Source organism: Nakamurella panacisegetis (assembly GCF_900104535.1).
GTDB lineage: Bacteria > Actinomycetota > Actinomycetes > Mycobacteriales > Nakamurellaceae > Nakamurella > Nakamurella panacisegetis.
In genome coordinates this window covers 689,985-919,931 of the sequence record NZ_LT629710.1, presented here as the reverse complement: position 1 = coordinate 919,931, position 229,947 = coordinate 689,985, and the positions used below count along the sequence as shown (strand labels likewise).

Here is a 229,947-nt window from a genome sequence, read left to right as displayed (position 1 = left end):
CCACCGGCATCTTGGTCCGGGCGGTGGCCGCGATCTTGTACCGGTCCTCCGGTTCGGCGACCGCGTAGGCCAGCCGCTCGGCGTCGGTTAGAGTGACCCTGACCTCGATGCACTCGGCCGGCGCGATCCAACCCTGGGCCTCGATGTCCTTCCACGGCGCGTCGAACCGTTTGGGTCCGATCAGCGAGAAGACGTCACCTTCGCGGCCGTCCTCGCGGACCAGGGTGGCGGTCAGGCCCAAGCGGCGGCGGGACTGCAGATCGGCCGTCATCCGGAACACCGGGGCGGGCAGCAGATGGACCTCGTCGTAGATGACCAGGCCCCAGTCGCGGGAGTCGAACAGGTCCAGATGCCGGTACACGCCCCCGGACTTGCGGGTCATCACCTGGTAGGTGGCGATGGTGACCGGACGGATCTCCTTGCGCTCGCCCGAGTACTCGCCGATCTCGTCCTCGGTCAACGTGGTGCGGGCCAACAACTCTCGCCGCCACTGCCGGCCGGAGACGGTGTTGGTGACCAGGATCAGCGTGGTCGCCCCGGCTTTGGCCATGGCCGCCGCCCCGACCAGCGTCTTTCCGGCCCCGCAGGGCAGCACCACGACCCCCGAACCGCCCTGCCAGAAACCTTCGACGGCGTCGGCCTGGTAGCTGCGCAGTTCCCAGTTGGCATTGTCCAGGGCGATCGGGTGGGCCTCGCCGTCGACGTATCCGGCCTGGTCCTCGGCCGGCCAGCCGGCCTTGAGCAGCACCTGCTTGAGGTTTCCGCGCTCGGACGGGTGGATGACGACGGTGTCCTCGTCGATCCGGGCGCCCAGCATCGGCGCGACCTTCTTGTTCCGCAGGATCTCGGCCATGACGGCGCGGTCCGTGCTGATCATGATCAGGCCGTGGGTCGGGTGGGTCTGCAGCACCAGCCGGCCGTAGCGAGCCATGGTGTCGACCACGTCCACCAGCAGCGCCTGCGGCACCGGGAACCGGGACCAGCGGACGAGCGCATCGACCACCTGTTCGGCGTCGTGGCCGGCGGCGCGGGCGTTCCACAGGGCCAGGGGCGTGATGCGGTAGGTGTGGATGTGCTCGGGCGAGCGCTCGAGTTCGGCGAACGGTGCGATGTTGGCCCGGGCGGCCGGCGCGTCGGGGTGCCCGATCTCCAGGAGCAGCGTCTTGTCGGACTGGACGATCAGGGGTCCGTCGGTCACGTGGGTCCTTCTGCTTGGGTGGTGCCGTTGGGCGTGGCGAGTGCAACCTGTCCAGTGTGCCCGTTTCTGCCGGTTGGCCGGTGAGTGCGTCATCACAACCGACGAATCCCCGGTTAGCGGTTGATTTCACCGGCGAACGATCGATAGCATGGGGGTCAGTACAGGGTTTGCGGCGCCGGGGGTGGGACGGGGCCCGCCGAGACAAACCCGGAGTACCCCAGTGACCGCACTACGCCCGGCTCCCCGCGCGAGCATCAGCGTCCGTCCAGAAGCCGTCGAAATCACTTCCCCCGGCCTCCTGGCCCAGTACCGGCAACTGCCGGCGATGGCCGGCCGCAGTTTCCTGCCGATCGCCTTCCTGGCCCGCCTCCCGATCTCGATGACGCAGATCGGCACCGTCGTGCTGGTGTCCACCAGCTTCTCCTCGATCGCCGCCGGCGGTGTCGCCGCCGGATTCCTGGCCGCCGGTTCCGCGGTCGGGGGCCCGGTGGTCGGCCGGCTGGCCGAGCGTTTCGGCCAGCGCTCGGTCATGCTGGCGGCCTCCCTGCTGAACGCCCTCGCCACATTGGCCCTGGTCGGATTGGTCGTCCGGCACGCCCCTTGGGCGTCGATCTACGGCCTGGCCCTGCTCTCCGGGGCATCGACGCCGCAGATCGGGCCCATGGTCAGGGCCCGCTGGGTGCGGATGACCAAGGGCGGACCGCGGCTCGGATACGCGATGTCCTACGAGGGGGCGGCCGACGAGACGGCCTACGTGCTCGGCCCGGCCGCGGTCAGCCTGATGACCGCGCTGGCCTCCCCGGCGCTGGCCATGGTGACGGCCGCGGTGCTGGTCGGCGTGTTCGGCTCCTTGGTCGCGCTGCACCCGACCGCGCCGGTCACCCCGACCGGGGCCGACCGGGCCTCGCAACGATCGGGACGCACCCTGACCCCGCGGATCCTGGGGCTGATCCTGGGCACCATGGCCGTCGGCTGCTTCTTCGGTGGCATGCAGACCGGAGTCACCGGCGTGGCCACGGCGGCCGGGCTGGCCGGGGCCGCGGGCGGGATCTACGCGATCATGGGCGTCGGCTCCGCGATCGCCGGCCTGTCCAGTGCGGCCATCCCGGTGCGGTGGGCCCTCTCCTCGCGGCTGGTGTTCTTCGCCGCCGTGATGGTTGCGCTGGCCACGCCGCTGTTGTTCGTCTCCGGCGTGACGGCGACGATCGCCGTCATGGTGCCGCTCGGATGCGCCGTCGGGCCCTACATCATCACGCTGTTCTCGCTGGCCGAACGTGAGGTCAGTGCGTCGAGAACGGCCGGCGTGATGACCCTGCTGTCCAGCGGCTTGGTCGTGGGCTATGCGGCCGGCTCGTCCATCGGCGGGAGCCTGGCCGGTGCGTCACCGGCCGGGGCGTTCGCGGTGTCCGTGATCGCCATGCTGATCGGCACCGGGATCGCACTGGCGTTGCGGGATTCGGGGCGTCCTCGGCGGGCCGAGGTAACAATTTCGGCACAGTAAGAACCCTTTACCTGCGAATTCTCCTGAATATTGTGCAGAACTCCACAGCCGCGTCTCGCCGGCCTATAGGGTCGGCCGGTCAACAGACATGGCAGTGCTCGGGATTGAATGCACCCGCCCAGGTCCGGGTGAGGTGGACAGGGGAGGACATTTCTCATGACGACACCAGGAACGCCGGACGCGAACCAGCCGCCGCTCGGCGGTTCGCAGCCGCCCTACGGCTCGGGCGACCACCCGGCCGCTCCGCCGGCCGGCGGGTATCCACCGCCGACCGGCGCCCCGGCGCCGTATGGTGCACCGATCGGTAACCCGATGGACCCCAATGCGTTTGCCGCTCCCGGGTATCCGCCCCCGGCCGGTGCGCCGGCGCCGTACGGTGCACCGATCGGTAACCCGGTGGACCCGAACGCGTTCGCCGCTCCCGGGTATCCGCCGCCCGGATCCGTCCCGCCGCCGCCTGCGGCGGCCGGAGCCAAGCGCAACCGGCTGATCATCATCGGCGTGGTCCTGCTCGTCATCGTGGCCGGCGTCATCTTCGCCGTCGTGAAGAACCAGAAGACGGCCACCACGGCCGCCAATGTCGGCGACTGCATCAAGATCACCAGCGCGAGCACCGTCAATCCGGACACCTCGCAGGCTCCGTGCGGGGAGGCCGACGCCATCTTCGTGGTGACCGAGACCGGTGGCAGCAGCATCACCTGCGACTCTAACGAAACCTCCTACGTGGAGGGCAAGAAGAAGGACAATCCCGACACCCGCGTGTGCTTGCGCTACAACGTGAAGGCCGGCGACTGCCTCGACCCCGGGGCCGCCGATACCGACGTGCCGAAGAAACTGCCGTGCGCGCAGGCCACGTCGTCCAACGCTGTCAAGGTCGTGTCGCTGATCACCGACTCGGCCGACAAGTCGAAGTGCCCGGGCCAGTCCTTCGGGCTCCCGCTGACGAAACGCAACATGGTGTACTGCCTCGCGCCCGTTTCCTGACTCGGCGGCCGAGCGGCGAGCAGTCACCGCTCGGCTCTCAGTTCGTGTGGCGGTCCAGGAAGGTCAGGACCTCGGTGTCGTCGACGCCCGGGAACACCCCCGGGGGCATGGCGGCGAGCAGATGGGAGTGCACCCGCGCGCTCGGCCAGACCTGATCGGCCCACCGGGCGGCGAGGTCGGCCGGCGGCTGCAGGCAGCACGACGGGTCCGGGCATCGCGAGCGGGACCGTTCCGTGGTCTCCCGTCCCCGCATCCACTTCGCCTGCGCGTAGGGCAGACCGACGCTGACCGAGAAGTCGCCGGCGTTGGTCCGGTCGACAACCGCGGTGCACCAGTAGGTCCCGGAGCCGGTGTCGGTGTACTGGCGGTACGCGGCGGAGATGTCGGCCTGGTCGAAGACCACCCGCGCCGTCCAGTACTTGCACACTCGCTGGCCCTCGATGGCGCCGACGACGTCGGTCGGGAAGTGCACCCCGTCGTTCTCGTAGGCCTTGTAGATGATCCCGGACGAGGAGATCCGCATGAAGTGGACCGGGAGGTCGAAGTGCTCGGTGGCCAGGTTGGTGAAGCGGTGGGCCGCCGTCTCGTAGGACACCGCGTAGGCGTCCCGCAGGTCCTCGATCGCGATGTCCTTGGCCGCCTTCGCCCCGGCCAGCATCGGCACGGCCGTGCGCTGGGGGATCAGCAGGGCGGCCGCGAAGTAGTTGATCTCCACCCGTTGGGTCAGGAACTCGCCGTAGTCGGCCGGGACCCGGTGGCCGAGCACCACGTGCCCGAGGGCCTGCAGGGCCAGCGTCCGTGAATCGTGCTGGCCCATCTGTGGGTGGGGTAGGAACACCTTGCGGTGGGCCAGATCGGTGACGGTGCGCGTGGAGGACGGCAGGTCACCGGTGTGGACCAGGGTGAATCCGAGATGGGCGGCGATCTTGTCGACCCCGGTCCGCGTGATCGGCCCGGCGGTGTAGCCGGTGCGGGTCAGCAGGTCGTCGGCCGTCTTCTCGATCGCACCGAAGTAGTTGTGCTGCCGGCGCATCCGGTCGCGGAGATCGGCATTGGCCCGGCGGGCCTGCTCCGGGGTGGCCGCCCGCTCCGCCGCGGCGGTGGCGATGGCGCGATGCATCCCGACCAGGGCCTCGAGTGCCTCGGTGGGCAGCCGCGGTCCCGACCGGACGGCGGGAACGCCGAGCGCCGCGAACCCGGGAGCCCGCTGAGCCCGCTCCAGTTCGATCTCCAATGCCGCCCGGCGGCTCGGAGGTTCGCCGGCCAGCAGGTCCGACAATTCGGTGCCGAGGGCGCCGGCCAGGGCGGTGAGCACCGACAGCTTGGGCTCCCGCTTCCCGTTCTCGATCAGTGACAGGGCTGACGCGCTGAGCCCGGCGGCTTGGCCCGCCTCGTCCAGGGTCAGCCCCTTCGTGCGTCGCAGGTGCCGCAGGCGGCGTCCGACGGTGAGCAGATCGGTGTGGTTGTCGGGGTTCGCCATGTCTGCACAATACCGCAAGAACTGCATTTCTTGACGTCACAATTGCCTGGTGAGGTCTTGTTCTTGACGCGATGGTGGTCCCAAGCCCCACCGAGGGACCGTCGATCGCCAGGAGTCACCGATGAGCACCAGCCCTGTCACCGAGATCAATTCCTGTGCCGCGCAAGCAGTTTCCGCAGACCGGGCCGACGCCGTGCAGCTGCTCGAGCACGAGTGGGCCACGGCCGAGCGCTGGGCCGGCATCCAACGGACGTACACCGCCGCCGATGTGGTCAATCTCCGGGGGAGCGTCGTCGAAGAGCACACCCTGGCCCGGCTGGGGGCCGAGAAGCTGTGGAACGCCATCCAGACCACCAAGTTCACCCGCGCCCTGGGCGCCCTCACCGGCAACCAGGCGGTGCAGATGGTCCGCGGCGGCCTCGAGGCGATCTATCTGTCCGGATGGCAGGTCGCCGCCGACGCCAACCTGGCCGGTCAGACGTACCCGGACCAGAGCCTGTACCCGGCCAACTCGGTCCCCGCGGTGGTCCGGCGCATCAACAACGCCCTGATGCGGGCCGACCAGATCGACCACTCCACCGGCAAGGCCGACCTGGACTACCTGGTCCCGATCGTCGCCGACGCCGAGGCCGGTTTCGGTGGCCCGCTCAACGCGTTCGAACTGATGAAGTCGATGATCGCGTCCGGGGCGGCCGGCGTCCACTGGGAGGACCAGCTGGCGTCGGAGAAGAAGTGCGGCCACCTGGGCGGCAAGGTGCTCGTCCCGACCGCACAGCACGTGCGCACCCTCAACGCGGCGCGGCTGGCGGCGGACATCCTCGGGGTGCCGACCCTGGTCGTGGCCCGCACGGACGCGCTGGCCGCCGATCTGCTGACCAGTGACGTCGACCCGATCGACGCGCCGTTCACCACCGGCGAGCGCACGGGTGAAGGGTTCTTCCGTGTCCGCAACGGCATCGAGCCCGTGCTGGCCCGGGCCCGGGCCTACGCCCCGTACTCGGACCTGATCTGGGTCGAGACCGGCACCCCCGACCTCGGATTGGCCCGCGAATTCGCCACCGAGCTGCACCGCGACTTCCCGGGGAAGAAGCTGGCCTACAACTGCTCACCGTCGTTCAACTGGAAAGCCGCATTGTCCGACTCCGAGATCGCGAATTTCCAGGACGAGCTGGGCGATCTCGGCTACGCGTTCCAATTCATCACCCTGGCCGGATTCCATGCGCTCAACCACTCCATGTTCCATCTGGCATCGGGCTACGCCCGCACCGGGATGTCGGCCTACGTCGAGCTGCAGGAAGCGGAGTTCGCCGACGAGCTCGCCGGTTACACCGCCATCAAGCATCAGGCGGAGGTCGGGACCGGCTACTTCGACAAGGTGTCGACCGCCATCAACCCGGACAGCGGCACGCTGGCGCTGCTCGGCTCGACCGAGGCGCAGCAGTTCCACTGATCGTCCCGGATTCACGAACAACCCTGATCGAAATCCTTCATCGGCAGAAAGGCACCGACATGACCTCGACCATTGATCACACCCCGACCGAACCGTCCGCCCCGGTCGACTCGGCGGCGCCCGGACCGTCCTCCATCGACGACCGCCCGGCCGGCGCGCCCCCGGCGCGCATCCCGGCCATCCGCGGCCCGCAGATCCCGCGGGGCGAGGAAATCCTCACGCCGGACGCGCTGGCGTTCGTCGCCGCGCTGGACGGAGCGTTCGCCGGACGGCGTGCGGAACTGCTGGCCCAGCGCCGGGCCAGGGCGAAGCGGATCTCGGCCGGAGAGACTCCCGGGTTCCTCGGCGTCTCGCGGTCGGTCCGGGCCGACCCGTCATGGCAGGTGGCGCCCCCGGCGCCCGGGCTGATCCGCCGGCGGGTCGAGATCACCGGGCCGCCGACGGTGAAGATGACGATCAACGCGCTGAACTCCGGGGCGGACGTCTGGATGGCCGACCTGGAGGATTCCACCGCGCCGACCTGGGAGAACATCATCTCCGGGCAGCTGAACCTGTTCGATGCGATCCGCGGGCAGCTGTCGTTCACCGAGGGCGGCAAGGACTATCGGGTCGGCGAGCGAACGCCGACCGTCCTGATGCGGCCCCGCGGCTGGCACCTGTGCGAGAAGCACCTGACCATCGACGGGCGCCCGCTGCCCGCCTCGCTCGTCGATTTCGGCCTGTACTTCTGGCACAACGCCAGGGAGTTGATCGCCCGCGGCGCGGGCCCGTACTTCTACCTGCCGAAGCTGGAGTCCCAGTGGGAGGCCCGGCTCTGGAACGACGTCTTCGTGCTGGCCCAGGACCTGCTCGGCATCCCGCAGGCCACGATCCGGGCCACGGTGCTGATCGAGACGCTCCCGGCCGCCTTCGAGATGGAGGAGATCCTGTACGAGCTGCGGGATCACAGCGCCGGGCTGAACGCCGGCCGGTGGGACTACATCTTTTCCTACATCAGGACTTTCGCGCATCGAGGGCCCGAGTTCGTGCTGCCCGACCGCTCGGAGATCACCATGACGACGCCCTTCATGCGGGCGTACACGGAACTGCTGGTGGCCACGTGTCACCGCCGGGGTGCTCACGCGATCGGCGGGATGGCCGCATTCGTCCCGAACCGTCAGGACGAGGGTGCGACCAAGGTGGCACTGGCCAAGGTGCGGGCCGACAAGCAGCGGGAGGCCGCGGACGGGTTCGACGGATCGTGGGTGGCCCACCCGGGCCTGGTCCCGGTGGCCGCGGCGGCCTTCGAGGCCGTCCTAGGGGAGCGACCGCACCAGATCGCTCGCCAGCGGCCCGAGGTGAAGGTGCAGGCGGCCGACCTGCTCGACGTCGGCTCGGCCCGCGGGGCGGTGACCCAGCACGGCTTGCGCACGAACATCTCGGTCGCCTTGCGGTACCTGGCGGCCTGGGTCGGCGGGTCCGGGGCGGTCGCGCTGGACAACCTGATGGAGGACGCCGCGACGGTGGAGATCTCGCGGGCCCAGGTGTGGCAGTGGATCCACAACGGTGTCCGTCTGGCCGAAGGGCCCACGGTCACCGTGGGGCTGGTCCGCCGCCTGCTCGACGAGGAGCTGGCCCGGCTGGGCCGCACCGCGCCGGATCCGATGCGACCGCGACTGGCCGCGGCCGCGGACATCTTCGCCTATGCCGCACTGGGCGAGACCATGCCCGGCTTCTTCACGCAGTACGGCTACGTGAAGTACCTGCTGGAGAGTGGTCTGCGGATGACCGGTGAACTCCGTCCGGAGGATCTGCGCATGTCCGAGCGGGTGTAAGGCGGCCCGGGCGTCCGGCCGGGCGGGCGATGTCGAGCCCCCCGGGCCGGAGGCCGCGGTCGGAACGGGAGCCGCAACCGTGAAAGGCTCAGGACATGACGACCGGCGCCCCCAGCACGGAGGCCACGCTGACCCCACCGGCCGAGAGCGACCCCGGATCCCTCTTCGACACCTTCACCGCATGGGCCACCGGTCGCGGCATCGACCTCTACCCGCACCAGGAGGAGGCCCTGCTGGAGATCGTGTCCGACGCGAACGTCATCGTGGCCACCCCGACCGGGTCGGGCAAGAGCCTGGTCGCCACGGCCGCCCTGTTCGCCGGGTTGGCCGCGGGGCGCCGGGCGTACTACACGGCCCCGATCAAGGCCCTGGTCTCGGAGAAGTTCTTCGACCTGACGGAGATCTTCGGCCCGGCCAACGTCGGCATGATCACCGGGGACTCCTCGGTCAACTCGTCCGCTCCGATCATCTGCTGCACGGCCGAGATCCTGGCCTCGGTGGCCCTCCGGGGCGGCGCCGACGCCGATCCGGGCGTCGTCGTGATGGACGAGTTCCACTACTACGGCGACCGGCAACGCGGGTGGGCCTGGCAGGTTCCGCTGCTCGAGCTGCCGCATGCCCAGTTCATCCTGATGTCGGCCACCCTCGGCGACGTCCGCTTCTTCGCCCGCGACCTGACCGAGCGGACGGGCCGCCCGACCACCCTCATCGACGGGGTGGAACGCCCGGTCCCACTGCACTTCTCGTACGTCCAGGTGCCGTTGCAGGAGACCCTGGAGGATCTGCTGGCCACCGGCCGGGCCCCGGTGTACATCGTGCACTTCACCCAGCAGGCGGCCCTGGAACGGGCGCAGGCGCTGACCAGCATCACGGTGGCCACCCGGGCCGAACGGGATCAGATCGCCGAGTTGATCGGCGATTTCCGGTTCTCGCCGGGGTTCGGGCGCACGCTGGCCCGGCTGATCCGGCACGGTATCGGCGTCCATCACGCCGGAATGCTGCCCAAGTACCGGCGTCTGGTGGAGAAGCTGGCCCAGTCGGGGTTGCTCAAGGTGATCTGCGGGACCGACACCCTGGGCGTCGGCATCAACGTCCCGATCCGGACGGTGCTGTTCACCGGCCTGGCCAAGTACGACGGGCACCGCACCCGTGTGCTCTCGGCCCGCGAGTTCCACCAGATCGCCGGGCGCGCCGGCCGGGCCGGCTTCGACGTCGCCGGTGACGTGGTGGTCCTGGCGCCAGAGCACGTCATCGAGAACTACAAGACGGCGGCCAAGGCCGCCCTCGACCCGAAGAAGAAGAAGGTCGTCAAGCGGAAGCCCCCGGACGGATTCGTCGGCTGGAGCGAGCAGACCTTCGACCGGCTGGTGGCCGCTGACCCGGAACCGTTGAGCTCCCACTTCCGGGTCAGCCACGCCATGCTGCTCGGCGTGCTGTCCCGCCCCGGCGACGCGTTCTCCGGTATGCGCCGGCTGATCGACACCAGCCACGACCCGCGCAATCGTCAGCTCCAGCACTCGCTGCGGGCCCTGGCCATCGGCAAGGCGCTGCTGGCGGCCGGGATCGTCATCAAGCTGGACGTGCCGGACGAGGAGGGCCGCAACTACCACATGACGGCCGACCTCCAGCTCGACTTCGCCCTCGACCAGCCGTTGTCGCCGCTGGCCCTGGCCGCCCTCGACCTGCTCGACCGGGAGTCGCCCGAGTACGCGCTGGATGTCGTCTCGCTGATCGAGGCCACCTTGGAAGGGCCCGGTCCGGTGCTCTCGGCCCAGCGGTTCAAGGCGCGGGGTGAGGCGGTCCAGGCGATGAAGAGCGACGGCATCGAGTACGAGGAGCGGATGGCGCTGCTCGAGGACGTCGACTATCCCAAGCCGCTCGCCGACCTGGTCGAGGTGGCGTTCGAGTCGTATCGGGCGGGGCACCCGTGGATCACCGAATACCACCCGGAGCCGAAATCGGTGGTGCGTGACCTGTACGAGCGGGCGATGAACTTCTCCGAGTACGTGGCGTTCTACCAGCTGCAACGCTCGGAGGGCGTGGTGCTGCGGTACCTCGCCGACGCCTACCGGGCCATGCGCCGCACCGTGCCGCAGGACGCCCGTACCGAAGAACTGAGCGACCTGATCTCCTGGCTCGGCGAGCTGGTTCGCGGCGTCGACTCCAGCCTGCTCGACGAGTGGGAGGCCCTGGCCCATCCGGACCCGGACGAGGCCGGCCTCACCGACGTCCGGCCACCCACCGCGGCGCGCGGTGTCAGCGCGAACGTCCGGGCGTTCACCATCATGGTGCGCAACGCGCTGTTCCGCCGGGTCGAACTGGTATCCCTTGGCCGGTTCGACGTACTGGGCGAACTCGACGGCGAACACGGCTGGGACGCGGCCCGCTGGCAGGAGGCGATCGAGCCGTACTGGGACGAGTACAGCGACCTCGGCGTCGGCCCGACGGCCCGTTCGGCCCAGCTGATCGTGATCACCCACGGACCGCAGGCGTGGTCGGTCCGCCAGACCTTCGACGACCCGGACTCCGACCGCGACTGGGGTATCACGGCCGAAGTCGACCTGGAGGCGAGCGACGAGGTCGGCGAACCCGTGGTGCGGATCCTCGACGTCGGCCCGCTGACCGGCTGAGCCGCTGACCGGTGGTGCCCCGGAGCGGTCACCGCGGCGTCAGTAGGCTGCGGACATGGCCGAACCCGACGCCCCGCCCCGGTGGCACGCGATGCCGATCGGCCCCGGCGGGCTACCGGCCGCCGACGTGCGGCCCAGTGGTCCGGGCGCGCCCTGGGCCGCCACCGCGCCGGTCTTCGGCCTGACGCCTGAACCGCTCGAGCGGGCGCCGGTCAACCGGACCCTTCTGGTCGTCGGGCTGATCGTGGTCGCGCTCGGCCTGGTGGTCGCGCTCGGGGTGTGGATGAACAACGCCCGTCCGCTCGGCTCGGTCGGTTCCTCGTCGGTCGCGGTCGGCGATTGCCTGTCCTCCAGCGGCCAACGCCTGTCCGGCGTCGTCAGCTGCACCGACCCCGCCGCGGACTTCTCGGTCGTCGGTCGTCATGGCGGCAGTTCGGACGCCAGTGACTGCAGCGCGACGCCGTCCGACGTCGTCGTGGTCGGTACCGGCCCGACCGTGCTCTGCCTGGACTACGTCGCCACGGTCGGCCAGTGCCTGTTCGCCGGCGATCATTCGACCGGGGTCGGCAAGGTCAGTTGCGCCAGCACGGAGACCGGGGTGCTCAAGGTGACGGCGATCCTGCGGAACACCATCGACCCGTCCGACTGCCCCTCCGGTACCCAGGCGTCGCTCGTGCACCGCTACAGCTCGCAGGTGCTCTGTCTCGCCGCCAAATAGGTGGGCCGGGCCGGTGAGTCAGCTGGCGTAGGCGTATGACTCGCTCAGCGCCGACAGCGTCTGCCACTTCGACCACGGGATGGACCAGTCGTAGATGTCGCCGTCCGACTGGGACATCGGGATGGAGGAGTTGGTGATCTCCACCGGGTCTCCGTACAGGGTCTGGTCGTAGAAGGCCTTGGCGTTGGTCATCGTCAGATTCGCGCAGCCGTGGGTCACGTTCTCGTAGCCCTGAATGTCGGCGGTGCCGTCGTTGGCGTGGATGAACGTGCCGTTGTTGGAGATCCGAACCGCGTAATAGGCCTTGAAGTTGAAGTAGTGGTACGCCGGATTGGACATCAGGTGCAGGTATTCCTTGCCCATCACGATGTACGTGCCGCCGCGGGTGACCCGGCCGGGATCGGATTCGAGCCCGAACGAGGTGGGGAAGTCGAAGACCAACTTGCCGTCGCGGTACACCTTCAGCCGGTGGGTACTGATGTCGCCCTTGGTGATCTCGGCCCGGCCGATGGTGAAGCTGGAGGTGAGATCCTCCTTGCCCCACAGGTTTCCGCCGTAGCTGACCCCATAGAGGTCGGCTTTGACGGTGACCTTGGTGCCCGGCGCCCAGTACGACTTGGGCCGCCAGTCCAGACCCCAGCCGTCGTCGTGCTGGATCCAGGCGAACGAACCCTCGGTCTTCGGCACCGTGGTGACCGTGATGGCCTTCTCGATGTTCTGCCGGCCGACGGTGTCGACGATGTCGGTGCCCAGACTGATCAGGATCGGTGCGCCGATGCCGACGGTGTCCCCGTCTCCGGGGGAGATGCTGGCGCTGATGACGTTGTCCGGGCTGACCGTGCTGTAGCTCCCCTTGAGTGCGGTGATCTTGCCGTTGGCCGCGACCGCTTTGCCGGTGACGTCGTACGTGGCGTCGTATCCGAGCGGTTCGCCCAATCTCCAGGTCCGACGGTCGGTGCTCAACGAGCCCTTCACCACGGTGCCGTCGGTACCGCGCATGACGACGTCGGCCAGCGTGCCGTGGTCGGCCTGGATGGTGATCGCGGTGCGCGGGGAGATGCCCCGGCTACCGAGTCGCGGACTGACCGCAATCGTGGCGGCCGGGATGATGACCGTGGTGGGGGTGGTGGTCGACGTGGTGGTGGACGACAGCACGGGCGGGCTCGTGACCGGGGTGAGCGTGGCCGGGGCGGACGACACCGGGGGGACGGTCACCTGGGTCGAGGAACCGGTGGCCGCGGCCGCCGTGGCGGACGACGATCCGGCGGTGGCCGGTGACGGCACCGAATTCGACGACGAAGACGAGGTCTTGCCGGTGCACGCGGCCAACAACGCACCGACCAACACCGCAGATACCGCGAACCTGATGGATGTTCCGCGCATATTCCGACCTACCGTCCCGCCCACGTCATTAATTCGTTATCAATGCGACGACCGATATGTGGCATCGGCCGCCGATCGGGTCGCCGACCGGGCCGAACATCCCGGGTTGTTCGAAGCGTAGACGGCTCAGGTCACGTGAAGGTTGCCTTTGGGAAAGGTTGATCGGGCGTGTCCGGGACACCACTGCGGTCGGCGCGGTCCGAACCCGCCGACCGGGGCAACTTCGACGGCCGGGCCAGCCTTCACGGTGCGGCGTCCGGTACCGCCTGGACGCCGGTGATGCGGTGCAGGGCGAAGGTGCGCATGGTGTCCCGCAGCCGATCGAACGCGGCCACCGCGCCGCCGGAGACCGCGACCGGCTCGATCATCCGTCGAGTGGTACCCCCCTCGGAATCGACGTATCCGATCCAGACCGCGCCGCGGTGGTCGGCGGCGTGCCGGAGCAGGGCCAGAGTCTCCTGTGGCGACTGTTCGGCCGTCTCCGGGTTGCTGTCGGCGCTGCGCATCCGCCCGATCAGCGCCGTCAGCTGGTCCTCGGACGGCAGCGGCGGTTCACGACGACGGGCCGGAGCCAGGGTCGCGCCGCCGGTACGCTGCGGCGCCGCCCGCAGGTCGATGACCGTGCCGGACGCGTCCTCGGCGGCCGGCACCAGCCCCGCCTGACGAAGTGGGGCCAGCAGGTCCTCCAGCCGACTGGTGGAGATGGCCACCGTCGGGGCCAGCCGACGGACCAGCACCCCCGACGACGCGGCCTGGGCGATCGCCTGGTCGATCAACGCCGGGTCCTCGCTGCGGAGGTAGGACGCGGCGGCGCCGACCCGCAGCACGCCGTGCCGGCGTGCGACGTCGTCGATCAGATAGGTGAGCGCCTGCGGCACGCCGGTCAGCGAGTGCTGCTCGAACAACTCGTGCAGGTCTCCGGTCGACGCGCCGCCGTCGAAGGCGCGCCGGAGGCTGTCCGGTGTCACTCGGTACACCGTCGCGCTGCCGGCCGATTCCACCTCGGCGGCGGCGGCCAGCCGGGCGGCCAGCTCTGGCACCAGACGCCCAGGGGCGACCACGGTCAGATCGGCCTGCACCATCACCTTGTCCACCGGCGACGGCAATGCACTGGTCAGTTCCGCGGCGGCCTCCTGAGCCGTTCCGGTGAGCAGTCGCCGGCCCGCGGTCGAGATGGCGCTGAACGCCACGATTCCCAGCGCGGTGGCCTCGGCGATGACGGTGGCGGCCATCGGGTCCCGGCGTTCCGGGGTGCGCAGCGGGGCCGACCAGGCCAGCCGGGTCGAGAGGCTCTCCGGTTCCAGGCCGGTGCCGGGCGGCAGTTCGGCCAACGCGGCGAGCACGAAACGCCGGTCGACCGGCCCGCGGACCCAGGACAGCTCGGCCGACAGGGCGGCCAGCACCTTGCCGGCGGCGTCCTTCGTCCCGGTCCGGGACGGATCGCGTCGCAGGTCCAGCCACGTCGTCGCCAGCAGTGACCAGGATTCCTCGACGTCACCGTCGGCGAAGTCGTCGGCCGCGCCGGTCGGCGTCCAGGAGTTCAGCGCGGTCTTCGTGCGCGGTTCGCTGGTCGCGATCAGGCCAGCGGCGGCCAGCAGTTCGACATGCAACGCCGTGATGGCAGGGTCGAGGTCCAGTTCCTTGGCCAGCCGCCGCAGCTCCCGGACGCCCATGCCGCCCGACTTGAGTGCGGGCGCCGGGACCTGCCCCAGCAGGTCGAGCATCCGGTTGGCCACCGCCACCGCCGCGACAGCCTGCCCGGCGGCGGTGCCGTCGACCGTCGCGGTCCCCTTCTCGACGAAGGTGACCGGCGGGCTGGACGTGTGCACGGGGCCGAGCGGCGCTGTTCCCCGCAACGCCAGCCCCACCTCGCGGGGGAGCAGTACGGTGGCCTGGTCCACCCGGATCAGCAGGCCGGCGTCCACCAGTCCGCGCACCAGATCGGCCAGGGGACCGGTGGTTCCGACGGTCCCGCGCGGGCGACCCTTGGCCAGCCGGGCCAGCAGGGCCCGTCCGTCATCCGACGCGGACGCCAGGGCCAGGGCCGTCTCGTCGGCGGTCAGCCGTCCGGGTGGTCCGAACCCGCCGGGAAACTCGCCCATCGCGGCCGGCACGGCGGCCGACGGCCGGACCGCGGCGCCGCCGCGGACCAGGGCCAGCGTCTCCAGTTCGCCGAACACCCGCTTCACCTGTCGGATCGGGGCGTCCTTGCCCAGGAAGGCGGTGACCTCGGCCGGGGTCACCGCGTGTTGGCCGGCGCCCAGCAGTACGACGGACTCCAGGACCTGGACCGCGAAGCGATTCAGCGACTCCAGGGCCCGCCAGACGGAGGGCGGGCTGTCCAGACGTCGGGCCAGCACCGACAGATCGGTCGGCGCCGGGACGGTGAGGTCGGGGCGGGCGCGCAGCATCTCCATCAAGGCGGCGTCGTCCCGGCCGCGCAGCCATTCGAGAGTGGATGCCACATGTGCAAACCTATCTCGCGCTCAACGACTCCAACCGCCCTCGTCGACCCAGCTCCCGGCAGCCCGGAGGACGGGCGCCGGTCGATGCCGGGTCCGCCGGTTGTCGGCGTCACCGACGGTGCTGGATACTGGGCCGTGAGCGACGTCGTCGTTCGCCCGGGCAATCCGGGCCGGCGCGGATGCCGGTGCATCCGCAATGTGAGGAGTCACCGATGGCCTCGAAGAAGACCAAGGGCGTCGACCCGCGGTGGCCCGAGATCGAGGAAGGCGGCCACGCGGTCAGCGAGTTCAACGCCGATCGGCAGGGCGCGCTGTCCCCGTTCGGTGAGGTCGACTTCCCGCTGAGCGGCGACCAGATCCCGTACATCCACCCGACCACGGTCATCAACCGCTGACCGCTCCCGCACCCCCGGTCACCGGCCTGCTGCTGGCCGCCGGGTCCGGACGCCGGTTCGGGCAACCGAAAGCGCTCGTCGACAGCGGCTCCGGGCCGTGGGTGCTGCGTGCTGTCGACGCCCTGGCCGGATGTGACCGGATCGTCGTCGTGATCGGGGCCGAGGCGGATGCGGTGCGCGAGATCCTGCCGCCCACGGTGGAGGTGCTGGTCAACCCGGACCACCTGACCGGGATGGGGTCCAGTCTCCGCGCGGGGCTGACCGCGATCGGGCACACACCCGCGGCGGCCGCCGTGGTCATGCTGGTCGACCTGCCGGACGTCGGGCGCGCGGTGGTCGATCGCCTCCTGGCTCACCTGGACCGGACGGACCCGTCCCGGTCCCTGTCGCGGGCCGCCTACCAGGGCCGACCCGGACACCCGGTGCTGATCGGCCGCGAACACTTCGACGGGGTCATCACCGGCGCGGTGGGCGACAGTGGCGCTCGCGAGTACCTGGGCGCCCACGGGGCCGATCTGATCGAATGCGGAGACCTCGGCGGTGGGCGCGACGTGGACCGGCCGGATCAACTGTGAGTCCTGACGTGGCCCTTGCCACTTGGGTCCGGCCTCACATCGGGCGAGCAGGGACGGCCCGCCGGGCTACCCTCACCTGCAGTGCACCTGCGGCGTTGCCGGCTCTCTCGAGCCTGCCACCGGTGTCGAACATCGTGTGCGGTTCAGAGAGGGTTTGACGAACATGGCCATCCCAGGTCCCGGATATTCGATCACCATGCGGATCGCCGCCCCGCCGTCGGCGTCGGCGGCCGGTGATCTGACGAGCGCGGTCGGGCGGGCCGGAGGCGTGATCACCGCGTTCGACGTGGTCGAGTCGGCGGCCGGCCTGATGGTCGTCGACCTCTCGGCCAACGCCCTGTCGGCCGACCACGCCGACGAGATCACCGATGCGGTCAACGCGCTGCCGGGCGTCACCGTCCGCAAGGTGTCCGACCGCACGTTCCTGGTCCACCTCGGCGGCAAGATCGAGGTCACCTCCAAGGTCCCGCTGCGGAACCGCGACGATCTGTCTCGCGCCTACACCCCCGGCGTGGCCCGGGTTTGCATGGCGATCGCCGAGAACCCCGACGACGCCCGCCGGCTGACCATCAAGCGGAACACGGTCGCCGTCGTCACCGACGGCACGGCGGTGCTGGGCCTGGGCAACATCGGTCCGGCCGCGGCACTGCCGGTGATGGAGGGCAAGGCCGCCCTGTTCAAGAAGTTCGCCGGGGTCGACGCGTGGCCGGTGTGCATCGACTCCACCGACACCGAGGAGATCATCCGGACGGTGCAGCTCATCGCTCCGGTCTACGGCGGGATCAACCTCGAGGACATCGCCGCGCCGCGGTGCTTCGAGATCGAGCGGCGCCTGCGGGAACTGCTGGACATCCCGGTCTTCCACGACGACCAGCACGGCACGGCGATCGTGGTGGTGGCCGCGCTGCGCAACGCGCTGCGCGTGGTGAAGAAGGACATCCGGGACTGCCGGATCGTGGTGTCCGGGGTCGGGGCGGCCGGCAACGCGATCATCCGCCTCCTGCTGCACCAGGATCCGGCCGACATCGTCGCCGTCGACATCAAGGGCATCGTCCACCGCGGCCGCGAGGGCATGGATCCCAATCTGGCCGAGGTGGCGTCCCGGACCAACAAGTACGTGCAGGCCGGATCCATCCACGACGCGATCGTGGGCGCCGACGTCTTCATCGGGGTGTCCGCCCCGAACATCCTCACCGGGGCCGACATCGAGAAGATGAACAGCGACGCCATCGTCTTCGCCCTGGCCAACCCGGACCCCGAGGTGGACCCCATCGAGGCCCAGCAGCACGCCGCGGTGGTGGCCACCGGCCGATCCGACTTCCCCAACCAGATCAACAACGTGCTCGCCTTCCCGGGCGTCTTCCGTGGTCTGCTGGACGCTCAGGCCCGGATGATCACCGACGAGATGCTGACCGCCGCCGCCCTGGCCATCGCCGACGTGGTGGCCCCGGACCAGCTCAACGCCTCCTACATCGTGCCCAGCGTGTTCGACGAGAAGGTCGCCAAAGCGGTGGCCCGGGCCGTGGTGGCGGCGGCCCGCGACGGCCAGCACGTTGCCGGCGGAGCCAAGGAATCGGCGGCCACCTCGTGACCGGCCCGACCTTCTCGCACACGGACGAGCACGGCAAGGCCCGGATGGTCGACGTCGGGGACAAGGCGCCCACCCCCCGCGCCGCCGTGGCCACCGGGTGGGTCCACACCACGGCCGAGGTGATCGAGTTGCTCCGGCGGGACGGTCTGCCCAAGGGCGACGCGCTGGCCTCGGCCCGGATCGCCGGGATCATGGCGGCCAAGAAGACGCCCGAGCTGATCCCGCTCTGCCATCCGATCGCGCTCTCCGGAGTGGTCATCGACCTCGACCTGACCGCGACCGCCATCAAGATCACCGTCACCGTGCGGACCACCGACCGCACCGGCGTCGAGATGGAAGCCCTGACCGCGGTCGCCGTGGCCGGCCTCACGCTGCACGACATGATCAAGGCGGTGGATCCGGCCGCGACGATCGACGCCGTCCGGGTGGAGAGCAAGGACGGCGGCAAGACCGGGTCCTGGACGCGCCCGGAAGGGGCCACGTCATGAAGCGGTCAGCGGTGGTCATCATCGCCTCGACCCGGGCCGCCAACGGCATCTACACCGATCGCACCGGCCCGATCATCGCGCAATGGCTGGCCGACAAGGGTTTTGCCGTTCAGGGTCCGATCGTCGTGGCCGACGGCCCGGCGGTCGAGGAGGCGTTGCGGTCGGCCGTCGGGGCCGACCTGGTGATCACCTCAGGTGGCACCGGCCTGTCCCCGACCGACCGGACGCCGCAGGCCACGGCGGCCGTCATCGACTACGACGTGCCCGGTCTGGCCGACGCGATCCGGCGGGCCGGCGGCGACGCCGTGCCGACCGCCATGTTGTCGCGGGGCATCGTCGGGGTGGCCGAGCGGACGTTGATCGTCAACCTGCCCGGCTCGACGGGCGGGGTCAAGGACGGTCTCGGCGTGCTGTACCGGGTGATGGCCCATGCGCTGGAACAGATCTCGGGTGGCGACCACCGGCCCGGCGGCGGCGTCTGATGGGTCGGGTCGCCCTCGCCGGGGTCAGCTCCGACGCGCTGGACCTGACCGCTCATCACGACGCCGTGCAGGACCGGGCGGCCGGGGCGACGGTGACGTTCGCCGGTGTGGTGCGCGATCACGACCACGGCGAATCGGTGACCGAGCTGGAGTATCAGGTCCATCCGACCGCGGCCGCGGTGGTGGCGCGGGTGGCGGCCGACCTGGCCGACCGGGACGGGGTCATCGCGGTCGCCGTCACCCATCGCTACGGACTGCTCGGCGTGGGCGACATCGCCCTGGCGGCCGCGGTGTCCGCCGCCCACCGGCAGGAGGCGTTCGACGCCTGCTCGGATCTGGTCGAAGAGGTGAAACGCCGGCTCCCGGTGTGGAAGCGGCAGGTGTTCACCGACGGGCGGGACGAGTGGGTCGGATCGGCCTGACGCATCTGGCGGGGGCGTTGTCGAAGCGAAGAGGGGCCGCGACCAACTGGTCGCGGCCCCTCTTCTCGGAACGGGTCCTCCGAAACGGGCGAGGACTGACTACAGCGCCGGGCCGGGGAGCTTCGGCAGGGTCCAGCCGGGCTGCTTCTGGGCCCACAGCCAGACGAAGTACGTCTGTGCGGCGGAGATGATCAGGCAGACCCAGATGCCGAAGCCGGGACCGACGGAATAGCCTTCGCCGCTGGTGCCCTTGGAGAAGATCTCGATCAGCGAGATGAGCGTGATCACGAACCCGACACCCGCGGCGATCATCAGGAAGAGCGGCTTCACCTGGCTGATCGACTGGCCCATCATGGTGCGCAGCGCGACGACGACCGCCACGCCGACCCCGAGAACCGTGGCCAGCCACCAGTACTCGTGCCAGGCGCCGAGGCTGGTGCTGCCGCCGACGCTGACGCCGTAGCCGGAGTAGGAGTAGGAGTAGGAGTACCAGCCGAAGAAGCTGAAGATGAGCAGCACGACACCGGCCCCGATGACGATCCAGTCGCTGGTGCCGACCTTGGAGATGTCAACGGCCGGCATGCCGCTGCCGCCGGCCGGTGCGCCGTAACCGGGCGCCGGCGGGTAACCGCCCGGCGCGGGCGGCGGGTAGCCACCGGCGGCGGGCGGGGGATAGGCGCCGGGTGCGGGCGGCGGGGCGTAGCCACCGGCCGGTGGCTGGTATTCGCCGGGCGCCGGAGCCGGCGGCGGTGTGTAGGCCGGGGGCGGCGTGTAACCCGGGGCAGGAGGCGGGTAGCCGCCCTGGGCGGGGGGCGGATATCCGCCCGGTTGGTTCGGATCCGGAGGCGGATACCCTCCGGCAGGGGGCTGGGACACGAGAAACCTCCAGTTGCGGGCCGCGGTACCGGGTGTAACCGCGATCATGCTCAGGTGTCGACCTGTTACGGGCTGCAACCCGTGATCGAACCGTATCGTCCTCGACCGGCCACCGGAAGTGGACACGCGAACGAACGCCGTCCGGCACCGCGAGCTGCAACTGACCGGCAAGAGGCCGGATTCCCCTGGATTGATACACAGACCACACGGACGGTGTAGTCACCCTCCGGCGAACGGCGGCAAAACGTCGATCGCGTCACCGTCGGTCACCGCAGTGGCGGCCGTATGGACGGCGACCTCGCCCAGCAGATAGGAGCATCGGCGCAGCACCCGCTCCAGGACGTCACCGTGCCGGTGCACTCCGACCGCCAGTGCGTCGGCCACGGTCGCCGGCGCGGGCAGTTCCACCTTTTCGGAATCGACGCCCGCCGCCGCCCGGGCGGCGGCGTAGTACCGAAGGGTCACCACGACGACCCGGGGGCCGGAGACGGGACCGGGTTCAGCCACCGATGGCGCTCATCGGACGGTCCGGTTGCAGGAACGACGGGTCGTTTATCCCGTGCCCCGGGAGCTTGCGCCACATGGCCAGCCGCCAGGTGTCCGCGATCTCGTCGTCGGTCGCGCCGGCGCGCAGCATCGCTCGCAGATCGGTCTCGGACCGGGAGAACAGGCAGCTGCGGACCTGCCCGTCGGCGGTTAGACGGGTGCGATCGCAGTCGCCGCAGAACGGGCGGGTGACCGACGCGATGATCCCGACGGTGCCCGGCCCGCCGTCGACGTCGAACAGCTCGGCCGGGGCCCCGGCGCGCGCGGCGCGGTGGGGGGTCAAGCGGAACCGGGCGGACAGGGCGGTCTGGATCTCGTCCGCCGTCACCATCGACGTCCGGTTCCAGCCGTGGCCGGCGTCCAGGGGCATCTGTTCGATGAAGCGGAGCTGGTAGCCGCGCTCGACGGCAAAGGCCAGGAGATCAGCCGCCTCGTGGTCGTTGATCCCTCGCAGCAGGACCGCGTTGATCTTGACCGGCCCGAGGCCGGCCTTCGCGGCGGCATCCAGGGCGGCGATGACGTCCCGGTGCCGGTCGCGTCGGGTCAGTTGGATGAAGGTCGACGGGTCGAGGCTGTCGAGCGAGATGTTGATCCGGTCCAGGCCGGCCGCGGCGAAATCTTCGGCCCGGCGCGCGAAGCCGATGCCGTTCGTGGTCAGGGACATCTCGGGTCGGGACGGGAAACGTCCCACCTCCGAGATGAGCCCGAGAATGCCCTTGCGCAGCAGAGGTTCTCCGCCGGTGAACCGCACCTCGGTGACGCCGAGGGAATCGACGGCGAGCCGGATCAGGCGCAGCAGTTCCTCGTCGGTCAGCAATTCCTGCCCCGGCATCCAGTCGAGCCCCTCGGCCGGCATGCAATAGGTGCAGCGCAGATTGCATTTGTCGGTCAACGACACCCGCAGATCGATGGCCCGCCGACCGTGCGAATCGATCAGAAACGGAGAGGGGCCCCGCGCGGCCCGCTCGGCGGCGGTGTCGCCGTCCGCGCGGCGTGCCCCGACCATCGGGATGCCAAGAGCGGTCGAGGTCATGGCGTCAGCCTAACCGCACCGGCCACAGGCGCCTCGCCGACGCCGATCGGGGATAGTGGTGCGATGACGGCCTTTGCTGATCCGCGGAGTGTGTCCGATGCGCTCGACGCCACGGGGTACCTCAGTGATGCCGGGATCGCCACCGCGGCCTTCCTGGCCGACGCGCTGCGCCGGCCGCTGCTGCTCGAAGGCGAGGCCGGGGTCGGCAAGACCGCCTTGGCGGCAGCGTTGGCGCAGGCCAAAGGGGTCGAGCTGATCCGCCTTCAGTGTTACGAGGGGATCGACGCGGCTCAGGCGCTGTACGACTGGGACTTCCCCCGGCAGGTGCTGCACCTGCGGGCCGCCGAAGTGGGGGCCGTCGGCGGCGGTGAATTCGACCGGCAGCGGGTGGAGGACGAGCTGTACAGCGAGCGGTTCCTGCTGCAGCGGCCGATCCTGGCCGCTCTCCGGACGCCGGGCTCGGTACTGCTGATCGACGAGATCGATCGGGCCGACGACGAATTCGAGGCGTTCCTGTTGGAGGCGCTCTCCGATTTCGCGGTGACCATTCCGGAACTGGGTCGCATTCGGGCCAGCGTCCCTCCTCTGGTCGTCCTCACGTCCAACCGCACCCGTGAGGTGCACGACGCACTGAAGCGGCGGTGCCTCTACCACTGGGTCGAGCATCCGTCCCTGGAACGGGAGGTGGCGATCCTGCGCCGCCGGCTGCCCGAGGTCACCGAACGGCTCGCCACGCAGGTGGCCACGGCGGTCGCCCGCCTCCGCGAGGCCGACCTGCTCAAACCGCCCGGGGTGGCCGAATCGCTGGACTGGGCGATGGCGCTGCACGCGCTCGGCTGCCGCGACCTCGACCTGCAGGTGGCGGCGTTGACCCTGGGAGCGGTGCTGAAGTACCGCGAGGACACCGACCGTGTGGTGTCCGCCGGCCTGGCTCTGCTGCTGGCCTCCTGAGATGGCCGGGCCGGCCCGAGGTGGGTCAGGCGAGGGGACGGCGTCCGGAGACCGGTTCGGGTCCGGGAGCTCGGTCGACGTACTGGTCGGTTTCACCTGGGCGTTGCGCGGGGCCGGTCTGACCGTGGGCTCGGAACGAGCGGGGACCTTCCTGGCCGCGGTGGCTCGCCTCTCAGCGCTCGAACCGGATGACGTGTACTGGGCGGGACGGCTCACCCTGACCGCATCACCGGACGACATCCCGGTCTACAACGCGGCGTTCGAGGCGTACTTCACCGGCCGGACGGCCGCCGCGGGCCGCGGACGGTCGAGGTCGGAACTCTCCGGGCTGACCCTGTCGATGGATGCCGACGCCGCCTCGGGTCAGGAGTCCTCTCCCGAGACCACGCCGCCGGTGCGGGCCGACGCGGCCGCGGCCGAGGTTCTGCGTCATCGTGATTTCGCCGCCTTCTCGGCCCAGGACCGCCGGGAAATGGCGGCGCTGCTGGCTCTGCTCGCGCCCGGCCTGCCCCGACGTCTGTCCCGGCGGAGAGTGGCCGCCCGGCGTGGCCCGGTCGACGTCCGCCGAACCGTCAGGGCGATGCTGTCGTCCGGCGGCGAACCAGGGGCGCTGCGTCGTCGCCGCCAGGGCACCCGGGCTCGACGGGTGGTCCTGCTGATCGACGTGTCCGGATCGATGGCCCTGTACGCGGACGCCCTGCTCCGGTTCGCCCACGTGCTCACCCGCGCCCAGCCGACCGCGACCGAGGTCTTCACCATCGGTACCCGGTTGACCCGGATCACCCGCGCCCTGCGGGTGGCCGATCCGGAGGCGGCGCTGCGGGCGGCCGGTGAGGTGATCCCGGACTTCTCCGGCGGTACCCGGCTGGGCGAGGTGCTCCGGGTCTTCACCAACCGGTGGGGGCAGCGCGGGACCGCCCGCGGGGCCGTCGTCGTCCTGTTCTCCGACGGATGGGAGCGCGGATCGGCCGACGAACTGGCCCGGCAGGTGCAGCGGCTGCGGCGGCTGTCGCGCCGCCTGGTCTGGGTGAACCCGCACAAGGGGCGCGAGGGTTACCTTCCGGTGCAGACTGGCATCGTGGCCGTTCTGCCGCACCTGGACGCATTCGTGGCCGGTCACTCGCTGGCCGCGCTGGAGGAACTCCTGGAGGTGATCCGCGATGCGTGACGTCCTGCCCGATCTGCGGCGCTGGTGGGAGTCGGGCGGCCAGGTGGGGGTGGGCACGGTGGTCGGGACCTATCGTTCCGCCCCGCGCCCGCCCGGTGCGTCGATGCTGGTCGGCCCGGACGGTACCGCCGTGGGCTCGGTGTCCGGCGGGTGCGTCGAGGGGGCCGTCTACGAGCAGGCCACCGCCGTCCGGGACGGCGCCCGACCGGCGTTGGTGCGGTACGGGGTCAGCGACGACGACGCGTTCGCGGTCGGGCTGACCTGTGGCGGCATCATCGACATCTTCACCCAGGAGTTCTCCCGAGCATCGTTCCCGGAGTTCGGCGAGCTGGCCGACACCGTCGAGGCCGACGCCCCGGTCGCGCTGGCCACGGTGATCGAGGGGACACCGGAGCAGTTGGGGCGCCACCTGGTGATCTGGCCCGACCGTCGGGTGGGCGACCTCGGCTCGTCGCGGGTCGACGACGCGGTCACCGACGACGCCCGCGGGCTGCTGGCCTCGGGCCGCACGTCCATCCTCACCTACGGCCCGGACGGCGAGCGGCTGGGCACGGGGCTGCGGGTCTTCGTGGCCAGCTTTGCGCCCGCGCCCCGGATGCTGGTGTTCGGCGCCATCGATTTCGCGGCGGCGGTGGCGAAGGTCGGTGTCTTCCTCGGCTACCGGGTGACGGTGTGCGATGCCCGCCCCGTGTTCGCCACGCCCAAACGCTTCCCCGACGCCGACGAGGTGGTGGTCGACTGGCCGCACCGCTACCTGCAGTCCCAGGCCGATGCGCTCGACGAGCGGACCGTCATCTGTGTGCTCACCCACGACCCGAAGTTCGACATCCCGGTGCTGGCCGCGGCGCTGGCCCTCCCGGTCGCCTACGTCGGAGCCATGGGCTCCCGCCGGACTCATGCCGAACGGGCCGAGAAGTTGCTCGCGGCCGGAGTGACGCCGGAACAACTCCAGCGGCTGTTCTCGCCGATCGGGCTCGATCTGGGCGCGCGCACCCCGGAGGAGACGGCCGTGTCGATCGCCGCCGAGATCATCGCGCACCGCTGGGCCGGCGGCGGTCGTCGGCTGTCGTCGCTGGACGGGGCGATCCATCGCGAGCCGCTGGTCCAGGCCGCCGGGGGTTGAGTCGCCGTCTGGTGTGACGGACCGGCTGGTGGGACGGACCGGTCGATCTGATGGGCCCGGCGGAGTGGATGGGGCCGGTGGGTCGGCGCGATGCCGGACACTGGCGGTATGGGCCAGAAACACCAGTCGCGGCGAGCGACTCGACTCGACACGACGGCCCCACCTCGTCCCACTGCGGCGCGCGCGGGTGGGCCGGACCGCGTCGAAGGCCGGTCCACCGAGGTCGGCCGTCAGGAGCAGGCCAGGTCCCTGCTGATCACCGGGGCGCGCGCGGTCGGTGATCCGACGGCCTTGGAGGATGCGATCGGGGACCTGGTGATGTTCGGTGGCACCGCCGCGGCAGGAGATGCGCTGCTGGCGTCCCGGGTGGCGACCGGGTTGATGACCGAGGAACTCGACCAGCTCTACGCCCACGGTTGGCAACCGGCCGACGTCGTGCACGTGGTGCGGCGGGATCGCGGCGTCCGGGTCGCCCGGTTGGCCGCGGCTGTCGTCATGGAGCATGGTCTGTCGCAGCGGGCGCCCGCCCGCGCGCCACTGGAATGGGTCGCGCAGCTCGAGTCGATGGGATCCCGTCGGTTGGCCGACGTGCCCGCCACGCCGGGCTGGAACGTCGTGGGCCACATCGGGTCCGGTCTGCCGCTGTGGGAGTCGTGGTCGGACGTCCTGACGCTGATCGCCCAATGGCTGGCCGTGGTGCCGATGGAACGGCTGCTGCCGGTCCCGTCGTCCTGGCCGGCGAGGCGGGCCGTGGCCAGCTCGCCGAGATCCGGCGGGCACGACCCGAAGAAGCTGGTCACCATCCGCGCGCTGCTGGCCAAGGCGGAGGCGTCCGGATTCGCCGAGGAGGCGGAGACTTTCACGGCCAAGGCGCAGGATCTGATGACGCGCTACGCCATCGACGAGGTGTTGTTGGCCGATCCCGGCGACGGTCTGGAGATCCGTTCCCGGCGCGTGCATGTCGACAACCCCTACGCCGCGACCAAGGCCCAGCTGCTGGCGGCCGTCGGGCGGGTGAACCACGTCAGGGCGATCTGGAACGATCAGTTCGGCACAGCCACCGTCGTCGGGCTCCCGGTCGACCTCGACCTGTCGGAAATGTTGTTCACCTCTTTGCTGGTCCAGGCGACGAAGTCGATGACGGAGGCCAGTTCGGTGGCTCGCGGCGGCCATCGGCCGGACCGCGCGCCCTCGTTCCGGCGCGCGTTCCTGCTCGCCTACGCACAGCGCATCGGGGAGCGGCTGAGCGAGGCCGAGCACACCGCGCAGTCGCAGGAATCGGCGACCAGGGGCGCCGATCTGCTCCCGGTGCTGGCCCGGCGGACCGCCGCCGTCGAGCGCGAATTCGAGCGACTCTTCCCCATCACCACGCAGTCCCGGGCCACCCAGGTCGATGCGCGGGGATGGAACGCCGGACGGGCGGCGGCCGACCGGGCGGTGCTGGCCCGCGGGCAGGTCGACCGCTGACGGATCCAGCCGCTCTGACGGGCGCATTCGCGGGGTCGCCTCGGGCTTGTAGTCCGCAGATGCGGAGACTGGGAAACGCGCAGTTGCGGACTGTCGATCTTGGGGGCACTGTCGTGACAGCGGTCACTCTCGTCCGGCCCCGCCTCCCGCCCGACCGGGCCATGCCGCAGCGCCGCACCCTGTGTTCGTGAACTGCCCGCCCGCAAATGTGTGCCTGCACTGCCCCCAGCGAATCCCGTACTGCCCCCAGCGAAGAGGGAGAGCCAATGACGGCCCTGTCGGTCAAGGTGGACGGAGTCAAGTACTCCGACGACGTCGAACCCCGGATGCTGCTGGTGCAGTATCTCCGCGAGCGGCTGGGGAAGGTCGGGACGGTGATCGGTTGCGACACCAGTAATTGCGGGGCCTGCACCGTCCATCTGAACGGCCGGAGCGTCAAGTCGTGCTCGGTGCTGGCCGTGCAGGCGGACGGGGCCGAGGTGACCACCGTCGAAGGGCTGGCCACGGGCCGGGATCTGCACCCGATCCAGAAGGCCTTCCACGAATGTCACGCCCTGCAATGCGGGTACTGCACCCCCGGAATGATGATGCAGTCCATTTCCCTGCTGACCGAGAATCCGCACCCGACCGAGCATGAGATCCGAGAAGGCCTGGAGGGCAACCTCTGTCGATGCACCGGATATCAGAACATCGTGGCCGCGGTACAGGCCGCGGCGGAGGAGATGGCACTGGCCACCGCCGGCGCCGCTCCGGCCGACGAGGCGGGTGAGCCGGCATGACGGCCACCCTGGACGCTCCGCCGACGGGCCCGGCCGAGATCGGGAAGGACCGCCGCCGCAAGGAGGACGCACATCTGATCACCGGCCGCACCCGCTGGACCGACAACATGGTGCTGCCGGGAATGCTGCACCTGGCCTTCCTCCGTTCGCCCTATGCGCACGCCAGGATCAGTTCGATCTCGGTCGCGGCGGCAGCGGACGCGCCAGGCGTGGTGGGCGCCTGGTCCGGGGCCGATTTCCCCGAGCAGGGCGGTCTGCCCTGCGCCTGGCCCATCACGGCGGACATGAAATCGCCGGTACGCCTGCCGATCGCGGTGGACAAGGTGAACCACGCCGGCGAGATCGTGGCCGTCGTCGCCGCGCGGACCAAGGCCGAAGCGGTCGATGCCGTCGAGCTGATCGAGGTCGACTACGAACCGCTGCCGGTCGTACTGGACATGGAGGTCGCCCTGGCCGAGGGGGCCGCCCTGGTCCACGAGGAACTCGGTACGAATCAGAACGCCGTGTGGGTCTTCGACTCCGGTTCGGCCGGCACCGGCGGCAACGTGGTCGACGTCCTGGAGGCGGCTGCGTCCGACCCGGATCAGGTGGTGGTGGAACGCGTCTTCCGGCAGCAGCGGCTGATCCCGGCGTTCATGGAGCCCCGCTCCACCGTGGTCGATCCGACGTCGGAGCAGATCACCATGTGGTCGGCGACGCAGATCCCGCACGTGCTGCGGGTACTGATCGCCCTCTCGCAGGGCATCCCCGAGCACAAGCTGCGCGTCATCGCCCCGGACGTGGGCGGCGGGTTCGGCGGCAAGCTGCAGGTGACGCCGGAGGAGATCGCCACCCTGATGGTGGCGCGACGGCTGAACAAGCCGGTCAAGTACACCGAAACCCGCTCCGAATCGCTGATGTCGGCCCATCACGGGCGGGACCAGATCCAGCGGCTGAAGCTCTCGGCCCGGCGGGACGGCACCATCACCGGATTCGATGTCGACCTGCTGGCCGACATGGGCGCGTATCTCGGCACGGTCGGACCCGGTGTGCCGATCCTCGGGGCGTTCATGTTCAACGCCATCTACAAGATCCCGGCCTACCGGTTCACCTGCACCAACGTGTTCACCAACAAGACGCTCACCGACGCCTACCGTGGGGCCGGGCGGCCCGAGGCGACCTTCGGGGTCGAACGGATGATGGACGAGCTGGCGGTCGAACTCGGTATGGAACCGATGGACCTGCGCCGCAAGAACTGGATCACCCACGAGGAATTCCCGTTCACCACCGTCTCCGGCCTGACCTACGACTCGGGCAACTACGAGGCGGCCACCGCCCAGGCGATGGAGCTGTTCGACTACGACGGCCTGCGGACGGAGCAGGCGCGGCGCCGGTCGTCCGGCGACCCGGTGCAACTGGGCATCGGCATGTCCACCTTCACCGAGATGTGCGGCCTGGCCCCGTCCCGCGTCCTCGGGTCGCTCTCCTACGCCGCCGGCGGGTGGGAGTCGGCCTCGATCCGGATGCTGCCGACGGGCGGGGTCGAGGTGATCACCGGTGCCTCGGCCCACGGGCAGGGTCACGAGACGGCCTGGTCCCAGATCGTGGCCGACCAGCTCGGTGTCCCGTTCGAGAGTGTCGAGGTGATCCACGGTGACACCCAATCGGCCCCGAAAGGCATGGACACCTATGGTTCCCGATCGCTGGTGGTCGGCGGAGTGGCGATCGTCAAGGCGGCCGAGAAGGTGGTGGCCAAGGCCAAGGTCATTGCCGCCCACCTGATGGAGGCGTCCGCCGATGACCTGGAATTCGCCTCCGGCAAGTTCACCGTGCGCGGCACCGACACCTCGATGGGAATCGGCGAGATCGCGTTCGCCGCGTTCGCCGCGCACAACCTGCCGGACGGGATCGAACCGACGATCGATGCCGACGCCACCTTCGATCCGGACAACTTCTCCTACCCGCACGGAACTCATCTGTGCGCAACGGAAGTCGACACGCAGACCGGGAAGGTGACGATCCGCTCCTACGTCTGCGTGGACGACATCGGGGTGGTGGTCAACCCGCTGATCGCCGACGGTCAGATCCACGGCGGTCTGGCCCAGGGCATCGCCCAGGCGCTGTACGAGGAGGCCCAGTACTCCGAGGACGGTCAGCTCACGTCGGGCACGTTCGTGGACTACCTGGTGCCAACGGCGGCTGATCTGCCGTCGTTCACCACCGGCCGTACGGTCACCCCGTCCACCACGAATCCGTTGGGCGCCAAGGGTGTCGGCGAGGCCGGCACCATCGCCTCGACGCCGGCCGTGGTCAACTCGGTGATCGACGCGATCCGTCATCTCGGCGTCAAGGACGTCGAGATGCCGTGCTCACCGCAACGGGTCTGGCGGGCCATCCACGACGCGCAGGCCGGTTCCTCGTCGGGTGAGTCGGCGCCGGTCGCGGCCGGCCCGGCCGAAGGCGTGCTGTCCACTGGTGTTCCGACGGAAGGTGCCTGATGATTCCCTCGTCATTCGACTACGTCGCCCCGGACTCGGTGGACGCCGCGATCGCCGCTCTGGTCGAGGCCGGCGACGAGGCCAAGGTGCTGGCCGGCGGCCAGTCCCTGGTGCCGGTGCTCCGGCTCCGGCTGGCCGCTCCCGGTCTGATCGTCGACCTCCGCCGGATCACTGAGCTGACCGGAGTCCGACGTGACGGCGCGGACGTGGTGATCGGGGCGATGACCACGCACCACGATGTGGTCACCGATCCCGTTGTCGGGGAGCACTTGTCGCTGCTGGCCAAGACGGCGGCGACGGTGGCCGACCCGCAGGTCCGCCACCGCGGGACCCTGGGCGGGGCCTTGGTGCACGCCGACCCCGCAGGTGACCTGGGCGCCGTCGCGGTCGCCCTGGACGCGGTGTTCGAGCTCGCCGGGCCGTCCGGTCGCCGCTCGGTGGCTGCGGCCGACTTCTTCCAGGACTACTTCACGACTGCGGTGGCCGAGGACGAGTTGCTGGTGGCGATCCGTTTCCCGTCGTACGCGGGCTGGGGGGCGCACTACGAGAAGTTCACCCGGGTCGCGCAGTCGTGGTCGATCGTCTCGGTGGCGGCGGCGATCAAGGTCACCGGCTCGGTGGTGACGCAGGCCCGAGTCGGGTTGACCAACATGGGCCCTGTGCCCCTGCGGGCCACCGCGGTCGAGGCCGCCCTGGTCGGCGGACCGGCCACGGCCGATGCCATCCGGGCCGCCGCGGCCTCGGCGGCCGAGGGCACCTCCCCGGTCGACGACACCTCGGCCGCCGCCGACTACCGCGAGCACCTGGCTCGGGTCCTCACCGAACGCGCCGTCCTGGCCGCCGTCGGCTGACCCCGCCCCATCCGGCCCTCGTTCGGCGCACGCCGGCCGTCGTTCGGCCCACACAGGCCGTCGTTCCGCGCATACCGGTCGTGGTTCCGCGCATACAGGTCGTGGTTCGGCGCATACAGAACTGCCCGGCGCAGGCCGAACTGCCCGCATTCCGCCCGTTGGTGCGGACTTCGGGCACTTCTGTCTGCGCCGCCGGCGTCGACCCCGATTTTCCGACTCGCAATGGTCGATGTACCCTCTGGCCATGACGCCTCGCTGGTTTACCTATTTTGAGTTGGCTCTGGAGGAGACAACCGCCTAGCGCGACCGCGAGCACTCCAGAGCCACAAGGCAGGGACACGATGTCCCTGCCTTTCGTCGTTTCCAAGACGGGCTGGCCTGGACATCCCGTCGTGACCCAGAGGGATGAAATGTCACCACAAACATCGGACCTGCGGATCAGCAGCTTCGAACCGTTGCTGTCCCCGGCCGTGCTGCGGGACGCCCTCCCGCTGTCCGCCGCCGGCGAGAACAGCGTGTCCGCCTCGCGCCGCGAGGTCGAGGCGATCCTGACCGGGACGGACGATCGGCTGCTGGTCGTCGTCGGTCCGTGCTCGGTCCACGACCCGGTGGCCGCCCTGGACTACGCCCGCCGGCTGGCCCCTCTGGCCCGGGAACACGCCGACGCCCTGCTGATCGTCATGCGGGTGTACTTCGAGAAGCCCAGGTCCACCGGCGGCTGGAAGGGTCTGATCAACGACCCGCACCTGGACGGCACGCATGACGTGGCGCAGGGGCTGCGGATGGCCCGGTCGCTGCTGCTGGACATCGTCGAGCTGGGCCTTCCGGTGGGCTGCGAGTTCCTCGAACCGACCAGCCCGCACTACATCGCCGACGCGATCAGCTGGGGGGCGATCGGAGCTCGCACCACCGAGAGCCAGATCCATCGACAGTTGGCGTCGGGGATGTCGATGCCGATCGGGTTCAAGAACGCGACCGACGGCGATGTCCAGGTCGCCGTGGACGGGGCCATGGTCGCCGGGCAGTCGCAGGTGTTCTTCGGGATCGATGAGGACGGCCGTGCGTGCGTGGTCTCGACCTCGGGCAACGAGTACGGCCACGTCATCCTGCGGGGCGGTAAGGCGGGCCCGAACTACTCCGCGGCTGCGATCCGCGCGGCGGTGACGTTGATCGAGAAGGCCGGGCTTCCCGGACGGGTCGTCGTCGACGCCAGTCACGCCAACAGCGGCAAGGACCACGTTCGTCAGGTCGGGGTGGCCGGTGAACTGGCCGCGCAGGTGGCGGCGGGCGAGCCGATCTCCGGGATCATGCTGGAGAGCTTCTTGCAGCCGGGGCGGCAGAACCTCACCGATGCCGGCCTGACCGGTCTGGTGTTCGGCCAGAGCATCACCGACGCGTGCATGGGCTGGGACGACACCGCAGTGGTGCTGGCCGAGCTCGCTGCCGCGGCCCGCACCCGAGCCGCGCTGACGTCAGGACCGGCCCTCGCCGCGCGCTGACGGGTTGACGCCCGGACGGGTGGGTCGGCCAAACGGGTCGCCCGGACGGGTCGGCCGGTTCCGGACCGCGTGGATCAACTTCGTCGGTCGCCCGTGGACCGCGTGGATCAACTTCGTCGGCGTGGATCAACTTCGCCGCTGTGGGACTCAAGTGACGCGAGTGGTCACTTTCGTCCATGCCTGCGAAGTTGATCCACGCCGATCACGGGGCCGACGGTAGGGCTACTGCAGGGCGGGGATGACCTCGGACTCGAAGAGTTCCTGGCCGGAGGTGTCGTAGGCCAGTTCGGGGAAGTTGACGATGGCGTACGTCATGCCCAGCTTCCGCATCTCCTGCAGGTTCTCGACGATCTGCTCGGGCGTGCCGATGCCGGCCCCGGTGGCGTTCTGGGCGACGGCCGCCGCGGCCCGCTCGGCCCCGATCTGCTTGGTGTAGTGGTCGAGCAGCCAGGCCTTGCGGTCATCGACCTCGGCCTGGTTGCGGCCGATCGCGATGTTGTAGTTCGCCGAGCGGGTGATGGCCGCGAAGTCGGTGCCGACGTCCGCGCAGTGCGCCTCCAGCAAGGCTGATTTGGCCGCGAAACCTTCTGGGGTGCCGTCGAAGTTGGTGTACTGCGCGTACTTGGCGGCGATCTTCAACGTCACCTTCTCGCCGCCGCCGGCGATCCACATCGGAATGCCGCCCTCCTGCAGCGGCAGCGGTCGCACGATGGCCCCGTCCACCTGGTAGAACTTGCCGTCCAGGGTGGCCGAACCGGTGGACCAGGCCTGCTGCATGATCTGCACGCCCTCGTCCAGTGCGCGGAGCCGATCCCCGGCCTTAGGGAAGCCGTAGCCGTAGGCCCGCCACTCGTGCTCGTACCACCCGGCGCCGATACCCATCTCGGTTCGACCGCCGGACACGATGTCCACTGTGGCCGCGACCTTGGCCAGGTAGGCCGGGTTCCGATACGCCATGCAGGTGCACATCTGGCCCAGCCGCACCCGCGAGGTGGAGGCGGCGAACGCGGCCATCAACGTCCACGCCTCGTGGGTGGCCTGGTCGGTCGGCACCGGCACGGTGTGGAAGTGGTCGTACACCCAGATGGATTCCCACGGCCCGTCGTCCGCGCGCTTGGCCAGGCGCGACATCGTGGCCCACTGCTCGGCCGGCTCGATGCCGACCAGATCCAGGCGCCAGCCCTGCGGGATGAACGTTCCGAACCGCACACTCTGCTCTGAGGAGGTCATGTCACAAACGGTACCCAGTGCGAATCGGCCGAATCCGGCGGGTCCCCGGCGCCGGCGACCGTTCACCTGGTGAGGGTCGGCAACACGGTGGAAACTGACACAGGGCAGGATCATGCGATCGGGTCGACGAACACCAGGAGGCGTGAATGACGGTGGTACGAGCAGCCATCACCCAGACGACGTGGACCGGCGACAAGGAATCGATGATCGCCAAACACGAGCAGATGGCGCGCGCCGCCGCCGCCGACGGGGCGCAGGTCATCTGTTTCCAGGAGCTGTTCTACGGCCCCTACTTCGGCATCATCGAGGACGCCAAGTACTACGAGTACGCCGAGACGATTCCCGGCCCGACGGTCGACCGGTTCCAGGCCCTGGCCCGGGAGCTGAATCTGGTCATGGTGCTGCCGATCTACGAGGAGGCCATGCCGGGCCTGTACTACAACACCGCCGTGGTGATCGACGCCGACGGCACCAATCTGGGCCGGTACCGCAAGCACCACATCCCGAACCTGCCGCAGTTCTGGGAGAAGTTCTACTTCCGGCCGGGCAACGGTGGCTACCCGGTGTTCGACACGGCGGTCGGCAAGATCGGCGTCTACATCTGCTACGACCGCCATTTCCCGGAGGGCTGGCGAGAACTGGGCCTGAACGGGGCGCAGATCGTGTTCAACCCGTCGGCGACCAAACCCGGCCTGTCCAACCGGCTCTGGGAGCTGGAGCAGCCGGCCGCGGCGGCGGCCAACCAGTACTTCATCGGCGCCAACAACCGCGTCGGAACCGAGTCCGACGAATTCGGCGACCAAGCGGTCACCTTCTACGGCTCGTCGTACTTCGTCGACCCGCGCGGCAACTACGTCGGCGACGTGGCCAGCCCCGACCAGAGCGAGATCGTCATCCGGGACCTCGATCTCGACGTGCTCCGCGAGGTTCGCAACGCCTGGCAGTTCTACCGGGACCGCCGCCCGGAAACGTACACCGCGACGGTCACGCAGTAGGGGAGGGCCGACATGAAGACGCTGATCACCGGCGGCACCGTGGTCAACTCCACCGGAACGGTCGCGGCCGATGTGCTGATCGACGGCGAGACCATCGCGGCCGTCCTGAGTCCCGGCTCCAGCCTGCTCGGCTTCGATGTCGCCGCCAATGTCGACACGCTGATCGACGCCACCGGCAGGTACGTGATCCCCGGTGGCATCGACGCCCACACCCACATGGAGATGCCGTTCGGCGGGACGTTCGCCAGCGACACCTTCGAGACCGGGACCCGCGCGGCGGCCTGGGGTGGCACCACCAGCATCGTCGACTTCGTGGTCCAGTACGCGGGCGAGAACGTGATCGACCAGTTCAACCTGTGGCACACCAAGGCGGCCGGGAACTGTGCCATCGACTACGGATTCCACCAGATCCTCTCCGATGTCCAGGATTCGTCGCTGACCGCCATGGACGAGTTGCTGGCCGAAGGGGTGTCCAGCTTCAAGCTGTTCATGGCCTACAAGGGAGTGTTCCTGTCCGACGACGGGCAGATCACCAAGGCGATGCAGAAGGCCGCGTCGAACGGCTCGATGATCATGATGCACGCCGAGAACGGCAGCATCATCGACCTTCTCGTGCAGCAGGCGATCGCCGCGGGCAACACGTCGCCGTACTACCACGGGCTCACCCGGCCCTGGCAGGCGGAGGAGGAGGCCACGCACCGGGCGATCATGATGGCCAACCTGACCGGCGCACCGCTCTACGTGGTGCACGTCAGCGCCAAGCAGGCGGTGGAGCAGATCGCCGCGGCCCGCGACCAGGGGCAGAACGTCTTCGGCGAGACGTGCCCGCAGTACCTCTACCTGTCGCTGGAGGAGCAGCTCGGGGCGCCGGGATTCGAAGGGGCGAAGTGGGTCTGCTCGACTCCCCTGCGGTCGCGGGCCGAGGGGCACCAGCACCACATGTGGCAGTCCTTGCGTACCAACGACATCCAGATGGTCTCGACCGACCACTGCCCGTTCTGCATGAAGGGGCAGAAGGACATGGGGATCGGCGACTTCTCCAAGATCCCGAACGGTATCGGCTCGGTCGAACATCGGATGGACCTGCTGTTCCAGGGCGTCGTGGACCGGCAGATCACGCTGGAGCGGTGGGTGGAACTGACCTCGACCACGCCGGCCCGCATGTTCGGGATGTACGGGCGCAAGGGCGTCATCCAGCCCGGCGCCGACGCCGATGTGGTCATCTACGACCCGAAGGGCCACACGTCGATCGGGGTCGGCCGGACGCACCACATGAACATGGACTACTCGGCCTGGGAGGGCTTCGAGATCGACGGTCACGTCGACACCGTGCTCTCCCGGGGCAAGGTCATCGTGGACGGCAACCAGTACGTCGGGACCAAGGGTGACGGCCGGTACTTCAAGCGTGGTCTCTCGCAGTACCTGATCTAGTCCGGCGTTCGACCCCAGTCCCTTTCGATTCTGCGCAGCCCTCGACCGACAGGCCGGAGAACCCATGCAATTCGGTGCCGTACTGCAAACCAATCCGCCCGCCTCCCGGACGGTGTACCTGGCCAAGCTGGCCGAACAACACGGGTTCGACTACGCCTGGACGTTCGACTCGCACCTGCTCTGGCAGGAGCCGTACGTCATCTACAGCCAGATCCTGTCCGAGACCCACCGCATCAAGGTCGGTCCGATGGTGACCAATCCGGCCACCCGGGACTGGACGGTCATCGCCTCGCTGCACGCGACCCTGCACGAGATGTACGGGAACCGCACGATCTGCGGGATCGGCCGGGGTGACTCGGCGGTGCGCGTCACCGGCGGGGCGCCGACCTCGCTGAAGACGTTGCGGCAGGCCATCCACGTGATCCGTGAGCTCGGCAACTCCCGGTCGGTGGAGCACAACGGCACCCAGTTGCAGTTCCCGTGGAGCATCGGGTCGGAGTTGGAGGTCTGGGTCGCGGCTTATGGCCCGCTGGCGCTGAAGCTGGCCGGGGAGGTCGGCGACGGCTTCATCCTGCAACTGGCCGACCTGGACATCGCCGAGTGGATGATCGGCGCCGTCCGGGCGGCGGCCGAGAAGGTCGGCCGGGACCCGATGGCGATCAAGTTCTGCGTGGCCGCCCCGATGTACATCGGGGACGACTGGGCGCACATGCGCGACCAGTGCCGTTGGTTCGGCGGCATGGTCGGCAACCACGTGGCCGACATCGTGGCCAAGTACGGCGACGGAGCGTCCGGCGGCTCCAGCGGGGCCGCCGTTCCGACGGCGCTCACCGACTACATCAAGGCCCGTGAGGGCTACGACTACAACCAGCACGGACGCAGCGGCAACACGCACGCGATGTTCGTCCCGGACGACATCGTCGACCGGTTCTGCCTGCTGGGCACCGCCGCCGACCACATCGAGAAGTTGAAGGCGCTCAAGGAACTCGGTGTCGACCAGTTCGCCGGATACCTGCAGCACGACAACAAGGAGGAGACCCTCCGGGTCTACGGCGAGACGGTGATCCCGGCGCTGCGCGATCACATCGTCGCCCAGCGGTCGGCCGACTGACCGAGCGCGAGCCGCGCGGTCAGACCAGCCCGAAGGCCCGAGCCTCGTGGTCGGTCATCAGGCGTGACCGGATCAGGAACCGGACCCCCTCCGGGGCCTCGACCGAGAACCCGCTCCCGCGTCCGGGCACCACGTCGACCGTCAGGTAGGTGTGCTTCCAATACTCGTACTGCGACACCGACATCCAGAACGGCACCGGCCGTTCCAGTCCGGGGACGGTGAGGTCACCGAGGTGGATGTCGGCGTCGCCGGTGAGGAAATCCCCGTCGGGGTAACACATCGGGGAGGACCCGTCGCAGCAGCCACCGGACTGGTGGAACATCAGCGGCCCGTGCCGCTCGGTCAATGTCACCAGCAGACCCGCGGCGGCCGGGGTCAGGCCGACGCGGGTCTGCGGTACCTCGACGGGCTCATCGAGATCGGTCACGATCTAGAAGAATCCGAGCGCGTTCGGGGAGTACGAGACGAGGAGGTTCTTCGTCTGCTGGTAGTGATCGAGCATCATCCGGTGGTTCTCCCGGCCGATGCCGGAGGCCTTGTAGCCGCCGAACGCCGCTCCCGCCGGGTACGCGTGATAGCAGTTGGTCCAGACCCGGCCGGCCTGGATCCCACGGCCGGCCCGGTAGGCCCGGGCGCCGTCGCGGCTCCACACCCCGGCGCCCAGTCCGTACAGGGTGTCGTTGGCGATCTTGAGGGCGTCGGCCTCGTCGTCGAACCGCGTCACCGATACCACCGGGCCGAAGATCTCCTCCTGGAAGATCCGCATCGAGTTGTTGCCCTCGAAGATGGTCGGCTGCACGTAGTACCCACCGGCCAGGTCCCCGCCCAGGTCGGCCCGCGCCCCGCCGGTGAGTACCTTGGCGCCTTCCTGCCGGCCGATGTCCAGGTAGGACAGGATCTTCTCGAGCTGGTCGTTGGACGCCTGGGCGCCGAGCATGGTGGCGGTGTCCAGCGGGTTGCCCTGGACGATCTTCTCCACGCGCTGCACCGCGTCGGTCATGAACTTGTCGTAGATCGTCGACTGGATCAGCGCCCGCGACGGGCAGGTGCAGACCTCGCCCTGGTTCAGGGCGAACAGCGCGAAGCCTTCCTGGGCCTTGTCGTAGAACGCATCCTGCTCCGCGGCGACGTCCTCGAAGAAGATGTTGGGGCTCTTGCCGCCGAGTTCCAGCGTCACCGGGATGATGTTCTGGCTGGCGTACTGCATGATCAGCCGGCCCGTGGTGGTCTCACCGGTGAAGGCGATCTTGGCGATCCGGCTGGACGACGCCAGCGGCTTGCCGGCCTCGACGCCGAAGCCGTTCACGATGTTCAGCACGCCGGCGGGCAGCAGGTCGCCGATCAGTTCGGCCACCTTCAGGATCGACCACGGGGTCTGCTCGGCCGGCTTGAGCACCACGCAGTTGCCGGCGGCCAGGGCCGGCGCGAGCTTCCAGACGGCCATCAGGATCGGGAAGTTCCACGGGATGATCTGCCCGACGACGCCCAGCGGCTCGTGGAAATGGTAGGCGACGGTCTCCTCGTCGAGCTGAGTCAGACCGCCTTCCTGGGCGCGGATGCAGCCGGCGAAATAGCGGAAATGGTCCACGGCGAGCGGGATGTCGGCCGCCAGGCACTCCCGGACGGGCTTGCCGTTCTCCCAGCTCTCGGCGACGGCGATCATCTCCAGGTTCGCCTCCAGCCGGTCGGCGATCCGGTTCAGGATGTTGGCCCGCTCGGTGGCCGACGTCCGGCCCCAGGCCGGGGCGGCGCCGTGGGCGGCATCCAGGGCCAGTTCGATGTCCTCGGCCGTGCCGCGCGCCACCTCGGTGAAGGTCTTGCCGTTGACCGGCGACAGGTTCTCGAAATAGGCACCCTTGACGGGAGCGACCCACTCGCCGCCGATGTAGTTGTCGTAGCGGCTCTGAACGGTGACGATACTGCCGGGCTGTCCGGGCGGGGTGAATACAGACATCGCGCGACCTCCTTGTCTTACCGCCCGGGCGTCGATCGGCCGGGCGGTCGCGGTTGGTGACAGCCCGTGCGATCCGGGCCTGGGCCGACGGTAGGAGAGGGCACGCTGCAACAACGCTGCAAGCTCAGAACCGGTGGGTGACCCCGAGTTCCACGTCCAGCCGGTTCGCCTCGGCCGCGGCCAGGAGGCGGAGGGGCGAGGTGCGCGGCAGCAGCTCGGCCTGGCGTCGCCACACCACGACATCGTCGGCGCCCCACCGAGTTCTGGTCCAGGACGCCATGAGATCGGGGACCCCCGATGCGAGCACGGCGGCTCGCAGCCGGCGGTGCAGGCCTTCGCGCACCTCGATCACCCCCGGCGCCTCGGAGTAGGGCAGCAGCGGGCCGCGGTAGCCGGCCACGGCCTCGGCGACCCGGTCGCGGTCGAGGTCGGCCTGGACCCGTTGCCAGTCGCCGTCGACCCGGGCCGTCAACCGGTACGGGCGCGACTCGAGCACGTCGGGGCCGAGCAGGGTCCGCAGCCGGGTCAGCTCCGAGCGCATCGTCGAGGAGTGGACGTCGTCCGGATAGACCTGGATCTCGAGCTGTTCGCCGGTCAGCCCGGACGGCGCCGCCATCAGCAGCACCAGGATCTCGCTGTGCCGCGGGCTGAGCCGGACGGTGCGGCCGCCCACGGTGACGCTGCAATCCGGCCGTCCCAGGGCCTCGACGTCCAGCCGGGGACGCGCCGGTCGCCCGACCGATCCGCTGCGCCCCGAACCGGGCCCCGGCCGGGCGGGGGACTCCACCGCACTGATCCGGGCCAACTCGATCTCGGCCATGCGGGCCGCTGCGCGCACCATCCCGAGCGACTGCGGCGACGCCACGTCCCCTCCGCCGGTGATGTCCAGAACGCCCAGGATGGCCTGCGTGTCCGGGTCGTGGATGGGGGCGGCGGCGCAGCTCCAGTGCTGGACGCTGCGGTTGAAGTGCTCGCCGGCGCGGATGATCACGGGCGCATCCAGGCGCAGGGCGGTGCCGGGCGCGTTGGTGCCGGCGGTGCTCTCGTCCCACGAGGCGCCCTCGGCGAAGTGGATCGCCTCGGCCTTGCGCAGCATGTCGGGCCGGCCGCAGACCCAGAGCAACTGACCCTTCTCGTCACCGAGGGCCATGACGCACCGACAATCCTCGGCGAATCGGCCCAGGACGTCGTAGAGCAGGGGGAAGACGCGGGACAGGAGATGCTCCCCGCGGTAGTCGGCCAGCTGGGCGTCGTCCAGCGTGACCGGTGGCAGTGAGCGCTCCGCGTTGATGCCGGCGTCAAGGGACCGGCGCCAGGATTCCGCCACCAGATCCCGGATGCCGGACCCCACCGCGCCGGTCTCCAGGAAGACCGAATGCGCGCGCAGCAGGTCCCGTTGCCCAGGCCCGTTCCGCGACATACATCCAGTAAACCGTGCGCGGGCGCGGAGCGTCGGCGAGCTGTTCCGCAATCTCGGGTTCATCGGGGCCATTCGTTCGCAAGTGCGGTACTAGGATGCCGAACATGACGCAATTCCGAATCGCCGAAGCGGCTGGCCTGCTCGGCGTCAGCGACGACACCGTGCGTCGCTGGATCGATGGCGGCACCCTGGCCGCGGTCAAGGACGGCGCCGGCCGCTCGGTGGTCGATGGTCCCGTGCTGGCCGCCTTCGCGCAGAGCCACGCCCACGCGGTGGCCGACCCGTCCGGGGTCGGGAGGTCGGCCCGCAACCAGTTCGTCGGACTGGTCACCTCGGTGGTCAGCGACAAGGTGATGGCCCAGGTCGAGATCCAGTGCGGGCCGCACCGGGTGGTCTCGCTGATGAGCAGTGAAGCCGTGCGCGAACTGGATCTGCAGGTCGGCTCGCTGGCCGTGGCCGTCGTCAAAGCCACCACGGTCATCGTGGAAACCCCGAAAGGACGATCGTGAGCAGCCGTCGTAGCAATCTGACCCGGTTGGTGAGCGCACTGGCGGTCGCCTCCCTCGCGCTGAGCGCGTGCTCGTCCGCCTCGGGCTCGTCCACCCCCGGCTCGTCGTCCGGTTCGGACTCGTCGGTGGCCGGTAGTGCGGCCGGTTCGTCGGCTCCGGCTCTGTCCGGCACGTTGAAGGTCGACGCGGCCGCCTCGCTAAAGAAGACGTTCGACAAGTTGTCGGCCGAATTCGAGAAGGAGCACCCGGGCGTCAAGGTGATCGCCTCCTACGACGGCTCGGCCGTGCTGGCCACCCAACTGATCGGCGGAGCGCCGGTCGACGTGTTCGCCTCGGCCGACGACAAGAACATGACCAAGGTGACCGACCAGAAGCTGATCACGTCCAAGCCGGTCGAATTCGCGACCAACCGGCTGCAGATCGCGGTCGCCCCCGGGAACCCGAAGAAGATCACCGGTCTGCAGTCGCTGACGGCGTCCGATCTCGCCGTCGACCTGTGTGCCGTGGCGCAACCCTGCGGCGCCGCCGCCCGGACCGCACTCGCCGCCGCCGGTGTCTCGGTCAAGCCGGTCAGCCAGGAATCGAGCGTGACGGCGGTGCTGACCAAGGTCGAATCGGGCGACGCCGACGCCGGCCTGGTCTACCGGACCGATGTGCTGGGGGCGGGAGGCAAGGTCACCGGGCTGGACTTCCCGGAGGCGGCCAAGGCGGTCAACCACTATCCGATCGCCGCCCTGGACGCAGCCCCGAACGCCGCCGCGGCGAAGGCGTTCATCGCGCTGGTGACCGGGGCGCAGGGCCGCAAGGTGCTGGCGTCAGCCGGCTTCGGCGCTCCCGGCGCGTGAACCGACCGGCCGCCGCGGGTACGCGAGAATGACCGCGTGAGCCAGTCCGACCTCGGCGCCCGGAGCGTTCCCCGGCTGCTCATCGTCCCGGCCGTGGTCGGGGTGCTGTTCCTGCTGATGCCCCTGGTCGCGCTGGTGGCCAAGGCCGACTGGCCCGCCCTGCCGGCCGCGATCACCTCGCAGACCTCGCGGCAGGCCCTGTGGCTGTCGCTCCGCTGCGGGGTCGCCGCCACCGTGCTCTGCCTGATCCTGGGCGTCCCGATGGCCATGCTGATGGCCCGGTCCGGCGGACGGTGGGTGGTGCTGCTGCGCGGGCTGACCACGCTGCCGCTCGTCCTGCCCCCCATGGTGGGCGGCATCGCGCTGCTGTACCTGCTGGGCCGGGGCGGTCTGATCGGCCACTACATGTTGACCACGATCGGGCAGATCCCGTTCACCACCACCGCTGTGGTGATCGCCGAGGCGTTCGTGTCGCTGCCGTTCCTGGTGCTGTCGCTGGAAGGGTCGCTGCGCACCGCCGGCACCCGGTTCGAGGTCGTCGCGGCCACGCTCGGCGCCGGGCGATGGACGGTGTTCCGCCGGGTGACCCTGCCCCTGGTCGGGCCGGGTCTGATCTCGGCCACGGTGCTGTGCTTCGCGCGCGCCCTGGGCGAGTTCGGGGCCACCGCCCTGTTCGCCGGCAACTACCCAGGCATCACCCAGACCATGCCGCTGGCCATCTACGAGGCGTTCAACGGGGCCGGCGTCGACCAGGACTCGGCCATCGCGATGTCGCTGCTGCTGGTTCTGGTGTCCGCGGTGATCCTGGTCCTGATCCGGCCCTGGCGCTTTCCGGGCATCCGATGAGCGACCTGCAGGCCGACTTCGCGCTGGCCCGCGCCGAATTCGTCGTCCGGGTCGCCTTCGAGGTGCCGGCCGGCGAGTCGGTGGCCGTCCTCGGACCGAACGGGTCGGGCAAATCGACCGTGCTCGGCGTGCTGGCCGGCCTGGCCGCACCCGACTCCGGGCAGGTCCGGCTCGGCGGCCGGGAGCTGACCGGTCCGTCGACGGCCGTCCCGGCGGAGCACCGCCGGGTCGGTCTGATGGGCCAGGACCCGCTGCTGTTCCCCCACCTGTCGGCGCTGGAGAACGTGGCCTTCGGGCCCCGGTCGCAGGGCCGGACGCGGGTCGCGGCCCGGGCGGCGGCCGGGGAATGGCTGGACCGGATGGGGTTGGCCGGTCTGGAGAGCCGGCGCCCGGCGCAGCTCTCCGGGGGACAGCGCCAGCGGGTCGCCCTGGCCCGGGCCCTGGCCGCCGAACCCGATCTGCTGCTGCTGGACGAACCGCTCGGTGCCTTGGACGCGCAGACCGTCCCGGAGATCCGTCAGGTGCTCCGTACCCACCTGCGGGACACCGGGACCACCAGCATCCTGGTCACCCACGACGTGCTCGACGCCGCCGTGCTGGCCGATCGGGTGCTAGTGCTCGAGCGTGGCCGGATCGTCGATGACGGGCCGACCGGGACGGTACTGACCGCGCCCCGCAGCTCCTTCGGAGCCACCCTGGCCGGACTGAACCTGGTGCCCGGCACCGTTTCCGCCTCCGCGGCCGAAGGTGAGCCGGTCTCGATCCGCACCGGTTCCGGTCTGATGCTGGCCGGGGTCGCCGCGGCCGGGCTCCGGGCCGGCGACCACGCGGCGGCGGTATTCCGGCCCGCGGCGGTCGCCGTCTTCCTCGACGCGCCCGGCGGCAGCCCGCGCAATCACTGGCCGGCCACCGTCCGGTCGCTGGAGCCGGCCACCGCGGCCGTGAGATTACGCACGACCGGGCCGGCGGACATCGCCGTCGATGTGACTCCGGCGGCCGTGGCCGAGCTCGGGATCGGCCCGGGGGCAGCCGTTTTCCTGTCGATCAAGGCGACCGAGGTGACCATCCACTCCCGCTGACGCCGGGGCGGGTGAGGGCACCCGGCCGGCTGGCCGGTAGGGGATGATGAGTCGGTGACCGAACCGATCCAGGATGACCCGACCGTTCGCCCGATGCCCCAGGCCGCGCAGTGGTCGTACCTGATGGACATGGATGGCGTGCTCGTCCACGAGGAACACATGATTCCCGGGGCCGGCGAGTTCATCGCCGAGTTGAACGAACGCGGCACCAACTACGTCGTCGTCACCAACAACCCGATCTACACCCGGCGTGATCTGCGGGCGCGGCTGCTGGCCACCGGGCTGGACATCGCGGAAGACCGCATCTGGACCTCGGCCCTGGCCACCGCCCGGTTCCTGCACAGCCAGCGTCCGGGCGGCACGGCCTATGTGATCGGTGAGGTCGGGCTGACCACGGCCATGCACGAGGCGGGCTACGTCCTCACCGACCGCGATCCCGACTACGTGGTGCTGGGCGAGACCAGGACCTACTCGTTCGAGGCCATCACCACCGCGATCCGGCTGATCGACAAGGGTGCCCGGTTCGTCTCGACCAACCCGGACGCCACCGGTCCGAGCCGTCAGGGTCTGCTGCCGGCGGCCGGCGCCGTGGCCGCGTTGATCGAGAAGGCCACGGGCAAGAAGCCGTACTTCGTCGGCAAGCCGAACCCGCTGATGATGCGCAGCGCCCTGCGGGCGATCGGCGCGCACTCCGAGTCGACGCTGATGATCGGGGACCGGATGGACACCGACGTCATCGCCGGGCTCGAGGCCGGCCTGGCGACAATTCTTGTGCTCAGCGGCATCTCGACCCTGAATACGGTGGAGCAGTACCCGTTCCGGCCGTCGTTGATCATCGACAGCGTCGCCGACCTCATCGGCCACACGGCCGACCCGTTCCGCTCGTAGCGGGACCGGCGGGCGGTTCGCAGCCAGAGGGCGAGGTGGCGGGGCGGGTATCCGGAGGCCAGGATGGACGTGTGACCCAGCGCACTGCGCGGGACACTCGGTCAGGAAGGACCCAACGATGCTGTCCTCTTACTCCAGCTCCACGTCCACCAAGCCGCTGCTCGGCGACACCATCGGCGAGAATCTGCAGCGGGCGGTCGACCGATGGCCGGACCGCACCGTGCTGGTGGACGTCGCCGCCGGAAAGTCCTACACCTATGCCGAATTCGGCGCACTGAGCGACGCCCTGGCCCTGGCGCTGCTCGCCGACGGGGTGAAGGTCGGCGACCGGGTCGGTATCTGGTCCCCGAACTGCGCGGAGTGGATGATCACCCAGTACGCGACGGCCAAGATCGGGGCGATGCTGGTCAACATCAACCCGGCCTACCGGACCCACGAGCTCGACTTCGTCCTCCACCAGGCCGGGATATCCGTCCTCGTCTCGGCCCGGTCCTTCAAGGCCAGCAACTACGCCGCGATGATCACCCAGGTCCGCGACCGCTGCACCGCGCTCCGCCGGATCGTCTACATCGGCGGCGACTTCGACGAGATGCTCGCCGCCGGGGCGACTCTCGATCGGACCCGGCTCGATCAGATCCAGCTCGGAGCCGACCAGCCGATCAACATCCAGTACACCTCCGGCACGACCGGGTTTCCCAAGGGCGCGACGCTCTCGCACCACAACATCCTGAACAACGGCTATTTCGTGGGTGAGGGCTGCCGGTACACCGAGCAGGACGTCATCTGCGTCGCGGTGCCGCTGTATCACTGTTTCGGCATGGTGATGGGCAATCTGGCCGCCACCTCGCACGGAGCCTGCGTCGTCTATCCGTCGCCCGGATTCGACCCGGAGGCGACCCTGGCCGCCGTAACCGACTATCGCTGCACCTCCCTGTACGGCGTACCCACCATGTTCATCGCCGAACTGGCCCTGCCCAACGTCGCCGACTACGACCTGTCCAGCCTGCGGACCGGGATCATGGCCGGCTCGCCGTGCCCGGTCGAGGTGATGAAGCGGGTGATCGCCGAGTTCGGCATGAGCGAGGTCACCATCTGTTACGGCATGACCGAGACCTCCCCGGTCTCGACGCAGACCGCCGTCGACGACGGGATCGAGGAACGGACGTCGACGGTGGGGCGGACGCATCCGCACCTGGAGTCGAAGGTGATCGATCCGGGCACCGGGCTCACCGTGCCGCGGGGAACCCCGGGGGAGCTGTGCACCCGTGGCTACTCGGTGATGCTGGGTTATTGGGAGCAGCCCGACAAGACGGCCGAGTCGATCGACTCCGCCCGGTGGATGCACACCGGTGATCTGGCCGTGATGACCGAGGCCGGTTACCTCAACATCACCGGGCGGATCAAGGACCTGGTCATCCGGGGCGGCGAGAACGTGTACCCGCGGGAGGTGGAGGAATTCCTGTACCAGCACCCGGACATCGTGGACGCCCAGGTGATCGGGGTGCCCGACGCCCGGTACGGGGAGGAGCTGATGGCCTGGATCCGGATGCGCGACGGCGCCCCGCCGCTCACCGCCCAGGACGTCCGCGACTTCTGCGACGGGCGGCTGGCCCACTACAAGATCCCGCGCTACGTGCACGTCGTCGACGAATTCCCGATGACCGTGACCGGCAAGGTCCGGAAGGCTCAGATGCGAGAGGAATCGGTCGGCCTGCTCGGGCTGCAATCGGTGGCCGCGACGACCACGGCCTGATCAGATCCGCGCGATCCGGGCGGCGCGGCGGTCGGAGTCGACCGCGCCGCGGTGGCCCCGCAGGAACTGCCGGCGCCGCTTGCGGCGCCGCCGCAGGACGGGCACGGCGAGCAGTAGACCGACCAGTGCCCCCACGGTGTTGGACGCGATGTCGGGCCAGGAAGCCACCCGGTGGGGCAGGAGCAGCAGCTGGACGAGCTCGATCAGTCCGGACCCCAGCGCCGCCGCCGCCACCACGAGGTAGTTGTGGCGACGCATGGCCAGCGCACCGAGGTAGCCGAGCGGCAGGAACATCACCACGTTGGCCAGATTCTGGATCAGGCCGAAGGAGATCCAGTCGGGGAGGCCCCGCTCGTGCTGGCGCCGCAGGAACGCCTCCAGGGCGCTCTGTCCGCTCGGGTCGGGCGGCCCCGGCCAGAAGACGATGACGGCCACGACCGCCACGATCACCAGCAGCAGGGCGCCGGCGGCCCGCCGAGCGGCGAGATCGAGGCGAGCGGGATCGGCCGTCGGCGGCCGGCCGCCGCCCTCCAGGGTCGGCTGGGGGTCCGGCCCGGGGGTCTGGACGCTCATCATGACCATCGTAGAGGCGGCGGATGGGGGGCGATCGGACCGTTTCGACCACTATCCGTGATCGGAATCACAAGACTCGTAACGTTGCGGTCACCTTCCGGCCTCAGCTGCATGCGACGCCCGGTTCGGTCTCTGGCCGCGCTTACCCTGAAATCGTGAGCTTCACCGTTGGTTTCGACCTCGACATGACCTTGATCGATCCCCGAGAGGGGATGATCGAGGTCTTCGCCGTTCTGGCCAAGGAGTTCCGGATTCCGTTGGACGGCGTCGGATTCGTCAGCCGGCTCGGGCCGCCGCTGAGCCATGAACTGGCCCGGTACGACCTCGACGAGAAGACCATCGCCGCTGTCATCGCTCGTTACCGCGCCATCTACCCGGCCATCGCCATCCCTCGGACGGTGCCCATGCCGGGTGCGGTCGCCGCTCTGAACTCGGTCACCGCTCGGGGAGGCCGGGCCGTCGTCGTGACCGCCAAGTTCGGGCCGACCGCCCAGGCCCACCTCGACCTGATGGGCGTGACCGTCGAGGCCGTCATCGGGGACCTGTGGAGCACCGGCAAAGCGGTCGCCCTGCAGGAGTACGGCGCCGAGGTCTACGTCGGCGATCACCTGGGTGACATCACCGGGGCCCGCGCGGCTGATGCTCTCGCCGTCGCCGTGGCCACCGGGCCGATCAGCGCCGCCGACCTGGCCGCGGCCGGGGCCGATGTGGTGCTGGGTGATCTGACCGAGTTCCCGCAATGGCTCGATTCGTACCTTCTGGCCACCGTTCACTGACCGACGGCTGACGTCCCGCCGGGTCGAGACGGCTCCGCTGGGTCGAGACGGCCCCGCTGGGTCGAGACGGCTACCGCTGGGCCGAACCCCGGCGAGCGGCCAGCGCCGGGGAGGCGGCCCGGTTCTCCCGGACCACTCCGATCAGTCCGAGGCCGAGTCCGACCGGAGCCAGCATGGCCGCCAGGTTCACCCAAACCGGCAGGTTGCGAGAGCCGGCGGCGAACAGCGCCATGTCGGCGAAGACGGCGAGCAGCCCGACCGCGAACAGGGCCATGCCGATCTTGGCCAACGGTGCCGCCTTGCGGCGGGTCTTGGATCGCGAGGCGGTGCGCACGCTGACCGCCGCGTCGCGGTCGGCCTCGGGTTCTGGGCTGGTCACACGGCCAGGATAGCGGCCCGGCGGTTCCCGACGGGATTCTCGGCGACCGGCGGTGGCCGCCGTCACCAGTACTCTTGATGGTTGTGCCCGCACAGCGGTGAGGGCCGGCGTTCTGGCACTGGCCGGAGCGTGGTGACAGTGGAGAGATGGTGAGTCGGGTGCCGGCCGGCAAGGTGAAATGGTATGACGCGGAGAAGGGTTTCGGGTTCATCGCCCAGGAGGGCGGCGAGGACGTGCACGTCCGTTCCTCGGCGCTCCCGACGGGGGTCGCGGCCCTGAAGCCGGGCCAGAAGGTCGAGTTCGGTGTGGCGGACGGCAAGCGGGGTCCGCAGGCGCTGCAGGTCGTCGTCCTCGACGCTCCGCCGTCGGTGGTCGCCGCCACCCGCCGCCCGGCGGAGGAACTCCACGGGTTGCTCGACGACATGATCAAGATGCTGGAGTCCAAGGCGCTGCCCGACCTTCGTCGTGGCCGCTACCCGGACCGCGCCATCGGTGGCCGGATGGCCACCGTGCTGCGGGCGGTGGCGTCGGAGTTGGAGTCCTGACCGACTGAGCTCAGCCGAAGGAGAAAGGCCGCGTCCGGAGTCACCGGGCGCGGCCTTTCCTCATCTGTGGGGACGTGTTTCGCCGAGGACGGTCAGCTGGCCGCGGTCGAGGTCGACGGCACGATGAGCAGATCCCACGAGCTCGTCACGGCGAAGCCGACGTTCCCGTTGGCGTCGGTACCGGCGATCAGCCGTTGCACCTCGACCGTCTGCAGGATCTGCGCGGTGCCGAACGACGGAACCGTGAAGGAGAGCCGCTTGTCGGTGAAGTACGGGGAGCTGCCGCTGGTCACCACCTTGGTCTTGGTGTCCTGGAACGTCCAGATGACCCGCCAGATCGAGTCACCGATCTCCGACGGCACGTTCACCTGCAGCGCCTGGTCGGCGTGCATGGTCAGGCGGGCGATACGGGCCTTGTCCAGGGTGCAGGTGGTCAGGTCCTTGCACCATCCGTAGGCCTCGACCTGGACCGCTGTGCGGTTGCCGTAGAAGGTGACCTCCGGGCGGGGGGAGGTGCAGCCGGCGACGAGCAGGGCGGCGGCGGCCAACAGCCCGCCGAGCCGCGCCGGGCGAAATCGAGTCATCACAACTAGTCCTTGCCAGCCTTCCGGATGCGGCGCCGAGCGGGGGCCGCATCGTCTCCCGCTCCGACACCGTACGGGGCCGTCCTGGGTAGTCCGGTCGGTCCGGGGTGCGGGCCGTCGGCGGTGGACGGGCGGGCCAGGCGATCGGTGTGCTGGACGCCGGACCTGCGCGGCCGGCGGCCGGCCAGCTTCGTCAGCCGGGGCAGCAGGCTCTTCCCGGACTTCGCCAGCCAGCTCTGCACCAGGCCGAACAGCAGAATCACGGTGATGGTGGCGAACCCGATGGCGTAGATGTTGGCGTGGCCGAAACTCCAGACGCCACCCAGCAGCAGCCCGATGACGCCGCCGAACACCCAGCCCAGTTGCAGCACCGATTCGCTCTTGCCGAACCCCGACGCGCGGCTCTCCTCGGGCAGGTGGTGCTGGATCACCGAGTCGAGGCTGACCTTGGCCAGGGAGGATGCCGTCGACCCGACGAAGCCGACAATGGCCGTGGTGGCCAGGCCGGGCGCGAGTACCGCGATCAACGTGGAGACGATGACGGCGATCAGGGAGAACAGGGAGATCTTCTCCGGCGCCGACAGGGTGAGCTTGGCGCCCATGGTGTTGCCGACGAACCCGCCGACCCCGGCCGCGGCTCCGATGATGCCCAGCAGCAGCAGCTGGGTGAACGCGCTGTGGTTCGGATACTGGCTCTTCACCACGAACGCGATGAACAAGGCCAGGAATCCGGTCTCGACCCGGATGACACTGTTCGCCCACAAGGTGGCGACCACGATGGTCGGGAAACCCCGCTTCGTCCGGTGATCGGCCAGCCTGACCGGCACCTCGCCCTCGGTGGATTCCACCCAGGACGGGATCCGCAGGCACAGCACTCCACCGGCGATCGCGCACGCGGCCATCAGGACCAGGGCCCCCGGCGACCCGAAGATCTTGCTCAGGCCGGCGGCCACGCCGCCGGCCACGCCGCCGGCGATCATGCCGAAGGTGGTGAGGCGGGAGTTGGTCTTCACCAGGGTGATCTGCTCCGGCAGCACCCGGGGGGTGAGCGAGGATTTGAGCACGCCGAACGCCTTGGACAGCACGAGGTTGCCCAGGGCACACGGGTAGATGACCCACGGATTGAAGTGCGAGAAGTTGAACGCCATCAGGATCGCCAACAGGGCGCGGCCGAAGCTGGACAGGCCAAGGGCCAGGCGGCGGCCGCTCTGCAGCCGATCGAGCATCGGCCCGATGAGCGGGGCGATGAACGCGAATGGGGCGACGGTGATCAACAGGTAGAGCAACACCCGGCCGGTTGATTCCGCGGTGGCCGCCGCGAAGAACAGCGTGCCGGCCAACGCCACGGCGAGGATGGCGTCAACCGCGTAGTTGGCCATCACCGCGTAGGTGAGGGCGGTCAACCCGGACTTGTCGGCCCCGTCGGCCGTGGTGGCCCGGTGGAACATCTGCACGCCACGGGTGGTCAGCTCCCGGCCGCGCAGGGCGGCCACCCGGGTGACCGTCATCTTCCGCGGCTGCCGGATGCCACTGGTCGGCGGTTTGACCGTGTCGGCCAGGGCCAGGGGCTCCTGGTAGGGCGGCAGGTGGCTGCCCCGCGGCGGCGGCTGATGCCGGACCTCGGGGATGGGCGGCGCCGAGTGGTAGGACTCCTGCGCCCAGCTGTCGTACTCGGCGCGATCGGAGGTGTCCTGGTCCTGGTAACGGTTGCGGTAGTCGTCGGTCGGGCCGCCGCTTCGGGGGCGCGGCTCGTGGTGGTCGGTCATCGGCGCCGATCCGTACCCGCCCTGATCGGCCCAGCTCGGACCGACGGGTGGGATGCGGCCGGAGTACGGCGGCCGCCGCGCGTCGGGCGCCGGCGGACGCGACTCGGGTCGTGGCCCGGTCCCCGCAGACGGCGTCGACCCCGACTCGTGGGGCGGACGGGGCAGCGCCGTGGTGGGTTGCCAGGACGGATCACCCGAGAGCCGCGGAGATCCGGGCCCGCGCCCGCCCGCGACCGCCGGGCCGTGGACCGGTGCCCCGGGGGTGGCCGAGGTGTAGCCCGGTGTGCCTCCCGGCGGGGTGCCGTACGCCGGCGGGGGGCCGTAGGCCGGCGAGGTGCCGTAGGTGGGAGAGGTGCCGTAGGTGGGCGGGGCGCCGGGTGCCCGATGGGGGCCGTAGGTCGGGGTGACGCCGTTCGCCGGGGGCGGCCCGTAACTGACCGGAGCGGCCGGTCCGCGGGTCGGCGACGTGTACGTCGAGGGTCGGTCCTGAGCGGCCGGCCGCGGCGGCGTGGCCGGCCGCCGGAACGCCGTGGTGGGCTGCTCCAGTGGGTCGCCGTACTCGTCGTACCCGTCCCCGGACGCGGCAGCAGGACGGTCGGGCCGCCGGTCGCTCCCGGCGCCCCCGGAATCGGAACCGGGCACGCTCACCCCCATATCCTGCCCCACGCTCGCCCGCTGCCGCGCACCATCCGGGACTCGGGAGGTGAGTCGTGGGGGAACGGATGCGGCAAGATGGACTGGTGAGTTCCAACCCAGCATCCACCGCCCTGGTCGACCATGTCCACGCCGATGCCGAGCCGACCGCCGGCGGAGCCGACGAACCCGTATCGGAGCAGGTCAGCGAGGTTGATGCGGCCACCGCCGGCCCGGTCGTGGTGATCCTCGACGAGACCGCGACCAGCCTGGCCCGATCCGCCGCCGAAGCCGAGGCCCTCGATCCGTCCGACGTCGGCGAGTTTCTGCTCGCCGTGGCCGAGGACGACGTGGCCGTCACGGCGAATTTCCGGGCCAATCAGCCGGGGTACCAGGGCTGGCACTGGTCGGTCACCCTCGCGGTGCTCGACGCGTCCCATCCGACGGTCAGCGAGGTCGTCCTGCTGCCGGGAGAGGGAGCCCTGCTGGCTCCGGCCTGGATTCCCTGGGACGAGCGGATCCGGCCCGGCGATCTCGGCGCCGGCGACCTGCTGCCGCCCTCGCCCGACGACCCGCGGATCGTCCCGGCCTACCTGCAGTCCGACGATCCGGCCGTCGAGGCCGTCGCCACCGAGATCGGACTGGGGCGCGTCCGGGTGATGTCCCGCGAGGGCCGCGTCGACTTTGCCGAGCGTCTGCACGACGGTCGGTTCGGGCCGGGCGACGAGATGGCGCTGGCCGCGCCGGCCCACTGCGTCACGTGCGCGTTCTACCTGCCGTTGGCCGGCTCGCTCGGGCAGTTGCTCGGAGCGTGCGGCAATGACCTCTCCCCGGCCGACGGTCGGGTGGTCGATGCCGGCTACGGCTGCGGCGCCCACTCCGAGACGGTGATCGTCATGCCGGCCCGATCGGCCGCGACCGACACCGTCATCGACGAACTCACGCTGGAGGTCCACCGCCGCATCGCGGTCGAGGGCCCGCCGCCACTCGAGGTCAGCGACCCCGCGCTCGACGAGTGGGCCGACCCGTACATCGTCGGCGCCGAACTGGCCGAGGCCGAACTGGAAGAGGCCGCCCTGCTCGACGCGGCCGCCGAGCCGGACGACCAGTGGTCGCCGGGCAAGGACTGACCGCCCCGGCGTCCGACCCGTTCGGGACGGCCGGGCTGCGCTCGTCCGTCCTGGACGCCTGGTCCCGTTCGCCGGCGCGGTTCCGGGAGGACGCGAACGCCGAGGAGGCACTGGCCACCGGCGGGTACGCCGGCCGGCTGCTGATCGAGCTGGCCGCGAACGCGGTCGACGCGGCCCGGGAGATGGGCGTCCCGGGCCGGGTTCGCTTCAGCCTGGACAGCGCCGGCGAGTTGCGCGCGGCCAACGTCGGTGCCCCACTGACTGCGGCCGGCGTGTCCGGCCTGGCCTCCTTGCGCGCGTCGGCGAAACGGGGCCGGGGCGCCACGGTCGGTCATTTCGGGGTGGGCTTCACCGCGGTGATGGCCGTGTCCGACGAACCGGCAGTCGTGTCCCGCACGGGTGGAATCGCGTTCTCCCGGGCCCGGACCACCGCGGCCGTCACCGAACTGGACCACGCGGATCTGACCGCGGAGCTGGCCGCCCGGGCCGGCCAGGTGCCCGCCCTGCGGCTGCCGTGGCCCGTCCCGGAGGCCGACCTGCGCTCCGACCCGGTGCCGGACGGGTTCGACACGCAGGTCCGCCTGCCGCTCCGGGAGGAGGTCCGCGCCGAGGTCAGGAAGATGCTCGACGACCTCGGCGACGAGTTGCTCTGGGCCCTGCCCGGGCTGGCCGTGGTCGAGGTGGTGCTGCCCGGCCGACCAGACCGCATGCTCACCCGGGAGGACCTCGACGAGGGCGTCACGGTCATCACCGCCGGAGTGGAGTCGACCCGGTACGTCACCGGGGCCCGTTCGGGCACGATCCCGGCGGCGTTGCTGGCCGATCGTCCGGTGGAGGAACGGGCCCGTGACGAGTGGACACTGACCTGGGTCTGGCCGGAGCCGGTCGAGGTCCCGGCGGCGGTCGATCTGTTCGACGTCGCCGTCCCGGCGCCGCACTTCCTGGGGGCGCCGACGCCGACCGACGAGCCGCTCTCGCTCCCGGCCCGCCTCATCGGCACCTTCCCGGTGGACGACACCCGGCGGCGGCTCGCGTCCGGTCCGCTCACCGACCACCTGCTGGCCCAGGCGGCCCAGGCCTACGTCGACCTGGCCGAGGCCGTCGCGCCGGGACGCCGGTTGTCCCTGGTTCCGACGGCCGGGTTCCCGCTCGGTCCGGTCGACGCCACTCTTCGCGCGGGCATCGTGCGCCGGTTGTCACGGTCGCCGGTCCTGGTCTCCACACTGGGCGACCTCGTCGTCCCCTCCTCGGCCTGCGTGATCACCGGGATCTCGGACGAGGCGGCCTTTCTGCTCGGGCGCGCCGTTCCGGGACTGCTGCCGCCGCCGCACCACCCGTCGGACCTGGACGCGCTGCGGATGCTCGGGGTGAGCATCCTCCCGCTGGCCGACGCGACGGCGGCCCTGGCCGGCCTGGACGACGAACCGGCGTTCTGGCGCGACGTGTACTCGGCGCTGGCCGACCAGGATTCCGAGGACCTGGCGAACCTTCCGGTGCCGCTGATCGGCGGCGGCCGGCGGATCGGGCCGGCCGGTCTGCTGCTGCCGGCGGCTGACGCGATCGACCGACACGTCCTGACCAGGGCGGTGGCGCTGGCCCCTGACCTGCGGATCGTGCACCCGGATGCCGTGCATCCCTTGCTGTCCCGGCTCGGCGCGGGGCCGGCCGACGCGGCCGCCCTGGTCTCGGACCCGGCGCTGATCGAGGTGTTCGCCCGCTTCCGGGAGGACCTGGAGGACGACGATCCAGACCTGGGCGAACTGAGCGAACTGGCCGATCTGGCGTTCGACCTGGCCCGCAGCGGCGCGCCGGCCGGAGGCCTGCTGGACGACGTGGTGTTGACCGACGTCGACGGGCAGCCCTGGCCGGCGGCCGAGTTGCTGGCCCCGGGGGCGCCGCTGGCCGGCGTGCTGGCCGCCGACGCCGACCTGCCGCTGGTCGGTGCCCCGTGGTCGGAACTGCCGCCGGAAACTCTCTCCCTGGTCGGGGTGCGGACCGGGTTGAAGATCGTGCGCGTCGACGATCGGGACGCCGATCTGCCGGACCTGGACGAGTGGTGGTCCGAGGTGGTCGGCGAGGCGTTGCCGCCGGACGCCTTCGATGCCGTCGCCGACCTCGATCTGGTCGATGACGATCGCTGGCCGGAGTTGCTGACGATGTTGGCCGCCGACCCGGCCGCGCGGGCCACACTGACCGGAGAACCGGCACCGTCCTACACCCGATGGTGGCTGACCCGTTACGCCCGGCTCGGCGGGCACCCGCCGACCTATTGGCGGCGTCCCGACGCGGTGGTACTGACCGGCCTGTACGACCCGCTCCCGGTGGCCGTCGACCCAGCGGTGGCGGCGGCGATCGGGGTGCTGACCGACGCCTCCGACGCGGACGGCCAGGACCTGCTGGACCGTCTGGCCGACCAGGGCCGGGTTGTCCCGGCCGGTGCGGTCCCCGCGCTGACCGCCGCGGCGGAGACCGTGCTGGAACGCGATCCCCGACTGCGCCTACCGGACCTGGTGCGGGCGTTGAACGGTGCCGTGGTGGCGGCCGCCGACGCCCTGGTGCTCGACCGGCCGTGGCTGGCCCAGGTGCTCGATCCCGGACGTCTGGTGGCCGGCGGCGCTGCACCCGACGCGGTGGCCGCGGCGCTGGAACTGGAACTGGCGTCGGAGGTCGTCCGTGTCCCGTCGGCAGCCGTCGGGGCGCCGCTGTCGGACGCCGAGTCGGCGGCCGCCGCGCGGGCCGCCGTCACCCTGGCCGTCACCTTTCCGAGCGGCTTGACCACGGACCCCGAGTTGACCGTGGACCACGACGGCGCGCCGCGGCGGGTGCGGTGGTGGCCCGGGCCGGGGGACGGCGTGGTCACCGACGGATCGCCCGACGGGATAGGCCGGGCGGTCGCGCACCTGGCCGGGCGTTGGAGTGACCGGGCGCTGGCCGTGGCGGCCGCGGCCGGTGATCCGCTGACCTTCGCCGAGGACGGGCTGAGCTGATCAGGCCGTCGAGCAGGTCACCGTCCGGTCAGATCTTCTCGTCGAGAGCCATCGGCTGGGCCGACCGCCGCCCGCGCCGGGCGGCGCTGCGCTGCCAGCCGTAGATCGACAGACCCAGGCCGCCGAGGAAGGTCCCGGCCGCCGCCGTCCACAGCCAGATCAGGTGGTCGTGCGCGCGCAGGCCCGGAATCTGGGTCATCAGGACGGCCAGCACGACGAACCAGACCCCGGTCAGCGGGGCCACGATATGGAACAGGTTCGACCGGACCGGGGGCAGGGGCGGCGGCGTGTACGGCTGCTCGTTCGTCCCGTCGACGGCCACGGGTCCAGCGTAGTGTCCGGCCGGTGGTCACCGTCCGCCCGGCCCGGAACGCGAACGGGGTCCGGACCGTTGGTCACGTGTAGCGATGCGAAAGGCTCTTGTATGATCCGCGTCTTTACACAAGTGCTCACAGCAGGTGGCGGTTCCGGTCGCGGCCCTCGGCTCGACCCCCAAAAGTAAGGTGAACCAACGACATGCCTGACGTCGCCCCGCTGGCCAACGAACTCCGCCTCGCCATCCATCGGATGACCCGACGGATGCGGCAGCAGCACCCCACCCACGACCTGACGCTGACGCAGATCTCGGCTCTGGCCATCATCTGGCGCGAGGGACCGATCACCGCGGGCGATCTGGCGGTCCGTGAACAGGTTCGCCCGCCGTCGATCACCCGGGTGGTCGACGGGTTGGAGAGCGCCGGCGCCGTGATCCGCAAGGACAACCCGGCCGACGGTCGTCAGGTGCTGGTCGAGATCACGGAGGACGGGATCCGTCGGATGGAGAGCTACGTCGAGGCCCGTGAGGCGTGGCTGGCCCAGCTGCTGGCCGAGCTGCCACCCAAGGACCGGGAAACCCTGCACCGCGCGGCCGTCATCCTCAACGAGCTCGCCGGCCACTGACCGCGGGCCGAACGAACCAGCCACATCAGCACGTGACGATGCCGATCCACATCACCGACCCCGCCGACCCTCGCCTCGACGACTTCCGCGACCTGACGACGGCCGACCGCCGACCCGACCGGCCCGGCGGCCGCGGGCTGGTGATCGCCGAAGGCACCGTCGTGGTCCGTCGGCTGATTGCATCGGCCTACCCGGTGCGCGCCCTGTTGGGGGTCCGGGGCCGGTTCGACGAACTGGCCCCGGATCTGAGTGACCTGGAGGCGCCGTTCTATGTGGCGTCCGCTGACCTGATGGCCCGGGTGGTCGGGTTCCACCTGAACCGCGGGGTGTTGGCCACCGCCGACCGGATCGCCTTCCCGCCCACGGCGCAGCTTCTGGATTCGGTCCGCTCGGTGGCCGTGCTGGAAGGCGTCGGCGACCACGAGAACCTCGGGTCGATCTTCCGCAACGCGGCCGCGTTGGGGATCGGGGCGGTCCTCCTGGGTGAGGGCTGCGCGGACCCGCTGTACCGCCGCAGTGTCCGGGTGTCCATGGGTACGGTGTTGCTGGTTCCGTTCGCCGGGTTGTCCGGGTCATGGCCTGCCCCGGCGGAGTTGTTGCGCAGCAAGGGTTTCACCGTGACCGCGCTGACCCCGAAACCGTCGGCGGTGACGCTGCGGCAAGCCGGGTTGGCCGGCCGGAAGGTGGCCGTGCTCCTGGGCTCGGAAGGGCCAGGGCTGACCGACGCGGCATTGGAGTCGGCCGACCTGCAGGTGCGCATACCGATGGCGCCCGGTGTCGACTCGCTGAACGTGGCCACCGCCGGCGCCATCGCCTTTGCCGAGATCGCGACCGGATGACCGACGGCGTGCGGCAGACTGTGCTGATGGAAGCTTCGTTCACCCGACTGCCGATCGCTGGCCGGCCGTGACCGGGCCGCACGGCGACCCGTCCGTGGGGCCGCAGGACTCGGCGCCGAGGGTGCTGCAGGTGGTCACGCGGACGCCGGACCCCGAGGTGAACACGCCGTCGGACCCACGGTCAGGCGACGCTGAACCGGCCGATCTCGATGAGCCGGTCCACGCCGAGGAATCGGTCGACCAGTACGAACCGGTCGAATGGGCCTGGGTGGAGGAGTGGCGCGCGGGCGGCGAGCCCGTCCCGTGGGGGCCCGGGCTGGCCCTGTCCGGATTCACCCTGTTCCTCGTGGCCAGTGCGGTCTACGTGCTCTCGTCGGGGCTGGCGGACCGCCCGATCCTGGCCATTGCCGTCAACGTCCTCGTCGCGGGCGGTCTCGGGCCCGCGCTGTGGCTGTCGCGGAATCTGCCGGTCCTTCGCTGGATCGGAGCCGGCGCCGTGCTGGGACTGTTGTCCGCCTGGCTGTGCGCGCTGGTCTTCCTCGTCTGAGCCGGGGCACCTCCGGAGCCGCCGGTCAGGCCGTGACCACTGCCGGGTCCTGGCTGGACAGCACCGCGGCGAGGGAGTCCAACGCACCCGGCACCAACGTGAAGTACGCCCACACGCCTCGCTTGTCGCGGGTCAGCAGCCCGGCGTCGACCAAGACCCTGAGGTGGTGGGAGATGGTCGGCTGGGTCAGGCCGAGCGGCTCGGTCAGATCACAGACGCACGCCTCGCCGCCCTCGTGCGCGGCGACCATGGACAGCAACCGCAGTCGGGTCGGGTCGGCGATGGCCTTCAGTGTCTGAGCCAGGGCGGAGGCGTCCGCCGCGGTCAAGGGCACGCGGGTGAGCGGGGCGCAGCACGCCACGTCGGTCAGCGGCAGATCGGTCCGGCTCGTCATGGAGACCAGTATGCGCCAGACATTGACAAAGGTCTATGTGTACAGCCATGGTTGAGGCATCGACGTTCATCTATGAAGGGTGTCAGCCATGAGCCAGACCGACGAGCTCCGTGAGCACGTCCGCGACCGCTACGCCGCCGCCGCGCGAGCTGTCGGTTCCGGAACGGGCGCCAGTTGCTGCGGCCCGACCGACGCACTGTCGGTGGTCGCGATCGGTGACGAATCCGACCGGTTCGGTGCGAACCTGTACGGGGCCGACGAGACCGACGGCCTGCCGGCCGAGGCGGTGCTGGCATCGCTCGGCTGCGGTAACCCGCTGGCCGTCGCGGATCTCCGGGACGGGGAGAGGGTGCTGGATCTGGGATCCGGAGGGGGTATCGATGTGCTGCTCTCGGCTCGACGGGTCGGTCCATCGGGCTTCGCCTACGGCTTGGACATGACCGACGAGATGCTGGAGCTGGCTCGCGCCAACGCCTCTCGCGCGGGCGCGCAGAACGTCGAGTTCCTCAAGGGGCAGATCGAACAGATCCCGCTCCCTGACGCATCGATCGACGTGATCATCTCCAACTGCGTCATCAATCTGTCGACCGACAAGCCGGCCGTACTGGCCGAGATGTTCCGGGTACTGGCGCCGGCGGGACGGATCGGCATCTCCGACGTCGTGGCCGAGGATCGCCTCACCCCCGCCGATCGGACCGATCGAGGCTCCTACGTCGGCTGCATCGCGGGTGCGCTGTCGGTCACCGAATATCTCGACGGACTGGTCGCGGCCGGGTTCGACGGCCCGGAGGTCGTGTTCACCCACCAGGTGGCCGACGGTCTGCACGGCGCGATCATCCGAGCCGCCAAGCCCGCCGCGGCCGACTGCTGTGCGTCGTCGGCGCCGGCCGCCCGCCACGATCCAGCGGACGAGTCCGCCTGTTGCGACACCAGCGCCACCGGGCAGGCCCCGACAACGGCCTGTGGGTGCCGGTGACCACGGCCCCCGCACCGGACGTCGCCGCCCCGGCGGTGCTGGCCAAGCTGTCCCGGCTGGACCGGTTCCTCCCGGTCTGGATCATCGCGGCCATGGCCGTCGGGTTGCTGCTGGGCCGGGTGGTCCCCGGCCTGTCCAAGGGCCTGGACGCGGTGAAGGTCGGGTCGGTGTCGTTGCCGATCGCCATCGGCCTGCTGGTGATGATGTACCCGGTGCTGGCCAAGGTCCGCTACAACGAGACCCGCCGGGTCACCGGCGACAAACGCCTGCTGATCGCGTCCGTGGTGATGAACTGGATCGTCGGGCCGGCGCTGATGTTCACGCTGGCGTGGCTGCTGCTGCCGGATCTGCCCGAGTACCGGACCGGGCTCATCATCGTCGGGCTGGCCCGCTGCATCGCCATGGTGATGATCTGGAACGAACTGGCCTGCGGCGACCGGGAAGCTGCGGCCGTGCTGGTGGCCATCAATTCCGTCTTCCAGGTCCTTGCCTTCGGTGCGCTCGGTTGGTTCTACCTGCAGGTGCTGCCGGGCTGGCTCGGGCTGGCCACCACCTCGGCCGGGTTCTCGGTCGGCGCGATCACTGTCTCCGTGCTGGTGTTCCTCGGGATACCGCTGGTGGCCGGCTTCCTGACCCGGACCCTGGGCGAGAAGCGAAAGGGCCGGGCGTACTACGAGTCGACCGTGCTGCCGAAGATCGGGCCGTGGGCGCTGTACGGGCTGTTGTTCACCATCGTCGTGTTGTTCGCCCTGCAGGGAAACCAGATCACCAGCCGGCCCTGGGACGTCGCCCGGATCGCGCTGCCGCTGATCGTGTACTTCGTGATCACCTTCGGCGTGGGATTCGGCCTCGGCCGCCGCCTTGGCCTCGGCTACGCCAAGACCGCCACCTTGGCCTTCACCGCCGCCGGCAACAACTTCGAACTGGCCATCGCGGTGGCCATCGGTACCTTCGGCGTCACGTCCGGTCAGGCCCTGGCCGGAGTGGTCGGGCCGCTGATCGAAGTGCCGGCCCTGGTCGCCCTGGTCTACGTCGCCCTCTGGGCCGGCCGACGCCTGTTCCCCGACGACCCCGCTGTCCCCGCGACCGGCCGCGGGATCGGCACGGCCGTGAAGTCCTGACCATGTCCTGTCCCGAATCCCGTCCCGATCGGAGTCACCACTGATGCCTCACCAGCCTTCCGTGCTATTCGTCTGTGTCCACAACGCGGGTCGGTCCCAGATGGCCGCCGGGTTCTTGACCGCCCTGTCCGGTGGCGCCATCGAAGTCCGCTCGGCCGGATCCGTGCCCGCCGATCAGGTCAATCCGGCCGCCGTCGAGGCCATGTCCGAGGTGGGAGTCGACATCACCGCGCAGGTGCCCAAGGTGCTGACCTCCGAGGCCGTGCGGGCCTCCGACGTGGTGATCACCATGGGCTGCGGTGACGCCTGCCCGATCTTCCCCGGCAAACGCTACGAGGACTGGGAGCTGGAGGATCCGGCCGGTCAGGGCGTGGAGGCGGTCCGGCCGATCCGCGACGAGATCCGCCGCCGGGTCGAGGCTCTGATCGCCGAGTTGCTCCCGGCCAAGGTCTGACGACGTCGTGATCGCGAACGCGACTCCATCGACCGCGGGCCGGGTCCGCCCCGGCCAGGCCGACACCACCCGGAGCAGCCGATGACCGATCGACCGTCTGTCCTGTTCGTGTGCGTGAAGAACGGCGGAAAGTCGCAGATGGCCGCGGGGCTCATGCGAGCCGCCGTCGGCGACGAGGTCGAGGTGTCCTCGGCCGGGACACAGCCGGGCGACACGATCAACGCCCTGTCCGCGCAGTCGTTGCTGGAACTGGGAGTCGACATCACGGGCGAGCGGACCCGGCAGCTCACCGACGACATGGTCGCCGCCGCCGACCGCGTCGTCGTGCTGGGCCGCGACGCGCACGTCCGGCCGGTCGGTGACACCCCGGTCGAGGTCTGGGACACCGACGAACCCTCCGAGCGGGGGATAGACGGGATCGAGCGGATGCGGCTCGTGCGCGACGACATCGCCGCCCGGGTCCGGGCTCTCGCCGAGCACCTACGGGCCGACGTCGGCCAGTCGTAGGTCCCGCCGCCGGATCGGGGCGCCGGGCCGGGGGTGACCGGCGCGGAGCGCGGGGACGGACCGACCTCGCGTGGTTGCCCCTCGAGGTGACGGTGTGGTTCTCTGGTCCCGTGGACACCATCGCGCCGGGAGCGGGCACAGCATTCTGCGTGTGCCTGATCGGTGTGACGCCCCTGTCGGTTGATGATCGGCTCTGTTGCGGCGACGCCTGCCGCTGAGCCACCTCTTTGATGGTTCGCGGCCCGTCACCTGCCGCCACCTTCACAGAATCCGAGTCATCTCATGTCGTACACCAGGCCTTCCGCGTTGCCGTATGGCGACCAGACTCCGCCCGTGCCGCACCACGACCCGACCGCTCCGGTCGAGCCGCATCCCGAAGCGCTGCCGGTGCCCGTCCAGCCGGAGACGCGAGGTCGCTGGGGTGACCGCGTGCGGCGGATCGCCGCCGTGGTGTCAGCCGCGCACGAGGCCCGCGTCCCGTTCTGATTCGTCCTGGAGTTCGATGCGCGTCGAGGTCAGCCCCATGGCCACCGCGGTGTCGTAGGTGTCGTCGATGTACATGACCTCGCGGCCGGCGCGGGCGAGCAGGCTGGCGGCGATGGAGGCCCGGAACCCACTGGCGCAGTGCACCCACAACCGTCCCGGTGGGACCTCGTCCAGTCGGGCCAGCAGCGAGTGCAGCGGAATGTGGGCGGATCCGGGGATGAAGCCGACGGCGCGCTCGTCGTCGCGCCGCACGTCCAGTACGACCTGACCGTTGCGGTCGTGGTGGCCGTGCGGATGGCCGTGATCGTGGGTGTGTCCCAGGCCCAGCGCGTGGGCGGCGTCGGGGAAGCTGACCCGCGGGTAGCTGCTGAGCCGCCCGGCGGCCAGGTATTCGGCGGCGCCGACCGCGGCGCCGTCCGGTCGGTCGATACCGATCCGGGCGAGTTGGCGCTGGGCGTCGGTGATCTGCTCGGCCGTCTCGCCGAGCAGGGTCAGATTCTCACCCCAGGGCATCAACCAGCCCAGGTAGGTGGCGAACTGGGCGCCGAGCGCGATGCTGATCGTCCCGTCGAGGTGGGAGGCCGCGTAGGCGGTGCGTTCCCGCAGATCCACCACCCAGTCACCGGCCGAGATCAGATGCGGCAGCTGTTGCGGGCCAACCACTTTCGGTGCCGAAAGATCCATGGCGGTCGGACCCTGCCGGTTCAGCGGTGCCATGTGTGCGTAGTAGGCCGGGTAGGCCGTGAGGTTGGCGATGAGCGCCGCGACGAAGCCTTCCTCGTCGGCCGCTGTGAGGGCGTCGTTGCGGGCGCGTTCGGCTCCGATGGTGGAGGAGTCGCCGCCGGTGGCCGAGCCGGACGAGCAGAACGAGCCGAACCCGTGGGTGGGGTAGACCGGCACGTCGGGATCGAGCATCGACGAGAGCCGACGGGCGGAGTGGTACTGCGCGTGGGTGAGTTCCTCGGTCCGCGCCGGGTCGACCAGATCGGTCCGGCCCACTGAACCGAACAGCAGCGAACCGCCGGTGAACACCGCCGGGGAGTCGGCCGAGCCCGGTTGGTCGACCACGTACGCCAGGTGGGTGTCGGTGTGGCCCGGAGTGGCGATCACCCGCACCCGCAGGGCGCCGAAGTTCAACACGGCGCCGTCCTCGACCGGAACCCGATCGAAATCGACCGGATCGGCGCCGGAGAGAACGTAGGCCCCGCCGGTGCGCTGAGCCAGCACGTACCCACCGGTGACGTAGTCGTTGTGGATGTGGGTCTCCAGTACCGCCTCGCAGCTCAGAGCCTTGGTGGCCAGGATCGCCTCGACCCGGTCGACGTCGCGTTGCGGGTCGACCACGATCGCCGTGCGCCCGTCGTGGACCACGTAGCTCCGGTCACCGAGCTCGCTGGTGTCGATCACTTCGACCCTCATGGGTTCTCCTCGTCGCCGCGCGTTTCGGTGTCCGTATGGCCACCGCGTTGAATGTACGTACATTTCGGTACTCTAGGCCGAGTGGACGACAAACGGAATCGAGGTCCCGCGTGATGAGGACGATGAAGGTGCCGTACCGGTCACCTCGGGCGGTCGACGGACGCGCGCTGACCGGCGTCGGCCCGCTGTGGCGTCAGGTGCGTGAAGACCTGCAGGCACGGCTGCTGGCCGGTCAGTTCCACGACGGGTTCCCCGGCGAGCATGCCTTGGCGCAGGAGTACGCGGCGAGCCGGCACACCATCCGTGAAGCGTTGCGGTCGTTGCGCAGTGACGGTCTGGTGACCGCCGCCCGGGGGCGGGCGTCGACCGTCGCGGAGCCGACGGTGATCCAGCAGCAGATGGGTGGCGCGCTCTACAGCCTGTTCGCGTCGGTCGAGGCTGCGGGGTTGACCCAGCGCAGCATCGTCCGTCGGCTGGACGTCCGCGCCGACGGGGTCGTCGCCACCCGCCTTGGACTCGAGGAGTCCACGCCGCTGGTGCACCTCGAGCGTCTCCGGTTGGCCGGGGATGAACCGCTTGCCGTGGACCGGATCTACCTGGCGGCGTCCTGGGCCGCACCGCTGCTGGAGGTCGACTTCACCCACACTTCCTTGTACGAGCAGATGCACAGACTCTGCGGCGTCCGGCTGACCGGCGGTCAGGAACTCATCCGCGCCGTCGTCCCGACGGCGGGCGAAGCGCGGTTGCTGCAGAACCCACCGGAGGTGGCGGCCCTGGCTCTTGACCGGTTGGGCTGCTCGGACGGGGTGCCGGTCGAGTGGCGGCACACCCTCGTCCGGGCCGACCGATTCAGCCTCACCGCCCAGTTCACCCCGGCCGGCTACCACTTCGACCCCGGCGCCGGCGTCACGGCCCCGCGACCGCCGGGCTCCACCCACATCGCCGGGACCGTCGCATGACCGCCCTGGCCGCACTGGGCCTCGGGCTGGTGATCGGGGCCTTCCTCGGTGCCCTGGGCGGCGGCGGCGCGATCCTGACCGTGCCCGCCCTGGTGTATCTGCTGGGACAGTCGGCCCGCGACGCGACCACCAGCAGCCTGATCATCGTGGGGGCGGCCGCGCTGACCGGCATGATCGGCTACGCCCGCAGCGGGCACGTCCGCTGGCGACTCGGGGTGATGTTCGGCATCGCCGGCACGGCGGCCGCCTACCTCGGGACGGCCCTGAACCGGCAGGTCAACCAGCACTACCTGCTGATCGCCTTCGCGGTGGTGATGGGTCTGGCGGCCACCGGCATGCTGCTGCGCGCCCGCAACCGAAAGCCCGAGCCGGCAACCGCTTCCGTCGGGGCCGCGAGATTCGCGGGACCGGCCGAGAGCTCCGACGCCGAACGGACCGTCGCTGCCCGCGCCGCTTCGCCGGTCGGCGAGGCTCCGGCGCGGTCCCGGGAGTTCGGCCAGGGCAGCCGCTGGACCGCGGGCGCGAAGATCCTCGTCGCCGGCCTCGGGGTCGGCTTCATGACCGGATTCTTCGGCGTCGGCGGCGGTTTCGTCATCGTCCCGGTCCTGGTGTTGTTGTTCGACCTGTCGATGCCGGTCGCGGCGGCCACATCGTTGCTGATCATCGCGATCAACTCCGCCGCCTCCCTGGTGGCCCGGGCCGGCACGGCGCACTTCCACTGGGCGATCATCGTGCCGTTCACGATCGCCGCCATGGCGGCCTCCCTCGCCGGGAAGACCATCGCCGGCCGTCTCCCGGACCGGTTGCTGACCCGGATCTTCGCCGCCATGTTGATCGCGATCGGACTGTTCGTGGCCGTCCAGAACATCGCCCAGATCAGCTGACCGGGCCCGTCTCCCGGCGCCGGTGAGTTGAACCGCGCTCCGCGCCGGGCAGGCCCGGTCGGTTGGCCGAGCGCCGCGTTCCGCCGCTCAGACCAGCGAATCCTGCCAGGCGGTGTGCAGGCCGGCGAATCGGCCGCCGCCGCCGATCAGGTCGGCGGGCCGGCCGTCCTCGGCGATCCGTCCGTGCTCCATCACCAGCACCCGATCGGCGATCTCGACGGTCGACAGCCGGTGGGCGATGATCACCGCGGTCCGGTTGTGCAGCACGGTCCGCAGGGCGGCCTGCACCGCTCGCTCCGACGGAATGTCGAGGGAGGCCGTGGCCTCGTCGAGGATCAGCACGGCCGGATCGGCCAGGAATGCACGGGCGAACCCGACCAGCTGACGTTGCCCGGCCGACAGCCGCCCGCCCCGCTTGCGGACGTCGGTGTCGAAGCCGTCGGGGAGGGCCCGGATGAAGTCCCCGGCCCCGATCTCGTCGGCCGCGGCCTCGATCTCGGCCCGCGTGGCCTCCGGCTTGCCCAGCGCTATGTTGTCGGCCACCGAGCCCGAGAACAGGAAGGACTCCTGGGTCACCATCACCACTCCGCGGCGCAGATCGGCCGTCGAGAGGTGGGAGACGTCCACGTCGTCGAGCAGGACCCGGCCGGCGGTCGGGTCGTAGAACCGGGCCAGCAATTTGGCCAGCGTCGACTTTCCGGCTCCGGTGGCGCCGACCACGGCCAGGGTCTGCCCGGCCGGCAGATCCAGATCGAAAGTCGGCAGCACCGGCACGTCCGGGTGGTAGGAGAATTCCACCTGTTCGAACCGGACGTGTCCGGTGACGTCGGGCAGCGGGACCGGGTCGACCGGTTCCGGGACGCTCGGTACCTCTTCGAGCAGGCCCGACAACTTCTCGAGCGCGGCCGCCGCCGACTGGTAGGAGTTGTAGAACATGGCCAGCTCGTCGAGCGGGTCGTACATCCGGCGCACGTACAGCAGGAACGCCGCGAGCACGCCGATGTCCAGCTGCGAGTTGATCACCTGCACCGCGCCGACGATCATCACGGCGGTCAGCGCCAGGTTTCCGACCAGCCGCACCCCGGGGGTGTAGCGGGCCAGTGCGACCAACCCGTCGCCGTTGGCGGCCGCGTTCTCGTTGTTGAACCCGGCGAAGATGGCTGCGTTGCGGCCCTGCCGCCGGAACGTCAGCACTGCCCGGAGGCCGTTCATCGTCTCGGTGAACTGCACGATCAGCGATGCGATGGCGGCGCGGGTGCGCCGGTAGATCGTGCGGGAGGTGCCCTGGAACCATCGGGTCAGCAGGAAGACCGGAACCATCGCCAGTAGCGCGATCAGGCCGAGCGGCAGATCCAGGAACAGCAGCGCGACGCTGATCGCCACCACTGACAGCACACCCGAGATCAGCCCGTCGAGACCTTGTTCAGCCAGGTCGGAGAGGGTGTCGAGGTCGCTCGTCATCCGCGCGATGACCCGTCCCGAGGTGTACTTCTCGTGGAAGGACAGGCTCAGCGACTGGGAATGGGTGAAGACCCGACCCCGGAGGTCGAACAACACGGCCTGCGAGATCCGTGCCGACAACCGCACGAAGGTGGCCTTGGCCAACGCATTGACCACCCCGGCTCCGAGGTAGGCGATGGCCGTGAAGGTCAGCGGAGCTCCGTTGCCGGCGGACAGGGCCGGCACCGCGGTGTCGATCCCGTAGGCGACGATCAACGGGCCGACCAGGAAGGCCAGTTCGCTGATCACGACCATGACGGTGGCCAGCACGGTGAGTCGGCGGTGCGGCCGCAGCAGTGACCCGAGCAGTCGGCGCGATCGCGCTTGGAGCTTGATGCCGACCTCGACCGAGATGTCGCCCGAATCCTCGGCGGCGACTCCGCGCCAGGCGTTGTCGGCGTTCGGGTCGAGCGGCACGGCGGGGGTGCTCATCATCCTCGTTCCCAGCCCGCCGGTCCCGGTGGTGTTGTTCTGATCGGTCATGCGTTCACCTCCGCCGCGCGAGCCGCGTCGTCCCGGCTGGCCAGCAGATCCCGGTAGGCGGGCACGGTACTCATCAGTTCCGAGTGCGTACCGACGGCCGCGATCCGGCCGTGCTGCAGCAGCGCGACCCGGTCGGCGAGCATGACGGTGGACGCCCGGTGCGCGATGACCAGCGTGGTGGTGCCGGCCAGGACGGAGCGCAGGCCGGCCTCCACCTCGGCCTCGGTGTGGATGTCGAGCGCCGAGAGCGGATCGTCCATCACCAGCACGCTCGGGTGCGCGACGACGGCGCGGGCCAGGGCCAGTCGCTGCCGCTGGCCACCGGACAAGGACATCCCCTGCTCTCCGATCCGGGTGTCCAGGCCCCACGGCAGCTCGTCGACGAAGTCGGCGCGGGAGACGGCCAGAGCGGCGCGCACCTCGTCATCGGACCCGTCCGGCTTGCCCATCAGCACGTTCTCCCGCACCGAGGCGGAGAACAGGGTGGGTTCCTCGAAGGCGACCGAGACACGGGAGCGCAGCACATCCAGATCCAGGTCGCGGATGTCGACACCGTCCAGCTCGATCGAGCCGCCGGTGACGTCGTAGAGCCGGTTGATCAGGGCTGACAGGGTTGTCTTGCCGGACCCGGTCGCCCCGACCAGGGCCACCGTCTCGCCGGGGTGCAGATCCAGGTCGATGCCGCGGAGCGTGTCGGCGGGGTGCCCGTCCACGGCGGCCGCGTCGGCGAAGTGGAACCGCACGTCCTTGAGCCTGAGCCGCCCGGAAGGGTTCGGTGCCGGGATCGGGTGGTCCGGCGAGGTGACGGTGACCGGCGCGTCCATCACCTCGAAGTAGCGGTCGGACGCGGCGGCGGTGTCGTTGGCGATGGCCAGCAGCCATCCGATCGAATCGATCGGCCAGCGCAGGCCCATGGCGGTACCGAAGAAGGCGACCAGCGTGCCCGCCGATAGCGTGCCGGCGGCCACCTGCCGAACCCCGAGGACGAGGGCGATGCCCAGCGCGATCTCGGGCAGCGCGATGATCACGGCCCACAGCACGGAGATCACCTTCGACTTCGACAGTTCCGTGTCGCGGAGGTCGCCGGCCTGCCGCAGGAACGATCGCCGCAGGTGCGAACTGCGGCCGAAGGCCTTCAGGATGCGGACGCCCAGGACCGATTCCTCGACGACGGTGGCCAGGTCGCCCACCTGGTCCTGGGAGCGGCGGGCCAGGATCTGGTAGCGCGATTCGTACTGGAACGACAACAACACCAACGGGATGGCCAGCGCGGCGACGATGAGGCCGAGCGGCCAGGACAGCGTGATCAGGATGCCCACCCCGATCACGAAGGTGGCCAGGTTGACGACCAGGAAGACCAGGCCGAAGGCCAGAAATCGTCGGATCGTCGACAGGTCGGACACGGCCCTGGACAACAGCTGGCCGGCCGGCCAGCGGTCGTGGAACGACACCGGAAGTTGCTGCAGGCGCTCGTACAGCGCCGCGCGCATCGACGCCTCGACCCGCATGGTGGGGCGGGTGGCGAGCATGCGCCGGGCCCAGAAGAGGGTGGCCTCGGCGACGCCCAGGATCACCAGCAAGACGGCCGGCCACCACAGCCCGCCTAGCTGCCGACGCGCGATCGGGCCGTCGATGATCCACTGGATGACCAGCGGAAACGTCAGGCCGCAAACCGTTGCCACGATCGCCGCGACAGCGGAGGCGCCAAGGGCGGGGAGGGCCGGGCGGGCGAACGGCAGCAAGCGTTTCAATGACGCCGTGGTCGTGGTGCGAGGATTCGCCGGGGCCGTCGGGGCAGTTGGTTTCGAATTCGTCATGGCCGGGTCAGGCTACGTCGGGCCACCGACAGGACCCAGTTCTTTTCGCGCGGTCGGAACTCGTTCCCGTGCTCTGCTCAGCGGTGCAGGTGCCGGCGGACCGTTTCGGCGACGGTACGGACGCCGGCGTCGCCGATGATGATCGAGTAGTGGTTCACATCCGGCACGAACCGGAGGTCGACCGTCGACGGCAGTCCGGCCGCCTCGATGGACTCCGCGGTGAGCAGGCCGGGAGCCTGGTCGAGCAGGCCGCGCTCGGCCCACAGGAGGCTGGTCGGCACGGTCGCGGCGGCCGCCGCCCGGTGCGTCTCCGGATCGGCCAGCACGTCAGCGCCATCGGCCCTGATCACCTCGGCCACGCAGCTGGACCGGAACTCGGCGCCGTCCCGGACCAGGTCGTGCTGCAGGTACTGCTCCACGTCATGGGCGGTCGGACCGGTCAGCAGCGGACCCACCGCGGGGTGCGGACGCCAGAAGTCGAGATAGGCCGCCGGCGAGGCGAAGGTCATCGACAGGCGCTGCATGGCCGGTCCGATGGTGGCGACGAGGCGGGCATCGATGTCGAGGTCCGGCGGCGGCGGGAAGGCCACACCGCCGTCGACGAGCACCACTCCCGCGAAGCGGTCCGGGTGACGGGCCCCGGCCAGGGCGGCCACGTAGGCGCCCATGGAATGGCCGATCAGAACGGTGTTCTCGAGCCCGTAGGCGTCCAGGACGGCCAGCAGGTCGTCGACGTGGGCGCCCAGCCCGCGCGGCGACGTGGTGCCGGCTGACGCCGCCCGTCCGCGCAGGTCGGGTGCGAGGACCCGGGCGGTTCCGTCCAGGGCTCCGGCCAGCCGGAGCCAGGTCAGGCCGTTGGCCGTGATGCCGTGCAGTGCGACGACGGTGACGTCGCCGCCGCCGAGTTCGTGGACCGCGAGGTCACCACCGGCGACCGGTATCCGACGCATCGAATCAGTGTCCGTTGGACCGTGTCCCGAGCAGGACGTCTTCCCACGAGGGCATGGCCGGGCGGGATCCCTTGCGGGACGACTTGGCGGCACTGGAGCGAGCGGCGGGGGACGGGGTCGAGGCGGCTCGGACCGGTTCGGTTCCGGTCCGCACCTCTTCCCGCCGGGTGATGACCGGGTTGACGCCGGTGCGTTCGTCGGTGACCGTCTCCTCGACGATGCGCTCCGCGGCGCTCGGCTCGGTGGCCGCGGCGTCCACGCCGAAACGCGAGGGGCGGGGGGTACGCGGTTGTTGGGCGGCGGGCTTGGGCGCCGTCGTGAGCTTGCTGCCGGCCGGATGCCCGGAGCGAGGCGCGGTGTCGACCGGCCGAGACGGCTCGGTGGGCACCGTCGGGTCGATCAGGACGGTGGGCACCGTGTCCGGCCGGACCGGGCGGAGCGGTCGCAGGATCCGCAATGCCGGGTCGACGATCTCCGCCGCGGCGTCGTCGCGGGCACTGAGGGTGCCGCCGTCGGAACCGGGGTGGAAGACCCAGTGGGCCCGGTTCTCCGACCGTCCGACGTGCCAGGTCAGCGCCAGGATCCAGCCCTCGTCGTCCTTGAACGCGTCCCAGGTGACGTCACCGTCGTGTCCGCGAGCGGCCAGGGTGGCCGCCACGGTGTCCTCGACCGAGGTCGCCGCGGTGATGCCGTCGATGGCGGGGCGGGCCTTTCGGGCCTTCTCGGCCACGCTGGCCCGCTCCAGGAGTACGGGGTAGGCGAACCGGTCGACCCGGGAGGCCGTGGTCCCGGCCTGGGCCGCAACCTGTTCGACGGTCGCGCCGGACCGGATCCGGGCCTGGATCTCACGGGGACGCAGCTGTGACTCCATCTCGATCTCCAGTTGCCCGAACCGGCTGAGGTCACCGCGAGCGCCGGCTTTGAGCCGGTCGTCGCAGGGAATGGAGAATTGCTCGCCGGTCACCGGATCCTCGCAGACCAGGTTCTTGACGGAACCCTTCTCCGCGCCTTCGACCGGTGCGTCGGAAAGACCGAGCACCCGTAGCGCACGCATGGCGTTCTCCTCCCGCGCCGGCAGGAACTCCGCTGGCTGTCCGTATGTGAATCTATCCGCGGGCGCGGACCACCCGGCCGAGGCGCGCCGTACCGTCACCGGCTGACGGCACGGCGATCCGGACCGGTGGCTCAGCGCGTGGCGGTGAGGAAGGCGCCGAGGTTGTCGAGCAAGCCGCGGGTCCCGCCCTCGCGGGTCTCGATGGTGTCGATCCCGTCGAAGAACACGCCCTGCTCGGTGAAGGTGAGCAGCGTGCCGTCTCCGTCGGGGGCCACCGTGATGGTGGTCAGCGAGGTCGACAGGTGCGCGCCGTCGATCCACATGTCGTAGGTGAACACCATGCGGTTGCGGTCGACGATGTCGGTGTACGTGGCCCGGAACCTCGACCGCGGGCCGCCGTGCCACTGACCCTCCTCCGTTGTGTGCCCGCCGACGCGGAACTCGTGGGAGCGCTCGGTCGCGTCGAATTCCGGGCCACCGCCGAACCATTGCTCCCGGGCGGCGTCGTCGGTCAGTGCGGTCCACACTTCGGCGACCGGGACGGGATAGGTGCGTTCGATCACGAAGGTGCCGTGCGTGGTGCTGCGTTCGGACGTCGCGGTGTCGATGCTGGTCATGGTGCTACCTCCTGGTCGTGGGACGAATGGGGTGGTGACGGACGGGGTGATGCGGAACCGGGTGGATCGGTCGCGCCGGGCGGGTCGCGCGGCCCGCCCCCGGTGGCCAGGTATGCCCCCAGCCGGTCGAGTTGCCGTTCGGCCGGCATCTTCTGGGCGGTCACCCAGGTCCGGGCCGGCTCGAGGGCGCCCGGGACCAGTTGCACGGTCCTGACCCGCCCGACCTTGGTGGAGGTGACGAGTCCGGCCGCCTCCAGTACCCCGAGGTGCTGGACCAGGCTGGGTAGAGCCATGTCGAACGGCCGGGCCAGGTCCGAGACCGAGGCCGGGCCGCGGGTCAGTCGTTCGATCATCGCGCGGCGGCTGCGATCGCCGAGGGCATGGAACAGCCGGTCCAGGTCGTCGGACTGATACTTAGGCACATGCCTAAGTATCAGCATCCGGAATCGGGATGTCAACCCCGATCGGAAAGGCCGGAGCCCCGCCGATCAGATCGGCGGGGCTCCGGTGGTGCGGGCGTCGGCGAACTACAGCTGGCCGACGATGTGGTCGACGCACTCGGTCAACGCGGTGACGTCCGACGGTTCGATAGCCGGGAACATGCCGATCCGCAGCTGGTTGCGGCCGAGCTTGCGGTACGGCTCGGTGTCGACGATGCCGTTGGCCCGCAACGTCTTGGCCACGACGGAAGCGTCGACGTCGTCGGCGAAGTCGATGGTGCCGACCACCTGCGAACGCAGCTCCGGCCGCGCGACGAACGGGGTGGCGTATGACGACTTCTCGGCCCAGTCGTACAGCCGGCCCGAGGAGTCGGCGGTCCGCCGGGTGGCCCAGTCCAGGCCGCCCTGGCCGTTGATCCAGTCGATCTGGTCGGCCAGCAGGAACAGTGTGGCCACGGCCGGGGTGTTCAGCGTCTGGTCCTTGGTCGAGTTGTCCAGGGCGGTGGCGATGGACAGGAACTCCGGGATCCATCGGTCGGTCGCGGCGATCTCCGCCACTCGCTCGAGCGCCGCCGGCGAGGCCAGGGCGATCCACAGGCCGCCGTCCGAGGCGAACACCTTCTGCGGGGCGAAGTAGTAGACGTCGGTCTGGGCCACGTCGACCGGCAGGCCACCGGCCCCCGAGGTGGCGTCGACCAGGACCAGCTGGTCGGCGGTTGCGCCGTCCGGCCGTCGGACCGGCACGGCCACGCCGGTCGACGTCTCGTTGTGGGCCCAGGCGTAGACATCGACGTCCGGCTGGGCGACGGCGACCGGCGCGTCGCCCACCTCGGCCTTGATCACCGTCGGGTCGTCCAGGAACGGTGCCCCCTTCGTCACCGACGCGAACTTCGAGGAGAACTCGCCGAACGTGAGGTGCTGGGACTTGCGCCGCACCAGTCCGAGGGCGGCGGCGTCCCAGAAGGCGGTCGTACCGCCGTTGCCCAGGATCACCTGGTAACCGTCGGGCAGAGAGAACAGCTCGGACAGTCCGGCCCGGACCCGGTGCACCAGACCCTTCACCGCCGGCTGGCGGTGCGAGGTGCCCATGTACTGCGATCCGGACGCAGCCAGGGCGGCCAGTGCCTCCGGGCGGACCTTCGACGGGCCGCAGCCGAACCGGCCGTCGGTCGGCTTCAGGGATTCGGGCAGTACCAGGGTGGTCGGATCGGCCATGACTGACGGCTCTCCTCGTTGCGAGCGGATGACGAATGGGCGGCGGCGCGCGCGAATGGCGCTCCGCAGGCACAGTCTTTCACTGCCGGGAGGCACAATCATTGCGCGGGGCCGCCTTCGCACCACTCGACTCGGGAGAAGAACAGTGTCCGATTGGAATCAGAAGATCATCGAGGAGTTCCGCGCGAACGGCGGCCAGGTGGGCGGCGACTTCGCCGGGGCGCCCCTGCTGCTGCTGCACTCGGTGGGCGCGCGGTCGGGTCAGGACCGCGTCAGCCCGGTGATGTACCTGCTGGACGACGGCCGGTACCTGGTGTTCGCGTCCAAGGCCGGTGCGCCGACCAACCCCGACTGGTACCACAACCTCAAGGCCCATCCGCGGGCGATCATCGAGGTCGGCCACCACACGCTGCAGGTCGACGCGGTGGAGCTGGAGGGGGAGGAACGCACACGGATGTACAACCGACAGGCGGAGTTGTACCCCGGATTCGCCACCTATCAGGAGAACACCGACCGTGTCATCCCGGTCGTCGCCCTGATCCCGGTCCCGGTCACCCCGGTCCAGTAACCCGCACACCCGTCCCCGGCACGTACGGACCGGCCGCACTCCTGTGCGCCTACGGAGCTGCCGCGCCGCCCCTACGGAACTGCCGAAGTCCTGTGCGCATACAGAACTTCCGTGCGCATACGGTCCGTCCCGAAATCGGCGGTTGAGTGCCTGATTTGGGCAGAAACATATGCGCGGGGCAGTTCCGTATGCGGAACGGCCGGGCCCGAAGTCCTGTGCGCATATGGAACTGCCGTGCGCATACGGTCCGTCCCGAAATCGGCGGTTGAGCGCCTGATCTGGGCAGAAACATCTGCGCGGGGCAGTTCCGTATGCGCAGTGAGGCAGTTCCGTATGCGCAGTAACGGGCGGTGCGCTCAGCCGGCGAGAGCCAGTTCGCCGAAGCCGACGACGTTCTCCGGGGTGCGCGGCGGGTGGCCGTTGTAGACCGCGGCCGGGCGGACCAGGCGGCCGAGTCGCTTCTGCTCCAGGATGTGGGCGCTCCAGCCGGCGGTCCGGGCACAAGTGAACATGGCCGGCATCATCGGCGCCGGCACACCGGCGAAATCGAGGATGACCGCCGCCCAGAACTCCACGTTGGTTTCGATCGGGCGGTCAGGACGGCGTTCCCGCAGCTCCGTCAGCGCCGCCTGCTCCAGCGCGGCGGCCGCCTCGTATCGCGGCGCGTTCAGTTCCTGGCAGGTCCGGCGCAGCACGCGGGCCCGCGGGTCCTCGGCCCGGTACACCCGATGCCCGAAGCCCATCAACCGCTCGTGACGATCGAGGATGCCCTTCACCACGGCCGCCGCATCGCCGGTGCGTTCGGTCTGCTCGATCATCGGGAGCACGCGCGCCGGAGCGCCGCCGTGCAGGGGACCCGACATCGAGCCGACCGCACCGGCGAAGCACGCCGGCACGTCGGCGCCGGTCGAGGCGACTACGCGAGCGGTGAACGTCGAGGCGTTCATGCCATGCTCGGCGGCCGACACCCAGTAGGCGTCGATCGCCCTGACCTGCTCCGGCGTCGGCTCACCGAGCCACATGGTGAGGAACCGCTCGACCACGGTCGGGGCCCCGTCGATCATCGACTGAGGTACCTCCGGCCGGTCGCCGCGGGCCGACCGGGCGGCGTAGGCCAGGGTCGCGGAGGTCGTCTGGGCCAGGTGATCGCGGGCCTGCTCGTCGGTGATGTCGAGCAGCGGGCCGAAGCCCCGGGCCGGGGCGAGGAGGGGGAGGGACGCCTGCACGTCGACCCGCACGTCGCCGGAGGAGAAGGCGGGGAACGAGATGTCCACCGGAAGACGGGCGCCGAAGGCGTCGTCGACCAGCAGGGACCAGACGTCCTCGAAGCCGACCCGGCCGACCAGGTCGTCGATGTTCACTCCGCGGTAGCGCAGTGCGCCGCCGTCCTTGTCGGGTTCGGCGATGGCGGAGTGAAAGGCGACCACGCCCTCCAGCCCGGGGACAAAACTGTCGTTCGTCGTAGCCATGTGGCACCTCCACGTTGAGGACGGACCTTCGGACGTCACCCCGGCCGGCGGGGCCGGCGAAGTTGCATGCGGGGACGGATCGGACGGCGTTCGATCCGCCGACGTCCCCCGGAAGTGTTCGACCGCGGATAACCGCGGTTCACGTTTCCCTGCCGACACTGTCCTCCTTCGTGCTGTGTCGGTGCCATGTCTGGGTCCGGTGCTTTTGGTCACGTCGTGGTGACGCAAAAGCCGTGCCCGGTGCGGCACGGGTTGGTTAGAGTCACAAATGATCGAATACGGACGCCGGCAGGTGGGCGGAAAAGGACGAATACGGTGACGCTCGACGACCTCGCGACGATGCGGCAGAACTACACGATGGCCGGGTTGGACGAGGCCGATCTGGCCGCCGATTGGGTCAGTCAGTTCCAGAAGTGGATGGCCGAGGCGGTCGCGGCCGGGATCGTCGAACCGAACGCCATGGTGCTGGCCACGGCCAGCCCGACCGGCCGCCCGTCCGCCCGGACCGTGCTGGCCAAGACGGTGGACGCCGCCGGGGTGGTGTTCTACACCAACTACACCTCGGCCAAGAGTCACGATCTGGACGAGAATCCCTGGGCGGCCGTCACTTTTCCCTGGTACGGCCTGCAGCGGCAGATTCACCTCCACGGTCGGGTCCACCCGGTTGACCGGGCGGAATCGCTGGCTTACTGGCAGACCCGACCCCGCGCATCGCAGCTGGGCGCCTGGGCCAGCCCCCAGTCGTCCGTCGTCAGCGGCCGGGACGAACTCGACCGCTCGGAGGCCCACATCCTGGGCCAGTTCGGCGATCGCGAGGTGCCTCTGCCGCCGCACTGGGGCGGGTGGCGGATCGAGCCGGTCACGGTCGAGTTCTGGCAGGGCCGGACCGGTCGCATGCACGATCGTCTCCGGTACCGAATGGTCGACGAGCAGTCCGATGACGCCCGCTGGGTCGTCGAGCGGCTGGCTCCGTGACGGCGATCCCACCCCGCCCGGACGGCCGACTCCGGCGCATCATCCCGGACCCACGCCCCCTGCGGATCGGGAACTTCCGCCGGATGTTCGTCTCGCAGGTGGCCACCGTCATCGGCTCGCAGCTGACGGCGGTGGCCGTTCAGCAGCAGATCTTCGACCTCACCGGCAGCTCCGCCCTGGTCGGTCTGGCCTCGCTCGTCGCGTTGGTGCCGCTGGTGGTGTTCGGCCTGCTCGGTGGGGCGGTCGCCGACAGCTTCGACCGGCGGCGTCTGTTGATGATCACCTCGGTCGGCATCGCGGCGACCAGCCTCGCCCTGTGGCTGACCGCACTGGGCGGCAGCCGGCAGGTCTGGGTGATCATGCTGCTGCTGGCCGTCCAGCAGGGGTTCTTCGCGGTCAACCAGCCGACCCGCAGCGCGGTGCTGCCGCGGATCGTGCCGGCCGAGCTCGTGCCGGCCGCCAACGCCCTCAACATGACGGTCTTCGCGACCGGGGTGATCGTCGGCCCTTTGCTGGTCGGTGTGCTCATCCCGGTCATCGGCCTGCCGTGGCTGTACTTCCTCGACGCGTTGACCCTGACCGGTGTCCTGTACGCCGTCTTCCGGCTGCCGCCGATCCCGCCGGCCGGTGCCGGGCGCGGGCGGGCCAAGGTCAGCGACGGCCTGGTCTACCTGCGCGCCCGGCCGTTGCTGCTGATGACCTTCGTCATCGACATCATCGCGATGGTCTGCGGCATGCCCAGGGCCCTGTTCCCGGAGATGGCCGAGCACACCTTCGGGGGTCCGCCGGGTGGCGGGGTGGCCCTCGGCCTGCTGAACGCCGGGCTGGCCGCCGGGTCCCTGCTCGGCGGGCTCACCGGCGGATGGATCACCCGCGTCCATCGGCAGGGCATGGCGATCCTGATCGCCGTCGTCCTGTGGGGCATCTCGATGGCCCTGTTCGGCAGCACCTCGCTGTTGTGGCTGGCCGTGTTGTACCTGGCCGTCGGCGGGTTCGCCGATCTGGTCAGTTCGGTCTACCGCTCGACGTTGCTCCAGGTCGCGGCGACGGACGAGATGCGCGGGCGGATGCAGGGGGTGTTCACCGTCGTCGTGGCCGGTGGGCCGCGGCTGGCCGACTTGGTGCACGGGGTGGTCGCGGACGCGACCTCGACCACGGTCGCCGTGGTCGGCGGCGGGCTGCTCTGCGTGGTCCTGACAATCGTCGCGGGCTGGTTCGGCCGATCGCTGCGCGACTACGACTCGCGCTCGCCCACCCACGACGAGCCCGGGCGGGTCGTCGAACGGTCGACCTGACCGCCCCGAGCGAAAAGACCGGGGAAACCGCCTCCGTCAGGGTCGGCGTCGGGCACAATCAGCCTCGATGCCCATGGGTGGCCCGGACGGCGGATGAGGGGAGCCTGCAGTGACGGCAGACGAGTGCGACCGGGCATGACCGGCGGTCCGAACTGGAACAGCTCATACCCGTCGGGATACGACCCGGTGACCGGGCAACCGCTACCGCCGGGACCGCCGGCGTATTCCGCGGTCGATCCCTACGCGTCGGCTCCGGCACCCGGCTACCCGCCGGTCGGCTACCAGCTCGTGCCCATCTACCCGATGTACCAACAGCAACCCCCGAAGCCGGGCGGAGCGGTCGCGGCGGCCGTCCTGAGCTTCGTCCAGGCCGGGTTCGTACTGATGGGTGCCCTGGTCATCCTCACCGGGGCCGCCGGATTCGATTCCGTGGACCGCAGCCTGAGTTCCGAGTTCACCGTCATCGGCATCCTGACGATGATCGCCGGGGGCCTGCTGATCGCCGGCGGCGTCACCATTCTCGGTCGCCGCCCGGCCCTGCTGGGCGTGGGATGCGGCCTCTCGATCGCGATCTCGGTGTACTTCGTCATCCGGTTGTCCGACTACGCGGGGCTGGACTTCGCGATCTGGGTGCCACTGATCTACGCAGTCCTCCCGATCATCGCCATCGCCTTGTCACTGGGGGCCGACGTCCGGGCCTGGTCGCGCAACCGCAATGTTCCGCTGGGGTAGGCGGCGCCCGCAGCCCGGTTCGTAGGGCAGGATTCAAGCTGGAACCACTCGCTGCCGTGACTGCCCAGGAGGCGTCGTTCATGTCCTACCCCGCACCGCACCCTCCCCAGGACTGGGCGCCGTACCCGCAACTGGACGAAGCCGTACGCGCGTACATCCGCGACGCCGACGCCGCGCTCGAGGCGCTCTACGGCGTGATCGATCCACAAGAGGTCAAGGCGTTCACGTGCGAGCGGGTGGCATCGACCCAGAGCTGGGGCGAATCGCTCTGGCAGGAGGTCGCCGTCACCGACGGCCGCCGGCTCATCCTCTGGCACGGCGACGACGAGACCGATGACGACCGGCCGGACGTCCTGATGTTCTCGTCCTCGGTCCGCACCATCCCGCTGTCGGCCATCGTCGACCAGGGTCTGCGCAACCGGTTCAAGGCCGAACCCGACGGCTCGCGGACCATGCACGCGGTCATGCTCTACCTGTCGACGCAGACGCCGGAGCGGTCGATGACCGAGCTGACCGAGGCGAACGAGACCCGCACTGTGCAGTACGTGGAGACCTACCGTTTCTCCAAGTCCGTGACCGACGGTGGACTGGCCCAGATGCAGCGGTTGCTGCAGTTCGGCCGGGCCGTCTCGCATTTCACGGCGCTCACCCGATGACGGCGCCGCGCGCGGTCTCCGGCCGCCAGTTCGAGCTTCGCCGGGGTGATGCGTTCGCCCGCATCGGCCAGGTCGCCGCGGTGCTCCGGGAGTTCTCGGTCGGCGGCGTCCAGTTCACCGAGACCTGGGCCGACGACCTGGTCGCGCCGATGGGCTGTGGCCTGGTCCTGGCCCCGTGGCCGAACCGGGTGGCCGGTGGCGCGTGGGCCCTGCACGGGGTGGCGCAACAGCTGGACATCACCGAGCCGTCACGGGGCAACGCCATCCACGGGCTGTTGCGGAACGCGGTGTACGAGGTGCTGGGCCAGACGGAATCGTCGGTGACCATCGGTGCGTCGATCTACCCGCAGCACGGCTACCCGTTCATCCTGGACACCTCGGTCACCTACGAGCTGACCGACCACGGCCTGCAGGTGACCCACCGGCTGACGAACGCCGGGACGGCGGCCGCGCCGTTCGGGATCGGGGCCCACCCCTACCTGCGAGTCGGTGATGTGCCGGCCGCCGACCTGACGGTCACCGTCTCCGGGCGTACCCACGCTCGGGTGGACGGCACGACGATGATCCCGATCGCGCTGGAGCCGGTCGAGGGCACCCACGTCGATCTGCGATCCGGGATGCGGGTCGGCGACCTGCGGGCCGACGTCGCCCTGACCGACTTCGACGTCGTCGACGGTGGTGTCGCCCATCGGCTCTCGGCCCCGGACGGCACGTCCCTGGTGTTGTGGGCGGACGAGGTGTTCGGCTGGGTGCAGGTGTTCTCGCCCCACCAGTTTCCGGTGCCCGGTCGCGCCGACCAGCGGGTGGCCATCGCCATCGAGCCGATGACCTGCGCGGTCGATGCCTTCAACTCCGGTCGCGGACTGCAGTGGCTCGAGCCCGGCGCCCAGTGGTCGGCGAGTTGGGGTCTGCGGCCGGAAGGTTTCTGACCGTTCTACCGTTGACCGGCAGGTACCCAACTCACGGATCGGAAATTCTCATGACAGAGCACGACATTCTCGGCACCGTCCGTTCCCTGGTCGATCAGGAGCACGCCCTGCGAGCCAGGCGAGCGGCCGGCGACATCGACTCGCAGGACGAGCACGCCCAACTACAGCAGCTCGAGGAAGCCCTCGACCAGTGCTGGGATCTGCTTCGTCAGCGTCGCGCGAAGAGCGAGTTCGGCGAGAACCCGGACGCCGCCGAGGCCCGCCCGGTGAAGACCGTCGAGGGCTACCTGCAGTAGCTCTCGCCCGTGCTCGACCACGAGCCCTGCGTCATCGGGGCCGCTGCTCCCAGCGGCGCAGGGTCTCGGCTCGTTCCGCGGCGTGGTCGACGATCGGCTCGACGTACCCGGCGGGGATGCCGCCCGGCAGGTTCCACGGCTGGTGGACGGCCCTACCCGGGACGCCGGCCAGTTCAGGCACGTAGGCGCGGACGTAATGGCCGGCCGGGTCGAACTTCTCGCCCTGGGTGACCGGATTGAACACCCGGTAGTACGGGGCGGCCTGGGCTCCGGCGCCGGCCACCCACTGCCAACCGTGGGTGTTGGACGCGATGTCGCCGTCGACCAGGTGGTCCAGGAAATGCGCCGCTCCCAGTGGCCAGGCCACGTGCAGGTCCTTGATCAGGAATGACGCCACCCCCATCCGGACGCGGTTGTGGATCCAGCCCTCGGCCAGCAACTGCCGCAGGCCGGCGTCGATGTACGGGTAGCCGGTCCGGCCCGCCTTCCAGGCCGCGAGTCGCGATTCGGCCTCGGGGCCGGAGTCCCACGTTAATCGGTCGATGATCGGGTCGGCCGAGGTGGTCAGGGTCTCCGGGTGGTGGAAGAGGATATCGGCGTAGAACTCCCGGAAGGCGAGCTCCCGTTGATACGAGGCGGCGCCGGCGGACCGGTGAACGGCCAGATCGGCCATCAATGTCCGGGGGTGGATGCAACCCCATTTCAGGTAGGCCGACATGTGGCTGGTGCCAGGATGATCGGGGCGATTCCGTTCGTCGTCGTAGGCGTCGATGCCCCGGTCGAGAAATTGCGCCCACACCGTCCGCGCTGCCGTCTCGCCCGCCGTCGGCAATTTCATTCCGCTCGGAATCCGGGCCGACAGCTCGGCCGGGTCGAATGGGTGCCCAAAGCCGGCCGGATCGACCCATCTGACGTCGGTGCCCGGACCGGCCGGGCGGCGCCAGCCGTGCGCCGACCAGGCGCGGTGGAACGGAGTGAACACGGCGTACGGGGTGCCGTCCGGCTTGCGCACCCGGCCCGGGGCGACAGCGTACGGCGAACCGGTGGCAACAAGGTCGATGCCTTTGGCCTGCAGGGCTTTCGCCACCCGTTCGTCACGGGCTCGGCCGTACGGGCCGTAGTCGGCCGACACGTGCACCGCATCGGCGCCGATGTCCGCGGCCAGCTGGGGGATGACGTGATCCGGTCGGCCGTGCGTGACCAGCAGCCGGCCGTGCATGGATTCGGACAGGGCCTGGACGCAGCCCGCCAGGAAGTGCCGCCGCGGGGCGCCGGATACGTGCAGCAGCGTGTCGTCGGCGACGAAAACCCCGAGCACGTCGCCACTTTCGGCGGCATGCAGCAGCGCCGGGTGGTCGTCGAGTCGCAGGTCACGCCGGAACCACAGGAGAGAGGTCACGGCAGGGCAATTCCCGCGTCCCGGCCCCCCGACACCTCCCGCGCATACCAAACTGCCCCGCGCATGCAGAAGTGCCTATTCCGAAGCCAACCCGACTCCATTTGGGCAGTTCCGTATGCGCAAGGCAGTTCCGTATGCGCAGAGGTCAGCGGTTGTCGCCGGGGACGTAGTCACGGGCGGTGTAGCCGGTGTAGACCTGGCGCGGCCGGCCGATCTTGGTGGCCGGGTCCTGGATCATCTCGCGCCACTGGGCGATCCAGCCGGGCAGCCGGCCGATCGCGAACAGGACGGTGAACATCTTGGTCGGGAAACCCATCGCCTTGTAGATCAGGCCGGTGTAGAAGTCCACGTTCGGGTACAGCTTGCGCTGGATGAAGTAGTCGTCGTGCAGGGCGACCTCTTCCAGCTGCTTCGCGAGGTCGAGCAACTCGTCGTTCGCGCCGAGGGATTCCAGGATGCCGTCCGCCGTCTGCTTGACGATGGCCGCGCGCGGGTCGTAGTTCTTGTACACCCGGTGCCCGAAGCCCATCAGCTTGACGCCCGGCTCCTTGGCCTTGACCCGCTGGACGAACTTGTCGATGTCGCCGCCGTCGTCACGGATCGAGCCGAGCATCTGCAGCACGGCCTCGTTCGCGCCGCCGTGCAGGGGACCGAACAGGGCGTTGATGCCCGCCGCGACCGACACGAAGAGGTTGGCGTGGGCCGAGCCGACCAGCCGGACGGTCGAGGTGGAACAGTTCTGTTCGTGGTCCGCGTGCAGGATGAACAGCTGGTCGAGGGCCTTGGCCAGCTTGGGGTCGACGTCGTAGGGCTCCGCCGGAAAGCCGAAGGACATCCGCAGGAAGTTCTCCACCAGCCCGAGGGAGTTGTCCGGGTAGAGCAGCGGCTGGCCGACGGTCTTCTTGTAGGCATAGGCGGCGATGGTCGGCAGCTTGGCCAGCAGGCGAACGGTCGACAGCTCGACGTGTTCCGGATTGAACGGGTCCAGCGAGTCCTGGTAGAAGGTCGACAGCGCACTCACCGCGCTGGAGAGCACCGGCATCGGGTGCGCGTCGCGGGGGAATCCGTCGAAGAACCGCTTCAGGTCCTCGTGCAGCAGCGTGTGCCGGTTGATCCGCGAGGTGAAGTTGGCGAGCTGGGTCTCGGTCGGCAGTTCGCCGTAGATCAACAGGTAGCTGGTCTCGATGAAGGTGGACTGCTTGGCCAGCTGCTCGATGGGGTAGCCGCGGTAGCGCAGGATGCCGGCGTCGCCGTCGATGTAGGTGATCGCCGACGTGGTCGATCCGGTGTTGGTGAAGCCGGGATCGAGGGTGACGACCCCGGTGGTGGAGAGCAGCTTGCCGATTTCCACGCCCGAGGCGCCCTCGGTGGCCGGGACGACCTTCAGGTCCAGCGTGGCGCCGTTGTAGGTCAGGCTGCCACTCTCCGGCGGCGCTGGGCTTTCGGTGGGTGTGGGCGTCTCGGTGGGGGCTTCGTTGACCTCGGACATATGTGTCTCCGCTTCTTCACAGTTTTTGACTACAGCGGTACGTCCCCCGGCCTTCGCGGTCGCGCTGGTCGGCGCGCACCGGGCCCCGGGGTGGAACTCTTTGCCGGGAATCTACTTCGCGAATGGCCGGCCGGGCGAACCGGGTGCGCCATTCGCGGTGTGCGTATGGTCGGCTTGTGACGTTGGTCCCAGTTGTCCGGGGTTCTGGCGGTACACGTGCGGCAGCCGGCATGAACCATCGAACGGAGCGGACCAGCGCGATGAGCCTGACCTTGGCCAGCATTCTCGCCGAATCGGCGCAGCGGTACCCGGGGGCGGACGCGGTGGTGATGGGCCAGGAGCGGGTTTCCTACGCCGACCTGTGGGAGCAGGCGCGCCGGTACGCGACCGTGCTGGCCGACGCCGGGGTGGGGCCGGGGGACCGGGTCGCCCTCCTCATGCCCAATGTGCCCGACTTCCCCCGCGTGTACTTCGCGGCATTGGCCCTGGGTGCGGTGGTGGTGCCGGTGCATGCCCTGCTGGTCGCCCGGGAGATCACCTACGTGCTGCAGAACTCCGGTGCGAAGGTTCTCGTTGTCGGAGCGCCGCTGCTGGCCGAAGGAGGCCCGGCCGCGGCCGCCGCCGGGATCGGCCTGTTTTCCGTGATGGGCGGTGACGGCCCGCGCCTCGACCGGCTGGCCGCCACGGTGGCGCCGGTGGCGTCCTACGTCGAACGGGAAGCCGGCGACGAGGCGGTGATCCTCTACACGTCGGGTACCACCGGTGCCCCCAAGGGTGCTGTGCTGACGCAACTCAACATGACGATGAACGCGATCGTCTCTGCCGCCTCGGTCATCTTCCTGACCAGCGAGGACACCATTCTCGGATGCCTTCCGCTGTTCCATTCGTTCGGGCAGACCTGCGCGATGAACGCCGGCTTCTTCGCCGGTGCCACGCTCGTCATGCTGCCCCGGTTCGACGGTGCGGCGGCGCTGGACCTGATCGAGGCGGAAGGCGTGAACGTGTTCATGGGAGTGCCCACCATGTACATCGGCTTGCTGGCAGCGGCACGGACCGATCCGCGCCGGCCGAAGCTGCGCATCGCGATCTCCGGCGGCGCGAGCCTCCCGGTGGCCGTCATCGACCGGTTCGCCGAAGTGTTCGACGCCGACATCTACGAGGGCTACGGACTGTCCGAGACCTCGCCCGTGGCCACGTTCAACCAGCCGGTGTTCGGGCGGAAGCCGGGCACCGTGGGCCGCGCCATCTGGGGGGTCGACGCCGAGATCGCCGCGGCCGAGGTGGAGGGACGCATCGAACTGCTGCCGGCCGGTCAGCTGGGTGAGGTGGTGATTCGGGGCCACAACATCTTCGCCGGCTACCTGGGCAATCCCGAGGCCACCCGAGCCGTCCTCGTGGATGGCTGGTTCCGCACCGGCGATCTGGGCGTCAAGGACGAGGACGGGTTCCTCTCGATCGTCGATCGCAAGAAGGACATGATCCTGCGCGGCGGGTTCAACGTCTATCCGCGGGAGGTCGAGGAGGTTCTGGCCGGCCACCCCGGGGTCGCTCAGGTGGCGGTCGTTGGCTATCCGAGTGAGGTGCACGGCGAGGAGATCTGCGCTGTGGTCGTCCGCTCGCCGGAAGGGGCCGACCTCGACGGCCCGACGCTGATCGCCTGGTCGCAGGAGCGGCTGGGCCGCTACAAGTACCCGAGACGGGTCGAGTTCACCGAGGCCTTCCCGATGGGGCCCAGCGGCAAGATCCTCAAACGGGAGATCTCGGCCGGCCTGTAGAACGGGTCTGATCCCGCGGCGGGGCGAGGACCGCCCGGCCGGCCGGGTGATCTGCAGCTGATCCACAAATCAGGCACACGGGCGGCACAGGTCCCCGGATCAGCGTGATGGTCACCAGACACGACGAGAGGCCGGCCGGTGAATCAGCTCCAACGCTTCGCGAAGATCGACGAGCGGGCTCGGATCCGGTCGACGGTCCGGGCGATCACCGCCGGCACGGTGGTGGCCTCGGCCGCCGGGGCGATTGCCCTGACCGTGGTGCTGTCGGGCAACGCGGCGGCGGGCAGCGAACCGACGACGCCGGCCCGGGTGGCCGACCAGCAGTCCACCAGCGGCGTCGCCAACGGCGACGCGGGTTCGGGCTGGCCGGAAGGCACGGGCGACCAGCAGCTCGTCCCGGCCCAGCAGTTACCCCAATCCGGCGGCGGGAGCTCCCACGCCGGATCCGGCGGTTCCTGAACAGGCCCAGGCCCGGTCGTTCCTCTCCCGGGCGGGGAGGAACGACCGGGCGCCGCTGGACGGCTACTCGTGGCGATCGGCGTTGGCATGGATGGCGTCTCGCAGCCATCGGGCCAGACCGGGCGCCAGTTCCTCGTACGTCTGGGTGAATCGTTCGTCGGCCAGGTACATGTCGCCGATCCCTCGATGCATGGCGTACGAGCAGTCGTAGAACACCTCGATGGCGCGGAGATGCTCCTGGGCCAGGTCCATGGCTTCGAGACTGTCCGAGGCCATGCCGCTGGACATCGAAGCGGCCAGACGCCGGTTCAGGTCGTCCGTCTCGGTCTTCACCCGCTGCCAATCGGCCTTGGTGAACTTGGACGTCCGTGACTGCGATTGCTGCCAGGCCTCCGTGTCACCCCAGCGCTGCTGCGCCTCGGCTTCGTAGTCCTCGCTGTAGTTCGGTCCGAAGATCTCGAACTTCTCCTCGGGGGTCAGGGCGATACCCATCTGGTGGGCCTCCATCTCTTTCTCCACTGCCTTCACCATGACGGTCAACCGGGCGATCCGCTTCTGCAGCAACTCGTGCTGCCTGCGCAGATGCTCGCTGCTGTTCGCGCCCGGCTGGTCGAGGACGGTTGCGACGTCCTCCAGCGAAAACCCGAGTTCCCGGTAGAACAGGATGTGCTGCAGGCGATCCAGGTCGGCGTCGGAGTACCGGCGGTAGCCGGCTCCGCTCCGGTCGGCCGCCTCGAGCAGGCCGATGCGGTCGTAGTGGTGCAACGTCCGGACCGTGATGCCCGTCAGGCGGGCGACCTGGCCCACCGAGTAGCTCATCTTCGTTCCCCGTGATTCGTCATCGGTGACTGCTGATCTTGTTCCGACCGGTCGGCCGGACACCTCCACGATGCAGCCTGACGCTACGTCAGGGTCAAGCCGAAATCCCGAACTGCTTGCGTCGCCCCCACGACGCACAGCAGGCCCGGACCGGGATGGTCCGGGCCTGCGGCTCGCTTCCGGATGGGGACGGAGCGGGTGCGCCGGTCAGCTCGTGGTGGCCGTGGTCAGGTCGTAGACGGTCACCCCGCCGACGGTGGTCGCGGTGTAGTGGGCCTTGACCCAGGCCGTGATCTGACTGGCCGAGGTGGTGCTGCCACTCTGTCCGCCGGCGAAACCGCCTCCACCGCCGCCGAAACCACCGGAGATGAAGTAGTGGATGTCACCGGCAGCGACGTAGGCCTGGAACTGCGCCAGAGTCGGCGAGTTGTCGGTCCCGCTGAAGCCGCCGATGGCCATGACGGCCTTGTCGCTGCTCAGGATGTAGGTCTCGGCCGACTGAGCGCTGACCGTGGCCGCGGCCCAGCGGTTGGTCGTCTTGTTGAGCAGGGCAACCAGAGCGGTGTTGGTGGTGGTGCTTCCGCCACCGCCCATACCGCTGGGCAGTGCGCCGCTGGGCATCGTGCCGCTCGTCCCGCTGGGCAGAGTCCCGCTGGGCATCGTCCCGCCCGGCATCGTGCCGCTGAAGTCACCGGAGGTGAGACCGGACGGAAGGGCACCCCCGCCGGGGAACCCGCCGCGTGCGGTGGCCGGGCCGGCCGTCGGGGTGGCGCCGGTGTGGGCGGTGCCAATGGTGTCGACCGTGAAGGCGGCCGAGCCGGCCATGGCGGCGACGGAACCGACCAGCAGGCCGATCACCGCGTACTTCTTCAACCGGCCGACGGACGCGGCCAGAACCGCGGCTCCGAGCACGCCGGCGATCAGCACCGTCCAGCGGAGCCACGGCAGGAAGGTCGGGGCGTCGCGGTCCATCAGGTAGTACGACCACCCGGCGGTGACGGTGATCATCAAGGCCAGCGTGGCGCGGGCCAGATGGGATTCGCGTCCGCGCCAGAGTTCCTTTCCGGCGATCGCGACCACTCCGGCGATGCCGGGAACCAAGGCGACCGAGTAGTAGGGGTGCACCGTGCCCTGCATGTACGACAGGACGAGGGCGGTGACGATCGTCCAGCCACCCCAGAGCAGGATGCCGGCGCGGGTCCGGTCGGTGCGGGGAGCCTTGCGGGTGAACCACATGCCGGCGATGAACGCGACCAGGGCGGCCGGGATCAGCCAGGAGATCTGCGAACCGAACGCGGTGCCGAACATCCGGGTGAGGCCGGTGGTACCGCCGAAGCTGATGCCGCCGCCCCCACCCCCACCCCCGCCGTTGCCGGACCCACCGAAGATCCGCCCCAGACCGTTGTAGCCGATGGCCAACTCCCACAACGAGTTCGTCGTGGAGCCGCCGATGTACGGGCGGGAATCGGCCGGCCACAGGGCGACCAGGGCGACGAACCAGCCGGCCGACACGACGACGGCACCGAGAGCGGCCAGCAGGTGCCAGATGCGGGTCCAGAGTTTGTTGTCCGACGCCGGCAGGTACACCACGCCGAAGGCGGGAAGGACGAGAAGGCCCTGCAACATCTTGGTCAGGAACGCGAACCCGATCGCGGTGCCGGCCAGCAAGAGCCAGCGCAACGCGTGGGACTTCCGGTCGGCCGGGACCTTCTCGATGGCCCGGACCACGAAGTACGCGCCCAGGGTCATCAGCAGCACCAGCATGGCGTCCGGGTTGTTGAAGCGGAACATAAGCGCCGCAACGGGAGTCAACGCGACCAAGGCGCCGGCGACCAGACCGGCGGCGTGGCCGGAGGTCCGGCGAACCGCGGCGTACAGCAGGGCCACGGTGCCGACTCCCATGAGGGCCTCGGGTAGGAGCATCGAGAATGACGAGAATCCGAAGATCCGGCCGGACAGCCCCATGATCCAGAGCGAAGCCGGTGGTTTGTCGACGGTGATCGCGTTGCTGGAATCCAGGGATCCGAACAGCCACGCCTTCCAGCTCTCGGTCCCTGACTTCACGGCCGCCGCGTAGAACTCGTTGGCATTGCCGTTGATCGACAGATCCCACAGGTAGGCCGCGGCCGTGATCACCAGCAGCGCGATCAACAACGGGCGGGCCCACCGTGGATCATCGGTGCCGCCACGGATCAAGCGGCTGAACCGCCCGCGCTGCGGCGGGCCGGAAGGGGTCGACGGATGGGTGTCCCGAGGGTGATCCACCGGTTCGGCGGAGGCCGTCCCGGATGGGGGAGGCACAGTGGTGAGACCGGAGGTGGTGGTCATTGTCCTTGATTCCTTCGGGCTATCGGGGCGAGAGGGCGGGAGGTCGGTGAGCAGCCGATCAGGAAGCGGCCTGGTGGTCATGAAGTCACTGTCGTTGATGCGACTGTGGCCGCTCGGTGCTGCTCCTTTGCGCTTCCTGTGGGCTGGTTCGAAAGGTCGGGACTTCCGACGCGCGGCCGGGCGAGGCTGTGTCGGGATCAGCTCGCACTGCCGGGCGTGAGGTCGTAGATCGTCACCGACCCGACAGTGGTTGCGGTGTAATGAGACTCCACCCACGCCGCGATCAGGCTGGCGTCCTGGCCCGACGTGCTGCTCGATCCGCCGCCGCTGATGGTGCCGGCGATGAAGTAGTGGATCTTCCCCGCCTTGGCCAGAGCCTGGAACTGGGCCAGGGTCGGGGCCGGATCGGTGCCGTTGAAGCCCCCGACTGCCATGACCGGCAGTCCGGTCGCCAGTTGATAGCCGGCGGCGTTGTTCGACCCGACGACCGCGGCGGCCCAGGTGTAGTTGGACGAGTTGGCCTTGAGCGTCGAGATCATCGTCGCCGACGGGGTGGACGCGCCGAGCAGGCCACCCATTCCGCCCCCGCCGCCGAACCCGCGAGCGGTCGCCGTGGTGCCGGTGGACGTCGTCCCCTGGCCCCCGGGCGAGAACTGGCCGCTGGGCAGGTTGCCGGCTCCGCCGAAGGTGCCGCCGGGCCGCGCCCCACCTCCGAAGCCACCGGCACTGCTCGGTCCGGCCGAGGGCAAGGCGCCGGTGTGGCCGGTGGAGATGGTGTCGACGGTGTAGGCGGTCGGGCCGGCCAGCAGGACGGCGGCGGCCAGCACGGCGGCGATCGGGGTGAGGATCCGGGCCCGACGGCCGGGTAGCAGGCCGGCGACCAGGACGGCCGCCGCCGCCACGAATCCGACGACGAGGACGGTGGTGCCGAGCCACGGCAGGAAGTCGGATGTCCGGGCCAGCAAGATCTTCGCCCAGACCGCGGAGACCACGACGGTTCCGGCCATGGTGCCGATGGCGAGCGGGGAGTCCCGGTGCTTCCAGAGCTGATGTGCGCCGATCCCGACCAGAGCGGCGATCGCCGGGGCCAGGGCGACCGTGTAGTACGGGTGGATGATGCCCTGCATGGCCGAGAAGGTGATGCCGGTGACCAGAAGCCAGCCGCCCCAGATGATCAACGAGGCGCGGACCGGGTCGGTGCGCTTGCGGCGCGCGGTGATCACCAGGCCGGCGATGAGGGCGACCAATGCGGCCGGCAGCAGCCATGCGATCTGACCGCCCATCTCCGAGTCGATCAGCTTGGTCGGCGACGCCTGGTCGGTCCAACCGACGCTACCGACCTCGTCACCGGTCAGTCGGCCGAAACCGTTGTAGCCGAACAACAGATCCAGTACCGAGTTGGTCTGCGACCCGCCGATGTACGGGCGGTCGGCGGCCGCCCACAGCATCACGACCGCCACCCACCAGCCGCCGGCGACGATCATCGCGACGAGAGCGCCGACGAGTTGTCCGATGCGGCGGCGCAGCCTCGGCGGGCCGGCCACCAGATAGGCCAGGCCGAACCCGGGCACCACCAGGAACGCCTGCATCATCTTGGCCAGGAAGGCGAAGCCGATGAACGCGCCGCACCAGAGCAGCCACTTGGTGCGGCCGGTCGCGATGGCCTGCGTCATGGCCCAGGCCCCGAGCACCAGGCACAGCACCATCATCGCGTCCGGGTTGTTGAACCGGAACATCAGCGCCGCAACCGGTGTCACGGCCAGGGCGAGGCCAGCCAGCAATCCGGCCATCGGCGTGGCCACCCGCTTGACGGTCGAGTAGAGAACCCCGACCGAGGCGATGCCCATGAATGCCTGCGGCAGCAGGATCGCGAACGAGTTGACGCCGAACAGCCGCGCCGACAGGGCCATGAACCACAACGATCCCGGTGTCTTGTCCACCGTGATCGCGTTCCCGGCATCGGAGGACCCGAAGAAGAAGGCCTTCCAGGACACCGACCCGGCCTGGGCCGCGGCCGAGTAGAACGCATTGGCCCAGCCGGACGCGGTCAGGTTGACCAGGTACAGGACGGCCGTGACGGCCAGCAGACCGAACAGGGCCGGGCGGGCCCAGCGCGGATCGTCCGCGCCACCGCGCCAGATCCGGATGATCAGCCGCCGTCGCGGCGGGGCCGGCGCCTCGGCCGGACCGGGTGGTTCCGCGACCGGTGGGGACTTCTCGAGGGTTGCCGTCATCGGAACCTCACTCTCGGGCTCCGTGCGGACAGGGAGCGGGAAGGACTTCGGGGAAGGGGATGTGACGCGGGCTGGGCTCACGCCCCGGCGGCGGGTTTGATGACGTACCCGAAACCGCGCACGGTGTGGATCATCGGGTCGCGCCCGGCATCGATCTTCTTGCGCAGGTAGGAGATGTAGAGCTCGACGATGTTGGCCTGGCCGCCGAAGTCGTAGTTCCACACCCGGTCCAGGATCTGGGCCTTGCTCAGCACGCGCTTGGCGTTGCGCATCAGGAAACGCAGCAGTTCGAACTCGGTGGCGGTCAGCTGGATCGACTCGCCGCCCCGGAACACCTCCCGGGTGTCCTCGTCCAGCGTCAGGTCGCCGACCGAGAGGGCGGACGAGTTGGTGCTGACGTTCAGTTTCGACCGCAGCAGGAGGGCTCGCAGACGCAGTACCAACTCCTCGATGGAGAACGGTTTGGTGACGTAGTCGTCGCCGCCCGCGGTGAGACCGGCGATCCGGTCCTCGACGGAGTCTCGTGCCGTGAGGAAAAGGACGGGCAGGTGGTCGATCTCGGCCCGGATACGACGCAGGACCTCCATGCCGTCCATGTCGGGGAGCATGACGTCCAGGATCACCAGATCCGGCCGGAACTCCCGGGCGGCGGTAATGGCCGACTTGCCGTCCCCGGCCAGCCGGATGTCCCAGCCCTCGAAACGGAGGGCCAGACCGACCAACTCGGCCAGGGTCTGCTCGTCGTCGACGACGAGGGCCTTGATGGCTCGGTTACCTGGCCCGCGCAACGATTCACGGGACCGGTCGGGGGTGGGGACGAACCCGGCGAAGGGGGCGGTGATGGTCATGGAACAAGTGTGGGCCGCCGGGTGATGCTGACGCTGAGCGCCGACTATGGCTTTCCTGTGTGCGATTCTCCCCGGTCAGGGCCGGGCGGCAGCCGAGAGCAGGACGGTGGCGTCCTCGATCGCGAGCAATGAATGACGGGCCCGCGGGATCAGCAGGAGATCACCCTCGCGGCCTTCCCAGTCCACCGTGCCGGCGGTCAGTCGCACCCGGCCGGACAGCACGAGAATGGTTGCGTCCCCTGGGTTGTCGTGTTCGGCCAGCGAGTTGCCGGCGGTCAGGGCGATGACCGTCTGCCGGAGAACGTGTTCATGACCGCCGTACACCGTACGGGCGCTCCGGCCGTTGGACGAGGCACCGGCCGCGCTGAGTTGCTCGCGGGCAGTGGCCTGCAAGGAGAGCTTCTGCATGGATCGAGTGTGCTGCCCACGGCCCGGACGCGCCTGTTGAAAGCCGGCGCGCCGGGGCCGAACCACCGCCGGATACGCACCTGCCGCCCGCCGACCGGCCGCTGGCCGACCGGTGCCGCCGGGAACGCGGTGACCGCCGACGAGAACCGCAATGACATCCCGGTCTACATCTGGCCGTCGGTCACTGCGGCTCGGCGGAACACCCAGCCCCGCATCAGCAGGAATCGGACCACGGTGGCGGCCAGATTGGCCGCGACCAGCACGCTGAGCTCCAGCATCCGCCCGGCATTCGGAGCGGTGGCGTGCAGCACGGCCAGCGAGCCGCTGGTGATGCCCAGCCCGAGCAGGAAGATCCCGAATCCCTGCAGCTGGTGACGTCCGGCCCCGGCGCGGTCCTTCAGGCCGAACGTGAAGCGACGGTTGGCCGACGTGTTGGCGACGGCGGTGATGGCCAGAGCCAGGAAGTTCGCGACCTGGGCGCCCATGAACGGGTGGAAGGCGACGAACAGCACGAGGTAGGCCAAAGTGGAGATGACGCCGATGGCGCCGAACCGAACGATCTGTCGGACCATGCCGTCCGGTACCCCCGGGGTCTCGGGTTCGATGGAGCCGCGGCCGAGCTGTGCCCGGACCTGGGCCAGCGGCAGGGAACCGGTGGCCAGGGCCCGGCCGACCCGCCAGACACCCTTGAGGTCGGTCATGGCGGTGGCGACGATGTCGACGCTGGAATTCGGGTCGTCCACCCAGTCGACCGGGACTTCGTGGATCCGCAGGCCGGACCGCTCGGCCAGCACCAGCATCTCGGTGTCGAAGAACCAACCGTTGTCCTGCACCAGCGGCAGAAGCTGCTTCGCGACGTCGGAGCGAATGGCCTTGAAACCACACTGGGCGTCAGAGAAATGGGCCGACAGGGTGCGCCGGAGAATCTGGTTGTAGCTGCGGGAGATGAATTCTCGTTTCGGCCCGCGGACGACCCGGGAACCCCGAGCCAGTCGGCTGCCGATGGCCAGATCGGAGTGCCCGCTGAGCAGCGGGGCGATCAGCGGGAGGAGCGCGGCCAGATCGGTGGACAGGTCGACGTCCATGTAGGCCAACACCTTTGCGTCCGACTGGGCCCAGGCCGCCTTGAGGGCGCGGCCTCGCCCCTTCTCGGCCAGGTGCAGGACTTCGACTTCCTCGTAGAACTCGCACAGTTCGTCGGCGATCGCCGGAGTGCCATCGGTGGAGGCATTGTCGGCGATGGTGATGCGAAAGCTGTACGGCAGCGAGGTGGACAGGTAGGTGTGCAGGCGGCTCACAGCCCGGGCCAGGTCGCCCTGTTCGTTGTACACGGGGATGACGACGTCGAGCGAGGTGACGACGGTGTGATCGGACGCAGCGTCGGTGCTGGTGGCCACTAGCCGCCCATCGCCGCTGCTGGTGAATTCGGAAGCGAAGGTGTCGGTGGTCATGAGGGCCACTGTGCTCGCCCGCACTGTGCCTACCGCCCGCCCCGACTGTGCCGCGGCTGTGAGGGTGCACCCCGGGACGGGGTGGGGGAGCGGCCCGGATTCCCGGGGCGGTCCCACCCTCGTCAGGCGGCGGAAGGGCTCGGCAGGCCGGAGGTGGCGGGCAGGGTGTCGAACGGCGCCCCCGGCAGGTTCACGTTGTCGGGCAACCACACTCGGGCGCAGGTACGGCCGGGGCGGCTCTCGACGGTGACCGTCCCGCCGTGGGCCGCGATGACGGCCGTCACGATGGACAGGCCAAGACCGGTCGAACCGGCGGCCCGCGAGCGGGAGGAGTCGCCGCGGACGAACCGCCCGAAGATCTCCGGCTGCAGTTCGGCCGGAATGCCCGGGCCGTTGTCGGTCACGGTCATCACGACACCGCCGGGCTCGCGCCGCAGGCCCGTCACCACCACCGTTCCCGGTGGAGTGTGGGTGCGCGCGTTGGCCAGCAGGTTGGCCAGCACCTGGTGCAGGCGGGCGCTGTCGCCGGTCACGGTGACCGGTTCGTCCGGCAGGTCCAGCTGCCAGCGATGGTCGGGCCCGGCCACCCGGGCGTCGGACACCCGGTCGACCACGAGCATCGTCAGGTCGACCTCCTCGTTGGCCAACGGACGTCCGGAATCCAGGCGCGCCAACAACAACAGATCCTCCACCAGGGTGGTCATGCGTCCGGTCTCGGATTCCACCCGCCGCAGCGCGTGAGCGACGGCCCCGGGTTCGTGCTCGCCGCGACGGGCCAGCTCGGCGTACCCGCGGATCGCGGCCAGCGGAGTGCGCAGCTCGTGCGAGGCATCGGCGACGAACTGCCGGACCCTGGTCTCGGACGCATGGCGGGCGCTGAGTGCGCCGGACACATGACCGAGCATCTGGTTGATCGCCGCGCCCACCGAGCCGATCTCGGTCCGGGAGTCGGTGTCCCTGGCCGGCACCCGGATGGTCAGATCCACATCCCCCTTGTCCAGGGGAAGGGTGGCCACCTTGCGCGCCGTGGCCGCCACCCGCTCCAGGGGGCGCACCGAACGCCGCACGATGACGAAGACGATCAGGCCACCCAGGATGATGGCGCCCCCGGCGACCAGGGCCATGACCAGGGCCAGGCGGCGCTGGGTGTCGGTCACGCTCGACAGGGACAAGCCGTTGATCAGCGTGATCTTGTCGCCGGTGGTGGACAGACCGCGTGGGACGACCTGCACGACTCGGTACTCGCCCCATCCAGGAATGGACACGGTCGAGGCGGAGGCGCTCAGGGCGGCCGAACGGACGGCTGCCAGTTGCGTGGCGGTCAGGGTCGTCGGAACGAAGTTCGACCAGATCACCGCTCTGGTCACGGTCGTTCCGGTGATGCAGATCGAGAGCCCGTCCAGCTGCCGGAAGCCGCCTGCATTGATCAGGCAGGACGGCGCCCGCTGGTCCGGCGCCGTGGAGCCACTGGGCGGTGGGATGGACGTCGTCGATCCGCCGGCGGCCACGATGTCGGGCGCGTGTTCCTGAACCCCGACGAGGCGCTGATCGAGCTGCTGGACGAGATACCGGCTGAGGAACAACTCGGTCGTGACACCGATGACCGCACTGAGCAGCACGATCAACCCGACGATGCTCGCAATCAGCTTGGTACGCAGAGTGACTGCGCGCCGGGGTTTGTGTGAGCGGTCCACTGCCGGGGGTGTCGGGGGGCTGGTCGGGGCGGAAACGGACACGAGGTTCAGCCGACCGGCTTGAGGACGTAGCCGAACCCGCGCATGGTGTGGATCATCGGCTCACGGCCGGAGTCGATCTTCTTGCGCAGGTAGGAGATGTAGAGCTCGACGATGTTGGCCTGGCCGCCGAAGTCGTAGTTCCAGACCCGGTCCAGGATCTGGGCCTTGCTCAGCACGCGCTTGGCGTTGCGCATCAGGAAGCGGAGCAACTCGAACTCGGTGGCGGTCAGGGCGATCAGATCGCCGGAGCGGTGCACCTCGCGCGAGTCCTCGTCCAGCGTCAGGTCGCCCACCGTCAGCAGCGACGAATCCGCGGTGAGCGCCGTGTGCGAGCGGCGCAGCAGGGCCCGCAGCCGCAGCACCAACTCTTCGATCGAGAAGGGCTTGGTCACGTAATCGTCGCCGCCCGCGGTGAGGCCGGCAATGCGGTCCTCGACGGCGTCGCGGGCGGTCAGGAACAGCACGGGGGTGCGGTCGGAGTCGGTGCGGAGGCGGCGGAGGACCTCCAGTCCGTCCATGTCGGGCAACATCACGTCCAGGACGACGAGATCGGGGCGCATCTCCCGGGCCGCCGTGATCGCGGACGCGCCGTCACCGGCGGTGCGGACATCCCAGCCCTCGTAGCGCAGGGCAAGACCCAGCAGCTCGGACAAGGTCTGCTCGTCGTCCACCACCAGGACCTTGATCGGACGACCCTCCGGGCCTCGCAAGGTCTCGCGTCCGTTCTCGACGCGGGGGGTGAAGGTTGCGAAGGGAGAGCTCGTCATGAGGTGATCCTCGTGTAGGGGCGTGTGGCCCAGCTAGGTCTTGGCTGTGTCAAAGCTGTGGCTGCACCCATCATGCTCCTGCGACACACACAGGGCTGGGGCCGACCGCACAGCCGGCGGACAGCTTCGACCTGCACGGTGGTGTCCTGCTGGTTCCCGGCATCCCCGGACCGACGGTCCTGGCCGCCGCGGATCGTCTCGAACCGAAAGGGTCCACCATGTCCGAATATCCCCAGTCCGCACCCACCCGGCCGGCGGGGGAGGGCGATCCCCGCGCCCTTCCGGCCGATGCCTCCGTCGGCCCCGCGGCCGATCCGTATGCCGGTTGGACCGACCGGGGCGCGGCCTGGGCCGGCCAGCCTCTTCCGGTGCACACCGTGCTGGTTCCGCCGCCCGCCGGTGACGCCCGGTCCGAGTCGGAGGACGGGCCGGTGTGGGGTGCGCGGGCAGGGGCGGCCGGCGATGTTCGGGTCGACGCCGCCGTGCCCGTCGACGGGAAGAAGATCTCGACCATGGCCAAGACCATCACGGCGGTCGGGGTGGCGGCTGCCGTCGCCATCGGCGGGACCATCGCCGTGACGGCGGCCAATGCCTCCACGTCCTCGACCACCAACCAGTTCGGTGGGCCGGGCGGGGGTCTGCCCGGCGGCGGCGGATTCGGCGGGGGGTCGACCGGGGGCCCCGGCCTGGGTGGCGCCGGATCGGGTACCACCGACGGCACGGGCAGCTTCCCCGGAGGTAGCCAGGGCGGGCAGAACCTTCCCGGTGGACCAGGGTCGACCGGAGGCACCGGATCCAACGGCGGTACGGGATCCAACGGAGGTACCGCGCCCAACGGAGGTACCGCGCCCAATGGAGGTACGGCGCCCAACGGAGGTACCGCGCCCAACGGAGGTACCGGGTCGAGCGGTGGCAGCTCCGGTCAGCCGACGGTCTGACCGGAGCCGCTGCCGGCTCAGGCCGGGTAGACCTTGCCGTCCTTCTCGGTCACGGCGACGGCCGCGAGCGGGCTGCCGGCCGGGCCGTTGATGACGGCACCGGTGGCCGGGTTGAACTTCGACCCGTGCAGCGGGCAGGTGCCGGTCCCGTCGATGACCGCACCCTGGTGCGTGCAGATTGCGCTGTGGGCCACGACCTTTCCGTTCGACTTGGCCAGAATGACCTTGCCGGACGGAGCATCGGCGATCAGGCCGGAATCGGCGGGGATCGCGCTGACCGAGGCGATGGGGCTGCCCCCGGCCGCGGAAGAGTTCGCGGCGGCGGCGGTGCTGGTGGTGCTCGCCGAGCTCGTGGCGGTGGATTTCGAGCCGCAGGCGGCGCAGGCCAGCAGGGCGGCGCCGGAACCGGCGAGCACCGCCCGACGCGGCCACACCCGACTGGCGGCGGGAATCGCGGCCTGGTCGGCAATCTCGGTCAACGTCATGAATGGAACCTCCGGTACGTCAGGCGCCCCCGGTGGGGCGCGCGAGTCACCATGATCATCTCAGGGCACGTCGTGAAGCCGCCGTGACGAACTGTCCTCCGGTCACATCGTCAGCCGGTCAAGGTCGTCGAGCTGGTCGGCGGTCAGCACAATCGATGCGGCGCCGACGTTCTCCCGCAGATGCTGGACGCTCGACGTGCCCGGAATGCAGAGGATCGCGGGCGAACGATGCAGCAACCAGGCCAGGGCCAACTGCATGGTGGTCGCGCCGAGCGATTCCGCGATCGTGCCGAACCGATCGGCGGCGAGCGGCGTGAAACCGCCGAGTGGGAAGAACGGGACGAAGGCGATGCCTTCGGCGGCGCACGTGTCGACCAGCTCGTCGTCGGCCCGGTCGACCACGTTGTACGCGTTCTGCACGCACGCCACCGGGGCGATGGTCTGGGCCTCGACGAGTTGGTCCCGTCCGACGTTGCTGACCCCGAGATGCCGGATCAGGCCCTGCTGCTGCAACCCGGCGAGTACCTCGAACTGCGGGGCCAGTGAACCCTCGCGCATGACTCCACCGTGCTCGTCGGCCATGCGCAGGTTCACCGCGTGGATGACGTCGAGTCCGAGGTGGTCCAGGTTGTCCCGGACGGCGCTGACCAACTCGCCCGGGGTGAGCGCGGGCAGCCACTGCCCCTGGGCGTCGCGGCGGGCGCCGACCTTGGTCACCAGCACCAGGTCGTCCGGATAGGGGTGCAGCGCCTCCCTGATCAACTCGTTGACGATGTAGGGGCCGTAGTAGTCGCTGGTGTCGATGTGGTTGACACCCAGTTCGACCGCGGTGCGCAGCACGGCGATGGCCTCGTCACGGTCGGCCGGCGGCCCCATGATGCCCGGGCCGGACAATCGCATCGATCCGTAGCCGAGACGGTTGACCGTCAGGTCACCGCCGAACAGGAAGGTCCCGGCCGCCGCGGCCGGTGAGTCGTCGGTCATCGTTCACTCCTGAGCTGCGTTGGACGGCCCGCGCGTTTGCACCGGTCCGGCTGGGGAACTCCAGCGATTGTGCCTCCGACGGCCGGGTGCCCCGACCACCGACGACGGAAAGAGGATGGATGAACGTGCGCACGCTGGCGACGATCGGAGCCGCGGTCACGGCCGCCGCAGTGACCGGCGGACTGGCCACCGACCCAGGTTCGGCCTACTACATCGGACTGCGGAAGCCGGCGTGGCAGCCGCCCGCACCGGCGTTCGGCCTCGTCTGGACCCCTCTCTACGCCGATATCGCGGTGACCACGGCCAGGCCGTCCAGACCCTGGAGCGGCGGGGTGATCTGGCCCGAAAGCGTTCCCTGGTCAAGGCTCTCGCAGTGAACCTGACGCTGAACGGGGCATGGAACTGGCTGTTCTTCCGCCTGCATCGTCCATGGATCGCCGCCGCCGAGTGCGCAGCGATCACCGTCAGTTCGGCCGACCTGGTGCGCCGGGTCGGCGCCACCGACCGTCGTACGGGGTGGGCGCTGGCTCCGTACCCGGCCTGGTGCGGGTTCGCCACCGTCCTCAACATCGCGATCGCCTGGCTCAACCGTGGCCGCCGCTGAGTGACGGCCGGTCAGAGGGCGACCACCATCTTGCCGATGTTGGCGCCCCGCAACATGTCCAGGAATGCGGCCGGGGTGTTCTCCACCCCATCGACCACGGTCTCCTGGTAGACGAGTTTCCCGGAGGTCAGCCAGCCGCCGATCTCGGCGGCGGCGGCCGCGGCGCGATTCCGGTGATGGTTGACCAGGAATCCGGTCAGACTCACGCCCTTGCCGATGATCAGCGACAGGTTGCGCGGCGCCGATGGCGGTTCGGTCGAGTTGTAGGAGGAGATGGCGCCGCAGATGGCCGCGCGCCCGAACGTCCGGAAGGCGAAGATGGCTGCCTCCAGGTGATCCCCGCCGACGTTGTCGAAGTACACGTCGATGCCGTCCGGCGCGGCGGCCCGAAGCTGCCGGTTGACCGAACCGTCGTGATAGTTGAATGCGGCGTCATAGCCGAACTTCGAGACCAGCAGGTCGACCTTGGCCTTGCTCCCGGCGGAACCGATCACCCGCGACGCGCCCTTGAGTTTGGCGATCTGGCCGACCATGGACCCCACCGCGCCGGCGGCGCCGGAGACGAAGACGATCTCGCCCGGTTGCATGCGGGCGACGTCGAGCAGCCCGGCGTAGGCGGTCAGGCCGATCATGCCGAGCACCCCCAGATGGGCGCTGGGGGAGACGCCCGGCACGGGGGTCACCCTCCGGAAGCGGGTGCCCGGACCGGACGCGTACTCCCGCCATCCGTACTCGTGCAGCACCAGATCGCCGACCGCCAGACCGTCGTACTCGGAGGCGATCACCTCGCCCAGGGCCCCGCCGGTCAACGGCTGGTCGAGCTGGAACGGAGAAACGTAGGACGGGACGTCGTTCATCCGGCCTCGCATGTACGGGTCGACCGAAAGGAAGGTGTTGCGTACCAATACCTCCCCGGTCACCGGGGCCGGAACCTGGACCGTCTCCATCCGGAAGTCGCCGGGGACCGGCTCACCGTGGGGGCGGTGCGCCAGATGCCATTCGCGGCTCGTGGTCGAGGTCATGTCAGATGTCCTGTCCGGTTGCTGGTCGACGGGCGGCCGCCACGTTACGCCGCGCGCCGTGGCACAGTGAAGGACACCGGCGGGACGGTTCCGGCCGGCGTCGGTAAGGTGACCGATCCCAGCGAAGGTGGACCACGATGACGGCGCAGCTCCAGCACGGCACCGAGGAATTGGACTCGGCCCTGTCCGACCTTGTGGCCGGCGCCGGCCGGTGGACCGCACTCCCACTGTCCGGCCGCCTCGACCTGCTGTCCCGCGTGTCGACCGCGGTGTCCCGGCAGGCCGACGACTGGGTGCGGGTGGCCGCCTCCTACAAGGGCCTGGAACCATCGTCGTCGCTGGTCGGCGAGGAATGGACGTCCGGCCCGTACGCCGTGCTGTCCGCGCTCACCGCTCTGACCGAGTCGCTCCGGGCCCTGGAGTCGGGCCGCAGTCCGGTGGACGACGTCCCGATCGGTTCCGTGCCCGGCAATCGGGTGGCCGTGAAAGTCCTGCCGCACAACCTCTTCGACAGCCTGCTGCTGAGCGGGTACCGCGCCGAGGTCTGGATGCGACCAGGGATCGGCGCCGACGACGTGCGGGCCCGGGCCGGCCTGGGGCAACTCACCCCGAGTCGAGGGGGCGGGGTCGGTCTGGTGCTGGGCGCCGGCAACATCACCTCCATTCCGGTGCTGGACGTGCTCTACGAGCTGTTCGCTCACAACCGGGTCGTCCTGCTCAAGTTGAATCCGATCACCGAGACGATCGCCCCGGTGTTCCAGTCGGCCCTGCAGCCCTTGGTGGCGGCCGGATTCCTCCGGATCGTCACCGGTGGTGCCGACGTCGGGCAGTACCTGGTGCACCACGACCTGGTCGACCACGTCCACATCACCGGCAGCGCACTGAGCCATGACGCGATCGTCTTCGGTGGGGGCGTCGAAGGCGCCGCCCGTAAGGCGGCCGCTCGGGTCGGCGCCGCAGAGCCGTTGCTGGACAAGGAGATCACCAGTGAGCTGGGTGGTGTGTCGCCCATCATCATTGTCCCCGGTCGCTGGTCGAAGGCGGATCTGCGCTTCCAGGCCGAGCACATCGCGACCCAACGTCTGCACAACGGCGGCTACAACTGCATCGCCGGTCAGGTCGTCGTCCTGTCGTCGGACTGGCCGCAGCGTGGAGAGTTCCTGGCGCAGGTCCGTTCGGCCCTGTCCAGGGCGCCGCAGCGGGCCGCCTACTACCCGGGCAGCGACCAGCGGGTGGCGGGGGCGAAGTCGAGCTACCCGTCCGCCGAGACGCTGCCCAACGGGCGCCTGCTGATCACCGGGATCGGGTCCGCGGACGGCGAGAAGGCAATGACGACCGAGTACTTCGCACCGGTCCTGGCCGTGACCGAACTGCCGGGCTCGGGTCTGGACTTCCTGCGGGCGGCTGTCGCCACGGCCAACGAGAAGTTCGCCGGGACCCTGGGCGTCAACGTGATCGCCCACCCGCGGACGCTGCGCGCGGCCGGCGCGGCCTTCGAAGAGGCGCTGGCCGACCTGCGATACGGATGCATCGCGGTGAACGCGTGGACCGGGTTCGGTTTCCTGACCGCGCGCGCGACCTGGGGTGCGTTCCCCGGGCACACCTTGACCGATGTGCAGAGCGGCATCGGTCTGGTGCACAACGCTCTCCTGCTCGACGACGCGGAGCGCACGGTGGTGCGAGGACCGTTCCGTCCGTGGCACCGGTCCTTGGGGGCCGGCGAGTTCACCCTGTCGCCGAGGCCGCCGTGGTTCGTCACCAACCGGACCCAGGCCACCACCGGCCGTCGTCTCACCGCCTTCGCGGCGAATCCGTCATGGGTGAAACTGCCCGGCATCTTCGCGTCGGCACTCCGGGGCTGATGGTCTCAGTCCGGTCGCACGACGGCGTAGGCGCGCACCGGAAAGGTGCCGAAGCCGGCGACCTTCGGCGGAACGGCGTGCAGACGGGCGCCGTCGGCGGGCACATCGGCCAGGGCGGTCAGATGCTCCAGTACCGGTATCCCGGCGGCCAGCAGTAGGGAGTGGGCCGGTCGACGGCCACCGGACGTCGGCGCCGTGTCGTCGATGTTCACCGAATCGATCCCGACCAGGGCCGCGCCGTGCTCGACCAGGTAACGGGCGCCGTCCTCGGTCAGGTACGGCGCCGGGCCGGCGTAGGCCTCGGTGCCGAAGTGCCGGTCCCACCCGGTCTGCAACAGGACGGCGCGGCCGGCGACGTCCAGGGCGGCCAGCGCTGCGGCCGCAATGCCACGGGACGTGCTGCCGTCGAGTCGCCCGACCGAGATGGGCAGATCGGCCAGCTGCTCCAGGTGCAGCCCGGCCAGGTCGGTCCCGCCGTCGTAGCGGTGGTGCGGACTGTCCAGGTAGGTGCCCGTGTTGCCGAGCATGCTGATCCGGTCGATGGTGAACTGGGTGCCGTCCGCGTACACCGCCTTGGAATCCTCGCGCGAGAGGTAAGGCCGGAACTCCGGTCCCGGCAGCCCCGGATAGGTGACCATGCCCTCCCGGATGACGTGGGACAGGTCGATCAGCCGTCCCGGCGACGCGGCCGGGCCGCCGGTCCCGCGTGACCCGCGATGGGCGGCCGGCACCACTCGTACGTTGCTCACACTCACGTCCTCGACCATCAGCAGGCCCAGGTGACGGACCAGGGCGAGAGCGAGGTCGGTGTCCTCGACCTGCTCGGATCGAACGTCGAGGAGGAATCCCTGCGTCTGCAGGCCGCCGCCGTTGAGGAAGGTGATGGTGGCGTCGAACTGCGCGCGGAATTGGGTCATGCGGGCATGATCGACGGTGCGGGACCGCTGTGTAAAGGCACGATGGATCAACGCTGATCACAGGTCCGGCCGGGTCAGCGCCAGGCGTACAGATCCCGCAGCAAAGCGATCTCGGCGCCGTGATGGATCACTTCGCGGTTGATGTGCAGCACGAGCGTGGCCATCGGGGCGTCCTCGTGCCCGGCCTCGCCCGACGGCGCCGCCATCCCGAGCTCGTCGAGGGTCGCGACTCCGGCCCGCCAGGCCGCCTGCATCTCGTCGAGTTGGTGCAGCGCTTCGTCGGCATGCTCCGGATAGCGGTAGGTCGGGTAGTCGAGGGCCGGCCCGCCGAAATGGGAAGCGTTGCGCATTCCGAACACCCCGACCAGCAGGTGACCTATGCGCCAGGCGATCGTCGTCACCGGCGCCGGACGTGGTTCGGGAAAAGCGTAGTCGAGCACGTAGTCACCCGAACCGGCCGCCATCGGCGTCACGGCCTCACCGCGCGGCCGCAGGTTCCACGCTCCGCGCACCGGCTCCCAGAAGTACTCGTCGTCGGTCAGGCCGTCCAGTCGGGGCCGGAGTTGCCGGTCCCAGTGCCAGTTCAGCTGATCGAGCAGTTCGGTCGTCCAGTTCACGGCCATGGTGATCCTCCAGCTCCGGGTCTGACATGTCTGATGAGGGCCATCGTGCCCCGCGATCAGGTCGGTTTGCCTCCTGATCACCGACATCGAGGCCGGCTGTCCGGTTAGCTGACGTTGCCTGCCGATCGGGTCTGGGTCGGGCCGGACACCAGTGCCCTGACCGCTGGGGTCGACCGGAGTTTGGCCAGGTATCTGGCCCTGGTCGGTCCGATGCTGCCGACCGGCATGCCCACTCGACGACTGATCGTCTCGTAGGACAGCGGGGGATCGGCCACCAACAGCAGCAACAGGTTCCGCTGGCCGACACTGAGTTCGGCCAATCCGTCGCGCAACGCCTGAGCGCGTTCCTGGCGGAGGATTTCGCGGTCGATCTCGTCCGGGTCGGGTCGGGCGTCCAGATCCGGTCCGTCGATGGGGTCGACCGGCACCGCCCGGGCCCGCTGCCGCAGCACCCGCAGGGCCTCGTTCCGGGTCGTCCGGATGATCCAGGCCGGCAGCGCCTGCGGATCCCGTATTCGCCCCAGGTTCTCGACCAGCCGCAACCACACCGTCTGGCTGACGTCCTCCCTGTCCTCTTCGGTCACCCGACAGCGGCGGATCACCGACGTCACGAGCGGGAGGTAGCGATCGACGATCGAGTTCCAGGCTTCCTGATCCCCGCGCGCGCCACGAACGACCAGGTCGGTGATCGGCACGGTCGGGGTGGCCACGGATTCGTCCTTCTCAGTGGGGGGCGGGGCGTCTTGGCCTGGATCGGAACGCCGCGGCGCGCAGCACGAGGCCCGGCATCTCGGGCCACCCGCTGGTCATGCCGTGACGGTAGGCGAATCGGGCGAACCGGGAGCCGATCGAAGGTCCTTGATCGAAGGGCCTTTCGGCCCTGATCGCATGGACCTTCAGATCTGGTGGACGCGGCGGCCGAGCGGAAAGGCTGGTAGCTCACCTTGCAGGAGGGAGCCGCCATGTCCACCTGGGACGACCGTCCACCATCGGTCGCCGAGCCTCCGTCGGGCCCGAACCCGCCGGTTCGTCGGCTGTATCGGAGCCGCGAGGACCGGGTGATCGCCGGGGTCTGCGGCGGCCTGGCCCGCTATCTGGGGGTCGATCCGGTCGTCATCCGGATTGCCGCGGTGGCGATCTCCCTGGGCGGCGGTGGTGGTGTGCTCCTGTACATCATCGGCTGGATCGGCATCCCGGAGGCTCCCGGCCAGGAGCCGATCGTCGTGCGCCGCCCGGGCCAGCGCGGCGCCGCCATCGTGGCCGGGGCGATCCTGCTCGGTATCGGCGGACTGATGCTGCTGCACCAACTCGTTCCCTGGTTCAACGCGGTCGTCTTCTGGCCGTTCGCCGTTGCCCTGGCCGGCGTGGTCCTGATCGTCTCGGCGCTCCAGCGTCCACGTCCGCGGTGAGCGCGTACGGGCACCTGGCCGGGCCGCCGACCGGTGGTCGGCCGTCCGACGTCGGAGGCAGCTGATGAACTCCACCCCAGTCGGTATCAATGGTCAGACCCGAACCGGACCCGGCCGCCTGCCGGCCCGCGTCTACGAGGCGGAGTTGCGTCGGTTGCAGGCCGAGTTGGTGGCCATGCAGGAGTGGGTCAAGGAAACCGGCTCCCGGGTGGTGGTGATCTTCGAAGGGCGGGATGCGGCGGGCAAGGGTTCGGCCATCAAGCGGATCACCGAATATCTCAACCCTCGCTGGTGCCGCATCGTCGCGTTGCCCACCCCGACCGAGCGGGAACGGACCCAGTGGTACTTCCAGCGCTACATCGAGCACCTGCCGTCGGCCGGCGAGATCGTCCTGTTCGACCGTTCCTGGTACAACCGGGCCGGTGTGGAGCGGGTCATGGGCTTCTGCACGGCTGACGAGTACATCCGATTCCTCCATCAGGCCCCGGTCTTCGAGCAGATGCTGGTCGAAGACGGCATATTGCTGCGCAAGTACTGGTTCTCGGTGTCCGATGTGGAGCAGGAACGCCGATTCCGAAGCCGGCACAACGACCCGATGCGACGGTGGAAGCTGTCGGAGGTCGACGTCCAGTCGATCACCAAGTGGATCGACTATTCCCGAGCCAAGGACGACATGTTCGAACAGACGGACACGTTGTTGTGTCCTTGGTTCGTCGTCGAGGGCGACGACAAGAGATCGGCCCGGGTCAACGTCATGCATCACCTCCTGTCAACGATCGCGTACGCGCACCTCGAGCCGCAGGAGATCAAGATCCCGCGGCGTCCCCCGGCCGGCGACTACCAGCGGCCGTCCATCGAGAAGTTCCGGTACGTCCCCGACCATGCCGCCTCGATACCGAGGAAGACCCGCCCGTCGAAACGATCCGGCTCCGCCTGACCCGACGGTGACCGACTGACCCGTCACCGGTCCGGGTCTGCCGGGCCGGGTCCCGGGGCCACGGATTGCGGACGCCGTCCGGCGTGGCCTTCGTCGCGCATGCGTCCGATCATGTCCGGGTGATGCAGTTCGAACGCGGGCCGTTCGGAACGGATGCGGGGCAGTGAGGTGAAATTGTGGCGGGGCGGCGGGGTGGAGGTGGCCCACTCCAGGGAATTCCCGTACCCCCACGGGTCGTCCGCCGTGGTGACCTCCCCGTATCGAAGGGACCGGAACACGTTCCAGCCGAAGGGCAGTAGCGAGGCGCCGAGAATGAACGCCCCGATGGTCGAGATCGTGTTCAGCGTGGTGAAACCGTCCGCCGGCAGGTAGTCGGCGTAGCGCCGGGGCATGCCCATGTTGCCCAGCCAGTGCTGGATCAGGAACGTCAGGTGGAACCCGACGAACGTGGTCCAGAAGTGGAACTTCCCCAGACCTTCGTCCAGGAATCGCCCGGTCATCTTCGGGAACCAGAAGTAGATCCCGGAGAAGGTGGCGAACACAATGGTCCCGAAGAGCACGTAGTGGAAATGGGCGACGACGAAATAGGTGTCGGAGACGTGGAAGTCCAATGCCGGTGAGGCCAGGATGACGCCGGTCAGGCCGCCGAACAGGAAGGTGACCATGAATCCGGCGGCGAAGAGCATCGGCGTCTCGAAGGTGATCTGTCCTTTCCACATGGTGCCGATCCAGTTGAAGAACTTGATACCGGTCGGCACCGCGATCAGGAACGTCATGAACGAGAAGAAGGGCAGAAGGACGGCGCCGGTGGCGAACATGTGGTGGGCCCACACGGTGACCGACAGGGCGGCGATGCCGAAGGTGGCGTATACCAGCCCCCGGTATCCGAACACCGGCTTGCGCGAGAAGACCGGGATCACCTCGGTGACGATGCCGAAGAACGGCAGGGCCACGATGTAGACCTCTGGGTGCCCGAAGAACCAGAACAGGTGCTGCCACAGGATTGCGCCGCCGTTGGCCGGGTCGAACACGTGCGAGCCGAGGTGCCGGTCGGCCTCCAGGCCCAGGAGCGCGGCGGCCAGCACCGGGAACGCGATCAGGATCAGGATGGCGGTGACGAGGATTTCCCAGGTGAACACCGGCATTCGCCACATCGTCATGCCCGGGCACCGTAGGCAGATGATCGTGGTGATCATGTTGACGGCTCCGAGGATGGTGCCGAGACCGGCGATGACCAGTCCCATCGCCCACAGGTCGCCGCCCACACCGGGGGAGTTCGTGGCGTTGGACAGCGGGCTGTAGGCGGTCCAGCCGAACGCGGCGGCGCCACCGGGGGTGAAGAAACCGGACACCGAGACGATCGCGCCGAACAGGTACAACCAGTACGAGAATGCGTTGAGACGGGGAAAGGCCACGTCCGGTGCGCCGATCTGCAACGGCAGTACGTAGTTCGCGAACCCGAAGACGATGGGGGTCGCATAGAACAACAGCATGATCGTGCCGTGCATGGTGAACAGCTGGTTGTACTGCTCCTGGCTCAGGAACTGCAGGCCGGGGCGAGCCAGCTCGGCGCGCATCAGCAGGGCCATGACACCGCCCACCATGAAGAAGAACAGGGAGGTCGCGATGTACATGACCCCGAGCTCCTTCGGATCGGTCGTCTTCAGATAACCAAGGAACTTGACGCCGGGGTGATGACGTTTCACCGGATAAGGGCGGCGGCTCGGTCGGGGCGCCACAGCGGTCATGGCCGGTTCTCCTGACGTGATAGGTGTTGCGGCGACATGCGGTTCGGGGTGTTGACGGGACGTCGGTACGGGTAGATGCGCACTGCAGGCGCTTGGCGGGTGCGGGCGGGCGTCGCCTGCTACCCGACGTCGGCCGCCAGGGACGCGGCCGTCTGCAGGTGCAGCGCGTGGACGAACGCCTGCGGCAGGTTCCCGCGGAGTTGGTGTTCCCCGGCGTCGAATTCCTCCGAGTACAACTCGGGCGGACCTTGGGCGCCACGCGTCCGCTCGTACCATCGGGCGGCGACGACCGACTGTCCCTGTTGATGCAGGGCCTGAGCGGTGATGAAGCCGCACAGGGTGAACGATCCCTCGGCCTGGGCCAACGGACGGCCGTCGTGCCGGAACCGGTACGCGTATCCGTCGACGGTCAGTTCGGACAGGTACGCGTCCAGGGTGGCCACCGTGCGGGGATCGTCGACGGCGATCGCACCGCGCAGCGGCGGCAGCAGCAGGGCGGCGTCCAGGTTCGGATCGGTAGCCGACCGTTGCCAACGGCCGGTGGGGTGGGTGGCGTGCCGACCGGTGTCGGCGATGATCTGATCAGCCAGGGTCAGCCATCCGGCGGCCGTGTCGGCCGGTTCGTGGGCGGCGTAGGCCCGCAGGCCGGCGGCACAGATCAGGCGACTGTGGGTCCAGGCCTGATTGTCGATCTCCCAGATGCCGGCGTCCGGTTCACGCCATCGCCGGGCGATGGCCAGCGCGGCCACACCCGCGGCCCGACGGTGGTCGCTGTCCAGTTTCTGATGGGCGGCCGCGGCCGCGAACAGCAGGAGCGACTCACCGAAGGCGTCGAGCTGGAATTGCCGGTTGACCCAGTTGCCCGTCTTGTTGTGCCCACCCGGGTATCCGGGAAGCTGCAATTCGACCTGATCGGGGACGGAATCACCGGTGACCGTGTAGGCGGGTCGCAGTTGGTCACCGTGGTCGAGCAGCCGTTCGGAGACGAACCGGACCGCATCGTCCAGCAGGCGGTGCGGCCCGGCAGCGGCGACCGCCTGGCCCGCGTAGCACTGATCGCGGATCCATACGTAGCGGTAGTCGTAGTTGCGTCCGGCCTCGGCGCGTTCGGGAAGGCTGGTGGTGGCCGCCGCCACCATGCCCCCGCTGGCCGATGTCAACCCGCGCATCACGGCGTAGGCGCGTCGGCTGTCCCGGGCGTCGAGCGTGCGGTCCAAGGCGGGAACGGCCTGCGCCCAGGCGGCTTCCGTTGCCGGCCAGAGGATGTCGGCCCGGTCGGGATCGACCGGAAGTGTCTGATCGCTGATCTCGAGCACGAGATCGTGATGAGTGCCGGCCGGTACGGTGATCTCGCCGACCAGCCCTTGCTGCACGTCGGGGTCGGGTCGGCAGCACGATCCGACGGTCCACCTCAGGTGCAGGCCACCAGAGGTCGCCGTCCACCGGCCGTCCTGCCGGCGTAGTTCGAGCAGGTGGTGCTGGTCGAAATCGGCGCGGGGGTCCAAGGTGACGGTGACCGTGGCATCGGCGTCGACGGCGATGATGCGGCGGAGGATCACCGCTCGGTGTGGGTCGCCGGGAAATGCGAGAGCCTCGCGACATTCGACGATGCCGGTTTCGGTGACCCAGCGGCTGCGCCAGATGAGCGTGCCCTCTTCGTAGAAGCCGCCCCAGACGAACCGGCCTCTCGGCGTCACCGAGTATCCGCTGCGACCGCCCAGCAGCGCGCTGAAGACGGCACCGGAATCCCATCGTGGGGCGCACATCCAGACGATGTCCCCGCGCGGCCCCACGAGTGCGCCACGTTCGCCGTCGGCCAGCAGCGCGTACTCCCGCAACACTTGGGGCGGGAACCGATCTCGGTCGGTGGTCATCGACGCCGACGGCCGATCAGGGCACCGGCCGCGGCGGAGGTGCCGGCGAGGACGGCACTCGCCAGTGCCGGTCGCCGGTAGCGCGGCCAGAGGGTCGCGGCGGCGACCATGCTCGCCGCGTGCAGCAGGTCGACCACGCTACCGAGCCTCAGCAGCGCCGCCGAGCCGGGGCGAACGAGCACCGCGCCGCCCTGCAGGAGTTGCCGGCCGCCGAGGACGCGCACGATCGTGAGGTCGGGTGTCGATGCACCGGCGGACACCCGCGCGGTGACCGCGGCTGGCCGGATGAGCAGGACCGCGCCGATCACGGCCGTGGTCCCACCCCAGACACGGGCGGCGCTGGTGCGGGTCATCGCTTGCGCCCCAGCAGGACCGCCGCCGCGGTCAGCGTGGCGGCGCCGGCGGCCAGCAGGCTGCCGTGATGATGGGAGGCCCACAACTGACCCTTCCCCCTGACGGCCTGACGGTCGAAGATGCCGCGCGCTCCGAAGTCTCGTCCGTCGGCTCCGTCGGCGGCATTCCACAGGTTCTCCGGAGCATCCGGAGACACCTTCTGCTCGGTCTGCTGGTTGGCGAAGCCGACCCGGCCCAGATAGCGATCGAGCAGACCGGGAGCGATGGCATTGGCCGCGAGCGTGGCCGCGGTCGAACCCCCGACCCAGTACTCGCGCCGCTTCGGATGATCGGCCGCCCACAGCACGCCGCGGGCCGCGAATTCGGGCTGGTAGATCGGGGGCACCGGTTGGGCCTGATGCGGCAGCCGGGACAGCACCCAGGAGAACTGCGGCGTGTTCACGGCCGGCATCTGCACCATCGTCACGTGCACATTGCTCTTGTCGTGCAACAACTCACAGCGCAAAGCCTCGTGAAAGCCCTGAATGGCATGTTTGGCTCCGCAGTACGCGGTCTGCAACGGAATGCCCCGGTAGGCCAGAGCGGACCCGACCTGCACGATGGTGCCGCGGTCGCGCGCCTTCATCCTCGGCAGGACGGCCATGGTGGCGTAGACGTATCCGAGGTAGGACACCTCGGTGACCCGCTTGTACTCCTGCGGTGTGATCTTCTCGAACGGGGAGAAGACCGACGTGAAGGCCACGTTCACCCATACGTCGATCGGGCCCAGCTCGGTCTCGATGTGCTCGACAGCGGCCGCTACGGCATCCGGGTCGGCCACGTCCAACGGCACGACAAGGGCCGTGCCGCCCGCGTCCCGCACTTCCTGCGCCGCGGCCGCCAGGCCCGTGTCGCCGCGGGCCAGCAGGGCCACCGTGTCCCCGCGTGCGCCGAAGGCCAGGGCGGTGGCCCGGCCGATCCCGCCACTGGCGCCGGTGACCACCACAACTCGCTTCTCCACGTGCCTCACCTCTTCTTGATTTGATGGTGCTTCTGGCCGCGCCACCGCGGCGATGGAAAGGTCAGGGCGCCCCGTTGTCGTCGGGGGTCTGCGTCGTCCACCCCACCGACCACAGGTCCTGCTCCGCCGGTTCTCCGCCGGCCTGGGCGAACTCGTTGAGTACGTCGGCCAGCTGACGCCGATCGCCATCGGGCATCTGGGCCAGGATGCCCTTGATGAGCGTCCGGCGGCGGTTCATCACCCCGTCGACCAATCGGCGACCTTTCTTGGTCAGGATCAGCTGGAGGTGCCGGCGGTCGGCCGGATTGTCCCGGCGGTCCAGCAGCTTCTCGGCGACCAACCGGTCGCAGGTCCGAGTCGCATTGGAGGGGTGCAGGCCCATTGCCTCAGCCAGCGCCGCCGAGTGCAGCGGGCCGCGGCTGGCGATGATGACCAGGGCGCGGAACTGATTGACGCCGATCGACTCCTCCGCGGCGGCGATGGACCGGATCGCCACGCCGACCAGCACGCGTGCCGCGGCCAACACGGCGTCGGTCACCTCGTCGTCGTCGGGATCGAGGGCGGGTTGCGGGGAGGCGATCATTGTTGTTCCTGCCTCTTCTGCGCGTCGCCCGACCATGTACCGAGTCTGCGGCAATCATTGCGGACGCGCAACGTTTGGGAGTGGACTCGAATGGTAACAGCGCAATTGCGCGGGCAGCAGGACTCGCGCGGTCCACCCGGCGTCCTGTGACCCTCAGAAGGGAGCGGATTTCATGGCGGAGACAGTCGCTGACGTTTTGTTGGCCCGGTTGCGGCAGTGGGGCGTGAAGCAGGTCTTCGGCTATCCCGGTGATGGGATCAACGGCTTGCTGGCGGCCTGGGGGCGGGCCGACGACGATCCGGAGTTCGTGCAGGCCCGGCACGAGGAAATGGCCGCGTTCGCCGCCGTCGGGTTCGCGAAGTTCTCCGGGAAGGTCGGGGTCTGCGTGGCGACCAGCGGACCGGGCGCCATTCATCTGCTCAACGGGCTGTACGACGCGAAGTTGGATCACGTGCCGGTGGTCGCCATCGTCGGGCAGACGGAACGTTCCGCCATGGGCGGGTCCTATCAGCAGGAAGTGGATCTGCTGACCCTGTTCAAGGACGTCTGCTCCGACTACGTGCAGATGTGCACCGTTCCGGAGCAGCTGCCGAACCTGATCGACCGGGCGATCAGGATCGCCACGAGCGAACAGGCACCGACGTGCATCATCATCCCGTCCGACGTGTTCGATCTGACCTATGTCCCGCCCGGACACGAGTTCAAACAGGTGCCGTCGAGTCTCGGTCTGGCCGAGGCCACGGCGACGCCCGACCCGCAGGCCTTGCGGCAGGTGGCCGAGCTGCTCAACGCCGGCCAGAAGGTCGCCCTGCTGGTCGGGCAGGGTGCGCGCGGCTGCGTCGACGAGCTCACCCGGGTCGCGGACCTCCTCGGAGCCGGGGCGGCGAAGGCCTTGCTGGGCAAGGATGTACTGCCCGACACGTTGGCCTGGGTGACCGGTTCCATCGGTCTGCTGGGGACGCGGGCGAGCTACAACATGATGATGGGCTGCGACACGCTGCTCACCATTGGATCGAACTTCCCGTACACCCAGTTCCTCCCGCCGCTGGACCAGGCTCGCGCGGTGCAGATCGACCGGTCCGGCAAATGGATCGGCATGCGGTACCCGTACGAGATCAACCTGGTCGGCGACGCCAGGGCCACCCTGCGGGCCCTGATCCCGTTGCTGGAACGCAAAGCCGACCGCAGTTGGCGGGAGAAGATCGAAGCCGATACCGCGGACTGGTGGGAGACGGTGGAGCACCGGGCGATGACCGGTGCCGATCCGATCAATCCGATGCGGATCTTCCATGAGCTGTCCATTCGGCTGCCAGCCGATGCGATCGTCGCCGCCGATTCCGGCAGCGCCGCGAACTGGTACGCCCGGCAGCTGAAATTCCACGGCCAGATGCGTGGTTCGCTCTCCGGGACATTGGCCACCATGGGCCCCGCCGTGCCGTATGCGATCGGGGCCAAATGGGCCCATCCGGGCCGCCCGGCGATCGCCTTGGTGGGCGACGGGGCCATGCAGATGAACGGCATGGCCGAACTCATCACGATCGCTCACTACTGGTCGCAATGGTCCGACCCGCGGTTGATCGTGGCGATTCTGCACAACAACGACCTGAACCAGGTGACCTGGGAGATGCGGGCCATGGAAGGCGCTCCGAAATTCGCCGAGTCACAGACATTGCCCGATGTCGACTTCGCCGCGTTCGCCCGCAGTCTCGGTCTGAACGGAGTGAACATCGACGACCCGGAGGAGATCGGGCCCGCGTGGCAGGCGGCGTTGGGGGCGGGTCGTCCGACCGTCCTGGACATCCGCTGCGACCCGGACGTGCCGCCCATCCCTCCGCACGCCACCTTCGCTCAGGCCAAAGCCGTGGCCGGGGCCATCCTGCACGGCGACGAGAACGCGTGGGGATTCGTCAAACAGGGCGTGAAGCAGAAAGCACAGGAATTCCGGCCCACCAGCAAGAAGGGTTGAATCATGTCCTACCGCTTCTCGGGAGGGCCGCGATGAACGCGGCGCCCCTGATCGCGAGATCGACCTCCGTGCTGGGCCGGATGCTCTGGGACGTTCGCACCGGCCGGTTCGAACGGACCTTGTCGGCGCTCACCGCCGCCGGCGCCGCGGCCACCACCGCCGAGGTGTTCCTGTCCCACGACGGGGCCAGTTTCGGGAACAAGATGATGTGGTGGCCGGTGGTGATCATTCCGGCGGCCGTCCCGGCCGGCATCGCCGCCGTGTTCTCGGCCCGAGCCGCCCGCACCGTCCTGCCGATCGCGTCGGCCGCGATCGTGATCAACGGGCTGCAGGGCACGTACCTGCATTGGCGGGGTATCGCCCAACGCCCCGGTGGCTGGACCCGGTACAACATGGAAGGCGGGCCGCCGATGTTCGCGCCGTTGCTGGCGTCCTTGGTCGGCGGCATGGGCATTCTGGCCGCCGCGCTGCGCCGCGAGGGAAACGAGGACTCGTGACCTACCGCAGCCGTGACGGGCGCGGGCTGACTCCGCAGGGGCGAGGCCGATTCCCCGGATTCGACGTACTGGATCAGGTCGACGTGTGGGACGACGTGACCGCGGGCGTCGTGCTGGCTCGACTGGCCCCACCGAATGATCTGGCGTTCTTCACCGTCGCCGAACGGGCCACGGCGGAGCCGCTACTCGATCTGTTGCTGGCCCAGGATCGGGAACCCCGGATCCCCGTGTTGGCCTTGATCGACACCCGGCTCGCGATCGGGGAGACCGACGGCTGGCACTACGACGACCTGCCGCAGGACGACCAGGCGTGGCGGGACACGCTGCTCTTTCTGGATCGAGACGCACATACCCTGCACAGCAACGACTTCTGCCGCCTCGAACGAGGTGAGCAGGCCATGCTGATCCAGGCCGTGCAGGATCTGGCCCTGGCCTCCGCGCGGTGGCACGAGTATCCCGCGGCGCAGGTGTGGAGTCTGTGGACGCGGTATGCCTGCACCGCGTTCTACTCCCACCCGTGGGCGTGGAACGAGATCGGTTTCGGCGGCCCGGCCTATCCCCGGGGATACCTCAACCCCGGCATCAACACCCGGGAGAAGTGGGAGGTCGCCGACCATCACGACGCCGACCCGATCCCGTTCGTCGACCGCACCGAGCGGGCTCGACGCCGGCACGACGAGCTGACTGCGGCCGGCGACGATGAGTGAGTACGGCCGGATCCGGGCCCGCAATGAATCCGCCTGGCTGATCCCCAACGAGGGTTCCCGTACCAATCATCAACTGCGCAGCGACATGCGACGTTTCGCCGACCGCGACGAGGTCGACCTGGTCGTCGTGGGGGCCGGGGCAGGCGGGAGCGTGCTGACCCAACGGCTGGCCAGGGCCGGCTGGTCGGTGGTCTGCCTGGACGCCGGGCCGTTCTGGGACCCGGACCGGGACTGGGTCAGCGACGAACGAGGCTCGCACAGTCTCTACTGGACCGAGCCCCGGCAGATCGGGGGTCAGACCCCGGTGCCGCTGGGATCCAACAACTCCGGCCGTGGTGTCGGCGGTTCCATGATCCACTACGCGGGGTACACGCCGCGCTTCCACCCCTCGGACTTTCGCACCAGGAGCACCGACGGCGTCGGAGCCGACTGGCCCATCACGTACCGAGATCTCAAGCCCTATTACGAGCTGATCGAGGCGGAACTGCCGGTGGCCGGACAGGACTGGCCGTGGGGCGATCCGCACCGCTACCCGCACCACGCCCACCCGGTCGGTGGCAACGGTGATGTCTTCCTTCGCGGCGCCGCCGCGGCCGGTATCGAGGCACGAGTGGGCCCGGTCGCGATCCCCAACGGCCGGTTCGGGAACCGGCCGCACTGCATCTACCGCGGGTTCTGCCTGCAGGGCTGCAAGGTCAACGCGAAGGCCTCCCCGTTGATCACCCACATTCCCGACGCCATGGCTCATGGGGCCGAGATCCGGCCGGACAGCATGGCCAGTGCCATCACCGTTGACGACCGAACCGGCGTCGCGACCGGTGTGACCTACTTCCGCGGCGGGGTCGAACACCACCAACGGGCCGCCGCCGTCGTCGTCGCCGGGTACAGCATCGAAACGCCCCGCCTGTTGCTGCTGTCGGCCACCCGGCGTTTTCCCGACGGCTTGGGAAATGATCACGATCAGGTCGGTCGCTACCTGATGGTGCAGGGTGCACCGCAGACCGCCGGCCGCTTCCCGGACGAGATCCGGATGTACAAGTCGCCTCCCCCCGAGGTGTCCAGCGAACAGTTCTACGAGACCGACACGGCCAAGCCGTACAAGCGTGGTTGGTCGATCCAGACGGTAAGCCCCCTGCCGATCACGTGGGCCGAACACGTTGCAGCCCAGGGGCACTGGGGCGAGCCGTTGCGAGAGTACATGCGCGACTACGTGCACTGGGCCACGCTGGGTGCGCTCTGCGAGTTCCTGCCCCAGGCCCGCAACCGGGTCACCCTGGCCGACGAGACCGATCGACACGGTCTGAAGGTGGCGCACTTCTCGTACAGCCAATGCGACAACGACCGGCAGTTGATGAAGGCAGCGCAGGAATCGATGGAGAAGATCCTGCGTTCCGCCGGCGCACAGGAGGTCATCACCATCGACCGGTACGCCCACCTGGTCGGAGGCGCCCGCATGGCCGCCGATCCGGGGAGTGGAGTGATCGACGCTGATCACCGCGTGTTCGGGATGCCGAACCTGTTCGTCGTCGACGGCAGCACCATGCCGACCCAAGGAGCGGCCAATCCGGCGCTGACCATCATGGCGCTCGCCGCCCGGGCCGCGGACCGCTTGATCTCCGTTGGCGCGGCGGGCAACTCGGTCGCCGGAGCGAGCGCGGCCGGCCGGGCCGGCCCGGGCCGATGACCGCCACCATCGGCAACATCGGCACCGATGTCTTCACGTTCCCGACGCCGGAGCCGGAGGCCGACGGCACCCTCACGTGGGCGGCGACCACCGCCGTGACCGTCCAGGTCGAGGCCGGGGGTCGGCTGGGTCTCGGTTGGACCTACAGCGCCGCCGCCGCGGCCAGCGTGGTCCACGACGTCCTGATCCCGTCGATCGGGGGCCGTGACCCGTTCGACGTCGCCGGGGCGTGGTCGGCCATGCACCGCGCGTGCCGCAACATCGGCACCAAAGGCCTGGTCATGCAAGCGATCAGCGCGGTGGACATCGCTCTGTGGGATCTCAAGGCCCGCCTGCTCGAGGTGCCCCTGGGACAACTGCTCGGGCAGGTGCGGGAGACGGTGCCCGTCTACGGGTCGGGTGGGTTCACCACCCTCGGACCGGCGCAACTCGCCGAACAGGTGCAGGGGTGGGCGGACGCCGGCTGCACCGCCATGAAGATCAAGATCGGGCAGGACTGGGGCACCGACCCCGACCGGGACCTGCACCGGGTGCGCAGACTGCGGAAACTGGCCGGCCCCGAGGTCGCGCTCATGGTGGACGCCAACGGCGGTTACACCGTCGGCCAGGCCCGCCGGGTCGGGCGGCAGCTCGACGAACTGGGCGTCGTCTGGTTCGAAGAACCGGTGTCCAGCGATGATCTGGGTGGTCTGGCGGCGGTCCGGGCGGGGGTCCGGTGCGACGTGGCGGCCGGCGAATACGTCTCGGACCTGTACGACGCGGCGCACCTGTTGCCGGTGGTCGACTGCCTGCAGCTGGACGTCACCCGTTGTGGCGGGTACACCGGCTGGCTCCGCGGGGCGGCGCTGGCCGCGGCGCGCAACATCGACGTGTCGGCGCACTGTGCACCGTCCCTGCACGCGTCCGTGAGCGCGGCCGTCCCCAATCTGCGGCACGTGGAATGGTTCATCGACCATGCCCGGCTGGAACCGCTTCTGGTCGAAGGGGTTCCACCGGTGGCCGCCGGCCGGCTGCATCCGAGCGCCGGGGGGACCGGGCACGGGATGAAGCTCCGGGCCGATGCCCGCAGGCATCAACACGCGTGACCGTGGTAACGGCGCCGCACGCGAACCGGGACGGTCAAGCCAGGGGTGTTGCCCGGTGTGCCGGCGTAGGCGCAGGCGCCGTCACCGCGAGCCATCAGCGCGATCGTGCAGGGTGACCCGGTAGCCGTCGGGGTCGGCGAAGGTGAATGTCCGGCCGAAGGGGCCGTCGATCGGAGCGGAGACGATGGTCTGGCCGGCGGCGACGAGAGCGTCGTGAATGGCCTGGACGTCCGTGGCGTGGAGCCAGATCGCCGCCCCGATGCCGGGATGAGGGCCCGCTGCGAGATCGGTGCCTGGTACGACGTCGCGGAGGGCGAACGCGATCGGCCTCGTGTCGAAGACGACGGCATGCGGGGGCCCGGCCGGAGAGCGGACCAGACCGAGGTACTTCTCGTAGAACGCCTGCGAAGCATCGAGGTCGCGCGCTTGGAGTGAGATGAAGTCGGGACCGGTGGCGGGCATGATGACACTCCTTCAGTGGTTGTCAGGTTCCTGACACCCGCCAGGCTATGTCAGACTGTTGACATGAGTCAACACGATGACGGCGTCGACCTGGACAACTCACTGGGGTACCTGCTCAAAGAGGCGTCCAGCGTCCTCCGCGCAGCCATGGAGGAGGTGCTGCGGCCGCTGGGGATGAGCGTGACTCGCTACTCCTGCCTGGAGTTGCTGGCCCAACGGCCGGGTTTGTCGAGCTCCGAGCTGGCGCGGGGCGCGTTCGTGACCCGACAGTCGATGAACGTATTGCTGCAGACCCTGGAACGAGAGGGCTTGGTGACCAGACCCGCTCAGGCGCCCGTCGGCAAGGTTCTTCCCACGCGGCTCACGCCCCGCGGCCGACGGAGCCTGCAGAAGGCGTCCGCCGCGGTCCGGTCCGTCGAGCTCAGAATGCTGGCCGGCCTGATCGAAACGGACCGGACCGGCGCCTTCCGGATCCTGAAGAGCATGATCCATGCCCTGCGCGGGGACGACGACGCATAGCCTTCTGTTCCATGGGGGTCTGGTCGCGCCCGCGCGTGGCCGGCATCAGGACCCGTCCACCGGCCCGGAGGGGTTGGGGACCAGGGCTTCACCCGCAAGCTGACGTCGCCGCCAGGGGCGACCAACGGCGCGGCGCACCCCGGGCGGCCCAGGCAGGGCGTTGACTTCGGCCATGAGTGCGCGCGAACTTACCGAGGATCAATGTCACCGGCCCTTCCGGACCGCCGGGTCGCGCCGCCGCCTGGTCGTGATGGTCGCCGTCGGGGTCGTCGTGGCGGTACTGGTCGGTGTCTTCGGTCGGTGGGTGTTCGCCCCGGTCGCCGGCTGGGCGGCCGCGGCCATCGTGTTCGACCTGTGGGTGTGGCTCGCCGTCGCACCGATGAACGCGGCGCAGACCGCTGCCCACGCGACCCGGGAAGATCCCTCCCGGGCCTCGACGGACGCGTTGGTGCAATGGGCCACCGTGATCAGCCTGGCCGCCGTCGGGCTGGTCCTGGTCGAAGCGAAATCGGCCAAGGGCGCCGCTGCGGGGTTGCTGGCGGGCGGCGCCATACTGAGCGTGGCGCTGTCCTGGTTGCTGATCCACACCCTGTTCACGCTGAAGTACGCGCTCCTGTACTACACCGGGCCGAGGGGCGGCGTGGATTTCAATCAGGAGGAGCCGCCCCGCTACACCGATTTCGCGTACCTGGCCTTCACCGTGGGGATGACGTTTCAGGTTTCCGATACCGACCTGCAGACCCATGCCGTCCGGGCGACCGCCCTCCGGCACGCGCTGCTGTCCTATTTGTTCGGTGCGGTGATCCTGGCGACCACCATCAATCTGATCGCCGGTCTGTCCAGCGGCGGCGGATGAGGGTCGGCCGGTCCGGGCCGGTGGCCATCACCGGTTCAGGAGGCCAGGCGGGCCGGGACTCCCACCTGGTCGCGGCCGGCGCGTTTGGCCTCGTAGAGGGCGGCGTCGGCCGTTGCGTACAGGGAGGGAAGATCGCAAGCGTGGGTGGGGGCGTGCGCGACCCCGGCCGTCACCGAGACCCTGATCCGTTCCAGGTCGGACATGATGAAGGCGTGGTTGCGCACGTCGAGAAGAATGCTGCTCGCTCGCTTGAGCAGGGAGTCCGGCGAACACCCGGGGAGCAGCAAGGCGATTTCGTCGCCGCCCAGGCGGCTGACGATGTCGGTCTTGCGGCACCCTCGGATCAGCAACGCTGCCAGCTGCACGAGTACCTCGTCGCCCGCCGGGTGACCGTATCTGTCGTTGACGTCCTTGAACTTGTCCACGTCGAGCAGGATCATTCCGGTTCCGGCGGAACTGGCTGCGCCACTGAGGGCCGACTGGGCCGCCTGATCCAGCACTCGCCTGGTCGCCAGGCCGGTCAAGGGATCGATGGCGGCCTGCCGGCGTAAACGGGCGATCAGTACCTCTTGTTCTTCGGCCGAGCGGGCCAGCAGGACCGACGCGGTGGCCAACCCCGCCGACACGTATCCGACGGCCGCCGCCCCGGTCGCGGCGGGTACGGCGGCGAACACGATCACCGCCTCACCGGCGATCGCGGTCAGGGTGACGATGATGACGCCGATCCTGGGGAGCGTCGACGCCGCGTACAACGCCGGAAAGAACAGGAACACCTGCGCCGAAACGGACGCATCACCGGACGCCAGGTCGAACCCGACAATGGCCAGGACGCCGAGAATCGGTAGCGATCCCCAGGTGATCACGTGAGAACCCCTGAGACGGCGAGTGGCCAGGCCCACGGCGACCACCACCGCAGAGACCAGGATCGTCGCGATCGCGGTCGGTGCGTCAGTCGCCCCGCGAACCAGGTCGAACACGGAGAAGACGATCGTGACCGTGGCGGCGACGATGCAGAGCGGACCTATGATCCGCGCGGCGGTCTTCGCGTCCCGCGGTTGCAGATGGCGGAACCAGCGCGGCATGCCGAGAGCCTGGACGACGGGCTCCGTCCGGGGATGGTTGGGAACGGCGGTCATCTGACGGGGGAGCCGACCACTCGGAGTGTCGCGTCCACGGTCCGCGCCGTGCTCGCGCCCACCCGGTAGGGGATCAAGGACTCCACGGCCGGGACATGTGTGATCACGGACGGTTTCGGCGTGAGGCACGACGTGCCTCGGTGGGGGCGCACCATGCTTCTGGACTTAACGCCCTCCGCAGCGGCACTACTGTTCGTAACCGTATTCAGATTGATCATGACGCCGCCAACTGCAACTATGGTCGCTGTTCGGTAGGCGACACGCAGGCGACGTTACACTCCGCACACGGTCACAGTCCATCCCGTGACTGGCCGTGGCGCGCAGCCGGTTCTGCGGTTCACTCCAACGGGAGAGGAATCGCGTGCCCTCCGCCGTCGGGCGGTCCTGACGGCCGGTCCTCGGGCTCGCCGACGGCCGCACTCCGGCCGCACTGTCGGGCGAGACCCGGTTGCGTGTCAGTCGGCGGCCGACCACCGCACCGCGCACGCGATCGTCTCGTAGGGCCGAAGGGGTACCCGGATCCGGCGGCCGTCAACGGCCAGCGCATGGCGCCGATCGCCGAGATAGGTGCTCGACCACGCTTCGTTGACGGCAACCGCGAATTCGATGCTCACCTCGAGTGCGTCAGCCGCGAACGATTGCAGGCGCACGAGTGAGACACCGGGTTCCTGCGCGGGCACGACCGACACCAGCTGTACCCGATCATCATTGATGTCCAGGAGAGATGCTGCGGCTCGCGGCTCGCGCGCTCCATCGCCGCGGGCTTCAGTCACGGTGATCGGGTGCACCAGGTCCGATGTGGTGGCCAGGGCCAGCCCTTCGAGGCTCTGCTGGGCCTCGTCCGTACCGACACCGACGGCGTAGCTGAAGGTTGACGTGAAAGCCTGTTCGATCGGAAAGTTGGTGTCCCAGACGTTGTTGTGGATCCAGGAGAAGATCGTCGCCGGCTCGACCGGGCTGGTGCTGGCCGGGAACGGCGAATACGGCACGGCGATGCTGCCCGCTTGCACGAGAGGGGCATCCTTGGTCACCCAGACCACGCCGCGGTCGTCGGCGCCGCGGATCGTGACCCAGTTACGGATCGCCCGCATGTGCTGCGGCGCACCGGGGATGTGGCTGATGCCGTCCCCGGTGACTCCACCCGAGACCTCGAAGTGCACGACCGGCTCGTCGACCGCGAAGGGAAACGCGAAATAGCCGCTCTCCTTGATCCGGGTGGCCGGCTTGGTCAGACGATTTTCGATCAGGAGGCGGGAATCCCCGTGGCGCAGGCGCAACGTCACGCGAATGGAGTCGACGCCGTCGGCGGAGAATTCGTAGACGAGCCGCTCCTCGACCGCGTCGCCGGTTCGTTCGATCAGGATGGCCGCGCCAGCCGCCGATCGCGAGACCAGGAGTTCGAGGCGATCGGACACGGAGAGCTTGTTGGCCAGGTGGTTGAATCCCGCGCCCGAGCTCCCGTACTGGTCGTAGAGATAGGCGTTGAAGCCGGCTACCGATGAGCCGTTCACCAGCTCGCGCCCGCCTCGCTTGTCGAGGATCGACGAGATCGACGAGGTTTGCTCGTCGACGACGACGCGGAGGTGATCGTTCTCGAGAGTGAGCAGACGGTCGCGGGGAGTCGTCCGGAGAGACAGGGGCGCGCGTGCCTCGTCGGTCGGCGCCTCGGCAATGTCGAGCCGAACGAAACCGAGTGCCGGTAGGTCGGTGACGCGAACGCTGACCCACCGTCCCGATTCGCGGTGCGCCGTGTTCGATTGGGCCTGGACGGCGTGCGGGAGGACGGTTCCGGAACGACCGTCGCGAACCACGAAGCCGCGGTCCAGGCCGAAGTGCGCCTCCTTCGCCAGCAGGACCACGACGGCGTCTCGTTGGTGCCCGGTGGCGTTGGCCGCGACGTAACTCGCGAGGGCGCCATCGGCACGCGGTACCTCGGCGCCCAGATAGGTCATGGCGTGCTCGCGGAACTCGACCGCACGCTGATGGGCGGCGAGAGCCTGGGCTACCTTCCATTGCCACTGTCGTTCACCGGAATCGAATCCTTCGTCGCCGTGCGTCCACGAGTTGCCCGCGCCCCAGGTGTGCTCGTTGAACATCGAGATGGCGTCATAGGTGTCGGCTCGTTCACCGGCGCCGTCCGGCACTGCCTCGCCGCCCAGCCAGGCGGCCGCCTCCGAGAATGTGGAAGCGTCCGTCACCGCCGCCTGCGCCTCGCGAGTCAGGGCAAGGGGGACCGCAGCGGATCCGACCCCTTCGACCCACCAGTCGCCCCAGTCGCCCTCGACCGTGATCAGTTCGTCGCCGTAACGGGCCTCGGCCTCGACGAAGAAGTCCTCGTTGCGCGAGACCCGCAGCCTCGGTGACGTCCAGGTGTCGTTCCACCGCTTGACGAGTTCCGCCAGATGGAGCCGCGCGGGCCCGTTGTCGCCCATGAAACCCTGGGTGCGGAGGTGCAGGACCTCCCACGGGTAACCGTCGCGCCCTTCGGTCCGCTCACCGTGTGCACCGAAGACTCCCGGCGGGAACGGGTAACCCCGGGTGGCAAGTGCGGTGAGGTAGGCCGGGAAGAGGGCGTCCACGGATTCGTAGGACTCGGTGAACCCGACCATGGGTCCTTCCATGTAGGCCAGGCCGTGAGGGCTGTCGGTCATCCAGACGACGACTGAGTTGCCGGCTGGGGTCTTCCAGCGGAAGAGACGGGGAAGGTTCAAGGCTCCGGACGTGTGCGGCTGCGAACGACCGGCCCAGTTGTGCGCGACGGCCAGGTACTTGACACCGACGTCGCTCAGCGCATCGGGGAGCCCGGCGACCTGGCCCGGTACGTCAGTCTGCATCGCGGTGGTGAAATCGATGCCATAGCGTTCCCGGATCCGGCGGGCTTCGCGCAGTAGTTCGTGCAGCTCGTCGGTGGAACACGTGTCGGTGTGCAGGTTGTAGGGCATCGCACTGAGTCCGACGCGCCCGTCCTTGACGAGTTGCACGAACTTGTCGACCTGGGCCTGCGGGCGATGCCGCTCCCAGTCGCTGAACGCCCAGAGCGCCTCGACGTTCCAGCGGAACCGAGCCTCGTCGGGCCAATCGGCGCTGGCGTCCGCGAGATCCATCACGGTGTCGAGGTAGGAGCGTTGCGACGCGATGACGGACGCCTGCGGGTCGGTGTAACCGAAGTCGAAATGCGAGTGGTGTACGACGTGAACGGACCAGGCCCGCTGCGGCCGGAGGATGAACTCGACGGCTCCTTCGCCCAGTCCAGGGATGAGCAATGTCGCCGGTGTCGCCTCGGTGACGATCGGAACCAAGATCCTGATCGAGGTGCCGTCGGGCGCGTCGGCCAGTCCCGCCACTGCGTTGCGCCCGACGATTTCCATCCGCAGGCCGAGGGCTCTGCCGGCCGTGTCGGTGTCGTCGAACAGCACCCTAACCGCCTGGACCTCGACACCGTCGAGGTTCTTCCGCAGCGGCTCGGGGAGTAGGCGAACGCGGTGCCCACCGATGGTGCCGGTGGCGGCGAGCGCTCGGTCGATCAGTCCGGACCGGGCGTCTTCGTGGCTCCACGGCTGCGCCGAGATCAACGGGGGTCGGGTCGGGCTCGGGCTGGCGGTGTGCGGTTCGGGCATCCTGGCACCTTCGAGGGGTCGGTAGCTTGGTATCGTTACCAGGACTACCGTATCAGCAGGAGGCGCGCTGTGGGAATGTTTGCCGGTGGTCCGACGATTGCGCCGTCGGGCGTGGTGTCGTCCTGTATACCTAGCCGATGACGATTCCGGCGAGCGCGGCGGGCGGAGCCGGCGGCAGGCGCTCCGCTCCGACGGTGAAAGACATTGCCCGCGCGGCCAACGTCAGCCCGATGACGGTCTCCCGGGTGCTGTCTGGCGGGAACAATGTCCGGCCACAGGTCCGAGAACACGTCGAGCGAGTGATTGCCGAGGTTGGATATCGCCGCAACGAGAATGCTCGCCGCCTCCGGCAGGGCAACCGATCCGGTCTCGTCGGCGTGCTGATCACCAATATCGGGAACCCCTACTACGCCGGAATGTTGCAGGGCGTGGAGGAGGTGGTGGCGAAGACCGGGCGTCGAATCATGGTCGGCGTCACCAACGAGGACGAACAGTTGGAGCGGCAGTTGCTGTCCGACTTCCTGGGTCGCCAGGTGGAGGGCCTCATCGTCGTGCCGGTCGGTGAGGATCCCGACCGGTTCTCGATCGAGAGTCTCGCCGGGGTACCGCTGGTGCTCGCCTCGCGCAGCATTGCCGGAACCTCCGCCGACGCCGTTCTGCTGGACGATGTCCGAGGCGCGCTCGAGGCCACGGAACGCATGCTGGCCGAAGGGCATCGCCGGGTGGGCTTTCTGGGCAATCAGGTCTCGGTCTCGACCGGTCGCCGGCGCTTGGAGGGATTCCGGCTAGCGCACCGGCGACTCGGGCTCGAGCCTCCCGACGAGCTCATCCGGCTGGGACAGCAGGATGTCACGTCGGCCGAACAGGCCATGGATTCCCTGCTCGACCTCGCTGACCCTCCCACGGCCGTCTTCGCCGCCAACAACCGCAACACGGTCGGGGCCATCCGGGCCATCAGCAAGCGCCGAACCGCCGCGAGGGCGCGCCATGGCGTGGTTCCCACCGTGCGTCTGTTCGGTTTCGACTCGTTCGAGTTCGCCGACATGTCGCCCGTGCCACTGTCAATCGTCGACCACGACCCGACCGAGCTCGGGCGCATCGCCGCCCAGATGCTCTTCGACCGGCTCTCCGGCGAAGACACTCGACCCGGTCCGCGGCTGATCGAGCTGCCGGTCCACCTCGTCGACTTCGCCTGACGATTCCGGGGTCCGGCGCGCGCGGCCGGTCCCCAGGCGGCAATGTCGGACGTCCGTCTCGCTTGGATTGTCCGGGGATCGTCTGATAACGTTACCAATGATCGGGTGGATGGGTCCAGATCCGCAAACCAGATGTCGGTGCTGCCGCGATCATGTCCAGCGCGCGAAAGGATTCCGATGTCCAGGTACTTGCCGACAGGAGTTGTCCCGGGGGCGTACGACAAGGCACCGACCATCGGTCTTCCCGACGGCCACGTCGCGTGGAGCGGGCCCCAGGCATGGGCGCATCTGTCCGGTCTTGCGACGTCGGAGGGCTCGATCGCCATCGACACCTATCCCGGCAGTGACCTTGTCGGCCTGCGTCGGCAACTGATGCTCGCGCTGCCGGATGCCCTGTTGATCGACGTCGAGGAAGCGGCCGCCCTTTCGCCCGACGAGATCGACCAGATCATCTCCTCGCATCTCACCGACGACCGCGTGTTCGGGATAATGGATCACCGCCCACTTCACGACTTCTACGATCGATCACGGCTGGAGGCGGTCGCGCGTCGCGTCGAACAGGCAACGACGCCGGTTGTCGTCTATGGCTGGGGTGCCACCCTGGTGCCGGCGTCCTTCGGCGGTGTCGTACTGGCCGATCTGGCTCGCTGGGAGATCCAGAAGAGACAGCGCGGTGGCGCGCCGAACTGGCGAGCGAACAACGGCGGTGAAGACCAGCTGCGGAAGGTCAAGCGTGGCTTCTTCGTCGAATGGCGCATGGCGGATCGACATAAACGCACCTTGTTCGACCGCCTCGACTTCCTGCTCGACGCCAACATATCGATGTCCGAGGCGAAGCTCATCACGGGCGACTCGCTGCGCGCGGGCCTGCAGCTGGCCGCCACCCGGCCGTTCCGTGTCGTGCCCTTCTTCGATCCCGGGGTCTGGGGCGGGCAGTGGATGAAGAACGTCCTGGAGATCGGCGACGAGCAGAACTACGCCTGGTGTTTCGACTGTGTGCCCGAGGAAAACAGCCTGCTCCTGGATGTCGCCGGAACGGTGGTGGAATTGCCGGCGCTGAACCTGGTGTTCACCCATCCCCGGGAGCTGCTGGGCGAGAAGACGTTTGCCCGATTCGGCGCGGAGTTCCCGATTCGTTTCGACTTCCTGGACACAATGGCCGGCGGCAATCTGTCACTGCAGGTCCATCCGCTGACCGACTACATTCACAACCGCTTCGGTATGACGTACACCCAGGACGAGAGCTACTATCTGCTCGATGCCGGAATCGATGCCGTCGTCTACCTTGGTATCCGGGACGGCATCGATCCGATCGCGATGGAGGAGGCTCTGCGCACGGCCGCCACCGGCGCCGCATCCTTCCGCGCGGACGACTTCGTCAACGCCTTTCCGGCGAAGAAGCACGATCACTTCCTCATTCCGGCCGGCACGGTGCATTGTTCGGGGGCGGACTCGATGGTTCTGGAGATTTCGGCCACGCCGTACATCTTCACGTTCAAGATGTGGGATTGGGGCCGGGTCGGACTCGACGGAATACCGCGACCGATCCATCTGGATCACGCCTTGGCGAACATCCAGTGGGATCGCGGCACCGACTGGACGCGGAGGAATCTCGTCAATCAGGTCGAACCGGTGGCATCGGGTGACGGCTGGGTCGAGGAGCGCACCGGCCTGCACGAGTTCGAGTTCATCGAAGTCCGGCGACACTGGTTCACCGACCGGGTGCAGCACCACACCAACGGCACCGTCAACGTACTCAACCTGGTGGAAGGCGCAGAAGCGGTCGTCGAGAGCCCGACCGGGACGTTCGAGCCGTTCGTCGTGCACTACGCGGAGACGTTCATCGTTCCGGCCGCGGTTGGGGCCTACACGATCCGACCGACCGGGGCCGGGATCGGCCAGCGGCTGGGCACCGTGAAGGCATTCGTCCGGGGCACCCAGCGCTGAGCCGCACCGTCGAGTCGTGCCCGGGTGGGCCCAATCAGGGGCGGGCCGCCCAGACCGCCGCTCCGACCAACGGCGCATCGTCGAGCAGAGCCGCCGGCCGCAGCGTCGACACGGCGCCGGCGGCCTGGAGTCCCGCCTGCAGCGGGGACTCGATCAGGTCCCATGACCGCGACATCGCCCCGCCGACAACAGTGGTCGTGGCCCCGAAGCTCCGGATCCAGGGGCCCATGGCGTGTCCGAGGGCGAGCATCGTCGAAGTGACCAGCGTGTGGGCGGTTTCGTCGCCGGTCCTGGCTCGCGTGAATATCTCCTCGACGGTGCACGTCGTCCCAGTCGATGCGGTGTAGGCGCGACGGATCGCGGCCGTCGACACCGTTGTTTCCAGCGGAGAGCCATCGAATTCGACGGTGTGTGCCTCGCCGCGCAGCGGCACCGCTCTACCCTCGGCGACCGACGAGCCCGCGTTCAGGAACGCCGACCCGACGCCGGTACCCAGGGTCAGGCACACCATTCGGTCGGTCCGCCGACCGGCGCCGAACGCCCACTCCCCGATCCCGTAGGCCACTGCGTCGTTGACGAATGACACGTCGGCCGGTCCGATGCCGAGCCGCCCGGCCAGGGTCGCTCGCAGATCAAGCCCGGCCAGCGCGTCGAACTTGCCGATACCCTCGAACCGACCGCTGCCGAGCGCGTAGTCGAAGGGCCCGGGCATAGCCGCTACGCACCGGGTGACGCCGCCGCGTCGTGCGGCTTCCATGGATCGCGACAACGTCGCGAGAATCGCGTCCCGGCCGGCGGAGGAGTCCAAGGGCAGCTCCGTTCGCCGGTCGATCCTGAAGGCGGTGTCGGAGAGTGACACTGCGGCGGCACTGACATGGCCGCCACCCACGTCCAGCACCAGGATCGCGTCGTCGTCGGCGAAAATTGTCGGTCCCATCGTCTCGTCTCGGTCGACACCGGGCTTCCCAGAGTACCCCAGGCTTGATATCGTTACCAGGATGATGCCACCGCTTCGCGTCGGCCTCCTCGGCGCCTCCTCGATTGCCGGAACGGCCATGGTGGAACCGGCAAGCCGGCGGGCGGACGTCGAGACCGTGGCGGTGGCCGCGCGCCGTTCGGGTGTGGCCCGTGTCCTCGCCGACCGGTGGGGGATTCCGGTCGCCTATGACCGCTACCAGGATCTGCTGCAGGATCCGGCCGTCGACGCTGTCTACATCTCGAACGCAGCGAGTGATCATGCTCGCTGGTCGGTCGCTGCGCTCGATGCCGGCAAGCATGTCCTCGTCGAGAAGCCCGCCGCCACGACTGTCCGGCAGGCCGAGGAGATGGCCGCGGCCGCACGACGTTCCGGTCGCAGATTGCTGGAGGCGTTCCACTATCGCCACCACCCACTGTTCGCTGCCGTGTCGGCGATCGCCCGGCGGGCCAACGGCGGCGAGATCCGGCACATGTCCAGCGTGATCATCGGCCATCGCCCGTTCGAGGAGAAGTCGGTACTGCACGATCCCGTCGTCGGCGGCGGCGCCCTGAGTCACTCCGGTTGCTACGCAGTGCATTGGATGCGGACGCTGGCCGGCGAAGAGCCCGTCGTGGTCGGGGCGACGGCCGAGCGCAATCCTGCGGGCGGCGACCTGTCGTCCATCGTCGACCTGGCGTTTCCCGGCGGCGCTACCGGCCGCATCGTCAGCTCGTTCGCTCGTGATCGCGACGCGTCCGACGGTCCGGAGCTGGCAATCGATTTCGGTCGCGATCGCCTCGAGGTGGCCGGTCTCATCGTGCCGCATGCCGGCCACTCGATCCGCGAGTGGCGCAATGGGCTGATGCTGGGACCGCGTACGGTGACCGGAGGATCGAGCTACGACCATCAGCTGGCGGCGTTCGTCCGAACGCTGAACGATCCGCGGGCGGCCGAACTCGACGCGGTCGATCTCGTGGCCGGTGCGACCGTCCTGGAAAGGGCATATGCGGCGATGCGATGACGGTCAATTCCAGCAACGTATTGCTTGTCACACCTGCGGAGTGCGTGGTACGGTCACGTCGCTTGGTAACGATACCAAAGTCCCTCGCGCCGGCTGGATCGTCGTCGGCCCATTGACATCCCGAGTGGAGAACAAAGGAGTTCGACGTGAAAATTCGTAGACTGCGCCAGGCTATTGCCCTTGCCCTGGCGGCGTCCGCTGTGTTGGCCGGATGCTCGTCATCCACCGCGGCCACGGGTGACGGCGCGAACACACTCAACTTCGTCAACGACAAGTCGTGGGACTTCAAGGCATTCTCACAGGTATCCGAAAAGGACATCAAGGTCAGCCTCAACTCGTCGACCTACGCCGATCAGCCCGCCTTTCAGGCCTTCGTCAAACAGTCGTTCCGCACGAACAAGAGCCCCGGCCTGTTCACCTGGCACACGGGCGATCAGTTGAAGCTGCTCGTCGACCAGAACCTCGTCGCCGATACATCGAGCATCTGGGCGCAGGCGATCGCGGACAATCAGATCGCGCCCGGCGTGAAGGACCTGTACACGATCAACGGGAAGCAGTACTGCACTCCGATCAGTGTCGACGACTGGGTCATGTACTACGACAAGAAGACATTCGCGAAATACAGCCTGACCCCACCGACCACCTGGGCCGAGATGATGGCTGACGCCGCCGTGCTGAAGAAGAACGGCATCGCGCCGTTCTGGAGCTCGGGCGGCGACCCCTGGGCGTTCGTCTGGTTCCAGATCCTTCTCGCCGGGACGGACCTGCAGCTGTACAAAGACCTGAGCACCGGCAAGGCGTCCTATACCGACCCAAAGGTCGTGTCGATCATGAACACGTGGCTCGACATGGAGAAGAAGGGCTACTTCAGCGATCCCGGATCGAAGACGGCCCCGGAGACGCAGATGAAGGACGGCAAGCTGGCCATGATCCCGTTCGGCACCTGGTACGCGTCCACGATCGACCAGGTCGGTCTCAAGGCCGGTACCGACTGGGGGGTGTTCACGATCCCGAAGGTGAATGCGGCCCAGGCCAAGACGCCGGTGGCGATCGAGACAGCCCCGGCCTGCGTCGCCGCGAACTCTCCACAGAAGGACCTCGGGCTGAAGTACTCCGCCTGGTGGATGACCTCCGAAGCTCAGACAGCCTGGTCCAAGCAACAGAACAACCTGCCCTACAACCCCAAGGCGACCGCGGCGACGCAGACCTTCGTGGACGTTGGCAAGGAGCTCTCGAACAACGACAAGTACGAGACCTACCTTCGCTACTACGAGGCAACCCCACAGGTGATCCTGACCGAGGCCCTCGACCAGTTCACCGGGTTCATGACCAATCCGGGTGACCCGACGAAGTACCTGGAAGGCATCCAGAAGGTGGCTGACACCTACTGGAAGAGCCACCAGTAGCCGATGGCGACCCTCACCCGTACGTCGACCCCCACTCCAACGTCGACCAATTACCAGCGTTCGGCCTGGGCCTTTCTCCTCCCCGGCACGGCCGTGGTGGTCCTGGTGCTCTACCTCCCCGTCCTCTACACGGTCTATCTCAGCCTCACCGACTACTCGGGTCTGGGCAGCCCGGTGTTCACCGGATTCAACAACTACGTCGCGCTGGTGCGCGATCCGGTCTTCTTCACCTCGCTCGCCAACACGATGATCTGGGTGGTCGGTTCGCTGCTGATCCCGGTCGGTTTCGGCCTTCTGGTCGCGTATCTGTCGTTCGGGCTCAAGGGCGCTGCGTGGTTGCGCGTGCCGTTCCTGATCCCCTACGCGCTCTCGGGCGTTGCCGTCGGCATCGTCTTCAGTTTCGTACTCCAGAACGGCGGAGCGCTGTCGCAGGCTCTGGACTTCCTGCATCTCCCCGGCGGGACGACGAGATGGCTGCAAGAGGCGCCGCTCAACACCGTGGTCATGATCCTGGCGGCCTCCTGGCAGGGGATCGGAGTGAATGCACTGCTGTTCACGGTCGGGCTTCAATCGATTCCCGCCGAACCGCTCGAGGCCGCTCGCGTCGACGGTGCCTCGGGATGGCGGCTCTTCCGCTTCGTGGTCTGGCCGCTGCTTCGACCGTCCACCACGATCGTCGTCGGCCTGTCGATCGTGAACAGCCTGAAGACGTTCGACATCGTCCAGGCGATGACACAGGGCGGCCCGAACCGGGTCTCGGAGACTCTCGGCGTCTCCATGTATCGGGACACGTTCTCCAACAGCAATTACGGCCTGGGGTCAGCGGTGGCGATCTTCATGAGCGTCATCACCGTCGCCGCGAGCGTGTTGTACCTGCGTCGGCAGTTGGCCATCGGGGATTCCTCGGGCAGCACCGCGGAAAGGGCGGTCAGGTGACTTCCAAGGTATTTCGCTACGTGATTCTGGGCGGCATGGGTCTGGTCTGGCTGCTGCCCATCTACCTCCTTCTCGCCAACGCTGGGAAGTCCGCCGCCGACTACTCGGGCGATTCGCTCTGGTCCCCGGGCACGATTTCCGCTCTGTGGAACAACGTGGTCGCCGTCTTCCGGACGACCGACGTCCCGTCCGGTCTCGGCGTCACCCTCCTCTACGCCACCGTGGCCCCGCTCATAGCTGTCGTTCTTGGCTCTGGGGTCGCCTTCGCGGTTATCGTTCTCAAGGTTCGACATGGGTTCTTCTGGTTCTTCGTGATCTTCTGTGGCACCGTCTTTCCACTGCAGATGATGTTGATCCCGTGGTTCTCGGCGTATGCGAAGGTCGGGCTCTTCGACACCGTTCCCGGAATGATCCTCATCTATTCAGTCGTCGCTCTGCCGTTCTCGGCGTTCGTCATGCGTAATTTCTTCGTGGGTATCGCACCGAGCGTGTTCGAGGCGGCCGTGGTCGACGGTGCCGGCGTCTGGCGAATATTCACCCGGATCTTCCTTCCGATGTCGACGAGTGCGCTCGTGGTCGTCTTCATCCTCCAGGCGACCTGGGTGTGGAATGATTTCCTGATCTCCTTGATCCTGACCCAGAGCCCCTCGACCCGGCCCGTCATGCCGCTGCTCAACGCCCTACAATCCGTCGAGGGTGGTGGGCCCGGCTACACCGTCATCCTGACGGCTGCGCTGGTCGTGTCCATCCCAACGGCCGTCCTGTTCGGATTCACCCAACGGTTCTTCCAGAAGGGCCTGTCACTGGGCCAGTACTGACGGCTCGGGTGAAGGCCTCGGTTCAAGGGCGAAGGCCTCGGTTCAAGAAGGAAGTCATGTACGACAACACAGACCAGGTCGAGCTCCGAATCGATCGCTTCGTCCGCGACCACATCGTTCCGGCGATCTACCGCCGCTCCGTACCGCTCCGGATCGAGTCGTGGGACGTTCCTGGTGAGCCGGTCGCATTCCGCGAGGCCGTTCGCCAGGCGTACCGCTCGGTCGACATCGACACGCCGTGGAGTCGGCCGTGGGGCACGACCTGGTTCCACGTCAGCGGGGAGGTTCCGGCGGGATGGGGGAGTGACGGCACTGCCGTCGAGCTCCTGATCGATCTCGGTTTCACCCAGGGCCAGGCCGGTTTCCAAGCCGAGGGGCTGGTCTACCGCCGGGACGGCGGCATTGTGAAGGCGATCGAACCGCTGAACGGCTACGTGCCGGTCACCGCGGATCTCGCCGGAGTCATCGACCTCTACGTGGAGGCGGCCTCCAACCCGGATGTGGGTGGCTCCGCCTTCTACGAACCGACACCGCTGGGCGACCCGGCCACGGCCGGTACCGAGCCGATCTACACGCTGCGGCGAATGGACATCGCGGAGCGCGATGTGAATGTCTGGGAGCTCGAACGTGACAGTTGGACGCTGATCGGCCTGATGCGCGAGCTGGACCCGGCGCTTCCGCGACGAGCCGAGATCTTGCGCGCCTTGGAGTCGATGTGCGACGCGGTCGACCCCGATGACGTCGCCGGTACGGCGCATCTCGGGCGCGACGCGCTGCGCCGCGTGCTCGGTGCGCCCGCCTATGCCTCGGCCCACACCAGCATCGCGGTGGGCCACGCCCATATCGATTCCGCCTGGCTCTGGCCGACCCGCGAGACCATCCGCAAGTGCGCGCGCACCTTCTCCAACGTCCTGCAGCTGATGGACGACGACCCCGATTTCGTGTTCGCCTGTTCCAGTGCCCAGCAGTACGCCTGGATGAAGGAGTTCTACCCAGAGCTCTTCGAACGGATCCGGGCCCGCGTCCGCGAGGGCCGCTTCGTACCGGTCGGCGGGATGTGGGTCGAGAGCGACACGAACATGCCCGGCGGCGAGGCCCTGGTGCGCCAGTTCGTCGCCGGCAAGGCCTTCTTCCTCCGTGAGTTCGGCGTCGACCCGAAGGTCGCGTGGTTGCCCGACTCGTTCGGCTACACGGCGGCCCTGCCGCAGATAGTGAAGGGCGCCGGATCCGACAGTTTCGTGACCCAGAAGCTGTCCTGGAACGACACCAACAAGATGCCGCACCACAGTTTCCTCTGGGAGGGCATCGACGGCAGTCGCGTGTTCACCCACTTCCCGCCGAGTGACACGTACAACTCTGACCTCTCGGCGGCCGACCTGGCCCGCGCGCAACGGCAGTACGCCGAGAAGGGCAGGTCCAACATCTCACTGGCGCTCTTCGGTTTCGGCGACGGCGGCGGCGGACCGACCCGCGAGATGCTGGCCGCCGCACGCCGCACGAGCGACTTGGAGGGCTCGCCGCGGATCAGACTCGGTACCCCGCAAGGGTTTTTCGAAGAGGCCAAGGCGACCCTGCCGGATCCGGCGATCTGGACCGGCGAGATGTACCTGGAGTTCCATCGCGGCACCTACACCTCGCAGGCCCGCACCAAGCAGGGCAACCGGCGCAGCGAGCACCTGCTGCGGGAGGCCGAGTTGTGGAGCGCGACCGCAGCCGCGCGTGGGCTGCTCGACTACCCGTACGGCGCACTGCAGTCCCTCTGGGAGACCGTCCTGCTGCTGCAGTTCCACGACATCCTGCCCGGCTCCTCGATCGCCTGGGTGCACCAGCAGGCCGAGTCCGAATACTCCCGGGTCGCCGCCGAGCTGGCCGAACTCATCGCGGCGGCGCAGCGGGCGCTCGCCGGAACCGGGACGGCCGAACTGGTCTTCAACGCCGCACCGGTCACGGCCGATGGTGTTGTGCCCCTGGGCGCATCGGTCGCTGCGACCCATCGCCCGGTCCGCCCGCTCCAGCGTCAGGACGGAACCCTTCTAGAAAATGGGATCGTCCAGGCGCGGTTCGACGAATCGGGCCTGCTGGTCTCTTTCGTCGATCTCGCGTCGCGGCGCGAACTCGTCGCTCCCGGCGAGGTGGCGTCCCTCCTCCAGGTCTTCCGGGACATCCCCAACAACTGGGACGCCTGGGACATCGATGTGGCGTACCGGCGCAACGGCACCGACCTTCGGGCGCCCATCAGCGTCGGGGTGGCCGGTGATGTGCTCGAGGTGACCCACGCGCACGGCGCCTCCCGGATCACCCAGCGCTACTGGCTTCTCGAGGGCGCCCGCGAGTTGCAGATCGAGACGGTCGTCGATTGGCACGAGCACGCGACCCTGCTGAAGCTGGCCTTCCCACTCGACCTCCGGGCCGACCAGGCCGCCTCGGAGATCCAGTTCGGGCACGTCAAGCGGCCCACCTACGTGAACACCTCCTGGGACCACGCGCATTTCGAAACGATCGCCCATCGTTGGGTTCACGTCGGGGAACCCGGGTTCGGCGCGGCGATCGCGAACGGTTCGACCTACGGCCACGACATCACCCGGACGATGCGGGAGGACGGCGGCACGACGACGCAGGTGCGGGAGTCGCTTCTCCGTGCCCCGCAGTTCCCCGATCCGCACGCCGACCAGGGGGCGCACGTGCTGCGGACGGCGCTCGCGGTCGCGCCGGGCGTGCTCGATGCCGCGGCCGCCGGCTACCGCCTGAACCTGCCCCTGCGCACCGTGACCGGCGCCTCCCCGCAAGCCGTGAGCCCGCTCGTCGCCGTGTCGTCACCGGGTGTCTTCGTCGAAGCGGTGAAACTGGCGGAGGACCGGTCCGGCGACCTGGTGGTGCGCCTGTACGAGGCGCAGGGAAGCCGCGTGACGACGACCGTCGAGTTCGGCGTTCCGGTCTCGCGGGTCCGGCCGACCGATCTGCTCGAGCGAGAACTGCCGCATCCGGGATGGGCCGGCGAGGAACCGGTCGAACTGACCCTACGGCCCTTCGAGATCGTGACGCTCCGGGCCTCGCGGGCGTAGGCCGGTCCTTTCCGCCGACCCCGGATCCCCGGGGCCGGCGGCACCGGCACCGGTTGTCGCGGCGTCGCCCGGCCCGTCCCGGGCGCGTCTGCGAGGACGGTCGGCGACCTAGAAGATGGCCGAGAGCAGGGCGGTCATGCCCAGTCCGACGACCGACACGATGGTCTCCATCACCGACCAGGATTTGATGGTCTGGCCCACCGTCATTCCGAAATACTCCTTGACCAACCAGAACCCGGCATCGTTGAGGTGGGAGAAGAACACCGAGCCGGCACCGATGGCCAGGACGACCAGCGCCAGTTGCACCGGCGAGAGACCGGCCGCAACCGGGGCGATGATGCCGGCCGCCGTCACCGTGGCCACGGTCGCCGAGCCGGTCGCCAACCGGATCAGAACGGCCACGATCCAGCCGAGCAGCAGGGCCGACAACCCCGCCGCGGCAGCGATCTTCGCGATGGCCGTCCCCGTTCCGCCGTCCACCAGGACCTGCTTGAACCCGCCGCCGGCGCCGACGATCAGGATGACACCGACGATCGGCAGCAGACTGGCGCTGATCTTCTTGCTCAGGATCGGGAGGGTGAATCCGACCCGGGTCCCAAAGGTCACCATGGCCAGCAGCACGCCGACCAGCAGCGCCACCACGGGATCGCCGATGAAGTCCAGCAGCGAGCGGAGACTGCTTCCCGACGTGGCCAGGAGGTCAGCGGCCGCCTTGATCAGCATGAGGACCAGGGGCGCCAGCAGCGTCAGCAGGGTCATGGTGAAGCTCGGACTGCCCGTCCGCGGCGAATCATCCGTCGGTTCGCCGGTCGGCCTCGCTGCGGTCACCGTCGACTGGGCGCGGCCGGCAACTCCAGCGGCGCTCTCGGTCGCGTCCCCACGATCACCGGTCACGGCCAGACCGGCACCGGCAGCGCCGATCGGCACCCATTTGGCGGCCACCCGGCCGAACAGCGGCCCGGCCAGGATGACCGTCGGGACGGCGACGAGCAGACCCAGAGCCAGGGTGATGCCGACATTGGCGTGCAGGATGCCGATGGCGGCCAGCGGTCCCGGGTGCGGTGGGATGAAGCCGTGCAGGACCGACAGCCCGGCCAGAGCGGGGATGCCCAACAGCAGAGCCGGCCCCTTGACCCGGTGCACGGCCAGCATGACGACGGGGATGAGCAGCACCAAGCCGATCTCGAAGAACATCGGGATTCCGACGATCACCGCGATCAAGGCCATCTTCCAGGGCAGCGAACCTGGGCGGCCACGGAGCAGCGTGTCGACCACCTTGTCGGCACCACCCGAATCGGCCAGCAGCTTCCCCAACATGGCGCCAAGGGCGATGAGTACCCCGACGTAACCCAGCACGCCGCCGACCCCTGTCTCGTAGGAGCTGGTCACCTTCGCCACGGAGATTCCCGACGCGATGCCCACGAACAGCGCGCCGATCGTCAAGGCCAGAAACGCGTGCAGCTTCAACCACACGATCAGCAGCACGACGATGGCGATGCCGATTCCGGCGACGATCAGGACGCGGGTGTCGTGTCCGCTCCAGGGCAGGTCGGCGGGATTGGTCGCGGCCGACACGAATGTCGGTGCGCGAAAGGTCGGACTTCCGTACATGGGGTTTCTCTCCATCGCGATCGTCGAGCTCGGAATGCCTCAGGTGTTCGTCCTCGGAGGCCGGTCACATACCGGCACCGGCCCAGGCTTTGACTTTCATGCCGACGGCGATGAGCTGACGGCGGTGGGACTGTCCCGGGGGATCGGTTGGGCCGCGACCAGGAGGTCGACGGCGCTCTGCTGGCTGGCGGCGGTGACATGGTCCACCGGGCCGGCCCAGTGCAGCCCGTACTCGTTGTCGGAGTTGCGGTCGTGATCGTGGGCGATGTTGGCCTGCCCGACGAGATACTTGGTGTAGGGGTGGTCTTTCAGGGCACGGTTGAGCTCGCCGAGGCAGCGGACGTAGATCCCCTTGAACGAGGGCCCATTGATGTCACATCCGTTCTGCTCGCAGGATTCGGTCAGTACCCCGTCGACGTTGAGGTCTTTGGATGCGGTCGATGCGTCGGCGAGAGTCCTTGCCCGGTCGAGATAGCTGGGGTCGCCGGTGGCCTTGGTCAGGTCGGCCAGGGCGCCCAGCAGGACACCCTGGTTGTAGGTCCAGAGCGTGCCGCCGGCGGCACACGATGTGCGGTCCAATCCATCGGTGACCAGATGATCGTTGGTGATCAGCCCGGACTGGTCGAACCACTGCCACACCGTAATCGCATGCTGCAGGTAATTCTGACCGGCGCGCCCAATTCGGGTCGCGAGCTCGGCCGCGGCCTTGATGAACAGCTCGTTGGCGATGGCGTTCTTGTATTCGTGGTTGACGGTCCACCAGAGTCCGCCGCCGCACGCGCCGTCGTGGTTGCTCCACATGAAGTCGACGTCCTGCTGCGCGGTGTCCAGGTATCGCCGATCACCGGTCAAGTCGTACGCTCGGATCCAGGCCAGGGCCCACCACCCGGTATCGTCGACGTACGGGTTGATGAAGTCGCCCTGCTCCGCGTGGATCTTCTTGTCGTAGGTGTTCTGCAGTACCCAGGAGTACCGGTGATCACCAGACTCGATCATGTAGTTGGTCAGTGCGGTCAGTGCGTTGGCGCTGTTCCACCATCCCGTGGTCGGCCAGACCCCGGAGTTCTGGTCGTACAGTCTCACCAGGGCATCCACCGCCGGCACCTCGGACGGGGCCTGCGCGGAGCAGCCGACCAGAGCCGTTCCGGTGATCAACCCAACCATCAGTCGGTACAGGTGCCTCAGACGCATCTCAGACCCGGATCCTGGATCGCGGAGGCGACGGCGGGGCTCCCGACGGTGAGGAAACGATGGCAGAGTCGCCGATCATGAATGTCGTCCCTCCCCGATCACCCTGGCGATCGACGCACCGTGCGGTGCTGGTGTGTCGTCGGGCGGCCATGGTCTCGGCCGCTGGCATCACGATCGTACTTGCCGCCTGCTCGGGTTCTGCGGGCCTGCCGGGAACCAGCGTGCCGACCTCAGCCGCCTCGTCGCCCGGTACGAGTTCGACCGCGGTGCCCAGGCGGATCGGATTGGTGACGCCAACCGGTTCGGACGCGTTCGGGGATGCCGTCACGGAATCGATAGCAGCCCAGATCAAGGCGGCTGGGGCGGATCTGATCAGGTGTGACCCCGGGGACGACCCGAACCTCGTCCTGGACTGCGCCCGCCGATTGGCCACCGAGCACGTGGATGCCTGGATCGTGGTGCGGCCGGGCGACGTCGGTGCGGCGTTGTGCGACGTCGGGCCAAAGGGCGTGCCGTTGATCGCCGTCGCCGCGTCGCCGCTGAGTTGTCAGACGGCTGGTGTGGGTGCCGATGACCGGCAGGCGGGACTTCTGATCGGTCGTGAACTGGGCGGCGTGCCGCGCAACAGTTCCGATTGCGCCCGCTCGACACTGGTGATCGTGAACGACAGTGCGTCGGCCTCGGTCAGTACCGAGCGCGTCGCGGGTATCCGGGCCGGGTTCTCCGCGCTCTGCCCGGGGGCAGCCGTGCGCGTGCTGGATGCCGGCACGCAGGACCGCGCGTACGACGCCTTCCGGGCGGTGTTCCCCGTGCTGCCGGAGGGCATCTTGGTCGCGGCGGTCAACGACGCGGCCGCTCTGGGGGTCGTGGCGGCCACGCCGGACGGTCGGGCCAATCAGGTCACGGTAGCGGCGATCGGGGCCGACCAGCAGGCCCGCTGTGAGATGACCAAGAACCCGGTGTGGCTCGGTGATGCCGCGCTGTTTCCCGATCGGTACGGTCAGGTTGCCGTGCCCGCTCTTCTCAAAGCCCTGGCTGGACAACACATACCGCGGAATCTCTACATCCAGACCACATTCGTGACCCCGGCCACGCTCGGCCGGTACTACGGGACCGGCGATTGTCCGGCGAAGTGACCGCGGTGGACGCCGTCTCGGTCCGGCGGATTGCCCTCACGCGGACGGTGCTGGCCGTGGTCGGCGCCCTGGCCTGCCTGGTGTTCGCGTCGGCCAGTCCCTATTTCCTGTCCGTCGACAATCTGATCAACCTGCTGAACGACCTGGCCGTGGTCGGCATCGTGGCGATCCCGGCGACCTTCCTCCTGATGGCCGGGCAGGTCGATCTGACGAGCGGTGCCACCGCGGCGTTCGCCGGCCTCGTGGTCGCCCTGACCTCGCCGCAGCTGGGAATCATCGTTGCCGTGCTGGTCGCGGTGGCGACGGGCGCTGTGGTCGGGCTGGTGAACGGTCTCCTGGTCACCGTGGCCGACGTCAGCAGTGTCGCCGCCACGTTCGGGTCGATGTCGCTGCTGCGCGGGCTGGCCTACCTGGTGCCCAGCGGTCTGGCCATCTACCTGCCCGGATTCAGGGCCCTGGGCAATGCCCGCCCGTTCCTTGGGCTGTCCCTTCCGTTCCTGATCTTCCTCGGTCTGCTGATACTGGGCGGAGCGTTGTCCCGCTCGGACATCGGCGGCGGCTGCCGGGAGATCGGCATCTTGCCGGCCGCCGAGCGTATGGCGGGTCGGCCGGCCCGGCGCGGCATCGTCGCGCTGTTCGTGGCATCCGGGCTGGCCGCGTCACTGGTCGGTCTGATCAGAACGTCACAGCTGGGTACCGGCCTGCCGACGGCGGCAATCGGCGTCGAGATCACGGTGCTCACCGCGGTCCTGCTCGGCGGTGGCCGCCTGAACGGTGGCCGGGGATCCGTCATCGGGACCAGCCTGGCCCTGCTGGTCATGACCATCATCGACAACGGACTCTCCCTGAGCAACGTGACCGCCTACGCGGGCCAGGTCTTCCACGCGGCTCTCCTGATCATTGCGCTGGTCATCGATCGACCCCTACGGCGCCGGCGGCGCGCGGCGCCGGAAGATGCTGGGTGACTGATCGGTGGCGAGTGCGACAACCGGACCGTCGGCGCCCGAGCCTCAGGCCGAGGCGGCGACAGCGTCACGGACGCCGCGGTGTCGGTAGGCCTGCCCGGCCTGGCCGAACACATGCATCCGCTCGGCCACCATCTGCTCCATCGCCTGCCGGGCCGCCCGCTCGAACGGAGCCGGGTCGACGGTGAGCACGTCGGTGGCCAGGAACGTGCGGGCCGCCGCCATGTAGGCCATGTGGGAATCCATGCCTTGGTTGAGCTTTCGGATGCCCAGCTTGGTCGACCGGGCCTTCTCGTCCTCCGGGACGCCCCACGACTCGGGCAGCGCGCCGCCGTGGGTGTTGATCTGCGCCCGCAGCCCAGCGGGCAGCGACGAGGAGCCGTGCATGACCAGATGTGTGCGCGGCACCCGGGCGGCGATCTCCGCGATGAGGTCCATCCGCAACACCGAACCGTCGGGCGGGCTGGAGAATTTGTAGGCGCCGTGGGAGGTGCCGATGGCCACCGCCAGCGCGTCGACACCGGTTGCGTCGACGAACCGCTCCGCGTCGTCCGGTTCGGCCAACACGATCTCCTTGACCGTGGCGCCGCCGTCCTCGGACCCGCCGATGGTTCCGAGTTCCCCCTCGACCGACACGCCGTGGGCGTGGGCGTATTCGACGACCCGCTTGGTGATCTCGACGTTCTCGTCGAACGAGGCGTGGGTGACCCGGTCTTCCAGGAGGCTGCCGTCGATCATCACGCTGGTGAAGCCGGCGGTGATGGCGCGAACGCAGTCGTCGAAGGTCGGGCCGTGGTCGAGGTGCACGACGACCGGGATGTCCTCGTACCTCCGGGCCAGATTGATGAGGGCCTCCCAGAAGGCTTCGTCGCTTCCGTGGGCCGACGCGCCGGCGATGGTCTGCACGATCACGGGTGAGTCGGTCGCTCGGGCCGCGTCAAGGACGGCCTCGGCCTGGACCAGGTCGGTGACGTTGAAGGCTCCGACGCCGTACGCGCCGTCGGCGGCCGCGTCCAGCGCCTGCCGCAGGGTGATGAGGGGCACGTCTACTCCTTGGGGTGGTGGCCGTTGGGCCGTGATCGGGAAGCCGGACAATTTTCTGACCAACGATGGACAGAGTAAGTGAGGCCTGCTACTTTGTCCATCGTTGGTCAGAACGAACGTCAAGGGAGACAGGGCAGATCATGCGAGATGAGTTGCTCTTGGGCATCGACCTCGGCACGTCGTCGATCAAGGTCAACGCGATCGATCGGCACGGCCGGTCGCTGGGTATCGGGACGTCTCCCACGCCTTTCGCGTCGACTGCGAGCGGCGTCGAGATGAGCCCGCAGGCGCTGCTCGCCAGTGTCAGTTCCGCTCTGAATCATCTGGGCGAACTGCGGCACCGGATCGCGGGGGTCGGGATCTCCAGCATGGGGGAGACCGGGACGACGATCTACCCGGAAGGACCCAGCGGCCTGCCGCTCATCGCCTGGCACGACCGCCGCGGTCATCAGGTGGTGGACAAGTTGCTGCGGGACTTCGGCGCCGAGGAGATCCTGGCCCGTACCGGCCGCCGCCCTCGCATCGTCTCCAGCATCGCCAAGTTGGGGTGGCTCGCCCAGCATGGTGCCGAGATGGCCGGAACCTGGACCGGCGTGGCCGGTCTCGTGCTGTGGCAGCTGACCGGTGCGCTCGGGCAGGAGCAGTCGTTGGCCGCGACAAGCGGTGCCTACGACCCGGTCTCGGGTCAGTACGACAAAGCCATCCTGCGCGCCGCCGGCATGGACGGCATCATGTGGGCCCCGGCCCGCCCGGCCGGAACCATGCTCGGCCGGGTCAGTGCGCCGGGCGCGCTGTGGAGCGATCTCCCGGCCGGCATCCCGGTCACCATCGCCGGTCACGACCATCCCGTCGGAGTGGTCGGCTCCGGTGGTGAGGACGGCGAGGTCATCGACTCCCTCGGCACCGGAGAGCCGCTCGTGGTGTCGTGGGATCCACGGAAGATCGCCGGGCCTCCCGTGCTGCCCGGGCTGACCGGTGATCTGACGGTCACGCATTGGCCCGGCACGGCCCGACACATGTTGCTCTGGGAGACCCTTCGCCCGGGTCTGGCCATGAGCGCACTGCTCGCGCACCTGCAGACGAGCCGGAGTGATATCGAATTCGCCTCCATCCGGGTCGACGCCGAGCCGCTGGACATCGACGACCTGTTCGAGATGCAGGACGGCCGGGTCCCGGATCGCGTGTTGCGACTGTCACCGGAGGTGGCCTGGGCCTCCGCGCTGGAGGGCTTCGCGGCCGCAGCGGCGGCGGCCGAAGGCTTGCTGCGCAACCTGACCGGCACGCGCGGCAAGACCCTGCTCATCGGCGGGGGACTGCGATCACGACGCTGGATCGAAGCCAAGATGCACCGGGCGCAGGCACCACTGGCCATGGCGACCGAGCGCGAGGCCGTGTCGCGTGGCGCGGCGCTCATGGCCGGGGTGGCTGCGGGCTGGTGGGTGGCCGAGGAGTACCCGGCGGCGGACATCACCGCCCTGGCCGACGCGACACCCACCGTTGTCGCCGGCGCGGATCGGCGGTCCTGACCGATGGCCGACCAACCACCTTCGGGGCTGCGGCCGCCGGCCCGGCTCGTGGACATCGCCGCCCATGCCGGCGTGTCGGTCAAGACCGTGACCCGCGTACTGAAGAGCGAGCAGTACGTCACGGACGAAATGCGGGAGCGCGTGATGCGGTCCGTCGCCGAATTGAGCTACGTCGGAGATGCCGGCGCCGCCGGACTGCGTACCCGCAAATCGGGGACGATCGGACTCATCATTCCTGACGTTCGAAACGGCTACTACAGCCTCTTGACGCGCGCCATCGAGGAGCGGTTGAGCGAACAGAGCCCGACCCTGCTGTTGGGCGATTCCGACGAGGAGAAGAACCAGGAAGAACGTTATCTCCGTACCTTCCGCCAGCACCGGGTCGACGGATTGATCGTCCTGCCGGCCGGCGCCCCCAGCCTGCCCGACGCGATCCGGGAGATACCCACCGTCATCGTGGACCGGACGGTGCCGTCGGTGACCCACATCGCCGATCACGTACTGGCCGATCACCGTCGGGCCGCCGGTCGCCTGGTTGAACACCTGGTCCGGCACCACACGCTCACGCAGGTCGCATTCCTCGGCGGCGACACCGCGATATCCAGTGTGGCCGAACAGGAACGCGGCTATCAACAGGTCATTGCCCAGGCCCGGCAGCAGGCGTACATCAGCGCCGGCCACCGGACTCCGGACGATGCGACCGCCGGTGCCCTTCAGCTGTTCCGCACGTTCACGGCACCGTTCGGTGTCTTCACGACGAACAACCGGATGTTCTGGGGTGCGATGGGGGCCATTGCCCGGCTCGGCCTGCGCATCCCCGCCGACGTGCTCCTGACGACGATCGACTCGATCGGCGAGGCCACCGTCACCGGGCTGCGCCCCACCCAGGGCGTCATTCCCGCGTCGGAGGTCGCCGCCCGGGCGATGGAACTCCTCGAGCGCCGGATGGTCGATCCGTCGTCACCCGCAACCACGGTGACGGTCGACATCGACATCGAATTCGGTACCACCTGCGGCTGCGTGCCGTTCACCTCGTCCCCTCTCATGCACGGCTCCTCCTCCCGGTAGTACGCGACACCAACGCAGTCAACGCCGGTCACTGTCACGACCGCCGGACGACACCCGCCCGCGCGGTCGGCCAGCCCTCAGCAAATGTTCGAATCCGAATGGTCGACGACCTTTCGGCCCACTCAAAGGAGAGAAATGAACATGTCCCGAAAGCGCTCTGCCGGCGTCACTCTCGTCGCGACGTCCCTGGTGCTGGCCGCGGCCCTGAGCGGCTGCGGAAGCTCGACAGCGGCCTCGAGCCCGAGCTCGTCCGGGTCTTCGAGCGTGTCGCCCAGCAGTGCGGCCGACAGCAGCGGCGCGCCCGCCGGCAGCGCCCCGGCGGGCAAGCTGAAGGTGGCCATGGTCATCAAGCCGCTGGACAACACGTACTTCGGCGCGATGGCCAAGGGCGCTCAGGATCAGGCCGGCAAGGACGGGGTGGCGCTGACCGTCGTCGCGGCCGACAACGTCAACGACGACTCGGGGCAGGCGGCCAAGCTCAATGCCATGGTCACCGCGGGCTACGACTGCTACATCGTGAACCCGACCAGCCAGACCAACCTGCTGACCGGTCTGGTACCGGTGTCGAAGGCCAACACGCCGATCGTGAACCTGGACCTGCCGATCGACACCAGTGCGGCGACCAAGGCCGGGGTGAAGCTGACCACGTACGTCGGCACCAACAACGAGACGGCCGGGGCGGCCGGCGGGAAGGCGATGATCAGCCAGATTCCGGCCGGGTCTCAGGTGGCGATGATCGGCGGCCTGGTCGGCGACCCCGGTAGCAACGCACGGATGAAGGGCTTCAGCGACACCGTGCAGGGCAAATTGAAGGTGGTCCAGACGGTGGCCGCCGATTTCGACAAGGCCAAGGCCAAGAGTGCGGCCAACACCATTCTGCTGGCCAACCCGGACATCAAGGGTTTCTTCACGCCCTCGGGTGATATGGCCCTGGGTATCCAGCAGGCGGTCAACGAAGCCGGGGACAAGGGCAAGGTGGCGGTCATCGGCGTCGACGGCACCCAGGACCAGCTCAAGGACATCATCGCCGGTGGTGAGCCGGCCGCCGTCGAGCAGTTTCCGTACCTGATGGGCGCCCAGTCGGTCCAGGCCTGCGTCGCGGCGAAGGCCGGGAAGACGGTGCCGGCCAAGGTCGAGACGCCCGTCCTCGTCGTCACCAAGGACAACGCGCAGGCTGCGCTGGCTGCCTTCCCCGCCCCGCCGGCCGGCTTCACCGTTCCGAATCCCTTCAAATGAGCGGCATCATCACTCGAGCGACCGCGACGACCCGGTCGTCGCCGATACCGCCGGCGCCCCAGGCCCCGTACCAGGGGCGCCTCCAGGCGGCCAAACGGCAACTGGGGAACGAGGACCTGTGGACCAGAGCGACGGCGCCGATCGCGTTGGTCGTCCTCATGGTGGTCTTCTCGATCCTGAATCCGCGGTTCCTGTCCTGGCCCAGCGTCACCAGCATGCTGGCCGACTCGACGATTCCGATCGTGCTGGCCCTGGGCGCGACCTTCGCCGTCACCCTGGCGGGAATCGATCTGTCGCTGGCCTCCACGGTCGCCCTGGGCAGCGTGACGATGGGTGTGGCCTACAACGCCGGCCTCCCGATGTGGTTCTGTGCGTTCGTGGCGCTGCTGACCGGCGTCGTGGTCGGCGCCTTCAACGGAGCCGTGATCGGGTGGGGTCGTATCCCGGACTTCATCGTCACCCTCGGAACCATGAGCCTGGTCATGGGCGTCGGCCTGATCACCTCGCAGGGTAAGCCGGTGCAGATGCCGGACGCCTCACTGTCTTTCGTAAGCGTGCACGGAATCGGCGGGATCCGGTACAACTTCCTGATCGCGATCGCCCTCGGCATCGTGCTGCACGTCGTGCTGTTCCACACCCGCTTCGGCATGCACCTGCTCGCCGTCGGCGACAACACCGACGCGTCCAAGGCGATGGCCCTCCGTGTCCCGCGGGTGAAGCTGGCCGGTTATGTGATCTGCGGCGCGATGGGTGGTGTTGGAGCAATTCTGCTCACCTCGTACATCGGATCCAGCCAGCCCGCCACCAACACCGACTATCTGCTGAAGGCGATCGCCGCCGTGGTTCTGGGTGGGGTCAGCCTGTTCGGTGGCCGGGCGACCATGATCGGTCCCATCCTCGGGGCCATCCTGCTGACGTTCCTCCAGTCGGGCCTGACCCTGCTCGGCGTCAGTGCCTTCTATTCGCCGCTGGTGATCGGCATCGTGGTCATCGCCGCGGCGCTGCTGATGAGGGGACACAAATGAGCGCCGCGAAGGTCGAGGTCCGCGAGATCAGAAAGACTTTCGGCAATGTCGACGCGCTGCGCGGTGCCTCGCTGGCGATCGGCCAGGGGGAGATCACCGCGATCGTCGGCGACAACGGCGCCGGGAAGTCGACTCTGGTCAAGTGCATCACCGGCCTCAACCGGCCGGACTCAGGCGAAATCCTCATCGACGGATCGCCGGTGCATTTCAATTCGCCGAAGGATGCCCGCAATTTCGGCATCGAGACGGTCTACCAGGACCTCGCCCTGTGCGATCAGCTCAGCGTGTGGCAGAACCTGTACCTCGACCGTGAACTCACTCGGGGGTTCGGTCCGATGCAGCTCCTGCGCCGTAAGCAGATGCGAACGGAAGCGCACCGTTTGGTGTCCGATCTGGCGGTCAACGTGCCCCACGTGACCCAACCGGTGAAACGACTGTCCGGCGGTCAACGCCAGGCGGTCGCCATCGCCCGTGGGGTCATGTGGGCCCGGGGAATGATCGTGCTCGACGAGCCGACGGCCGCACTCGGGCTGCGGGAGACCGCGCAGGTCGAGGCGCTCATCAAGCGGGTCGTCGCCGCCGGGCAGACGGTGCTGATCGTCACGCACAACTTCGAGCAGGTGAAACGGCTCTCGTCCCAGGTATGGGTGATGCGCGCGGGCAGCGTCGTCGCCGGCGTCCGTACCGCCGACGTCACCGGGGAGGAGATCGTGGGTCTGGTCACCGGCGCCATCGGCGCCGTCTGATCACTCGGAGAGCCGGCCGCCGTACCGCTGCGCGCCGGTGGGACGTTCGGCATCGGCCTTCGGGACGTTCGGCTCTCACCGCGCCCGGGCGTGCACTCCATCATCGGCTCCGGGGCTGACGAGACGAGGAAGGTCCGGTCGTGGCACACACCCGAAAGAACATCCTCGGGTCCCGCCGACACGTGGCCGAGCGGTTCGAAGGCGGGCCGGCGGGCGACGGAGATGTGGCCGTTCGGGTGCGCGGGCTGACCAAGTCCTATTCCGGGGATCGTGCCGTTGCCGGCATCGACTTCGAGATCCGCCGCGGCGAGATCTTCGCCCTCCTCGGGCCCAACGGTGCCGGCAAGACCACCACGGTCGAGATCCTGGAAGGGTATCGGTCCCGTGACGGCGGCGAGGTCACGGTGCTCGGATACGACCCGGGCACCCAACGGGCCGCCCTGAAGAGCCATATCGGCTTCGTGCTCCAGTCAACGGGCGTCGAACCCTACTTGTCGGTCCGCGAGACCGTCACCATGTACGCAGACCTGTACCCCCGGCACCGGCCGGTCGACGAGGTGATCGAACTCGTCGGGTTGGGCGAGAAGGGGAACGAGCGGGTGAACCGGCTCTCCGGCGGCCAGCAGCGCCGGCTCGACCTGGCCATCGCCTTCGTGGGTGACCCGGAGCTGCTGTTCCTGGATGAGCCGACCACCGGTTTCGACCCGTCGGCCCGTCGAGAAGCCTGGGAGGTCGTGAAGAACCTGGCTGCGCTGGGGAAGACCGTGGTATTGACGACGCACTTCATGGACGAGGCCCAGTACCTGGCGGATCAGGTCGTCATCCTCGCCAAGGGCCGGATCGTGGCTGACGGGGCGCCGGCCTCCCTCGGGGCGCGCGACCGGGCCATGGCGAGGGTGCGCTTTCGCCTCCCCCCGGGCATCGCCGCGCCTGAAGGTCTGGGCGGCGAACCCGGGCCCGACGGCTTCACCGAGATCGACGTGGACGATGCGGTCGTCGAGGTCCACGATCTGCTGCACTGGGCCGTCGATCAGAAGGTCGGCCTGGAAGGCTTCGAGGTCCGCCGCCCCTCGCTCGAAGATGTCTATCTCCGGTTGACCGGCACCACATCGGGCGACGGCCACCTGTCATGGACCAACCGTCCGGCCGGAGAGTGGCCGTGAGCACCGTCGGATTGACCCTCTCCCAGGCCCGCTACGTCAACAAGGCATTCTGGCGCAATCCGGCGCGCGTCTTCTTCACCTTCGCCTTCCCGCTGATGCTCCTCGTCATCTTCACCTCCCTGCTGGGCAACGGGACAGTGCTCGTGGGTTCTTCGGCGGTCAAGGAATCGACGTACTACGTGGCCGCCATGGCAGCCTTCGCCGTCATTCAGGCCTGTTACTCGAACATCGCCAGTTCGGTCACTGCTCAGCGAGACGCCGGAATCCTGAAGCGAATCGACGGGTCGCCCCTGCCGAAGGGCCCGTTCATGGGCTCTCGGATCCTGCATTCGGTGGTGGTGGCGGTCATGCTCGTGCTTCTGACCGCCGCGTTCGGTCGGGCCTTCTACAGTTCCCACATTCCGACCGGCACCGCGATCGTCGAGTTCCTCGTGATGCTCGTGATCGGCTCGGCGTCCTTCTGCGCTCTCGGCCTGGCCATCACCGCCGTGATTCCGAACGCTGATGCCTCCGCCCCCGTGGTCTTCGGCACCGTGCTTCCGCTCTGTTTCGTTTCCGGAATCTTCATCCCGTTCGGAAACAGCGCCCCCAATTGGATCCTCTGGGTCGGACGGATCTTCCCGATCAAACACTTTGCCAACGGCGTCATGGCCGGCTTTCTCGGTACGCCCTTCGATTGGTGGGACGTTCTCGTCGTCGCCCTCTGGGGCGCAGCCGGAGTTCTCTTCGCGGTCCGCCGGTTCAGTTGGGAACCACGGACCGGATAGCCGCCCTCACTGTCGACTTCGCGCGGGATGGTCGGGCAGCGGAGCCGGGATCGGCACCTGCTTTGGGCCGGCTACTGATCCGCGTCTGGTTCCGGACCGGCCGACAACGTCAGGACGTGGGACGGCGATCGCACCAACAGGGCGATGCCGGCCGTCACGATCGCCGCGCAGGCCAGGATCAGGCTCATGCGCACCAGGCCGTGGGGCAGAGATTCGTGCAGGGTCAGGGCGCCGGCGATGATGGCGGCCGGCGGGTCGATGACGACCGCGGTGGCCAGGGAGGCGGCGAAATGCCCGGCTCGGTAGGCGTGCTGCAGCATCAGGTATCCGACGCAGACCAGGACGGCGATGCCGATCGCGGCCACCACGATCGCCGCCGGATGGGGCCTTTCGATGAGCAGGAGCAGGGCACGGGCGAACACCGCGACCACGCCGAAGGCGATGCCGCCCCCGGCGGCCAGAACCACGGCCCTGACCCGGCCCGGACTGCGGTGGGCGAGCGCCATCAGGCCGCCCAAGAGGGCCACGGTGCCGACGATGACGAAGACCACCGGTGTGGCCCTCTCGATGGTCGACTGCGTCTGGCCCGGGGTCAGCGCAAGGAACAGGGCCAGCCCGATCAACACGACCAGGGCCGCGGCGACGTCTCTCCGCGGCACCGGCGTGCGGCGGAGGATCGCCACCATGGGAATCGCGAACAGGAGTCCGGTGACGCCCACCGGTTGCACGACCGCGATGGTGCCGAAGGACAGGGCCACGATGTGGAGAGCGGCCGCGAGCACGTCGGCCACGATGCCGGCCAGCCACCAGGGACGGTGGGCGAGTCGCCACAACAGCCGCGGATCGGAAGCACCGATCTCGGTCGCGAGGCCCGCTTCGCGCTGCTGCAGGGTGGCGGCCAGGGCGAAGAAGAAGGCGCTGATCAGTGCAACCGAGATGGCGGCCGTCACCGACGGGCTCCCGAATCGCGGCGGGACGGGGGATGCTGGTGCCGCATCGGTGTCGCCGACCTCCTGCCGTGCACGGTACGGCGCCGGCCGGTCGCGCGCAGTGCCTGACATACTACCGAGCAGATAGTACGTAGCGTACGAAGTAGAACGAGAAAGTTGGGTTGCATCGTGGTCGAGGTTTCCGCCGGCGGAGCGGTCGAGTTCCGCTACAGCGTAGTCATTCCGGCCTTCAACGAAGAGTTCTACCTGGCTGACACGCTCGCCTCGCTGGCTGCGCAGAACTTCGCGGGCGACGTCGAGATCATCGTCGTCGACAACAACAGCACCGACCGAACGGCGGCGATCGCCGAGGCCAACGGGGCGACGGTCGTGTTCGAATCGGAGCGTGGGGTCTGCCACGCCCGGCAGCGCGGCACCGAGTTGGCCCGCGGCGAGATCGTCGTCTCGGCGGATGCCGACACCGTCTATCACCCCGATTGGCTCAGCACGATCGAGGCGTGGTTCGTCGCCCACCCGTTCGGCATCGCCGTCGGCGGCCCCTGCTACTTCCATGACGGCCCGGCCTGGGGCCTGTGGCTCCAGCGGCGGCTCTTCGGCGTGGTCAACCTGGTCGCCCGGCTGGGTGGCCCGGTCATCTACATCACCGCCACCAACTTCGCCTTTCGGCGCGACGCGTTTCGTGGTTACGACACGCGGCTGGCCCAAGGGGGTGACGAGCTGGACCTGCTCCGCGGGCTGCGGAAGCAGGGGCTGGTTGCGTTCGATCCGAACAACGCCATCCAGACGTCGGCCCGCCGCATGGAGGAGGGCGTCGTCTACAACTTCGCCGTCTCGTTCTTCTACTACTACATTCTCGGGTACGCGCTCAACCGCATCTTCCGTCGCCCGATTCTCGGGATGGCCCCCGCGTTCCGCCGGGCGAAGGGCAACTCGGGTACGCGCGGGTCGCTGTCGGTCGACGGTCGCCGCGATGGCTGACCGGCGCCGGGGCCGCTGGCTCTCCGCCCTGGGGGCGGCCGCGGCGGCCGGTTATTGGGCCATGTTCTCCAGCTACTCACAGATGATCTGCGACTTCCCGTTCCGGGCCCGGCCGGTCGACGACCGGGTCATCGCCCTGACCTTCGACGACGGACCGAACGAGCCGTTCACCAGCCAGATCGCCGACTTCCTGCACGAGCAGGACATCACGGCCACCTTCTTCCAGGTCGGCCGCTGTGTGGAGCGGCACCCGGGCGTCACCGCCCGGATGATCGACCAAGGCCACGTCATCGGGAACCACAGCTGGTCCCATCAGATGACCCGCTGCATCCGACCGGGTGCCCAACGGGTGGAGACGGCTCGCACGCAGGCCCTGCTGACCGAGGCCATTGGGCGGGTACCCATGCTGTACCGGCCGCCGTGGCTGCTCCGCACCCCGACCTTGCCCCGGGTTCTGCGTGGTGAGGGACTGCAGCCGATCTCCGGGGTGTTCTGCCACGCCTTCGAGGTGTTTCAGCCCAGTGCGCGGCGCATCGCCCGGCGGGCCCTGGCCAAGGCCCGGCCGGGCGCGATCTTGATCTTCCACGACGGATTCGACGGGCGGGGCGGTGATCGGACGAACACGGTCGGCGCAGTGAAGATCGTCGTCAGGGAGCTGCGCCGACAGGGCTATCGATTCGCCACCGTCGACGAACTCCTGGGCGTCCCGGCCTATCGCGCCGAGGAGAAGGCCAACGGGTAGCCGTCGAGCGACACGTAATCGGCGGCCGGACCCCGCCGTGCTCGGGGCCTGGGCTGACTCCACGGCTGCGCTGCGAGAAGTGCCCCTAGCAGGATTCGAACCTGCGACACGGTTTCTCACATCTAGGCTCTGTCGGGCTTAGACCAGGAGGGCCCCGCCGTCGACCGGTATCGCGGTTCCGGTCATGAACGACTGAGTCATCGAGTAGAGGAATGCCTGCGCGACGTCATCGACCTCGCCGACACGTCCGGCGGGGAGCAGTTCTGCTTGCTGGTTGTACATCGCCTGCTGGTCCTGGACGCTCATGCCGCTCCACAGCGGGCTGCGGATGATGCCCGGTTCGACGACGTTCACCCGGATGGGTGCCAGCTCAACGGCCAGCGCACTGGCGAGGCTCGTGGTCGCGCCGCACAGGCTGGACGCGACCGACCAGCCGGCGCCTGGCCGGGTGCGAGCCGAACCGGAGGTGAGGGTGATCGATCCGCCGGGGCGGATGTGCTTCGCCGCGATGCTGACGGCGTTCAGGGCTCCGAAGAATCGGACCTGGAAGAAGCCGCGGGCCTGGTCGATGTTCATGCCATCGACGGGCATGAGGCTGAGAGATTCACCTGCCGTGTAGGCGAGGTGGTCGAATTCTCCGGCTTCCTCGAAGAACGCTTGCACCGCGGCGGTGTCCAGAACATCGAGTGCGTGCCCGGTCGCGGCGGCGGACAATTCGCCGAGGGCAGCGTCGATGCTGGACTGGCGGCTGGAGGCGATGATGACCTCGGCTCCAGCGTCGACGGCGGCGTGGGCGGTGGCCAGGCCGATGCCGGATGTGCCGCCGATGATGACGACGCGCTTGTGGGTGAGAGACATGGGGTTCCTTTCGTCGAAGCCAGAGTCGAGTCTGTGCGCCGCACCTTCCTCTGTCCAAGACCTCTTTCGTATCCAGTGAAACCCATCGGGTATCAAGAATCTGTGGGAAGCTGACGGTATGCGTCCCGATTTGGATCTCCGGAAGCTCAGGTACTTCGTGGCGGTGGCCGACGAACTCAATTTCAGACGCGCAGCCGAGGTCCTGATGATCGCCCAGCCGGTCCTGTCTCGACAGATTCGGGCGTTCGAGGATGAGATCGGGTTGCAGCTGTTCGTGCGGGACACTCGGGGGACGGAGCTGACCGAGCAGGGGCAATTGCTCCACCGGGAGGCGGAGGGACTGCTTGCTTCGGCAGCGGCTGTGCGACGGCGCGTCGCCGTTGCCGCTCGCGGTGAATCAGTGTTCACGGTTGGATTCATGCCGGGGCTGGTCGTCACCGAGGCAGTACGGGCCTTCCGGCGCACCAACCCCGAGGTCGAGATGCAGGTGATGCGCACTGGCTGGGACGACCAGGTGCGGGTGCTGCATGACGGCCGTGCGGACGTGAGCTACCTTCGGCGGCCTTTCGATGCCGCCGGTCTATCAACCGAATCGCTTTTCTCCGAGCCGCGTGTGGTCATGCTGCCGTCGGATCACGAGCTCGCAACGGCCGAGGGTGTGCTGCTCAGCGACCTAACGGCGGAGCAACTCCTACAAGACCCGGCCGCCGTGCCTGAATGGGCGGCCGCGGCCGCTGAGATGCGCCGCCGGCGCGGTTCAGCGCGAGCAGCACATCGCACGGTGGAGGAGAAGCTGGAACTGGTCGCTGTTGGGCAGGGGATCGCGATCTTTCCGTTGTCGACAGCGCGGTTCTATCGGCGTGCTGACGTCCGGTTCGTTCCGGTCACCGACCTTCCACCGACCGAGGTTCATCTGGGCTGGGAGCGAGGCCGAACGTCGCGGCTTATCCACGAATTCGTGGCAACGGTGCGGGACGTCAACCGGCCGCCGACATAGAGCTTGTGCACACGTGCACGCCGAGACGCGGCTGGGGCTGACCGAGGGCGACACTTGGCGGGACTACCGGGCATTGAGCCCGTTAGGCATCCGCCGAGCAGCTGACGCTGCATCGGTCGAGTCGGACGCCCCACCCGCGGCGACGGCCACCCCGGCATCATGACGGCACGCCGTGAGCAGCACCGCGGCCACCAGCAACAGCGGGAACACGGCGAGGGCCGAACGGGACCGACGTGGACGCACGGAGATCGTGGCTCCTCGGGAGGTGATGCATTCGGTAAGCGACTGCGCAGAACGCCGTCTTCCCATACAGATGCATCGAAGCCGCAGAATCGGACGAACGTCACATTCCGGTGGTCACCACCAGCTTTCCGACGGCCTGCCCGGACTCCATTGCGGCATGCGCCGCGACGATCTCGTCGAAGCTGTAGACGTGGTGGATCGGGAGCGCGGCGTTCCCGGAGCCGACCGTGTCGAGAAATTCCTGAAGCACGCCCGACGACAGGTCGGAGGCGTCACCGGAATAGGCCGCCAGGCGCACTCCGCGGGGGAGGTAGTCGTTGGGGTAGAAATCCTTCACGGTCCACTGGTTGGACAACATCCCGGTGAAACAGACGACGCCGTGGACCCGGACCGCCCGGAGTGTATCGGGAAGCGTGGGTGTGCCGACGAGTTCCAAGGCGCAGTCGACGCCGTCCGGGCATAGGGCTCGAGCCTGAGATGCGACCGCTCCGTCGTCGACCAGCACGTGATCGACACCGATAGCCCGGAGCGCGTCGGCCCGCCCCGGGTTGCGGGTGGTGGACAGCACCGTCATGCCGTGTCGCTTGGCCAATACTGCGGTGGCCATCCCGACCGATGAGGTGCCCCCGCGGATCAGGATCGACTGGCCGGGCTGGACGTCGAGACCGACCGTCATTGATCCGTAGGCGGTCTGCAGCATCTCCGGCACGGCACCGAGCGTCGACCAGGGCAGATCGCTGGCGAAGCCGATCACCTGGGAGACCGGCACGCAGGTGTACTCGGCGTAACCGCCGTCGTACTGGCGACCCATTCCGCCCATCATCGCCATCACCTGTTGGCCGACGACGAACTCGCCGCCGGGGCACTCCTGCACGACACCGGTCGCCTCGATGCCGAGAACGCGGGGAAAGGTGACCCCTTCCGCCAGGCCGAGCCGGGTGTGCAACTCGGATCGATTGAGGCCGAACGCCTTCACCTTGATCAGCACCCAGCCGCGGGCAGGCGTCGGGATGGGCCGATCGCGGATGACGAGCGCTTCGGGCGGGCCTGGGGCGTCGAGAACGATGGCGCGCATGGTGCTACTCATGACGGCTTCCTCTTGATGGTGTGTCCGGCGGCCCGGAGCTTGTCCAGGGTGCCGTGCAGTTGTCGGAGCTCGGCCTCGGAAAGCACGGCGTCGAACCGTTTGTCGAGCTCCTGTTGATAGGTGGCGTTGGCCTGTTCCATCACTGTCCGGCCGTCGTCGGTGAGTTCGATCAGCGACGAACGGCGGTCGTCCGGGTTGGCCCGACGGCGGCAGTAGCCCGCTGCCTCGACCCGATCGACGAGCTTGCTGATGCCGCTCATCGTGACGACCAGATCCTCCGCGATGTCGAACACCCGGCACGTTCCGCGGGCGTCGATGGCCTGCAGGATCTCGAACCGAGCGAGCGGCAGGTCGTGCTCTGACCTCAGCCTGACGTCGAGACCGTCCCAGAGTTCGATCTGGAACCGGACCAGTTGCCGGAACAGGCCCGACAGGTCGGGATAGGTCACGACGGACCACCCGATGACCTCTGATGTGCATTCCATGGAAGCATGTTCCGAGCGTAGCACTTGGTCGAGTCGTGACGATTCGGGATAGGTGCGTTTCATCCCCGACGTCAGGCGGAACACCTTGATCGTCCGCGTCGGTCCACCGCTCGCAGAGCGCGAAGTCGGGCCAGGCCACGAGCAGTTCCTGGGTACTTGGTATAGCCGGCCCTGCTCGGAACAGCGGCGCCAGCAGTGCATCAGGGCCGGCAGGAAGGAGACCAGAGCGCGTGCGGTCCGGCTGTACCCGGAACGGGTGGAGTCCGGAGAGTCGACGTTGGACGCCCGAAGCACGTGGGCGAGTTGCGGGACATCCTGCCGGCCACGATCCGCCTGGAATGGGCAAATTATCGACAACAATTCTCAGAGGCCAAGTCGCTGACCTGCGAAAAGTGCCCCTAGCAGGATTCGAACCTGCGACACACGGTTTAGGAAACCGATGCTCTATCCCCTGAGCTATAGAGGCGGGTAACGCCAGATCAGGGTAGCCGGTCGCCGATGGGGCGGCGAAATCGCAGATCAGCGTCCGCTTCGGGACGGGTGACGCTTGGGCGGCTCGTCGGACGGGAACCCACGAAGGCGCAGAGCAACAAACCCCGAGCAGGAGGAACAAGCCATGACGAACGAGAGCACAGCCCCCGAGCAGGTCGACCGGCCGGACACCGAACCGGACGAGTCGAGCCCGAAGCTGGATCATCTGCAGAAGACGATCGACGAGGCCAGGGAGGCCGCTGATCGGGCATTGACCGAGCAGCGCGACGAGTGACGGTCCGGCCGAACGAGCCCCGCACGGCCGGACTGGGGATATGGGACTACCAGCCGGCCGCGATGTCGATGGCGGCCTGCTCCCGCCGGCTGCGCTCGTAGGCTTCCTCGCCTTCGACACTTCTCGGGCGGCCGTGGGTGACGGCCGGCCGCTGGGTTGGGATCGGAGTCTCGGCGTCCGTCTCGTCGGTTGGATGGATCGGAGTCGCGGGGGTGGAATCAGTCATCGTTGACCTCGTTTTCTGTACTGCTGGTGCAGAGCCACGGCGGCTTCTTTGACCGGGGCCACAACTCCATCCTGTACCGCAAACGGGCGTGCTGTAAACGCTCAGCTGTGTATGGCTGGCCACGTATTGACGACCACGATGGACACTCGGTGACGACTGGGTGAACATGGTCGCGCACTGTAGTTGACGATCACGATCCGTGAACGACGGGTTCGGGGGCTGCGTTACGCTCTCCGTGACGGGTCGGATGCCGACCGTGATGGAAGGCGGACCGGAGAGGGGTGTACGCGGTGCTGAACGGGCTGCGTCACCTCGCGATCATGTCCGTCGTGGTGCTCTCGGGAACGCTGACGGTGAGCGTCCCACTCCCGGCCGCGGCCAACAGCCTGACTCCCCAGCAGGCCGTCGATCAGGGCGTGGCCGCGGCCGCCGAGGACGGGGTGCACCAGCATGTCGCGCTCGTCGACCGGTCCACCGGGGCCCTCGTCGCGTCCAGTGGCGGCGACACCCAGGTGATCTCCGAGTCGATCGTCAAGCTGTTCACGGTCGCCTACTACCTGGTGAAGTACGACGGCACGCTGCCATCGGCCATGGCGGCCGACCTGCACGAGATGATCGTCCACTCCGACGACCGCATCGAATCCGAGTACTGGACGACGGCGGCGGTGCCGGCCATGGCCGCCCGCTACGGTCTGGCCCACACCGCGAACGGCGCCAAGACCGGCCCGCACGACTGGGGGTGGGAGTACATCACTGCGGACGACGAGGCCACGTTCCTCTACAAGGCGTCCAAGGACCCGATCGTCGGCTCGTTCCTCATGGACGCCATGGCCAACGTCGCGTCGGTGGGATCCGATGGCTTCGACCAGGACTTCGGTTTCAACTCGCTCAGTGGCGACCACGGATCCAAGCAGGGCTGGACGGACCGGAACACCTCGGCCGCCATCAACATCCATTCCGTCGGATGGACCGACAAATACTTCGGCGCAATCCTGGAGACCTCGGACTCGCCGCAGTACGACGCCATGCGGGCGGACTCCACGGCCACGGCCGACCTCATCGACGGACTCCGATCCGCGTCTGATCTGGCGGCCGCCCGACGGGCGTCGTTGGCCCAGGCCGAAGCCCTGACCGCCGCCATCAGAACCGCCATCACGGGACGGATCGCCCAGTTGCACACGGCCACGATCGACGTGTTGACCGCGGCCGGTCTGCTCGACTGATCCTCAGCCCGCCGTCCGGTCGCGTCCTGATCGGTTCGGGACGCGACCGATCAGCTGTCGCCCGGGGGATTGGCCAGCAGGCGACGAAGGGCCACCCGGTCCGGCGCCTGTCCGCGGCCGACCGTCGGGATCGCGCTCACCACCACGATCTCGTCGGGCAGTGATCCCTCGTCGACCAGCCCGGGCAAGGCGGATCGGATCGTCGCGGCCAGCGGGTGGTCGAACAGGACGGAGAAGGAGGGCGGATCGGCGGGGGCCGCCGCCCGCGTGTGCGACTCTTTCGGCTGTTCGGCCAACGCGTGGTCATTCACCGGTTGTCCGGCGGGCTGAACGGCGAGAAGCAGTCGCTCGTCGCCGGCATCGTCCGGTATTCCGATCAGCGCGGCGTGTCCGACGCCGGGGATGCTCTCGGCCAGCGGCTCGTACAGAGCGGGATAGATGAGCGTCCGCCCCCGGACGATCAGGTCTCGTTTGCGGCCGTGCAGCACCAACGACCGGCCGTCCAGGGTGGCCAGGTCGCCGGTGGCGAACTCGGTCAACGCGGGTCCGCCGACGTATCCCTTCGCCAAGGAGGGCCCGGTCAGGATCAGTTCGCCGTCCCCGGCCACCCGCGCCGTGACTCCCGGCAGCAACGCGCCGGCCGGGTCTCCCGGGCCCGACGCCGTGAGCTTCTCCTCCTCGTCGGCGATGGCCACGGCCAGGATCTCGGTCATCCCGTACACGGACAGCACGCCGACCCCCGGCAGTACTTCCAGGCTTCGGCGGACCAGCGCAGCGAGCACCGGGGCCCCGCCGACCAGGATCTGCTGCAGCGCCGGCGGTCTCGGGGCCAGGCGTTCGGACACCGCGGTCAACAGGGCGGACAGGTCGGAGGGCCGTAGGAAGGTGTGGGTGGCCCGGCCCATCCCGCGGGCGAATCGCACCGGGTCCATCCGGGCCGACGGACCGAAGGCCGGTAGTCGCCAGTGCGCACCGACGGCCAACGCCGGCAGACCGACCATCAGCTGGTGGGTGAAAACGGTTGCCCGTTCGGCGATCTGGCAGTGTGCCGCCAGTACGGTGAGGTTGGATCCCAAGGAGCCCCGGGTGTGTACCACCGCCTTCGGTGGGGCCGTGGTGCCGGCGGTGTGGATCACCACCGCCTCCGCATGCGGATCACCCCGAAGCCCGGGGAGGACCTCGTCGTCCAGCGGGTACCGACCCTTGGCCAGGCCGCTCACCGAGAGGCTCCCGCGAGGAACGCCGGGCAGCCAGGGGCCGGCGCGGAGGGTGCGAATGCCCAGGGCCGGGTAATCGGGCAGGGTCAGGGCATGCGCGCCGGGACGGATTCGGCGGTCCGTGTAGAGCACCGACTCGTTGGCCGCCCATCGCGCGCCGACCGATGCCGCCCGGGCCGCGAAGGTCGCAGTGTCCCAGCGCTGGTCGAGGAAGACGATCACGCCGCCCGCGGCGACCGTCCCGAGCAGCAGCACGATGCCGCTCGGGTCGGGTCGGACGCAGTAGAGCATCTGGTCGCCGGGGCGGAACCCGTTGCGGCGCAATCCTTTGGCGGTGGCCAGGACGGCAACCGCCAGGTCCCGGTAGCGCAGGGTGCGCCCGCGGTGGCCGGACAGCGCGGGCCGGTCGGGGTGCAGGGCCGCCGCCCGCAGGATGCGATCCAGCAGGTCTTCGGGGGTCTTCACGTTGCTCATCGGGGGCCGACCACCCCGTCACGCTACGCGCCACCTGCGCGGTTGACCTGCGGAGACGGCAGGCTGCCGCCGGTCGGGCAGGATAGGGGAGTGACCCAGCCGAACCACTCAGAACCCGACGGTGCGGCCCTGGCGGTCACCGGAGACGGCGGCGCCGCCGTCTCCGTGCGAATCGGTCCCATCGGCCAGGGCGCCCCGGTGCTCCTGATCCACGGGTTCGGCTCCAGCGCGCGTGCCAACTGGGTCGCGACCGGATGGCTGGCCCAACTGGCCCGGGCCGGCCGGACCGCCGTCACGGTCGACATCCGTGGTCACGGCCTCTCTGCCCGATCCCATCACGCGCAGGACTACAGCCTGCCCATTGTCCTGCGGGACCTGGTGGCGGTGCTGGAGGCGCTCCCGGCGGTGCTCGGGCCGGTGCCGACCGTCGACCTGATCGGCTATTCGATGGGTGGCCGGCTGGCCGGAGAACTGATCGCTGCCGCGGCGGGCGCACCCGGGGCGCAGCCGTGGCCGGACGGCCTGCCCGTCATCGGCCGGGCCGTCATCGGCGGGTATGACGGCCGGCCTCTGCTGCAGGATGTCGATCTCGCCGAATTCCGGGCGGAGCTCGGCGGTGCTCGAGGGCCGGACAGCCCGGGACGGCGGATGGCCCGGATGGTCCTGGCCGGCCGCGGAGCTGATCTCTCTGCGCTGTCGGCCTTCGTCGAGGGAATGGCGGCCGATCCGACCTGGCTGCCAGCGACGTCCGTCTCGGTCCCGACCCTGGTGGTCGCGGGCGACCGGGACCGGATCACCGACGCCACCCAGGCCTGGGCGGCCGGCCTGCCCGACGGACGGCATCTGCTGCTGCCCGGTCGCGATCACGTCAGCGCGGTCCCGTCGGCCGCGTTCCGTACCGCCGCGGTGGAGTTCCTCGCCCGCTGATCAGCGCGTTACTTCCAGGTGTCGAAAGGGCGATCGAGCACCCAGGCCGGGCCCAGTCCGAGAAGTCCGCCGCCGGTGGAGCTGCCGTTGGTGTCGAGGCGGGTGAGCACGCGGAAGTCGCCGTTGACGGGATTGCTCAGGGCCTCGAATTCGCTCACCGTCCACCCCATCAGGGCCATGCAGGCCAGCCGCATAGCCAGGCCGTGGGTCACCAGCAGGACCGTCCGATCCTGTTCGCCGGCGTCATCGGCCCAGGGCGAGGTGAGCCCGGTGAGGAATCCGGTGAGGCGGTCGTAGACGTCGGCACCGGACTCCCCGGAGTCCAGGCGGTAGAAGAAGTGCCCGAATGCGTTGCGTTCCCGCTTCTGTCGCTGCTGGCTGGCCAGATCCTGCAGGTTGCCCCAGTCCTGCTCCCGGAGCCGTGGCTCCTCCCGGACCCGGCGGATCCGGGATCCGAGGGCCAGGTGTTCCAGGGTCTGCCAGGTCCGGCGGTAGGGAGACACGAACACGTCGACCGGTTGTGGGCCTAGGAGTTCGCGTAGCCGCGCGCCGGCGTCCTTCGCCTGCTGGACGCCGACGTCGGTGAGGTCCATGGCGTGATCGGGAATCAAGCAGAACGCGGACTCGTCCACGTTCCCCACCGATTCGCCGTGCCGGATCAAGATCAGCCGCATCCGTCCCATCCTGCCGCAGCACGGACGCGCCCTGTGCACAACGGCCCACCTGACGGTGGCTACTGTGCTTGCAACGACAGTTCGCCTCCGAGCCCGGCGGCGGACAGAAAACAGGAGGTGCCGGCCATGCCGACCACACCACACGCCGGTCGCGCGCTCATCGTGTCGATCACCGACCAGCTGGTCCACGGCGAGGGCGACAACGGGGCGGGCGCGCTGGTGACGGAGTTGCTCACCGAGGCGGGGTTCGTCGTCGACGGCTCGGTTGCCGTGCCCTCCGACGCGCTCGACATCCGGAATGCGCTGAACACCGCGGTCATCGGCGGTGTCGATCTCGTGGTCACCGTCGGGGGCACCGGCATCTCGCCGCGCGACGTCACCCCCGACGTGACCGAGGAGGTGCTCGACCGGGAGCTGCCGGGCATCGCCCAGGCTCTCCGCTGGTCGGGAATGGCGGCCGGAGTCACCGACGCGGTGGTCTCGCGCGGGCTCGTCGGCGTCTCCGGTTCCACGCTGGTGGCCAATGTGGCCGGGTCCCGTCAGGCCATCCGGGACGGCCTGGCGACCCTGATCCCGTTGGCGGTCCACGTGATCGGGGAGCTCTCCGACCCGGAGATCTGATCGGCTCCGCTCCGGGCTACCTCGCGGTGGCCCGGAGCCCGGCGTGGCAAGCTGGTGGTGATGAACGCACCAGCGCCCGACCCAGCCCCCGAGACGCCGCCCGCGTCGGCGAAGACGCCGCCCGCGTCCGCTGAGACGCCGGCCGTGTCCGCTGAGCCGAAGCTTCGGCCGCGCACGATCGATCGTCGGATGCTCGACGAGATCTTCGGAGATGTGTTGCCGGACACCACGAGTGACGAACGGGGCGGTTCAGCCGACGGCGGGTACAGCGAGCAGTGGTACCGGGACAACCGCCCGCCGCATCACGGCTGACCCGACGGCCGCGGGCCGTCAGATGGTCTTTTCGATGACCGCGGCTGCGGCGTCGGTGTTCCCGGCGGCGAGCAGATCGCGGATCTCGATCAGCAGTTCCAGTTCGGTCGGGGTGGCCGGTGCCGGGATCTCTCCGCGCTTGCGGCGCTCAGCCAGCTTGTTCAGCGGCAGCACGAAGACGAAGTAGACGACGGCGGCTGTGATCAGGAAGGTGATCCCGGCCGTGATGACGGCTCCGAAGTCCATCAGGCTGGCGTCGTTGCCCTTGACCAGGCGGATGGCGAGGCCATTGACGTTGGTGCCGCCGACCGCGGCGATGATCGGGCTGATGATGTACTTGGTGAACGCCGACACCACAGCGGTGAAGGCCGTACCGATGACCACGGCGATCGCGAGTTCCACCACGTTCCCGCGCATGATGAAGTCTTTGAAACCTTTGAGCATTTTCGTGTCTCCTGGGGACGATGGCGCCGTGGTCGGCGCCGCGCTGGCTGGACGCGCCGAACCCTACGCGTCGCGGATTATCGGCAGATCAACCTTCGGCCGCCGTGCGCGAGGCCGACTCGGCGTGATCGGGATCCTCCGTCAGGTGAACCGGAGGGCCAGGGCGCCGCTCACGCCGATCGCGGTGATCCGGTCGGCCGCGCCGGTCGGGACGGCCAGCACCACCAACCGCTTGTCCGGTTCGGACTTCGACGGCGGCGGGATGGCCAGGACCACCGCATCCGGCGCCAGCAGCGTGGCCTGTCCGCTCTCGGCGACGGCCAGCACCGCAACGTGGATCCCCGGGGTGAGCAGATCGACCGTCGCCGGGTCGGCCGGCCGGACCGGCACCGCCACTCGCCCCGCACCCGGGTCAGGCCGACCGGTGGACACCAGCCGCACGTCGGTCAGGACCTCGCCCTTGCGGACCGGCGCCGACAACTGACGACCAACGGCTTGAGATGCCACGCCCAGGGCGCCGTCAGGTGGATCGGCGGCCGAGACCGTCGCGACATCGGCATCGGTCAGGGTGGCGCCGGTGGGAAGGTCACGGGTCACCGCCAGCACCCGCGATCCCGCCGGCGGGCCCGGCCGGCCGGCTACCGCCGTGACCCCGGCCGCGATCAGCAGCAGGACAGCCACCACGCGCCGGATGCGGCGAACGCGGCGCCCGCCCCGGCGCCGGCGTCCGATCAGCCCGGAAAGGCGGTCGGGCCAGTGCGGTTGCAGGCCAGGGGCCCGCCTCACCGGAGCGGCCGGGCGGCTGGTCGTAGGGGCGGCATGCACCGACGGTAGGCACCACTCGGCGCACGCGAGCGCGGCGAGTGCGGAATGTGGACCGTTCAGGGGTGTGTGGACAACCCAGGGTCAGGTGGTGGCCGCGGCCGCCGGCTTGCTGGAGGAGGACGACGAACCGGACGACGAACTCGATGACGATCCGGCTGTCGACGACCCCGATGACGAGCCGGCATCGGACGTCTTCTTGGGGGAGGACTCCTTGGCGGCCGGCTTCGACTCGGACGACGAGGAGTCGGACTTTTCGCTGGAGACGGCAGGCACCGCACCGGAGCGGGAGTCGGTCCGGTAGAAGCCGCTGCCCTTGAACACCACACCCACCGATCCGTAGACCTTGCGGAGCTTGCCACCGCAGTTCGGGCATTCCGTCAGGGACGCCTCCGAGAAGGCCTGAACCTGCTCGAAGCGGTGCCCGCACTCGGTGCAGGCGTATTGGTAGGTGGGCACACGTTCCTCCGGCGGTCACCCCGCGGCGCGCGGCACGCGGGGTAGAAGACATCTGAATCTGCTTGGGTAGCGCTCGGCGAGCCTCGGTCCCATCGGCCCTAGTGAATACCACGGCCGATCATCCGAGCATCAACGTTGGCACTCGAAACACGAGACTGCCAATTCGATGATGCTCGCATTCGGTTGCGCGGTGCAAGTGGGCCGCTCTCACCTGCGCAAACGGTGCCAACCACCGGCCGGTGTGACGACCGACGTCACCGCGATGTCATGACGGTCGGCCGGCACGTGCTCGAGCAGCTCCCCGTCGAACAGCACCCCGACGAGCTCCGGCCGCACGTCGCGGAGCAGGGCCAGAGTGCGGTCGTAATGCCCGCCGCCGCGACCGAGCCGCCGTCCGGCGCGGTCGACGGCCAGGGCCGGCACCAGCACCGCATCGGCTCCGGCCACGGCCGTCGGACCCAGCCGGGGTCCGGCCGGCTCGGCGATGCCGAACGCGCCCGGGCCGGTGGGAGCGGGATGGCGGCACCAGTCCAGCGGCGCATCGGCCCTGACCACCGGGACCAGCACCGACACCCCACGTTCGACCAGCAAGTCCAGAAGGGCGGCCTCCAGAGGTTCGGTGGGCAGCGGCAGGTACGCGCAGACGATCCTCGCGCCCCGAAGGGCGGTCAGCAGGTGAGCGGTGTTCGCGGCGGCGGCGGCCGCGCGGTCCTCCGGTGCTCGTCGGGCGCGGGCCGCGAGCAACGGTCGACGCAGGGCCGACTTGCCGGCGGCGACCGACGCGGGATCCTGGGTCACCGGTTCACCGTAGGCGCCGTCGGGCGGAGCAACGTGCGCCTCCGCAGTGGTGTCGTCATGGCCAGGGGCGGGCGAGACAGTAGCGTTACCGGTTATGGCCCAGGACTCGTCGGTGCGTTTGTCGTCAGGGGCGCTGCCCGCGGGCAGCGCCGCCGGTTCAACGACCGCCGGACGGAACCGGGAGATCTGATGCGCTCGGTCACCGCACAACTCGACATGGTGCTGGCCGCGGCGCTGACGCCGCCCCCGGTGCGGGTCGCCATCTCCGAGGCCCAGGGTCTGCTGTGCGCCGAGGAGGTCGTGGCCTCTGCGGCGTTGCCCGCGTTCGACCAGGCGGCCGTCGACGGGTACGCCGTGCGGTCGGTCGATGTGCAGGGCGCGAGCGCCGACAGCCCGATCCTGCTGCCCGTGGTCGGCGAGATCGACGCCGGTACCCGGACCGCCCACCGTCTCCAGCCGCACCAGTCGGTCTACGTGGCGACCGGTGCGCCACTGCCGACCATCGCCGACGCGGTCGTCCCGCGGTCCGGGGCCCAGCGGTCCGGAGCTCGGGTCCACGTCACCCGCTCGGTCGGGTCCGGGCAGTACGTCCGGCGGACCGGCGAGGACGTGCAGCCCGGCGACGTGGCGGTCCGCTCGGGTGCGTTCATCGGCTCGGCCCAGGTCGGTCTGCTGGCCGCTGTCGGACGGGACAAGGTTCTCGTCCACCCCAAACCCCGGTTGTCCATCATCAGTGTCGGTGACGAACTGGTCGACGTCTCCCGGTCGCCGGGCCCGGGCCAGGTCTACGACGTGAACTCCTTCGCCCTGGCGGCCGCGGCTCGGGACGCCGGCGCCGAGGTGAACCGGGTCGGCATCGCCCCGCGGGACCCGCGGAAGCTCAGGGAACTGGTCGAGGCCCGGCTGCTGGTGTCCGAGTGCGTGGTGATCTCCGGTGCGGCCGGGGGGCACAGCGCCGAACTGGTGGTCGAGGCACTGTCCGATCTCGGCGAGCTGGATCTGACCCGGGTGGCCATGCAACCCGGGTCGGCCCAGGGGTTCGGCCGCCTCGGGCCCGATGCCGTGCCGACGTTCCTGCTGCCGATCAATCCGGTGTCGGCGCTGGTGGTGTTCGAGGTGATGGTGCGGCCCGTGCTCCGGGTGATGCTGGGCCGCCGCAACCCTTACCGCCGAACGGTCACCGCCCGGACGCTGGAGCCGATCGCGTCGCCGGAAGGGCGTCGCCAGTTCCTGCGCGGCCAACTGATGCGGGACGAGGACGACGAGTACCTGGTGCACATCCTGGGCGGTGGCGGCACTCACCTTCTGGCCTCCTTGGCCGAGGCGAACTGCCTGGTGCTGATCGACGAGGAGGCCACCGACATCCCGGTCGGGACAGAGGTTTCGGTCTCCTTCCTGGCCCAGCGCGCCTGACGGCCCAATGAGCGTCGACGGCTGGCCGCCGGCCGGTCGGCATCCGGGATGGCCGGCCCGTCTTGGACCGGTGGCGACGAAGGCGGGAGCGGTCGAGCTCCGACCGCTGCGCCGGTCCGACGGTGATGCCTGGCAACGGATCCGGATCCGCGACGAGCGGTTCATCGCCCCCTGGGACGCCACCAGTTCCATCAGCTGGGCCGAGCGGCACACCAGGGCGCAGTGGCACTCTCACCGATCGTTGCTGATCGCGGCGGCCCGTCGTGGCGAGGTGCTGCCGTTCGTTATCACCGTCGACGGGACGTTCTCCGGCCAGGTCACCATCGGCGGTCTGCAACGCGGCGCCCTCCGCTCCGCGTGGATCGGCTACTGGGTCGACTCCACCCGGCAGGGCGGCGGGGTGGCCACCGCCGCCGTGGCGCTGGCCACCGGTCATGCGCTGGGTCCGGTCGGCCTGCACCGCGTCGAGGCGACGATCGCGCCGGAGAACCGGGCCAGCCAGGCCGTTGTCGCCCACATCGGGTTCCGGCAGGAGGGGTACCTGCAGCGCTACCTGGACATCAACGGAGCATGGCGTGACCACCTCCTGTTCGCCATGACCAAGGAGGAGGTGCCCGGCGGTGCCGCAGAGTTGTTGTCCCGCTGGCACAGTGGCGCCCTCCCGCCACCTCCGGGGCCGGGGGCGCCCGGCTCGGCCTGATCGGCCGACCCACGGTCACCCCTCGATCGGAACTTGACCGGCCAGTCGGGTGATGATCACGGGCGTGTCCTCCGGGGCTGGGCGCCCCTTCCTCGCTAGCGTGAACGCAAGGCCTGCTACTGCGTTCCCGTCCGGCCGACCGCATCTGATTCGAGAGGAGGCGCGATGTCCATCCCCACGTCGCTCATCATCGTGGTACTCGTCGCCGCCTGGCTCACAGTCCTGGTGCCGATGGTTGCGCGGAGGCGTGAAGCGGTGCCCGAGACCGACACCGACGGCGGCTCTTTCCGGGTCCTGCGTCGGGCTTCGGCCTCCATTCGGCGTCGCCCGACCTTCCGTCGTCGGGCCGAGGTCGACCAGTACGCCGAGGATCTCGAGACCGACGGCGCGGTCGGGGACGACGCCCTGGACGAGGTACTGCTGGACAACGAGCACGACCCATACGCCGAGGACGAGTTCGACGGCGAACCGGACGACTATGAGGACGTCGAGTACGCCGAGGTCACCTACGAAGAGGTCTCCTACGAAGAGGTCACTTACGAGGACGCGACGGTCGAGCGCGACGGGGCGGTGGACCGGGAGCCGGTCGCCGTCGGTGCATCGTCGTCGCGGCGCGATCGGTTTGCCGGGGTCGACGAGTCCCACCTGCGGCCGGTCCCGCGTCGCCACGGCCGCGGCGGGTACGACCCGGACGCGGCCGAGGTCGCTCGCGCCTACAAGTACTCGCGGCGTCGCCGCATCACCGTTGTCCTGTTCCTGGCCACGGTGGCGTTCGGGGTGGCGGCCTACTTCGTCAAGCCGGTGCTCTGGTCGGGCACCGGGTTCTTCGGGCTGCTGCTCGTCGCGTATCTGGGCTACCTGCGCCGGGCCGTCCGGATCGAGAACGACATCCGCCAGCGGCGTCTGGCTCGGCTGCGCCGGGCCCGGCAGATCCGTCCGGAGTACCACCTCGACCGCCTCGACGAGCCGGTGGTCGGCAGCTCGTTCGGCCGGCCCGAGGTCGCTGTCTCCCAGGTGCCGCCGTCGGGTTACCGGCACGGCCGGGAGATCGTGGACCTCGAGGACGACGATCCGTCGTTCGACGACCTGGACTACTACCAACCGATCGTCTACCGGCGAGCGTCGGGCCAGTGAGCCCGATGGCGTTGGTCGGCTGACCGGCTCCGTGACGGCTTGGTCCCGCCGGTGACGCCGCCCTCGCGGGATCATCATCGCCAGCCGGGCTGGGCCATCCGTTTCGACTGGGGCATGCCCGGTGCGATCGCAATCGGACAGGGCGCGGCCGTCGTGGTCGTCGTCGACGTCCTCTCCTTCACCACCGCCCTCTCGGTCGCGGTCGACGAAGGCGTCGAGGTCTACCCGTATCGCTTCCGGGACGCCACCGCGGCCACTTTCGCGGCCACCCGCGGCGCGGTGCTGGCCATCGGCCGTCGCGAGGCCGGCCCGAGCGGGGTCAGCCTGTCCCCGCTGTCCGTCCAGGCCGCGGCCCGTTCCGGAGCCCTGGCCGTCTCCCGCAAGCTGGTCCTGCCGTCCCCCAACGGTTCGGCCATCTCCCGGCAGATGGCCGAGTCTGGCGCCGTGGTGGTCGGGGCGTGCCTGCGCAACGCCAAGGCCGTCGCCCGCTGGATCAGCCGCGGCGCCGTACGAGGCCCGGTGGCCGTGGTCGGGGCGGGGGAGCGCTGGCCCGGAGATCTGCTGCGACCGGCCGTCGAGGACATGTGGGGCGCCGGCGCCGTGATCAACGCGGTGCTCCAGTCCGGGATCGGCCCGGCCTCACCCGAGGCGCTGGCCGCCGCAGCGGCCTATCGCGAGGTGGCCCCCCACGTCGCCACGTCGCTGACGGCGTGTGCCTCCGGCCAGGAGCTGATCAGCGACGGCTACGGCGACGAGATCCCGCTGGCCGCGCAGGAAAACGTGTCCTCCAAGGTGCCCGTGCTGATCGGGGAGTCCTTCCGGTCGGGCTGACGATCCGGCACCGCCGGCCCTGCTCCGCGGGTGTCCGGAGCACCCTTCAGGCGCTGGTAGTCTTCTTCATGTTCACGGAGCGATCCGGGTTCGGGGCTGTAGCGCAGTTGGTAGCGCGCTTCGTTCGCATCGAAGAGGTCCGGGGTTCGATTCCCCGCAGCTCCACCAAAACAAGGCACTCTAGAACCCTTGACATGGGAAAGAACGCGGAAGCGCATGCTGCCGTGTTCTTTCTTTGTCTTGACCCGATCAGTCACCCAGTCGGCGGGCGATGGCATCACCTCGGCGGTGTGAATCGCCTCGATGGACTCCGTGTGCTCAACTCCGGCCACGACTGTCGAGCCGAACTGCGAGTCGAGTTCGATCCTTCGGAACCAGGCCTGATTGAAGGCGCGCCGGAACTCGGGCGGCGAGAGGCGGTAGGCGTTGCCACAGTCGGCGACAAAGGCGAGCGCACGCCGAACTGTGAACCGCACTGGGTCTGATGGAGGCTCGAGCTATTGGATTCCGGCCAGGGGTTGGTCGGTCCGTTTCGTAGCGTAGTACGTGGCTTCGTACTCTGCTGGTGGTAGATCGCCGAGGTAGCCGTGCAGCCGGGCCGTGTTGTGCCAGTGCACCCAGCCCAGGGTCGCCAACTCGACATCTTCGACGGTCCGCCACGGTCCGGGTCGTCCGGGTCCGTAGATCAACTCGGCCTTGTAGTAACCGTTCACGGTCTCGGCCAACGCATTGTCGAACGAGTCCCCGACAGTCCCGATCGACGGGGTGGCACCGATCTCGGCCAGCCGCTCGCCGTACCGGATGGATGTAAATTGACTGCCGGCGTCGCTGTGACAGCGCAACCCGTCGATCCGGGTGCCGCGGCTCCACCGGGCCATCTCGATCGCATCCAGGACCATCTCGGTCCGCATATGGCCCGCGACCCGCCACCCCACGATCATCCGCGAATACACATCGACCAGGAAACACACGTAGGCGATGCCGGACCACGTCGGGACATACGTCAGGTCGGTCACCCACAGCTGGTTCGGTTCCTTCGCGGTGAAGTTCCGTTTCACCAGGTCCGGGTGCCGCGGCGCCGCCGGGTCGGGCCGGGTCGTGCGGATCTGCCGGCCGCGGCGGACACCCTGGATCCCGGCTGCGCGCATCAGCCGGGCAACCTGGTCCCGACCGATGTCGTGCCCGGCCCGACGGGCGGCCTTCCACAGTTTCCGAGCGCCGTAGACCCGATAGTTGCCCTGCCACAGGGCGCGCAGCTGCGGGATCAGCTGCTCGTCCCGCTGTTGGCGCGCTGAGGGCGGCCGGGTCTTGGCGGCGTAGTAGCTGCTCGGAGCGATCGTCACCTCGGCGCTGGCCAGCGTGGTGATGATCGGCTCGACTCCGAACTCGGCGCGGTTGGCGTCGATGAACGCGACTACTTCTTGTGTTGGCGGTCGAGCTCCGCCCCGAAGAAACTGGCTGCCCGCTTCAGAATCTCGTTGGCGCGCTTCAATTCTCGGTTATCCTGCTCCAGCTCGGCGATCCGGCTCGCCTCGCTGGTCGACACTCCCGGCTTGCGTCCGTCGTCGATGTCGGCCTGCCGCACCCAGGACCGCACCGACTCAGCGCCGTAACCGAGCTGCCGCGCGACCCGGTGCACGGTCCCTTGATCGGTGCCCAGTTCGGAGCGCAACTGCCGGACCAGCCGGACCGCCTGCTCCTTCTCCGCAGGCGAATACCGACGGGTGGTCGGCTTGCCCGGTGAAACCTCAGATCCCATGACTCCATCCTCGTTCCCAAGGTCAAGAGTCTCCACCGGAGCCAGTTCACACCGCTCATCAGCAGGGCGTCGAGCGGACGTTCCGCGTCCGTCGCCGCTGGCGGAGCAGCGGCGCCTCGCTGCGCGAAATCCTCTTGGTGACGGTCGATGGCAGGCATGACGAGGCGCTGACCTCGACCTGGAACGAACACGTCGAAACGTTTCTGCCGCGCGGTATCGCCGGGCTCTTCTTCTTCGATGGCGAGCAGATTGAGGCGCTCGCTGGTCTGGAGCGCTCGCGTCAGGTGCTGGCTGCGGCGCTGGCCGCGCTACTTGGTCTGGACCTTGTCGAGCGGCTGACCCACGATCTTGCCGTCCTGCGCAGGCGACACCGCAATTCGCAGGTGCCCGATGAGCTTCGGCAGTCCATCGATGAGCGCCGCGACGCCGCGACCGCCGTCCGCAAGGCCGAGGAAGCGGCCGCTGACGTGGTCGCCGTGGCTCGCGTCGAGTCTGAGCGCGCCGACAAGCGCTTGCATGAAGTCACGGAGCGCTATCGGGCAGCTGGCGGTGATCTCCTGGATCAGCGGGATGCCGCCGAAACACGCCTCGCCATGCTGCGTGATCAACTGAACGAGACCGACGATCACCTTCGCAGTGAGCTTGTTGACGTCGCGCCGTTGCTGCTCGTCAAGGACCTGATTGCCCAGCTCGCGGATCAAGCTGGCATCGAAGCGACCGCTACCCGCGAACGCCTCCTAGTCGACGTCATCGCATCACGCGATGCGGCGCTGCTCGGTGAACTGAAGAAGGCCAGGGTCAGCGCCGCCGCCATGGAACGCGTCGAGCGCTACTTGCTGGCGGATCGAACGCAGCGTGCCGACTCGGCTGAGGTTGCGGTGGTGACCGGCCTGCCGGATGCGACGCCGATTGATTCGGTCGCCTCCATCGCCATGCCGGCGTGCGAACGTCGACTCGGTGGACTGATCCGACGCCGACACGAGCTGGCAGCAGAACTAGAGCAAGCCGAGCGGGTCCTGGTTGCGATCCCCGACCCTGAGGCGCTTGCACCCCTTCGGGCCGAACTCGACGATGCGTCGCACCTTGCCGTGCGCGCCCATGCTTCGCTGGTGGACGCCGAAGAGCAGCTCAACGTCCTCCGACATGAACGGTCGCGTGCCGACGACGCCTACGAAGCGGCGCTCGATCGAGCCGCGCACGCCACCTTGGCCGCCGATGATGACCGTCGGGTGGTAGAACACGCCGACCGGGTACGGACGACACTCGACTCGCTCAGTCGCGCCGCCACTGAGCGGCATCTGTCGCGGATTTCGGCGCTGGTGTTGGAGGCCCTCGGTCGGCTGCTTCGGAAGTCTCGGTTGATATCGGATGTGCGGATCGATGTTGAAACGAAGACTGTCGAGTTGACGGGCGCGGATGGGCGCCCGTTGGCAGCACAGGAGCTGTCCGCGGGTGAGCGTCAACTGCTGGCTGTCGCCTTGTTGTGGGGACTGGCGCGCGCCGCTGGGCAACCGCTGCCGATGATTATCGATACGCCCCTCGGTCGGCTCGATGGGTCACACCGGGAGCACCTGCTTGAGCGCTATTTCCCCCATGCCTCGCATCAGGTGATCTTGTTGTCGACTGATACCGAAATCGATGCCGATGCCTATGCGAGCATTCGCAGCCGGGTCGGCCGTGCCTACCGCCTGGAGTTCGATCAGACCGCGAACGCCACCAGCGTGCACGCTGGCTACTTCTGGGAGTAGGACACGAGCCTCGAACACATCCGCCTGTCGCAGGCGGCGCGGGATCAGCTCGTCACCCTCAAGCGGCGGACCGGCATCACACAATGGAACGTGCTCTGCCGCTGGGCACTGTGCCGCTCGCTCGCTGAACCGGCACCGCCACCGGCTGTCAAGCTGGTGGTCGACGGCAACGTCGAGATGACCTGGCGCGTCTTCGCCGGCGATCATGGCGACGAGTACTGGGCGCTCGTCCGACTGCGCTGCCACCTCGACGGCCTGCCACTGGACGATGAGACTCTCGCGCAGCAGTTACCGCCTGCATCTGCATCGCGGCATCGGCTACCTGGTCGGCGATCCGCGCGTAACTGACGTTGCCGGCTTGGCATCGCTGGCGGTGAGCGCCCCACCTGCCGCGTGATGCAACCGGTTGCACGGCACCGCACCGCCCTCAGCCGCGGCGCGCTGTCGAGACCGTTGGCGCTCGCCCTGGCCGACGGCGTACTTTGTGCGGACCAGTCGGTCTTCGATTACGGCTGCGGCAAGGGCGATGACCTCAGGAACCTTCGGTCGCTCGGTGTGGACGCCGACGGCTGGGACCCCAGTCATCGTCCAGCCGTCGAACGGCGGCCTGCTGATGTCGTCAACCTCGGCTACGTCGTGAACGTCATCGAGGACCCGCAGGAACGCGCCCGGGCTCTGGCTGACGCCTGGCGCCTGGCCAACCAGGTGCTCGTCGTCGCGGCTCGGATGACGTGGGACAGTCGCGACCTCGTCGGCCGACCCCATGGCGATGGTCTGGTCACGCGAACTGGCACTTTTCAGAAGTTCTACGAGCAAGCCGAGTTGGCCGCCTGGATCGAGCAGATCACCGGCTCGCGGCCGTTGGCCGCCGCACCAGGGATCTTCTACGTCTTCCGCGACGAAGCCCGGGCGCAGGCGTTCTTGTCAAGCCGCGTCTACGTCTATCGGCCGCGCGTAGCGATCGATCCCCATGCCGTGTACGAGGCGCACCAGGAAGTCCTTGCGCCGCTCGTCGAGTTCCTGACAGCGCACGCGAGGCCACCGCGACCCGGCGAGTTGACCGCTGACGATCATGCGGCGGTTCGCGACGCCTTCGGCGATCGGCCGCAGGCTGAAGCTGGTTCGCCAGGTCACGAGCGACGCCTATTGGGAGCGGGTCAGGGTTCAGCGGCGGAGTGAATTGTTGATCTACATCGCCATGTCGCGCTTCAGCCAGCGGCCGCGCTTCAGCCAGCTTCCGCCACCGCTCGCCAACGACATCCGCGCACTATTCGGCACCTACCAGGCTGCCTGTGCACAGGCCGATCGCCTCCTGCTGGCGTGCGGCGATCTGGTCTTGATCCTGGTGTCGGCTCGCAGCTCCAAGATCGGCAAGCAGACGCCGTCGGCCCTGTACGTGCACCGCTCCGCTGAGCCGCTTGCTCCCGGTGCTCCAGGTCTACGAGGCCTGCGCCCGTACTCTGAGCGGCAACGTCGGCGAGGCCAACATCGTCAAGCTGTCGGTCACCGAGCCGCAGGTGAGCTACCTATCCTACCCGCGCTTCGACCGCGATGGCCACCCGACGCTCGCGAGCGCGGTGACGGTGAACCTGAAACGCCTGAGCGTGGACTGGCGCGACTACAGCCGATCGGTTAATCCGCCGCTCCTGCACCGCAAGGAGGAGTTCGTAGCGCCGGATGATCCGCGTCGCGACCTGTACGCCCGGCTGACGAAGGCCGAGTGGCGGGCCGGGCTCTACGAGCACCCCGAGCTGATCGGCACCCTCGCCGGCTGGAAGGCCATGCTCGATCGGGCCGGCGTTGAGGTCCGCGGCCACCGGCTGCAGCGGGCTGGTCCTGGGTCATCGGCGACATGAAGAAGCCCCGACGTCCGGGATGGACGTCGGGGCCTTAGCCTTCAGCGACGGGCGCGGGGTCGGCGGCTTCGTCCGGCGAAAGTGCTCACCGGGCCGCCACAGCTACGGACCAGCCATGGCCAACACACCTCCTGTTTGCAGTCTACTCTCTGATGTTTGCAGTCAGACTACTACGATGAGGGCGTTGTTGGCAAGCTGGGGACACATGTTTGCGCAAACTGCGGGTGGTTCAGCAGCCAGCCAACCCGCCGGCCGGGGAGCTTGGGCAAACCCGGCATCGGACCAACGCGGCCCGGATACCACCCGCGCGCCAGCGCATAGTCGCGACGCAGTACCTCCTGCGCGTCCTCGTCCATCAGCTCCTCGGCGACGAAGTAGCTGATGAGCCGTCCGCCCAGGTTGATCGCTTGCCGAGAGGCGATCATCTTGCCGTTGGAGCGCACGATGACGTCCATCCAGACGTTCGACGATGCTCGCCAGTCGATCCGGTTCATGCGCTCGATCGCCAGCTTGGCGTCAAGCCCCAGCCTGATCGACTCGCCGATGCCGCGGAACAGCGCCACCTGGGCGATCGGGCGGAAGAGCAGCGACCACTTCTCCTGGTACTGCCGCATCGCCCTGATCCGATGCGGCCGGGCAACGGCCAGCCGGTAGGGCTCAAGGCCGTCCAGCACCGAGGTCCACCAGCCGGCGCTCCACCGGTAGGCCCGCTCCAGCTCGTCGTTACGAGGCCGGTTGACCCGGTGCTTCTCGTCGAAGTGATGCAGGCCGTGCGCGTCGCACGCCGCCTCGACCGTCTGGTAGACGGCGTTCAGCGTCGTCAGTTTCTGGGTGAACTGCGGCAAGTTCGTCTGCCGCCACTCGACGAGCGGTTCGCCGTCGCTATCGAACAGGTTCAGCGGCGGGCGCGGCTTGGTGAGGCCAAGCGGCGGATCGCGATCCACCAGCCAGCGGGCGACGATGGCGTAGCCGTCGTCTTCGCTGGTGATGATGTTGTCGCTCGGCGTGGTGGGTCGAGCGTGACGGTTCACCTTGTTGAAGATCCGCCGTGTCTTCTCCAAGGTGTCGTACTTGATGAAGACGACGCAGATCTCGTCGCTGGCTACCGAGGCAATGACGCTGGGATCGGCTTCACATCGGCCGTTGACGATCTCGCGCAGTGCGACCAACCGGTGCTGGCCGTCCAGCGCCACCAATCGTCCGCCGTCGACCGTCAGGAAGCCCATGCGCTCGGCCGCATCCCGATGGGCGGCATGAACCGTGGCGTTCACCAGATCGAGCGCCTCGAACTCGAAGACATCCGGCTCGTAGGCGAGCACGATGAGAGAGCCAAAGAAGCGGTCACGCGCCCGCAGCAGGTACGGCACCAGTTCCTCGCGTACCCGGGTCACCGCCACGTCGCGCTGGATTCGCTCGCCGATGGTCCAGCGCGTCCATTCCTCAAGTTCACTCGCCGGGCGGACCACACCGGCCAGCTCGCGGGCCGACATCGTCACCTGGTAATAGTCGGTCGATCCAATCCGTCCCCGGATCGCGGGGAACACGTACGTTGCCATGAGTCGCTCCAAGCCCTCCAACAGCGACCGCCACCGGCAGCGACGGAGGAGATCGCCTCGACGTCTCCTCCGTCGCTTGCCCGAGGTGCGCCTCGCGGCTGCGTCACCCGGTGACGGGCGTAGGCAGGTTATAGATCTTGTACTCGTCCTCGCCACCCTCGGACTCATCGGCCTCGTCGACGCGCTCGTTCTCATCGACACCGCGTGCCTTGGCAACCCGCTGACGAACAGCCTCCTGAGCCTCGGCGGTCATCTTGTCCGCCGCGACGAGGTAGGCGATCAGGTCGGCCGTCACCTCGTAGTTCTCGTTGCGGGCGATGATGCGGTTGTTAGGCGCAATCAGGACGTGCCGCCACTGGTCGGCGGTGAGGTTCCAGTCGATCTTGTTGGAGCGGCTGATCGCCTCCTCGAGGCTGAGCCCGAGGTCGACGGCCCGAGCTAATCCGCGGAAGAACACGATGTGTGTCGCGGGCTTCAACAGCAGGCTGGTGGGCTCGCCGTCCTTGCGCATCGCGGGGATCTCCGCGGGGTTGGCCAGCGCCTCCCGGAAGGCCTCGATGCCGTCGAGCACGGCCAGCCACCACTCCTTGACGTGGCCGTAGGCCTCATCCAGGCGCTCCTCCTTGGGCCGGACAACGTTCTTCTTCTCGTTGAACTCGTCGTGCATGCCGTAGTGAGCGAGCACGGTCTGCACCGTCTCGTACACCGCGCTGATCGTCGTGAACTGCGTGCTGCGGTCCGCGAGCGTGTTGCTCTTCCAGTTGACGATCAGATCGCCCTTGCTGTCCTTGTGCCCCAGAGGCTCCCCCTCGCGCAGCAGCCAGCGGGTGAGGATGGCGTAACCGTCATCCTCGCTGGTGATGATGTTGTCGCCGCGGCTAGTGGGCTTGGCGTTGCGGTTGATCTTGTTGAAGATGCGCCGCGTGTGCTCCGAGTCGACGTAGGGCACGAAGATCACCGACAGCTCATCGGTGGGCACCTCACGGGCGTATTCCCCCTGCGTGCCGGCCGACTGAATCACCTCGCGCAGCGCCGCCATGCGGTGCTGTCCGTCGAGCACCACCAGCTCGCCGCCGTTGATGGTCAGGAAGCCGATGTCGCGGGCGATCGACCGGTACGCCGCGGGCACCTTGGTGACCACCTCGTCCAGCGCCTCGTAGGTGACTTCGGCGTTGTAGACCAGCACGACGATCGAGCTGAAGAAGCGGTCCGCCGAGCGGGCCAGGTAGGGAGCGATCTCGTCGTGCACGCGCTTGTCGTTCAGCTCGCGCTGGAGGCGCTCTTCGATCGAGAAGTTGGCCCAGTCGTCCATCTCGCGAGCGGGACGGGCAGCCGCGACGAGCTCACGCGCCGTCATCTTGGCCTCGTAGAACTGCGTGGTCCCCATGCGACCACTGATTACGGGAACAGTTGTTGCCATTTCAGGTCAGTCCTTTCAGGTTTCAGTGCTTGTAAAGGAGTCGATTGCAGAGGGGTTGAAGCGAGCGGATGAGCGTGCGCTCGAGATCCGCCTGGTCGACAAGGTCGACCGACATCCAGCTGAACTCCATGCGGCCAAGGGGACGACGCAGCGCCGCGGTGACGCGGCTGTTGTGGCTGTCCCAGTAGTGCTGGAAGTAGCGCTGGTAGAGGTTCGCGGTGCGACCGACGTAGAGAACGCCGCGCAGGTCGTGGATGAGATAGACGCCGGGGTCGGCAGGCACGGAGACCGAGCCGCCAAGCGTGTATCGCACCGTCCCGTCGAGGACCATCTGGGGAGGGTCGTGCACCAAGGCTTCGCGGTGATCGAACGTGGTCACGGCGTCCGCGAGGGACCTCGGCTCGATCGTCATAGACATGTCATCTGGGTTTCCTTTCAGGCGATTTGGATTGAGTGTTTGCTTGTGGGGCTGGCGCTGACAGGTCTCGTGCGGGTCGCCGGCGCCCTGTAGTAGGCGGCTCCGTCCGCTGAGCAGCTTGCGCTCACCGGGCCGCCGGAGCTATGGTCCAGCCATGGCCAACACCCCTCCAAGTTTGTAGTTCCTGATCTGTTGTTTGCAGTAAGACTACCACTTACAGGAGTGTTGTCAAGAGTTTTGCTGATGTTTTCGCAAACACCTGTGTCGGTTGGTCAGCAGCGCCAGGTCCTAGGGCGTGCCTCCGCGTCGCTGCCCAGCTACCGGGGCTTCAGTCGCTGCCGCACGGTTTCAGCGTCACAGCTGAATTGCTGGCCAAGCCGTTCATAGGACCAGCCCTGTGCGCGCAGCCGGATGGCTGTCTCCAGGTCTTCCGGCCGAAGGCCTTGGCGCCGGAGCGCGACCCGTGATCGACGCAGCTTGTCGGCAACGGTCGTCCGATGGACACCGAACTCTGTGGCCAGCACGTTCATCGAGGCCCCAGCTCGGTAGCGGGCGCAGAGCTCTTCTACATCCTTCGCCGTCAGCCGGCGCTGCTCCTGCCGGGGCAGGCGAGGCGACGTCGAATACCTGCCAGGCGGACAACTTCCAAGGTCGTCAATAAGGTCGCATAAGTTCGAGAGTTCTCCCGTGAGGACCACCAGAACACGCTTACTCGAAACATCGTCCAAAAACATGTCGGCGAGTACGGGTGTTCGGTTTTCCCTCAGACCCCTGACCATCCGGTCAGGGGTCTTCTGGTTCGGGGTCGCGCCACTCGCCAATCTGCAGGCCGCTGCTGCTTCTTGCACCTCCTGGAACGGCGGCTTCAGCACGCCGTACACGGCCAAGGTCTGTTGCTCCGTCTGCAGGTCGTCGAGATTGAACTGCGCGTAGAAGGTGCTGTTGACCATGCGTTTCCCAGAGTCGGATGCTCGCTCGTACAGTCGTGCGGGGTCAGCTACCAGAGCCAGGCACGCTCGAAGCCGTTCCACACCGATTGTCAGCTCCGCGTCTGCGTCCTCAAACCCCGACTGAAGACGAGCCTTCTCCAATGCCAGCGCGTTCGACCGCTCCTGGATCTTGGCGCGAGAGAGAAGACCGTCAGCTGCGAGGTCGATCAGACGCTGGTTGAGTCCTGCAGAGTGGTGTACGACCCCGACGCTCTGAGATCCGTCGGCGTGTTGTAGCCGAGGCGAGGGCGGTCACCGCGTGATTCTTCAAGAGACCTCTCACAGTCGACCTGAAGGATGTTCACGCGATGACCGATGCCCACTTTATCGACCCGTCCCAGTTCCTGTCCGATCAGCTCGCCGAGGCAAGCCCCGACCTGTTGCGTTCGATGCTGTCCACGTTCATGCAGTCGTTGATGGGCGCGGACGCCGACTCCGCGTGCAACGCCGACTACGGCCAACGCACCCCAGAGCGGACGAACTCCCGCAACGGCTACCGACCCCGTCAGCTGGACACCCGGGCCGGCACCATCGAACTGGCGGTGCCGAAGCTGCGGACCGGCAGCTACTTCCCGGAATGGTTGCTCGAGCCCCGCAAACGCGCGGAGAAAGCCCTGACCTCGGTGGTGGCGACGTGCTACCTGCTGGGCGTCTCGACCCGCCGGATGGACAAACTCGTTCAGTCGCTGGGTATCTCGGGTTTGTCCCGCTCGCAGGTGTCGGTGATGGTCAAGGACCTCGACGGGCAGGTCGCGGCGTTCCGCAACCGCCGGCTGGACCAGGGCCCGTACACGTTCGTCGCCGCCGACGCCCTGGTACTCAAGGTGCGTGAGGGCGGCCGGGTCGCCCGGGTCCACGCGCTGGTTGCGACCGGCGTCAACGCCGACGGCTACCGCGAAGTGCTCGGCATCGACGTCACCACCAGCGAGGACGGCGCCGGGTGGTTGCAGTTCTTCCGCGGCCTGACCGGCCGCGGCCTGACCGGCGTCAAACTGGTCACCGCCGACGCCCACGCCGGCTTGGTCGCCGCGATCGGGGCTACGTTGCCGGGGGCGTCGTGGCAGCGGTGCCGCACCCACTACGCGGTGAACCTGATGGCCCAGACGCCGAAGTCGTCGTGGCCGTGGGTGCGGACGATGCTGCACTCGGTCTACGACCAGCCTGACGCCAAAGCCGTCGACGCACAATACGACCGCATCTTGGAAGCGCTGGGCGAGAAGCTCCCGAAGGTCGCCGCGCACCTGGAAGAGGCACGGCCGGACCTGACCGCTTTCACCGTGTTCCCGAAGGAGATCTGGCGGCAGATCTGGTCCAACAACCCGCAGGAGCGCCTCAACAAGGAGATCCGTCGGCGCACCGACGTCGTCGGCATCTTCCCCGACCGGGACTCCCTGATCCGACTGGTCGGCGCCGTCCTTGCCGAACAGCACGACGAATGGGCCGAAGGACGCCGCTACCTCGGCCTTGACGTGATGACCCGCGCCCGCGGCGCCGAGGAACCCGAACCAGCGAAGGAGGCAGCCACCGAACCCACCCTGCAGGCCATCGCAGCCTGACCCAGAATCACCGGTGACCGCGCCTTGCTACACCACGTCCTGGGACTTGACCACGTATTTCAAACCGGAAGGCGGCGTTGACGCGTTCCTTCGACGGAAAATCGACGCGGCAAAGCGGCGGGGGCAGAATCCCCAATCGATTGACCTGAGTGCAGTGCGACGTGCCGCGCCGCAAGGTCCGATCAAGAGCGTGCCAGCGTCGCCACCAAAGCAACCACGTCTACAGGGGCCTCAGTCCTCCGTTAATGCACGATCATCGAATACGCCGCCTGGGCCTCCTCGACCGCCAGTGCCAGCTCGCTCTGTCGCCAAGACGAGTGCGCCACCGCCCAAGCCTCCCACGCCGCCAGCAGTCGCAAAGGCAGGGCCCGCTGTACCTCGGCCCGCAGTGGCAAAGGCAACACCGCCCACACCTCCGGTTCTGAGGCAGGTAGCGTCGGTCCGTCCCCCAACGGGCCCGGCCGGACCTCGCCGGTAGCATCCATGCGCACGGAACGGGAGGGCACCTTGTGAGCGCATACGATCAGGCAAGGCGGCTTCTGCAGGACGCTCGCTCTATCTATCTCGGGCGAGAAAACTCGGTGCCGCTATTTGCATCGAGCGCTGACCACTCGTTGGTGCTTGGACCGCCCCGTTGTGGGAAGACGAGCGGACTACTGATTCCGTCAGTGGCCGTCCACCCCGGACCAGTGGTTGTGACCTCAACGCGTGCCGACATAGTATCGGCAACGCTTGCAGCCCGGCAGGAGATCGCCAGCCGAGCCGGATCTATGGTGGCCACACTCATATTCGATGAGCCTCAGGAGTCACGGAGCCCGCGCCGATCGTGGTCAGTGACCGACGGATGTGCGGACTGGGGTACAGCGCTCGATCGAGCGAATGTTCTCGCGGCCACTGCGATCCACGATGAGAAAAACGGCTTCTTCCGAGATGCAGCTCGCGATTTGTTGGCCGGGTGCCTTTTCGCTGCGGCTCTTGCGTCCGAGTCGGATCGCGTAATGGTTGGCCGAATCAGGCGTGGTGAAGTCCAGTATTACCAAGACCTTATTGAATATCATACCCACGACTATCATCCGGCGCGGCTGGTGCTGTCCGGAATAGTTGATCCAAATCAGATGGCGGCTGAGACGCGCCAGAGCGTATACGCCACTGTTTCAGCTCAATATTGGGGCAGTTTCTGTACCCCCAGGACGAAGCAGTTGAATGGATAAGTTTGGCCGAGTTTGTAGCTGGTTGGAACACGCTGTTTATCATAATTCGTCATGAACGAGCAAAGGCTGTTCAACCGTTAGTCACGGCGCTCGTCGAGGCCGTCACCGCCGCATGGAGGAAGGCCGCTGCTACTCGAAGAGACGGAACACTGCTGCTTGCTCTGGATGAGGTGGCGAATGTCGCGCCGCTACCTCACTTGCCGACTCTTCTTACTGCAGGGGCCGGGGACGGAATTCAGTGTGCCTTGGGGATGCAAGAACCAGGTCAGTCGACTCGATGGTGATCGGAGGCCTCGATAGTACTGGGTTCCGCGACACATATCGAGGTATTCGGGGGTCTCCGGAATGTAGACTATCTTGCCTCCTTAGGTGAGATGCTGGGGCGTCGCGTTGTTCATGACCTAAAGGTTGAGGTGAAGCCTAACCTTCCGATGGGTAACCGGTTTGCTGATGAAGCACGACTAATTAGTGAGCGCACTGAACTGGAGGCTGCTTGTTCTGCCGAACCGGTGAAACGCCGTGAGCTAACTCGGAATAAGACTGGCACGCGTCTCGCTGCTCAGCGAATGCGAGACCACATCCGCAACCGTATTGATACACTTTCTCCAACGCAAGCCGTGATTGCTGAGCTCGACCAATGGACGACCGCTCGGCAAGTCGCTGAACGGCGGCGTGTTTTCGAACCCGAAGACATATCCCGGTTGCCACGTGGGAAAGCTGTTCATGTCTCTCGTGACCGTACAGGTACATTGGACGTTTTGCCGTGGCATATGGATGCTTTTTGGTCCGCCTTGCTAAACGCAGGATCGCAAACTTGAGTACAAGGCATTGGCTCGGTATAACGGCGTGGGTGCTCACAGCTACGCTTGGGCTCATTGGGTCATTGCGTGGGTCTGCATCGGACGACGGCGCAAGCACAGCTTCAAGCAAATCGACAGTGTCGACGGGCGCCCGTTCTAGTGTCAGCAGTCCACCAGCACGAGCTACTACGAGTGGCAAGAATACCGCTGGAAAGACGTCAACAAAAGCAGTGGTTTCATCGCGTTCAGACCGTACTCCGTCGGTCGGACAGTGCCTTTCCAAGTCAAGCTATGAGATCGCGACGGCGTCGACCAATAGTTACTACTCGTTTCCAGCGCCGGTTAGCTGTGCGAGCAAGTCGTCGCTAATCCAGGTGGCGCTCGTGGGATCATACGCTAGCATGACCAAGCAATGTAAAAGCGATGGCCGGAATTGGGTGGAGACAACCAGCACTTACGTTTGCTTTAAAATAGTGTACCGAGTCGGGCAATGTGTTCCCGTGTGGAGAACTCCTCATGACCCACTTTCTGCTACTGCGTATCTTAGCTTGGCCGGCCCTTGCCCAATGAAATTTCCGGCGGAAATCGATCGGCCGGCAGATGTCGCTCGCGACTGGGTGAAAGGTGCCTTAAAAATTGTCAAAGTAGGTAGAAATCTTCACATTATCTCGTGTTCTACGGGGCAACGTGGTTTCACGAACGATGAAAAGATAGGAATTTGCGGCCAGGTCCTCTAACCGCGTATCTGAACTCGGATAGCGGATGTTCGTAGTAAGTGCTTTCCATCTGGTGAGTCACCCCGGCATGTCCGGACACTCCTCTTGTTAGGAAAGATGGAGTCATGGCGAGTACGTCGAAGCGGTACCCGGCCGAGTTGAAGGACCGGGCGGTGCGGATGGTGGCGGAGATCCGGTCCGATCATGGGTCGGAGTGGGCGGCGGTGGAGTCGGTCGCGGCGAAGTTGGGGATCGGGACTGCGCAGACGGTGCAGAACTGGGTCCGCCGCGCCGAGGTCGATGCCGGTAAACGGCCGGGGGTGTCGACCGAGGCGGCGGAGGAGCTGCGGAAGTTGCGGGCGGAGAACCGAGAGTTGAAGCGGGCCAACGAGATATTGAAGTCGGCGTCAACTTTTTTCGCGGCGGAGCTCGACCGCCGACAGAAGTGATCATCAGCTACATCGATCAGCACAAGGCGGAATACGGCGTCGGGACGATCTGCCGGGTGCTCACCGAGCACGGCTGCAAGATCGCGTCGTCCACCTACTACGACCGCACCCACCAGCAGCCCTCCGCCCGCGCTGTCCGGGACGAGGCGCTGTCCGCGCAGGTCAGTGCGGTGCATGCGGAGAACTACGGCGTCTACGGGGCGCGGAAGGTGTGGTTGACGCTGAACCGGGAGGGCACCGCGGTGGCCCGGTGCACGGTGGAGCGGCTGATGCGCCGGCTCGGTCTGGTCGGTGCTCGTCGGGGCAAGGTTAAACGCACCACTATCGCCGACCCGCAAGCGAAACGGGCAAGTGATCTGGTGGATCGTCATTTCGACCCGGGGTCGCCGGATCGCTTGTGGGTGGCCGACTTCACGTATGTTTCGACGTGGTCCGGGTGGGTCTACGTGGCGTTCGTGATCGATGCCTACTCCCGTCGGATCGTGGGTTGGCGATCGGCGGCGACGATGACCGCACAGCTGGTCTTGGACGCAATCGAGCATGCCATCTGGACCCGGCAACGTGAAGGGGTGCAGGACCTTTCGGGGTTGATTCACCACAACGACCGCGGATCTCAATACACGTCAGTGGCGTTCACCGAGCGGCTGGCCGACGCGGGCATCGACGCCTCCGTTGGTCGCACCGGGGATAGTTTCGACAATGCTCTGGCCGAGACGATCAACGGGCTCTACAAGACCGAGCTGATCAAGCCCCGCGGCCCGTGGCGGACCGTCGAGCAGGTCGAAGTCGCCACCCTGGAATGGGTCGACTGGTTCAACCACCGCCGCCTCTATGAGCACAACGGCGACCTCCCACCGGTGGAGCTCGAGCAGGCCCACTACGCTCAAATCAGAGCCCAGCAACCCGCTGCGTTCTCAAACCCGTAAGTGTCCGGACATGCCGGGGTGGTTCATCCCGCCTCACGTCCCAGGGGTCGCAATCGGTTCGACACGAGATGCTGTACGGCACCCGTTACGTTGAGTCGCAGCACTGATGTTGTCAGACATGCAACCCGGCAATCATAAGGTGGCCGCGGCCGGTTCGGCTCATCACAATCGACGGCGTAGTGGCGTGTCCCCGGTGGATGAGGCCGAGTTGATTTAGAGTCCTGTTGCCCCAGGTGAGGGGCAGGAAGGACATGATCGGGATGGCTGGTAGGAAGCGTCATTCGGCGGAGGACATTGTTCGCAAGCTGCGCCGGGCGGATGAGTTGACCGCTGCGGGGAGGACGATGGAAGAGGTCGCCGCGGAGCTGGAGGTGTCGGCGCCGACGTTGTACAACTGGCGCCGGCAGTACGGCGGGTTGGACGGCGACTCCGCGAAAGAGCTCAAGGACCTTCGAGAGCAGAACAGCCGACTGAAGCGGCTGCTGGCCGAGGCGGAGCTGGAGAAGGACGCCTTGCGGGAGGTGGCGAAGGGAAAATTCTGAGCCCGGCAGCGGCACGCCGCGCGGTGGACATGCTCATCGACACAATGAAACTGTCGCAGCGGTTGGCGTGCAGAGCTGTTGGGCTCAATCGGTCCACCTACCAGCGCCGCCCGATCGCTCAGACACCGGCGGATCCGGACGCTGACCTGCGGGCCTGGCTGCGCCGCTACGCCACCCAGCACCCGCTGCACGGGTTCCGGCGAGCCTGGGCTGCGTTGCGGCACGACGAGGGCCGGCAGGTGAACAAGAAAAAGGTCCACCGCCTCTGGATGGACGAAGGACTGCAGGTCAGGATCTACCACCCCCGCAAACGCGTCGGCATCAACAGCGTCCCGCAGATCGCGGCGGACGCGCCGAAGGTGGTGTGGGCCATCGACTTCCAATACGACTCGACCGTCGACGGGAAGGCCATCAAGATCGCGTCGATGATCGACGAACACACCCGGCAGTCGATGCTGCACATCGTCGAGCGGTCGATCACCGCCGACCGCCTGGTCACACACCTGCAGCAGGCGTTCGACGAGTGCGGCGGCCCACCCCAGGTGCTGCGCATGGACAACGGCCCCGAGTTCATCTCCGATGCACTGCAGGACTTTTGCCGCAACAAGGTCGGCCTGATCTACATCCCGCCCGGCACGCCCTGGAACAACGGGCACATCGAATCATTCAACAACCGACTCCGAAGGGAATGCCTGAACCGCAACCACTGGACGAACCTCCGAGAAGCCCGAGTGGTCATCGGCGACTTCAAGGAAGACCACAACCATCGGCACCGCCACTCGGCGCTGGGCTACCTCACACCCGCCGAGTACGGTGCCCAGTGCACCCACACCCACCAACCGGTGGGCTGTGAGATCGAACCATCAACCCCAAGGCTCTAGCACTGCCCGGCCTACAAAACGGGGACCTGCCAGTAGTCCTGGTCTGAACCCGCCGGCTTCCAACAGCGACCTGGCGACGTAGTTGGTCAGGTTCCTGAGCCCAGAGCCGACCCGCGGAGGTGCTCCAGACGCCCGTTGATCGCCTCGGTCGGTCCGTTGCTGGTGCCCGGCCGGTCGAAGTAGGCCAGGACGTCGGCGGCCCGTTGCTTCAACGTCCGTCCGAGAGTCCGGACCTCGCTCAGAGCGGCGGGAACGCCGCTGGCCAGGGTGTCGATGAGCTGCTTCATCTTGGTCTTGCCGGCGGATCGGTCGGGGTCACGGTAGGCACCGACCATCGCCTGGTAGACACCCCAGGTCGCCTCCACCTCCAGATGCTGGTCGTCGGCGAACAGAGCCGAGATCCGTCGCCGCTGGTTCTCGGTGAGCAGATCCGCGCCGGTCGATCGGGTGCGGCGCGCCGAATACAGCGGATCCCCGGCGCGGCCACGGTGACCGAGGCTCTGCTGGTGCACGCGGCGGCGACATAGCTCCAGGCTCTGTCCGGCCAACCTCACGACGTGAAACGGGTCCATGACTACGGTGACGTCGTCCTTCAGCTCTCCATCTTCGCCGATAACTCCCCAACGGTCCGGCTACATCCAACACAGGTCACCGCTGGCTGAGCCGGGCAAGCCGATCGGCAACAGCGGTCCAGGGGACATCCGGGGTCAAATAGCTCCAAGAGAACCGAAGGGCTCCAGCCACCTGAGCATCCTCGAGTCCTGCCGCGGTCAGGACATGACTTGGTTCGTAGCTTTGGGATGTACACGCTGATCCGTTAGATACAGCGACTACGTCCTTCAGAGCCACGATCGCGGCCTCGGAATCAACCCCCGGTACCGAGAAGTTGAGTGTGCTGGAAAGGAGACAGTCCCCGTCACCGTTTAGAACAATGCCGAGCGGAGTGAGTGCGGCCAGCGCTTGGTGGCGTACCGCCTCGCTTTCCGCCCTTCGACGCCCGCGCTCTTCTAATGCGAGAGCCGAAGCGAGCCCAAGGCCGGCGATCAGCGCAACCGGCAACGTGCCGGGTCGCAGACCGCGTTCCTGACCGCCGCCGTACATCAGCGGCTCGAGCGGTGCACGGCTGTATCCACGTCGTCGAACGATCAGGGCCCCGATGCCCTTTGGCGCAAAGATCTTGTGACCTGATACTGAGATCAGATCGATGCGTTGTGTGCGAAGTTGTCCGATCAGCTTGCCGAACCCCTGCGCGCCGTCTACGTGGAAGTACGCGTCGTGGTTCGACAGGACATCTGCAATCTGCTCGATGGGCTGGATGACGCCAGTCTCGTTGTTCGCGCTCATGATCGACACGAGGAGCGTGTCGGGGCGCAGCGCGGCTCGGACCGATTCTGGGTCGACCCACCCTCCAGGGGTAGGCGCTAGCAGCGTCACTGTCCATCCACGCTTCGCGAGCGCCTCAAGCGGCTCAAGAACGGCCTTGTGCTCGATCTGGCTGCTGATGATGTGACGCTTGGCGGTTAGCTCGCCATGCGCCGCCAGTCCGAGGATTGCGAGGTTGTCGCTCTCGGTCGCACCGCTGGTGAAGATGACCTCTTCGGGCTTGCATGCGACCACGTCCGCCACCTGGCGGCGGGCGAGGTTGACGCGTTCCTTGGCGGTCTGGCCGTACCCGTGCGTACGGCTGCCGGCGTTCCCGAACTCCTGAGCCATGAAGGTCAGAACCTCTGCCTGCACACGGGGGTCAACGGGTGTTGTCGCATTGCAGTCGAGGTAGATGGGCCGTCCGGGCTCGATCTCCAGGTCGTCGAAACCGTGGCTGTCGGTGCCGCTCACTACCGTCATGGGGGAATCCTACGCGCAAGTTCGGACCCATGTATGGAGGACTCCTGTAACATGTACGGATCTGCTCTTCCGTACAGACGAGTCCGGCTGGTAGGCAATGAAGGTGACTCAGACGAAGATGAACGACGCCAGTACCGCACCGGCCGCCCGATCTCGATCGGCGGTCTTCGAATACGTGTTCCCGGCCATCCGCGGTGTCCAGGCCGGCCGTGAGTACTACGTGACAATGTGTCCGTTACGCCTGATCCCAAGGCTCTTTGTCTTCGACGACGAGGAGCTTCCACCGGAGATGAGGGCGCAGCGGACCTTGAACAAGGCCCGCGTGCCGGAGATCGCCCGGTACGTCGCTGAGAACCCCACCACCTACGTCTTCTCGGCGCTGACGGCTTCCATCAACGCGGAGGTCAACTTCGAGGCGTTTGACACGGGCGGCGGGCGGGGGGAGCGAGTCGGCACGCTCACCATCCCTATGTCGGCCAAGTTCGTCATCAACGATGGCCAGCACCGACGCGCCGCCATCCAACAGGCCCTAGTCGAGAACCCAGAACTCGGTGACGAGAGCATCGCAATCGTCATGTTCATCGACGTTGGGCTCGACCGCTGTCAGCAGATGTTTGCCGACCTGAACCGCTACGCCATCCGCCCGTCGAAGTCCATCGGTGTTCTCTACGACCACCGCGATGAGATGTCGAGCATCACAAAGCTACTAGTGATGCGCTCCACCTTCTTCGTCGATCTAACCGAGATGGAGACGAGCAATCTTGCTGCCCGCTCGCGCAAGTTGTTTACCCTGTCGGCCCTGTACAACGCCAACAAGGCACTCCTTGATGGTGTGGAAACGTCCTCATTCGAACGTCGAGTTGACCTTGCCACCAGCTACTGGGAGCGCGTGTCAGATCAATTCCCAGAGTGGCATCAGGTGCGCAACCGCGAGGTGAGCGCCGGAGAAATTCGACGCGACTTTATTCACAGTCACGGCATCGTCTTCCACGCACTTGGCAAAATCGGGAACAGCATGCTCCTCGCCAAGAAGGACCCGGCGAGTTGGGAGACAAGATTGCGCAAGTTGCGCACAATCGACTGGCACCGCGCAAACGCCACTGTTTGGGAAGGCCGTGCGATTCTAGGTGGCAAGGTAAGCAAGAGTGCCGGAAATGTCTTGCTCACCACCGCTGCAATTCGCACAGCGCTGGGTATGCCGCTGCCACCTGAAGAGCAGCGAGCAGAAGATGCGTTCACTAGAGGAGAAAAATGACCAGGAAGAGCCTGCCGATCCGACCACGGACGCACTCTGCATTCGATGACGACGGCTTCGCCGGCACGATTGATGCGCTAGTTGCCACCACCCAGCAGCTCTACCTTGCTGACGGTGTGCCCTGGGTCGTTGGGTACTCCGGGGGTAAGGATTCCACGGCCGTTTTGCAGCTCGTCTGGATGGCGCTGGCGGGCCTTGACGTTGACCAACGAACGAAGCCGGTGCACATCATCAGCACCGACACTCTGGTGGAGAATCCGGTGGTCGCTGCCTGGGTGACACACTCGTTGGACGTGCTCGGCGCGGCGGCCACTGCTCAGCACTTGCCGATTACACCGCATCGACTTACCCCGGCGGTCACGGACACGTTCTGGGTCAATCTGATCGGGCGCGGTTACCCCGCACCTCGACCAAAGTTTCGCTGGTGCACTGAGCGTCTCAAGATCAAGCCGTCCAACACCTTCATCCGCGAGATGGTCAGATCCCATGGCGAGGCAATCCTGGTACTTGGTACCCGGAAGGCTGAGAGCTCAGGTCGTTCGCACCGCATGACCGACCTTGAGTCTCGGCGTGTCCGCGACCTGCTGAGCCCGAACGACTCCCTTCCAAACTGCCTAGTCTATTCGCCGGTGGAGAACTGGTCCAACGACGATGTGTGGACGTTCCTCATGCAGAGCGCCAACCCCTGGGGCTACTCCAACAAGGAGCTTCTGACCATGTATCAGGGTGCTTCGCCCGACGGCGAGTGCCCACTAGTCGTAGATTCCACGACTCCGAGCTGCGGCGACAGTCGGTTTGGCTGCTGGACATGCACGCTCGTGGATAAAGACAAGTCGATGTCCGCCATGATCCAAAACGATGAGGAGAAGGAGTGGATGCTCCCGCTTCTTGATCTGCGCAACGAGCTGGATGTCGCAGACGACCGGCACCTGCGTGACTTTCGAAGGATGAATGGCTCTGTTCAGCTGTTCCACGACAAGCCTATCCCTGGACCATATACTCAGGCGGCCCGCGAGAACTGGCTAAGACGGTTGCTTGAGGCGCAGGCTTGGATCCGTGCAAACGGTCCGGACTACGTGAACTCGCTTGAATTGGTCACGCTCGCCGAGCTGGAAGAGATTCGGCGGATGTGGGTGGTCGACAAGCACGAATTCGAGGACCACCTGCCCGGAATCTATGAAGCTGCAATAGGAGTGCAGTACCCGGGTAAGCCGCTCGATGAGCACCTGCCGCTTGGGCCAGAGACAGTCCAGGTATTACAAGAGGTTGCTGGCGAAGACCGGCTTCACTTCGAACTCGTACGCGAGCTGCTCGACATTGAACAACGACACCGTTCGCAGGCTCGCCGGGCCGGCTTGTTCGACTCCCTTGAAAAGGCATTGCGACGCGGCTTTTACGACGATGAGGCCGACGCCACCGCCCGAGCCCACCAAAGGAGAGCCGCGATCGATCGGACGCCTACGGGCGAACCCGAACCCGACCCTCTCGATATTGCCGACGGTTTTGTCCGCCGAACCGATGCCGTGGTGGCCCCGTGATCCTGGATGAACTGGTCCTGCACAATGTCGGCACCTTTGCGGGGCGGCACTCGATACCGTTGACGCCGCCGTCCACCAAAAAACCGGTCGTTCTCATAGGCGGCCTCAACGGAGCGGGCAAGACTACTGTGCTCGAGGCAATCCATGTAGCCCTGTACGGCGCTCTCGCTCAGCCTTCAGGGCGCCGTTCGGGCAGCTATGACAGCTACTTGCGGAGCCTGATCCACCGCGGTGTGCCGGAGACGGAGGGGGCGGCGATTGAGCTGACCTTCCATGCACATCAGGAGGGTGAAGAACGTCGGTTCTGGATTAGGCGTAGCTGGCGAAGTACCGGCGCATACATCCGCGAGATCCTCTTAGTGATGGTTGACGGTCGACACGATCACGCGCTCACCTCTACCTGGAGCGAACATGTTGAGACCTTCCTCCCGCGCGGTATCGCTGGCCTCTTCTTCTTCGATGGCGAGCAGATCGAGGCCTTGGCCGACATGGAGCGGTCCCGTCAGGTATTAGGATCGGCGCTCGCAGCCCTTCTGGGGCTCGATCTCGTCGAGCGCCTGACAACCGACCTTGCCGTACTTCGCCGTCGCCATCGGTCGCAACAGGTACCGGATGTGCTGCGCGAGACCGTGCAAGAGCGGCAAAGGACGGTTACCTCTCTTCGGCAGGCCGAGGAGGCTGCGGCAGATGCCGTAGCCACCGTCCGAGTCGAGCTTGAGCGGTCCAACAAGCGCCTGTTCGAACTGGCTGAGCGTTACCGGTCGGCCGGTGGAGACTTGCTAGATCAACGCGACTCAGCTGAGACCACCGTGACGCTGCTTCGAACTGAGCTGGCCAGGATCGAAGACGAAATACGAAGCGAGGTAAGCGAAGCGGCGCCGCTCCTGCAAACCACCGAGTTGTTGCGAGGTCTGTCTGAACAGGTGCACCGCGAATCGGCTGCCCACCGTGAACTCCTTGTCGTGGACGTCGTAGAGAAGCGCGACGCTGCCGTGCTTGCGCAGCTAGCATCTGACGCAGTGAATGCGGTGACGCTTCGGTCCATCGAGCAATTTTTGACAGCCGACCGGGATGAGCGGGCAAAGTTTGCACAAGCCAAACAAGTATCCGGGCTCCGCGATGCAGGCGGGACCGACGCTCTGCTCAGGGTTCTGCCTTCCGCCCGGCGGCGGCTCGAAGGGCTCCTAGAACGCCGGATTATGACGCGCAGCGAACTCGATCAAGCGGAGCGAGTGCTAGTAGCAATGCCAGACCCTGAGACGCTGGTGCCCCTTCGCATCCAGCGTGACGAAGCCGCGGCGGAAACGATCCGCGCTGAATCATCGCTGGAGCATGCCAGCGAACGCTTGACGTCGCTGCGCACTGATCGGGCTCGAGCCGATTCGGCTTACGAAGGCGCCCTCGATAAGGCAGCGCATGCCAACATGGCAGCCGATGACGGGCGTCGGCTCATTGAACACGTTGACCGAGTGCGCGTGACGCTCGAAGGCCTGCGTGCCGCCGCAACGCGACGTCACCTTGATCGAATCTCAGAGCTGATCCTGGAAGCACTGGGTCGACTGCTGCGTAAGGACAAGCTCATCACCGCTGTGGCCATCGACGCTGATTCCCACACTGTCGAGCTGACAGGACTCGACGGGCGTCCACTTGCCGCTCAGGAGCTATCCGCCGGCGAGCGACAACTTCTGGCTGTCGCCCTGTTGTGGGGGCTTGCCCGCGCCGCCGGCCAGCCACTACCGGTCATCATCGACACACCGCTCGGTCGTCTCGACGGCTCCCATCGGGAGCATCTCCTAGATCGGTACTTTCCGTACGCCAGTCACCAGGTCATTCTGCTGTCTACCGACACCGAAATCGATCGGTCTGCGTACGACCGGCTACGTCCGCACATCGGTCGTGCCTACCGGCTGGAGTTCAATCCAAAGACCAACGCGACAGCCGTACAGCCCGGCTATTTTTGGGAGTAGAGCTATGACACTCGAGCACATCCGGCTAACGCAGACCGCACGTGATCAGCTCATCACCTTGAAGCGTCGAACCGGCCTCACGCAGTGGAATGTCCTATGTCGCTGGGCTTTCTGTCGTTCGCTAGCCGAGCCTGCAGTACCACCGGCGGTAAAGCTCGTGTTTGATAGCAACGTCGAGATGACGTGGCGGGTCTTCGCCGGCGACCATGGCGACGAACTGTGGGCATTGTTGCGGTACCGCTGTGACAGGGACGGTCTAGCGCTCGACGATGAGACCCTGGCGCAACAGTTCCGGCTGCATCTCCATCGTGGAGTTGGCTACCTCGTCGGAGATCCACGAGTCGCGAATGTCGCCGGTCTCGCGAGCCTGGCGCTGGCTGACTCAGCCGCTGGCTGATGTCCACAGTCGCACGACATCGGACCGCGATGACGCGGTCAGCCTTGTCGCGGCCCATCGCTACGGCCGTAGCGGATGGTGTTCTCGACCCGAGCATGACCGTGTTCGACTACGGCTGCGGGCGGGGTGATGATGTCAGGAACCTGACGGCCATTGGGTACGGCGTTCTTGGGTGGGATCCTGCGCATCGCCCGCATGCCGAGCGCATCGCTTCCGATGTGGTGAACCTCGGCTACGTGGTTAACGTCATTGAGCATCCAGACGAGCGTGCTGAGACACTGCGAGCCGCTTGGGCACTCGCGCGCCGCCTACTGGTCGTGTCGTCACGTCTGACCTGGGACGCGCGCGATCTGTCCGGACGCCCCCTAGCCGACGGCCTGATCACTCGGACTGGAACCTTCCAAAAGTTCTACGAGCAGGCCGAACTCAGGGGTTGGATCGAGCAGACACTGGGTGTCCAGCCCATCGCTGCTGCACCAGGCATCTTTTACGTATTTCGTGATCCCACCGACGTCGAGCAGTTCCTCGCAGCGCGCGTCTACACAAATCGGCCGAGAGTCCAAATTGATCCCCATGAAAGTTACGACGCCCATCGCGAACTGCTAGCACCGCTCATGGCTTTCATGCGTGACCACGCCCGACAGCCACGAGCTGGCGAGCTAGTCGATCAGCAGGCAACCGGCATTCGTGAGGTGTTCGGGAGCAACGCGCGGGCGATCAGGCTGATTCGCCAAGTGACTGAGGACACCTACTGGGATCGCGTGAGTGCCCAGCGGCGAGGTGAGCTGCTCCTTTACATTGCGATGTCGCGCTTCCGCCGACGTCCGCGCTTAAGTCAATTGTCCGCAAGCTTAGCGACTGATATCAAGGCAATGTTTGGGACATACAACTCGGCATGCATTCAGGCGGACCGACTGTTGCTTGCGTGCGGCGACCCTGCGATGATCTTGGTATCAGCGCGGAGCTCGAAGGTCGGCAAGCAAACCCCTTCCGCCTTGTACGTGCATCGGTCGGCGCTCCAGGAGCTACCACTTGTGCTTCAGGTGTATGTAGCCTGTGCGCAGATTTTGACTGGGACAATTGACCAAGCAAATTTGATAAAGCTCTCAGTGCAGCAACCTCAGGTCAGCTTTCTTAGCTACCCGTCGTTCGATCGCGACCCTCATCCCGCGCTCGTGAGTGCTATGACAGTGAATTTGAAGCGACTTAGTATTGATTGGCGCGACTACCGGACATCCGACAATCCTCCGTTGCTTCACCGTAAAGAGGAGTTTCTTGGCAAAGTCGACCCAAGGCGTCAGCTCTACGAACGCCTTACACGCGCCGAGGTCCGCGCCGGGTTGTATGAACGACCTGAGGTCATCGGCACCCGCAACGGCTGGCGTCTTACGCTGGCCTCAGCCGGAGTCACCGTGCGCGGGCATCGACTTGTCCGCGATGCTTCTACGCCCAAGTGACGCCGCTCAGCAGCTCATCGACTGAGACTTGCTTGATTCCCCCGGTCTCTGTGAGGGCTTCCGTGACCAGGCCCATGACGACGAGCGCGGCCGGTTGGTGTCGCACGTTCACCTGTTCCTGTATGTACTCCAGTCCACCGTTCGCATATTCCTCGAAGATCTTGATGCGTTCCTCAGTGCGGGCACCATCCATAATTTCGGGATCGTCAGTGATGACGTTGGTGGCGATCATGTTGATCAAGGTGTCGCTGAAACCGGGCGTGGTTAGCACCTCATATCGAATCGGGTCGCCGGATGACTCAGCAAATTGAACACGGCGCTCTTGTCGGTGGCCAATCGCTGCCGCCAGCAGGAGGATGTCGCGATAGGTTTGAAACCTGCCCTCGCTCTGCAGCTCTAGCATCAGCGCTTCATGCTGCTGAGGGCGCCGTGCCCGAATCTCGCTTTGCAAAGTCATTTGATTACTTTCAGCTCGGAGTGATCGGTATCGGCAGAACGGATGTACGGGTAAGACATACCCTCCAGCTCGATGTCATCAGAAACGTTTCCTTCGGCCGTGGTATGGGTCTCAATAACCCCTAGGTGGCTGACGTATGGAAGCAGCTCTTTGACAACTTTGCCGAGTCCTTGACTCTTGCTTACCAGCACCACGAGCTGAGGCGCCATCTTCGCAAGCGCTCGTGAGACGGCCTCCTGATAGTCCTGGTCAAGAGATCCGAACGCAGCGTCCATGACAATCGGGAACGTACCTGCGTCTGCCGCCGACGCCCCTTCCGCGCGACGGCCCTTGCGAACCTCGCGGGCAATCTTGGATACAGCCGCTACAAAGCTCAGGCTAAGAATCTGGTTTTCACCAGTCGACTTCGGAACTTGCAATTGGACACCATTGACATCCTTGTGCAGCGTAAGCTCGAACCCTTCACTAAGCGTCGGGACGTGTGCCTGGTGCGTGATGCTCTTGAAAACCGCTTTTAGCTCAGCATCGAGCCGAAGGCGCATATCCTCCTCCCGAATCGATAAAATGTCCTCAAGCGCCTTCTTGACGTATTGCACGAGATCCGACCGAGACCGAGCCTTCGAGGCCAGTTCGTCAGTAACCTGAGCGCGTGACCGTTCCTTCGTCCTGTGTTCGATTTCTTTGGCGATGTTGGCGAGCTCGGTTTCAAGTGAGCCCTTGCGCTGGTTCTTGACGGCGATTCTGCCTTCAAGGTCCATGCGTTTGGTTTCCAAGTCTTGCACGCCCTCCAGTCGGCTATCCCTAAGTTTGCCATCGATCTCCGACTTGCGGGCTTCGAGTCGGGCCACGCGGTCGCGCTCGGTTTGGACTCGGCCCATAAGCATTGCCAGCGCATCTCGCAGCCCACTACGTGCATCTGCGAGTAGCGCAATCTGTCCACTGAGTTGCTGCCACGCGGTCTCGACGGCCTGAAGTCCGGCTCGTTGGCGCCATTCCTTGACGTGTTCCCACGGATCGGAATGCTCAACCAACTGCGTACCGCATATACAAGCACCGTCGTCGAGCAATTGATCAACGAACTCGCGTTTCAACGGAGCTGGCAACGCCCCTTTTTCGTACAGATTGTCTGCCACGCCTCTCGTCTTGTCGCCCAGTTCTTCAGTAAACGCCTGGAACCCCTTAGTTGCGACTAATGTGGCCTGTTCAGCAACTGCCGCATCCCGCGAGTTCTTGGCTTCACCGAGTTCGGTTGAGACTGCATCACGTTCAGCCTGAATCGGTGCCGCCTCAGCGTGCTGCCGCAACAGCTCTGTGGTTGCATCCCGCTCCTCGGCTAGGGTTGCCAGATCTGCTTCGATGACCTTAAGCTCGTCCTTGGACTTCGACTGGCGATCAGTTAGCTTATCGATGCCATCTTGAATCGCGCTTAACGTTGCACCGCCGTGCTTTGCAAGCTCGGCCGTCAACTTTCGATTCACCTTCGGCAGATGCGAAATCGCGCGTTCAACCTGCTCAAGGTCCAGTAGTACTTTGATGTCTTTCTGAACTTCGGCGTATGCACCCTTCTTGACAAGGTTCTCGATTCGCTCGCCATTGAAGAAGAAGAAGCGGCTCACCCCTACTGGTAAAATGCTTAGGACAGTTTCCTGTGGAGCGTGACTTGCTTCTGAGGATCCGTCTGCCTGGGTCGTCCATAGCTGCAGCTGGGGCGACAACCGGCCCTGTTCGTCGCCTACTTTACGCAGCGTGGCACCGCGGTGCAGGCGATAGTCTTGACCTTCGTGGGCGAAACAAATCTCAACAGCGACGTCGGCCGACTGACCCATCGGCAGACCGCGCCACACTGTGTCGGTAATCATGCGGTCTTGCTGCTCGACGTCGTCCGACATGCTGCCATACAGTCCCCAAGTAAAGGCGTTGAGTAAGGTCGTTTTGCCTGCGCCATTCGCCCCGAACAGTAGCGTCACCGGTTTGATAGCGTCTGATGTCAAGTTAATAGATTGGATGCCTTGGAACTGCCGGAAGTTTGTTAGAGTAATTGACTGGAGTTTCACGGGAGAATCTCCTTCACTGCGGCGAGCAGGTCGTCAGTCGCGTCATATGCCGTAATGTGAAGCTTGGCCCGTTCAATCTCCAGCACTCGCTTGAGCAGAGCCCGTTGCTCGTCGCTTAGATCTTCGAGTACCTGCTTCTCTGTTTGCTTTCCGCTCACTTCTTGTCCTTCCGTGATCTTGATTGCGGCTATTCACGTTCACATATTCATAAGTTGGTAGCGCTCTTTCAGTGGGCGCAGTACTTGTAGTGTAGTCGCATAGTTTTCCGATAGCCTGCCGAACTCGTTAGCTCGTTCGAGCTCGCGTACGAGCAAAGCCCGCTCGACGTTGAAGTTCGTTGGCAGCCCGCTTGGGGGAACCGCCAGGTAGTCGATAATCTCCGCTCGTTCCTTGCCTTCAGCTGGACGCAGGAGACGACCGCGGCGCTGGATGAATTGGCGTGGGTTGCTGCTGCTCGCAAGCAGGTACCCGACTCGTGCATCAGGGATGTCGACTCCTTCGTCGAGGCAACGCATCGCAACGAGTGCACGGAGGCTGTCGCCAGACGCAAATCGGCGCAACAGGACGCTCCGTTCGGCGCGAGGCGTCTCGGACACGTAAGAATGGGCGGACAAGTGCAACTCGTTACCAACGAGGTTCATTACTTCATCGATTTGCTTGGGACCAGGAGGGTCAGCGGGCTCGCTCGGTCGTCGACCTTCGGCGCAGTAAATTAACTGGAACCACTCGTCCCGGCGTGCTTTGAGGTCAGCCGTCAGTATAGATAGTTTCCCTGCTGCGTGCCCGAGGACGCCCGCTCGTTGCCGGAGGAGAAACCCGAGTGGTGAGTTTGGATCGATGTCGTCCAGGCTATTACCAACAGCGAGCCGAGCAATTCGGGCCGATAGGTCTGCATAGAGGGTTGTCTCAGTGTGGTTAAGTTCGATGAGGCGTGGAACGTACACATATCTGCAGAGCGCGCCCATCTCAATGGCCTTCCCGATACCGAGTTCGAACGCAATCGGGCCGAAGTAATTGACGAGTGCGTCAGTACCGTCGTCGTCGAACCATCGCTCGGGTGTAGCTGACAGGGCCAACCTGTATGTTGCGTTTGATGGTAGTAATGAACGATAGGTGGATGACCCTAAATTATGTGCCTCGTCCGCAATGACGAGAATCGGTAAGGAAATTCTAGAAAGAACCGATTGAAATTTTTCACCAGCGAACGATGCATTGGTCGCGACCAATGCCACGACGGAACGCTGCCCCATCCGAGCCGCGGCCAGCTGCTCCTCTACAGTTGCAAGCCATTTCTGGCTCGACTCATAGACCGCGACGGGGCGCACCCCAAAGCCTTCAACCTCGGTAATCCACTGATCAACAAGGTGGGTGAGCGGCGCCAGGATAAGCAAGACCAAGGGCTGCTCGCGCTGATGCAACACTTCTGCCAGCTTAGTCGTCGCTATCATAGCAGTCTTTGTCTTGCCAGTCCCGGTGGCCATCTTAATGATGCCTCGACCCTGCTGCCTGAACCACGCTTCGACCGCTTGGCGCTGGTAATCGCGAACTTTCAACCCCTCGGGCAACGCTAGGCGTGCCGGCCCTGTTGTGACGGTCTTGGGGGGTGTAAGGGCGTCATCGCGGCCGGGCAGTGGTCGCTGCGGTCGGTTGTTGCCCAGGTTGATCAGACGTTCACGAGCGACATCCGGAAAGCGCTCGACGGTCAGATGCGGCGTCTGGTCCGCCCATAGGGCTTGAAAGTCGGTCTCCATCCGTAAAGCGCGCTTCCCGTCACCGGGAACCCAGCCGCGATACACCTCGACCGACTCAAAGTTGGCCATCAGGCCACCGTATGTCTCGTTGCTACTACCGGTAAACGCAATTAGGTCGCCGGACCCGTCCCGGAAGATACCGATTTTCTCATGATAGATACCGACGCGTCCCTCTTGTTCAACGAATGCTAGCTTGACGTCTAACCGCGCCTCAGCAATTAGCCGACCGAGCAACCCCAGCCCGTCGAGCACGGCGTCTGGTGAGTCCCGATCGAGTTCACGGAGTGTGGCTCGCTCAACGATCTCGCGTACGTCGTAGCCGCGCTCCATATCGACAATGTCATCCTCGTTCAGCTGCGGGGAAGCGACCAGCCGCATTGTACCGCCTCGCTCGGCGAATTCGGCGATACCTCGGGCAAACAGCGCAAGGCTGGTCGAAGTGAAGTAGCCGACTGCCCGGCTGTAGGTAGTTGCGACCGAGAATGCGGGGACATAAAAGTTGGCAACGACGTCTTCCTTGTCGCTTCGGTAACGGTCGGCAAACAGCAGACTCCGCAGGCTGCGCGGTGTCGGCGTCACAGCAGGCTCAAGATGTCGTCGACCTCAGCGCTGTGTTCAACGCGCTCGGAGGACTGACCCGCCTCAAGTTCCTGGCGGATGTCAGTGATTAGGTCCGCAATCTCGCCATCGCCTCGTTCGCGATACGCGGCGATGATACTGGTGACGGGAGTGGTTGCCGGCAATCCGACAGCCACTGCCAGCGCGGCGCGCGCCTTGTCTCCTTGAAGCCCGGCTCGGGCCCCTACGAGTGTCAGGGCGTCCTCTAAGGACTTGTCCATCAGATGGCGGGCGGGCTCAAACGCGAACGTGCCGTCATCTCGGATCACGAGGAACGCTTCAGTATCGGCTTGCATATCGCCTTCCATGAGGAAACGACGGATGGTTCCGAACTGTGGCTGAGTGCCGGTCCAAGCGATTGTCTGGGGTCCGAGGGGTGTCTCTAACAGCCGGGTTTCTCCGTACTCAAGGTTGAGTAGGCTAGCGACGGCGATCGGGGCGACCGAGCCACTGCCGCGTAAGTGTTCCGTCGAGATCCGCAGGCGGTAGGCCCAGGCGTCATCGCGGCGAAACAATCGCCGGGTCCGAGCAGGTGTCTTCCGCTCTCCTCGTTTCGTATCCGCGACCCGCACAATGCCGTCCCGAGTCTCGAACGGCGGTGCACTGGCGTACGTCACCACGCTGCTCGCGCTCACGCTGTAACGGGAGGTGATTGACTCGATGAGATCATCCAGTTGAGCTGTACCACCCGACTGGGTGACTACCTCGCGAATCTTTGACCGAATGCCCGCGTAGGCGTCCATTCCCCACTCGGTGAGTGCCCAGCGGTCGCGGTCGATTCTTTTGAAACGGTCATCCACGCTCATCGCGTTGCGCAACGATCCAACGCTACGCTCGAAGGCGAAACGATCAACAATTTCCTGCGACCCGAGCGGCGTGCCCGTGACCGACAAGATCGCTGCGGCGTAGTCGCCAACCGAGGATGTGCGGCTGAAAACGTGGCCACCGTCGACGACGTAGCCTCCGCAGCTGTCGAGCCAAGCCGCCGTGACTTCGGCTTGGCGTTCCCCGTGAATCGTCTTGACCAGCGTGATTGCTTCCAATCGGACGACGCCGTACTGGTCGGCAAGCTCCTGCAACTCGACCTGGGTGTCGGCGCGAACCGCAGTCCGCGACGGCGTGAGGCACCAGCCATTCTCGATCTCGTAGCCGTCGTCGATCCGGTCAAGCACCCGCCAGGCAGGTTGCTCGACGCCTGCAACCCACTGCCCGAGTGAGGGGAAGAGTTCAAGAAGGTCGTCGAGCGGCATGACTTGTCCAATCGCATGCCGGACGGATGCCCCAATGTCGGCAAGCGCACCGCCCGGGGCGATGAGGCTAGAGAGGTGGGCGCGCTCCTTGGACTCAATTTGACGTATGCGCTCACGGGTAACCCCGAGTTCACGACCCAGCTCATCGAGCGTGGCCGGGTAATCCGCGAACATGCGTCGCGCCAAAATGTCCAGCTGCCGGTCATCGAGACCTTCGAGTGCGTCGGTCAGCTTCGTTGCGACATCCGCCCGCCGCCCGCTCGGATCCTCGATGTCCCTCGGTACTAGCTTCAAAAGCCGATCGAGAGCCTCCTTGGCTCCGGCGGGTGCCCAGGGAGGCAGCGGACCAGCCAAGACCGGCTCTTCCGTTGCGCCAATGAACGCAGCCCAGTCCGCCAGGGTTCGCAAGTCAGCGGCATACGGCGTCTGCTGGGGCGCATCCTGACCGAGCCCGCAGTGGGATCCTTTTGGTGTCAGACGGCGCGCCCCGTCCGTTATGTCCCTTGCATAACCACGGGCAGCGTGTTGTGCCGAACGGTCGACAAGCGACTGGATGATGTCATCGAGCGTGCCGGCCCCCATCCCACGCCACTGAAGCATGTCCAGGGGGCTCAGTTCATCCAGGTCGCCAGTAGTCCGGTATCCGGCGCGATGGACCATGTTTTGTCCGCGAGTAGAAAGAGATAGGCTGGCAATGGTCGTCGACGGTGGCAACGTAGGCAGCACCTCACCCAGTGCGCGATTCGACAGCCGTGAGATCAGAGATGTCGCGATTGCGCTGATGCGTTCCTCCCGCAGTTCGGGCGTACTGTCCAACGCAACGTTCGGCCAGCCGTCCGGCTGCTCATCGGAGACCACGCTTGGGAGCCAGGGGAAGGCATCTGCCCAGTTGGCAGGCGCCGCATGCCGTCCCCGGTCGAACCCCTCAGTCATCGTCGCCTCCCCTTCGCAAGATTCATGGTCCACTACCCGAGAAGTACACGGCTCGGTTGGCAGTGTGCCATCGCCCTTCGATCGTGAACTCCGCGCCCGAACGGTCAGACGGCGATCGTAACGGCCAGCGGTTGAACGTAGCGCGTCGGAGACTTAACGACACGGCAGTCAAGAGCTCGCCATCGACGCGATCACCGTCTAACCTTGCTCGCGTGAGCGCGCCTGTGTCGGATGTCACGTCGATTACCTTCAACTTGCCCGGGGTTGCCGAACTGCTCGACACCTGTGAGCTAGTGCGGTGTGGCGTAAGTAGTTTGGCGGTTGTTTTTGGGACAATTGGTCATGCGGATACCGGCACTGGTGTTGCGGGATGGCGAGCGGAAGCAGTTGGAGAGCTGGGTGCGGTCCTCGTCGGTGCGGGCCGGTCTGGCGCAGCGGGCCAGGATCGTGCTGTTGGCCGCTGACGGCGTGTCCAACACCGAGATCGCCGAGCGGGTCGGGGTTTCCCGTCCGACGGTGACCGGGTGGCGGGCGCGGTATGCCAAGGACGGGATCGACGGTCTGTTCGACGAGCAACGTTCCGGCCGGCCCCGCCAGGTGGACCGGCTGAAGATCATCGCCACCACGTTGAGGCCGCCGCCGCAGCGGCTCGGGGTGACCCACTGGTCCTCCCGACTGCTGGCCCAGCATCTGAAGACCAGCAACAGCACCGTCGCCAAGGCCTGGCGCGAGGCCGGTGTTCAGCCGTGGCGGTCCGAGACGTTCAAATTCTCCACCGACCCGGAACTGATCGCCAAGGTCACCGACGTCGTCGGGCTCTACCTGGCCCCACCAGAAAACGCGGTGGTGCTCTGCGTCGACGAAAAATCGCAGATCCAGGCGCTGGACCGGACCGCGCCGATGCTGCCGATGCGACCTTTCGTGCCGGCCAAACGCACCCACGACTACGTCCGCCACGGCACCACCACCCTGTTCGCAGCGCTGGACATCGCCACCGGCACCGTCACCGGAATATGCCAACCCCGACACCGCCACCAGGAGTTCCTGCGGTTCCTCAAACAAGTCGCCAAGGCCTACCCCGACACCGACCTGCACCTGGTCATGGACAACTACGCCACCCACAAACGCATCGAAATCCGCGACTGGCTGGCTGACAACCCCCGCATCCACGTCCACTTCACCCCCACCTCCGCATCCTGGATGAACCTGGTCGAAGTGTGGTTCGGCATCATCGAACGACAAGCCATCCACCGCGGCACCTTCACCTCCGTCAGCCAACTCACCGGCAAGATCCGCGGCTTCATCAACGGCTGGAACGACCGCGCCCACCCGTTCGTCTGGACCAAAACAGCCGACCAGATCCTCACCAAAGCCATCCGCAAAACAACTTCAATCACAGACCCCTAGCAACCTGCGTACGGCCCGTATCTACCGCCACCGCAGAGGTAGGGGCCGAACCCGTGAAGGCGCGATGAAGCAGTTGACCAAGATGAAGTCGATCTCAAACCGGCCGGCCGTGGTCGAGCGTCGCGGTCAGGTCGGTCACTGGGAAGGTGACCTCATCATCGGTGCGGGACAACGGTCTGCGATCGCAACACTGGTCGAACGCAAGACCAGACACACCGTCCTGGTCCCACTGCCCGACGGACATTCGGCCCAATCCGTCGGTGACGCACTGATCGCTGTGTTCGCCGGCATGCCACCAGCGCTGCGTCGCACACTGACCTGGGACCAGGGCAACGAGATGTTTCACCACGACCGGATCGAACGGGCCACCAAGATCAAAATCTACTTCGCGGATCCACACTCACCCTGGCAGCGAGGCAGCAACGAAACACCAATGGCCTCTTGAGACAGTACTTTCCGAAGGGCACCGACCTCTCGCTCATCACCGCCGCCCACCTCGCTCAGGTAACAGCGGAAATGAACTCGCGACCACGCCTGTGCCTGGCGGATCGCACACCAGCACAGCTCATGCGACGATGGGACCGCCGACTGGCAACTCAATGATTCGCAACGTTCGCTAGAAACCGCCCCTGCTCGAGCGGCCGGGTCTGCCAGGTCTGCATCTCCTCGATGACCTTGTCAGTGATCCTGGAGATGGTTTCCTTCGACACCGAAGTGCCGTGGATCTCGGCGAAGTGGGCGAGATGTCGCCGGTGGTCAATCCCTTCGCGTACAACGACAGCACGATCTCATCGACCCCGGTCAACCGGCGTTGCCGCTTCTTCACGATCTGCGGCTCGAAGGTGCCGGCCCGGTCCCTGGGCACCTCGATGTCGACATGCCCGGTGGACTGGGTGAGCACCGTTTTGGCGCGGGTGCCATTGCGGATGTTCCCGGACTCCCGACCGGCAGGGGTCGTGTTTCTCGTAGCCGAGATGTTCGGTCATCTCCTCGTTCAGCGCAGTCTCCAGGACCGTTTTGGTGAGCTGTTTGAGCAGCCGTCCGGGCCGGTCAACGACCAACCCTTCTCCCGGGCCCATCCGGACCAGCTCCGCGGCCGCAGCAGCCTCCGCAGCCGGATCCGGCTTCTTCCTCGCGTTCACAGCATCAAGTGTCGTAGTCATCACGGCACCTTCCCCGCCGGCCAGGCTGGCTCAGCGTGTCGGGCCGGAAACACCGTTTCGGAGACAGTCCCCTCGAGCCGCGGCCGATGTTCAAGATCGGCAGCGAGTTGAGAGCATCGCGAGCGTGTGAGCAATGGTTCGTCATGGGGAGCAACAAGGTGTTGCGGAGCCACAAGTGGACTCTGGCGGCCAGTTCGCGGTGTTCAACGGCGTGGGCACATATCGGGCACACTTGGTGCCGATCGCCGGTGAAGCGGCATGAACCTGGATGATGATTGTCGCTGGTCAGCGGCCAGTTGTCCGAGGTTGTGCGGGCCGGAATCGGCGTGATTGTCGTTCACATCGAAGAGGTCCGGGTCGATTCTCCGCAGCTCCACCACATTCCCCCAGTTCAGGGCAGTGCGCAGCATCGGCGCACTGGCCCTCTCTGGTCTCACAGGCCCGGCGGCCCGATCCTTTTCGACGGCCTCCACCCTGCTCATCGCCGCTCACACAACCCGCTGAAACGCACCACTTCCGCGCGCCGCCCGGATCGCCGCCGCCGACCGGGCGGTGACCTCGTCCCACCGGCCCTCGGCCAGAAGGCCGGGGTCGACCATCCAGCTGCCGCTGACCGCAGGAACGGCGGGGATGGCGAGGTAGTCGGCCATGTTGTCGGCGCTGACGCCGCCGGAGGGCATGAACGTCATGGACGTGAACGGCGCGGCGAGGGCGCGGATCGCGGCGGGGCCGCCGAGCAGGCCGGCCGGGAAGAATTTCACTTCGGTCACCCCGAGGCCCACCGCGGTCATCAGTTCGGAGGAGGTGGCGACGCCGGGCAGGGCCGCGACTCCTCGCGCCTGGGCCCGGGCCAGGACGGCCACCGACAGACCCGGGCTGACCACGAACCGGGCGCCCGCGTCGACGACCTGGTCGACGTGTTCGGCGACCAGGACGGAGCCCGCGCCGACGTGCAGTTCGGGAAGGGCCGTGGCCAGGGCCTCGATGGCGCCGATGCCGGCGGCGGTGCGCAGGGTGATCTCGGCAACGGTGATGCCGCCGGCTAGGAGCGCCTCGCCGAGAGGCAGCGCGTGGGCCGCGTCGTGGATGACCACGACCGGAACGACGGGGCATCGGTGCAGCAGCGACTCGCTCATCAGATCTCTTCCAGGGGTTGGGGATGTCGACAGCGACTGGGTGCCGGTCGGTCCGAGATGTTGGCGCTCACCGGACGACGTCGCCGGCCGGCAGTGGGTGGGTCAGCTCGGCCCGGGTGGGCAGGCCCTCCCAGTCGCCGGGTTGTTGGCAGACCGCGCCGCCGAGGACGTTGCCCATGCGCAGGCAGTCGAGGAGCGATGCGCCGGCGACCAGTTCGCTGAGGTAGCCGGCCACGAAGGCGTCACCGGCCCCGACGGCATCGACGACGGCGATGCTCCGCGCCGGCGCATAGTGCGCGCCCTCGGCCGTCACACCGACTGCGCCGAGGGCTCCGAGTTTGACCACCGCCGTTTCCGGGCCGAGTCCGATCAGCCCACGCGCCAGCTCCTCGCCGTGCTCGACCGTTGATCCCCCGGTTGGCGGCGGCCAGCCGAGGAGGAGGGCGGCTTCCTCCGGTCCGGCGAAGACGATGTCGGCGGCGCCGGCGATCCGAGCGAGTACGGGGGCAGCTTGCTCGGCCGACCAGAGGGTGGCCCGGAAGTTGATGTCGAGGCTCACGAGGGTGCCTGATCGGCGGGCGATCTCGATCGCGTATTCCACCGCCCGCAGGGGTTCTGATCCCAGGGCCGGGGTGATGCCGGTGAGGTGGAGGACGTCCGCATCGGAGATCGCGCGGGGATCGATGTCGTCGGGACCCAGGCGCGACGCCGCGCTGTTGCTGCGGTAGTAGCGAACTCGCCACGGTCGGCCGTCGCGCAGTTCCTTCACCATCATCCCGGTCGGCGCCTCGGCGTCCAGATGTGCGGCCACGTGGACACCCTCGCCCCGGATCTCCCGGGTGACCAGGGCGCCGAACGCGTCGTCGCCGACCCGGCTGATCCACGTGGACCGGACACCGAGCCGGGCCAACCCGATCGCGACATTCGATTCGGCGCCCCCGATCCCCACCGGCACACCGGCTCCGCTGCGGAGCCGGCCGCCGGTGGGCGTGGTCAACAGAGCCATCGTCTCCCCGAGGGTCACCACCGACCCCGGAGTCCGTCCAGGGGAGAGGAGCGTGCTGAACATGGTGATCACGGCCGTTTCTCGCGACGGGTGCGGGTCAGTCGATGGCGATGGGCGTTCCCCGGCCGGGTTTCTCCCAGCCGGGGAACGGGTCTCATCCGGGAGGATGCGCGACCTAGATGGTCGGCACGCTGGCCGGCTCCGGGCTCGGGCGCAGGGCACCGACGGTGTGGCTGCTGGTCTGGTCGCTGCCGGCCACACCCAGTCGGGATTCGCCGGGTTGCGCGTCGGTGAGGACCTGCAGGTCGCGGTCGGCCGTTTCCGGCACGGTCCGGGCGATCAGGAAGCTCACGACCATGGTCAGCACCATGTACGCGGCGACCGGGATCCAGGAGTTGAAGAACCACGCCATCAGGCCGGTCGCGACCAGTGGAGCCACGCCACCACCGATGATCGAGGAGAACTCGCGGCCCAGCGTGACACCGGCGTAGCGGTACCGCGCTCCGAACATCTCCGGGAAGAAGCTCATGGTGACCGCGGTGATGCCCTGGGCGGCGGTGATGAAGCCCAGCGCCATCACCACGATGATCCAGAAGTGCGATCCGGTGTTCAAGGCGATGAAGGCCGGGAAGGGAATCAGAATGGCCGCGCCGGCCAGGATGAGAAACATCCGGCGGCGACCGATCTTGTCCGCCAACACGCCCATGACGTAGGCGGCGACCGCCCCGAACTGCGCCCCGTACAACAACACGTTGGGAACGAAGCTCTTGTTCACGTGGACGAAGGTGACCAGGTAGGAAGCCATGAACACCTGGTAGGTGTAGGACTGCGTACTGATGCCCCAGTTCATGAAGATGACCTTGAGGACATTCTTCTTGCCGTGCTTGGCGACATCCTTCAATGGTGCGGCGTGCTCGACGTCGATGGCCTTCTTCAGTTCCTCGAAGATCGGGCTCTCGGCCATTCTCACCCGGATGATCCAGGCCCCGGCGGTGACGAAGATGCTGGCCCAGAAGATCATCCGCCAGCCCCAGGACATCAGGATGTCGTCGGGGAGCTTCTGGGCCAGGACCCAGGCCGTAGCGCCGAGAACGGTGCCAAGAGCCGCACCGACCATGACGAACGACGAAAGGCGTCCGCGGCGGCCCAGCGGGGCCGTCTCGGTGAGCAGGGTGGCGCCGCCGGCCTGCTCGGCGCCGGCGCCGAAGCCCTGCAGGAAGCGCAGGACGACCAGCAGGATGGGGGCCAGCACACCGACCGACTTGAAGGTGGGAAGGCAGCCGATGAGGAACGTGGCCGCTCCCATCAGGAACAGGGTGCTGACCAGAACCCACTTCCGCCCGTATCTCTCACCGAAGTGGGCGAAGAACAGGCCGCCCAGCGGGCGGGCCAGGAATCCGATGGCGTACGCGGAGAAGGATGCGATCAGGCCGGCCACGGGAGAGATGTTCGGGAAGAACAGCTTGCTGAAGATCAGCGCCGACGCCGTGCCGTAGATGATGAAGTCGTACTGTTCCAGGGCGGTGCCGACCATGCCGGCCCAGGCGGCGCGCCTGACGTTCTTCGGGTCGACGTGCGCGACTTCACCGGGTTTGCCGACCCGCGGTGCTGTTTCGGTCATGACGGGGATCCTCAGGGGCTGGGCTCGCCGGGATGCGAGCAAGGGGCGGGACGGCGGGACAGCCGGCCACGGTGGGGAAGATCAGGACTACGAGTACGGCGGGAATGCCAAACAACGCACAAATGGGGGGAATACCGAATAACCAGGACTACGGAATGACGACGACCTTCAGGTGTCGCGGATCGGTGACCGGGGCCTGTACGGCTTCGGCTGCCTGATCCAGGGTGAAACGTCCGGTGATGATGCGCTCGATGTCGACCGCCCCGGATTCGACCAATGCGATCGCGGTCGGAAAGGCGTGGGCGTAGCGGAACGCCGTGACCAGATCGATCTCGAATCGCTGCAGGACGGCCAGGGGCAGTCCGTCGACGCTGGGCTGGGCCTGGCCGACCACCGTGACCCGGCCGTGCGGGGTGACGGTGCGGATGGCGGACCAGAGGACGGCGGCGTTGCCGGTGCATTCGATCACCCGGTCGTGGACCGGGCGTTCGTCCAGGGGGGTGCGGGCCGTGTTGATGGTCCTGGTCGCCCCGAGCTGGGCGGCGACGGCGAGCCGGTCGTCGTTGATGTCGGTGACGGTGATCTCGACGGCGCCGGCCGCGCGGGCGACCTGGGTGACGAGCAGCCCGATCGGTCCGGCCCCGGTGATCAGCAGGCGATGGCCGACCGCGACCTGAGCCCGTTGGACGGCCCAGACGGCGACGGCGAGGGGTTCGATCATCGACCCGGTGATGGTGTCGATGGTGTCGGGCAACGGATGTGCGGCCCGGCTGGGAGCCACCAGGTATTCGGTCATCGTGCCGTGGGTGGGAGGGGAGCCGAAACACGTTCCGGTTGGGCAGATGTTGTACGCACCCAGGCGGCAGGTCGGGCAGTTACCGCATCCGACGGCAGGTTCGATGGCGACCCTGGTGCCGACCGGCACGGCGGCGGCCGGTCCCTTGGCGACGACCACTCCGGCGGCCTCGTGGCCGAGCACGGTGGGCCGGCGCAGGATGTTCTGGCCGTTCCGGCCGGCGTCGTAGTAGTGCATGTCCGAGCCGCAGACCCCGACCGCGGCGACCTGCACCAGGACGTCGTCGTCGCCCAGAGCAGGAATGTCCATCTCGGTCGTGCGCAGATCCCTGGCCCCGTAGAGCATGGCCGCCCTGGTACGGGTGGGCAGGCTGCGGCCGGGCGGAATGAACTGGGCGGTAGTCGATGTCACGTGAAACTCCGTTGTCTCAAGGCGATGATGGATGCGCGTCCGAAGGGTCAAGCGCGGGTGCTGGCCAAGGGGTGGATCTCGTGGTCGGAAGCCGCGGCGGCCTCGGCGGCGGCTGCGGCGCTACCGTGCCGGGCGAGGATGTCGCGGAATTCGGCCGTTCTGGTGATGAACTCGGGGTGTTGGGCCAGGTCCTGACCGAGCAGGCCGCCGTCCAGTACCGCCTTCACGAACGCGGTACTGCTGGAGGTTTCGCTCTGCAGTGCGACCAGGCCGGCTCGGGCCGGGTCGCTCATCGCGGCCGCGTGCGGTCCGGGCTCGTAACCGGCGGGCGGGGCGACACAGGTCAGGTAGGCGGCCAGGGTGAGGGCGAGATGATGCGGCATCCGGCCGTTGTCCAGGTGCAGCAGCGCCGGCTCGGGGATCCGCTGGGCGAGCTTGACCGAGCCGTCGGATCCGACCTGATGGGTGCCGTGCCCGAGCGCGGAGTTCGACCAACGGGTGAACAGCTGATCGACGTAGGTGTCCAGGTCGATGTCGTCCGGGACCGTGATCGACGGCAGGTAGTCCTCGAGCAGGACGCGGCGGGCGGCGTCGGCGATGAAGGTCCGGGCGGCGGAATCCGGAATCGTGGGCCGGCCGTCCAGAGCACCGAGATAGGCGATCAGCGAATGCGTTCCGTTCAGCAGCCGGAGTTTGAGCATCTCGTAGGGATGGACGTCGTCGGTGAAGACCGCTCCACCGTGTTCCCACGCGGGGCGTCCGGCGGCGAATTCGTCCTGCATGACCCACATGGAGAACGGTTCGGCGGGCACCGGGATCTGGTCGCGGACGCCGAGTATCCGGGCCACCGCCTGCCGCTCGGCGTCGGTGGTGGTCGGCACGATCCGGTCGACCATGCTGTCGGGAAAGGTCACCGCCTGGTCCAGGTAGGAGAGCAGGTCGCGTTGCTCCGCGGCCGGCATCGCCTCGACGAATTCCCGGACCAGCCTTCCGGTGTGAGATCCGTTGCGGGACAGGTTGTCGCAACTGAGGATGGTGACGGCGCGGCCGTGGGTGCGGACACGGCGCTGCAGGCCGCGGACGATCTGTCCGATGCTGGTGACCGGCGGGTTGGCCGGGTTCAGATCGGACCGGACCGCGGGGGAGTCGACGTCGAGCCGGTGGGTGCGGGGGGAGTAGGTGTAGCCGTGTTCGGTGACGGTCAGCGTGACGATCGCCGTCCCGGAGCTGCCGATGGCGTCGACCACGACGTTCGGGTCGTCGGCGGCGACGACGGCCCCGGTGTGGACGGCGGGGACGACGGCCTCGGAGCCCTCCGGCGAGATCTCCAGCACGGCGTACCGGAGATCCTGTTGCCGCATGGCGGTGACAATGGCTCCGGATCGATTGGCCACCCCCAGGATGCCCCACGGCCCGTCCTCGACCCGCAGCGCCTGGGCCGTGTAGACGGCCTGGTGCGCGCGGTGGAAGTTGCCCAGCCCGAGGTGGACGATCCCCGTCGTGAGGGAACTACGGGGGTGGATCAGGGCGGTGGCCGGCGTGGTCGCCGCCGTCAGCAAAGGCGGAGTCATCGTGGTCACCAGTCCGTCATCGAGCCGTCGACGCGTCGGGCGACCGGTAGGTAGGCGGGTTCATAGGGGAATTTCGCGGCCAGCGCCTCGTCCAGTTCGACCCCGATACCGGGCTGGTCCCCCGGGTGCAGGTGGCCATCGGCATAGCTCCACGAGTGTGGGAAGACCTCGTTGGTCAGATCGGGGTAGCCCATGTATTCCTGGATGGCGAAATTGGGCGTGGACAGGCCGATGTGGGTGGACGCCCCGAGGGCGATGGGGGAGATGTCCGACGGGCCGTGAGGCGCGAGCTTGATCTGCCAGGGGTCGGCCAGAGCGGCGATCCGGCGGAGCGGGCTGATCCCACCCGCATGCGACACAGCGGCGCGGACGAAGTCGATGAGCTGCTCGGTGATCAGCGTCTGGAATTCCCAGACCGTGTTGAACACTTCGCCGATCGCGAGCGGAACGGTGGTGTGCGCCCGAATGTGCCGGAGCACCTCCTGGTTCTCGGCCGGAGTGACGTCCTCCAGCCAGAACAGATCGACCGCTTCCAGCGATTTGCCCAGCCGTGCCGCCTGGTTGGGGGTGAGCCGGTGGTGCGCGTCGTGGAGAAGCTTCAGTTCCGGTCCGACGTGCTCGCGCGCCGCGGCCAACGCTTTGGGGGCGTACCGCAGGTAGGCATCGGTGTCCCAGACCTCTTCGATCGGTGCCGCGCCCCGGCCGGCCGGCTCGTAGGGCTTTCCGCCCTTGGTGACGCCGTAGACGGTGTCCAGCCCGGGAACCCCGGTCTGCGCCCGCAGGGCCTGGAAACCGAGAGCCTTTTTCTCGTCGAGTGAGTCGAGCAGGGCCGGGATGTCCCAACCGGTGGCGTGGGTGTAGCTGAGGATCCGGTCCCGGACGGCGCCGCCCAGCAGCTGGTACACCGGCTGCCCGGTCACCTTGCCCTTGATGTCCCAGAGCGCGACGTCGACCGCGCCGATCGCGGCCATGGTGACCGGACCGCGCCGCCAGTACACCCCGCGGTACAGGTACTGCCAGGTGTCCTCGATCCGGGCCGGGTCCCGGCCGATCAACAGGGGAGCCACGTGGTCCCGCAGGTAGCTGGCCACCGACAACTCGCGGCCGTTGAGCGTGGCGTCCCCCCAGCCGACCAGTCCGTCGTCGGTGGTGATCTTCAGCGTGACGAAGTTGCGGCCCGGGCTGCAGACGATGACCTGCGCGGAGACGATCTTGTCGACGTTGCCCGTCATGACGCCACCGCCACGACGTTACGGAGCGGTCGGCCGGCGGCGAGCCGGTTGATGTTCTCGGCGACGTCGACGACGCGACCGTCGAAGGTCTGCCGGGTCAGTCCCGAGGAGTGAGGGGTCATCAGTACATTGCTCAACTCGTGAAAGGGTTGGGTGGACGGTGATCCGGTGTGTCCGGCGGGCGGGTAGTCATACCAGACGTCGATGGCCGCGCCGCCGATCGCGCCGTCCCGCAGGGCGGCGTACAGCGCGTCCTGATCGACCAACGGTCCGCGTCCGACGTTGACCAGCACGGCCGACGGGCCCATCCGGGAGAGCTCGGACCCCCCGATCATTCCCGTGGTCTCCGGCGTCAGGGGCGCCGAAACCACGACGACGTCGGACATCTCGAGGAGCTTGTCGATGTCATCGACCGTGCCCGCCCATTCGAGTCCCTGTGCCGTGGCATCGATCTCGCCCCGGCGGGTGACGGTCATCCCATGGGCCCGGAAGGCCTTGAACAACTCCCAGGTGCGGGCACCGATGTGGCCGAAGCCGACGAACCCGACGGTGGCACCGGCCAGACCGCTGACCCAGGGCTGGGCCGCGTCATGCGCGGGTGTAACCCACTCACCGCGACGGAGTGCGGCATCCTGCTGCCGGATTCCGCGTCGCAGCATCACCGTTGCCGCGACGACGTACTCCGTGATGGAGTCCTCGTGGTGGAACGTGTTGGCCACCTTCGCTCCGTGCGGCAGCGCGTTCACGTCGATCTTGTCCGTACCGGCGCCCGCGACCTGGACCAGCCGCAGGTTGGTTGCGGCCTCACCCATCTCGGCGGTGAACCGGGGCCCGACGAGCACGTCCGCGGAGATCAGCGCCTGTCCGATCGCGACGTCATCGGTCGGATCGGGCCAGGCCACGACGGTGCCGTCGGGCAGGGCCGATTCCAGATCGCTCCGCCAGGAGGCAAGGTTCGCGTCGCTGACGACGATTCTCATGACCGCTCCTGCACTTGGTCCCATGGACGTCACCTCATTGCGACGCCGATCACAACTATGACAACCTTGCGCAATCTTGTCAATGCTTGCCCGGGAGTTTCCAGGCCGCCGGATCACCCGCCGTCCACCTCCAACCCCGCCGTCTGTGAGGGGCTTGACCCGCCTCGCGCGGGCGCCGCTCCGGATCCGCGCAATAATTGACAAGGTTGTGCAACAACAGCAGACTCGAGCGTGAATCAATCGAAGGAAACACCCGATCCAGACTTGGAGGCCCTCGTGGCCGCGACCTTGACCGACGTTGCCAAGCGCGCGGGTGTCGCACTGTCCACGGCCTCGCGTGCCTACAGCGATCCGGAACGGGTGGGCGCCGAGACCCTCCGCAAGGTTCTTGCCGTGGCCCAGGAACTGGGCTACCAGCCCCCCGTTGCCCGCTTGGTGGAGCCCCTCGCGGAGGACGGGGCCACCACGATTGCCGTCATCGTTCCGGATATCGCGAACCCGGTGTTCGCCGCCTTCGTCAAGGCCGCGCAGGGCCAGGGGTGGTATCGGCGGCAGACGGTCGTCCTGGCCGACACCGACCTGAATCCGGAACGCGAGCGGGAGGTCATCACGCACCTGCGCGAACGGGTCGATGGGATGGTGGTGTGCTCCCCGCGCCTGGATGCCGAGCACATCCTGGCCCTGTGCTCACGGATCCCGGTGGTGTTGGTGAACCGCGAGGCCATCGGCACCGACTGTGTGGTGGCCGACGCCGGCGACGGACTGCGCCAGACCATTGACTACCTGGCCGCTCTTGGACACCGCCGGATCGCCTACGTCCAGGGGTCGCAGCTGTCCTGGTCCAACGAACACCGGGTCGCCGTGGTGCGTGGGCTGGCCGCCGAAGCCGGTCTGGACCTCCAGGTTCTGGGCTGGCAGGCCGAGACCGTGGCCGGAGGCACGGCGGCCGCCGCCAGTGTGATGGCCACCGGGGCGTCCGCGGTGATCACCCACAACGACCTCATGGCGCTCGGGGTGGTCGCCGGAACTCGAGCACTGGGCGTACGGATACCCGAGGATCTCAGCGTGGTGGGTATCGACGACATCCCGCTCGCGGCCATCACCCACCCGACCCTGACGACCGTTGCCGTGCCGATGGCCCGCGCGGGGGCGCTGAGTCTGGAACTGCTGGAGCGACGCCTGGCGGGCGACCGACAGACCCCGCGGGCGGTCCGCCTGCCGACCCAACTGGTCGTCCGCGGGTCGACCGGACCCGCTGCGGCACAGGCAGTGTCAACGTCCAGGCAGCCGGCCTGAAGGCGTTCACCTTGATCTCGGCCGCCACCTGCCGGTGTCGCCTCGCTACCCTGCGCCCAGTCCGCCGACGGTGAGCCGGGCGGGCAGGACGCAGCGGTCGTCACCCGCGGTCGAGGCGGTCAGGCCTCGTATCCCGGGTAGCGGACGGCCTGGACGATCACGCTCAGGATGAGCAGGTCGAACAGCACCCAGGCGACATTGACCAGGGTGCCGCTCGCGGCGCCGTCCCCGATCGCCATCCTGATCAATCCGATACAGGCGGCCACGACCAGCGCGCCCATGGCGATCAGCTGGGGGCGCACCAGCCGCCACGCTCGCCGGCTGACCTGCTTGGTCTTCGGGGTCACGGCGAATCCGAGGCTCCGACCGAACACGACGCTGTTGAAGGCCGTGGTGAAGGCCCGGATCCAGATCGGGAACAGGGCCAGGCTGTACTGCTGGCCGCGCCAGGTCTTGATGCCGCGGGCGACGACGGCGAACACCAACTGGTTGAACACCAGGAATGGAATCAGGCGGATGAAGAAGTCGAAACTGAACGCGTGCACGGGAAGGACGCCGAAGCACAGATAGATGATGGGCGCCGCGATGTAGACGATGGCCGCGAACCCGGAGAGATAGGACCACATCGTCGCGAAGTACATCAGTCGCTGACCGAACGACAGACCCTTCTGCGTCAGAGGATTCTCCCGGAAGAGCACCTGCAGGGTGCCCTGCGCCCAGCGCAGGCGCTGGGTCAGCATGGTCGCGGCATCCTCGGGGGCGAGCCCGTTGGCCATGATCTCGTGGTGGTACACCGTGCGCCATCCGTGCGAGTGCAGTCGCATCGCCGTCGCCATGTCCTCGGTGACGGAGATGGTGGCCATCGGCATGATCGGCTGCGCCTCGTCATCGCGATCGACGTCGACCGCGAGCAGGAGCGCTTTGACCGATTCGATGGCGCCCAACGGTGACCAGTCACGTTCGGCGAGCCGGTCGATGAGGTCGTCCTCGAAGAACACCAGCTCCGGGTCGGCGTCCACGGAAGCGTTGAACTCGTTGATCTCGGCCAGGTCGGCGCGCAGGCGCGCGACATCCTCCGACACGACCCCACGGGCGACCTGATTGACGCGCTGCTGGAACGCGTACGTGATCTCGGACAGGGGGGTGCCGTCGGACAGTGACCGGCGGGCCGTGCCGACCGCGTCGCGGACTTCCTGGAGGGCCGCCTTGAGCTGGGTGTCGTCGGACGGCACCTGTCGCTGGGCCTTGGCCATCATCGTGTCGGCCGTCCGCAGGGTGGAACGCACCGACTTCTCGACGGCGGCCACGTAACCCTGAATGCCGAGTTGCATCAACGCTTCCCGCCGGATGACGGCGTTCGACCCGCAGAAGAAGGCGCTGTTCCAGCCGTCCTTGCCCTGCTGGATGGGGCCGTAGAACAGCGGCGCCTGGCTGCCCAGAGGATCGGACTCGGACACGTTGACGAAGAACTGGGGCGTCTGCACCAAGGCGACCCGAGGGTCGGAGAAATAGCCGAGAGTGCGATCCAGGATGTGGGGTTCGGGGATCTGGTCGGAATCCAGGATGAGAATGAACTCGCCGTCGGTGACCAGGAGCGCGTTGTTCAGATTGCCGGCCTTGGCGTGCCGGGGCCGGTCCACCCAGGCGTCGGACCGGGTCAGATAGCCCACCGATTCCAGTTCCGCCGCCGCCTGCATCTCGGCCCGCGCGCCGTCGTCGAGGATCCACGTCCGGTGCGGATAGGTGATCAGTTGGGCGGCCCGGGCCGTCGCCATCACCATCTCGACCGGCTCGTTGTAGGTGGTGATGAAGACATCGACCGTCAGCCCGACGGGCGCCGGGTCGGGTTCACCGCGTTCCTTCAACCGCCACATCGTCATGCCGAACAGCAGACTGTCGATCAGGCTGTAGGTCTCGACGATCACCAGCGGAACCGAGATCCACCAGGCCGCCCAGTTCACGGAGTGGAGCCAGCGCCAGCTCACGTAGTTGATGCCCAGGACGGCGCTGATCGCGACCAGGGTCCGGATCAACAGCAGTCGCCGGGCCGCGTGTTTGCGGGTCGTCCGGACATCGGCGTCGACGGTCATCGCGACCCTCCCCGGGTGATCGGCCGGGCCGACGCCGGGCCGGGTCGGTCCGCCGGTCGCGGGCGACCGCGGTGCGCGGTGCGGGCAGCAACGACCACGGGCCACCTCTTCCTTCTTCGTACCGGTCCGGGCATAGTCTACGGTGACGGTCCGTGTTCGCAACACTACTCTCCGAGAGGTGGCGTAGATTCTGGTCGGGCCCACCCCCGGGGGTCATGATATTGCAAAATTCCTTTCCATTGATAAATAGTTCGGCGTTGTTTCTCCTCGGTCGGTCCCGCGACGTCCGTCGGCGGTAAATTCGCACTCGGCTTCCGGCGTCGGTCGGGTTGTTCTATTTGCTCACGGCGCCCGGCCGGCCGTCCCGAATGCGCGGGGCGGTCAATCGTCAGGGTCGCGGCGAGGCGCAGGTTGGCAACTCTGTGGTGTACGCCCAGAGGCCGGTTCCCCTTTCGCGCCATGCGGTCGTGACTCACAGTTCCGTCCCGACTGGCCTTCGGATCCTTTCGGGTGCACATTTCGCCGATCGGCGCGCAGCCGAAGATCGGTACGTAGGATCACATCGGAACGCACACCGGAATAGAGGCACAGTTACATGAAGTTCGACGTCACCTTCCCCAATTCGGGCGCGGCCGTGATTCGTCCGTGCGGCCGATTGAACATGACGGCGGCGCCGGAACTCCGGGACCTGGTTGCGACGGCCGTCCGTGAGCAGGGACGCTCGCACGTGGTCGTCGACCTCACAGCCACTGACTTCATCGATTCATCCGGGCTCGGGTCGCTCATCGGTGGCCTCAAGGCGGCGCGCTCGGCCGGCGGGGACCTGCGGATCGCCTGTCCCACGACGCAGGTCAGGCTCGTGTTGGAGTTGACCAACATGCTCCGGATCCTCCGTCCCTATGAGACCGTCCAGGACGCCCTGTTGTGACCGATGCCGTCGTCATCGAGCATTCGCTGCATGCCTGCGTGGACCCGGACTGCCTCGGCAAGGTGCACGCGCTGGTCGAGCAACTGTGGGCCGAGTCGGTCGACGTGGCCGAGATCGATCGCATCCTGTTCGAGTCCGCGGTACTGGAAATCGCCGGAAACATCGTGCAGCACAGCGTCAGTGACCAGCCGATCCTGTGCAACTTGACACTGCGGATCTATCCGACCCGGCTGGAGGCGGTGTTCTGCGACACCGCGGAGGAAGCGGCGGTCGATGTGGAGTCCGCGACCATGCCCGACGACCTGGCCGAGAGCGGCCGGGGTCTGGCCATGACCAAACGAGCTCTCGATCAGCTCAGCTACCAGCGCGAGGGCCATGTGAATTGCTGGCGCCTGAGCCGGACCCGGACGGGCTGAGTGGGGACTGATCCGATGACGACGCAGGGGGTCGTCGTCCTGGCCGAGGACGACGCCGATCTCGGGCGTTTCATGATGCTCGCCCTCCAGAAGCGGGCCGGAGTCACGGTCCGGTTGGTTGCCGACGGCCGGCTGGCCCTGGCGGCGCTGGCCGACGGGCCGGTCGACGTCCTGGTGACGGACATCCAGATGCCGGGTATGACCGGTCTGGAGTTGGTGCAACAGGTCAAGGAAACCCATCCCGATCTGGCGATCGTGATGATGACGGCACACGCCACGGTCGAGTACGCCGTGGCCGCGCTGCGCCATCAGGTGGACGAGTTCCTCGTCAAGCCGGTGGCCGCGGCCGAACTGGTTTCCAAGGTGCGGCAACTCGCCGAGCGGAGTGTTCTCCGGCGGGCGACCGCGGCCCGCGCGACGAGCGGTCCTGATGGCGACCACGCGGCGACCGACTACGAGCGCAGCCTGCTGGCCGAACTGAACTCAGCCTCGCGTGAGCACCAGAGCCTGACTGCGCAGATGGATCGGGCGGCACAGGTGCAGCGGGACCTGCTGCCGCGGCAGCTGCCGGTCGTGGCCGGCTACGAGTTCGCCGGCGTCTGTGTTCCGTCTTTCGCCATCGGCGGAGACTTCTACGACTGGCACCCGACGCCCGGTGGGGTCGAATTCACGATCGCCGACGTGATGGGGAAGGGCATAGCCGCCGCCATCATGACGGCCACCGTGCGAGCGGTCATGCGCGGCCTGGTTCCCGGCGGATCTCCGGCCGAGGCCATTGCCACCGCCGCCTCCGCGCTGCTCGGGGACCTGGAGCGGACCGGGACGTTCGTCACCGTTCTGCACGGGCGGCTCGACGCCGACACCGGGACGATCGCCTACGCCGACGCCGGCCACGGACTCAGCCTGCACGTCCACGCGGACGGCAGTCACGTGCGGCTCACCAGTAACGACCTGCCGATCGGGATCATGGACGGCAGCGGATGGGCGGCGCAGTCCTTGACGTTGTCGCCGGGGGACAGTCTGATCGCCTTCAGCGATGGACTCTTCGACCTGCTCGGCGGCGAGCTGGGGGTCCTGGACGACGTCGCGACCATGGTGCACACCTCCGCCACCTGCCAAGAGGTGGTGGACCGGATCACCAGATTGGCCAACCGGGATGTCCTGCCGGACGACCTCACGTTGATCGTCATCCGACGGGACGCAGTCGCCTCATCGACCTCGGCGTCGGGTGCGCCGGTCGTCGCGATGTCGTCCGAGCAACGGGCATGACGGTGAGCCGGACCAGCAGCGACGCGCCGTTTCCGGTCGGTGGGCCGGAGCGCGCGCCGGACGCGACACCGCCGACCGTGCTGATCGTGGACGACGAACCGGATCAGCTGCAGCTGCTGAGCACCTACTTCCAGCGCGCGGGATGCCTGGTGGTACCGGCGATCGACGCCGAGCATGCGCTCAACCTGCCGCCCGGGACGCGACCCGAACTCATGGTCCTGGATCTTCGGCTCCCGGGAATCGACGGGTGGGAGCTCACGGAGCGGCTGCGGACGCTCTACCCGGGATGTCCGATCGCGATCACCTCGGTGCTGGACGCGGCCGACTATCCAGCCGCGGAGAGCGTGATGCCCAAACCGGTGACGGCCAGGGACGTCCGAACCCTCCTGCGCGCTGCCTTCCCGGGGCGAGTGCGATGACGGCCGCGTCCGTCGACCGGACGGTGGTGATCGCCGACGACGACCTGGACATACGGCTGCTGGTCGAGACCGCGGTTCGCCGCGCCGGTCTGACCGTGGTGGCCAGCGTCGGTGACGGTTCGGCCGCCCTGCTGGCCGTTCAGCGGTTCCGTCCCGATCTGGTCATCCTCGACGTGTCCATGCCCGGGATGACCGGGTTGGAGGTGTGCCGGTCCATGCGACAGGAACCGGCGACCGCTCTCACCCCGGTGCTGATCGTGTCGGCCGCCGTGCATCCCGCTGCGCTGCAGGCGGCCGCGGACGCCGGCGTGACATCGCACGTGCAGAAGCCGTTCGGCGTCAAGCTCCTGGTCCAGCAGATCGCCTCGTTACTCCCCCCGGAGGCCCCCACCCCATGACATCCACCATCTCGGCATCGACCGGGTCGTTCGTCGACGCTTCCTCGGTGCCGGCCGGGAAAACGGCTCCGCCGGTGCGGCTTCGACGCCTTCGAGCGTTCGCGACCGGTTTCGCCAGGGACCAGAACTCCGTGCTCCAGCGTCAACTGTGCGTCCTGGTGGTCTATGTCGCGTCCCAGCTGATCCTGCTGGTGCCGGACGTCAACATCACCCACGGTGGTCTGATCGGCGCCGGCGCACTGGTGATGGTCGGCGCCACCGGGACCGCCTACGGCCTGCGCAAACCGCGAATCCCGAGTCGGTGGGCCATGGTCGTGCCGCTGCTCAGCATTGTGTCCATCGGGCTGCTGCGGGCCGGCACGGGCGGCGCGTTCTCCGTGTTCACGATGATGCTCGTGCTGCCAACCGTCTCGCTCGGCGTGGAACCGGGCCGGTTGCCCCTGCTGTTCGGCGGTCTCGTGATGGTCCCGATCATGTGGCTGCCGATCCTGTTCGACCCGACCACCTTCCAGGACGGCCAGTGGACCAAAGTGGTGTTCATCCCGGTCATGCTGGGTCTGACCTGCCTGTCGGTGAACGAGTTGATGACCAGGTTGCGGGCCCGGGTGCGTGCGGTGAACGCCCTGCAGCGTCGCCAGCAGGATCTGCTCGTCGATGCGACGGCGAATGCCGCCAGGAGCGAGATGGCGACCGCGGCGGCCCGCGAGTCGACCAGCCAACTCATCAATGTGATCGATTCGGTGACCGAGCAGGCCATCATTGCCACCGATGTGACCGGGGCGGTCGAGGTGTTCAACTCCGGCGCCCAGAAGATGCTGCGGATCGCCGCCCACGACGTGCTGGGGCGGTCCATCCTGCAGTTCCATCTCCGCGACGAACTGGACGCCCGGATGCCGGAGATCGCCGACGGCGCCACCGGTTCGCCCTTCGATGCACTGACCGGTCCGGTCCGCAAGGGCGTCCCGGCGGCTGCTGACTGGACCTACCGGACGGCCGACGGAAAGGACCTGCGGGTCCACCTGACCGTGACGTCGCGGAGCGACGCCTCCGGGCGCGGGGACGGGTTCCTGTTCGTGGCCACCGACGTGACGGAGGACCGCGAGCAGTCGCGGGTCAAGGACGACTTCGTCAACCTGATTTCCCACGAGCTCCGGACGCCGTTGAGCTCGATCCTGGGCTATCTGGAATTGCTCGGCGACGACGAGGACAACCCGCTGTCGCCGGAGCAGACCCAGTTCCTGGAGGTGATCAGCCGCAACGCGAACCGATTGCTGCGACTGGTCTCCGACCTGCTGTTCACGGCCCAGGTGGAGGCCGGTCGATTCGATCTGCAGGGTCAGTCGGTCGACCTCCGTACCGTGGTGACCGCCTCGTGGGAGACGGCCGCGCCGCTGGCCGCTGACCGCGGACTGACCCTCCGGATGTTCACCCCCGAGGAGCCGGTGATGGCCTGGGGGGATCCGATTCGGCTGGGCCAGGTTGTGGACAACCTGATCTCCAACGCCGTGAAGTTCACGCCCGCCGGTGGGCGGATCGTGCTCAACCTGACGACACCCGACGACGAGACCGGCCGGGCCCTGATCTGTATCACCGATACCGGACTCGGAATCCCGGCCACCGAACTCGACCGGCTGTTCTCCCGCTTCTTCCGGGCGTCCACCGCCACCGACAACGCTGTTCCCGGAGTGGGTCTGGGTCTGAACATCACCAAGGCCATCGTGACCGCTCACGGCGGCCGGATCACGGTCGCGAGCACCGTCGGCCAGGGAACCACCTTTGCCGTCGAACTACCGCTGGGGGACCAGAGCACCTGACGAGGTCGACCACGCTCGTCGGCTCCCGCCGCCGATGTCCGTCCGGTGCTGGGTCTCGGGTTATCGCTGCTGATCGGTGATCTGGGCCAGAAGGCGTTCGAGCGTCTGTCGTTCCGCGGGTGCCAGGTTGGCCAGAAGAGGTTCCAGCGCGTTGTTCGAGCGCAGTTCCAGCGGTGCGACGAATTTCCGCCCGGTCGGCGTCAGGGCGACCGAAACCCCTCGACCGTCGCTCGTGGCGGCTTCGCGGGTCACCAGGCCGCGTTGCTCCGCGCGGCCGATGAGGCCCGAGACGCTGGACCGGTCGATGCCGAGAGCCGCGGCGAGTTCAGCCATGCGTGGGCGCCGATCGCGCAGGATCGCCAGCATGCGCAGCTGGGTCAGGGACAGGTCGGCCTCGGCGGCCAATCGCGCGAGGCGTCCCATCACCTCGAACGACACGCGTGCGAGTTCGTCCGCCGCCCCGCCTTGCTGCCCCGCCGGGTCCACGTTTGACATAGTTGGTATTCCTCACTACTCTAGTTTGTGTTACCAACCATACCGTCATGCCGGCCGAAAGGACACGATATGCGCGCCGCCGTCGTCACCGCGTTCCACACCCCGCCCAGCTGCGAGGAATTCCCCACCCCGGAGCCGGCCGACGGGCAGGTGCTGATCGATGTCCTCGCGTCCGCGATCCACCCGCGCGTCCGGTCCCAGGCCGACGGTTCCCACTACACGAGCGTCGGTGAGCTGCCGCTGATCCCGGGAATCGACGGGGTCGGCCGCACCGCGGACGGCCAGTTGCGATACTTCGTCCTGCCCGACACGAACATCGGGGCAATGGCCGAACAGACGCTCATCGATCCGCGTCGCAGCGTCGTGCTGCCCGAGACCATCGACCCGATCGTGATCGCCGCGGCGATGAACCCCGCGATGTCGTCCTGGATCGCGCTCCGGCGCCGGATCGACTTCCGGCCCGGTTCCCGGGTCCTGGTGATGGGTGCGACCGGCAACGCCGGCCGCATGGCGGTCCAGATCGCCAAGCGGCTCGGCGCGTCCCACGTGACGGCAGCCGGCCGCGACGCCGAGAAATTGGCCGGCCTCGCGGCACTCGGGGCCGACACCCTCATCAACCTCGGCCAGGAGAAGGCCACCGCCACCAGCGAGCTGGCCGCGGTCGGTCGGGACGTCGACGTCGTCGTCGACTATCTGTGGGGTGAGTGGGCGGCGACGGCCCTGAGCGCAATCGTGCCGGCCCGCCGGGACGACGCGCAGAAGCTCACCTGGATCCAGGTCGGTTCCATCACCGGCCCCGAGTCACCCATTCCCTCGGCGGCTCTCCGCGCCTGCAACCTGCACATCGTCGGCAGCGGGCAGGGCTCCGTGTCGCCCCGCGACATTCTCGCCGAACTCCCGTCGCTGGCGTCGGAGATCACCAGTGGCCACTACGACATCGCCGCCCGCGCCGTCCCTCTTGCCCGCGTCACCGCCGCGTGGGCAGACGCTGCCGTCACCACTGACCGGCTCGTGGTCATCCCGTCCGCCCGTTAGTCCGTGCCCCGATCGGCGACGGTCACTTCGCATGGATTGGCAGGGTGGAATGCCGAGGGCCGCGGTCGGAAATCCGACCGCGGCCCCCGTCACAGCGGGTGTCTGGGTCAGGAGACGCCCAAGCTCGTGCTCGCGTAGCCGGTGAAGGTGTTGATCAGGTTGATTCCCTCCGCGGTTGCGCTGACCACCACGATGGCGGCGGTGGTGGTGGTGATCGGGATGCTCAGACCGTTCGTGATGCAGGAAATGACGGTCCCAATCGCGGGATTTCCGCTCAATGCCGGACTCAATGTGCACATCGCTCCCGGCACGGGGGCGAAGGTGTTGCTGTTCGTCTCGACCGCGGTGTAGAGCTGCGCCGTGATCGTGCCGATGGTACCGCTCAAGCTCAAGGGTTGAGTTGTGCTGAAGCGGGCCGAAATCGACGTGATCGTCCCGTCGCGGGGGAACATCTGGACCACCTCTCCGTTGGCCGTCATGTCGACCGTGTTCTGCACCTGGGTCGGGTTGGACGAGCCAACACCGGACAGTGGCAACGCGGCGACTGCCCCGCTGAGGCCGCCGGCCTCCGTCGTCATCGAGACCGGGGCACCGCCGGAGGCAGCCAGGATGGTGCCGGCGCCCGCCTGACCACTGACGCCGATCGGACCGATCGCGCCGGTGTCACCCTTGGCGCCGGTGTCACCCTTGGGCCCAGCCGGGCCGACCGCACCGGTGTCACCGGTGTCGCCCTTCGGGCCGATCGCGCCGGTGTCGCCGGTCGGGCCGGCGGGACCGGTCGGGCCGGCCGCAACCGGGGCGTAGTAGCCGAGGAGATCGATGACCACGTTGACGGTGCCAAAGGCGTTCCGAATGTTGAACTTCTGGTCCAGGGAGAGGGCGATCACGGCTGCGTTGGCGGTTGCCGACTTGTCGATCCAGTTCACGGTCGAGGTGCTCGGCGCGGGGGTGCCGGTGGCGTAGAGGGAGAGGTAGGACGGCTTGGTCCCGTCGACCACAGTCACGTTGACGGCGATTGCCGTAGCACCGCTCGGCACGCCGGTGGCGGTCACCGTGATGACGCCACCCGCCGGCAGCGGCACATGGGACCCGCCGGTTCCGGTCCTGGTGTCCAGCAGGCGGACCGGGGTGACGGTGTGGAGCGTCAAACCGCTGCTGACAGTGTGGGGGACCGGGGTGGCGGAAGCCGCATTGGTTCCGATCAGCAGTCCGACGACGGCCAGTGCTGTGATCACGCGGCCTCGGCGCGTGAATCTGGACAATCCGCTTTTCTTCATTTTCTCATTTCGGGAAGCTCGATTGAAGCGGGGCGAAAGGGGGAAACTTGCGGTCAGATCGGCGGCGAAAGTCCCACTCTGCGGGTGAGCACGCCGACCTGGTGGTCGTGACGAGCCGATGATCTTGTGCCAGAACAGGTTCCTAGTCGTGATCGGGCGAGTGCACGATGTCTGCGACTGGGGGCTGCGGTGTCATAGCTGGAGGCCAGTGCTGGGTCGTCGGCCCTCCCTCGGAGGGCGTATCAGCACGCTAACAAAAAGGCCTCACCGCTGAGAAGACCCCGTCCAGGGGGCTGATCGGTCCTCATGGTGACCTATTGCTACCGGACTTGTCGGAGGTTTGCCCCGGACGAGCTCTGTCGGCTCCACCGGGCACTCGTTGGTGGAGGCGGGTCTCCGGTGGCGGTGGTTCGATCGGCGACGGACGCTGGTCGCCGCGCTTGCCCCGCTTCGCGCGCCGCCGGGATGCGCTGCCACTCCTCGGACGGAGGGTGAACTCCGAGCCGTATGATCGCCGCGATGTCCCTCTCGCATGCTCGACTCCTTCGCCGAGGCCGGTTGCTCGAGGTGGGGACGCTGGGCTGGAATGTGGTCGGGCTGGTCGTTCTGGTCTTGGCTGCGGTCGGCGCCGGCTCGGTCGCCCTGGCCGGGTTCGGGCTCGACTCACTCATCGAGATCGGCGCCAGCACCGTCGTCCTGTGGGAGCTCTCCGGCGTCGGCGAGGAGCGGCGACATCGCGCCCTCCGCCTCATCGGCATCGCGTTCGTGCTGCTCGCCGTGTACCTGGCCGTTCAGTCGGCCGCTGTCCTGATCACCGGCCACCATCCGCGGCCGAGCCCGCTCGGCATCTACTGGACCGCGGCTACCGCGGTCGTGATGTTCGGCCTCGCCGCCGGAAAGCGGCGAACCGGGCAGCAACTGAGCAATCCGGTCCTGATCACCGAAGGTCGGGTCACCACGGTCGACGGTCTGCTGGCCGTGGCGGTACTGGTCGGCCTCGCACTCAACGACCTCCTGGGCTGGTGGTGGGCGGATCCGGTGTCGGCCCTCGTCATCGTCTACTACGCGGCTCGCGAAGTTCGCGAGATCTTCACCTCGTCCTGAGAGCATTCCGGCCGGCGCCGGCTGCGAGGCCGCCGCGGCCTTCGCCCGAGCGGGCCGCCGAGCCCGTTTGGAATCCACCGGTACCGGTGATCTGAAGGGCGCGGGCGCGGCCCTCGACGCGTCACCAGCCTGGCGGTTCGTGAGTGTCGGCGGCTTGGCCCTGTTCGCATCCCTCGATCAGATGGCGGAGTACCCCTTGACGCGACATGACCGGTCCCTTCCCCACCCGCTGGGCGTCACCGTGCGAGACGGTGGGGCGAACGTCGCCGTCTACACCGGCACGGCCGACCTGGTCGAGGTCTGCGTCTTCGACGCCGACGGCAACGAGACCCGTACTCCGTTGTGCGATCGCACCGGCCATGTCTTCCATGGCCTGGTGCCGGGCATGACGGCCGGCACGCGGTACGCCCTGCGGGTGCACGGTGAGTGGAACCCGAAGATCGGCCTGAGGCACAACGAGCACAAGCTGTTGCTTGACCCGCACGCCACCGCTGTCTGCGGCGAGTACACCTGGGGCCAAGCAGTTTTCGCGCACGACATGAACAACCCGGAGGTCAAGGACGAGACCGATGCCGCCGGGTCCACGCCGCTGTGCGTGGTCACCGACAACCAGTTCGACTGGGCTGACGACGCTCCTCCGGGCACCCCGTTGTCCGAGACGATCGTCTACGAAGTGCACGTCAAGGGCTTCACCCAGCTGCATCCGGACGTGCCGGAGGAGATCTGTGGCACCTACGCCGGTCTGGGCCATCCGGCTGCCATCAAGCATCTCACCGACCTGGGGGTCACGGCGGTGGAGCTGCTGCCGGTGCACCAGTTCGTCCAGGACGATCACCTCGTACGGAAGGGCCTGCGCAACTACTGGGGCTACAACTCCATCGCGTTCCTGGCCCCGCACGGCGAATACAGTTCGGTCGGTGACGCCGGCGGCCAGGTCGGCGAGTTCAAGTCAATGGTCAAGGCTCTGCATGCGGCCGGGCTCGAGGTGATCCTCGACGTCGTCTACAACCACACCGCCGAGGGTAATGACATGGGGCCCTCGTTGTCGCTCAAGGGCATCGACAACGCGGCCTACTACCGGTTGGTCGAGGGGGACGAGGCGCACTACTTCGATACGACGGGGACCGGGAACAGCCTGAACGTGTCCCATCCGGCCGCCCTGGGCCTGATCATGGACTCGTTGCGGTACTGGGTGACCGAGATGCACGTCGACGGATTCCGGTTCGACCTGGCCACCACGTTGACCCGTCAGGGTGGTGACACCTCGCTGCACAGCGCGTTCACCGACATGATCGCCCAGGATCCGATTCTCGCCCCGGTCAAGATGATCGCCGAGCCTTGGGACACTGCGGGATATCAGGTCGGCGGATTCCCGGCCGACTGGTCGGAGTGGAACGGGAAATTCCGCGACGATGTGCGGGCGTTCTGGGGTGGGCAGGACAGCTTGCTCGGGACCCTGACCCAGCGGGTCCTCGGCAGCCCGGACGTCTACGAGAGCGATCGTCGCTCCCCGAACGCCGGCGTCGGATTCGTCACCGCCCACGACGGCTTCACGCTGCACGACCTGACGTCCTACAACGTCAAGCACAACAGCGCCAACGGCGAGGACAACAACGACGGGGAGAGCGACAACAAGTCGTGCAACAACGGCGCCGAGGGGCCCACCGAGGACGAGGCGGTCACGATCCGACGCGCTCGTGCCGTCCGAAATCTCCTGGCCACGCTCCTGCTGTCGGCTGGCGTCCCGATGATTCTGGGCGGCGATGAGATGGGAAGAACCCAGGGCGGCAACAACAATGCCTACTGCCAGGACAACGAGATCTCCTGGTTCCATTGGGACGCGGTCGATTCCGAACTCGTGGAATTCACCCGCACCCTGATCAGGCTGCGCAGGGACAATCCGGCACTGCGTCCGGTGTGGTTCCGGTACGCGCCGGCCGAGGGCGTCCGCGACTGGGTGCGGGTGCTGCGCTCGGACGGTGGCGAGTTCGACGACCAGGACTGGTCCGATCCCGCCGCCCGGTCGGTCATGTTCGTGGTCGGCCACGACGGCGCGGACGCGTTCGCCCTGCTGCTCAACGCCGCCGAGAACGGCGTCGAGTTCGCCGTTCCGGCGGCCCCGCACGGTGAGTGGGAGCTGGCCTCCTCCAGCGATCCCGAACAGCAGGTCCTGTCCCCGGTCACCACGTTGACCGCCCGCGATTCGTCGTTCACGCTCCTTCGGTCGGCTCGTTGACCACTGCCGGCCGGCCCGGAGTTTGGCATGATCGGGCCGGGCCGGTCGACCGTCCGGTTCCAGACGGGAGAGGGTCGTGGAATTCGTCTTCGATGGTGAGATCTGGTACTGGCGAGGCCCTTCGCCATATCACTTCCTGACGATCCCGGACGGCGACGCTGACGCCATCGGGGCGCAGGCCCGGGAGCTGACCTACGGCTGGGGGATGATCCCGGTCCAGGTCCGCATCGGGAGGACGGAATGGCGCACGGCCATGTTCGCCAAGGACGGTGGGTACGTCCTCCCGATCCGGGACAACGTGCGCCGCGCCGAGGATCTCCATCTCGGCGACGAGGTCACCGCGCGGGTGAGGGTGCTCGAGCCGGTTCGCCGGCCCCGCTGAACCACACGGGGCCGGCGAACGGGTCGGGTTCAGGACCGGAAGAACTCCAGCAGATCGGAGTTGATGACGGCCGCCTGCGTGGTGGGCATGCCGTGCGGGTAGCCCGGGTAGATCTTGAGCGTCCCGTTCTGCACGAGTTTGACCGACAGCACCCCGGCGTCCTCGTATGGGACCACCTGGTCATCGTCGCCGTGCATCACGAGCACCGGCACCGAGATCTTCTTCAGGTCCTCGGTGAAGTCGGTCTGCGAGAAGGCGACGATCCCGTCGTAGTGGGCCTTGGCGCCGCCCATCATGCCCTGGCGCCACCAGTTCTCGATGATCGCCTCGACCGGCTCGACGCCCGGCCGGTTGAAACCGTAGAAAGCAGTCGAGGCCAGGTCGCGGTAGAAGGCCGATCGGTTCGTCGCAACCTGCTCCTGCAGGCCGTCGAACACACTCTTGGGCAGGCCGCCGGGGTTGGCCGGTGTCTGAACCATGATCGGCGGTACCGAGCTGATGAGCACGGCCTTGGCCACCCGGCTCTCGCCGTACTGGGCGATGTAGTGGGCGACCTCGCCGCCGCCGGTCGAGTGACCGACGTGGATCGCGTCGTGCAGGTCGAGGTGCTCGACCACAGCGGCCAGATCGGCCGCGTAGTGGTCCATGTCGTGGCCGTCGCTGGTCTGGGTGGAGCGGCCGTGCCCGCGGCGGTCGTGCGCGATGACACGGTAGCCGTGCAGGAGGAAGAACATCATCTGGGTGTCCCAGTCGTCGCTGGACAGGGGCCAGCCGTGACTGAAGACGATCGGCTGTCCCGAACCCCAGTCCTTGTAGAAGATCTCGGTTCCGTCGCTGGTGGTGATCGTGGCCAAAGCGCTGCCTCCGTGCAGTTGGGGATGACGTGCGATACGTCCGTTCCCCGAGCCTAACGTCGCCGCGTTCGGCGCCGGCCGGCGAGTGCGTCTTGTTCCACGGGCGTCATCCCGCCGTCGCCCGTGTGTCATCTGGCGGTGACGCGGGCTTCAGTTCGGCCCGAGTCGGATGGTGGTGCGCGCGGCCTCCGGCCCGACGACCGGATCGACGATGGCCGGTCCGTAGCGGTCGTACTTACGGTGGAATTCTGCGTCGATCGCCTCGGCGTTGTGGTGTCCGGTCTCGTCGAACAACACGTCCCGCTCGACGCCGCCGGCCCGGATCCGGCCCGTTCCCGAAATGACTGCCCTTCGGTACCAAGGGTTCTCGGGACCATGGGCCGACCGGACGTACAACTCGTCATCGGCCCGAACGACCCAGATGGTGACATAGGCACGCAACGTCCCGTCGGGTCGGTGCGAGGCGATCTGCAGTTCCTCGGCGTCGCCGATCCGGGTGAGATCCTCGGTGGTCCATGTGGTCATCGCCGCTCCCGGGGTCTGCCGCCGGGTTGGTACCCGGCCGGCTCCGATCAATGGACCGAGCCTACGACGAGGGCGGTCGACCGGGGATCGGGCGCGGTATCCGGTCCTCTCGAAGCGGCCGCCGGCCCATCCGGGACGCGGTCGTCGTGGTCCCGGATGTCCGAAAGGGCAACGTTTCGGTCATTCGCGACGCCCGGCCGGCCGGTCGGTGCGAGGGTGGATCGGTGCGGTGGGCCGGACACCGCGACCAGCCACACCCTGACCGGGCAGAACAGAGGATGACGACGATGAACCTTCGCACGATGCTGCGGGGTCTGGCTGTGGGCTCGGTCACCCTGGCGGCGAGTGTGGTCCTGGGTCAACCGGCCCACGCCGATGACGGCGGTCTCGACGTCACCGTGCAGGCGGGCCATCCGGTTCCGGTGGTGGTCCTGACCAACCACGGCCGATCGCCCTGCCAGGTCAGCACCATGTCGATCGGCACCATCAGCCTGACCGGCGTCCAGCAGAACGGCCGGGCGATCGAACCGGTTGCGATCACCCCCTCGTTCGACGACGACCTCGGCTACACCATGGGCCAGCATCTGACCACGCTGACCCCAGGGCAAACGGCTCGCCTTCCGCTGGACGTCGTCGCCGCCGGGCCGACCGGGTCCGCGCTCCGGACGGTCTCCTTCTCGGCGGCGGTCATCATCGGATCTCTCTACCCGATCGACGCCGGACACCCGGTCGAGGTCCGGGCGGCCTACAGCCCGCCGGACATCACGGTCTCCGGGGCGCCGCTGTGCGTGCCCGGTTCGGATTCGGCGAGCGGGACGGCGGCGACCGGAACCTCCTTCCCGGCAGGCGCTTCCACTTCCTCGGCCGCCACCGGACGGGCCGCGGCCGCCCCCGGGCCCGCGGACAGCGGCGGCATGTCCTGGAAGCGGTGGGCGGTGATCGCGGCCGTGTCCCTGGTGTTGCTTGCGGTCGCCGTTCTGTTGCTCACCCGCCGGGCTCGCCGGCGGCGCATCGGCGCGGGGGCCCTGGGCGTGATCCTGTTGGCCGCGGCCGCCGCGGTGGCCGCCCCGCCTCCCAGAGCGGCGGCCACCGTGACCGGAGCCGGATCGGCGGCCGGCGCCGTGGCCGCCTGCGTCGCCGGCTTCAACGCGCCCGGCGGCGACCCGGCCGGCATCATGGGCACCCTGAACAATCCGGCCGTGCACGTGAGCGTCAACCTGGACACGTCGGGCAGCAACGGGGAGAACCGGTTGGACCCCAACAACATCTTCATCTACTGGAACCCGACCGACACCTCTGAGCTGAGTGGGCACGTGGCCCGGGTGCCGTGTGACGAGCTGTACCACGAGATGTACCACGCCTTCGAGGACACCACTCCGCAGGGCGTCGACGTCCACGAATGCTTCGACCAGGCCGGCAATCCGACCGGCATCGCGATCAAGGAGGTGCACGCCACCGACGCGGAGAACAAGCTCCGGGCGAGCAAGAACGAACCGCTCCGCAAGCAGTACGGACCGAACACCCTGCCGCCCGGCGGGTGCCGGCCGCCGAAGCCCAGCGACCCGCTGTGCCATCCGACCCGTGGCTGCCCGACCCCGCCGGCCAAACAGGGCCAGACGACGGCCGACCCGCACGTCACCTCGTTCGACGG

Annotated in this window: 209 protein-coding genes, 2 tRNA genes, 5 pseudogenes and 2 other annotated features (2 of these 218 running past the window's edge); of the genes and pseudogenes, 123 read left to right on the top strand and 93 right to left on the bottom strand. The window is 68.0% G+C overall.

Annotated elements, in window-relative coordinates; translation table 11 throughout:
- Positions 1-1,198 carry the 5' portion of a DNA repair helicase XPB gene (locus BLS97_RS04030; RefSeq protein ID WP_172832205.1) on the bottom strand. 464 nt of this gene lie to the left of the window's left edge, so 1,198 of the gene's 1,662 nt are visible here — the first part of the coding sequence; its start codon is at positions 1,196-1,198; its stop codon lies off the left edge, out of view.
- Positions 1,199-1,418: 220 nt separating this feature from the next.
- Between BLS97_RS04030 and BLS97_RS04025 the strand changes: the two genes are divergently transcribed.
- Together BLS97_RS04025 and BLS97_RS04020 are read left to right on the top strand one after the other, a co-directional pair.
- Positions 1,419-2,699 (top strand): MFS transporter, encoded by a 1,281-nt coding sequence (locus tag BLS97_RS04025; RefSeq protein ID WP_157695164.1) that lies wholly within the window; start codon positions 1,419-1,421, stop codon positions 2,697-2,699.
- 156 nt (positions 2,700-2,855) lie between these two features.
- Complete coding sequence (locus tag BLS97_RS04020) at positions 2,856-3,683, top strand: LppU/SCO3897 family protein (protein WP_157695163.1); 828 nt, start codon at positions 2,856-2,858, stop codon at positions 3,681-3,683.
- 37 nt (positions 3,684-3,720) lie between these two features.
- On the opposite strand, the gene BLS97_RS04015 is transcribed toward BLS97_RS04020, so the two are convergent.
- Positions 3,721-5,163: a helix-turn-helix transcriptional regulator gene (locus BLS97_RS04015; protein ID WP_231988344.1), complete on the bottom strand. Its 1,443-nt coding sequence runs from the start codon at positions 5,161-5,163 to the stop codon at positions 3,721-3,723.
- 121 nt (positions 5,164-5,284) lie between these two features.
- Here BLS97_RS04015 and aceA point away from each other — a divergent pair, with 121 nt between their 5' ends.
- From aceA to BLS97_RS03995, 4 genes are all read left to right on the top strand, one after another.
- Positions 5,285-6,613, top strand: a complete 1,329-nt coding sequence (gene aceA / locus BLS97_RS04010; RefSeq protein WP_090474697.1) for an isocitrate lyase — start codon at positions 5,285-5,287, stop codon at positions 6,611-6,613.
- A gap of 59 nt (positions 6,614-6,672) precedes the next feature.
- On the top strand, positions 6,673-8,427 hold the full coding sequence (aceB, locus tag BLS97_RS04005) for a malate synthase A (RefSeq protein ID WP_090474696.1): 1,755 nt from the start codon (positions 6,673-6,675) through the stop codon (positions 8,425-8,427).
- 95 nt (positions 8,428-8,522) lie between these two features.
- Positions 8,523-11,057, top strand: a complete 2,535-nt coding sequence (locus BLS97_RS04000; RefSeq protein WP_090474695.1) for a DEAD/DEAH box helicase — start codon at positions 8,523-8,525, stop codon at positions 11,055-11,057.
- A 55-nt stretch (positions 11,058-11,112) separates the two neighbouring features.
- The gene (locus tag BLS97_RS03995; RefSeq protein ID WP_157695162.1) at positions 11,113-11,775 is read left to right on the top strand and encodes an LppU/SCO3897 family protein; all 663 of its coding nucleotides are present in this window, start codon (positions 11,113-11,115) and stop codon (positions 11,773-11,775) included.
- An 18-nt stretch (positions 11,776-11,793) separates the two neighbouring features.
- Here BLS97_RS03995 and BLS97_RS03990 read toward each other — a convergent pair whose 3' ends face one another.
- Positions 11,794-12,930 carry a L,D-transpeptidase gene (locus tag BLS97_RS03990; protein WP_090474693.1) on the bottom strand — a complete coding sequence of 379 codons (1,137 nt, stop codon included), beginning with the start codon at positions 12,928-12,930 and terminating at the stop codon, positions 11,794-11,796.
- Here BLS97_RS03990 and BLS97_RS03985 point away from each other — a divergent pair.
- Complete coding sequence (locus BLS97_RS03985) at positions 12,899-13,279, top strand: hypothetical protein (protein WP_157695161.1); 381 nt, start codon at positions 12,899-12,901, stop codon at positions 13,277-13,279. The genes BLS97_RS03990 and BLS97_RS03985 overlap by 32 nt on opposite strands.
- Before the next feature lie 121 nt (positions 13,280-13,400).
- Here BLS97_RS03985 and BLS97_RS03980 read toward each other — a convergent pair whose 3' ends face one another.
- Positions 13,401-15,623: a helicase C-terminal domain-containing protein gene (locus tag BLS97_RS03980; protein WP_090474691.1), complete on the bottom strand. Its 2,223-nt coding sequence runs from the start codon at positions 15,621-15,623 to the stop codon at positions 13,401-13,403.
- Positions 15,624-15,835: 212 nt separating this feature from the next.
- Between BLS97_RS03980 and BLS97_RS03975 the strand changes: the two genes are divergently transcribed.
- The 6 genes from BLS97_RS03975 to BLS97_RS03950 all read left to right on the top strand — a co-directional run bounded on the left by BLS97_RS03975 (position 15,836) and on the right by BLS97_RS03950 (position 19,576).
- Positions 15,836-16,018, top strand: a complete 183-nt coding sequence (locus BLS97_RS03975; RefSeq protein ID WP_090481259.1) for a hypothetical protein — start codon at positions 15,836-15,838, stop codon at positions 16,016-16,018.
- Entirely contained in the window at positions 16,015-16,593 is a 579-nt protein-coding gene (locus tag BLS97_RS03970; RefSeq protein WP_090474690.1) for a nucleotidyltransferase family protein, read from the top strand. Before BLS97_RS03975 ends, BLS97_RS03970 begins: the two co-directional genes overlap by 4 nt.
- Before the next feature lie 163 nt (positions 16,594-16,756).
- The gene (locus tag BLS97_RS03965) at positions 16,757-18,184 is read left to right on the top strand and encodes an NAD-dependent malic enzyme (RefSeq protein ID WP_090474689.1); all 1,428 of its coding nucleotides are present in this window, start codon (positions 16,757-16,759) and stop codon (positions 18,182-18,184) included.
- Positions 18,181-18,672 (top strand): cyclic pyranopterin monophosphate synthase MoaC, encoded by a 492-nt coding sequence (moaC, locus tag BLS97_RS03960; protein ID WP_231988343.1) that lies wholly within the window; start codon positions 18,181-18,183, stop codon positions 18,670-18,672. Before BLS97_RS03965 ends, moaC begins: the two co-directional genes overlap by 4 nt.
- A complete protein-coding gene (locus BLS97_RS03955) occupies positions 18,669-19,154 on the top strand; it encodes a MogA/MoaB family molybdenum cofactor biosynthesis protein (RefSeq protein ID WP_090474688.1) in 486 nt (161 codons plus the stop codon). Before moaC ends, BLS97_RS03955 begins: the two co-directional genes overlap by 4 nt.
- Positions 19,154-19,576 (top strand): molybdenum cofactor biosynthesis protein MoaE, encoded by a 423-nt coding sequence (locus tag BLS97_RS03950; RefSeq protein ID WP_090474687.1) that lies wholly within the window; start codon positions 19,154-19,156, stop codon positions 19,574-19,576. The genes BLS97_RS03955 and BLS97_RS03950 overlap by 1 nt, the downstream gene beginning before the upstream one ends.
- A 99-nt stretch (positions 19,577-19,675) precedes the next feature.
- On the opposite strand, the gene BLS97_RS23375 is transcribed toward BLS97_RS03950, so the two are convergent.
- The 3 genes from BLS97_RS23375 to moaA form a co-directional block, all read right to left on the bottom strand.
- A complete protein-coding gene (locus tag BLS97_RS23375) occupies positions 19,676-20,452 on the bottom strand; it encodes a hypothetical protein (RefSeq protein WP_197676399.1) in 777 nt (258 codons plus the stop codon).
- Positions 20,453-20,671: 219 nt separating this feature from the next.
- Positions 20,672-20,959, bottom strand: coding sequence for a MoaD/ThiS family protein (locus BLS97_RS03940; protein ID WP_090474686.1), 288 nt, complete (start codon positions 20,957-20,959; stop codon positions 20,672-20,674).
- On the bottom strand, positions 20,952-22,031 hold the full coding sequence (gene moaA, locus BLS97_RS03935) for a GTP 3',8-cyclase MoaA (RefSeq protein WP_090474685.1): 1,080 nt from the start codon (positions 22,029-22,031) through the stop codon (positions 20,952-20,954). Before moaA ends, BLS97_RS03940 begins: the two co-directional genes overlap by 8 nt.
- A gap of 63 nt (positions 22,032-22,094) precedes the next feature.
- On the opposite strand from moaA, the gene BLS97_RS03930 reads away from it, so the two are divergent.
- The 8 genes from BLS97_RS03930 (at position 22,095) to BLS97_RS03895 (ending at position 32,346) form a co-directional block, all read left to right on the top strand.
- Positions 22,095-22,982: an AAA family ATPase gene (locus BLS97_RS03930; protein WP_090474684.1), complete on the top strand. Its 888-nt coding sequence runs from the start codon at positions 22,095-22,097 to the stop codon at positions 22,980-22,982.
- 1 nt (position 22,983) lies between these two features.
- Complete coding sequence (locus tag BLS97_RS03925; protein ID WP_090474683.1) at positions 22,984-24,150, top strand: vWA domain-containing protein; 1,167 nt, start codon at positions 22,984-22,986, stop codon at positions 24,148-24,150.
- Positions 24,143-25,273 (top strand): XdhC family protein, encoded by a 1,131-nt coding sequence (locus tag BLS97_RS03920; RefSeq protein ID WP_090474682.1) that lies wholly within the window; start codon positions 24,143-24,145, stop codon positions 25,271-25,273. The genes BLS97_RS03925 and BLS97_RS03920 overlap by 8 nt, the downstream gene beginning before the upstream one ends.
- 108 nt (positions 25,274-25,381) lie before the next feature.
- Positions 25,382-26,740, top strand: coding sequence for a DUF2786 domain-containing protein (locus BLS97_RS03915; protein ID WP_157695160.1), 1,359 nt, complete (start codon positions 25,382-25,384; stop codon positions 26,738-26,740).
- Positions 26,741-27,006: 266 nt separating this feature from the next.
- A complete protein-coding gene (locus tag BLS97_RS03910; RefSeq protein ID WP_090474680.1) occupies positions 27,007-27,519 on the top strand; it encodes a (2Fe-2S)-binding protein in 513 nt (170 codons plus the stop codon).
- The gene (locus tag BLS97_RS03905; protein WP_090474679.1) at positions 27,516-29,996 is read left to right on the top strand and encodes a xanthine dehydrogenase family protein molybdopterin-binding subunit; all 2,481 of its coding nucleotides are present in this window, start codon (positions 27,516-27,518) and stop codon (positions 29,994-29,996) included. The genes BLS97_RS03910 and BLS97_RS03905 overlap by 4 nt, the downstream gene beginning before the upstream one ends.
- Positions 29,996-30,847 carry an FAD binding domain-containing protein gene (locus BLS97_RS03900; RefSeq protein WP_090474678.1) on the top strand — a complete coding sequence of 284 codons (852 nt, stop codon included), beginning with the start codon at positions 29,996-29,998 and terminating at the stop codon, positions 30,845-30,847. The genes BLS97_RS03905 and BLS97_RS03900 overlap by 1 nt, the downstream gene beginning before the upstream one ends.
- 410 nt (positions 30,848-31,257) lie before the next feature.
- Positions 31,258-32,346 carry a 3-deoxy-7-phosphoheptulonate synthase gene (locus BLS97_RS03895; RefSeq protein WP_090474677.1) on the top strand — a complete coding sequence of 363 codons (1,089 nt, stop codon included), beginning with the start codon at positions 31,258-31,260 and terminating at the stop codon, positions 32,344-32,346.
- Positions 32,347-32,568: 222 nt separating this feature from the next.
- On the opposite strand, the gene BLS97_RS03890 is transcribed toward BLS97_RS03895, so the two are convergent.
- Positions 32,569-33,555: an LLM class F420-dependent oxidoreductase gene (locus BLS97_RS03890; RefSeq protein ID WP_090481254.1), complete on the bottom strand. Its 987-nt coding sequence runs from the start codon at positions 33,553-33,555 to the stop codon at positions 32,569-32,571.
- Positions 33,556-33,722: 167 nt separating this feature from the next.
- On the opposite strand from BLS97_RS03890, the gene BLS97_RS03885 reads away from it, so the two are divergent.
- From BLS97_RS03885 to BLS97_RS03875, 3 genes are all read left to right on the top strand, one after another.
- Positions 33,723-34,571, top strand: a complete 849-nt coding sequence (locus BLS97_RS03885) for a nitrilase-related carbon-nitrogen hydrolase (RefSeq protein WP_090474676.1) — start codon at positions 33,723-33,725, stop codon at positions 34,569-34,571.
- Positions 34,572-34,583: 12 nt separating this feature from the next.
- Entirely contained in the window at positions 34,584-36,002 is a 1,419-nt protein-coding gene (hydA, locus tag BLS97_RS03880; protein ID WP_090474675.1) for a dihydropyrimidinase, read from the top strand.
- Positions 36,003-36,066: 64 nt separating this feature from the next.
- Positions 36,067-37,113 (top strand): TIGR03842 family LLM class F420-dependent oxidoreductase, encoded by a 1,047-nt coding sequence (locus BLS97_RS03875; RefSeq protein WP_090474674.1) that lies wholly within the window; start codon positions 36,067-36,069, stop codon positions 37,111-37,113.
- 19 nt (positions 37,114-37,132) lie between these two features.
- Here the strand turns inward: BLS97_RS03875 and BLS97_RS03870 are convergent, their stop codons facing one another.
- The 3 genes from BLS97_RS03870 to BLS97_RS03860 form a co-directional block, all read right to left on the bottom strand.
- The gene (locus tag BLS97_RS03870) at positions 37,133-37,540 is read right to left on the bottom strand and encodes a DUF779 domain-containing protein (RefSeq protein WP_172832204.1); all 408 of its coding nucleotides are present in this window, start codon (positions 37,538-37,540) and stop codon (positions 37,133-37,135) included.
- A 3-nt stretch (positions 37,541-37,543) separates the two neighbouring features.
- Positions 37,544-39,067 carry an acetaldehyde dehydrogenase ExaC gene (gene exaC / locus BLS97_RS03865; protein ID WP_090474672.1) on the bottom strand — a complete coding sequence of 508 codons (1,524 nt, stop codon included), beginning with the start codon at positions 39,065-39,067 and terminating at the stop codon, positions 37,544-37,546.
- A 124-nt stretch (positions 39,068-39,191) separates the two neighbouring features.
- Positions 39,192-40,487: a GAF domain-containing protein gene (locus BLS97_RS03860; protein ID WP_090474671.1), complete on the bottom strand. Its 1,296-nt coding sequence runs from the start codon at positions 40,485-40,487 to the stop codon at positions 39,192-39,194.
- Positions 40,488-40,591: 104 nt separating this feature from the next.
- Between BLS97_RS03860 and BLS97_RS03855 the strand changes: the two genes are divergently transcribed.
- The 6 genes from BLS97_RS03855 (at position 40,592) to BLS97_RS03830 (ending at position 46,407) form a co-directional block, all read left to right on the top strand.
- Positions 40,592-40,996, top strand: coding sequence for a TOBE domain-containing protein (locus BLS97_RS03855; protein ID WP_090481251.1), 405 nt, complete (start codon positions 40,592-40,594; stop codon positions 40,994-40,996).
- Positions 40,993-41,841, top strand: coding sequence for a molybdate ABC transporter substrate-binding protein (modA, locus tag BLS97_RS03850; RefSeq protein WP_231988341.1), 849 nt, complete (start codon positions 40,993-40,995; stop codon positions 41,839-41,841). The genes BLS97_RS03855 and modA overlap by 4 nt, the downstream gene beginning before the upstream one ends.
- A gap of 36 nt (positions 41,842-41,877) precedes the next feature.
- On the top strand, positions 41,878-42,687 hold the full coding sequence (locus BLS97_RS03845) for an ABC transporter permease (protein WP_231988340.1): 810 nt from the start codon (positions 41,878-41,880) through the stop codon (positions 42,685-42,687).
- Positions 42,684-43,766 carry a sulfate/molybdate ABC transporter ATP-binding protein gene (locus BLS97_RS03840; protein WP_090474669.1) on the top strand — a complete coding sequence of 361 codons (1,083 nt, stop codon included), beginning with the start codon at positions 42,684-42,686 and terminating at the stop codon, positions 43,764-43,766. Before BLS97_RS03845 ends, BLS97_RS03840 begins: the two co-directional genes overlap by 4 nt.
- 93 nt (positions 43,767-43,859) lie before the next feature.
- Positions 43,860-44,654, top strand: a complete 795-nt coding sequence (locus tag BLS97_RS03835) for an HAD-IIA family hydrolase (RefSeq protein ID WP_090481245.1) — start codon at positions 43,860-43,862, stop codon at positions 44,652-44,654.
- A 118-nt stretch (positions 44,655-44,772) separates the two neighbouring features.
- Positions 44,773-46,407, top strand: coding sequence for an AMP-binding protein (locus tag BLS97_RS03830; RefSeq protein WP_090474668.1), 1,635 nt, complete (start codon positions 44,773-44,775; stop codon positions 46,405-46,407).
- Here the strand turns inward: BLS97_RS03830 and BLS97_RS03825 are convergent, their stop codons facing one another.
- Positions 46,408-46,980: a VanZ family protein gene (locus tag BLS97_RS03825; protein WP_157695159.1), complete on the bottom strand. Its 573-nt coding sequence runs from the start codon at positions 46,978-46,980 to the stop codon at positions 46,408-46,410.
- A gap of 155 nt (positions 46,981-47,135) precedes the next feature.
- Here BLS97_RS03825 and BLS97_RS03820 point away from each other — a divergent pair, with 155 nt between their 5' ends.
- A complete protein-coding gene (locus BLS97_RS03820; RefSeq protein WP_090474666.1) occupies positions 47,136-47,756 on the top strand; it encodes an HAD family hydrolase in 621 nt (206 codons plus the stop codon).
- Between the two features lie 70 nt (positions 47,757-47,826).
- On the opposite strand, the gene BLS97_RS03815 is transcribed toward BLS97_RS03820, so the two are convergent.
- Entirely contained in the window at positions 47,827-48,135 is a 309-nt protein-coding gene (locus BLS97_RS03815; protein WP_231988338.1) for a hypothetical protein, read from the bottom strand.
- Positions 48,136-48,293: 158 nt separating this feature from the next.
- Between BLS97_RS03815 and BLS97_RS24400 the strand changes: the two genes are divergently transcribed.
- The gene (locus BLS97_RS24400; protein ID WP_090481239.1) at positions 48,294-48,680 is read left to right on the top strand and encodes a cold-shock protein; all 387 of its coding nucleotides are present in this window, start codon (positions 48,294-48,296) and stop codon (positions 48,678-48,680) included.
- A 92-nt stretch (positions 48,681-48,772) separates the two neighbouring features.
- Here the strand turns inward: BLS97_RS24400 and BLS97_RS03805 are convergent, their stop codons facing one another.
- Both BLS97_RS03805 and BLS97_RS23370 read right to left on the bottom strand, forming a co-directional pair.
- Positions 48,773-49,264, bottom strand: a complete 492-nt coding sequence (locus BLS97_RS03805) for a DUF2771 family protein (RefSeq protein ID WP_157695158.1) — start codon at positions 49,262-49,264, stop codon at positions 48,773-48,775.
- Positions 49,265-49,269: 5 nt separating this feature from the next.
- Positions 49,270-51,678: an MFS transporter gene (locus BLS97_RS23370; protein WP_197676398.1), complete on the bottom strand. Its 2,409-nt coding sequence runs from the start codon at positions 51,676-51,678 to the stop codon at positions 49,270-49,272.
- Between the two features lie 92 nt (positions 51,679-51,770).
- Here BLS97_RS23370 and BLS97_RS03795 point away from each other — a divergent pair, with 92 nt between their 5' ends.
- Both BLS97_RS03795 and BLS97_RS03790 read left to right on the top strand, forming a co-directional pair.
- On the top strand, positions 51,771-52,793 hold the full coding sequence (locus tag BLS97_RS03795) for a DUF3027 domain-containing protein (RefSeq protein ID WP_197676397.1): 1,023 nt from the start codon (positions 51,771-51,773) through the stop codon (positions 52,791-52,793).
- Positions 52,772-55,780, top strand: coding sequence for a sacsin N-terminal ATP-binding-like domain-containing protein (locus BLS97_RS03790; RefSeq protein WP_090474663.1), 3,009 nt, complete (start codon positions 52,772-52,774; stop codon positions 55,778-55,780). Before BLS97_RS03795 ends, BLS97_RS03790 begins: the two co-directional genes overlap by 22 nt.
- A gap of 28 nt (positions 55,781-55,808) precedes the next feature.
- Here BLS97_RS03790 and BLS97_RS03785 read toward each other — a convergent pair whose 3' ends face one another.
- Positions 55,809-56,102 (bottom strand): DUF2530 domain-containing protein, encoded by a 294-nt coding sequence (locus BLS97_RS03785; protein ID WP_157695157.1) that lies wholly within the window; start codon positions 56,100-56,102, stop codon positions 55,809-55,811.
- Between the two features lie 194 nt (positions 56,103-56,296).
- Here BLS97_RS03785 and BLS97_RS03780 point away from each other — a divergent pair, with 194 nt between their 5' ends.
- From BLS97_RS03780 to BLS97_RS03770, 3 genes are all read left to right on the top strand, one after another.
- The gene (locus tag BLS97_RS03780; RefSeq protein WP_090474662.1) at positions 56,297-56,719 is read left to right on the top strand and encodes a MarR family winged helix-turn-helix transcriptional regulator; all 423 of its coding nucleotides are present in this window, start codon (positions 56,297-56,299) and stop codon (positions 56,717-56,719) included.
- Between the two features lie 32 nt (positions 56,720-56,751).
- Positions 56,752-57,558, top strand: coding sequence for a TrmH family RNA methyltransferase (locus BLS97_RS03775; protein WP_407938031.1), 807 nt, complete (start codon positions 56,752-56,754; stop codon positions 57,556-57,558).
- Positions 57,559-57,625: 67 nt separating this feature from the next.
- A complete protein-coding gene (locus BLS97_RS03770; protein WP_157695156.1) occupies positions 57,626-58,105 on the top strand; it encodes a DUF2537 domain-containing protein in 480 nt (159 codons plus the stop codon).
- A gap of 25 nt (positions 58,106-58,130) precedes the next feature.
- On the opposite strand, the gene BLS97_RS03765 is transcribed toward BLS97_RS03770, so the two are convergent.
- On the bottom strand, positions 58,131-58,499 hold the full coding sequence (locus tag BLS97_RS03765; protein WP_090474659.1) for an ArsR/SmtB family transcription factor: 369 nt from the start codon (positions 58,497-58,499) through the stop codon (positions 58,131-58,133).
- Positions 58,500-58,587: 88 nt separating this feature from the next.
- Between BLS97_RS03765 and arsM the strand changes: the two genes are divergently transcribed.
- The 4 genes from arsM to BLS97_RS03745 all read left to right on the top strand — a co-directional run bounded on the left by arsM (position 58,588) and on the right by BLS97_RS03745 (position 61,557).
- Positions 58,588-59,475 carry an arsenite methyltransferase gene (arsM, locus tag BLS97_RS03760; RefSeq protein WP_090474658.1) on the top strand — a complete coding sequence of 296 codons (888 nt, stop codon included), beginning with the start codon at positions 58,588-58,590 and terminating at the stop codon, positions 59,473-59,475.
- A complete protein-coding gene (gene arsB, locus BLS97_RS03755; protein ID WP_407938030.1) occupies positions 59,466-60,596 on the top strand; it encodes an ACR3 family arsenite efflux transporter in 1,131 nt (376 codons plus the stop codon). The genes arsM and arsB overlap by 10 nt, the downstream gene beginning before the upstream one ends.
- 43 nt (positions 60,597-60,639) lie before the next feature.
- On the top strand, positions 60,640-61,050 hold the full coding sequence (locus BLS97_RS03750; RefSeq protein ID WP_090474657.1) for an arsenate reductase ArsC: 411 nt from the start codon (positions 60,640-60,642) through the stop codon (positions 61,048-61,050).
- An 81-nt stretch (positions 61,051-61,131) separates the two neighbouring features.
- On the top strand, positions 61,132-61,557 hold the full coding sequence (locus tag BLS97_RS03745) for an arsenate-mycothiol transferase ArsC (protein WP_090474656.1): 426 nt from the start codon (positions 61,132-61,134) through the stop codon (positions 61,555-61,557).
- A 453-nt stretch (positions 61,558-62,010) separates the two neighbouring features.
- On the opposite strand, the gene BLS97_RS03740 is transcribed toward BLS97_RS03745, so the two are convergent.
- Entirely contained in the window at positions 62,011-63,462 is a 1,452-nt protein-coding gene (locus BLS97_RS03740; RefSeq protein WP_090474655.1) for an MBL fold metallo-hydrolase, read from the bottom strand.
- Positions 63,463-63,584: 122 nt separating this feature from the next.
- Here BLS97_RS03740 and BLS97_RS03735 point away from each other — a divergent pair, with 122 nt between their 5' ends.
- Positions 63,585-64,421, top strand: coding sequence for a GntR family transcriptional regulator (locus tag BLS97_RS03735; protein WP_090474654.1), 837 nt, complete (start codon positions 63,585-63,587; stop codon positions 64,419-64,421).
- Positions 64,418-65,305: a sulfite exporter TauE/SafE family protein gene (locus BLS97_RS03730; protein ID WP_090474653.1), complete on the top strand. Its 888-nt coding sequence runs from the start codon at positions 64,418-64,420 to the stop codon at positions 65,303-65,305. Before BLS97_RS03735 ends, BLS97_RS03730 begins: the two co-directional genes overlap by 4 nt.
- An 87-nt stretch (positions 65,306-65,392) precedes the next feature.
- On the opposite strand, the gene BLS97_RS03725 is transcribed toward BLS97_RS03730, so the two are convergent.
- The 7 genes from BLS97_RS03725 to serC all read right to left on the bottom strand — a co-directional run bounded on the left by BLS97_RS03725 (position 65,393) and on the right by serC (position 73,381).
- A complete protein-coding gene (locus BLS97_RS03725; RefSeq protein WP_090474652.1) occupies positions 65,393-67,288 on the bottom strand; it encodes an ABC transporter ATP-binding protein in 1,896 nt (631 codons plus the stop codon).
- The gene (locus BLS97_RS03720) at positions 67,285-69,105 is read right to left on the bottom strand and encodes an ABC transporter ATP-binding protein (protein ID WP_090474651.1); all 1,821 of its coding nucleotides are present in this window, start codon (positions 69,103-69,105) and stop codon (positions 67,285-67,287) included. The genes BLS97_RS03725 and BLS97_RS03720 overlap by 4 nt, the downstream gene beginning before the upstream one ends.
- 77 nt (positions 69,106-69,182) lie before the next feature.
- Entirely contained in the window at positions 69,183-70,055 is an 873-nt protein-coding gene (locus tag BLS97_RS03715) for an alpha/beta hydrolase (RefSeq protein ID WP_090474650.1), read from the bottom strand.
- A gap of 4 nt (positions 70,056-70,059) precedes the next feature.
- On the bottom strand, positions 70,060-71,109 hold the full coding sequence (sepH, locus tag BLS97_RS03710) for a septation protein SepH (protein ID WP_090474649.1): 1,050 nt from the start codon (positions 71,107-71,109) through the stop codon (positions 70,060-70,062).
- Between the two features lie 131 nt (positions 71,110-71,240).
- Positions 71,241-71,726 (bottom strand): SRPBCC family protein, encoded by a 486-nt coding sequence (locus BLS97_RS03705; RefSeq protein ID WP_090474648.1) that lies wholly within the window; start codon positions 71,724-71,726, stop codon positions 71,241-71,243.
- Positions 71,723-72,148 (bottom strand): ArsR/SmtB family transcription factor, encoded by a 426-nt coding sequence (locus tag BLS97_RS03700; protein ID WP_090474647.1) that lies wholly within the window; start codon positions 72,146-72,148, stop codon positions 71,723-71,725. The genes BLS97_RS03705 and BLS97_RS03700 overlap by 4 nt, the downstream gene beginning before the upstream one ends.
- Positions 72,149-72,253: 105 nt before the next feature.
- Positions 72,254-73,381: a phosphoserine transaminase gene (gene serC / locus BLS97_RS03695; RefSeq protein ID WP_090474646.1), complete on the bottom strand. Its 1,128-nt coding sequence runs from the start codon at positions 73,379-73,381 to the stop codon at positions 72,254-72,256.
- Positions 73,382-73,526: 145 nt separating this feature from the next.
- Here serC and BLS97_RS03690 point away from each other — a divergent pair, with 145 nt between their 5' ends.
- Complete coding sequence (locus BLS97_RS03690) at positions 73,527-73,949, top strand: nitroreductase family deazaflavin-dependent oxidoreductase (protein ID WP_090474645.1); 423 nt, start codon at positions 73,527-73,529, stop codon at positions 73,947-73,949.
- 356 nt (positions 73,950-74,305) lie between these two features.
- Here BLS97_RS03690 and BLS97_RS03685 read toward each other — a convergent pair whose 3' ends face one another.
- Positions 74,306-75,418: a citrate synthase 2 gene (locus BLS97_RS03685; RefSeq protein ID WP_090474644.1), complete on the bottom strand. Its 1,113-nt coding sequence runs from the start codon at positions 75,416-75,418 to the stop codon at positions 74,306-74,308.
- Between the two features lie 339 nt (positions 75,419-75,757).
- On the opposite strand from BLS97_RS03685, the gene pdxH reads away from it, so the two are divergent.
- The 6 genes from pdxH (at position 75,758) to BLS97_RS03655 (ending at position 80,301) form a co-directional block, all read left to right on the top strand.
- Positions 75,758-76,393 carry a pyridoxamine 5'-phosphate oxidase gene (gene pdxH, locus BLS97_RS03680; RefSeq protein ID WP_090481224.1) on the top strand — a complete coding sequence of 212 codons (636 nt, stop codon included), beginning with the start codon at positions 75,758-75,760 and terminating at the stop codon, positions 76,391-76,393.
- A 5-nt stretch (positions 76,394-76,398) separates the two neighbouring features.
- On the top strand, positions 76,399-77,688 hold the full coding sequence (locus BLS97_RS03675; RefSeq protein ID WP_090481228.1) for an MFS transporter: 1,290 nt from the start codon (positions 76,399-76,401) through the stop codon (positions 77,686-77,688).
- Positions 77,689-77,823: 135 nt separating this feature from the next.
- Positions 77,824-78,420: a DUF5336 domain-containing protein gene (locus BLS97_RS03670; RefSeq protein ID WP_090474643.1), complete on the top strand. Its 597-nt coding sequence runs from the start codon at positions 77,824-77,826 to the stop codon at positions 78,418-78,420.
- An 80-nt stretch (positions 78,421-78,500) separates the two neighbouring features.
- Positions 78,501-79,076 (top strand): hypothetical protein, encoded by a 576-nt coding sequence (locus tag BLS97_RS03665; protein ID WP_090481221.1) that lies wholly within the window; start codon positions 78,501-78,503, stop codon positions 79,074-79,076.
- Positions 79,073-80,005, top strand: a complete 933-nt coding sequence (locus tag BLS97_RS03660) for an aldose 1-epimerase family protein (RefSeq protein ID WP_090474642.1) — start codon at positions 79,073-79,075, stop codon at positions 80,003-80,005. The genes BLS97_RS03665 and BLS97_RS03660 overlap by 4 nt, the downstream gene beginning before the upstream one ends.
- A gap of 50 nt (positions 80,006-80,055) precedes the next feature.
- Positions 80,056-80,301: a DUF2630 family protein gene (locus BLS97_RS03655; protein WP_090474641.1), complete on the top strand. Its 246-nt coding sequence runs from the start codon at positions 80,056-80,058 to the stop codon at positions 80,299-80,301.
- A gap of 31 nt (positions 80,302-80,332) precedes the next feature.
- Here the strand turns inward: BLS97_RS03655 and BLS97_RS03650 are convergent, their stop codons facing one another.
- Positions 80,333-81,700 (bottom strand): cryptochrome/photolyase family protein, encoded by a 1,368-nt coding sequence (locus tag BLS97_RS03650; protein WP_090474640.1) that lies wholly within the window; start codon positions 81,698-81,700, stop codon positions 80,333-80,335.
- 145 nt (positions 81,701-81,845) lie between these two features.
- On the bottom strand, positions 81,846-83,189 hold the full coding sequence (locus BLS97_RS03645) for a citrate synthase (RefSeq protein ID WP_090474639.1): 1,344 nt from the start codon (positions 83,187-83,189) through the stop codon (positions 81,846-81,848).
- Between the two features lie 260 nt (positions 83,190-83,449).
- Between BLS97_RS03645 and BLS97_RS03640 the strand changes: the two genes are divergently transcribed.
- Both BLS97_RS03640 and BLS97_RS03635 read left to right on the top strand, forming a co-directional pair.
- On the top strand, positions 83,450-84,964 hold the full coding sequence (locus BLS97_RS03640; protein WP_090474638.1) for a long-chain-fatty-acid--CoA ligase: 1,515 nt from the start codon (positions 83,450-83,452) through the stop codon (positions 84,962-84,964).
- A 138-nt stretch (positions 84,965-85,102) separates the two neighbouring features.
- Positions 85,103-85,423: a hypothetical protein gene (locus BLS97_RS03635; RefSeq protein ID WP_090474637.1), complete on the top strand. Its 321-nt coding sequence runs from the start codon at positions 85,103-85,105 to the stop codon at positions 85,421-85,423.
- A 63-nt stretch (positions 85,424-85,486) separates the two neighbouring features.
- Here BLS97_RS03635 and BLS97_RS03630 read toward each other — a convergent pair whose 3' ends face one another.
- From BLS97_RS03630 to BLS97_RS03595, 8 genes are all read right to left on the bottom strand, one after another.
- A complete protein-coding gene (locus BLS97_RS03630; RefSeq protein WP_090474636.1) occupies positions 85,487-86,242 on the bottom strand; it encodes a MerR family transcriptional regulator in 756 nt (251 codons plus the stop codon).
- 207 nt (positions 86,243-86,449) lie between these two features.
- Entirely contained in the window at positions 86,450-88,570 is a 2,121-nt protein-coding gene (locus tag BLS97_RS03625) for an ArnT family glycosyltransferase (protein ID WP_090474635.1), read from the bottom strand.
- Between the two features lie 197 nt (positions 88,571-88,767).
- Positions 88,768-90,804, bottom strand: a complete 2,037-nt coding sequence (locus BLS97_RS03620; protein WP_090474634.1) for an ArnT family glycosyltransferase — start codon at positions 90,802-90,804, stop codon at positions 88,768-88,770.
- Between the two features lie 77 nt (positions 90,805-90,881).
- Complete coding sequence (locus BLS97_RS03615; protein ID WP_090474633.1) at positions 90,882-91,652, bottom strand: response regulator transcription factor; 771 nt, start codon at positions 91,650-91,652, stop codon at positions 90,882-90,884.
- A gap of 75 nt (positions 91,653-91,727) precedes the next feature.
- Entirely contained in the window at positions 91,728-92,060 is a 333-nt protein-coding gene (locus BLS97_RS03610; protein ID WP_090474632.1) for a cupin domain-containing protein, read from the bottom strand.
- 164 nt (positions 92,061-92,224) lie between these two features.
- Positions 92,225-93,511 carry a bifunctional glycosyltransferase family 2/GtrA family protein gene (locus BLS97_RS03605; protein ID WP_090481218.1) on the bottom strand — a complete coding sequence of 429 codons (1,287 nt, stop codon included), beginning with the start codon at positions 93,509-93,511 and terminating at the stop codon, positions 92,225-92,227.
- Positions 93,512-93,633: 122 nt separating this feature from the next.
- Entirely contained in the window at positions 93,634-95,205 is a 1,572-nt protein-coding gene (locus BLS97_RS03600; RefSeq protein WP_090474631.1) for a sensor histidine kinase, read from the bottom strand.
- A 47-nt stretch (positions 95,206-95,252) separates the two neighbouring features.
- Complete coding sequence (locus BLS97_RS03595) at positions 95,253-96,014, bottom strand: response regulator transcription factor (RefSeq protein ID WP_090474630.1); 762 nt, start codon at positions 96,012-96,014, stop codon at positions 95,253-95,255.
- Positions 96,015-96,232: 218 nt separating this feature from the next.
- Between BLS97_RS03595 and BLS97_RS24130 the strand changes: the two genes are divergently transcribed.
- Positions 96,233-96,952: a hypothetical protein gene (locus BLS97_RS24130; RefSeq protein WP_090474629.1), complete on the top strand. Its 720-nt coding sequence runs from the start codon at positions 96,233-96,235 to the stop codon at positions 96,950-96,952.
- 17 nt (positions 96,953-96,969) lie between these two features.
- Here BLS97_RS24130 and BLS97_RS03585 read toward each other — a convergent pair whose 3' ends face one another.
- Both BLS97_RS03585 and BLS97_RS03580 read right to left on the bottom strand, forming a co-directional pair.
- Entirely contained in the window at positions 96,970-97,437 is a 468-nt protein-coding gene (locus BLS97_RS03585) for a Rieske (2Fe-2S) protein (protein ID WP_090474628.1), read from the bottom strand.
- A 102-nt stretch (positions 97,438-97,539) separates the two neighbouring features.
- Entirely contained in the window at positions 97,540-98,421 is an 882-nt protein-coding gene (locus BLS97_RS03580; RefSeq protein ID WP_090474627.1) for an oxidoreductase, read from the bottom strand.
- A 119-nt stretch (positions 98,422-98,540) separates the two neighbouring features.
- Here BLS97_RS03580 and BLS97_RS24125 point away from each other — a divergent pair, with 119 nt between their 5' ends.
- Both BLS97_RS24125 and BLS97_RS24120 read left to right on the top strand, forming a co-directional pair.
- A complete protein-coding gene (locus tag BLS97_RS24125; protein ID WP_197676395.1) occupies positions 98,541-98,798 on the top strand; it encodes a tryptophan-rich sensory protein in 258 nt (85 codons plus the stop codon).
- Positions 98,795-99,025 (top strand): TspO/MBR family protein, encoded by a 231-nt coding sequence (locus BLS97_RS24120; RefSeq protein WP_197676394.1) that lies wholly within the window; start codon positions 98,795-98,797, stop codon positions 99,023-99,025. Before BLS97_RS24125 ends, BLS97_RS24120 begins: the two co-directional genes overlap by 4 nt.
- An 11-nt stretch (positions 99,026-99,036) precedes the next feature.
- Here BLS97_RS24120 and BLS97_RS03570 read toward each other — a convergent pair whose 3' ends face one another.
- Positions 99,037-100,047 carry an NADP-dependent oxidoreductase gene (locus tag BLS97_RS03570; RefSeq protein ID WP_090474626.1) on the bottom strand — a complete coding sequence of 337 codons (1,011 nt, stop codon included), beginning with the start codon at positions 100,045-100,047 and terminating at the stop codon, positions 99,037-99,039.
- A 137-nt stretch (positions 100,048-100,184) separates the two neighbouring features.
- Here BLS97_RS03570 and BLS97_RS03565 point away from each other — a divergent pair, with 137 nt between their 5' ends.
- Positions 100,185-101,909: an aldehyde dehydrogenase family protein gene (locus BLS97_RS03565; protein ID WP_090474625.1), complete on the top strand. Its 1,725-nt coding sequence runs from the start codon at positions 100,185-100,187 to the stop codon at positions 101,907-101,909.
- A 5-nt stretch (positions 101,910-101,914) separates the two neighbouring features.
- Here BLS97_RS03565 and BLS97_RS03560 read toward each other — a convergent pair whose 3' ends face one another.
- The 3 genes from BLS97_RS03560 to BLS97_RS03550 all read right to left on the bottom strand — a co-directional run bounded on the left by BLS97_RS03560 (position 101,915) and on the right by BLS97_RS03550 (position 104,159).
- Positions 101,915-102,826, bottom strand: coding sequence for a cyclase family protein (locus BLS97_RS03560; protein WP_090474624.1), 912 nt, complete (start codon positions 102,824-102,826; stop codon positions 101,915-101,917).
- A 74-nt stretch (positions 102,827-102,900) separates the two neighbouring features.
- Complete coding sequence (locus BLS97_RS03555; RefSeq protein ID WP_090481215.1) at positions 102,901-103,449, bottom strand: DinB family protein; 549 nt, start codon at positions 103,447-103,449, stop codon at positions 102,901-102,903.
- A gap of 104 nt (positions 103,450-103,553) precedes the next feature.
- Entirely contained in the window at positions 103,554-104,159 is a 606-nt protein-coding gene (locus BLS97_RS03550) for an RNA polymerase sigma factor (RefSeq protein ID WP_231988332.1), read from the bottom strand.
- Positions 104,160-104,411: 252 nt separating this feature from the next.
- Between BLS97_RS03550 and BLS97_RS03545 the strand changes: the two genes are divergently transcribed.
- Together BLS97_RS03545 and ppk2 are read left to right on the top strand one after the other, a co-directional pair.
- Positions 104,412-104,858 carry a PspC domain-containing protein gene (locus BLS97_RS03545; RefSeq protein ID WP_090474623.1) on the top strand — a complete coding sequence of 149 codons (447 nt, stop codon included), beginning with the start codon at positions 104,412-104,414 and terminating at the stop codon, positions 104,856-104,858.
- Between the two features lie 64 nt (positions 104,859-104,922).
- Positions 104,923-105,795, top strand: coding sequence for a polyphosphate kinase 2 (gene ppk2, locus BLS97_RS03540; RefSeq protein ID WP_090474622.1), 873 nt, complete (start codon positions 104,923-104,925; stop codon positions 105,793-105,795).
- A 23-nt stretch (positions 105,796-105,818) separates the two neighbouring features.
- Here ppk2 and ctaD read toward each other — a convergent pair whose 3' ends face one another.
- The 5 genes from ctaD to BLS97_RS03515 all read right to left on the bottom strand — a co-directional run bounded on the left by ctaD (position 105,819) and on the right by BLS97_RS03515 (position 111,354).
- Positions 105,819-107,543: an aa3-type cytochrome oxidase subunit I gene (gene ctaD / locus BLS97_RS03535; protein WP_090474621.1), complete on the bottom strand. Its 1,725-nt coding sequence runs from the start codon at positions 107,541-107,543 to the stop codon at positions 105,819-105,821.
- 119 nt (positions 107,544-107,662) lie between these two features.
- On the bottom strand, positions 107,663-109,417 hold the full coding sequence (locus tag BLS97_RS03530) for a glycoside hydrolase family 15 protein (RefSeq protein WP_090474620.1): 1,755 nt from the start codon (positions 109,415-109,417) through the stop codon (positions 107,663-107,665).
- Positions 109,414-109,770 (bottom strand): hypothetical protein, encoded by a 357-nt coding sequence (locus tag BLS97_RS03525; RefSeq protein ID WP_090474619.1) that lies wholly within the window; start codon positions 109,768-109,770, stop codon positions 109,414-109,416. Before BLS97_RS03525 ends, BLS97_RS03530 begins: the two co-directional genes overlap by 4 nt.
- Positions 109,767-110,771, bottom strand: coding sequence for an SDR family oxidoreductase (locus tag BLS97_RS03520; RefSeq protein ID WP_172832181.1), 1,005 nt, complete (start codon positions 110,769-110,771; stop codon positions 109,767-109,769). Before BLS97_RS03520 ends, BLS97_RS03525 begins: the two co-directional genes overlap by 4 nt.
- 61 nt (positions 110,772-110,832) lie before the next feature.
- Positions 110,833-111,354 (bottom strand): MarR family winged helix-turn-helix transcriptional regulator, encoded by a 522-nt coding sequence (locus BLS97_RS03515; protein ID WP_090474617.1) that lies wholly within the window; start codon positions 111,352-111,354, stop codon positions 110,833-110,835.
- A 172-nt stretch (positions 111,355-111,526) separates the two neighbouring features.
- On the opposite strand from BLS97_RS03515, the gene BLS97_RS03510 reads away from it, so the two are divergent.
- Genes BLS97_RS03510 through BLS97_RS03490 form a run of 5 tightly spaced genes read left to right on the top strand, consistent with a single transcriptional unit; the run spans position 111,527 to position 117,293 of the window.
- Positions 111,527-113,320: a thiamine pyrophosphate-requiring protein gene (locus tag BLS97_RS03510; RefSeq protein ID WP_090474616.1), complete on the top strand. Its 1,794-nt coding sequence runs from the start codon at positions 111,527-111,529 to the stop codon at positions 113,318-113,320.
- 32 nt (positions 113,321-113,352) lie between these two features.
- Complete coding sequence (locus BLS97_RS03505) at positions 113,353-113,817, top strand: hypothetical protein (RefSeq protein ID WP_172832202.1); 465 nt, start codon at positions 113,353-113,355, stop codon at positions 113,815-113,817.
- Entirely contained in the window at positions 113,814-114,524 is a 711-nt protein-coding gene (locus tag BLS97_RS03500; protein ID WP_090474615.1) for a gluconate 2-dehydrogenase subunit 3 family protein, read from the top strand. Before BLS97_RS03505 ends, BLS97_RS03500 begins: the two co-directional genes overlap by 4 nt.
- The gene (locus tag BLS97_RS03495; protein WP_090474614.1) at positions 114,517-116,208 is read left to right on the top strand and encodes a GMC family oxidoreductase; all 1,692 of its coding nucleotides are present in this window, start codon (positions 114,517-114,519) and stop codon (positions 116,206-116,208) included. Before BLS97_RS03500 ends, BLS97_RS03495 begins: the two co-directional genes overlap by 8 nt.
- The gene (locus BLS97_RS03490; protein WP_090474613.1) at positions 116,205-117,293 is read left to right on the top strand and encodes an enolase C-terminal domain-like protein; all 1,089 of its coding nucleotides are present in this window, start codon (positions 116,205-116,207) and stop codon (positions 117,291-117,293) included. The genes BLS97_RS03495 and BLS97_RS03490 overlap by 4 nt, the downstream gene beginning before the upstream one ends.
- An 81-nt stretch (positions 117,294-117,374) precedes the next feature.
- Here the strand turns inward: BLS97_RS03490 and BLS97_RS03485 are convergent, their stop codons facing one another.
- The gene (locus BLS97_RS03485) at positions 117,375-117,755 is read right to left on the bottom strand and encodes a VOC family protein (RefSeq protein WP_090474612.1); all 381 of its coding nucleotides are present in this window, start codon (positions 117,753-117,755) and stop codon (positions 117,375-117,377) included.
- 63 nt (positions 117,756-117,818) lie between these two features.
- Between BLS97_RS03485 and BLS97_RS03480 the strand changes: the two genes are divergently transcribed.
- Entirely contained in the window at positions 117,819-118,274 is a 456-nt protein-coding gene (locus BLS97_RS03480) for a MarR family winged helix-turn-helix transcriptional regulator (RefSeq protein WP_090474611.1), read from the top strand.
- 172 nt (positions 118,275-118,446) lie between these two features.
- Positions 118,447-119,130, top strand: coding sequence for a DUF1345 domain-containing protein (locus tag BLS97_RS03475; RefSeq protein ID WP_090474610.1), 684 nt, complete (start codon positions 118,447-118,449; stop codon positions 119,128-119,130).
- 35 nt (positions 119,131-119,165) lie between these two features.
- On the opposite strand, the gene BLS97_RS03470 is transcribed toward BLS97_RS03475, so the two are convergent.
- Both BLS97_RS03470 and BLS97_RS03465 read right to left on the bottom strand, forming a co-directional pair.
- On the bottom strand, positions 119,166-120,212 hold the full coding sequence (locus BLS97_RS03470; protein WP_157695155.1) for a GGDEF domain-containing protein: 1,047 nt from the start codon (positions 120,210-120,212) through the stop codon (positions 119,166-119,168).
- 509 nt (positions 120,213-120,721) lie between these two features.
- Positions 120,722-123,883 carry a glycoside hydrolase family 38 N-terminal domain-containing protein gene (locus BLS97_RS03465; RefSeq protein WP_090474608.1) on the bottom strand — a complete coding sequence of 1,054 codons (3,162 nt, stop codon included), beginning with the start codon at positions 123,881-123,883 and terminating at the stop codon, positions 120,722-120,724.
- Positions 123,884-124,077: 194 nt separating this feature from the next.
- On the opposite strand from BLS97_RS03465, the gene BLS97_RS03460 reads away from it, so the two are divergent.
- Both BLS97_RS03460 and BLS97_RS03455 read left to right on the top strand, forming a co-directional pair.
- Entirely contained in the window at positions 124,078-125,079 is a 1,002-nt protein-coding gene (locus BLS97_RS03460) for a LacI family DNA-binding transcriptional regulator (RefSeq protein ID WP_197676393.1), read from the top strand.
- Between the two features lie 177 nt (positions 125,080-125,256).
- On the top strand, positions 125,257-127,026 hold the full coding sequence (locus BLS97_RS03455) for a class I mannose-6-phosphate isomerase (protein ID WP_090474606.1): 1,770 nt from the start codon (positions 125,257-125,259) through the stop codon (positions 127,024-127,026).
- Positions 127,027-127,060: 34 nt separating this feature from the next.
- On the opposite strand, the gene BLS97_RS03450 is transcribed toward BLS97_RS03455, so the two are convergent.
- On the bottom strand, positions 127,061-128,083 hold the full coding sequence (locus tag BLS97_RS03450) for an ROK family protein (RefSeq protein WP_090481206.1): 1,023 nt from the start codon (positions 128,081-128,083) through the stop codon (positions 127,061-127,063).
- Here BLS97_RS03450 and BLS97_RS03445 point away from each other — a divergent pair.
- From BLS97_RS03445 to BLS97_RS03425, 5 genes are all read left to right on the top strand, one after another.
- The gene (locus tag BLS97_RS03445; RefSeq protein WP_231988331.1) at positions 128,082-129,005 is read left to right on the top strand and encodes a Gfo/Idh/MocA family protein; all 924 of its coding nucleotides are present in this window, start codon (positions 128,082-128,084) and stop codon (positions 129,003-129,005) included. The genes BLS97_RS03450 and BLS97_RS03445 overlap by 2 nt on opposite strands.
- 146 nt (positions 129,006-129,151) lie before the next feature.
- A complete protein-coding gene (locus BLS97_RS03440; protein WP_090474604.1) occupies positions 129,152-130,411 on the top strand; it encodes an ABC transporter substrate-binding protein in 1,260 nt (419 codons plus the stop codon).
- Between the two features lie 3 nt (positions 130,412-130,414).
- Positions 130,415-131,347, top strand: a complete 933-nt coding sequence (locus BLS97_RS03435) for a carbohydrate ABC transporter permease (RefSeq protein ID WP_090474603.1) — start codon at positions 130,415-130,417, stop codon at positions 131,345-131,347.
- Complete coding sequence (locus BLS97_RS03430; RefSeq protein WP_197676392.1) at positions 131,344-132,165, top strand: carbohydrate ABC transporter permease; 822 nt, start codon at positions 131,344-131,346, stop codon at positions 132,163-132,165. The genes BLS97_RS03435 and BLS97_RS03430 overlap by 4 nt, the downstream gene beginning before the upstream one ends.
- A gap of 56 nt (positions 132,166-132,221) precedes the next feature.
- Positions 132,222-135,227, top strand: a complete 3,006-nt coding sequence (locus BLS97_RS03425; protein WP_090474602.1) for an alpha-mannosidase — start codon at positions 132,222-132,224, stop codon at positions 135,225-135,227.
- A 108-nt stretch (positions 135,228-135,335) separates the two neighbouring features.
- On the opposite strand, the gene BLS97_RS03420 is transcribed toward BLS97_RS03425, so the two are convergent.
- Complete coding sequence (locus BLS97_RS03420) at positions 135,336-136,838, bottom strand: GntT/GntP/DsdX family permease (protein ID WP_090474601.1); 1,503 nt, start codon at positions 136,836-136,838, stop codon at positions 135,336-135,338.
- Positions 136,839-136,934: 96 nt separating this feature from the next.
- Positions 136,935-138,029 carry a glycoside hydrolase family 76 protein gene (locus tag BLS97_RS03415; RefSeq protein ID WP_090474600.1) on the bottom strand — a complete coding sequence of 365 codons (1,095 nt, stop codon included), beginning with the start codon at positions 138,027-138,029 and terminating at the stop codon, positions 136,935-136,937.
- 287 nt (positions 138,030-138,316) lie between these two features.
- Here BLS97_RS03415 and BLS97_RS03410 point away from each other — a divergent pair, with 287 nt between their 5' ends.
- A complete protein-coding gene (locus tag BLS97_RS03410; protein WP_157695154.1) occupies positions 138,317-139,165 on the top strand; it encodes a sugar ABC transporter substrate-binding protein in 849 nt (282 codons plus the stop codon).
- Positions 139,150-140,130, top strand: a complete 981-nt coding sequence (locus tag BLS97_RS03405; RefSeq protein WP_157695153.1) for an ABC transporter permease — start codon at positions 139,150-139,152, stop codon at positions 140,128-140,130. Before BLS97_RS03410 ends, BLS97_RS03405 begins: the two co-directional genes overlap by 16 nt.
- 45 nt (positions 140,131-140,175) lie before the next feature.
- Here the strand turns inward: BLS97_RS03405 and BLS97_RS03400 are convergent, their stop codons facing one another.
- On the bottom strand, positions 140,176-141,174 hold the full coding sequence (locus BLS97_RS03400) for a ketose-bisphosphate aldolase (RefSeq protein ID WP_090474597.1): 999 nt from the start codon (positions 141,172-141,174) through the stop codon (positions 140,176-140,178).
- Positions 141,175-141,314: 140 nt separating this feature from the next.
- Here BLS97_RS03400 and BLS97_RS03395 point away from each other — a divergent pair, with 140 nt between their 5' ends.
- The 7 genes from BLS97_RS03395 to BLS97_RS03365 all read left to right on the top strand — a co-directional run bounded on the left by BLS97_RS03395 (position 141,315) and on the right by BLS97_RS03365 (position 148,705).
- Positions 141,315-142,700, top strand: a complete 1,386-nt coding sequence (locus BLS97_RS03395) for an FGGY family carbohydrate kinase (RefSeq protein ID WP_157695152.1) — start codon at positions 141,315-141,317, stop codon at positions 142,698-142,700.
- Positions 142,701-142,703: 3 nt separating this feature from the next.
- On the top strand, positions 142,704-143,768 hold the full coding sequence (locus BLS97_RS03390) for a LacI family DNA-binding transcriptional regulator (protein WP_090474595.1): 1,065 nt from the start codon (positions 142,704-142,706) through the stop codon (positions 143,766-143,768).
- 135 nt (positions 143,769-143,903) lie between these two features.
- Complete coding sequence (locus BLS97_RS03385; protein ID WP_157695151.1) at positions 143,904-145,004, top strand: substrate-binding domain-containing protein; 1,101 nt, start codon at positions 143,904-143,906, stop codon at positions 145,002-145,004.
- Positions 145,001-146,029, top strand: coding sequence for an ABC transporter permease (locus BLS97_RS03380; RefSeq protein ID WP_090474593.1), 1,029 nt, complete (start codon positions 145,001-145,003; stop codon positions 146,027-146,029). The genes BLS97_RS03385 and BLS97_RS03380 overlap by 4 nt, the downstream gene beginning before the upstream one ends.
- Positions 146,026-146,775, top strand: coding sequence for an ATP-binding cassette domain-containing protein (locus tag BLS97_RS03375; RefSeq protein WP_090474592.1), 750 nt, complete (start codon positions 146,026-146,028; stop codon positions 146,773-146,775). The genes BLS97_RS03380 and BLS97_RS03375 overlap by 4 nt, the downstream gene beginning before the upstream one ends.
- Before the next feature lie 140 nt (positions 146,776-146,915).
- Entirely contained in the window at positions 146,916-147,938 is a 1,023-nt protein-coding gene (locus tag BLS97_RS03370) for an ABC transporter ATP-binding protein (protein ID WP_231988330.1), read from the top strand.
- Complete coding sequence (locus tag BLS97_RS03365) at positions 147,935-148,705, top strand: ABC transporter permease (RefSeq protein WP_157695150.1); 771 nt, start codon at positions 147,935-147,937, stop codon at positions 148,703-148,705. Before BLS97_RS03370 ends, BLS97_RS03365 begins: the two co-directional genes overlap by 4 nt.
- A 71-nt stretch (positions 148,706-148,776) precedes the next feature.
- Here BLS97_RS03365 and BLS97_RS03360 read toward each other — a convergent pair whose 3' ends face one another.
- A complete protein-coding gene (locus BLS97_RS03360; protein WP_157695149.1) occupies positions 148,777-149,655 on the bottom strand; it encodes a DMT family transporter in 879 nt (292 codons plus the stop codon).
- Between the two features lie 168 nt (positions 149,656-149,823).
- Here BLS97_RS03360 and BLS97_RS03355 point away from each other — a divergent pair, with 168 nt between their 5' ends.
- Together BLS97_RS03355 and BLS97_RS03350 are read left to right on the top strand one after the other, a co-directional pair.
- A complete protein-coding gene (locus BLS97_RS03355) occupies positions 149,824-150,633 on the top strand; it encodes a glycosyltransferase family 2 protein (RefSeq protein WP_157695148.1) in 810 nt (269 codons plus the stop codon).
- The gene (locus BLS97_RS03350) at positions 150,626-151,375 is read left to right on the top strand and encodes a polysaccharide deacetylase family protein (RefSeq protein ID WP_197676391.1); all 750 of its coding nucleotides are present in this window, start codon (positions 150,626-150,628) and stop codon (positions 151,373-151,375) included. Before BLS97_RS03355 ends, BLS97_RS03350 begins: the two co-directional genes overlap by 8 nt.
- Before the next feature lie 138 nt (positions 151,376-151,513).
- On the opposite strand, the gene BLS97_RS03345 is transcribed toward BLS97_RS03350, so the two are convergent.
- Complete coding sequence (locus BLS97_RS03345; RefSeq protein WP_090474588.1) at positions 151,514-152,233, bottom strand: SDR family oxidoreductase; 720 nt, start codon at positions 152,231-152,233, stop codon at positions 151,514-151,516.
- Positions 152,234-152,351: 118 nt separating this feature from the next.
- Here BLS97_RS03345 and BLS97_RS03340 point away from each other — a divergent pair, with 118 nt between their 5' ends.
- The gene (locus tag BLS97_RS03340) at positions 152,352-153,230 is read left to right on the top strand and encodes a LysR family transcriptional regulator (protein WP_090474587.1); all 879 of its coding nucleotides are present in this window, start codon (positions 152,352-152,354) and stop codon (positions 153,228-153,230) included.
- 63 nt (positions 153,231-153,293) lie between these two features.
- Here BLS97_RS03340 and BLS97_RS22625 read toward each other — a convergent pair whose 3' ends face one another.
- The 4 genes from BLS97_RS22625 to BLS97_RS03325 all read right to left on the bottom strand — a co-directional run bounded on the left by BLS97_RS22625 (position 153,294) and on the right by BLS97_RS03325 (position 155,511).
- On the bottom strand, positions 153,294-153,473 hold the full coding sequence (locus BLS97_RS22625; protein ID WP_157695147.1) for a hypothetical protein: 180 nt from the start codon (positions 153,471-153,473) through the stop codon (positions 153,294-153,296).
- A 100-nt stretch (positions 153,474-153,573) separates the two neighbouring features.
- Positions 153,574-154,560: a zinc-binding alcohol dehydrogenase family protein gene (locus BLS97_RS03335; protein WP_090474586.1), complete on the bottom strand. Its 987-nt coding sequence runs from the start codon at positions 154,558-154,560 to the stop codon at positions 153,574-153,576.
- Entirely contained in the window at positions 154,557-155,045 is a 489-nt protein-coding gene (locus tag BLS97_RS03330) for a MarR family winged helix-turn-helix transcriptional regulator (protein ID WP_090474585.1), read from the bottom strand. Before BLS97_RS03330 ends, BLS97_RS03335 begins: the two co-directional genes overlap by 4 nt.
- Positions 155,046-155,438: 393 nt before the next feature.
- Positions 155,439-155,511 (bottom strand) — tRNA-Arg (locus tag BLS97_RS03325).
- A gap of 150 nt (positions 155,512-155,661) precedes the next feature.
- Here BLS97_RS03325 and BLS97_RS22620 point away from each other — a divergent pair.
- Positions 155,662-155,811, top strand: coding sequence for a hypothetical protein (locus BLS97_RS22620; protein ID WP_157695146.1), 150 nt, complete (start codon positions 155,662-155,664; stop codon positions 155,809-155,811).
- A 46-nt stretch (positions 155,812-155,857) separates the two neighbouring features.
- On the opposite strand, the gene BLS97_RS03320 is transcribed toward BLS97_RS22620, so the two are convergent.
- The gene (locus BLS97_RS03320) at positions 155,858-156,037 is read right to left on the bottom strand and encodes a hypothetical protein (protein WP_090474584.1); all 180 of its coding nucleotides are present in this window, start codon (positions 156,035-156,037) and stop codon (positions 155,858-155,860) included.
- Positions 156,038-156,318: 281 nt separating this feature from the next.
- On the opposite strand from BLS97_RS03320, the gene BLS97_RS03315 reads away from it, so the two are divergent.
- Positions 156,319-157,260 (top strand): hypothetical protein, encoded by a 942-nt coding sequence (locus tag BLS97_RS03315; protein ID WP_090474583.1) that lies wholly within the window; start codon positions 156,319-156,321, stop codon positions 157,258-157,260.
- 50 nt (positions 157,261-157,310) lie between these two features.
- Here BLS97_RS03315 and BLS97_RS03310 read toward each other — a convergent pair whose 3' ends face one another.
- Positions 157,311-158,951, bottom strand: coding sequence for a class I adenylate-forming enzyme family protein (locus BLS97_RS03310; RefSeq protein WP_090474582.1), 1,641 nt, complete (start codon positions 158,949-158,951; stop codon positions 157,311-157,313).
- A gap of 90 nt (positions 158,952-159,041) precedes the next feature.
- On the opposite strand from BLS97_RS03310, the gene BLS97_RS03305 reads away from it, so the two are divergent.
- A complete protein-coding gene (locus BLS97_RS03305; protein ID WP_157695145.1) occupies positions 159,042-159,878 on the top strand; it encodes an alpha/beta fold hydrolase in 837 nt (278 codons plus the stop codon).
- Positions 159,879-159,886: 8 nt separating this feature from the next.
- Here the strand turns inward: BLS97_RS03305 and BLS97_RS03300 are convergent, their stop codons facing one another.
- The gene (locus tag BLS97_RS03300) at positions 159,887-160,561 is read right to left on the bottom strand and encodes a histidine phosphatase family protein (RefSeq protein ID WP_090474581.1); all 675 of its coding nucleotides are present in this window, start codon (positions 160,559-160,561) and stop codon (positions 159,887-159,889) included.
- A 117-nt stretch (positions 160,562-160,678) separates the two neighbouring features.
- Here BLS97_RS03300 and BLS97_RS03295 point away from each other — a divergent pair, with 117 nt between their 5' ends.
- Both BLS97_RS03295 and BLS97_RS22615 read left to right on the top strand, forming a co-directional pair.
- A complete protein-coding gene (locus BLS97_RS03295) occupies positions 160,679-161,173 on the top strand; it encodes a MogA/MoaB family molybdenum cofactor biosynthesis protein (protein WP_090481190.1) in 495 nt (164 codons plus the stop codon).
- A gap of 60 nt (positions 161,174-161,233) precedes the next feature.
- Positions 161,234-161,485 carry a hypothetical protein gene (locus BLS97_RS22615; protein WP_157695144.1) on the top strand — a complete coding sequence of 84 codons (252 nt, stop codon included), beginning with the start codon at positions 161,234-161,236 and terminating at the stop codon, positions 161,483-161,485.
- 18 nt (positions 161,486-161,503) lie between these two features.
- Here the strand turns inward: BLS97_RS22615 and mscL are convergent, their stop codons facing one another.
- The 4 genes from mscL to BLS97_RS03275 all read right to left on the bottom strand — a co-directional run bounded on the left by mscL (position 161,504) and on the right by BLS97_RS03275 (position 164,008).
- On the bottom strand, positions 161,504-161,929 hold the full coding sequence (mscL, locus tag BLS97_RS03290) for a large conductance mechanosensitive channel protein MscL (protein ID WP_090474580.1): 426 nt from the start codon (positions 161,927-161,929) through the stop codon (positions 161,504-161,506).
- A 141-nt stretch (positions 161,930-162,070) separates the two neighbouring features.
- Positions 162,071-162,613 (bottom strand): SAF domain-containing protein, encoded by a 543-nt coding sequence (locus BLS97_RS23180; protein ID WP_090474579.1) that lies wholly within the window; start codon positions 162,611-162,613, stop codon positions 162,071-162,073.
- A 222-nt stretch (positions 162,614-162,835) separates the two neighbouring features.
- A complete protein-coding gene (locus BLS97_RS03280) occupies positions 162,836-163,210 on the bottom strand; it encodes an FmdB family zinc ribbon protein (protein WP_090474578.1) in 375 nt (124 codons plus the stop codon).
- Positions 163,211-163,417: 207 nt separating this feature from the next.
- Entirely contained in the window at positions 163,418-164,008 is a 591-nt protein-coding gene (locus tag BLS97_RS03275) for a 5-formyltetrahydrofolate cyclo-ligase (RefSeq protein WP_090474577.1), read from the bottom strand.
- A 189-nt stretch (positions 164,009-164,197) separates the two neighbouring features.
- Between BLS97_RS03275 and glp the strand changes: the two genes are divergently transcribed.
- The 6 genes from glp to BLS97_RS22605 all read left to right on the top strand — a co-directional run bounded on the left by glp (position 164,198) and on the right by BLS97_RS22605 (position 168,571).
- On the top strand, positions 164,198-165,421 hold the full coding sequence (gene glp / locus BLS97_RS03270; protein ID WP_090474576.1) for a molybdotransferase-like divisome protein Glp: 1,224 nt from the start codon (positions 164,198-164,200) through the stop codon (positions 165,419-165,421).
- A gap of 7 nt (positions 165,422-165,428) precedes the next feature.
- A complete protein-coding gene (locus tag BLS97_RS03265) occupies positions 165,429-166,121 on the top strand; it encodes a GNAT family N-acetyltransferase (RefSeq protein WP_090474575.1) in 693 nt (230 codons plus the stop codon).
- 165 nt (positions 166,122-166,286) lie between these two features.
- On the top strand, positions 166,287-167,255 hold the full coding sequence (gene sepX / locus BLS97_RS03260; protein ID WP_090474574.1) for a divisome protein SepX/GlpR: 969 nt from the start codon (positions 166,287-166,289) through the stop codon (positions 167,253-167,255).
- 51 nt (positions 167,256-167,306) lie between these two features.
- The gene (locus BLS97_RS03255) at positions 167,307-168,086 is read left to right on the top strand and encodes a 2-phosphosulfolactate phosphatase (protein ID WP_197676388.1); all 780 of its coding nucleotides are present in this window, start codon (positions 167,307-167,309) and stop codon (positions 168,084-168,086) included.
- 92 nt (positions 168,087-168,178) lie between these two features.
- A tRNA-Ala gene (locus BLS97_RS03250) sits at positions 168,179-168,254 on the top strand.
- Positions 168,255-168,280: 26 nt separating this feature from the next.
- The gene (locus tag BLS97_RS22605) at positions 168,281-168,571 is read left to right on the top strand and encodes a hypothetical protein (protein ID WP_157695143.1); all 291 of its coding nucleotides are present in this window, start codon (positions 168,281-168,283) and stop codon (positions 168,569-168,571) included.
- A 12-nt stretch (positions 168,572-168,583) separates the two neighbouring features.
- Here the strand turns inward: BLS97_RS22605 and BLS97_RS03245 are convergent.
- A protein-coding gene (locus BLS97_RS03245) for an IS3 family transposase (protein WP_090474572.1) occupies positions 168,584-169,845 on the bottom strand; the annotation gives its coding sequence in 2 pieces (ribosomal slippage) (positions 168,584-169,542 and positions 169,542-169,845; 1,263 coding nt in all).
- Positions 169,415-169,546, bottom strand: a sequence feature (AL1L pseudoknot). Its footprint overlaps the gene before it by 132 nt.
- Before the next feature lie 68 nt (positions 169,846-169,913).
- Here BLS97_RS03245 and dndD (BLS97_RS03240) point away from each other — a divergent pair.
- From dndD (BLS97_RS03240) to BLS97_RS23350, 4 genes and pseudogenes are all read left to right on the top strand, one after another.
- Positions 169,914-171,593: pseudogene (gene dndD / locus BLS97_RS03240) on the top strand (DNA sulfur modification protein DndD); the annotation flags it as partial.
- A gap of 18 nt (positions 171,594-171,611) precedes the next feature.
- Positions 171,612-171,990: pseudogene (gene dndE, locus BLS97_RS24395) on the top strand (DNA sulfur modification protein DndE).
- Entirely contained in the window at positions 171,990-172,772 is a 783-nt protein-coding gene (locus BLS97_RS23355; RefSeq protein WP_231988504.1) for a DNA phosphorothioation-associated putative methyltransferase, read from the top strand. The pseudogene dndE (BLS97_RS24395) and the gene BLS97_RS23355 overlap by 1 nt, the downstream one beginning before the upstream one ends.
- A 248-nt stretch (positions 172,773-173,020) precedes the next feature.
- Positions 173,021-173,449: a DNA phosphorothioation-associated putative methyltransferase gene (locus BLS97_RS23350; RefSeq protein ID WP_197676386.1), complete on the top strand. Its 429-nt coding sequence runs from the start codon at positions 173,021-173,023 to the stop codon at positions 173,447-173,449.
- A 170-nt stretch (positions 173,450-173,619) separates the two neighbouring features.
- Here the strand turns inward: BLS97_RS23350 and BLS97_RS03225 are convergent, their stop codons facing one another.
- From BLS97_RS03225 to BLS97_RS03210, 4 genes are all read right to left on the bottom strand, one after another.
- On the bottom strand, positions 173,620-175,005 hold the full coding sequence (locus BLS97_RS03225; protein WP_157695142.1) for a DNA sulfur modification protein DndB: 1,386 nt from the start codon (positions 175,003-175,005) through the stop codon (positions 173,620-173,622).
- 103 nt (positions 175,006-175,108) lie between these two features.
- Positions 175,109-176,425 carry a DGQHR domain-containing protein gene (locus BLS97_RS03220; RefSeq protein ID WP_090474570.1) on the bottom strand — a complete coding sequence of 439 codons (1,317 nt, stop codon included), beginning with the start codon at positions 176,423-176,425 and terminating at the stop codon, positions 175,109-175,111.
- Between the two features lie 22 nt (positions 176,426-176,447).
- A complete protein-coding gene (locus tag BLS97_RS03215; protein ID WP_157695141.1) occupies positions 176,448-176,837 on the bottom strand; it encodes a GIY-YIG nuclease family protein in 390 nt (129 codons plus the stop codon).
- A 323-nt stretch (positions 176,838-177,160) separates the two neighbouring features.
- On the bottom strand, positions 177,161-177,793 hold the full coding sequence (locus tag BLS97_RS03210; protein ID WP_090474568.1) for a helix-turn-helix domain-containing protein: 633 nt from the start codon (positions 177,791-177,793) through the stop codon (positions 177,161-177,163).
- Between the two features lie 347 nt (positions 177,794-178,140).
- On the opposite strand from BLS97_RS03210, the gene BLS97_RS03205 reads away from it, so the two are divergent.
- Positions 178,141-179,388, top strand: a complete 1,248-nt coding sequence (locus BLS97_RS03205) for an IS256 family transposase (RefSeq protein WP_090474567.1) — start codon at positions 178,141-178,143, stop codon at positions 179,386-179,388.
- Between the two features lie 242 nt (positions 179,389-179,630).
- On the opposite strand, the gene BLS97_RS22600 is transcribed toward BLS97_RS03205, so the two are convergent.
- Positions 179,631-179,792, bottom strand: a complete 162-nt coding sequence (locus tag BLS97_RS22600) for a hypothetical protein (protein WP_157695140.1) — start codon at positions 179,790-179,792, stop codon at positions 179,631-179,633.
- 105 nt (positions 179,793-179,897) lie between these two features.
- On the opposite strand from BLS97_RS22600, the gene BLS97_RS24390 reads away from it, so the two are divergent.
- From BLS97_RS24390 to BLS97_RS03190, 4 genes are all read left to right on the top strand, one after another.
- On the top strand, positions 179,898-180,599 hold the full coding sequence (locus BLS97_RS24390; RefSeq protein ID WP_157695139.1) for a type IV secretory system conjugative DNA transfer family protein: 702 nt from the start codon (positions 179,898-179,900) through the stop codon (positions 180,597-180,599).
- Positions 180,554-180,883, top strand: coding sequence for a type IV secretion system DNA-binding domain-containing protein (locus BLS97_RS24330; protein WP_331710756.1), 330 nt, complete (start codon positions 180,554-180,556; stop codon positions 180,881-180,883). Before BLS97_RS24390 ends, BLS97_RS24330 begins: the two co-directional genes overlap by 46 nt.
- Positions 180,884-182,240: 1,357 nt before the next feature.
- A protein-coding gene (locus tag BLS97_RS03195) for an IS3 family transposase (protein ID WP_231988327.1) occupies positions 182,241-183,490 on the top strand; the annotation gives its coding sequence in 2 pieces (ribosomal slippage) (positions 182,241-182,526 and positions 182,526-183,490; 1,251 coding nt in all).
- Positions 182,525-182,653, top strand: a sequence feature (AL1L pseudoknot). Its footprint overlaps the gene before it by 129 nt.
- A gap of 260 nt (positions 183,491-183,750) precedes the next feature.
- Positions 183,751-184,913, top strand: a protein-coding gene (locus BLS97_RS03190) for an IS3 family transposase (protein ID WP_407938038.1) whose coding sequence is annotated in 2 segments (ribosomal slippage) — positions 183,751-184,018 and positions 184,018-184,913 — 1,164 coding nt in all. Because the reading frame shifts where the segments join, the coding sequence is not laid out codon by codon here.
- Here the strand turns inward: BLS97_RS03190 and BLS97_RS03185 are convergent.
- Together BLS97_RS03185 and dndA are read right to left on the bottom strand one after the other, a co-directional pair.
- Positions 184,896-185,500 (bottom strand): annotated as a pseudogene (locus tag BLS97_RS03185) (transposase); the annotation flags it as partial. The gene BLS97_RS03190 and the pseudogene BLS97_RS03185 sit on opposite strands and share 18 nt — an antisense overlap.
- 61 nt (positions 185,501-185,561) lie before the next feature.
- Positions 185,562-186,758 (bottom strand): cysteine desulfurase DndA, encoded by a 1,197-nt coding sequence (dndA, locus tag BLS97_RS03180; protein ID WP_090474565.1) that lies wholly within the window; start codon positions 186,756-186,758, stop codon positions 185,562-185,564.
- Between the two features lie 118 nt (positions 186,759-186,876).
- Here dndA and dndB point away from each other — a divergent pair, with 118 nt between their 5' ends.
- From dndB to BLS97_RS03155, 5 genes are read left to right on the top strand one after another with little or no spacing between them, the layout of a single operon-like run.
- Positions 186,877-188,013, top strand: a complete 1,137-nt coding sequence (gene dndB, locus BLS97_RS03175) for a DNA sulfur modification protein DndB (RefSeq protein WP_090481183.1) — start codon at positions 186,877-186,879, stop codon at positions 188,011-188,013.
- A complete protein-coding gene (gene dndC / locus BLS97_RS03170; protein WP_090474564.1) occupies positions 188,010-189,551 on the top strand; it encodes a DNA phosphorothioation system sulfurtransferase DndC in 1,542 nt (513 codons plus the stop codon). Before dndB ends, dndC begins: the two co-directional genes overlap by 4 nt.
- Complete coding sequence (gene dndD, locus BLS97_RS03165; protein WP_090474563.1) at positions 189,548-191,518, top strand: DNA sulfur modification protein DndD; 1,971 nt, start codon at positions 189,548-189,550, stop codon at positions 191,516-191,518. Before dndC ends, dndD (BLS97_RS03165) begins: the two co-directional genes overlap by 4 nt.
- Before the next feature lie 4 nt (positions 191,519-191,522).
- A complete protein-coding gene (gene dndE / locus BLS97_RS03160; RefSeq protein WP_090474562.1) occupies positions 191,523-191,915 on the top strand; it encodes a DNA sulfur modification protein DndE in 393 nt (130 codons plus the stop codon).
- Positions 191,915-193,372: a DNA phosphorothioation-associated putative methyltransferase gene (locus BLS97_RS03155; RefSeq protein WP_269457489.1), complete on the top strand. Its 1,458-nt coding sequence runs from the start codon at positions 191,915-191,917 to the stop codon at positions 193,370-193,372. The genes dndE (BLS97_RS03160) and BLS97_RS03155 overlap by 1 nt, the downstream gene beginning before the upstream one ends.
- On the opposite strand, the gene BLS97_RS03150 is transcribed toward BLS97_RS03155, so the two are convergent.
- The 5 genes from BLS97_RS03150 to BLS97_RS03135 are packed head-to-tail and all read right to left on the bottom strand — an operon-like array spanning position 193,359 to position 200,435.
- Positions 193,359-193,829 (bottom strand): DNA phosphorothioation-associated protein 4, encoded by a 471-nt coding sequence (locus tag BLS97_RS03150; RefSeq protein WP_090474560.1) that lies wholly within the window; start codon positions 193,827-193,829, stop codon positions 193,359-193,361. The genes BLS97_RS03155 and BLS97_RS03150 overlap by 14 nt on opposite strands.
- A complete protein-coding gene (locus tag BLS97_RS03145) occupies positions 193,826-195,883 on the bottom strand; it encodes an AAA family ATPase (protein ID WP_090474559.1) in 2,058 nt (685 codons plus the stop codon). Before BLS97_RS03145 ends, BLS97_RS03150 begins: the two co-directional genes overlap by 4 nt.
- The gene (locus BLS97_RS22590; RefSeq protein WP_157695138.1) at positions 195,880-196,041 is read right to left on the bottom strand and encodes a hypothetical protein; all 162 of its coding nucleotides are present in this window, start codon (positions 196,039-196,041) and stop codon (positions 195,880-195,882) included. Before BLS97_RS22590 ends, BLS97_RS03145 begins: the two co-directional genes overlap by 4 nt.
- 39 nt (positions 196,042-196,080) lie before the next feature.
- A complete protein-coding gene (locus BLS97_RS03140; RefSeq protein WP_090474558.1) occupies positions 196,081-198,213 on the bottom strand; it encodes a DEAD/DEAH box helicase family protein in 2,133 nt (710 codons plus the stop codon).
- Positions 198,210-200,435: a sigma factor-like helix-turn-helix DNA-binding protein gene (locus BLS97_RS03135; protein ID WP_157695137.1), complete on the bottom strand. Its 2,226-nt coding sequence runs from the start codon at positions 200,433-200,435 to the stop codon at positions 198,210-198,212. Before BLS97_RS03135 ends, BLS97_RS03140 begins: the two co-directional genes overlap by 4 nt.
- Before the next feature lie 342 nt (positions 200,436-200,777).
- Between BLS97_RS03135 and BLS97_RS03130 the strand changes: the two genes are divergently transcribed.
- On the top strand, positions 200,778-201,842 hold the full coding sequence (locus tag BLS97_RS03130; protein WP_090474556.1) for an IS630 family transposase: 1,065 nt from the start codon (positions 200,778-200,780) through the stop codon (positions 201,840-201,842).
- A pseudogene (locus BLS97_RS03125) lies at positions 201,838-202,445 on the top strand (IS30 family transposase); the annotation flags it as partial. The gene BLS97_RS03130 and the pseudogene BLS97_RS03125, both read left to right, overlap by 5 nt.
- A gap of 26 nt (positions 202,446-202,471) precedes the next feature.
- On the opposite strand, the pseudogene BLS97_RS03120 reads toward BLS97_RS03125, so the two are convergent.
- The 8 genes and pseudogenes from BLS97_RS03120 to BLS97_RS03085 form a co-directional block, all read right to left on the bottom strand.
- Positions 202,472-203,005, bottom strand: a pseudogene (locus BLS97_RS03120) (transposase); the annotation flags it as partial.
- Between the two features lie 488 nt (positions 203,006-203,493).
- Positions 203,494-204,141 carry a bifunctional 4-hydroxy-2-oxoglutarate aldolase/2-dehydro-3-deoxy-phosphogluconate aldolase gene (eda, locus tag BLS97_RS03115; RefSeq protein ID WP_090474555.1) on the bottom strand — a complete coding sequence of 216 codons (648 nt, stop codon included), beginning with the start codon at positions 204,139-204,141 and terminating at the stop codon, positions 203,494-203,496.
- Between the two features lie 67 nt (positions 204,142-204,208).
- Positions 204,209-205,210, bottom strand: a complete 1,002-nt coding sequence (locus BLS97_RS03110; RefSeq protein ID WP_090481179.1) for a sugar kinase — start codon at positions 205,208-205,210, stop codon at positions 204,209-204,211.
- A 112-nt stretch (positions 205,211-205,322) separates the two neighbouring features.
- The gene (locus tag BLS97_RS03105) at positions 205,323-206,768 is read right to left on the bottom strand and encodes an MFS transporter (protein ID WP_090474554.1); all 1,446 of its coding nucleotides are present in this window, start codon (positions 206,766-206,768) and stop codon (positions 205,323-205,325) included.
- A 148-nt stretch (positions 206,769-206,916) separates the two neighbouring features.
- Positions 206,917-207,975, bottom strand: coding sequence for an NAD(P)-dependent alcohol dehydrogenase (locus BLS97_RS03100; RefSeq protein WP_231988326.1), 1,059 nt, complete (start codon positions 207,973-207,975; stop codon positions 206,917-206,919).
- Between the two features lie 47 nt (positions 207,976-208,022).
- Positions 208,023-209,546: a mannitol dehydrogenase family protein gene (locus BLS97_RS03095; RefSeq protein ID WP_090481176.1), complete on the bottom strand. Its 1,524-nt coding sequence runs from the start codon at positions 209,544-209,546 to the stop codon at positions 208,023-208,025.
- A gap of 5 nt (positions 209,547-209,551) precedes the next feature.
- Positions 209,552-210,778, bottom strand: coding sequence for a D-mannonate dehydratase ManD (gene manD / locus BLS97_RS03090; RefSeq protein ID WP_090474552.1), 1,227 nt, complete (start codon positions 210,776-210,778; stop codon positions 209,552-209,554).
- Entirely contained in the window at positions 210,775-211,758 is a 984-nt protein-coding gene (locus BLS97_RS03085) for a 2-hydroxyacid dehydrogenase (RefSeq protein WP_090474551.1), read from the bottom strand. The genes manD and BLS97_RS03085 overlap by 4 nt, the downstream gene beginning before the upstream one ends.
- A 276-nt stretch (positions 211,759-212,034) precedes the next feature.
- Between BLS97_RS03085 and BLS97_RS03080 the strand changes: the two genes are divergently transcribed.
- On the top strand, positions 212,035-213,054 hold the full coding sequence (locus BLS97_RS03080) for a LacI family DNA-binding transcriptional regulator (protein WP_090481173.1): 1,020 nt from the start codon (positions 212,035-212,037) through the stop codon (positions 213,052-213,054).
- A 119-nt stretch (positions 213,055-213,173) separates the two neighbouring features.
- Here BLS97_RS03080 and BLS97_RS03075 read toward each other — a convergent pair whose 3' ends face one another.
- Positions 213,174-215,144, bottom strand: a complete 1,971-nt coding sequence (locus BLS97_RS03075) for a glycosyltransferase family 2 protein (protein WP_090474550.1) — start codon at positions 215,142-215,144, stop codon at positions 213,174-213,176.
- A gap of 595 nt (positions 215,145-215,739) precedes the next feature.
- On the opposite strand from BLS97_RS03075, the gene BLS97_RS03070 reads away from it, so the two are divergent.
- From BLS97_RS03070 to BLS97_RS03045, 6 genes are read left to right on the top strand one after another with little or no spacing between them, the layout of a single operon-like run.
- On the top strand, positions 215,740-216,072 hold the full coding sequence (locus BLS97_RS03070; protein ID WP_090474549.1) for an STAS domain-containing protein: 333 nt from the start codon (positions 215,740-215,742) through the stop codon (positions 216,070-216,072).
- Complete coding sequence (locus BLS97_RS03065) at positions 216,069-216,488, top strand: ATP-binding protein (protein WP_090474548.1); 420 nt, start codon at positions 216,069-216,071, stop codon at positions 216,486-216,488. The genes BLS97_RS03070 and BLS97_RS03065 overlap by 4 nt, the downstream gene beginning before the upstream one ends.
- Positions 216,489-216,503: 15 nt before the next feature.
- Positions 216,504-217,757 (top strand): PP2C family protein-serine/threonine phosphatase, encoded by a 1,254-nt coding sequence (locus tag BLS97_RS03060; protein ID WP_090474547.1) that lies wholly within the window; start codon positions 216,504-216,506, stop codon positions 217,755-217,757.
- Positions 217,754-218,176, top strand: coding sequence for a response regulator (locus BLS97_RS03055; protein WP_090474546.1), 423 nt, complete (start codon positions 217,754-217,756; stop codon positions 218,174-218,176). The genes BLS97_RS03060 and BLS97_RS03055 overlap by 4 nt, the downstream gene beginning before the upstream one ends.
- The gene (locus BLS97_RS03050; RefSeq protein WP_090474545.1) at positions 218,173-218,574 is read left to right on the top strand and encodes a response regulator; all 402 of its coding nucleotides are present in this window, start codon (positions 218,173-218,175) and stop codon (positions 218,572-218,574) included. The genes BLS97_RS03055 and BLS97_RS03050 overlap by 4 nt, the downstream gene beginning before the upstream one ends.
- A complete protein-coding gene (locus BLS97_RS03045) occupies positions 218,571-220,388 on the top strand; it encodes a sensor histidine kinase (protein WP_090474544.1) in 1,818 nt (605 codons plus the stop codon). Before BLS97_RS03050 ends, BLS97_RS03045 begins: the two co-directional genes overlap by 4 nt.
- A gap of 60 nt (positions 220,389-220,448) precedes the next feature.
- Here the strand turns inward: BLS97_RS03045 and BLS97_RS03040 are convergent, their stop codons facing one another.
- A complete protein-coding gene (locus BLS97_RS03040; RefSeq protein WP_197676382.1) occupies positions 220,449-220,874 on the bottom strand; it encodes a MarR family winged helix-turn-helix transcriptional regulator in 426 nt (141 codons plus the stop codon).
- A 78-nt stretch (positions 220,875-220,952) separates the two neighbouring features.
- Between BLS97_RS03040 and BLS97_RS03035 the strand changes: the two genes are divergently transcribed.
- Positions 220,953-221,918 carry a quinone oxidoreductase family protein gene (locus BLS97_RS03035; protein WP_090474542.1) on the top strand — a complete coding sequence of 322 codons (966 nt, stop codon included), beginning with the start codon at positions 220,953-220,955 and terminating at the stop codon, positions 221,916-221,918.
- A 107-nt stretch (positions 221,919-222,025) separates the two neighbouring features.
- Here BLS97_RS03035 and BLS97_RS24115 read toward each other — a convergent pair whose 3' ends face one another.
- On the bottom strand, positions 222,026-223,153 hold the full coding sequence (locus tag BLS97_RS24115; RefSeq protein WP_269457488.1) for an exosporium glycoprotein BclB-related protein: 1,128 nt from the start codon (positions 223,151-223,153) through the stop codon (positions 222,026-222,028).
- Positions 223,154-223,714: 561 nt separating this feature from the next.
- Here BLS97_RS24115 and BLS97_RS03025 point away from each other — a divergent pair.
- The 3 genes from BLS97_RS03025 (at position 223,715) to BLS97_RS03015 (ending at position 226,917) form a co-directional block, all read left to right on the top strand.
- A complete protein-coding gene (locus BLS97_RS03025) occupies positions 223,715-224,299 on the top strand; it encodes a cation transporter (RefSeq protein WP_197676381.1) in 585 nt (194 codons plus the stop codon).
- A 181-nt stretch (positions 224,300-224,480) separates the two neighbouring features.
- Complete coding sequence (gene glgX, locus BLS97_RS03020) at positions 224,481-226,535, top strand: glycogen debranching protein GlgX (protein ID WP_090481170.1); 2,055 nt, start codon at positions 224,481-224,483, stop codon at positions 226,533-226,535.
- A gap of 76 nt (positions 226,536-226,611) precedes the next feature.
- Complete coding sequence (locus tag BLS97_RS03015; protein WP_090474539.1) at positions 226,612-226,917, top strand: DUF1905 domain-containing protein; 306 nt, start codon at positions 226,612-226,614, stop codon at positions 226,915-226,917.
- A gap of 29 nt (positions 226,918-226,946) precedes the next feature.
- Here the strand turns inward: BLS97_RS03015 and BLS97_RS03010 are convergent, their stop codons facing one another.
- Positions 226,947-227,771: an alpha/beta fold hydrolase gene (locus BLS97_RS03010; RefSeq protein ID WP_090474538.1), complete on the bottom strand. Its 825-nt coding sequence runs from the start codon at positions 227,769-227,771 to the stop codon at positions 226,947-226,949.
- 150 nt (positions 227,772-227,921) lie between these two features.
- Positions 227,922-228,296, bottom strand: coding sequence for a DUF2255 family protein (locus BLS97_RS03005; RefSeq protein WP_090481167.1), 375 nt, complete (start codon positions 228,294-228,296; stop codon positions 227,922-227,924).
- Positions 228,297-228,583: 287 nt separating this feature from the next.
- Between BLS97_RS03005 and BLS97_RS03000 the strand changes: the two genes are divergently transcribed.
- Positions 228,584-229,947, top strand: the 5' end (the start) of a protein-coding gene (locus BLS97_RS03000) for a VWD domain-containing protein (RefSeq protein ID WP_157695136.1). Its footprint extends 2,020 nt past the window's final position; only the first 1,364 of its 3,384 coding nucleotides appear in the window; it begins with the start codon at positions 228,584-228,586; its stop codon lies off the right edge, out of view.

Bases quoted from the DNA above. Each gene is read 5' to 3' on its own strand.
- dndB (WP_090481183.1), top strand. From the start codon at position 186,877: ATGAACGACGCCAGTACCGCACCGGCCGCCCGATCTCGATCGGCGGTC.
- pdxH (WP_090481224.1), top strand. From the start codon at position 75,758: ATGCGGCAGAACTACACGATGGCCGGGTTGGACGAGGCCGATCTGGCC.
- BLS97_RS03095 (WP_090481176.1), bottom strand. From the start codon at position 209,546: ATGACTCCGCCTTTGCTGACGGCGGCGACCACGCCGGCCACCGCCCTG.
- ppk2 (WP_090474622.1), top strand. From the start codon at position 104,923: ATGAACTCCACCCCAGTCGGTATCAATGGTCAGACCCGAACCGGACCC.
- BLS97_RS03110 (WP_090481179.1), bottom strand. From the start codon at position 205,210: ATGTTCAGCACGCTCCTCTCCCCTGGACGGACTCCGGGGTCGGTGGTG.
- BLS97_RS03640 (WP_090474638.1), top strand. From the start codon at position 83,450: ATGAGCCTGACCTTGGCCAGCATTCTCGCCGAATCGGCGCAGCGGTAC.
- BLS97_RS03630 (WP_090474636.1), bottom strand. From the start codon at position 86,242: ATGAGCTACTCGGTGGGCCAGGTCGCCCGCCTGACGGGCATCACGGTC.
- dndC (WP_090474564.1), top strand. From the start codon at position 188,010: ATGACCAGGAAGAGCCTGCCGATCCGACCACGGACGCACTCTGCATTC.
- BLS97_RS03435 (WP_090474603.1), top strand. From the start codon at position 130,415: ATGGCGACCCTCACCCGTACGTCGACCCCCACTCCAACGTCGACCAAT.
- BLS97_RS24130 (WP_090474629.1), top strand. From the start codon at position 96,233: ATGTCCGAATATCCCCAGTCCGCACCCACCCGGCCGGCGGGGGAGGGC.
- sepH (WP_090474649.1), bottom strand. From the start codon at position 71,109: ATGCGTGCGCTACGGGTGCTCGGTCTTTCCGACGCACCGGTCGAAGGC.
- BLS97_RS03035 (WP_090474542.1), top strand. From the start codon at position 220,953: ATGCGCGCCGCCGTCGTCACCGCGTTCCACACCCCGCCCAGCTGCGAG.
- BLS97_RS03085 (WP_090474551.1), bottom strand. From the start codon at position 211,758: ATGAGAATCGTCGTCAGCGACGCGAACCTTGCCTCCTGGCGGAGCGAT.
- BLS97_RS03415 (WP_090474600.1), bottom strand. From the start codon at position 138,029: ATGCGTCTGAGGCACCTGTACCGACTGATGGTTGGGTTGATCACCGGA.
- BLS97_RS03665 (WP_090481221.1), top strand. From the start codon at position 78,501: ATGTCCTACCCCGCACCGCACCCTCCCCAGGACTGGGCGCCGTACCCG.
- BLS97_RS03950 (WP_090474687.1), top strand. From the start codon at position 19,154: ATGGGTCGGGTCGCCCTCGCCGGGGTCAGCTCCGACGCGCTGGACCTG.
- ctaD (WP_090474621.1), bottom strand. From the start codon at position 107,543: ATGACCGCTGTGGCGCCCCGACCGAGCCGCCGCCCTTATCCGGTGAAA.
- BLS97_RS03745 (WP_090474656.1), top strand. From the start codon at position 61,132: ATGACCGATCGACCGTCTGTCCTGTTCGTGTGCGTGAAGAACGGCGGA.
- BLS97_RS03805 (WP_157695158.1), bottom strand. From the start codon at position 49,264: ATGACTCGATTTCGCCCGGCGCGGCTCGGCGGGCTGTTGGCCGCCGCC.
- BLS97_RS03655 (WP_090474641.1), top strand. From the start codon at position 80,056: ATGACAGAGCACGACATTCTCGGCACCGTCCGTTCCCTGGTCGATCAG.
- BLS97_RS03825 (WP_157695159.1), bottom strand. From the start codon at position 46,980: ATGAGCGTCCAGACCCCCGGGCCGGACCCCCAGCCGACCCTGGAGGGC.
- BLS97_RS03220 (WP_090474570.1), bottom strand. From the start codon at position 176,425: ATGGCAACAACTGTTCCCGTAATCAGTGGTCGCATGGGGACCACGCAG.
- BLS97_RS03480 (WP_090474611.1), top strand. From the start codon at position 117,819: ATGAGTCAACACGATGACGGCGTCGACCTGGACAACTCACTGGGGTAC.
- moaA (WP_090474685.1), bottom strand. From the start codon at position 22,031: ATGACCTCGACCGCTCTTGGCATCCCGATGGTCGGGGCACGCCGCGCG.
- BLS97_RS03975 (WP_090481259.1), top strand. From the start codon at position 15,836: ATGGCCTCGAAGAAGACCAAGGGCGTCGACCCGCGGTGGCCCGAGATC.
- BLS97_RS03135 (WP_157695137.1), bottom strand. From the start codon at position 200,435: ATGACTGAGGGGTTCGACCGGGGACGGCATGCGGCGCCTGCCAACTGG.
- BLS97_RS03715 (WP_090474650.1), bottom strand. From the start codon at position 70,055: ATGCGTCGGATACCGGTCGCCGGTGGTGACCTCGCGGTCCACGAACTC.
- BLS97_RS03685 (WP_090474644.1), bottom strand. From the start codon at position 75,418: ATGGCTACGACGAACGACAGTTTTGTCCCCGGGCTGGAGGGCGTGGTC.
- BLS97_RS03470 (WP_157695155.1), bottom strand. From the start codon at position 120,212: ATGCCGCGCTGGTTCCGCCATCTGCAACCGCGGGACGCGAAGACCGCC.
- BLS97_RS03025 (WP_197676381.1), top strand. From the start codon at position 223,715: ATGTCCCTCTCGCATGCTCGACTCCTTCGCCGAGGCCGGTTGCTCGAG.
- BLS97_RS04020 (WP_157695163.1), top strand. From the start codon at position 2,856: ATGACGACACCAGGAACGCCGGACGCGAACCAGCCGCCGCTCGGCGGT.
- BLS97_RS03830 (WP_090474668.1), top strand. From the start codon at position 44,773: ATGCTGTCCTCTTACTCCAGCTCCACGTCCACCAAGCCGCTGCTCGGC.
- BLS97_RS03920 (WP_090474682.1), top strand. From the start codon at position 24,143: ATGCGTGACGTCCTGCCCGATCTGCGGCGCTGGTGGGAGTCGGGCGGC.
- glgX (WP_090481170.1), top strand. From the start codon at position 224,481: ATGGCGGAGTACCCCTTGACGCGACATGACCGGTCCCTTCCCCACCCG.
- BLS97_RS03995 (WP_157695162.1), top strand. From the start codon at position 11,113: ATGGCCGAACCCGACGCCCCGCCCCGGTGGCACGCGATGCCGATCGGC.
- BLS97_RS23355 (WP_231988504.1), top strand. From the start codon at position 171,990: ATGCAACCGGTTGCACGGCACCGCACCGCCCTCAGCCGCGGCGCGCTG.
- BLS97_RS03495 (WP_090474614.1), top strand. From the start codon at position 114,517: ATGAGTGAGTACGGCCGGATCCGGGCCCGCAATGAATCCGCCTGGCTG.
- BLS97_RS03320 (WP_090474584.1), bottom strand. From the start codon at position 156,037: ATGACTGATTCCACCCCCGCGACTCCGATCCATCCAACCGACGAGACG.
- BLS97_RS03155 (WP_269457489.1), top strand. From the start codon at position 191,915: ATGTCCACAGTCGCACGACATCGGACCGCGATGACGCGGTCAGCCTTG.
- BLS97_RS03130 (WP_090474556.1), top strand. From the start codon at position 200,778: ATGCGGATACCGGCACTGGTGTTGCGGGATGGCGAGCGGAAGCAGTTG.
- BLS97_RS03395 (WP_157695152.1), top strand. From the start codon at position 141,315: ATGCGAGATGAGTTGCTCTTGGGCATCGACCTCGGCACGTCGTCGATC.
- BLS97_RS03835 (WP_090481245.1), top strand. From the start codon at position 43,860: ATGCCCCAGGCCGCGCAGTGGTCGTACCTGATGGACATGGATGGCGTG.
- BLS97_RS03450 (WP_090481206.1), bottom strand. From the start codon at position 128,083: ATGGCCGTTCCGGCAATCGAGGAGGCGCCGAGGAGGCCGACGCGAAGC.
- BLS97_RS03105 (WP_090474554.1), bottom strand. From the start codon at position 206,768: ATGACCGAAACAGCACCGCGGGTCGGCAAACCCGGTGAAGTCGCGCAC.
- BLS97_RS03265 (WP_090474575.1), top strand. From the start codon at position 165,429: ATGAGCGTCGACGGCTGGCCGCCGGCCGGTCGGCATCCGGGATGGCCG.
- BLS97_RS03570 (WP_090474626.1), bottom strand. From the start codon at position 100,047: ATGACCTCGACCACGAGCCGCGAATGGCATCTGGCGCACCGCCCCCAC.
- BLS97_RS03610 (WP_090474632.1), bottom strand. From the start codon at position 92,060: ATGCAGAAGCTCTCCTTGCAGGCCACTGCCCGCGAGCAACTCAGCGCG.
- BLS97_RS03525 (WP_090474619.1), bottom strand. From the start codon at position 109,770: ATGACCCGCACCAGCGCCGCCCGTGTCTGGGGTGGGACCACGGCCGTG.
- BLS97_RS03330 (WP_090474585.1), bottom strand. From the start codon at position 155,045: ATGGAATGCACATCAGAGGTCATCGGGTGGTCCGTCGTGACCTATCCC.
- hydA (WP_090474675.1), top strand. From the start codon at position 34,584: ATGAAGACGCTGATCACCGGCGGCACCGTGGTCAACTCCACCGGAACG.
- BLS97_RS03390 (WP_090474595.1), top strand. From the start codon at position 142,704: ATGGCCGACCAACCACCTTCGGGGCTGCGGCCGCCGGCCCGGCTCGTG.
- BLS97_RS03310 (WP_090474582.1), bottom strand. From the start codon at position 158,951: ATGAGCAACGTGAAGACCCCCGAAGACCTGCTGGATCGCATCCTGCGG.
- BLS97_RS03860 (WP_090474671.1), bottom strand. From the start codon at position 40,487: ATGTCGCGGAACGGGCCTGGGCAACGGGACCTGCTGCGCGCGCATTCG.
- BLS97_RS03515 (WP_090474617.1), bottom strand. From the start codon at position 111,354: ATGATCGCCTCCCCGCAACCCGCCCTCGATCCCGACGACGACGAGGTG.
- BLS97_RS03045 (WP_090474544.1), top strand. From the start codon at position 218,571: ATGACATCCACCATCTCGGCATCGACCGGGTCGTTCGTCGACGCTTCC.
- BLS97_RS03490 (WP_090474613.1), top strand. From the start codon at position 116,205: ATGACCGCCACCATCGGCAACATCGGCACCGATGTCTTCACGTTCCCG.
- BLS97_RS03335 (WP_090474586.1), bottom strand. From the start codon at position 154,560: ATGAGTAGCACCATGCGCGCCATCGTTCTCGACGCCCCAGGCCCGCCC.
- BLS97_RS03625 (WP_090474635.1), bottom strand. From the start codon at position 88,570: ATGACCACCACCTCCGGTCTCACCACTGTGCCTCCCCCATCCGGGACG.
- BLS97_RS03340 (WP_090474587.1), top strand. From the start codon at position 152,352: ATGCGTCCCGATTTGGATCTCCGGAAGCTCAGGTACTTCGTGGCGGTG.
- BLS97_RS03595 (WP_090474630.1), bottom strand. From the start codon at position 96,014: ATGACGAGCTCTCCCTTCGCAACCTTCACCCCCCGCGTCGAGAACGGA.
- BLS97_RS03930 (WP_090474684.1), top strand. From the start codon at position 22,095: ATGACGGCCTTTGCTGATCCGCGGAGTGTGTCCGATGCGCTCGACGCC.
- BLS97_RS03150 (WP_090474560.1), bottom strand. From the start codon at position 193,829: ATGACTTTGCAAAGCGAGATTCGGGCACGGCGCCCTCAGCAGCATGAA.
- BLS97_RS03300 (WP_090474581.1), bottom strand. From the start codon at position 160,561: ATGGGACGGATGCGGCTGATCTTGATCCGGCACGGCGAATCGGTGGGG.
- BLS97_RS03485 (WP_090474612.1), bottom strand. From the start codon at position 117,755: ATGCCCGCCACCGGTCCCGACTTCATCTCACTCCAAGCGCGCGACCTC.
- aceA (WP_090474697.1), top strand. From the start codon at position 5,285: ATGAGCACCAGCCCTGTCACCGAGATCAATTCCTGTGCCGCGCAAGCA.
- dndE (WP_090474562.1), top strand. From the start codon at position 191,523: ATGACACTCGAGCACATCCGGCTAACGCAGACCGCACGTGATCAGCTC.
- BLS97_RS03750 (WP_090474657.1), top strand. From the start codon at position 60,640: ATGCCTCACCAGCCTTCCGTGCTATTCGTCTGTGTCCACAACGCGGGT.
- BLS97_RS03465 (WP_090474608.1), bottom strand. From the start codon at position 123,883: ATGCCCGAACCGCACACCGCCAGCCCGAGCCCGACCCGACCCCCGTTG.
- glp (WP_090474576.1), top strand. From the start codon at position 164,198: ATGCGCTCGGTCACCGCACAACTCGACATGGTGCTGGCCGCGGCGCTG.
- BLS97_RS03855 (WP_090481251.1), top strand. From the start codon at position 40,592: ATGACGCAATTCCGAATCGCCGAAGCGGCTGGCCTGCTCGGCGTCAGC.
- BLS97_RS03705 (WP_090474648.1), bottom strand. From the start codon at position 71,726: ATGACCAGCATCGACACCGCGACGTCCGAACGCAGCACCACGCACGGC.
- BLS97_RS03620 (WP_090474634.1), bottom strand. From the start codon at position 90,804: ATGACGGCAACCCTCGAGAAGTCCCCACCGGTCGCGGAACCACCCGGT.
- BLS97_RS03875 (WP_090474674.1), top strand. From the start codon at position 36,067: ATGCAATTCGGTGCCGTACTGCAAACCAATCCGCCCGCCTCCCGGACG.
- BLS97_RS03530 (WP_090474620.1), bottom strand. From the start codon at position 109,417: ATGACCACCGACCGAGATCGGTTCCCGCCCCAAGTGTTGCGGGAGTAC.
- BLS97_RS03565 (WP_090474625.1), top strand. From the start codon at position 100,185: ATGACGGCGCAGCTCCAGCACGGCACCGAGGAATTGGACTCGGCCCTG.
- BLS97_RS03955 (WP_090474688.1), top strand. From the start codon at position 18,669: ATGAAGCGGTCAGCGGTGGTCATCATCGCCTCGACCCGGGCCGCCAAC.
- BLS97_RS03205 (WP_090474567.1), top strand. From the start codon at position 178,141: ATGACCGATGCCCACTTTATCGACCCGTCCCAGTTCCTGTCCGATCAG.
- BLS97_RS04015 (WP_231988344.1), bottom strand. From the start codon at position 5,163: ATGGCGAACCCCGACAACCACACCGATCTGCTCACCGTCGGACGCCGC.
- BLS97_RS03210 (WP_090474568.1), bottom strand. From the start codon at position 177,793: ATGGTCAACAGCACCTTCTACGCGCAGTTCAATCTCGACGACCTGCAG.
- BLS97_RS03295 (WP_090481190.1), top strand. From the start codon at position 160,679: ATGCCGACCACACCACACGCCGGTCGCGCGCTCATCGTGTCGATCACC.
- BLS97_RS03615 (WP_090474633.1), bottom strand. From the start codon at position 91,652: ATGACCATCACCGCCCCCTTCGCCGGGTTCGTCCCCACCCCCGACCGG.
- BLS97_RS03925 (WP_090474683.1), top strand. From the start codon at position 22,984: ATGGCCGGGCCGGCCCGAGGTGGGTCAGGCGAGGGGACGGCGTCCGGA.
- BLS97_RS03605 (WP_090481218.1), bottom strand. From the start codon at position 93,511: ATGACCACCGACACCTTCGCTTCCGAATTCACCAGCAGCGGCGATGGG.
- BLS97_RS03735 (WP_090474654.1), top strand. From the start codon at position 63,585: ATGAAGGTGCCGTACCGGTCACCTCGGGCGGTCGACGGACGCGCGCTG.
- BLS97_RS03720 (WP_090474651.1), bottom strand. From the start codon at position 69,105: ATGACGAATTCGAAACCAACTGCCCCGACGGCCCCGGCGAATCCTCGC.
- BLS97_RS03510 (WP_090474616.1), top strand. From the start codon at position 111,527: ATGGCGGAGACAGTCGCTGACGTTTTGTTGGCCCGGTTGCGGCAGTGG.
- BLS97_RS03445 (WP_231988331.1), top strand. From the start codon at position 128,082: ATGGTGGAACCGGCAAGCCGGCGGGCGGACGTCGAGACCGTGGCGGTG.
- BLS97_RS03385 (WP_157695151.1), top strand. From the start codon at position 143,904: ATGAACATGTCCCGAAAGCGCTCTGCCGGCGTCACTCTCGTCGCGACG.
- BLS97_RS03425 (WP_090474602.1), top strand. From the start codon at position 132,222: ATGTACGACAACACAGACCAGGTCGAGCTCCGAATCGATCGCTTCGTC.
- BLS97_RS03840 (WP_090474669.1), top strand. From the start codon at position 42,684: ATGAGCGACCTGCAGGCCGACTTCGCGCTGGCCCGCGCCGAATTCGTC.
- BLS97_RS03560 (WP_090474624.1), bottom strand. From the start codon at position 102,826: ATGACCCAATTCCGCGCGCAGTTCGACGCCACCATCACCTTCCTCAAC.
- arsM (WP_090474658.1), top strand. From the start codon at position 58,588: ATGAGCCAGACCGACGAGCTCCGTGAGCACGTCCGCGACCGCTACGCC.
- BLS97_RS03375 (WP_090474592.1), top strand. From the start codon at position 146,026: ATGAGCGCCGCGAAGGTCGAGGTCCGCGAGATCAGAAAGACTTTCGGC.
- BLS97_RS03765 (WP_090474659.1), bottom strand. From the start codon at position 58,499: ATGACGAGCCGGACCGATCTGCCGCTGACCGACGTGGCGTGCTGCGCC.
- BLS97_RS03730 (WP_090474653.1), top strand. From the start codon at position 64,418: ATGACCGCCCTGGCCGCACTGGGCCTCGGGCTGGTGATCGGGGCCTTC.
- BLS97_RS03725 (WP_090474652.1), bottom strand. From the start codon at position 67,288: ATGACCGATCAGAACAACACCACCGGGACCGGCGGGCTGGGAACGAGG.
- BLS97_RS03505 (WP_172832202.1), top strand. From the start codon at position 113,353: ATGAACGCGGCGCCCCTGATCGCGAGATCGACCTCCGTGCTGGGCCGG.
- BLS97_RS03345 (WP_090474588.1), bottom strand. From the start codon at position 152,233: ATGTCTCTCACCCACAAGCGCGTCGTCATCATCGGCGGCACATCCGGC.
- dndA (WP_090474565.1), bottom strand. From the start codon at position 186,758: ATGACGGTAGTGAGCGGCACCGACAGCCACGGTTTCGACGACCTGGAG.
- BLS97_RS03885 (WP_090474676.1), top strand. From the start codon at position 33,723: ATGACGGTGGTACGAGCAGCCATCACCCAGACGACGTGGACCGGCGAC.
- BLS97_RS03005 (WP_090481167.1), bottom strand. From the start codon at position 228,296: ATGACCACATGGACCACCGAGGATCTCACCCGGATCGGCGACGCCGAG.
- BLS97_RS03475 (WP_090474610.1), top strand. From the start codon at position 118,447: ATGAGTGCGCGCGAACTTACCGAGGATCAATGTCACCGGCCCTTCCGG.
- BLS97_RS03060 (WP_090474547.1), top strand. From the start codon at position 216,504: ATGACGACGCAGGGGGTCGTCGTCCTGGCCGAGGACGACGCCGATCTC.
- BLS97_RS03895 (WP_090474677.1), top strand. From the start codon at position 31,258: ATGTCACCACAAACATCGGACCTGCGGATCAGCAGCTTCGAACCGTTG.
- aceB (WP_090474696.1), top strand. From the start codon at position 6,673: ATGACCTCGACCATTGATCACACCCCGACCGAACCGTCCGCCCCGGTC.
- BLS97_RS03455 (WP_090474606.1), top strand. From the start codon at position 125,257: ATGTCCAGGTACTTGCCGACAGGAGTTGTCCCGGGGGCGTACGACAAG.
- BLS97_RS03070 (WP_090474549.1), top strand. From the start codon at position 215,740: ATGAAGTTCGACGTCACCTTCCCCAATTCGGGCGCGGCCGTGATTCGT.
- BLS97_RS03545 (WP_090474623.1), top strand. From the start codon at position 104,412: ATGTCCACCTGGGACGACCGTCCACCATCGGTCGCCGAGCCTCCGTCG.
- BLS97_RS03915 (WP_157695160.1), top strand. From the start codon at position 25,382: ATGGGCCAGAAACACCAGTCGCGGCGAGCGACTCGACTCGACACGACG.
- BLS97_RS03905 (WP_090474679.1), top strand. From the start codon at position 27,516: ATGACGGCCACCCTGGACGCTCCGCCGACGGGCCCGGCCGAGATCGGG.
- BLS97_RS03215 (WP_157695141.1), bottom strand. From the start codon at position 176,837: ATGACGATCGAGCCGAGGTCCCTCGCGGACGCCGTGACCACGTTCGAT.
- BLS97_RS03910 (WP_090474680.1), top strand. From the start codon at position 27,007: ATGACGGCCCTGTCGGTCAAGGTGGACGGAGTCAAGTACTCCGACGAC.
- BLS97_RS03900 (WP_090474678.1), top strand. From the start codon at position 29,996: ATGATTCCCTCGTCATTCGACTACGTCGCCCCGGACTCGGTGGACGCC.
- BLS97_RS03350 (WP_197676391.1), top strand. From the start codon at position 150,626: ATGGCTGACCGGCGCCGGGGCCGCTGGCTCTCCGCCCTGGGGGCGGCC.
- BLS97_RS03225 (WP_157695142.1), bottom strand. From the start codon at position 175,005: ATGGCAACGTACGTGTTCCCCGCGATCCGGGGACGGATTGGATCGACC.
- BLS97_RS03580 (WP_090474627.1), bottom strand. From the start codon at position 98,421: ATGACCGACGACTCACCGGCCGCGGCGGCCGGGACCTTCCTGTTCGGC.
- BLS97_RS03645 (WP_090474639.1), bottom strand. From the start codon at position 83,189: ATGTCCGAGGTCAACGAAGCCCCCACCGAGACGCCCACACCCACCGAA.
- BLS97_RS03670 (WP_090474643.1), top strand. From the start codon at position 77,824: ATGACCGGCGGTCCGAACTGGAACAGCTCATACCCGTCGGGATACGAC.
- BLS97_RS24125 (WP_197676395.1), top strand. From the start codon at position 98,541: ATGAACGTGCGCACGCTGGCGACGATCGGAGCCGCGGTCACGGCCGCC.
- BLS97_RS04000 (WP_090474695.1), top strand. From the start codon at position 8,523: ATGACGACCGGCGCCCCCAGCACGGAGGCCACGCTGACCCCACCGGCC.
- BLS97_RS03050 (WP_090474545.1), top strand. From the start codon at position 218,173: ATGACGGCCGCGTCCGTCGACCGGACGGTGGTGATCGCCGACGACGAC.
- BLS97_RS22620 (WP_157695146.1), top strand. From the start codon at position 155,662: ATGACGAACGAGAGCACAGCCCCCGAGCAGGTCGACCGGCCGGACACC.
- exaC (WP_090474672.1), bottom strand. From the start codon at position 39,067: ATGTCTGTATTCACCCCGCCCGGACAGCCCGGCAGTATCGTCACCGTT.
- BLS97_RS03780 (WP_090474662.1), top strand. From the start codon at position 56,297: ATGCCTGACGTCGCCCCGCTGGCCAACGAACTCCGCCTCGCCATCCAT.
- BLS97_RS22615 (WP_157695144.1), top strand. From the start codon at position 161,234: ATGAACGCACCAGCGCCCGACCCAGCCCCCGAGACGCCGCCCGCGTCG.
- sepX (WP_090474574.1), top strand. From the start codon at position 166,287: ATGTCCATCCCCACGTCGCTCATCATCGTGGTACTCGTCGCCGCCTGG.
- manD (WP_090474552.1), bottom strand. From the start codon at position 210,778: ATGACGGGCAACGTCGACAAGATCGTCTCCGCGCAGGTCATCGTCTGC.
- BLS97_RS03055 (WP_090474546.1), top strand. From the start codon at position 217,754: ATGACGGTGAGCCGGACCAGCAGCGACGCGCCGTTTCCGGTCGGTGGG.
- mscL (WP_090474580.1), bottom strand. From the start codon at position 161,929: ATGCTCAAAGGTTTCAAAGACTTCATCATGCGCGGGAACGTGGTGGAA.
- BLS97_RS03380 (WP_090474593.1), top strand. From the start codon at position 145,001: ATGAGCGGCATCATCACTCGAGCGACCGCGACGACCCGGTCGTCGCCG.
- BLS97_RS03075 (WP_090474550.1), bottom strand. From the start codon at position 215,144: ATGACCGTCGACGCCGATGTCCGGACGACCCGCAAACACGCGGCCCGG.
- eda (WP_090474555.1), bottom strand. From the start codon at position 204,141: ATGAGCGAGTCGCTGCTGCACCGATGCCCCGTCGTTCCGGTCGTGGTC.
- BLS97_RS03420 (WP_090474601.1), bottom strand. From the start codon at position 136,838: ATGTACGGAAGTCCGACCTTTCGCGCACCGACATTCGTGTCGGCCGCG.
- serC (WP_090474646.1), bottom strand. From the start codon at position 73,381: ATGGCCGATCCGACCACCCTGGTACTGCCCGAATCCCTGAAGCCGACC.
- BLS97_RS03555 (WP_090481215.1), bottom strand. From the start codon at position 103,449: ATGGCCGTGAACTGGACGACCGAACTGCTCGATCAGCTGAACTGGCAC.
- BLS97_RS22605 (WP_157695143.1), top strand. From the start codon at position 168,281: ATGGGAAAGAACGCGGAAGCGCATGCTGCCGTGTTCTTTCTTTGTCTT.
- BLS97_RS03585 (WP_090474628.1), bottom strand. From the start codon at position 97,437: ATGACGTTGACCGAGATTGCCGACCAGGCCGCGATTCCCGCCGCCAGT.
- BLS97_RS03740 (WP_090474655.1), bottom strand. From the start codon at position 63,462: ATGAGGGTCGAAGTGATCGACACCAGCGAGCTCGGTGACCGGAGCTAC.
- BLS97_RS03965 (WP_090474689.1), top strand. From the start codon at position 16,757: ATGGCCATCCCAGGTCCCGGATATTCGATCACCATGCGGATCGCCGCC.
- BLS97_RS03660 (WP_090474642.1), top strand. From the start codon at position 79,073: ATGACGGCGCCGCGCGCGGTCTCCGGCCGCCAGTTCGAGCTTCGCCGG.